The following is a 199,987-nucleotide window of genomic DNA, read 5'->3' as shown; positions in this document are numbered from 1 at the left end:
TTCTACCCGATGCTCCAGCAGGTCTACGCCGACCGGCTCAAGACCTGGGCCGACTGGCAGGACCTTTCGGCGGAAGCGCACGGCAACCTCGACCAGGAAGCTCGGTGAGAGCATCTGCCGGCCGCTCAGGCGGCGCATCCGGACGCCCGCGATCACCGTCGGTGCGGGTCCGGTTCAGCCTCATGGCACGGACAGCAAGCGCAAGGCGAAGGGCAATGGTCACGGCGCCGGCGGTTGCCGCGACGCACAAGGCGATGAAGGAATCGGGCACCCAGCTCATCAGCTGGCGCAATTCGACAAGCTGAACCATGGCGATCGAGGGCAGCGCGCCCATCAGGCACCATGCAGCGGTCACGGTGGCGCGGCGCAGCCGTGCAGTGGGCACGCCTGGGCGACGCAAGAGGAGAGCTGATCGACCGGCCGCCAAGATCAGAACCGTGGCCAGGGCAGTTGTGCCCCAGACGGTCGTGTAGTAGATGGACGCGGCGGCGTGATCGACGGGCGGCCGGCCGCCCGCCAACAGCCTGGCCGCATCGAAGCCGATCTCCATGACTGCTTCGTCATGGAGGATGCCGTGGAGGTTTTGCTGGAGGACCAGAGCGATGTTGCGCTCTGGCAGCAGGAACAGCATCGCCGAGTAGCCGGGGGTGGCGCCCGTGTGCCAGATGGCGGTATCGAGCGGCGCGTTCAGGCCGCCGACCCGCCAGCCCAGCCCGTAGCCGGTTCCGGTGCCGGTGCCGGTGGGCTGGAGCCGACCCTCTTGACGCATGAGCCGGATGGGATCGGGAGTGAGAACGCTCCCACCGTTGGCGCTCTTCCCTGCACGGAGTTGGACGGTCGCGAAGGCGGCCAGGTCGCCGAGGTCGCCGCCCAGGTAACCGTAGCCCGCGCCGTGGTTGTCGACCCCGTCGGCGGTCGCGGACGGCATGCCCCACAGAAGTTGGTGGCCCGGTGGCAGGTTCCGCCTCTTGGCGGACGCCGCGTCGGCGATCGCGCCGTCCATGCCCGCCGGGTGGAAGACGGCTTGCCTGAGATGGTCGGCGAGGGGGCGTTGGGTGACGGACTCCACCACGGCTGCGAGGATCAGGTAGTTGGCGCTGGTGTAGGCGTATCTGGTGCCGGGAGGACCGAGAGGCTCCACATCATCGAGAGCGCCGAGACGCTCGGCCGGGCGCGGGCAACGGGGGTCGAGGCAGTCGGTCACCTTGAAGGTGGCTGATCCCGGGATGCCGGCGGTGTGGTTGAGCAGGTGGCCGACAGTGACCTGGCGGCGTGAACGGAGTTCCAGCGGCCGATCTCGTAGCATCGATCATCGATACCGAACTCACCGCCATCTTCACCGGTGAATGCCGCCAATACACCAGAGAGACCGCCTGAACCGCCGAGCCTACGCGGCGAACGCCGCGTCGAACCGGTGGCAGCCCCAGTTCACCACGCGCTCGCCCTGACGGCTGGTAGGCGGTTCGCCTTCTCGCTGTGTCACCAATGCATGGCGGGCTAAGCCCGTTTTCCGCACGGCAGGTTGTTCGCAGATCCCTGGTTGCTGTGGTGATCGTCGTCGCGGTGTGACCCGGCCGGTGAAACAGCGCGCGCAGTGGGGCGCCAGGCCATCACCAACTGGCACGGGCCCGCGCCTACCGCGGGCGCAGTAGATTCGCAGTTCGTGCGACATCTGCGGCAGGGAGAAGTGCCTCCGTCAGCAGGATGACCGGCGGCGGGTTCAGCGGACATAGTTCTGGCGTCCAGTCGTAGGAAGAGGAGCACCTCATGTCCGTGTTGTTCGTGCTTGCCGCGCCGATCTGTACGACGCCGACAGAATGCGCGGGCCAGGGTGTCGATACCTTCCTCGGGACCCCTGAGCGAATCTGGGCCAGTGTGGCCGCACTGGTCGCGCTGGGCGCCGTTGTCATCGGCTGGCTGGCGCTGCGCTCCGGCCGTGCCATCGGCGACGGTTGGCGGAAGGGAGCCATCGTGGCGCTGGTCGGGGGCCTGACCGGCGCGGTCAACGGCGCGGTGAAGCTGGCTGTCGCCGACGGTGGTCTCGGCACCGGCAATGGAGTGTTCGGAGGCGCCTTGGCCCTGGTGCTTGGATTGGTCGGCGCGGTCCTCGGCGGGCTGGCTCTGGCTCGCTCCCGCCGCACCGAGCTGAGCGGTTGACCGCAGCGAACAACCACGCGATGACCTGCACCGCAGCGTCATACGCCGTCACATCAGCACACGAACAAGCGCCCTGCTCGGAGGATCGATCCCGCACCAGGCGCTGAAGTCCCCTGTCTCATGGGGTAATGGCGTGTCCGAGGGGGGTCAGGCAGATCACGTTGATCAGCGCGTTGATACGGCGGTCAATCTTCAGATACAGGGTGGTGACTGCCAGCGGGCCCTTGAACAGGCAGGCGGCCACCCGGCGGGTGCGGCCGATGGCGGCCCCGCTACCTGCACCGCGATGGCGGCGCCACCTTCACCCGCCCGCTGCCGCGGTCCTCGGGCCGAGGAACCGCCTCCGGGTGCCTCCGCGCATCAGCTGCGCGGCGCGTACATGATGACCAGGACACCGGCCAGGCAGATCAGCGAGCCGATGACGTCCCAGCGGTCGGGGCGGAAGCCGTCGGCGATCACGCCCCACAGCAGGGAGCCGACGACGAACACGCCGCCGTAAGCGGCCAGGATGCGGCCGAAGTTCGGGTCGGGCTGGAAGGTGGCGACGAACCCGTACAGCCCGAGGGCGATCACGCCGGCGCCGATCCAGATCAGGCCGCGCTGTTCGCGCACGCCCTGCCAGATCAGCCAGGCGCCGCCGATCTCGAACAGCGCAGCCAGGGCGAACAACAGGAGAGAACGGGCGATCGTCATGGCCGTCATTGCACCAGGCCGGGCCATGGCGCGCGGCGGCGGGGCCACCGGCGGAGACGAGCACTGCCTGCGGGGACCGCTGCCTGGGAGGCTCCGGTGTCGGGGGCGGGATGGGCGTGTACAGCCGAATATTGACGGCCATGAATATCAGCAGGGGGTGAACGTCAGGTGGACGCGCCCTCCGCACCAGTCGCCGCGCTCCGGCGTTCCATACACCGGCGGGGCGGCGACCCGGCCGAGGACGTCGCCGTGGTCGGGGGTGAGCCTGATGGTGCTGCCCGCGAACCCCGCCCGCTGGACCCGACTGGCCGATGGCCTCAGCACCGGTACCGGTTTCAGCCTCGAACCGCCATGGCCTCAGCCTTCGAAACTCTCTGACCGTTCTCGAGCCTGTCATACGCAATCCGAATACGGCGCTCAGCCGTTCCGGTTTGGAACGGCCGCGGATGCGCGAACGCACCCGCGGCCGTACCATCACCTGTTATCGCCTGGCGATCTCCCGCTGGTCTGCTCGGTCTATCACGGGCCGCTCCGAAAGAGGCCGCTTCAGGTGCAGGTCATACTTGTAGTAGTACGCCATAAGGTTGGAGCTCATTCGTTCCTGCCATGGAAACAATGGCTCACAGGTGTCACTGACCTTGATTCCTATGGTCACCTTCGTTGCCGACTCGGATACGACCGTGTCCGTGATCTTCTCGCAGAATGTGCCATCTTCCGCGGGGGCCCCGAACGTGAGCGTGGCAGTCAGTGTGCGTCCGTCGGGGGCAACCGCGACGGAGTCGATGCTGTGCCAATCCGCCTGGCCTCCGCATGCGCTCAACAGAAGGGCTGCTGGAACGAGCGCGATGCCTCGCAAGCCGTAGCGGGATTTCGTCACGGGGCTACCTCGGTCTAGTCGAGTTTCCGCTTCTTGATGTCGCCACCGAATGCGGCATATGCATACCATATATCCGTGGAGTAGTTCTTGCAGCTCAAGAGGATATTACTGTTCGCCTGATCGCGTCCGCCGCTGATGATGCCCTTGGCCACCACATCCCCTACGCTCGGATAGCCGGGCTGGATGATGGTGTAGACGGGTCCGCCGGAGTCGCCTTGCTGGCTGCATACCCCGTCCTTGGATCCCTCGAAGACGTTCTCGACCCGCTCGACCGTCGGATCAGTGGGGGAACTCCGGTACTCGGCCGACGTCCTGGCGTTCTGGACGACCCAGCCGCACAGTTCGCCCTTCTTGTAGCCGCCGGTGCAGTAGCGGTCGCCCTTGCGAGGGCTGCGGGTCCATTTACCGACGACCTCTCGTTTGGTCGTGGACGTGGGACCACCGGAGAAAATGGAGGCGGTGTGCACACGTGTTGTCAGCTTCATGCGCGCCAGGTCCCCATACTTGCCGGCGTTCGCCGGGTAGGGGATGGTGCCTACGTTGTTGCGATAGTTGGTCCCTGCCAGGTCGCCGAGCGTACCGGAATTGTCGGTCAGCCTTGCCGCCCCGGCGGGGGCCGTACCGTCCGGGAGGCAATGCCCGGCAGTGATGTAGTAGTTCTGGGACGCCGTGCCCCAGGCGAACCCTGTCGAGCAGCCACCGGCTGACGTCAGGTATCGGCTCCCACCGTTGATGTACAGGTCGAGATCACCGATCGTCTCGCCGACGACCCCGTCTTTCAGGCGGCACTCACGCTCCTTACCTTGCGCGTCCAGGGGGCACTTGTCCTCGGCCGCAGCATGCTGGACCAGGGGGATCGGACGCTCCAGGCCGGACCGCAGCCAGATGGAGACCGCGGTGACTCCGTAGCGTTGCGCCAACGCCAGCCGCAGCTGCGGGCTCACTTCCGTGGCCTGCAGCATGACCTGGTTCCGTTCCGGCCAGAGGCTGGCGGCCAGGATCTTGTCTCCGCCGGGGAGTTCGGCATCGAGATTGAGCACTTCAGCCATGATGGACCCCAGCTTGGCGGCACTATGGGGCACCATTTGGACGTTCGGGCTGAAGGTGAAACCTTCGGTTACGCCTGGGACACCGTCGCCATCCGCATCGGATTCGGCGCTGCCCTCGAACTCGCCGGAGACAGTCCAGTCAGAATCACCGTTGCTGAGGTAGGCCGTTCCCGAAACCGCCTCCGCGGCGATGCTCTGACCTTCCGCAGTCACAGCCGGTATGTGCACCGCTCCTGTCACCATGTCGACGAGAGGCGTCGCCAGCGCTGACGAATGAGCGGCCACGCGGGTGTCAGCCACGTCCAGGGCATGAGCTTGCGCCTCAGCCATCGGCAGGGAATCGCGTTGCCACCGGTCGGGGGCGGTGAAGACCTCGACCCCGTCGCTTCCGGCGGGGTTCACGATCGTCGGACCGCCGAAGCTCTGGTACGTGACCGTGAGCTTGGGCGTCGCCTCCGCTGTGCCGTACTCGGAGGATGCGAACCCACGGTAGTTGTCGTCAGGACTGCTCTCGTCCGGCGTGCGCAGTTCTAGCCCGTAGTTGGGCGAGTGGTTGGCCCAGCTGCGGACGATGTCGGTGATCGGCCACTCCAGCCGACCCTCACCGCATTCAGTCGAGTAGGCCTTCCTCACCGTCACGGCGCCTTCGAGGGTGGACGAGGGAGTGTTGTCCCAGGTGAGATTGTCCTTGTCCCACGCGCTGGTCACCCGTCGAACCTGGATGCCATCCCCCACGATGTCGCCGCAGCCCGGAGCCTCGGTGTTCAACATCGACAGCTTGGCGTCCACCACGTCTTGGCTGGTGATGGCTGTGGCGTTGAATCGGAGGTAGGTCCGGTTGAGGATGCCGAAGATGGATCCGGCGGTGAGGAAGGGACGGGCGGGGTCGGCAAGCTGACCATCGTCGGCCACGTCCACGTCGGCGTCCAAGGACAGCGTGAACGCCGAACTGATGATGACAGGGTACGCGGTCGCGGGATCGTCGAGGAAATCCTGGTCGGGCGTGATGACGAGTTCTTGCTGACCTTGGCCGTCGTTCACTGTGGTCTTGACCCGGCCGGGCTTCCTGGCGGCGATTCCAGCCTTTTTGCCGTCGGAAGGTCTGGTGGTGATGCCGGCCTTGAAGGCGCCCGCGACCTTGTGCCGTGACGAATCGACGAGTTGAATGCGCCCGTCCTTTTCCGATTCGAGTCTCAGGCCACTGGCCTGCACCGGCAAGGCCAGTTTCACGGGGTGCGACATTCTCTCCCGGAGCACGACTTCCTGGCGATAGCCGGTGGCGAGGGCTGTGAGGACGAGGTCCGCGCCGGGGCCGGCAGCATCCCGGTACGTGGCCCTGTTGCCGGTGATTTCAGGAGCGGGGAGAGCGTTCGGCCAGTTCAGGCTGATCGACTGGTTCTTGTTCGGGCTGAACTTGGCCAGGGGCTTCTCGGTGCCCCCTGGAGAAATTTCGAGACCAGCTTTCGCGACCTTCGGTTGGAGAACGCCGTTCCTCTTCACAAGGGTGGGGTCGACCCACGCCCATGAGCCGGTCGCCTGCTTGATCCGAACGGGTTGGGACCATGTCTCGATGGTCATACGTCCATCGGGGTGCTTCGTGGCGCGCATTGTTTCGGTTGCGGCGCCGAGCATCTCCACAGGATGATCGGGGTTTTCATCGACGAGATTGGTGGTTTTCGGAGGCTCTGCGGACGCCACTGGGGGCTGAACCGCAATGAACCCGCCCACGATGAGTGCGGATCCTGTAGCAATTCGTAACCGTCGACTTTGACGTCCCGATAAGAAGCTTTGCACGTAACCGTCCTCTCGACATGATCAAGTAGGCGCGGTCACGTTACTTTGTCTGACGACAGGTCATCAAGAGTTGTGTCAGCGTGAGGTTGATGATAGAGACGCCGGGTTGTTCTCCGCGGACGCGCTACTTTCGTGTCGTGAGCCGCATGGCGGCCCGACTTGCCCGTTACCAGCGGAAACGTGATGACGGGCCTTCCTTGTTCGATCCGGTTGGTTACGGCGTCTACGGCTCTCTACCGCCTATCGTTCCCCACATGTTCCCTCAGGGAATCGGCATCGAGTCGCATCCCGGATGCGTTCCCGTCGCCGCCGTTTCCTGGCCATGGACGCATTTGGTGTAGACCCACAGGGTCTGCACCGGCCTGGCCACTGGCGGCCAGGGAGCGGAACGCCGGCGTCAAGCCACATGGGGACAGCCGCATGCCGGAGGTCGTGTCGAATGACCGAAGTGTTGTCGCCCAGCGGCCGGCTCGTTCGCGGGAGGAGTCATGCGAACGAGCCGGTAGCCCGTGGAGAAGCCGGTGCGGGCCCTACTTCTGGGCGCAGAGCAGGGCGTCGAGGGTGTCGTCGACGCGCTGGGCGGCGGCGTCCGAGGTCGGGAGTGCGGTCACGGTGAGCGTCGCTGTCCGGCCGTCCTCGGTGATGCCGTTGCGGGTCTCGTAACCGGGGATGTCGCCGCCGTGGCCCCACGCGTGACCGCCGCAACTCAGCTTGATCTTCATCACGCCGAGCCCGTACTCCCAACCCGGCGGGAGCGCCTTGGCCTCGATCGTTCGCTTCATCTCCTTCAGCTGGGCCGGCTTGAGGAGCTTGCCGCCCATCAGCGCGTTCAGGAAACGGGTGATGTCGCGTGGGGTGCTGATGAGGTTGCCGGCCGTCCACCCCCAGGAGGGGTCCATCCGGGTGTATTCCACGAGCTCTCCGCTCTTGTCGGCGTGGTAGCCGTTCGGGTGGTCGCCGCGGATGGTCTGCTCGCCGACGCCGGGCCAGTAGGTGTCCCGCAGGCCGAGCGGCTTGATGATCCGGTTGGTGACCTCTTCTCCCATGGGCCGGCCCGTGACCTTCTGCACGATCAGGCCGAGCAGGACGTATCCCGTGTTGTTGTACTGCCAGGTCTTGCCGGGGGCGAACTGCGGCTTCTGCCCAAGGGCTTTGTCGATCAGGTCCCGTGGCTCGAAATAGGTGTGCCGGGCGCCCGTCACCGTCGGGAACCTCGTGTACTCCGGCAGGCCGGAGGTGTGCTGCAGCAGCTGGCGGGGCGTGATCTCGCGGCCGTCGTTGCCGTTGTCACGGACCACGCCGGGCAGGTACTTCTCGACCGGCGCATCCAGATCGATCTTGCCCTCACCGGCCAGTTGCAGGACGACTGTGGCGGTGAATGTCTTGGTGTGGCTGCCGATGCGTACCATCCCGTTGACGGGCACCTTGGCCTTCGTCTCCAGGTCCCCCACCCCGGCGGTGTAGTCACGCACCCGCCCGTCGCGTCCCCGCACCGCGGCGACGACACCGGGGAAGTCGCCGGTGCTGACCAGCTTGTTCAGGCTCGTCTGTACGACGTCGTCGGGACTGGTCCGCGTGGTGGCGCCGGCGGCAGCCGTACCCAGACCGAGGGTGCCGGCGGCTACGGCTCCTACGGTGACCAGGGCCAGCAGACGGGTGGACGCTGGTGACATGGCGGGAAAAAGACTCATCAAGGGACTCCCTGCTGGATGACGAAATGTGACGCTGCCCAGCATGTCGGCGGACATACGTCACGATCGATCCCGCATACCCGAATTGTCGGGTATGGCTAGCCCTACCGTCGTCAAGCTTCGACGCCCCCTCATTCGCGACGGCGTGTAGAGGAAGGCGTTCAGCCAGTAGAACGGCGTCCAGCTGTCGGCGGTGAACAGCCACACGACGCCCAGCACACCCCGCACCAGTGGCTCCGCGTGATGGCGGCGGCGACACCCGGCTGTGTGCTGCTGGAGCGGGTGATCCCCGCGCCGTTCGAGGTGGTGTGGGCGGTGGCCGCCGACCTGGAGGACGAGCTGCCCCGCTACCAGCCCGTCGTCAGGAGGTTCAGGGTCGCTCCAGGCGACGGCGACCGGCTCCAGGCCATGGCGTACGGCTGGCTGCCGATCCGCGAGCGCTTCGACGCCGTCCTGCGGCCTGGCTGGTGCTGGATGCAGAGCAGGTCCGTCACCTTCGGCCTGGCCGCGGTCCCGGTCAGCGGCGGAACCCTGCTGGCCCGCGCGGGCTCCACCCGCAGGCCGGGCCTGAAGCGGGTGCTCATGCCGATCCTGCGCTCGGCTCTGGAGAAGGAGCTCGACAGGTTCGAGGCGCGCGTGGACAGGCGACGCCCGCGCGGGCCGGCCTGCTGACGGGCCGGCCGCCCGCGAGGTGTCTCATCAGGCGCTTTCGGATTTTCGTGTTCCGGCTTGACCTTGCCCCAGGGTCAAGGTTCGACGATACTCCGCATGAACAACAACGCGCTGCACACCGTCGAAGCCCAGATCCACGACCAGGCCGCCGCCTACTGCGAGTCCAACGGCGTCCCCGGGTTCGTCGCCGGCGTCTACCACGCCGGTGAGCAGATCGTCGTCGCCCACGGCACCGCGAACGTCGCCACCGGCGCACCTATGCTCGACGACACCGGATTCCTCTTCGGCTCCGTCACCAAGGTCCTGACCACCACGCTGGTCCTCCAGCAGGTCGATCGTGGACTGCTGGACCTCGACACGCCGGTGGTGAAGTACCTGCCCGACTTCGCCCTGGCCGCGCCGGGCGCGGCGGACAGGATCCTGGTCCGGCACCTGATCGGCCACACCAACGGCATCGACGCGGACCTGTACTTCCCCGACGACAAGGGCCGCGACGCCCTGAAGGCCTACGTCGAGGGCCTCGCGAGCAGGTGCGGCACCCTGTTCGAGCCCGGTGAGCAGCTCAGCTACTCCAACGGCGGCATGATCGTCGCGGGCCGCCTGCTGGAAGTGGTGACCGGCCTGCCCTTCCACGACCTGCTCGCCCGCGAGGTCTACGCCCCGGTCGGCATGAAGGACTCCAGCACCTCCGCCGAGCAGGCCATCCTGCGCGGCACGGCGGTCGGCCACTTCCTGGACCCCGAGACCATGACGGCCAAGCCCACGACCATGTTCACGCTGCCCGACACCTGGGGACCGGCCGGCGGCACGCCGATCGGCACCATCGCCGACCTGCTGGCCTTCGGACGCACCCACCTCGCGGGTGGCGTCTCCCCCTCCGGCGCCCGCGTCCTGTCGGCCGGGTCGACCGCCCTGATGCAGCAGGTCTCGTACGACATGGAGAGCCCGAACACCCCGCCGATGGGCCTGGGCTGGGTGCTGTACCCGTTCGGCGACACGACCGTCCTGGCCATGTCGGGCGCCTCGCCCGGCGGTGTCTCCCTCCTGTGCGTCCTGCCCGAGCGCGACCTGGTCTTCGCCGCCTACGGCAACAGCCCAGGCGCGATCATGCTGCAGGACCAGCTCCTGCAATGGCTGCTGAGCGAGCACCTCGGCGTCCGGATCCCCAAGCTGGTCACCGAACTGCAGGAGGACGTCGACCTGACCCCCTACGTGGGCACCTACCGCTCCAACCAGCTCCGCATCGACGTCAGCATCGTCGACGGCCAGCTCGAGGAGCGCACGACCTACGAGCCGGCGGACGAGTCGCAGGAGCGGATCTTCACCGAGTTCGCCGGCGGCATGACCTCCGGCCCGCCGCAGCGCTACGTGCCGATCCGGCCGGGCCTCTTCGCACCCGCCGGCTACCCGCTGGAGGCGTTCGACGGATACCTGCGGCTGCTGCTCGTCTCCTACCACGACGTCCGCGACGGCCAGGCGCGCTTCCGCAACGGCGGCGGCCGCCTGACCCGCCGGGCCTGACCGCGCCCCGACGGGGTGGAAGGATGTCCGGCATGCTCACGATTGGCCAGCTCGCGGACTACGCCGGAGTGACCATCAAAGCCATCCGCCATTATCACGAGCGCGGTCTGCTCACCGAGCCCGACCGCGACTCGTCCGGCTACCGGCGCTACACCGCCGAGCACGCCATCAAGCTCGTCAAGATCAGGACGCTGGCGCACGCGGGCGTGCCGCTGGCCCGCGTCAAAGACCTTGTCGACGCCGACCCGGACACGCTGACGGCAGCCATCGCCGAGATCGACCACAACCTCCAAGACCGCATCGCGCAGCTGCGGCGAACCCGCGATCAGCTCGCCCAGTTGAGCGGCGGCGACCGGCTCTTCGTCTCCCCCGAAGTCGCCGACTACCTCGACGATCTGCGCGAACTCGGCGTCAGCGAGCGCCAGGTGCACCTGGAACGCGACGGCTGGATCCTCATGCAGACAGCCTCACCCGAGGACGCCTGCGTGTGGATCACCGAAAAGCGCGAGCTCATGAGCGATCCCGAGTTCCGCGCCATCTACCTCGAACATGACGCCGCCTACGACTGGTCGCCGAGCGATCCCCGCCTGCCCGGCCTCGCGGACCGTACGCGGAACTGGTACACCGGGCACCACAGCCCATCCGAGACCCGCCCCGTGCACAACGCGACCATCGCGCGGTTGGCCGCGCAGTCCCAGTCCGGAGCCTCATCCCCGGCGTGGGACCGCCTCGCCCGGCTCATGGAGGGCTCGCCCTCGCCCGGTTCGCCGGGACGAGGCCACGACGACCAGGGCGAAGGTCGGATCGCCGCCTCGTCCCGTGTCCGTTCCTGGTCCTGCGAAGCCGGGTCGAGCGAGGTGTGAGCGCCGCCGATCACACCCGCATGCGCCAGGCGATGTCCCGCAGGGCGGCCGCGAGGCGATCCACGTCGTCCGTCGAGGTGAACAGTGCGGGGGTGACCCGCACGCAGTCGCCGCGTGTCACTCCCCCGCGCTGGACCGTGAAGATGCGATAGGTCTTCATCAGCGTGTCGGTGATGGCCACGTTGTCGGCCTGCGAGGTGCGGCCGGAGATGCGGAAGGCGGTGATCGTGCCGTACATCTCCGGCTCCTCCGGGGTGAGGATCTCCAGGTTGGCGATGTCTTTCACCTGGTTGACCCACCGCTCGCGCAGGTGGCGGAGCCGGGCCTGCTTGACCGCGGCGCCGAGGGACTCGTGAAAGTCCAGTGCGGCGTCGACGGTGAGGATGGGCGCGACGTTCATGGTGCCGGAGTGGACGCGGGAGCGGATGTCGGTCGCGGGGAAGGTCTCGTCGGCGTAGAGGCGGTCCATGTCGGGCAGGCGATGCTTCCTGATGTAGAGGAAGCCTGATCCGAGGGGTGCGCTCATCCACTTGTGCAGGGAGAACACGGCGAAGTCGGCGTCGAGGTCGGCGATGGTGAAGTCGAGCTGTCCCCAGGAGTGGGCGGCGTCGACGATGACGTCCACGCCCGCCTGGCGGGCCATGGTGACGATCTCCCGCACCGGTGTGACGAGCCCGGTGCGGTTGTTCATGTGGCTGAGCAGGAGCAGCTTCAGGCCGGGGTGGTCGCGCAGGGCCCGTTCGTAGGTGTCGAGCACCGCCTGCCGGGTGGCGGGCTCGGGGATGACGATCTTCGCCAGGGACACCCTGCGCCGCTCGCGCAGCCAGTTCATCGCGTACTGCCCGCTGTGGTAGTCCAGGTCGGCGTACATGACGGTGTCGCCGGGGCGCAGGCGGTTGTACCCCGAGACGAGGTTCTGGAGCGCTTCGGTGCCTCCCCTGGTGAGCGCGATCTCCTCCCGGGAGGCGCCGAGCAGGGCGGCGATGCGGTCGCGGACCAGGTCGGCGCGCGGCTTGTACTCGGTGCGCAGCAGGTGGGAGTTGTGCTCGTTGAGGTGGTCGACGTTGCTGTGGTAGGCCCGCCGTACCGGCTCCGGCATGATCCCGTAGTAGCCGTTCTCCAGGTTGACGTAATCCGGGTCCACCCTGAACTGCCGCGCGACGGCGCCCCAGAATCGATCATCACGGGCGAGCGCCTCGGGAGTCACCTCGTCCGGTACGGCAGGCAGCGCGGAAGCCGCTGTCCCGCAGACCGGCAGCGCACCCAATCCGGCGATCACATGTCGTCTGGACAGCGTCATGAAAGCATCTCCGTATACGTCTCAAGAATCAACCGCAGGGCGGCCGAAGCCTCCGAGGACAGCATTCCTTTCATTCGCGGACGGGGCGACACAAAGCGCTCACGTTTTGCGAAACTGTTTGTCTTCGCAGGGCGCGTCCTGCCCGACCCCGGGCATCATCGACAGTGATGACTGCGACACGATCAACCCGCTCAGGCCGACCCGCCGCCACAAGCGCCGGCCGGATAATGGCGCAGGCGTTGGTCGTCCTCGCCATGATCGTCGGAGTCGTCTTCGCCCATGGCGGAGCATGTGCCGCGCTGGTGTTGTCGGAGGCGGCCGCGCATGACGTGCACGGTCACTCGCACGCGAGTGCTCCGACCGCGACGGCGATATCGCAGGTCACGGCATGCGCCCACGACGAACTCCCCGCGCGGCACCATCACGGCATGGAGCAGGACCTCTCGGTTCCGGCCGCCCCCTTGACGTCCTTCTGCCCGGCGGGCGCGCCACCTTCGCCGACGCAGGCGGCCCGCGTTCTCCACGCGCCGAATTCAGGCACGACACAGTTCTCCAGGACGGCCCTGGCCGACCTCTGCGTGATGCGCGCATAGGACGACGATTTCTCGTTTCGTCATTCCTGATCAGGGCAGGGCGGTCGTTTCGCCATGCCCGAACAAAAGCCGATCACCTGAGGGATAAATGCCGTCTCCACTTTCTTTCGCGCCACTCCTCACCATGCCGTCGAGTCCCTATTCCTCGCTTTCCGTCGCGGTCGGCAACACGCCGATCACCTTCGTTTCCGAACCCTTCGTACCGGGCGGTGGCGGCTTCTGGGCGAAGCTGGAGAGCTTCAATCCCGGCGGGATCAAGGACCGGCCCGCGCTGCACATGGTGCGCCAGGCCCGCGCCAGGGGAGATCTCGCTCCAGGGGCCACGATCATCGAGTCGACCAGCGGCACCCTGGGCCTCGGTCTGGCCCTGGCGGGAATCGTCTTCGGCCACCCCGTCGTGCTGGTGGGCGATCCCGGCATGGAGCCGCTCATGCGGCGGCTGTTGACCTCCTACGGCGTGCGCCTGGAACTCGTCACCGAGCCGCATCCCGTGGGCGGCTGGCAGGAGGCCCGCCGCGCGCGGGTGCGCTCCCTGCTACGGGACACACCCGGCGCCTACTGTCCCGACCAGTACAACAACCCGGACAATGTCGAGTCCTACGCCGGGCTGGCGCATGAGCTGCTGGCCCGCCTCCCGCACATCGACGTGCTGGTGTGCTCGGTCGGCACCGGCGGGCACAGCGCCGGCATCTCCAAGGTGCTGCGCCACCACTTCCCCGACCTCAGGCTCGTCGGAGTCGACACCGTGGGCTCCACCATCTTCGGTCAGCCGGCCAGGCCGCGGTTGATGCGCGGGCTCGGCTCCAGCATCCATCCGCGCAACGTCGCCTACGACTCCTTCAGCGAGGTGCACTGGGTCAGCGCCCCCGAGGCGGTGTGGGCCTGCCGTACTCTCGCCGTCCAGCACTACATCTCCGGGGGCTGGAGCACCGGCGCGGTCGCGCTGGTGGCCCGCTGGCTGGCCGGCACCTCCGCAGGCCAGACCATCGTCGCGATCTTTCCCGACGGTCCGTGGCGCTACTGGGACACCATCTTCGACGACAGCTACTGCCACGCCAACGGGCTGCTCGACGTCGTCCCCGCGGACGAGCCCGATGTGATCGGGGCGCCGTCGGAGCGCGAAGTCCACCGCTGGACGCGATGCGCCGGCGTGACCGACCCGCTGCCGTCCTCCAGCGGAGGCGCACGGTGATCGAGACGCTGCGGCAGTTCCGCTCCTTCGAGACGCCGATCAAGCTGGTGCAGGTCAACCAGGCCGGCATCAACCTCGGCTTCTACATGCTCATGCCGTATCTGGCCCAGCATCTGGCGACCGGTGTGGGGCTGGCCGCCTGGACGATCGGGCTGGTCCTGGGCCTGCGGAACCTGAGCCAGCAGGGGCTGTTCCTGATCGGCGGCACGCTGGCCGACCGGCTCGGCTGCAAGCGCGTCATCATGGCCGGCTGCGCGCTGCGCACGCTCGGGTTCGCGCTGTTCGGCCTGTCGACCGCGCTGCCGGTGCTGCTTGTGGCCGCCGCCGTGACGGGCTTGGCGGGCGCGCTGTTCAACCCGGCGGCCCGGGCCTACCTGGCCCGGGAGGCGGGTGACCGCAAGGTGGCGGCGTTCGCCGTGTTCAATGTCTTCTACCAGGGCGGCATCCTGCTCGGCCCGCTCCTCGGCATCGTTCTGCTGAAGGGTGGCTTCACCGTGGTGTGCCTGTCCGCGGCGGCGATCTTCGCGGTGCTGACGGTCCTGCAGGGGATCTACCTCCCGGAACGGCGGGACACGGCCTCGCCGGCCAGGCCCCCGGTCTCTCGTGAGTGGCGACAGGCGTTCGGCGACCGGGCGTTCCTGGCGTTCGCCGCGGCGATGATCGCCTCCTACGGCCTGTCGTTCCAGATCTACCTGGGCCTGCCCCTGGAGGTGCAGCGCACCGGTGGTGGCGATGGCTCGGTGGCGGTGCTGTACGCGCTGTCGGCCCTGCTCGGGATCGCCGGCCAGGTACGGCTGACCGCCTGGTGTTCCCGCCGCTGGACCCGAGGACGGGCGATGAGCACAGGGCTCGTCCTCATGAGCGTGTCGTTCGTCCCGATGGCGGTGGCCGCGCACCTGTCGCTGCCGTGGCCCTGGGCCGTCCTGCCCGCCATCGCCTGCACGCTGGTGCTCACGGCGGGCACGTTGGTCGCCTACCCCTTCGAGATGGCCACGATCGCCGACATGGCGGGTGACCACCTGGTCGGCACCTACTACGGGCTGTACAACCTGCTGTCCGGTGCGGGCATCCTGGCCGGTTACCTGCTGTTCGGGGCCATGGTCGACGTGACGGCGTCCACCGTCTGGGCGAGCCTGCCGTGGACGGCGCTGACCGTGGTCGGCCTCGCCTCGGCGGCCGCCGTCAGGCGCCTGGCGAACCGCGACCGGCTGGCCGCCGGACGTGCGGCGGCGACCGCGACCTGACGTCGGGAGCGTCGCCGCCCCAGCCTCACAGGGAACGGTGGACCCAACGAGTCCCGCCATCTTCTACATTAGGTAGAAGTAACACTGAGCGAGCTCGACTGCCCCTGCAGCACAAGGCTGGGTCACTTCGGCATGCCCTGGAGACGGCGTGCCTGGGACGCGTTCGGCGCCATCAGGTCCGAGCCGAGGTCGGGCACCGATGGCGGAGGGAGCGGCATGCCGGACTCTGAAGATCGAGTGGAAGCCCGCAGGGCGAAGGTCGAAGCGATGCGAGCCGAGGACCGGCGCAAGGAGGCGCGCACGAAGAACCTCGCCGTGTCGCTCTCCGTCGTCGGTGTCTTCCTGGTGGTGGTCGCCGCCATGTTCGCCGTCAACCGCCTCGGTTCGGACCGGACGAACGCCGTCGCGGCCGGCGAGTCCCAGCTCGTCCGCGCCGACAGCCACCGCCTGCAGACGGCCGCGGACGGCAAGGTCACCTTGGTGGAGTTCCTCGACTTCGAGTGCGAGGGCTGCGGCGCGTACTTCCCCGTCGTCGAAGAACTGCGCAAGCAGTACGCGGGGAAGGTGACCTTCGTCGCGAGGTACTTCCCGATCAGCAGCCACTTCAACGCCGAGCGGGCGGCCCGCGCGGTCGAGGCCGCCGCCAGGCAGGGCAAGTTCGAGGCGATGTACCAGCGGATGTACGAGACCCAGAAGCAGTGGGCGGAAAAGCGGGTCCCGGCGGATGCCGTCTTCCGCGGCTTCGCCAAGGACCTCGGACTGGATCTGGCCGCATGGGACAGGGCGTACGACGATCCCGCCACTCTGGAGCGGGTGAGGAAGGACGCGAAGGACGGCGAGGCGCTGGGCGTGCAGGGCACCCCGACGTTCTTCCTGAACGGCAAGAAGATCGAACCCCGCTCGTCCGACGAGTTCAAGGCGGCCATCGATGCGGCGCTCGCCGGCTGACACCGCGGCCGCCCCGGCCGCCCGCACCCCTGCGGAGCACGACGATCCGTATCCCCTGCTGCTGCCGCGACTTCTGCTGGTAGGCGGCGCGCTCGGTCTCGTCGCGGCCTTCGTCCTGGCCGTCGAGAAGATCGCGCTGCTGAGGAATCCCGCCTACGTGCCCAGCTGCAGCATCAACCCGGTCCTGTCCTGCGGCTCCGTCATGAACACGCCGCAGGCCGAGGCGTTCGGCTTTCCCAATCCACTCCTCGGCGTCGCCGCCTTCGCCTGTGTGACCACCGCCGGCGCGGCCCTCCTCGCCGGCGCGCGGTTCCGGCGCTGGTTCTGGCTCGGGCTGCAGGCCGGGGTCACCTTCGGGGCGGTGTTCGTCCACTGGCTCGTCTACCAGAGCCTCTATGTGATCGGCGCGCTCTGTCCCTACTGCATGGTCGTCTGGGCGGTGACGATCCCGCTCTTCTGGTACGTCACCCTCCACAACCTCCGCGGGCACAAGGCGGCCAGAGCGCTGGCCGGTTACCACACCACCGTGCTGACCGTCTGGTTCATCGCCGTCATCACCATGATCGGCATCAGGTTCTGGTCCTACTGGAGCACCCTCATCTGATGTCCCTGCCGCGGCTCTCTCGACCCACGGCCGCGTTCGTGCGGGTCGTCATACCTTCCAGACGGCGATGCACAGCAGCGGAGCGACGAGAACGGCGACCGGCCCGCTCAGCAGCAGGCTGGCCGCCGAATAGGCGGCCGCCGGCACCCAGCTCGACTCCGGCCGGTGATCGAGCAGGCGTTCCAGTCGTTCGGTGAGCCCGGCGTCGGCGAGAGCGAACGTGGCAGCCCCCTGGCCGCCCGCCGGCGTCGCCATCTGCACCAGCGCGCGGGCCAGGGGCAGCTCGCCGTGAACGTGACGTGCGTGGTCGTCGGCGATCATCTCGAGCAGGACGGCGACGGCCTGCTCCGCCCTCGCCACCAGCGGCAGCCGGGGAAAGGCGTGCCTCAGCGCGAGAAAGGGAAGCAGAACCAGGTCGTGGCGGCCCCGAGCATGGGCGCGCTCGTGCGCGAGAACCGCGTCCAGCTCCTGGGAACCCAGCAGTTCCAATGTCCCGCGGCTGAGAACGACGCGCCCGTGCCGGCCGGGCACGCAGTAGGCCACTCGCCGCTCACTGGGCAGAACGTACACGTCGTGCATCGGCAGATGGTCCGCGACGACGTCGACCAGGAACCGCTGACGCCGCTGGTCGAGCACCGTCCTGGCGGTGACCCTGATCGTGTGGGCCAGCAGCCAGATGGACAGCCCCGCCGACCAGGCCAGTGCCACCACCTGCACGGGTCCGAGCCCGTCGAGCCCGTCTCCGGCGGCGATCTGACCCGCGAGCGTGTGCATGCCGTGTGGAAAGACGGCCTCGAGGGGCCACACCGCCGCGACCAGGCCGACGCCCACCGCGCCCAGGCCTCCGGCCAGCCCGACGGCCTGCCAGAGCACCAGGGCGGCGCGCGGATGGCGGTAAGCCCAGGCAGCCGAGGCGAGCCGCCGGGCCGTACGGCCTCCCACGACCACGGGAAGCAACGCGGCACCGGCGGCGATCAGCCAGACCGTCATGACGACGTTCCCTCCCGGGCGCCGAGCGCCTCGCGCAGAGCCGCCGCCACCTCGGGACTCACCGTTCCGACGAAGCGCTGAACCGCCGCCTCGATGTCGGTCGCCTCGTCGAGCGCGGCGCGCATGGCCTCCGCGACGACGGCGTCCTTCTCCACGGCGGCCTTGTACAGGTGGGCCCGTCCCACGCGTTCTCTCGAAACCATGCCTTTGCGCGAAAGCCTGACGAGCACGGTCAACACGGTGGTGATGGCCGGCTGAGAGGGAAGCCCGGCCGCGAGGTCCTGAGCGAACATACCGTCGGGCCGCTGCCAGAGGGACTCCATGATCGCCCGCTCGAGACTGCCCAGGTGCATCCGCGATGCCTCCCGTTGCCGCGTTCGTTCTCCTGACAGTCGAAGGCTACAGCTCGCAGCCCGCCACGCGACCGCGGCGAACAGCAGGATGGGTCGGCCACCTAAGTCGGATGCCTGATGCCTCGGCAGCGGATGGATTCGTACCGTTCAGGCATCGATTCCTGATCGACCCTTACCTGTTTCGGAGGGCACCATGTCGTTCCATGTTCTGATCGTCGGTGGCGGCATCGGCGGGCTCACGCTCGCCCAGGGGCTGCGCAGGGCCGGCATCTCGGTGGCGGTCTACGAGCGTGACCGGGCCAAGGACGACCGGCTGCAGGGCTACCGGATCCACATCTCCCCCAAGGGGTCCGCCGCGTTGCACGAGTGCCTGCCGAAGGAGCTGTACGACCGGTTCGTGGCGACGTCGGGCAAGCCCAACACCACGCTGGGCTTCTACGACTCCGATTTCTCCGAGCTGCTGGCCATCGGGGACCCTGACGCGCCCGAGCACTACATCGACAGCTTCAAGTCCGTCAGCCGCATCTCGCTGCGGGAGGTGCTGCTGAGCGGTCTGGAAGGAGTCGTCCAGTACGGCAAGACGTTCACGCGGTACGAGCCGCGCCCGGACGGCAGGGTGCGCGCCTACTTCGACGACGGCACCCACGCCGACGGCGACCTGCTGGTGGGCGCGGAGGGGGTCAACTCGCGGGTCCGCCATCAGCTGCTGCCGCACGCCGAGCGTGTCGACACCGGCGCGCTGTCGGTCTCGGCCAAGGTCCCGCTGGACGACGAGACCCGCAAGCTGCTGCCGAGGCAGCTGTTCGCCGGTTCGGGGTTCCTGTTCGGGCCGCAGGGCAAGGCGGTCTTCCTGGCCGCGCACGAGTTCCGCACCCGCGGCTCGGTGGCCGAGACCCCCGGCGAGGGCCTCCTGCTGGACAACAGCGCCGACTACATCATGTGGAACATCGTCACCACCTGGGACAAGCTGGGCGACCGGGCCGAGCTGGAGCGCATGGACGGCGCCGAACTGCAGCAGGTCGCCTTCCAGGCGCTGCGGGGCTGGAGCCCGCGGCTGCACAAGCTGATCGCCCGCAGCGACCTCGGCAGCATCTCGATCTTCCCGCTGAAGAGCTCCACCCCGGTCAAGCCGTGGCAGACGACCAACGTCACGCTGATCGGCGACGCGATCCACAACATGCCGCCCACCGCGGGCGTCGGCGCCAACACCGCGATCCTCGACGCCAGGCTGCTGTGCGCGAACCTGGTCGACCACGTCAAGGGACGGCGGACGCTGCTGGAGGCGGTGCACGCCTACGAGGTCGAGATGATCGACTACGCCTTCAAGGCGGTCGCGCTGGCCATGCGGAACCTGAAGATGGGCGTCAGCGCCAACCCGGTGCAGCGCTTCTTCACCAAGAGCATGTTCCGCTTCTTCAACGCGGTGCCGCCGCTGAAGAAGCAGATGTCCGCCTCGATGATGAAGTAGCCATGCGGATCGTCTTCGCGAGCCTGCTGATCCTGCTGCTGCTGGCCACGCTCGACACCACGCTCACCGGTGTCATCGCCCCCGCCCTGGTCGCCGAGCTCGGCGGGCGGGAGCAGGTCGAACTGGTGGTCGCCGGCTACGCGGCGGCCTCCACCCTCACGCTGCCGCTGTGGGGCAGAGCGGCGGACCTGCTGGGTCACAAGCGGGTGCTGCTGACCGCGCTGGTCCTGTTCGAGATCGGGTCGGCGGCCTGCGCGGCGGCGCAGGACATGACCCAGCTGGTGGCCGCCAGAGCGGTCCAGGGCGTCGGAGCGGGCGGGCTGATGGTCGGCGTCGTCACCGTGATCGCCGCACTGCTCCCGCCCCGCGAACGGGCCCGCTACCAGGGGTATGTCACCGCGGTGACGGCCGTGGCCATGATCGGCGGCCCGCTGGCGGGCGGGCTGCTCACCGACGCGCTGTCCTGGCGCTGGGCCTACCTGATCAACCTTCCGCTGGGCGCCGTCGCCTTCGCGACGCTGGCCCTCCTGGTACGGCTCCCGCCACCGGCACGGCAGGGCCGGGCCCGGCGCCTGGCCGACTACCTGGCGGTGTTGCCGCCACGCCTGCTGGCCGTGCGGAACTTCGCCCTCGCCGCGATCCTCGCACCGCTCCAGGGGGCGGTGATGCTCTCCTCGGTCACCTATCTCCCTCTCCACCTGCAGGCCGGTGGCGACTCCGCGACCGCCAGCGGCGTCCTGCTGCTGCCGTTGCTGGTCGGGGCGGTCGTCGCTGCCTTCCTGTCCGGACGGGTGATCGCCGCCACCGGTCGCTACAAGCCGGTCCTGGTGGCGGGCACAGCTCTGACCGCGGCCGGTACGGCAGGCATAGCGCTGACCGGTGCCGGCTGGGCCGTGATGGCCGTGCAGGGTCTCGGGGCCGGCATGCTCATGCAGCTGGTCACTCTCGTCGCGCAGAACAGCGTGCCGGCCGCGGACGCCGGGGTGGCCGGCGGCGCCGGTCCCTTCCTGCGCCAGCTCGGCGGCGTGGCCGGGGTGACGATGACCGGGGCGCTGTACGAGATGGGCTCCATCCAGACCGCCTTCACCGCGCTGACGGTCGTCGCGGTGGCGGCCGTCGTGGTCGCCGCGCTGATCGTGGAGCTCCCGCTGCGCGTCACGACAGGATGAGGCCGGCCAGCTCGGTCCGGGTGGTGACGCCCAGCTTCGGATACGCCTTGTACAGGTGGTGCCCGACGGTCCGGGGGCTGAGGAACAGCTGGGCGGCGATCTCCTTGTTGCTGGCTCCCGTCGCGGCCAGCCGTACCACCTGGAGCTCCTGTGGCGTGAGCCGCGACAGCAAGGCGGCGTCGGCGCTCCTGGTCAGGGACTCACCGGTGGCGCGCAGCTCCGACGAGGCCCGCTCCAGCCAGGGAAGGGCACCCAGCCGTTCGAATGTGTGCACCGCCTCCCGCAGGACCGTACGGGCCTCCTGCTTGCGCCGCTCGCGCCGCAACCGCTCACCGAGTAGCAGCCGCGTGCGCGCGGCGTCGAAGGGGCGGTCGGCGGCCCGGTGCAGGTCGATCGCCGTGGCGAAGTCCTGCTCGTCGCCGTCCAGCAGTGCCCGGCAGCGGGCCAGCAGGCCCTGCGCCCATGGCTGGCCGGCGGCGGCCGTCCAGCGGGCGAACCGGTCGTGGGCCGCGCGGGCACGCTCCGGCTCCTGCAGCCTGACCAGGACCTCGACCAGGTCGGGTACGGCGGCGGGCTGCTGGCGGGCAGCGCGCGCCAGGTGGTCGGCCGCTTGCTCGTAACGGCCTCGGACCAGCTCCAGCAGGCCCAGCGCCCACTGCGCCCACACCTGGCCCGAAGGCATCGCCGCCGCCCGCTCGGCGAGCGGCCGGCAGTCCTCCTCGACGCCGCGGACCGCGGCGAGCCAGGCCCGCACCCCGCACGCCTGCGCCTCCAGATGCGTCTGGCCGGTCTGTGCCGCCACCTGCTCGGCGTGGTCGGCGTCGGCGGCCGCGTCCAGATGACGGCCGCGCAGGAGCTCGACGCCGGCCAGCGCCAGGTGGGTGTGCGGCAGCCAGGCCACCATGCCGAGCGCGGCGCATTCGGTGGCCAGCGCGCGAGCCATGCTCAGGGCCGTGGCGTGGTCGCCGACGAGCAGGGCGACCGACAGGGCGTTGTTGCGCAGGCCGTGCTCGCCGTGATCGACGTGCCTGGCCCCTTCCACCACCTCGCGCAGCAGCGGCAGGGCCCGCGCCGGATCGTCCTCGAGCAGCGCCGTGATCCCCGTGGCCATGGCCGACGCCGGACGCGCGGGGTCGGTGCCGCTGCCGAGGGACATCAGCAGGTCGGTGGCCCGGCGCGCGAGCTTGACGTCATGGGCGTACCAGGCGTTGCGCACGACCTGGATCAGCAGCGAGGTGGCCCGGCCGGGATGCGCGGCGGCCAGCGGCCTGGCCGCCTCCAGCAGGGTGAGGCTCGCGGCCTCGACGGCGCCGTGCTCGAAGTCGACGTCGGCCCTGAGGTTGGCCAGGTGGGCCAGGACGAGCTCGTCGCCGGTCAGGCGCGCCGCCTGGTCGGTGAGCTGGGCGGCCCGGCGCAGCCGCCCGGCCGAGATGGCCGCCTCGGCGGCTTTGGCCAGCCGTACGGCCCTGGCATCGGCCTCGGGGGTGAGGAGCGCGGCCCGCTCCCACGCCGCCGCGGCCGCGTGCCCGCTGCGCCGCAGGAACGTCTCGGCTGACCGCTCCAGCTCGGCGGCCAGCCGTTCATCCGGTTCGGTCACCGCCGCGGCCAGGTGCCAGATCCGCCGCTCGGGCTCGCTGACCTCCGCCAGCGCCCGGTGGACCGCCCCGCGCCTGGCGAAGCCCGCCGCCTGATAGACCGCCGACCGGACCAGCGGATGGCGGAAGCGCACCCGCGCTCCGGCCACCTCGACGAGCCCGGAGCGTTCGCACTCCTCCAGCGCCCGCTCATCGGCGCCCAGGCGGGCCGCGGCGCGCAGGATCAGCGCCGGGTCGCCCGTGTCTTCGGCCGCGGCCACCAGCAGCAATGTCCCGGCCGGTTCGCTCAGCGCGGTGAGGCGTTGCCCGAAGGCGTCCAGCAGCCGCCGCGTGAGCGGCAGCTCGCCCAGATCGCCGCCGCCGGGGGCGCTGCGGGGCAGTTCGATGAGCCCCAGCGGGTTGCCGCCCGCCTCCGCCAGCACGCGCTCGCGCACGTCCACGGCCAGGCCCGGGGCGATCGCGTCCACCAGCTCGGCCGACGCCGACGCGTCCAGCGGGGACACCCGCAGCTCGGGCAGACCGGGGGCGTGGAACTCCTCGCGCGCGGCGAGCAGCAGGGCCACCCGCTCGCTGCGCAGCCGGCGCGCGGCGAACAGCAAGGCGTCGGCCGAGGCCCGGTCCAGCCACTGTGTGTCGTCCACCACGCACAGCAGGGGCCGCTCGGCCGACACCGCCGCCAGCAGGCTCAGCACCGCGACCCCGACGAGGAACCGGTCACCGGCCCGCGCCGCGGTCATGCCCAGCGCGCCGCGCAACGCCGTCGCCTGCACCTCCGGCAGCGCCTCCAGCTGCGCCAGGACGGGCATCAGCAGCAGATGCAGCCCCGCGTACGGCAGCTCCGCCTCCGACTCCACGCCCCCGCCGCGCAACACGGTGAACTCGGCCCCGGCTCGCTCCACGGCGTGATCGAGCAGCGCGGATTTGCCGACACCCGGGTCACCGCCGAGGACCAGGACGCCACTGACGCCGTCGGCGGCGTCGCGCAGCAGCCGGTCGAGTGCCTCTTGTTCGCGGGTCCTGCCGTAGAGCATCCCAAGATGCTACTTAGACCGACTTAAGTCACGACGACCGCTATATGACTGATTACCTGGATCTTGCTGCTCCGTACGGTCGTGACCAGCGACAACACGACAGGAGAGCAACCATGAAGATCGCGTTCGTCCCGGGCGCCGCCGACCTCACGCTCCAGGTGGACCCGGCCATGGCCGAGCCGTACAAGCTCAGCTTCGACGGTGTGCTGCCGGAGGTGCGGCCGGTCACCGACGGGGTCGTGGTCGACTTCCCGCGCAGCTTCCACATCGGTGACCGGCGGCATGGCGGCCAGATCGTGCTCAACGCCGCCGGTCCGTGGGCGGTGGAAGTACAGGGCCGGACCTCGCGGGTGGACGCCGACCTGCGCGAGCTCCGGCTGGCCGGGATCGACCTGCAGGGCGGGGTCGAGCACGTGCGCCTCGACCTGCCCCAGCCGCACGGCCGGGTGCCCGTCCGCGTCGCCGGCGGCGCGGCCGACCTCACCATCCGGCGTCCCGCCGGTGTTCCGGTACGGCTGGCCGTGGCCGGCGGCTCGACCCGCCTGACCATCGGCGAGCGGCACTTCGCCACGGCCCAGCCCACCTACGTGTTCACCGACACCGGGTTCGAGGAGAGCGAGGACCGCTACGACATCCTCATCGCCGGGGGAACCGATGCCCTCACCCTCGCGTGAGGCAGGAAGCCGACCAAGCGCCTCCCCTGGCACGGTCATGCGCTGCGGGACCTGCCTGTTCGACCGCTCACACCCGCATCCACTCCTGCGGGAGCTGCCCGACGTCGTCCATCTGCCGACCCGGGTCGGCTGCCGCCTGGAGCTGCGCGCGGCACGCCGCAGGATCAGGTGTTGGCGGCGGTCAGCCGTCGGCGAAGTGCGACAGGACCATCTCGGCCAGCGCGGCGACGTCGGCGTCGGCCATCGGCTCACCGGTCATGCCCAGCCGGTGGAGCAAGGTTCCGACGACGACGTCGATGAAGAACAGGACCCGGTTCTCCGGCTCGCCGAGCGCCTCCTGGAGCGCGAGCCGGTAGGGGTCCTGCAACCGCGCGGACAGGACCTCGCGCAGGGCCGGATCGCTGACGGCGTCGCTGAACACGCCCGCGAACGCGTCGCCCACCCCGGGCTCGCCGATCTTCGCCGCGATCCAGCGGATGGCCGAGGCCATGAGCTCCGCTCGGCCGGCGCCCTCCAGCGGCACCGGGCCGAACGCGTCGAGGAGGCAGTCCACGATCAGCGCGCCCTTCGAGGGCCAGCGACGGTAGATCGTCGTCTTGGCGACGCCGGCCGCGGCGGCGATGCGGTCGACGGTGGCACGCGCGTAGCCGAGCTCGTGGACCGTGCTCAGCGTCGCGGCGAAGACCACGGCGTTGACGCCGGAGCGCGGGCGACCGGGTGGTCTGGCGGATGTGGTCGCTCGGGTCATGCCCACACGATAACCCATTGCGCTACTATCGGTATCGATACTTGTAGTAGCGAAACTGTGGGCCGAGGAGGACACATGAGCGAGGTCACCGGTACGGAGCGACCGCCGCTGGGCATCCGGCTGCTGCACGCCCTGGGGAAGCAGCCGGACTGGCCGGCGATGACGACCGAGGAGCTCGTCGCCTACCGCGACGCTGAGAACCGCAAGCGGGCATCCCGTCTGGCACGGGTGATCACCGGGCGTCCCGACCGCGGCGCCACGATCCAGTGGGAGGAACTGGCGCTGGCCGACCGCCGGCTCCCGGTCCGGGTGTACCGGCCGTCGCCCGGACGCCGCGACGGGCGCGGCGACCTGCCGCTCGTGCTCCACGTGCACGGCGGCGGGTTCGTGGGTACGGCGGTGCAGAGCGACTGGGTGAACAGCCGCCTCGCGACTCGGCTGCCCGCGGTCGTCGTCTCGGTCGAGCACCGCCTCCTCGACCCGGACACTCCGCTGTCGGCGGCCGTCGACGACGGCTGGGACGCGCTCCGGCACGTGGTGCGGCACGCCGCCCAGTGGGGAATCGACCCGGCGCGGACCGCCGTCTTCGGGGAGAGCACCGGCTCGTTGATCAGCGCGCTGGCCGCGCTCCGGGCCAGGGAGTCCGGGCTGCCGCTGCGGGCGCAGGTGCTGGTCAACCCCGCTGTCGACCTGACCTCGACGATGTTCGACCACGCCTCGGTCACCCAGTACGCCGACAGCCCGACCCTCACCCTGTCGCAGATGCGGCTGTTGCACCGCTTCGCCGTTCCGCCGGGAACCGATCCTCGCGCGATGTCGCCGCTGTACGCCGACGACCTGGGCGGGCTGGCCCCGGCACTCGTGGTCGTGCCGACCCTGGACCCGCTGGCCGACCACGGCCGCCGTTACGCCGAACGGCTGCGAGCGGCCGGGACGCCCGCGCGGCTCACCGAATACCCCGGCGCGACGCACGCGTTCCTCAGCATGCCGGGCGCGGTGCCGCAGGCGAAGGCCGCGCGGGCGGAGATCCTCGAGTTCCTCCGGGGCCACCTCGCGGGGTGACGGGTCCCGGCCTGCCGCGTTCCACATCACCGCCGCTCCCCCGCCGCTCCACCGTCGCTCCACCGCCGCGAACCGGGGACACGGGCGCGAACCGGGGACACGGGCGCGAACCGGGGACACGGGCGCGAACCGGGGACACGGGCGCGAACCGGGGACACGGGCGCCGACGAGGCCAGGGCACCACGAACCGGGCGATCTCGCGAGGGCGTGATTCCGGCTCGTCCGGTCGCCCGTGCGGCGGGGCTAATCCCGGCGTAGTAGTTCGAGTCGGGCGTTGATCCCGGGGCGGTAGCGGCAGATGCCTTCCCTCGGGGGACGCCCCCCGGCACTGACCGGACGACGATTGCTGGCGTCGGTGCCCGACTCGCCACCCGCTGAGGAGAATCATGTTCCTGCGTATCGCGCTCACCGCGCAGACCGTCGCCCTGCTCCTCCAGGCGGTCACCGCCGGGCTGCTGCTGGCCTCGCCCGGCGGCCGGACGGCGCACGGCGCCACGGCCGTCGTCGTGGCGGTCACCGTGCTGCTCCATCTGGTCGCCGCACTGGTGACGCGGCGGTCGACCGACATCGTTCCGGCCGTCGGCATGCTCGCGGCGACCCTGGCACAGATGGCGCTGGGCATGGCGCACATGAAGACCCTGCATGTGCCGCTCGGCGTGCTGATGTTCGGCGTGAGCATGTTCCGGCTGAGCCAGGTCTGGCCCGTCCGCCGCACGGGGACGGCCTCGGCATGACGATGACCAGACGGCAGGCGCTGCGGCTGCTCGGCGTGGGCGCGGCGCTGAGCGTGCCGGGCTGCTCGCTGCTCGGCCGGACCCCGCTGCCGAGGCTCCTGACCAGCGGCGCGCCGCTGCCCAGGCCGTACACGGTGCCGCTGCCGCTGCCCTCGGTCGCCAAGCCGTACCGGACCGACGCGAGCACCGACTACTACGAGCTCGTGCAGCAGCAGGCCGAGGTGGAGATCCTGCCCGGCCTGCGCACCCCGATCTGGGGGTACGACGGGCAGTTCCCCGGACCGACCATCCGGGCGCCCAGCGGCCGCAGGACCGTGGTGCGCGTCACCAACCGCCTGGGCGCGCCGACCGTCACGCACCTGCACGGGGGCCACACCCCGCCGGAGTCCGACGGCTACCCCACCGACCTGGTCCAGCCGGGCACCCACCGCGACCACGTCTTCCCGCTGGAGCAGCGCGCGGCCACGCTCTGGTACCACGACCACCGCATGGACCACACCGGGCCGCAGGTCTGGCGCGGCTTGGCCGGGTTCTTCCTGGTCGGCGACGACCAGGAGGAGGCGCTGCCACTGCCGTCGGGCGAGCGGGACGTCCCGCTGCTGATCTGCGACCGATCCTTCGCCGCCGACGGCACCATGCCCTACCCGGCCCGGCCCGACGGGCCCGGAGCCCGGGAGGCGTTCATGGGCGGCGTGCTCGGCGATGTCGTCCTGGTCAACGGCGCGCCCTGGCCGCAGCTCGGGGTGGACCGCGCCCGCTACCGGCTGCGGCTGCTCAACGGCTCCAACGCCCGCACCTACGAGCTGGCCCTCTCGCCCGGCGGCAGCCTGGTGCGCATCGGCAGCGACGGCGGCCTGCTGGCCGCGCCACGGCCCGTCGACCGGGTACGGCTCGCGCCGGGCGAGCGCGCGGACGTGATCGTCGACTTCGCCGCCTACCGGGTGGGCGACCAGGTCGAACTGCGCAACCTCGCCGACGAGGGGGCCCAGGCCCGGGTGATGCGCTTCACCGTCGAGCGGAACGCCCGCGACGACTCGGCCATCCCGACGACGCTGTCACGGGTCGAACCGCTCGACCCGGCCAAGGCAACGGTGACCCGCGACTTCGAGTTCACCAGCGGCGACATGCACGGCCACACCGGCTGGCTGATCAACGGCAAGCCCTTCGACGCCCGCCGCGTCGATGCCAGGCCGAAGCTCGGCCAGGTGGAGATCTGGCGGCTGACCAGCGACGTCGCCCACCCGGTGCACCTGCACCTGTCGCCGTTCCAGGTGCTGTCGGCCGGCGGCGAGCGCCCGAGCGGGCCACCGGAATGGAAGGACACCGTCGAGCTGCGGGAGGCGCAGACCGTGGAGATCATCACCCGCTTCACCGGCTACCGGGGCCGGTACGTCATGCACTGCCACAACCTCGAGCACGAGGACATGGCCATGATGAGCACGTTCGAGGTGGTCTGATGCCCGGCTGGCCGCCGCCCGCTACACCATGACCGTCGTGACCAGGAAGGACAGGACCTTGCGGATCGAGGTCCACCTGTTCGCCCGGCTCGCCTCCGACGGGCGGGTCCGTCGCGTCGACTCGATCACCAGGACCGTGACCTGACCCGCGGGAGATCACGCGCTCGCGGCGGCCGGCGGCGGTCGGGGTCGGCCCGGGCTCGGGCCTGGCAGGGGCGGCGGGCCGGCGCGTAAGGTGCCCGAATGATCGGGATACCGGAGGCGTTCACGCGGAGCACCGTCGAGCGTGAAGGAGAGGCCGGCGCGGCGTGGCTCGCCGAACTGCCCAGCATCGTGGACAGGCTCCTGGAACGCTGGGGGTGCGTGCCTGACGGCCAGGTCCTGCACGGGGGCGTCGGGGTCGTCGTCCCGGTGCGGCGGCGGGACGAGCGGACCGCTGTGCTGAAGGTGTCGTTTCCGCATCCCGGCAACGTCCATGAGCCGGACGCGTTCGCGGCGTGGGGCGGGCGTGGAGCCGTTCTGCTGCACGAGCGCGACGACGAGCGTTTCGCCATGCTGCTCGAGCGGGTCCAGACCTCGACGCTGGCGGAGGTCGACGAGGGTGACGAGGTCGTGACGGTCGCCGGGCGGCTCAGTCGCCGGCTGGCCGTCCCCGCGCCGCCTGGCCTGCCCCGGCTGAGGGAGCAGGCCGACGCCTGGGAGGAGCAACTGGGCAAGGACGCCGAGGAGCTGACGCACACACTGTCGCGTCGCGTGGTGGACACCGCCGTGGCGACCGTCCGCGAGCTGGGCCGGGTCCAGCCGGACGTCCTCATCCACGGCGATCTCCACGCCGGGAACATCCTGCGCGCCGACCGCGAGCCCTGGCTGGCCGTCGACCCCAAGGGGTACGTGGGAGATCCCGCCTACGACGGCGGCACGCTGCTCAAGTCGCGCGCGCTGACGTTCCTCGACGCGGACGACGTGCGCAAGGCTGTCGACCGTACCCTGGACGTCTTCGCCGAGGCCGCCGAGCTCGATCGCGAACGCGTTCGGCGGTGGGCCCAGTTCCATGCCGTCCAGGCCGCGTTCTGGGGCCGCCGGCACGGATTCCGTATCGCCCGCGGTGGATCATGGCTGGACCGTATGGCGGAGTTGCTCACGGACCGCGCGCCATGAGGGGGCCGAGGGCGGCGCTGCCATGACTCGGCCCCCCGATCAGCAGGAGCCCGTCACCGCTCAGGTCGTTTTCTGCCCGTCGAGCGTCTCGCGCAGGATGTCGGCGTGCCCGGCGTGCTGGGCGGTCTCGGCGATGACGTGCATCAGCACCCCGCGCACGCTGCGCACCGCTCCCGGCTCGTTCCAGGGCGCCTCCGGCAGCGGGTGCGTCGCCGACAGGTCGGGGAGGGCGGCGACGATCTCCGCGCTGCGGGCGGCGACCCGCTCGTAACGCGCGAGGATCCCGGCCAGCGTCTCGCCGGGCAGCATCCGGAAGTCGTTCTGGTGGTCGATCGCCCACTGCGGGACCTCGCGTGCGGTGCCGGACGCGAGGTCGGCCCAGGTGACACCGTCGGGCAGGTCGTAGGGCATCGCCGACGGGCCCTCGGTCGCGAAGCGCATCCAGTTCTCCTCCATGGAGGCGACGTGCTTGATCAGCCCGCCCAGGCACAGCTCGCTGACCGTCGGGCGCCGGCCCAGCTGCTCGTCGCTGAGCCCGCGGACGGTGTTGGTCAGGGCGGCTCGCGCGGTCGCGAGCGCGGCGAGCAGGTCGCCCCGCTCGGCGTCGAGGGTCGAGGGGGGCGTGGTGGTGGCGTTCACGGCGTTCGGGCCTTTCGGATGGTTGTCGTTGAGTGGCACGCGACAACAGTCGCAGAGGAAGCGGACAGAGCGTGGCCGCTTCTCGCGGCACCATGGGGTTCATGCCGAAAACTTCAGCGCGGCTGCTGGCGTTGCTCTCGCTGCTCCAGGTGCGCAGGGACTGGCCGGGTGCGCTGCTGGCCGAGCGGCTGGACATCAGCCCGCGCACCGTCCGCCGTGATGTCGACCGCCTGCGCGAGCTGGGCTACCCCATCGTGGCGACCAAGGGCCCCGACGGCGGGTACCGGCTCGACGCCGGCACGGAGCTGCCTCCCCTGCTGTTCGACGACGAGCAGGCCGTCGCCCTGGCCGTCGCGCTCCAGATCGCCACCACCGCCGGCGCCGGCATCGAGGAAGCCGCGGCGCGCGCGCTGAACACCGTCCGGCAGGTCATGCCCGTACGGCTGCGCCGCCGGATCGACACCCTGCGGGTCACCGCCGTCGAACGGCCCGCGGGCCTGCCGTACCGACAGGTCGACAGCAGCGTGCTCGTGGCGCTCAGTGCCGCCGTCCACGCCCGCGAGGTGCTGCGCTTCGACTACCGGCACGGGCCGGACGACACCGGCGACCAGACCCCGCCGCGCCGGGCGCAGCCCCATCACCTCGTCACCTGGGACGGGTGCTGGTACCTCGTCGCCTGGGACCTCGACCGCGAGGACTGGCGCACCTTCCGCGCCGACCGGATCACCCCGCGCACCCCTACCGGGCCCCGCTTCACCCCGCGCGAGCTGCCCGGAGGTGATGTGGCGGCCTTCGTGGCCGGCAGGTTCCGGGGCTCCGACGGCTCGGGCGACTGGCCGTGCCGCGGCGAGGTGATCCTCGACCTCCCCGCCGCCGCCGTGTCCCGCTACACCCGCGACGGCGTCGTCGAGGAGCTCGGCCCGGACCGCTGCCGGCTCGTCCTGGGCTCGTGGTCGTGGCCCGGCCTGGCCGCCGCCATCGGCAGGTTCGACGCCGACATCGAGGTGGTCGGCCCGGCCGAGCTCAAGGACGCCTTCGCGCACCTGGCCCGCCGCTACGCCAACGCCGCGACCGACGCGACCGACGGACCGTACCCGAGCCCATGAGCCGAGCGCCCTCGACCACGGTTCGGGACGGCGGGCGGCAGCGGCGGCGCGTCCGGGCCGGCCGGCACGTCCATCGGGCAGCGGGCGTCAGGCGGCCGTCCAGGGCCGAAGCTTCTCGGGGTTTCGAACCGCCCAGAAGCGCTTGATGCGGTCGCCCACGACGTCGAACGCCATCACCACCACGGTGACGCCGTCGTGCTGGGCCACCAGGCCGGGCTGACCGTTGACCGTACGCTCCAGGATCGTCAGGCCGGGTACCAGGTCGGCGATGTCGACCAACGTGCGGGCGATCCGCTCGCTGCCTTCGACCGGGTGGAGAGCGGCGCTGACCAGGCCGCCGCCGTCGGCGATCCCCGTCGCGTCGGGCGCGAGGAGGCCGACGAGAGCGCCGATGTCCTTGGCCTCCCATGCGTGCTTGAAGTCCCTGACGATGCCGGCCTGCCGGGCCGCCGGAGCCGCGGGCGCCTGCGAGACGCGGATGCGGCGGCGGGCCGAGGAGGCCAGCTGGCGGCAGGCCGCCGGCGTACGGCCGACGATCTCGGCCACCTCGGCGAAGGAGTAGCGGAAGACGTCGTGCAGGATGAACGCGACGCGCTCGGCCGGGGTCATCGCCTCGAGCACGACGAGGAAGGCCATGTTGACCGACTCGTCGAGCGTGACCCGGTCGGCGGGGTCGGCCGTGCTGCCGCCCGACCGCCCGTCGATCCACTCCGTACGGTCGGGCAGCGGCTCGGGGATCCATTCGCCCACGTAGCTCTCCCGCCGGGCCCGTGCCGAGCCGAGCAGGTCCAGGCAGACGCGGCTGGCGACCCTCGTCAGCCAGGCGCCGGGGGACTCGATGGCCTCCTGCTGCTGCCGGGACATGGCGTACCAGCGGGCGTAGGTCTCCTGGACGACGTCCTCGGCATCGGCCAGCGAGCCGAGGAGCCGGTAGGCGAGATTGATCAGCTGACGCCGCTCCCTCGTGATCGCACTCAGGCTCGGATCGAGCCCGCCGTCCGCCGGATCGGATGGGGTGGTCATGGTGTCCCCGACTTTCCTTCGTCGCATCTGCCCTCACCAGTACGACGAGACATCACCCCGGAATGTGAGGTCGGCGCGTCGCCTCACATTCCGCGGGGTTGTGTCGTCGTACTGGTGAAACGAACACCATCCCGCAAGCAGGAAAGCGCGGCGGCGGCAGGGCCGGCCTCCCTGTCCCGCGATATCGCCTCACCGGCGCCCACCCGCGGCCATGAGGCCGGCGCCGACGGATCGACCATCTTTCCCCCTGAGGAGCGACCAGGCATGACAACCATGACCAAGCTCGGCGAGCTGACCGGCGATTACGCCCTCGACACCGCCCGCACGCGGCTGGGCTTCGTCGCCCGGCACGCGATGTCCACCAGGGTGCGCGGGCAGTTCGACGAGTTCGAGGGCAGCGCGCGCCTGGACGGCGACGACCCGTCGAAGTCCGGAGTCGCGCTGACGATAGGGGCGAGGAGCATCCAGACCCGCAACCGGCAGCGCGACGATCAGCTGCGCGGCAAGTTCCTCGACGTGGACGGCCACCCGACCATCGCCTTCGTCTCGACCAGGGTGAAGCAGATGGACGGGACCACCTTCCAGGTCACCGGTGACCTGACCATCCGTGGCGTGACCAGGCCGGTCACCGTGGACGTCGAGCTGGCCGGCGCCGAGCACGACCCGCGGGGCGACCTCCGGATCGCCTTCACGGGGAGCGCCACGATCAACCGCAAGGACTGGGAGGTGAACTGGAACGCCGCGACAGGGGTCCTGATCAGCGACAAGGTGACGCTGGAGTTCGACGTCACCGCGATCCGGCGGTCCTCCTGACGAGGCCGGCCCCGTCGACCAGCGTTCCGATCGCGCGGCGAGCGATGCCCCAGCCGGGACGCGTCACCGGGACGGCCCGCTCAGCCAGATCTGGTTGAGCGGGAAGAAGAACGCCAGCAGCGTGAGGTTCAGACAGATCACCACGAAGGAGAGAACCCTGGGCCGCTGAACACCCGTTCGCCGCCAGGCGAGCACCAGGGCGGACGCCACGACGAGCGCCAGCAGCAGGTGCGCGCCGTACCACCAGGCGATCGGCAGCCCTCCCACGATCCTCCCGGCGTACAGGTCGTCGGTCAGGGCGTAGCCGACGACCAGGTTGAGCGCGCCCAGCCCCAGCAGCGCCACCCCGGGCAGCATCTGGCGGAGCGTACGGCTGAGCAGCGCGCGCAGGACGATCCCCACCAGGAAGATCAACGACGCCCACTGGTGGAGGTGCCGCATGAACAGGCCGCCCCGGACGTCGAAACTGAGCCGCAGCGTCGAGGCATAGGCTCCGCTCATCTCGATGCCGAGCAGCGGCGCGAAGGAGCCGTCGTAGATCACCCGCTCGCCGGGAGTGTAGAAGAACGCGAGGAAGGCGCCGGTGAGCAGGACGATCATGAAGCTGTAGACGAGCATCTCGTCCACCAGCGTCTTCTGGAGTCTCATTCGACCTAGTTCACCACTGTGTGGGCGTGATGATCTCATGGGTACGGGCCTCGCGCTTGCGACGCTCGCTGCGCGGCCACTCGGCCGCGCCGTCAGCGCCGCGCGAGCAGGACAGGCAGCCCCGGCGGGAGGCGCCCACGAGGCCCCAGGAGACGCGAACTCCTGACATCGCTCAGCGGGCGCGAATGCCGTCGAAGACCAGGTCGAGGAGGCGTGCGGTGGTGTCAGGTTCCGTGGCTGCCTCGTCGAGCCAGGCGACGGCCGTCGCCAGGCGGATGAGCTCGGCCCCGGTGAGATCGCCGCGTACCTGTCCGAGCTCTCGCGCGCGTGCGACGAGGTCCGCGGCCACCTGCTCGACGGCCTGGCAGCGCGCGCCCAGCGGGCTGCCGACGTGCTCGGAGGCGCGCGCGAACCGAGCGGCGAGCCCTTGGTGCCGGGTGATGTGCCGCACGAGCGCGGCGACCCATCGCCGGAGGAAGTCCGGTTCGGGCGGGCTGGTGTCCAGCAGGTCGGCGGCCAGGTTCGCCAGCCCGTCCAGGCTCTCGCCGACGATCTCCGCGATCAGGGCGTCCTTGTTCGGGAAGTGACGCCACAGCGTGCCAGGCCCGACTCCCGCCCGCCTGGCCACGTCGTTCATCGCCGCCGCGTCCGCCCCCACCTCGTCGAACAGCGCGCTCGCCGCCTCGATCAGCCGCGCCCGGTTACGGCGTGCGTCCGTGCGCACAGCCGCATGCGGCCTGCCCCCCTCAGCGGCTTCGCCACTCATCTCGCACCCTCCCTGGTCGTACCGGAGCGGCACTCCGTATCATCTGGAGCGCCACTCCGAATTCTATGAGGGAGGTCTCCCTTGACGTCACCCATGCCCGCGATCGGCACGGTAGGACTGTGGGTTTCCGGAATCGATCTGCGCCCGGCAGCCGAGTCCGCCGCGATCGCGGCGGAGATCGAAACGCTCGGCTACGGCGCGCTATGGCTCAGTGAAGGACTCGTTCGCGACCCGTTCATGGAGGTGTCCACGCTGCTGGCGGCCACCAGGTCATTGGTGGTGGGCACAGGCATCGCGGTGATCTGGGGCCGCCACCCCCGCAACGTCCGGATGCAGACGCGTTCCCTGCTCGACACCCATCCCGGCCGGTTCGTCCTCGGCCTGGGCACCTCGCACGCGCGCCTGGTCGAGGGCGTGCTGGGCCTGCGTTACGAACGCCCCCTGTCGGCGCTGCGCGAGCACCTCGACCGCCTGGACGAGCCCGATCCCATCCTCGACCTGGCCGGGATCGGCGGTGCCACGGCACCCGCGGCACCCCGGGTTCTCGCCGCACTGGGCCCCAAAGCCCTCACCCTGGCCAGAGACCGGGCCGCGGGCGCGTTCTCCTATCTCGTGACGCCGGAACACACCGCCGACGCCCGTACCGTGCTCGGGCCCGATCGAACGTTGATCGTCGAACAGGCGGTCGTCGCGGGGTTGCCCGCCGACGAGGCACGAGCGAGGGCGCGCGGCCACATCGCGGCTTACCTCGCCGCCGAGCCGTACCGGGCCAGCTGGCGGCGGCTCGGGTTCGACGACACCGACTTCGCCGACGGTGGCAGCGACCGCCTCGTCGACTCCCTCGTGGCCACCGGCGAAGACATGATCGCCGAGAGGATCGACGCCCACCTGGCGGCGGGCGCCGACCACGTCTGCCTCCAGGCGCTCCCCTCCGACCCGCGCACCGCCACACTGGACCAGTGGCGGAACCTCGCCCACCTCCTGCCATCTCTCGAACGCGGGCGATCCGGGGCGAGCCATGCCGAACGGCATGCTTGACCGCTTTCATCCCGCCACGAGGCCGGCTTCGGCCAGATGGCCAAGGGTCACTGCGGCCAGTTCGCGATGATCTCGGGCTTGATGACGTCGACGTGGCACCGGAAGGTCTTGCGCAGGCCCAGGTCGTGGAGGCAGACCCGCACGTCCACCCGGTTGATCTCTCCGTCCGACGTGAGCCGGAAGGAGCTCTTGGCCGAGCAGGTCGAGCGGGGCAGGCTCCATCCGGTGCCACCGCCCACGTAGTGGAAGCGGGCACGAATGGAGGCGCAGTGGCCGCGGTGCGGGTCGCGGTCGTCAAGCTTGCCGTACACGGCGAACGTCTCGGCGCTGAAGTCGGTGATCCAGACATCGGCCTCGGCGTGGCCCGAGTGTCCCGCCGCCGACCTGACGGGGCCCCAGTGGATGGGGGAGGTCGCGGCGGCCTGCGCCGAGGCCGGGACGCCCGCGCCGATCACGAAGGCCAGCAGTCCACCGATGACATGTGTCTTTCTCATGGCGAGGACGGTAGACCACGCCACTTGGAGAGATCTTGCAAGCGGCTGGGGCCCGCCGACCGACGTCCTGAGCGCGATCTCCCGCGCCTCGAAACCGTCCGACCCACGAGCGCGGGCGCCCGGCCCCGGAAACCGCCCTACTTCGCGATCGCCTCGCGTACGGAGGGGACGATCTCCTGGGCCCAGCGGGCCAGCTGGATGGGGTCCGGAGCGCCGTGGCCGGCGGAGAAGAGCGTGAAGCCCGACGCGCCGTGCTCCAGCACGGCTCCGGTCAGTTCCTCGACCCATTGGGCGACGGAGCCGCCGATCCAGCGGCCGTCGCCGTCGCGGGTGGCGGGCAGCGGCCGGTCGGTGATGCGTCCGGGGAAGTTGAAGACCGTGCGGATCTCGCTCGGATCGCGGCCGGCGGACGCCGCCGCCTCGTCAATGATCGGCCGGGAGGCCCGGTAGCGTTCGCTGAGCCAGTCGGCCGCGTGGCCGGGGATCCAGCCGTCGGCCACGCGGCCGGTGGCGGCCAGGGATTTCGGGCCCACCGATCCGGTCCACACGGGAGGCGCGGCGACGGGAGCGGGCTCGATCTGGTTCACCTGGTAGTGCTCGCCCTGGTAGGTGACCGGAGGGCCGCCGCCCGACAGCAGCTTGACCAGGACGATCGCCTCCTCGAAGGCGTCGACGGCGTCGCCGGCCGTCAGCCGCGGCACTCCCATGTCGGCGATGCGATCCCACAGCCCGCCGGCGCCCATGCCGAGCACGATCCGGCCACCGGACAGTGCCGACAGCGACGTCACCGTCCTGGCCAGCATGGCAGGGGGCCGGGTCGGCAGATTGGTGACGTTGGCGAAGCCGGCGATGTGCCGCGTACGCCCGAGGATGAAGCCGAGCGCGGCGTAGGCGTCCAGGCGTCCGCCGATGTAGGGATGGTCCGACAGGGTGAAGATGTCGAGCCCGTCCCGGTCGGCCTGCTGGACGACGCGCAGCAGCTCGGGAATGTCGTCGATGCCCGGATGCGTGCCGAAGCCGAAGACGACGTTGTGTGCGGACAAGGTTCTGCCTTTCGTGTGGATGGAGATGTTCACCAGGCGTACGCTTCCGGCGCGGGTTTGGCGCCGTTCGGCCCGGGTGGCGGGAACAGCTCGTCCAGCCTGGCGAGCGTGGCCTCGTCGAGGGTGATCGCCAGGGCCCTGAGCGAGCCGTTGAGCTGCTCGACCGTGCGCGGCCCGACGATCGGCCCGGTCACGCCGTCCTGCGCCAGCAACCATGCCAGAGCGACGTCGGCGGGGTCCTCACCGAGGCCGGCGCACATCTTCTCGTACGCCTCGATCGTTTCCCTGTGCTTGGCCAGGGTCTGGACCGATCGCCCGGAGTCGCCGCGGGAGGCGCCGCCCTCCTTCCGCTTGCGCAGGACGCCGCCGAGCACTCCGCCGTGCAGAGGCGACCACGGGATCAGGCCGAGCCCGTAGTGCCGCGCCGCGGGCAGTACTTCCAGTTCGGCCCAGCGGTTCAGCAGGTTGTAGATGGACTGCTCGGCGACCAGGCCGAGCAGGTGCCGGGCGCGCGCCTCCTCCTGTGCCCGGGCGAGGTGCCAGCCGGCGAAGTTGGAGGAGCCGAAGTAGAGCACCTTGCCCTGCTGGCGCAGGACGATGAAGGCCTCCCAGATCTCCTCCCACGGCGTGTTCCTATCGATGTGGTGCATCTGGTACATGTCGATGTGGTCGGTGCCCAGCCGCTGGAGCGAGGCCTCGCACGCGCGCTTGATGTGCAGCGCGGACAGGCGGCTGTCGTTGGGCCACTCGCCTGTCGGGAGGTAGAGCTTGGTGGCCAGGACGGTCCTGTCGCGCCTGCCGCCTCCCGTGGCGAACCAGCGGCCGATGATCTCCTCGGTGCGACCTCCGCTGTACACGTCGGCGGTGTCGAAGAAGTTGATGCCGTGCTCATGCGCACGGTCCATGATCGTGTGACTGTCCTGTTCGGAGGTTTCCGTCCCGAAGTTCATCGTGCCCAGGATGAGCCGGGACACGGACAGGCCGCTGCGGCCCAGCTGGGTGTAGTCCATGTCAGGCGGCGCCGAACTGCTCGGTGAAGCGGCCGGTGAACAGATCGGCCCCCTTGTACGCCGAGACGGTCTCGGCCGGGACGACGACCGGCCCGTCGGGGCTGGGCAACTGGCCGACACCCTGGCGCGGGCCGAGGGGCAGCAGGATCATGGGGTGGGGCAGCGGCCGGTAGGTGGCCGCCGGCTGCTCGCCGCGCAGCTGGGCGATGATGTTCTGGGCCACCACCTCGGCGTGCTGCATCGCGTATCCGGCCATCTTGGCCTCGGCGACGTCGGTGATGTCGCCGATCGCGTAGACGCGGTCGTACCCGCGGACGTTGAGGGTCTCGGTGACCGGCACCTGGCCCTGCGGCGAACGTGTCGTCAGCTCGCCGTCGGCGAGGTAGTCGCTGTTGACGCGCGCGCCGTGCGCGCGGAACCAGATGTCGGCGGTGATCTCCTCCCCGCCGGTCGTGGCGACGGTGAACGTCGCCGCCTGGCCTGGCTCGGTCGCCGGAGGCGCGGTCAGGCCGGCGCCCAGCCGCAGGTGGACCGCCAGCTCGTCGAGCTGGCGGCGCAGCTCCGCGCGCATCTCCGCGGGGAAGGCGGGCAGCAGTTGCTCGGCCGGGTCGAGGATGGTCACGTGCTTGTGCGGCCAGACCTCCTTGATCTCGCCGGCCAGCTCCAGGCCGACCGGCCCGGCGCCGAGGATCAGCACCCGCTCGGAACCCGCCAGCTCCTTGTGGGTCCGGAGCAGGTCGTCCAGGACCTCGCCGGTGGAGTCGGCGTTGGGCTTGGCCGGATAGGTGTAGCTGGAGCCAGTGGCCAGGACCAGATAGTCGGCCTCGATTCGCCGGCCCGAGGCCAGGGTGACACCGCCGGGGTCCGCCGAGACCGCCCGGTCGCGGATCACCGTGCCGCGCCTGAGCCACTGGTCGTAGGGGAAGAACATGTTGTGCGCCCAGTCGGGCTGGGTCAGCGCCCGCAGCGAGCCGGCCGAGTTGATGAACGCGTCACGGGGGTCGATGAGGACGACGTCGGCCTCCGCGTCCAGCGCCTTGGCGACCGCGGAACCACCGTAACCTCCACCGATGATCACGACTGTACGGCTCATGATTCACACTCCAACACGAAAAAGGGGTTGAGTTCGTGGCACGAACAATATTAGTTCGTGGCACGAACTGCAACTCCCTCTCTCGTTCAGCGGGTGTGATCCGGTTCCATGAAGACGGTGGGAACCTTGTTGTCCGCCACGATGCGACCGAGCAGGGCGGCGAGCGTGTCGCGCTCCGCCGGGGCGAACCCCGAGGTCAGCTCCTCGACGCGGCGGCACGTCTCGGTGTAGAACTCATCGGCCAGCTGGGCGCCCCGCCTGGTGAGCGCCACCCTCACCGCACGGGAGTCCTGAGGGTCGGGGTTGCGCTGGACCAGGCCGTTGCGCTCGCTGCGATCCACCAGGCCGGTCAGGCTCGACTTGGCCAGGCCGAGGACCGCGCCCAGCTCGGTCATGCCGTACGGCTGCGCCATCAGGACGCACAACAGCTGGCCCTGCTGCTGGGTGAGGCCGTACTCGCGGGCGGAATCTGCGTACACGGCATTCACCAGGAACGTGGACCGCACCAGTGCGGCCACCGCTCCGATCTGGCCGTCAACATGCTTACTCACCGGCCCAGACTAACAAATTCGCGGAACGAACTACCGTTTCCCGGCACGGCCTCATGAGAACCCCCGCGCGGGAAGCCCGCCTGTCGGCCCGACTCGGCGAAGTCGCGCACGGCGGCCGCGCCGCGTTCGACGATGTACGGGCCGCGCACGCCGGCCCCGCCTGAGACGCCCGCTTATGCGGGTGCGCGCCTCAGCCATGTCCAGTCTCGTCGCGGGCCGATTGACTACAGGCATGACGACGAACAACACCATCCTGGTTCTCGGAGCTACCGGCAAGACGGGCCGCCGCGTGGTGGACCGGCTGAAGGCGGCGGGCCACGACGTGCGCGCCGGCTCCCGCCCCGCCTTCGACTGGGAGGACGCCGGCACCTGGGCGCCGATCGTGCGCGACGTCCACGCCGTCTACATCACCTACTACCCCGACCTGGCCTTCCCCGGCGCCCTCGACCGCGTCCGCGAGTTCACCGCGCTGGCCGTACGGTCCGGCGTGCGCCGCCTGGTGCTGCTGTCCGGCCGTAACGAGGAGCTGGCCCAGCAGGCCGAGCAGGTCGTGCTGGGCTCCGGCGTCGAGGCCACGGTCGTGCGCTGCAGCTGGTTCATGCAGAACTTCAGCGAGGGCTGGCTGCTCGACCCGGTGCTGAGCGGCACGATCGCGCTGCCCGCCGGCGACGTGACCGAGCCCTTCGTGGACGTCGAGGACATCGCCGACGTGGCCACCGCCGCCCTCGTCGAGGACGGGCACGCAGGGAAGGTCTACGAGCTCACGGGCCCGCGCCTGCTCTCCTTCGCCGAGGCCGCCGCGGAGATCTCCGCCGCCGCCGGGCGCGAGGTCGGCTACGCGCCGGTCACCCCGGAGGAGTTCGCCGAGGGGGCACGCGCGGCGGGCGTCCCCGAGGACGAGATCGCCGGCCTCAACGCGCTGTTCGCCGAGGTGCTCGACGGCCGCAACGAGAGCCTCGCCGACGGCGTACGGCAGGCGCTGGGCCGGCCCGCGCGCGACTTCACCGAGTACGCCAAGGTAGCGGCCACCGCCTGGCGCGCCTGACCCGCACCGGCGACCAGCGAACCCGGCCCGCCGGCCAAGCCCCCCGGTCCCCCGGCGGACCGGCCAGGGGCGAGGGCGGAGGTGCGGGCGAAGGTGCGGGCGGGGTCGCGGGCACCCGATGCGATGCGGCTCACGCGCCGGCGAGCGCTTGCGTGGGGGCCAGGCGGGCGGCGCGGATCGCCGGGTACAGGCCCGCGACGACGCCGATGAGCAGGGTGGCTGCGAGCCCGCCGCCACTCGCCCACCCGGGGACCACGGCGGGCCATGTCCGCGTGGCCGCGTACCCGGCCGTCACGGCGACGCCGGCCAGCACGCCACCCAGGCCGCCGACCGCGGACAGCAGCAGCGACTCCGCCACGAACTGCAGCCTGATTTGCCCGCGGGTCGCGCCGAGGGAGCGGCGCAGGCCGATCTCGGCGCGGCGTTCGAGCACCGAGATGACCATCGTGTTGGCCACGCCGACACCGCCGACCAGCAGGGCCACGGCGCCCAGGCCGAGCAGCAGGCCGGTGAAGGCGCGGTCGGTGGCCTGGCGGGCCGCCAGCGCGTCCGACGGCCTGGACACCTTGACCTCGTTGGGCGCCCGCGGGTTGGCGGTGGCCGCGAGCACCGCCCTTACCGCTTCGACGGCCGTGTCGGCGGTGCGCGTGTAGACGGTCGTCGGGTGCCCGTCGAAGCCCAGGTAGGAGCGTGCGGCGGGCCAGCCGACCAGCGCCGCCGAGTCCAGTTCGGCGGCCAGTGGGGCGGGATCGAGGATGCCGACGACGGTGAACCATCGGCGGCCGAGGTAGACCTGGACGTCGGCGCCCGCGGCCCCGATCCCCAGCCTGGCGGCCGCGGTCGCGCCCAGCACCACGGCCGGATAGCGGGCCGTCGCAGCGTTGAGCCAGGTGCCGCTGGCGACGGTGGCGGCCACGGTGGCGGGGAGGCCGAGGTGCGCGGCCTGCACCGAGATGCCGCCGCTGCGGGCCGCGGGAATCCTGTCGTTGCGGTAGACGCGCGTCTCGGACAGCTTCCCCGTGGCGGCCACCTGCTCCACGGGCCCGATCCTGGCGATCATGGCGACGGACTCGGCGGGAAGCGTGGCGTCCTTGCCGAACAGGGTGTTGCCGGGAGCCACGGTCAGCAGGTTGGTGCCGAGCGCGGCCAGCGTGCGGTCCAGTTCGGCGCGGCTGGACGACGAGATGCCCACCACGGCGGTCATCGCGGCGATGCCGATCGCGATGCCCAGTGCCGACAGGAACGCCCGGAGCGGCCTGGTGCGCAGGCCGGTGCCGCCGACGCGCAGCACGTCGCCGGGGCGCAGCCGGGCGGGAACGAGCCGTGCCGCCATTCAGACCACCGCCCCGTCGCGCATGGCGATCCGCCGCGGCAGCCCGGCCGCGATGTCCTTGTCGTGCGTGATGACCACGACCGTGGTTCCGGCGGCGTGCAGGTCGTGTAGCAGCGCCATCACGCCCGCGCCCGAGGCCGAGTCGAGGTTGCCGGTGGGCTCGTCGGCGAGCAGCAGGGCGGGCTCGCCGACCACGGCCCTGGCCACGGCGACGCGCTGCCGTTCGCCGCCGGACAGCTCATTCGGCAGGTGGCCGAGCCGATGGCCGAGGCCCACGCGGGCCAGAGCGGCCTCGGCCCTGCGCCGGCGCTCCTTGACCGGCACCCCGGCGTACAGCAGGCCGTCGGCGACGTTGTCCAGGACCGGCTGCCCCTGGGCGAGGTGGAACTGCTGGAAGACGAACCCGATCCGGCGTGCGCGCAGCGCCGACAGCTGCCGGTCCGACAGCGTGGCCACGTCGTGGCCGTCGATGCGGACGGTGCCCGCCGAGGGCCGGTCCAGGGTGCCGATGAGGTGGAGCATGGTGGACTTGCCGGACCCCGAAGGACCCACGATCGCGACCAGCTCGCCGTACCCGACGGACAGGGTCACGCCGCGCAGTGCCGCGACGCCGCCCGGGTACGCCTTGGTGACGCCGGCCAGCTCGACCACGCCGCTCATGCTGGCATCCCCACCGTCACGCCCTCGCTGATGCCGTCGCCGGTCACCTCGACCCGGCCGGCGGCGAACAGTCCGGTCCGCACCGGCACCGTCCGCGTGGTCCCGCCGGCCACCACCTGCACGCCGTAGCCGCCTTCGGCCAGGGCCAGCAGCGCGGCCACGGGGACGGTCAGCACGCTCTCGCGCTTCGAGGCGGAGAAGGCGACGTCCACGGACGCCCGGTCGAGGGCCGGCAGCTTCCTCCTGTTCTGGATCGTGATGGTGACGTCGATGCGGGTCGTGGGCTCGTCGGACCCGTTGCCGCCGGTGTCGATCACCGTCTCGGTCGTGGCGATCCTGCCGCGGGCCTTCCCGCCGTCCGGCAGCGTGACGTTCACGGTGGCGCCCTTGCCGGCCAGCAGCTGCTCGGACACGTCCAGCTGGACGGTGACCACGCGCGAGGTCCCGGTGTAGGTGAGCACCCCTGCTCCGGGCTGGACGGCGTCGCCCGCGGCGGCCTTGTGGGCGTCGACGCGCACCGCTCCCCGCGCGTAGACGACGCGGCCCAGCTCCACCGTTCCGGTCCGCGGCAGGCCGAGGTCGTCCTGCCACTCCATCACCGCCGCGGCGGTGGCGGCGGAGTAGGTGTCGTCCACGGTGAATCCGCGGTAGCCCAGCGCGTGCAGGTTCTGCTCGAACCGCCTGACGTCCGCGCCCTCGACCCCCGCCGAGAGCGCGCGGTAGGCGGGCAGCGTGCCGTACAGGAGGACGACGGGGGTGTCGTCGAGGCGGTAGACCGCCTGGCCGCGCCTGATTCTCGTGCCGATGGCGGGCAGGCGGGTCACGGTGCCGGACAGCCTGCTGTTCACGGTCGTCGCGGCGCCGTAGCCCAGCTCGCCGTTCTCGGTCTGGCTGTCGACGAGCGTCTGCCTGGTCACCTTCGCCGTGACCGGCGGCAGGCCGCCGGCGCTCCGGCCGCTTCGGTCGCCGCCCTGAGCCGGCCCGTCGAGCACGAGATCGGTGGCCGCCGGTACGGCGACGGCCAGCGCCGCCGCCGTCACGACCACCACGCCGACGGCCCGCCAGAGCCGGGGACGACCGGCCCTGGTCACCCGTTCGTCCCGAGGTTGGGCGCGTCGGAGGGGCCTCCGGACGGCGGCGCGGGACGCAGTCCGGCGCACTTCTGCTGGGCCGCCTGCACCTTGGGGTCGTCCGGGTCCAGCCCGCTGCCGGGGCCGATCTGGAAGCCGCCGCTCGCGTCCGGGTCGGGGAACCTCTCGACGCCGTTGTCTCGCATGCACTGCGCGAAGGCGCGCTGCTGCTCGACCACCCGCGGGTCGGCCTTGGCCGCCTCGCCGCCGTCGGGCAGGTGCCGCCTGCACTGCTCGGTCGCCGCCTGCGCCTTCTGCGGGTCGACACCCTGCGGGAGCCTGATCTCGACCCGCCCGTTGTCCTGCGGGTCGGGCATGTCGACGCCGTGCTCCCGCATGCACTGGGCGAACGCCAGACCGCCGGTGTCCGACCGGGCCGCCGCGGCGGTCGCGGTCGCGGTGGCGGCCGACGTGCCGGCGGTCGCCACCCGGGCGCCGCTGTCGCCCTGCCCGCATCCGGCCATGCTCAGGGTCAGCAGCAGGCCGAGCACGAATCCTGTCCTGATACGCATCCTTCGTCCTTCCGGTCGGGCGGACCGGGCGATCGCCCGGTCCGCGGGTCAGCGGCCGAGCAGGGCCAGGGCCAGCCCCGGGTCCTTGCCGGCCGAGACGTCCTCGGCGGTGAGCGGGACGTAGTGGTCGGGAGCCACGCCGCTGCCGTCGACGACCTCCCGGTCCGGCCCGAGGTGCCGGCGGCCGGGCAGCAGGAGGAGGCTGTTGTCGTCGAGCAGGTACGGCGCCGCCGCGCCGGAGACGATCCCGCCGGTGCGGGTGCCGACCAGCGTCCCGGCCTCGAGGTCCTTGACGGCGGCGGCGAAATGGTCGCAGGCCGATCCGCAGTCGCGGTCGGTGAGCACGACCAGCGGCAGGTCGAGCAGCGGGACGCTGTCGACGGTGGGGCTGGTCAGGCAGTCCCCGTCGACGTCGCAGTGGTAGGCGGTCACCTTGCCGTGCACCCAGGCGCTGACCAGCCGGGCCGCCTCCTCGGGCGATCCGCCCCGGTTGCCGCGCAGGTCGAGGACCACGCCGCGCGGCGTCGTGCCCTTGCCGACGTCGTCGATCGCCTTGAGGACGGTGTCCGCCGACCGCATGCCGAACCCGGCGAGCTTGACGTAGGCGATGTCACCGCGCACCGCCTTGGCCGTCACCATCCGGCTCGCCTCGGCGTCGGGCGTGAACAGGGCGGGCGTGAGGGTCACCGTCCAGGTGCGGCCGGTGGCCGGGCGGCGCAGCTTAATCCGGACCGGCCGGCTGTCGGGGTAGGCCGGGAAGAGCTGCGCCGTGGCGCCCGTGGACAGGACACCGCCGGCGAACGGCGGCGCGCCGTTGACCGACTCGATCACGTCGCCGGGGCGCAGCCCCTTGCCGGCCGCCGGCCCTCCGGTGACGGTCCTGACGTAGAGCGGAGCCAGTGCCTGGTGCGGCGCGTTCTGGATCAGCCCCATGGAGGGGGAGGTGACGATGCCGAGCCCGTAGCTCGTGCCGGGGCCGGCGTCGGGGTGCACCTGCGTGCGTGCCCAGCGGGCGTGGTTGTCGGCCAGGCGGTCGACCATCGCGTTCATCGTGGCGGCGGCCAGCGACTGCCGTACCGTGTCGTCGGCGGGCAGCGCGCCGGTGACGCGGGAGTAGACGGCGGCGAAGGCGGCCCAGTCCTTGTGCCGGTCGCCCGACAGCGCGGGCATCGTGGCCTCCGGCGCGTCGAGGCCACGCCGCTCCAGCTCGCGGGCGAACCCGGCGAAGGCCGCGGTCAGCAGCAGGCGGTTGTCGAGCTTCTCGCCGCCGTAGTAGTGCGCGAAGACGCAGTGGTAGGCCTGCTCGATGGTGGTGATCGTGGTGGGCCGCGTCGGCGCGGTCCGGCCGGGCGGTCCGTTGACGGCGGTGCACGCGGGCGCGTCCTGGCCGGTTCGCGCGACCTGTGCGGCGCCGGGCGTCACGGTCACCGCTCCCGCGCCGGGCGTCAGGGTCGTGGCTCCCGCGACCGCCAGCGCGACGGCGACGAGCCGCCGCCGGGCCGGTGCGAAGCGCTTCATCGTGGCGATGCTCCTTGGTCAGGTCGAGGGGAAGAAGACGATCTCGGGGTACTTCGCGGACGGGCCGTCCAGGAGAGGGGCGTCGCGCTCGCGCAGGCAGCGGTCGAAGAACGCGGCGACGTAGGCGCGCTGCGCGGCGGTGCACCGGCCTGGCGCGATCGTGCCGACCGGCTCGGTCAGCGCGGCGGGGATGACCTTGGCCGTGGCCAGCTGGTGGATCAGCTGCTTGTCGTCGGTGTAGCTGGCGTGGGTCGAGCCCTTCAGCGACAGGAACCACCGCCGGCCGCGCAGGTGGGACCAGAATCCCGCCATGAGCGCGCCGAGCTCGTCGGGCCCCTTGCCAGCGCTGCTCATGATCATGAAGGGCCGGTCGCCGATCCGGGTGGCGACCTGTCCCGCCAGCTCACCGGCCCGCTCCGGCGGCATGGGCGGCGCGATCGAGACAGTCGGGATGACGTGGCCGTCCAGGTCGAGGCCCGCCCTGATCCTGGCGTCGTGGGCCATGCTCTGGCCGGTGGTCGCGCCGCCCAGGGAATGCCCGAACATGCCGATCCTGTCCAGGTCCAGGCAGCCGGCCAGGCCGGCGGGCAGCGCGCGCTTCGCCGCGTCCGGGTTGCGCCCGGCGGCCAGCGCGGCGAGCGCGTCGAGGACGAAACGGGTGTCGGCCACGCGTACCTTCACCGCGGTCTGCGCGCCGTTCCTGTCGAGGGGCGGCAGGTCGCGCTCGACCCGCCCGCCGGGGAACTCCACGGCCCAGGCGTCGTGGGTGTGGTCGATGGTGACCACCACGTAGCCGCGGCTGGCCAGGTCCTCGACCAGCGTGGTTCCCACCGCGCGAGGCTCGCCGGCGCCGGACGAGTACAGCACGACAGGACAGCGGCGACCGGCCCTGACCTGGACACCCTCGCGAGCGTGGGTGAGCGGGAAGCCGACGCCGTCCAGCGAGATGTCGACCCCGCCCAGGTCGAGCCGTTCGGCGGTCCGCCGCAGGCCCTCGGCCGTCATCGTGCGGTAGCGGGCCAGCGCCCGCGTGGTCATCCACGGGGCCGGCCGATGGCGGCCACCGGCGCCGCAGGCCGCCGGATACCAGACGCTGATCATCAGCTCGCGGGGGCGGGCGGCCTTCCACGGGTCGCGGCGCCCGCGGTCGACCAGGTGCAGCGCGATCGTGCCCACGTCGTGCGGTCCGGTCGGGACGGGAAGTTTCAGTCGCGGCGGGCCGGCCGCCAGCGCGGTGGCCGCCGGCGCCGGGAGCGCCAGGGCCGCGGCGAGCGCCGCGGCCCCACCGAGCAGGCCTCGCCGGCCGACGACCGCGGCCTCGTGCCACAGGTGATCTGACATGGACACCAGGTGTACGGCGGAGCCTGTCACACGGAGATCACACCGGCGGGCCCGGTTCGGCGGCTGCGGTAGAAACCCTGCTGTGACCCCGGTCGAGCAAGGCTTGACCAGCTGCGGTGGCTCATCGAAGGGAACGACCCGTGCGGGTGCTGGTGATCGAGGACGACGTGGAGATGGCCGAGGCGGTCGCCGACGGCCTGCGCCGGGCGCGGATGGCGGTCGACGTCGCCTACGACGGCAGGGGCGGGCTCGAGCGGGCCGAGCAGAACGACTACGACGCGATCGTGCTCGACCGCGATCTGCCGGGCGTGCACGGCGACCAGGTCTGCGCCGCGCTGGTGGCCGCGGGCAACCGGGCCAGGGTCCTCATGCTGACCGCGGCGGGCACCAGCCAGGACCTGGTGGAAGGGCTCGCCATCGGCGCCGACGACTACCTGCCCAAGCCGTTCGACTTCCCCGTGCTCGTCGCCCGCATCGGGGCGCTGGTACGGCGCGCCCAGCCCGCCATCCCGCCGGTCCTGCGCCACAGCGGCCTCATGGTCGACCTCGCGCGGCGCCGCGCCTACGAGGGTGAGCGGACGCTGGAGCTCACGCCCAAGGAGTTCGGGGTCCTGGAGCTGCTGCTGGCCTCCCATGGCCGGACGGTTTCCGCGGAGGAGCTCCTGGAGCGCGTGTGGGACGAGTTCGCCGACCCGTTCACCCGCACCGTCACCGTCACGGTCAGCAGGCTGCGCGCCAAGCTCGCCGACCCCTCGATCATCGAGACGGTGGCCGGGGCCGGCTACCGGCTGCGGAGCGCCTGATGCGCGCCCTGCCGCGCAGGACCGTCCGCATGCGCCTGACGATGCTGTACGGCGGGCTCTTCCTGCTGTCCGGCGCGGCACTGCTGGCGATCACCTACGCCCTGGTCGTGCACGCCACCAGCGGCGTCGTCTTCAGCGGCCAGGGCGGCAGCCTCGTCACCGGCGCACCCGGAGATCTTCTCGATCCTGGACCGCAGGTGCTCGGCGGTGCCGAAGGGCTGACCTACGAACAGGTCCAGGCGCAGGCCGAGGCGATGCGCACCCAGGCGTTGCGGCAGCACGACGCCGAACTCGACCAGCTCCTCACCCAGTCGGGCATCGCGCTCGCCGCCATGACGGTCGTCTCGATCGCGCTCGGCTGGATCGTCGCCGGCCGGGTGTTGCACCCGCTGCGCACCATCACCCGCGCCGCCCGGCAGATCTCCGCCACCAACCTGCACGAACGCCTCTCCCTTGCCGGGCCCGGCGACGAGCTCAAGGAACTCGGCGACACCTTCGACGGGCTGCTGGCCAGGTTGGAAGCCGCCTTCACCGCCCAGCGCAGGTTCATCGCCAACGCCTCCCACGAACTGCGCACGCCGCTGGCCAGGCAGCGGACCCTGGTGCAGCTCGCCCTGTCCGACCCAGAGGCGTCCACCGCGTCGCTGCGGGCCGCCCACGAGCGGGTGCTGACCACCAACCAGCAGCAGGAACGCCTGATCGAGGCGCTGCTCACCCTCGCCCGCGGCGAGGCGGGACTCGACCGGCGGGAGCCGTTCGACCTGGCCGAGATCAGCGAGGACGTGCTCGTGGCCCGCGAGTCCGAGGCGGTACGGCGCGGGCTGCGCCTGACCACGACGCTCGACCCGGCCCCTTCCGCCGGCGACCCGCGCCTGGTCGAACGCCTGGTCATCAACCTCGTCGACAACGCCCTGCGCCACAACGTCGACGGGGGTCACGTGCACGTCGCCACCGGCACCTCGGCGGGGCGGGCCGTCCTGACGGTCACGAACACCGGGCCGGTCGTCGCGGCCGCGGAGGTCGACCGGCTGCTGCAGCCGTTCCAGCGGGCGGGGGCGAGCCGTACCGGCCACGACGGCGGGCTCGGCCTGGGCCTGTCCATCGTGCAGGCCATCGCCACCGCCCACGGCGCGACGCTCGCCGTGCGCCCGTCGCCGGACGGCGGCCTGCGGGTCACCGCCGGCTTCGAACCCGCCGGTGGCACCGGATGACCGGTGCCCCCGAGGGTTCGCGTGGCTACCGGTGGGCGACCAGGACGGCGTGGTGGTCGGTGCCGTCCGGCCCGTCGGGGTCGGCGTGCACCGTGGCGGCCCGCAGGCGTGGCAACTCGTGGATGAGCCGGTGTTCGGCCGCCACCGCCACGGCGTGCGCCTCGACCAGCGACAGCTCGTGGCTCACCACGATGTCGACCTCGGCGCGCAGGGCGTGGCCGACCCAGCGCAGCCGTACCGAACCGGCCCGGACGACGCCGGGGACGGCGGCCAGGATGCGCTCGGCCGCGGCGACCAGCGTGGGATCCACCGCGTCCATCAGCCGGTGGTAGATCTCGCGGGCCGCGTCACGCAGCACGAACAGGATGGCCGCGGTGATCAGCAGGCCGACGATCGGGTCGGCGACCGGGAACCCGAGCGCGGCGCCGCCTGCGCCGAGGAGCACGGCGAGCGAGGTGAAGCCGTCGGTGCGGGCGTGCAGGCCGTCGGCCACCAGCGCCGCCGAACCGATCTCGCGGCCGACCCTGATGCGATAGCGGGCCACCCACTCGTTGCCGGCGAACCCGACGATCCCGGCGGCGGCCACCAGCCCGAGCGCCTGGACGTCCCGCGGATCGAGCAGCCGTGTGACCGCCTCGTAGCCCGCCAGGCCCGCCGAGGTCGCGATGAGCAGGACGATGACGATGCCCGCCAGGTCCTCGGCCCTGCCGTACCCGTAGGTGAATCGCCGCGTGGCCGTCCGCCGCCCCACCGAGAACGCGATGGCCAGCGGGATCGCCGTCAGGGCGTCGGCGACGTTGTGCAGCGTGTCGCCGAGTAGCGCCACCGAGCCGGAGAAGGCGACGATGACCGCCTGGACGGCGGCGGTGACCATCAACACGGCGAAGGAGACGGCGACGACGCGTATGCCCCGGCTGCTCGACTCCAGGGCCGGGTCGGTCTTGTCCGCGCTGTCGTGGCTGTGGGGGGTGAAGGCGTGCCCGAGGCCGGACAGCAGCCGCCCGAGCCGCCCCCTGGCACGCCCATGACCGGCGTGCCCGTGCCCGTGCCCATGACCGGCGTGCCCGTGCCCGTGGCCGTGGCCGTGCCCGTGGCCGTGCGCCGGCAAAGACCCTGTCTCGTTCTGCTCAGGCATGACCCACCTCACTTGCGCATGACCCGTTTGTCGGCATCATATGTAGTCATGTACGCACGCGACAACGAATCAGGTGCCACACAGTCGCAGGAACAACCCACCAGCGCGCAGGTCGAAGCCGCCGTCGACGCCTTCCGGATGCTCAGCGACGCGACACGCCTGCGGCTGATGTGGCTGCTCTCCTCCGGCGACTACGACGTCAGCTCGCTGGCGCAGGCCCTCGGCGTCGCGCGCCCCTCCGTCTCGCAGCACCTGGCCAAGCTGCGCCTGGCCGGCCTCGTCGAGACCCGGCGCGACGGCCGGCGCGTGGTCTACCGGGCCCGTGACGCCCACGTCCGGGCGCTCATCCACGAGGCGCTGTTCCACGCCGACCACGAGGTCTCGGGCATCCCCCGGCACGACTGAGCCCGGCACGACTGAGCCCGGCACGACTGAGCCCGGACCGGCTGAGCCCGGACCGGGCTTCAGGAGCGGCGGATGAGGCCGCGCTTGACGGCGGCGGCCACCGCGGCGGTGCGCGAGTCGACGCCGAGCTTGGCGTAGATGTGCACCAGGTGCGTCTTGACCGTGGTCTCGCTGAGGAACAGCTGCTTGCTGATCTCCCGGTTGGACAGGCCGGCGGCGACGTGGACGAGCACCTCGAGCTCGCGGGGGCTCAGGGTGACGTCCGGGGTGCGCATCCGGTCCAGCAGCCGGGAGGCGACGCTGGGGGCCAGGGCGCTGCTGCCGGCGGCCGCCGAGCGGATGGCCGCGTGCAGCTCGTGCGGGGGCGCGTCCTTGAGCAGGTAGCCGGTGGCGCCGGCGTCGACGGCGGTCAGGATGTCGGCGTCGGTGTCGAAGGTGGTGAGCACCAGCACGCGCGGGCCCCCCAGGGCGACGATGTGGCGGGTGGCCTCGCTGCCGTGCATGCCGGGCCCGAGCTGCAGGTCCATCAGGACGACGTCCGGTGACAGGCGACCGGCCAGCTCGACGGCCTCCTCCCCGGTGGCGGCCTGGCCGACCAGCTCGAAGTCGTCCTGGTCGGCCAGCATGGCGCGCAGCCCCGAGCGGACCACCGGATGGTCGTCCACCAGCAGGATCCGGATCGCCGCCGTCATGACGCCCTCCCGGCCGGCAGCGGCAGGGCTGCCACGATCGCGGTGCCCTCGCCGGGGACGGACTCCACCGTCAAGGCGCCGCCCAGCGCCCCGACCCGGTCACGCATCGCGCGCAGGCCGAAACCGGTCCCGTGGCCGGCGCCCGCGCCGGGGTGGGCGGACCGGTCCGGATCGAAGCCGCGGCCGTCGTCGACGACGTCGAGCACCACCATGTCGTCGAGGTAGGTGAGCGTGACCGCGGCGTGCCGGGCGCCGGAGTGCCGGCTGACGTTGCCCAGGGCGCCTTGCGCGATGCGCAGCAGTACGGGGTCGTAGTCGGTGGGCAGCGGCAGGGGGCTCCCCGACACCTCGAAGCGCGCCTGGATGCCGGTGCCGGCCAGCGCCGTGTCGCTGACGCGGCGCAGCGCCGCGACGAGCGAGGACTGCTGCAGCGCGGGCGGCGCCAGGGCGCGCACGAAGTTGCGCGCCTCCTCCAGGTTGTCCTGGGCGGCGCGTTCCGCCTCGCCGATGCGCGCCTCGGCCTGCCCGGGATCGTGGGCCAGGTCGCGGCGGGCGGCGCGCAGCAGCAGGATGATGCTGGACATGCCCTGGGCCAGGGTGTCGTGGATCTCCCTGGCCAGGCGTTCCCGCTCGGCCAGGCGGGCGCCTTCGCGTTCGGCCTCGACCAGCTTGTCCTGGGTGTGCACCAGGTCGTCGATCAGCCGGCGGCGCTGCTCGCTCTCGGCGTACAGGGCCTTGTAGACCAGGGCCATGAGCGTGGCGACGACCGCGCCGACGACCGGGCCGATCACCTGCGCCGCGGTCAGGCCCCTGGTGTGCCAGCCGGTGGCGGCGATGGCGGCGGCGGTCAGCAGGGCCACCCCTGGCAGGGCGATCGGCAGCGGCAGCAGGTGCAGGTAGGCGAAGAACAGCGGAAAGGCCAGCCAGATGTACTGCGGGGCGGCCAGCGCGAGCGCGGCCCAGCCCATGGTGATCAGGGCGAGCCAGATCCGGCCCAGCAGCAGGTGGGTGCGACCGCCGAAGTGCGGCAGCCGCCGCTCGATGACGATGCCCGCCATGTACACCACGCCCAGCAGCGCGCCCGCGGCGGCCAGCAGGCCATGACCGTGGCGGAGCAGGCTGGTCAGCGCGATGACCAGCAGGGTCGCGAAGGTGCCGTGGACGGTCCACCGCAGCAGCCGCAACGCGGGCGGAAACGGATGGTTCATCATCTCTCACTCAGCGTAGGCCCGGTGGATCAGCTGCCGCATCGTTCAAAAGGTGTATTCCGGCTGACCGGATGAGGGAGCCCCGCCGGTCCGCGGGCACGATGCGCCACCGCGGCCGGACCACGCACGCTGGGAGGCGCACCCCCTCACCCACCGCCACCCAGGAGGACGCGCCGTGTTCGTGGCGCTCAGAGACCTACGCTTCGCCAAAGGACGCTTCGCCCTCATGGGTGTCGTCGTCGTGCTCATCACGCTGCTGGTGACCATGCTGTCCGGCCTGACCGCCGGCCTGGCCCGCGAGAACATCTCCGCGGTCGAGAACCTGGCGGCCGACCACATCGTCTTCTCCGGCGGGGACAAACCCGCCTTCGCCGACAGCCGGATCAGCGAGAGCGCCTGGAAGGCGTGGCAGGCCGTCGACCACGTCCAGGCCGAACGCCTCGGCGTGTCCATGGCCCGCCTGACCCGCGGCGACGACAGCGAGGCCGTCGCCGTCTTCGCCGCCCAGCCCGGCGGCCGGCTCGCCCCGGCGTCGCTGCGCGCCGGCACCGTGGTGCTGCCGGCGGCCCTGGCCGGCGACAGCGACCTGTCGGCCGGGGACACGGTGCAGCTGTTGGGCCGCGACTTCACCGTCGTCGTCGGCGACGGCACGGCCTCCTACAGCCACACCCCGGTCGCCTGGATCAGTGTCGAGGACTGGACCCCGCTGGCCCGCCAGGGCGAACCCGACACGACGGCGACCGTCCTGGCCCTGCGCACCGGCGACCAGGCCGACCTGACCGGCCTGACCGCCGCCGACGCCCGGCTGGGCACCACCACCGTCCCGCTGGCCGACGCCCCGGCCGCGGTCGGCTCCTACACCTCGGAGAACGGCTCGCTGCAGCTGATGCGCGGCTTCCTGTTCGCGATCTCCGCCCTGGTCATCGGCGCCTTCTTCACCGTGTGGACCATCCAGCGGCGCGGCGACGTCGCCGTGCTCAAGGCGCTGGGCGCCGGCACCGGCTACCTGCTGCGCGACGCGCTCGCCCAGGCCGTCGTGGTGCTGCTGCTGGGCGCCGGCATCGGCGGCGCGCTCGGCGCCGGCTTCGGCGCGCTGGTCGAAGGCACCGTCCCGTTCGTGCTGTCGCCCGCCACCACGATCGTCCCCGTGGTCGTGATGATCGCCCTGGGCGCCGGCGGCGCCGCCCTGGCCATCCACAAGATCACCTCGGTTGACCCGCTGACCGCTCTGGGAGCCTCCCGATGACCCTCAAGCTCACCGACGTCGTCCTGACCTACCCCGACGGCGAGCGCACCCTCACCGCCCTGAACCATGTCGACCTGGCGGTCGCGCCCGGCGAGTTCACCGCTGTCGTCGGCCCGTCCGGGTCGGGCAAGTCCAGCCTGCTGGCCGTCGCCGCCACGCTCATCCGCCCCACCTCCGGCACCGTGTCGGTGGCCGGGACCGACGTCACCGACGCCGGTCAGGCGGCCAGAACCCGGATACGCCGCGACCACATCGGGATCATCTTCCAGCAGTCCAACCTGCTGCCCTCGCTGACCGCGCTCGACCAGCTCCTGGTCATGGCCCACATCGCGGGCACCAGACCCGCCGCCGCGTCCGCGCGCGCCCGCGAGCTCCTGGGCGCCGTCGACCTGGCCGACAAGCACGGCAAGCTGCCCCATCAGCTGTCCGGCGGCGAGCGTCAGCGGGTCAACATCGCCCGCGCCCTGATGAACGAGCCCGAGATCCTGCTGGTGGACGAACCCACCAGCGCCCTCGACCACCGCCGCGGCGAGCTGATCGTCGCCCTGCTGGCCACACTCACCAGGAAGAACAACCTGGCGACCGTGATGGTCACCCACGACACCTCCACCCTCGCGATGGTCGACACCGTCGTGACCATGACCGACGGCATCCTCACCAGCGGCGGGTGGTCGCCGACCGGGTGAGCGTGGTGACCCCCGTGAATGCCACCACGCAGAACAGGACCGCCCGGTCGGGAGCCCGGTCGCCGCTACCGGTCCCGGGCTCAGGTCATGCCTCCAGTACGCCAGAGCGCGTCCGCCCCGTCAGGTCACGAATTCTCGTGACTTGAAGCCCGTGCGAGATCGTGGTAATGCCCTCCGGCGCGAGCCCCGCCAGGTAAAACCGCCCGGCGGCCATGGCAAAGGATCGCGTGTTGGCGGGCCCGATCTCCGCCCCTCCTGGCAAGGTCAACGCGGCCGCCACGCCGATGAACGATGGAGGGGCAGATGCGTCTTGTCGGGGGAGGAGAGCAGTTCGACCGCCTGCTCTCCGCTGCGAGGGCCTACTGGGGCAGGCGTCCTTCCCAGCCCGGGACCTGCGTGGTGGCCGAGGCCATGCACCAGGACATCCGGGTGATCGTCCGCAACCTGATGCTGGCCAACGCGATCTGCGATCTGACCTCCGCACGGCTGGTCGTGCTCACCGGTCTCGACCGGGAGTGGAGCCGGCTGCTGTGCGAGGACTTCGACGTGGCGCGGGTACGCAGGCTGGCGGAGGCGTTCGGCGCGGACGACATCATCGACGTGCACGATCTCACCGAGCGCCGGCTGGCGAGGGAGGGTGACGCTCCCGCGGCCGGGGTCGAGCAGGCCACGCTGGACGCGCTGGAGAAGGCGAGCCTGCTCCGGCTCAACCGGGTGCCGCGGCTGCCCCGTACCGAGGACGAGCGGTACCGCGCGCGCCGCGCCCGCGCCAGGGCGCTGTCGGCGGTCTACGAGCGGATCTTCTCCGACCTGTCGCCCACCGCGCTGGTCACCAGCCAGGTCGACTACGACCAGTGGGGGCTGGCGGTCGACACGGCGATGCGGATGGACGTCCCGGTCGTGCACGTGCAGAGCACCGGGTCGCTGAAGGCGTACACGCTCTTCCCCGAGGCGCGCCAGGGGACGGGTACCTTCCGCGAGGAGCTCACCGGCGAGATCGCCCGCTACTTCGACTGGCACGTCTGGCCGTACAGGGACCTCGTCAGGCCGAACGCCGAGCAGGTGGCGTGGCGCGTGAAGACCGGTCCAGGCGGGGGCGGCCCCTTCGAGGTACGCACCGAGACCGAGCGCCGCCAGCTGCGCGAGCACGGCTGCCACCGGCTCGGCCTCGGGCCGGAGCGCCCCCTCGTCACCGTGTTCAACCAGGCCGTGTCGGACGCCGTCGGGACGAACCGCGAGCTGTTCGACGACCTGGCGGAGTGGCTGGAGGAGACCGCCGCGTACGCCGTGGCCGAGGAGTCGGTGAACTGGCTCTTCCTCGACCACCCCGGCCAGGACCGGTACGACACCACCGGTCACTTCGCCTCCGTCGCCGCACGCTGTTCCGGACGCTCGCACCTGGCCTTCGCGACGAGCCTGGAGCTGTCGAGGAACATGCTGTGGAGCATGACCGACGTGGGCGTCACGGTGCGCGGCGGCGTCTGCGGCGAGTTGCCCGCGTTCGGCGTCCCGGTGATCCAGGCGGGCTGGGCGGAGTGGAGCGGCTGCGGCCTCACGCACGTCGCCGAGACGCGGGACGACTACTGGGCCCTGCTGGGCGAGTCCGTCGCCGATCTGGTCAAGGGCGGCCCGGTCCTGGGCCCTGAGCAGCGGGAGCGGGCCCGGCTGTGGCTGTGGCTGTCCCGTAGCGGGGCCGACGTGTCCTCGCCGGTGCTGCCGCACGCGGAGATGGGCGAGGGCGAGGAGTACCTGCGCGCGCTCACCGTCGGCCTGCAGCACGTGGAGCGCGACGGCGACCCGCTGCACTGCGCGGTGCGCCGCATGTGGGGGCGGCGCGAGCCGCTGCTCAGCCGGTTCGACTTCCGGGATCCAGCAGGGCTCGCCGCGGCCCTCACCGCATCGAGGAGCGCATCATGACCATACTCCTGAACGGCTTCGCCACCTGGCTCGACGAGGCGGTCGCCGAGCTGCGGCCACCGGTCGAGGTGTTCGACGGCCAGGCGTCGGCGTTGACGGTGACCGACCAGTTCCACCGGGGCAGGCGGATCGTGGGCCGGTTCGAGCGCTCGGGGCTCATGGGGTTCAAGGTCGTGGCCGGGGGCCGCCGCCTGCGCGTCACGGTGACGCTGGCCCTGGACGCCGTCTCGGTGCCCGGCTGGCACCTGCCGGGGTCCTCGGACCTGGTCAAGGCGCATCAGCTGCCGCCGCGCCTGGTGCAGGTGCGCGCCCAGGGGCAGCTGCGGCAGTGCGTCCTGTTGAAGGGCGGCAAGGGCATCACGAGCGCGCGCGCCATCTTCGACCTGCTGCCCGACGAGGTGCCCGACGACGGCCTGATCTGCGTGGAGGCCCTGGACATCACCGAAGGGCACGGGCTGTCCCGGGAGGCGCGCGAGGCGGTGGCGGGCCGCGTCATGGGCGGTGGCGCGGCGGGTCTGCGCGTCGACGGCGTCGTGATCGAGGAGGCGCCGGAGGGGAAGGCGGTCCCGCGAAGCGAGCGGGCGGACGGCGCCGGCTGCGAGGCCCTGTCGCTGGTCAGCGGAGGCGGCCTGGCCCACCTGCACCGGCGCGGCAGCCGCTCGCTGCGTTCCGGTTTGTTCGTGGTCAACCCCGTCCCGCCGGGCGTCGCCGGCTCGGGCGGCAGGCTGACCTTCCGGCTCGGCAGCATGGCGGACACCGCCGGCCGGGCCACCACGGCGAGGGACCGCGCGCCGGCACGCCGGGTCCTCCGCCGGGCGGGCGTCGAGGCGCGGCGGCTGCGCCACCGCACCCGCGAGGCCCTCGGTACGGCGGCGCCGTCCGTGGACCAGATCGTGAGCGTCAGGGACGGGGCCCTGGCCGGTCCCGTCAGGGCCACGACGGCGGGCAACATCCTCGAGCTGGAGCTGCCCGCTCCTGCCGCGCCCCTGCTGGTCTTCCTCTCCGCGAGGCAGGGCGCCGTGCCCGCCCTGCTCTCAGCGAACTGGACCGGCTGAGGTCCGTTCCGCGCCCGCTCCCGCCCGGCGACCGGCTACGCTCCGGCGAATGATCACACCATGGGATCCCGAGGCGGACGGCGTGCTGCGGCTGCCGTCGGGCCGGCTGGTGCGCGGCCGGGGGCTGCGGCGTCCGCTCCCCGCCGGGCCGGAGCCGTCCTTCGCGCTCCACCTGCTGGGCCACGAGCCGCCGGCCGTCGCCTGGGAGGCCCGCTGGCTCCGCTGGCCCGACTTCTGGCTGCCGTCCGACCGTACGGCGACCGCCGACGCGCTGCGCGAGGCATGGGCGCGCGCCGAGAGCGAGCGGGTCGAGGTCGCCTGCGGGGGCGGGATGGGGCGCACCGGTACGGCACTGGCCTGCCTCGCCGTGCTGGACGGCGTGCCGAGCGGCGAGGCGGTCGGCTACGTCAGGGCGCACTACGCCCGGCGCGCCGTCGAGACGCCGTGGCAGCGCCGCTTCGTCCGGCGCTTCCGGTAGCGGCTCCGGTTCCCGGCGCACGCGTTGTTTCCGGGCGCACGCGTTCCTCGGACGGCGCGGCGACCGTCGGGGCGCCCAGCCGGAAGCCCGCTGCTCAGCCGGTCAGCTCGTACACGGCGAACCGGCCCTTGGCGAAGCGAAGCGTGGCGAAGGCGGCGAGCTCAGGGGCGACCGGTGTCCTTCGCCAGTGATGGGCCAGCAGCCAGCGCACGCCGTACCGCTCCCTGAGCAGGTGCACCGCCTCCGCGGTGGGTGCGGTGAAGACGGCGTCGTTGGCCGCCAGCAGCGCGCCGTCCCAGAACGGCTGGGCGGCCATGGACTGCCGGTTGACGTCCTGCAACGCCGCCAGGTTCGTCGCGGTGTAGGACCAGCTCTCGGCCAGGACGCGCCGCTCGGCGTACGCCGACATCCAGAAGTGCCTGCTGTCGCACAGCCGTACGGTGACGCGGCAGTGCGCGTTGGTCGCCAGGACGTCGCCGGGGTCGGAGTGGTCGCGCACCCAGCGCGCGGCCGCGATGCCCCCCACCGGGATCTCCCGTTCCGAGGGGCTGCCGCGCGATGTCAGCGCGTTGCGCACCGGCGGCACCGCTGAGGGCGCCGACAGCCCGACGACGACGAACAGCACCGCCGCCCGCCGCCACGGGACGCGCCGCAGCGACACCGCCACGGCGAGCACGATCACGGCCAGCGCGGCGAAGGGCAGGAGGAAGGCCGCGCTGAACCCCGTGTCGCCGAGAACGGCGAGCTGGGGCGGGAAGGCGTGCCCCACCGCCCGGAACAGGAGCACGACGGCCGTCCCCGCGGCGACGGCCGCGCCGGCCAGCACGGGGCGGCGCCGCGGGGGAAGCGTGTCGAGCGCGGCGAGCGCGCCCGCGGCGGCGACGATCCACAGGTACGGCCGGGCCGCGGTGAGGAAGTAGAGCTGGCTCATCCCCGGATGCCCCAGGAGCAGCACCGCCCCGAGCGAGCCGAGGCCGACCCCGAGGAACAGGGTCAGCCCCCGGTCCTCGGCCGATCCAGGCTTGCGCCGGGGCCCGAACGCCCCCACCCAGAGCGCGGCCCACGCCAGCAGGAAGGTCACCGAGATGACGACGGGCGCGAGCGGGACCTCGTCGATGCGGGCCGTCGTCGTCCACGTCGCGACCATCCGGAAGGTCGTCGAGTACGGCCACAGCCGCATCCCCTGCGACGCCCCGCCGAAGAGGACGAGCTGGGCGAACGCCAGCGTGGCGAGCGTGACGGCGCCGAGCAGGAGGACGCCGCGGTCCACCCGCCGCGACCTCACCCAGTCCACCACGACCAGCAGGCAGATCCCGGCCAGCAGCAGGGGCAGATAGGTCGCCTTCGCCCCGGACAGGGCGACCAGCAGCACGACCACCGGAACGAACGTCGCCTTACGCCGCCCGTCCCCGCGCAGCAGACCGACCACCAGCAGCGCGAGAGCGCCGAAGAGGGCCGCGCCGAAGGTCTGCGTGGGGCTCAGCCAGGCCAGCGAAGCGTCCAGCGGACCTGAGGTGAAGGGACCGGGCAACCAAGCGTAGGGGTTCGGCGGGGCCAGCAGGTAGGTCGCGGCGAGCGCCAGCACGCCGGGCAGCCAGGAGCGGGTGATCAGGTACGCGACGGCAGGGACGAGCACGACGAAGATCGCCAGCATCGGCAGCATGGCGAGGCGGTACAGGATCGTCTGGGCCTCGATGCCGGTCGCCCAGCTCGTGGCGGCCATGTCCGCGTAGACGAACCAGTGGTAGGACAGCGGCTCGCCCATGACGTGGGGCACGGTCGGCGGCATGTGGTGCCGCAGCTCCCCGACGAGCGACAGGTGGAACGGCATGTCCACGTACGGCGTCGCGTTCCCCGGCCACCGCAGGCCGTGGCCGGCGAAGAAGGTGAGCCCGCTGGAGACGGTCAGGAAGCAGAACACCGCGCTGAGCGCCGCGCCGTACCCGAGGGGGATGCGCGGCCGCGCGCCGGGCAGCCAGTGCCGGCGCAGGCGCGGGACCGCGACGAAGGCCACGAGGACCGCCGCCGGGCCGAGGACGGCCAGGCGGGGCTGGCCGGCCGCCCTGGCCGCCATGTAGGTGAAGATCTCCAGCGTGTACCCGAGGGCGGTTCCCGCGGCCAGGTCGACGGCCGTGGGCAGCCGCAGGCGGGTGAGCGCCCGCCAGAGGAGGGTTCCCGGCAGGGTGAGGGCGAGCGCGACATACGCCGCGAAGACCGCGACGTCTTTGGGTGGCGTGTCGTGGACCAGCAGCGTTCCGGCCGCCACCAGGACGGCGACGGCGCCGGGAAGCGCGCCCGCCAACCGCCGCCCCGGCCTCGGCGCGGCCGCTTCGGCGGCTCCCGCGCGCTCGATGATCGCCGTGGTCATCGCGTCACCCTCCTGCGGCGTACCGGGCCTATGCCGTGAATGTCGGGCGCGCCGAGCGGAACACCCAGCGGTCCAGGGCGACGAAGCGGAAGACCGTGATCGCCAGATAGGAGACGACGAGGGTGGCGACCTCCAGGCCCCGCCCGTGTTCGGGCAGGGACTGGACGACTGCCGTGACGACGACCGTGGTCACCAGGTAGTTCAGCGCGAACAGCAACCCGGCACGGAAGTGGGCGCGCAGCCGGGGGCCGCCGTGGCGGCGGAAGGTCCAGCGCCGGTTGGCCTCGGTGTTGAACAGCGTGGCCACGCAGAGCGCGGCCAGGTTGGCCATCGCGGGCGACCAGGCGGTGCGCAGCAGCAGGTACAGGAGCGTGTGCAGCACCGTGCTGACCACTCCGACCAGCGCGAACGACAACAGCTTGGCCAGCAGCGGGTTGCGCGGCTCGGCGATCGTGGCCTGCGGGTGGAGAGGCGCGAGCTCCGAGCGCCTGGGCACCGGCACCCGCGCCGCGCCCGTCGACATCGCCCAGGCCATGCGCCACAGGCCGCGGAGATCGTCATAGGCGGTGCGGCAGACCTTGACGCGGGTGTCGACGTCCTCGTACCAGTCGACGGGTGTCTCGTGGATGCGCAGCCCGTTGTACTCGGCCAGCAGCAGCAGCTCCGTGTCGAAGAACCACTTGTCGTCGGCGATCTTGTCCAGGAGCGGCCGGACCCGGTCGGCCCGGACAGCCTTGAAACCGCACTGCGCGTCGCTGAACCCGGCCCCGAAGCCCATCCTGATGATCATGTTGTAGGCGCGGGAGACGATCTCCCGCTTGACGCTGCGGTGCACCCGGGCCGTACGCGCGAGCCGCGTCCCGATGGCCACCTCGGAGTGGCCGCTGATCAGCGGGGCCACCAGCGGCAGGAACGCGTCCAGGTCGGTGGACAGGTCGACGTCCATGTAGGCGACGATCGCGGCCGGGCTCTCCCGCCAGGTCTGCTTCAGCGCCGCCCCGCGGCCCCTGATGTCCAGCCGCCGCGCGTACACGTTCTCGTAGGTACGGCTGAGCTCCTGCGCGATGGGCCAGGTCCGGTCGGTGCTGCCGTTGTCGGCGATCGTGATGCGCCACGGCAGCGGGAACGACTCCGACAGGAAGGCGTGCAGCGTCTTGACGCACCCGGGGAGCGCCAGTTCCTCGTTGAGCACCGGGATGACGACGTCGACGACCGGCTCAGCCGTGCCGTCCGGTGCGAGCTCGGGCCGGAACGCCGTCTTCGTCCGGGTGGCGACAGGCGCGTTCATCCGCGCCCCTCCCGGTCCGCTCCGCCATCGCCCATCGGCCGCCCGATCTTCACATCGCGCATGAATGCATCCGTTCGTTCGCCGCGCGTGACCATGCCGGCGCGGGTGGTCCCGCAGCCCAGTGACGATCGTCTTGCCCCGGTCGGGACGAACCCCTGCGATTCATGGTTCGAGTACCGTGCTGTTGCCGAGCCTTTACCGCAGGCAGACCGGGCGGGCCGGAAAGGGCCGATCCGGCTTTGCCAACCCTTCGACGGCCGATATGGCGTCTCTGGCCCACGGCATCCGGGACCGGCCCCACGCCGGACGGCCAGGCCACCAGGCGGCCGGTCCGGCGTCCCCCGTTCACGGACGATCGACTCTCAAATGACAGACCCCGCCGGCCTACGGACGATCGACTCTCAGATGACAGACCGCCGCCGGTCCACGGACGGTCGGCTTTCAGATGACAGACCCCCGCCGGCCCACGGACGGTCGGCGCCATCCGACGGCCGGACCCGCGCCCATCCCCCTCCGGGCCGAGACACTTGCCGGTCTACGAGCGGGTGGCCGGGGTAAGGCGGGTGCGCAGGTCGGCGTGGCCTGCTCCGGACAGCCGGGGCAGGGCGGCGGCCCCTCGGCCGGCCAGCAGCAGCAGGATCGCCCTGATATCGCCCTCGACCCGCGCGCCCTGCCCCGCCGACCACGTGCAGTCGGTGGCGACCAGTTGGAGACCCGCCAGCCGGTGTCGCGCCCGGAACGGCCACCCCATGCCCCACACCCGGGTCGCGGCGGCCGCCGTGGGCCGCACCGGCATGGGCCGTTCCCGCCCCAGCGGGAGCGCGATGTCCTGTCCGTGCACGAGAACGTCGATGAGCGGCTCGAAGTGGCTGATGACGGGCGCCTTCCTGCGCGAGCCCACCATGTCCCTGAGCAGCGCGCCGAACCGCTGGACGGGCAGCGCGGCCTGCCGTACGGCGGCGTCGTGGATCATGCGGTTCAGGTCTCCGCGGGCCCGCAGCAGCTCGTAGGCCGCGCGTCCCGGGCCGGTGTGGGAGAGCGTCAGGTGGGCCGCCACGTCGCGCACCCGCCGGCCCTCGCACAGGGACGGGGTCTCCCACTCCCGCTCGGACAGCTCGTCGAGGAGGTCCGCGAGGCCGGACCGCTCGTGGTCGATGGCGTGCCGCGGAATGGACGCGGCACCTCGGCAGTCGCGACGCCGCCCACCTCCGCCGCGCGCTGACCCGCCTGCGCGAGATCACCGATCCGTACCAGTGATCTTCGCGTAGACGTACATGTCCCTGCGCGCGCCGCCCACCTCCATCCAGCTGCGCAGCAGACCCTCCCGCTCGAACCCGGCCCGCTCGGCGGCCTTCCACGAACCCGCGTTCCACGGCTCGACGTGCAGCTCCAGCCGCGGGATGCGCAGCTCGTCCAGCCCCCAGGCCGAGATCGCCAGCAGGGCGGCGGACGCGACGCCCTGCCCGCGGGCCGACCCGGCCACCCAGTACCCCACCGACGCCCGGCCGTTGGCGCCCGGCCACAGGCCGATCTGGCCCACCGCGCGGCCGGAGCGGGCGTCCGCGATCGCGAAGGAGTAGCCGGCCCCGGTCTCGGCCCTGTCCCACTGCCGCCGGACGAAGGCGGCACCCTCCGCCTCGCTGTAGACCGGCGGCACGCTGGTGATCAGCGGGATGTACGGGTCCCGCGCCGCCTCCCGCACGGCCTCGACGTCACCCAGCTCCCAGCGGCGCAGCACGAACCGCCCGCCGGCGTCCAGCACGGGTACGACGAGAGGATCGTTCCCGCTTGACGCGGTCCGCTTCGCGGGCGGGCGTGCGGGCGAGGGTGTGCCGGTGTGGTCCATGGCGTCCAGTTCTCCAGAGGTTGCGGCGTTCCGCCGTCCTTCGAGAAGATCATGCCTCTGTCACCCCCCGGAAGGACGCGTATGAGACGCCTGACGCTGGCGGCCGCGATCTCGGTGGCCGGACTGTTAGCCCCCGCGACCGCCCACGCGGCGGACGAGGTGCAAGGCGTGGACGTGAGCAACTGGACCGGCGACGTCGACTGGGCCAAGGTACGCGACGGCGGCGGCCGGTTCGCGTTCGTGCAGGCCACCGAGGGCGCCGACTACCGCAACCCGCGCTTCGCCGCGCAGCACGGCGGAGCCGCGGCGGCGGGGCTGCTCAGGGGCGCCTACCACTTCGCCCAGCCGCACGAGACGGACGGGGCCGCCCAGGCGGACTTCTTCGTCGACAACGGCGGCGCGTGGACCTCCGACGGCCTGACCCTGCCCGGCGTGCTCGACGTCGAGGACAACCCCTACAAGGACAAGAACGGCAAGAACTCCTGCTACGACCTGTCCCCCGAGGACATGGTCACCTGGATCGGCGACTTCACCAGGCGCTACCGCGAGCGCACGAGGCGCCATGCGGCCATCTACACCACCACCAGCTGGTGGAAGACCTGCACGGGCGACTCCAAGAAGTTCGCGAAGAATCCGCTGTGGCTGGCCCGCTGGGGCACCGAACCCGGCGAACTCCCCTCAGGATGGAAGAAGCACACCTTCTGGCAGTCGGCCGACAAAGGCCCCCTGGTCGGCGGCCAGAACTCGTTCAACGGCTCGGAGTCGCAGCTCAAGGCGCTGGCCAACCCGCCCGCCGAGGTGACGGTGACCGGGGCGGCCAGAAGCAGGAAGCTCTACACGATCACGCTGAAGAACACCGGTGTCCACCCTGTCACCGACGTCAGGCTCGAGGGCCGCACGTTCGGCGGGCAGAAGGTGGTCAAGGCGGGTCCCGGTTGCTCGTTCAGCGGTACGGCGGTGCGATGCCTCATCCCCAAGGTCAATCCAGGACACTCGTTGCGGATCACCATCGCGACCAAGCCCTCGAAGGCCACGGGCAGAGTCGGCGTCGACGTGACGGTGGGCTCGGTCGAGCTCTCGCTCTCGGCGCGTTAGCCGTCCTCCTCCTGGCGGTGCCGGCGTCGATGCCGCTCCGCCAGCTCGCCATGCCGTCCATCGTCCGCCTGGCCTACCAGTACCAGGGGATTCCCTACTCCTGGGGCGGCGGGCACAAGGAGGATCCGGGGCCGTCGACTGGAACGTGCCAGGGGTACACCGGCAAGATCAAGCCGTGTCCCGCGACCCGGACGCGGGGGCTGGACTGCTCGGGGCTGACCCGGGTGGTCTACGCCCGCGCGTACGGGGCGGACGTGCTGGGGCCCGGCAACACCGACGAGCACCTGCGCAGGATGCGCCGCGTCGACCAGCCGGAGCCGGGCGATCTGGTGTTCTTCGGCAGGCCGAGGACCAAGCACGTGGGGATCTATCTCGGCGGCGGCCGGATGATGAACGCTCCGGAGACGGGGGCCGTCGTGCGCGTGGACCGCGTCGACCGGCGCAAGAACCTCGTCGGCTACTACCGCTTCTGAGACCCGCGTCACGGTTTTTGCGACTCGCGTGGCACATGAACCGTTTTGGTATGGCTGTAACCCGTGACGACTTCCGAAAAATGAGAGACCTGAGGTCTACTCTGTGCCGCTATGAACAGGCGCTGGGTGGGCCCGAGAGGGCTGGAGATCGTTCCCGCGGAGCGCGCGGGACAGCAGGTCCTCCGCGTCCGGAGATACGGCCGGCTCGTGGCCGACTGCCTTTCGGTCGAAGCCGTCGCGATGCACGTGGACCTCGCGGACCTGTGCGAGGTGGTCGAGCTCGCGGGCCGCACCAGTTCGCATCATCGCTAGGGGCCGTGTATGGTTACACCTGTCCGACAGCGCCGCAAGGCCCGGCGGACAGGCCCCTATAGCTCAGTCGGCAGAGCGTCTCCATGGTAAGGAGAAGGTCAACGGTTCGATTCCGTTTGGGGGCTCCCAGCTCGAACGCCCGCCCTTCCTTGAGGTCGGGCGTTTCTTGTATGGATTTCAGGTGCGGGGGGTTCCTGAGGCATACTGGGAAGCACCTCGCTCGACCCGGTGAAGTCGTGGCATGTTCGTGACTACTCCGAGGGTCGGGTATCCTTCACTGGCCGGGAGTTTCGACCGGCAGCAAGGCGGAGTAGCTCAGTCAGGCAGAGCAAACGGCTCATAATCGTTGTGTCGCCGGTTCAAGTCCGGCCTCCGCTACTACCCGAACCCGAGTGCATCGCTCGGGCACGGGTGTGTCCCAGTCCCAAACGTAGAAAGGCACTCCCACGTGGCTGCCACCGACGTTAGGCCGAAGATCACGCTGGCCTGCCAGGAGTGCAAGCACCGCAACTACATCACGCGGAAGAACCGGCGCAACGACCCGGATCGGCTTGAGCTGAAGAAGTACTGCCCCAACTGCCGCACCCACCAGGCGCACCGCGAGACCCGCTAGGTCCGCGCCCGTGGGCGCCACACACGGCGTCCCACCGCGAGACCGGCCGAGGTCCGCGCCGGTGGCTGCAAGTCCAGCCACCGAGCCAGGTGTACGGCACGGCAGACGGCGACCGGGCTGCTGCTCGGCGCTCCTGACGCATTCAGCACAAACGGCGTCCTCCACGGGGGGCGCCGTTTGTCGTTCCCTGTATCCCGCAGCCTTTCCTGGTTCTCGCCAGATCTGGCGTCTCCCTGGATCTCGCGCCCTCCATGGATTCGCACTCCTACCCGGGTCCTGCACCTTCCTGGACTCCGCGCCCTCCCGGATCCCACACGCTCCTGGACCCCGCACCCTCCTGGACCCGCGCCCTCCGGGACACACCCTTCCTTGGGTCGTGCGCCTTCCTTGGGTCGTGCACCCTTCCTTGGGTCGTGCACCCTTCCTTGGGTCGCGGACCAGCGACAGCCGAATGTTGTTCTGTTACCGTCGGCTCAACAGCCCAGAACGCACCTAAGGAGCACGGGCACTGATGGCCTTGAACCGTGATTTCGTGGGTCGGACCTACACGTCCACCACCTCGTACGAGGTCAGCCGGGTGAAGATCAAGGAGTTCGCCGCGGCTATCGGTGACAGCAACCCCATCTACCGGGACCGGGAGGCCGCGCAGGCCGCCGGGCATCCCGACGTGGTCGCCCCGCCGACCTTCCCCATCGTGTTCAGCCTGCAGAGCGGCGGCGACGCGCTCGGCGACCCCGACCTGGGCCTCAACCTGGCCATGGTCGTCCACGGGGAGCAGCGTTTCGAGTACACCCGCCCGATCTACCCCGGCGACGAGCTCGTCACCACCTCGACGATCACCGAGATCCGCAGCGCGGGCCGTAACGAGCTGCTGACGATCAGGAGCGACGTCACGACGGTGGCCGGGGAGCCGGTCTGCACCACCTACAACACGATCGTCGAGCGCGGAGGGGCGGGCTGAGATGGCGGCCACGGTGAAGTACGACGAGGTCGAGGTCGGCCAGGAGCTTCCGGCCGCCGACTACCAGGTGCGCCGGGTCAACCTCGTGATGTACGCGGGCGCGTCCGGCGACTTCAACCCGATCCACTGGAACGAGCGCTTCGCCAAGACGGTCGGCCTGCCCGACGTCATCGCCCACGGCATGTTCACCATGGCGCAGGGCGGCCGCTTCCTCACCGACTGGGCCGGCGATCCGGCCGCGGTCGTCGACTACGGCGTGCGTTTCTCCTCGATGGTGGTCGTCCCGGACGACGACACCGGCGCGACGATCACTGTCAGCGGGGTCGTCGAGGAGAAGCTGGAGGACAAGCGGGTGGTCATCGGGCTGACCGCCATGGCTGGTGACGCGCGGGTGCTGTCCAAGGCCCGGGCGGTCGTCCAACTCGTCTGACGCGCGCTTCACCCGCCCGACCGGTCCCGGCCCGGCGCACTCGACGAGCAAGACGGGCCGGACGAGCGCAGCCGGATGTGCGGGCGGGCGGCGTGGGGCGGGCTGGATGCGGCTCGCTGGTCGGGCGGTGGCTCAGGAGGGTCGCAGCACCCGGGTGGCGCCCGCGATCAGCGCCGTGGCCAGGATCCAGCCGGACGTGATCAGCGCGTACGCCAGCCCCTGCGTCCACCCCGCCGGGTCGAACAGCTCGCGCTGCCCGAAAGTGGGCAACGGCAGCAGCAGGTCGAAGGTGTAGGCGAAGGAGTCGAACCCCGGGCTCTCGGCCGGTTTCAGCGCCCTGGGCGGCTCCATGCCGAACACCACGGTCCCCACCGCCAGCAGAAGCGCGAACCACAGCGCCGCCAGCCAGGGGCGGTAGCCGTACCCGACGGTGGCGTCGAGCAGCCGGCCCCACAGCCGCCCGCCGGCGCCGAACGTGCGGCGGCGGGCCCGCTGCTTGGCGAGCAGGGTACGGCGGGCGAGGGTGTCGTTGCCGTCCCGCAGGTACCAGGCGGCCAGCTGCTCGTACGGCTGCGGCAGGAACCCGCGCGGGTCGCGCGAGACCCACTCGACCCGACGTCCCACCCCGCCGCCGCGCAGGGTGTCGTAGACCAGGCCGTTCAGCCGCAGCTCGGCGGGCCACGTGGCGGGGTCGTCATGCAGCGTGCCGATGCGGGAGTGGGCGAGGCTGACCACGCCCTCGACGGGTTCGGCGTACTTCAGGTAGACCTCGCGCGCCTCGATGTGGCTGGCGTGCAGCGCGTAGGGGGTGTCGGGGCTGCGCAGGACGCCGCTGATCGACAGGTTGCCGTTGATGCGGGCCCCGCGCAGCCTCAGGCAGCCCAGGGCGGTGAACCCCTTCCCGCACTGCAGGACGTCCTCGACGACCATGCTGTCGCCGGTCAGCGCGTCGGCGCCGGGATTGCGGAGCGTCGCGCCGTTCAGGAAGAGCCCGCCGTTCAGCCGCGCGCCGACCAGCCTGAGCCCGCCGGAGATCTCGGCGTTCTCCAGGTAGTAGCCGGCGTCGACGGTCAGCGCGCCCGTGTACACGCCGCCGTCGATCTTGGTCCCGCCCATCCACAGGCCGTTCTCGAACGTGGCGCGGGCCAGCCGTACCGTGCCGGTGACGTGCGCCCCCGACAGGCTGAGGTGCCCGGCGACGCGCAGGCCGCCGCCGTTGAAGCCGGGCATGTGGCAGTCGGTGAAGCGCATGGTCCTGGTGACGCTGCCGCCGAAGTCGGGCGCCTCGTCGAGGTAGCAGCCGCTGAGCGAGAGCTCGTGGTCCACGGTGCCGCCACGCAGCTCCAGGCGTCCGGTGATCCTCGCGCCGCGCAGCCGTACGGCGGGCACCGTGCCCACCCCCGGCTCGCGCGCGCCGAGCAGCAGCGCCACGATCACCTGTGCCCTGACCGTGCGCTCGGGGCCCCACGTCGCGCCGTCGGCGGGCGCGTTCTCCCCTGCGGTACGGCCGATGCCGACCGGATTGTCCCCCAGCTGAACCTGCGTGCCCGAGTGGAACGCCCGCCACAACCTGCGTTCCGCCTGGGTCATGCGCAGGCGTAATCCGTTCTGAACGACCATGGCCTGATTGTTACGCAACCTTTCGCCGACCAGCCGCATCTACCTTGTGACGAAAGGAAGAAGGATGAACCGTACCCGCGGGTTCGCACTGCTCGCCGTGGCCACCGCCGCCTCGGTACTCATGGTCACGCCCGCCCAGGCGGCGGCGAAGAGCGAGGTCAGGTACGGGTGGGTCGCCGCCTGTGCCAAGAAGGACTACACCGTCCCGTGCGGCCCGTGGCATCTGGCGCTGGGCAACGGCAAGGACGTCCAGCTCAAGGACGCGGTCGTGCATCCCACCGTGGCGGGCGGGAAGATCGACAAGGAGGCGAGCGCGCCGGTCGCGATCAGCGGCGACGGCCGGCTCGTCGGCTACTTCCGCGCCGCCGACCGCAGGCTCGTCATCCGTGACCTGGCGTCCGGCTCGGTCAAGGCGCTGCCCGGCACGGCGGCGCTGGCGCCCAAGAGCACCGGCATGCTGGGCGTGGACCCCACCTTCTCCCCCGACGGCCGCCGCCTCGTCATCGACTACTACGACGACCCCGGCAAGCTGCCCTCGCTCCTGGTCGACCTCAAGACGAACGCGATCCACAAGATCCCCGGCAGCGAGACCGTCCAGGGGTTCAGCCCCGACGGCTCGCACCTGCTGACCACCCGCGGCACCGACGACAACACCACGGAGCTGGCCGTCTACGACGAGTCGGGCACCGAGGTGCAGAGCAGGGTCGTGCCGCAGGTCGTGGCGAACAACGCGCCGATCGGGCTGGCCGACGACGGCGTCACGGTCGGATTGGTGATCGTCAGCCCGCAGACGAACGGCAAGACGCGGCTGCGCACCTACGACCTGTCCGCGGACGCGGTCTCCGACGCCGTCACCCTCCGCCTGCCCGCGGGCGAGTCGCCGAGCCGGCTGGTCTGGAACACCTCGGGCGACGTCACGCTCTGGACCGTCACCTCGGACGCCGAGGGCAACACCTCCAAGGCGATCAAGCGCGCGCTCAACCCGGAGACGGGGGCGACCTCCGTACGCGACTCGTTCCGCATCAAGTCCGGCGTCTGGACGTGGTGGTTGCCCGGCGACTGACCACAGTTATCGTGACTTATGGGGAAAATCTACGAGAAGCTGACAGACCGGCTGCGTGAGTTCATCTCCGCGCAGCCGGTCTACTTCGTGGCCACCGCCCCCGAGTCCGGCGGCCACGTCAACGTCTCACCCAAGGGCTACGCCGACACCTTCGCCATCCTCGACGACCTGACCGTCGCCTACCTCGACCTCGACGGCTCCGGTGTCGAGACCATCGCCCACCTGCGCGAGAACGGCCGCGTCACGGTCATGTTCTGCGCCTTCCAGGGGCCGCCCAAGATTGTCCGCCTGTACGGCACCGGCCGCGTCGTCACCCACACCGACCCGGAGTTCCCCGGCCTGCTCACACGCTTCGGACCGCATCCGGGCGTGCGGTCGATCATCGTGATCAGCTGTGACCGCATCTCCGACTCGTGCGGCTACGCCGTACCCTTCATGGCCTTCGAGGACGACCGCGCACTGCTCGATCAGTGGTCGGAACGCAAGGACGTGCAGCAGAAGCGCGCCTACCGCGCCAAGAACAACAGGGAGAGCATCGACGGGCTGCCCGCCCTGAATCCCGCGGAAACCGACCCCGTCACCACCCACTCCTGACCTTCTTCGGCCCCTGGCCGGCGGCCGGCCACGCGCTGGGGCGCTGCCACCCGCCTCGTCGCCGCCTCCCCCGGCCAGACTCCATCCCGCGCCCCGCCTCTCGCTGTCCACTCGCTCCTGTACGCCTCCCCCATCTCCCGCCTGACGGGCCAGAACGCTGTTCGACGTGGCCGATAAGGTCATCCCTGGACTGGTCCGGTCGTTAGGGTGGCTGCCATGCTCGTCCCCCTCCTGGCCGCAGGCTCCCTCATCCTCGGCGGCACCCCCGCCGCCCCGGAAGCCGCGGCCTGGAGGGTCCGGGAGCCTGCGGTGTCCGGATCGCCGGCGACGCCGAGCCTGGCACCTGCGCGAGCTCAGCGGGCGGCCGTCCGCTATGCCGGGCTCGCCTCCTGTCCCGGCGCGAACGGCAAGCGGCGCGTCTGCAGCCCCTGGCGGCTGTGGTTGCGCGGCGGCAAGACGCTCGACCTGCCCGACGCGCAGGTCCGCTCCCTCGACGCCAGAGGACGCGAACAGGCCCTCCGGGCTCCCATCTCCGTCGACCCCTACGGCCGACATGTCGCCTATTTCGCCACCACCAATCACCGCCTGGTGGTCAGGAACGTCCCGTCAGGCAAGCGCACCCCCGTCCCCGGCCAGGCCGGCCGCCTGCCGTACGGCCTGCGCATGTCGGACGTCACCCTTCGGCTCGGCCCGCATGGTCGCTTCCTGGTCGTCGACCCCGTCCTCAGCAGCATCCAGCGCCCTCCCACCGTCATCGAGGTGGCCACCGGAAAGACGTGGCCCCTTCCCCCACCCGCCCGCGTCCAGGGATTCAGCCCCGACGGGCGACTGCTGCGGCTGGTGCTCGACATGAAGGAGACCGCCGTCTACCGTCCGGGCGCTGCCGTTCCGTCGGCGGGCGTTCCGTTGACGGGATGGGGCGCCCTGGCTCCCGGCGGCGCGACGCTCGCCGCAGCCGCCCGCGAGGGCTCACGCGTTTCGGTACGGTTCCACGACCCGGTACGGCACGACGGCCCCGCCGGCACGACGGAGCCGCGAACGCCGGTGCGAGTGAAGGTTCCCGCCGCGGAGCAGCCCCGGATGCTGACCTGGGACTCCTCGACGCGGCTCACCCTGCTGACCTTCGCCGAGCCACGCACCTACGTCGCGCGGTCGATCGACCTGCGGGACGCGTCGGCACGCCTGGTGGACCGCTTCACGCTCAGCCGGGACACCTGGGACGTCCACCTGGCCGGCGACTGACCCACGAGGCCGCCGCACGCCGAGATTCAGCGGCGGTAGCCCGCCATCCGCTCCAGCCGGGCGACCCGCTCGGCCGTGGACGGGTGAGTGGAGAACATCCGCCCCAGCCCGCTCCCGCTGAACGGGTTGGCGATCATCATGTGCGACGCCGACGTCAACCGGCTGTTCTCCGGCAGCGGCAACCGCCTGACCCCCATCTCGATCTTGCGCAGGGCTGACGCCAGCGCGAGCGGGTCGCCGGTCAGCCGCGCCCCCGACTCGTCGGCGTGGAACTCTCGCGTCCGCGCGACCGCCATGTGCACCATGCCCGCCGCCACGGGCCCGAGCAGCATCATGAGCAGCGCCCCGAGGAAGCCCGGCCCCTCGTCGTCGTCCGACCCGCCGAAGAACACCGCCACGTAGCTCAGCCAGGTGATCATCGTGGCCAGCGCTCCGGCCACGGACGAGATCAGGATGTCCCGGTTGTAGACGTGTGACAGCTCGTGCCCGATCACCCCGCGCAGCTCGCGCTCGTCGAGCAACTGTGTCAACCCGTAGGTCACGCACACCACCGCGTTACGCGGATTGCGTCCGGTCGCGAAGGCGTTGGGCTGGACCGTCGGCGAGATGTACAGCCGCGGCATCGGCTGCCTGGCCTCGGTGGACAGCTCGCGCACGATCCGGTACAGGGTCGGCTGCTCGACCTCGCTCAACGGTCTGGCCCGCATGGCCGACAGTGCGATCCGGTCCGAGAAGAAGTAGGCGACCCCACTACCGGCCAGCGCGAGCAGGACCGCCAGCTGGACGCCTGTGCCGCCGCCCAGCCATGCCCCCACCGCGATCATCGACGCGGAGAGCAGCCCCAGCAGGAGGGCCGTACGCAGACCGTTGTGATGCAAGGGTTCCCCCCTTCCGAGGTGTGGGCTCACCTGTACCAACGTCGATGCCCACGCCGAGCGTTCCCGACCGCCGTGACCTGTGGGAATGGAGTGGTTACAGTGCGGCTACATCGAGGACCAGCTGGGGCGCGACGGAGAACAGCACCGCCACCGCGAACGTCACGCCGATCGCCACCCACACGGCCGCCGGCTGACCCGTACGGCGCTGGGCGTCGCCGGTCGGCTCGGCCGTGGGGGCGAACAGGCGCGCGGTCCACACGATGTAGTAGTAGAGGCCGATGACCGTGTTGACGGCCATGACCACGGCCAGCCAGCCGAGACCGCCGTTGACGATCTCACGGAAGACGACGACCTTGGCGAACAGGCCCGCGAGGCCAGGGGGCAGACCGGCCAGGCAGATCAGGCTGAACGCCAGCGCCAGCGCGGCCGCCGGGCGCCTGAACACCAGCCCGCGGTAGTCGTCGATCTCGTTGCCCGGACTGGTCCTGGACACCAGCATGACCACCGCGAACGCCCCGAGGTTCATGGCCGCGTAGAACACCAGGTACGCCACCGACGCCCCGGCCGCCAGCCCGCCGTTCCTCGCCACGGTGATCACCGCGAGCGGCGCGAGGATGTAACCGGACTGCGCGACGGAGGACCACGCCAGCAGCCGTACGGCGGAGCGCTGCCGCATCGCCAGGAGGTTGCCCACCGTCATCGTGAGCGCCGAGACGATGGCGACGATGGGCGCCCAGGTCCGCGTCTGCCCGTGCAGCGCGCTCGTCAGGACGAGGATGAGCCCCGCGAACCCCGCCGCCTTGGAGACGACCGAGAGCAGCGCGGCCACGGGGATCGGCGCGCCCTGGTAGACGTCGCCCGCCCAGGAGTGGAACGGCACAGCGGCGATCTTGAAGGCGAACCCCGCCACCACGAGCACCACTCCGACGGTCACCACCATGGGCAGGCCCGTGGTGATCTCCAGCGCCGAGGCGTAGCCGGCGGCGGATCCCTGCTGTCCGGCGGGCACCGCGCCGCCCACGACGGCTGACATGTGCACGCCGTCCAGAGCCCCGCCCAGACCTGCCCCGCCCAACGCCCCATTCGGGCCGGACCCGCCCGACACCGCCCACAAGCCGGACCCGCCCAACGCCCCGCCCGGGGCGGACCCGCCCGACGCCGCCCTCAGGGCGGATGCGCCCAACGCCTCGCCCAGGCGCGACAGGTGGACGGTGCCGCTCATGCCGTAGAGCAAGGACACGCCGAACAGCATGATCGCCGTGGACACCACGGAGACCAGGAAGAGCTTGACCGCGGCCTCGGAGGCCCTGCCGTCGTAGCGTTTGAGCGCTGTCAGCGCGAAGACCGGCAGCGAGACCAGCTCGAGGGCGACGACCAGCATGATCAGGTCACGCGAGGCGGGCAGGGTGGCGGCGCCGACGAGCGTGCAGAGCAGCAGGAAGTACCACTCCCCGACCGGGATACGGCCACCCGCCAGCTCGGTCATCGACAGCAGCACGACCACCGCTCCGGCGACGAGCGCCAGCCCCGCCAGGACGAGCGTGAACGTGTCGACCACGAACGAGCAGGCCGGAGGACCCTGGCCCGCCAGGTCCGGTGGAACGCAGAACGTCCGCAGGGTTCGGCCCCCCACCGCCTGCGCCACGACGAACCCGAGCGCGACCGCGACACCGGTGAGGGACACGACTCCGAGCGCTGTCCGGACCGCCGCCGAGTGCGGCAGGAAAGCGTCAAGCAGCAGCACCAACCCGGCGACCACGGTCAGGACCAGCGGCGGCGCGATGGCGAAGTAGTCGATCGTCTGGATCATGACGCCACCGCCCTCCGCTGCCGAGCCCAGCCGAACCTGCTCACCCGTGCATGCGTGGGAAACACGAGCGCCTGGCGAGCAGAGGAGATCGCAGCCGCCTGGCCGGCAGGAGAAGACAGGGCGGTCATGGCGTGCCTCCCAGCAGCATCTGGACGGCGGGCGTGGTCAGCGCCAGGAGCGCCTTCGGCCAGAGCCCGAAGACAAGAGTCAGCACGACGAGCGGCACCCACGCCACGAACTCGTATCCCCGCACGTCGAGCCCGCTGCGGTCGAGCGTGGCGACGGCCGCGCCCTGGTCGCCTTCCCGTGCCTCGGCCCCGCTCCGGTCCGGCGCGGAGGCAGCCGTGTCTTCGCCGCCGGGCCCGCCCCTGGCGGGTCGTGCCATGTCGGGGCCGCCCCGCGCGCCTTTCGCCGCGACCAGTTCGCCGTGGTCGTCTCGCGCGACGTCAGGGCCGCCCTGGTCGAACGGGGCGGCGGCGAGTGCCTGGTCACCCTGTGGGCGCACCTCCGCCGGCTGCCCGTGCGTGACACGGGACAGCATGGTGAGGAAGTACGCGGCGGTCAGCACCGCGCCGATCCCGCCGATCGCCATGTACGCCAGGAAGAGCGGCCTGGGCAGCCCGGGTGCCGGTTGGAAGGCACCCAGGAGCGCCAGCATCTCGCCCCAGAACCCGGCCAGCCCCGGCAGCCCGAGCGAGGCGATGGACGCGAAGGTGAGCAGCGAGCCCAGGTGGCGGTAGCGGGCCAGCATGCCGCCGCCGAGGGTGGGCATGTCGGCCGTGCCGTACCTTTCCTTGACGGCACCGGCCAGGAAGAACAGCAGGCCGGTGATCAGGCCGTGGGCGACGTTGGCGAACAGGGCGCCGTTGATGCCGACGGTGGTCAGCGTGGCGAAGCCGAGCAGGACGAAGCCCATGTGGCCGATGGAGGAGTAGGCGATCATCCGTTTGAGGTCGCTCTGGGCGAGACAGGCCAGCGCGCCGTAGACGATGCCGACGACGGCGAAGGCGCCCAGCCACGGGGCGACGGTGGCGGCGCCCTCGGGCAGGACGGGGATGGCGATCCTGGCGAAGCCGTACGTGCCCATCTTGAGCAGCACACCCGCCAGCAACACCGAGCCGACGGTCGGCGCCTCGGTGTGCGCGTCGGGGAGCCAGGTGTGCAGGGGCCACATCGGGGTCTTGACCGCCAGGCCGAGGCCGATCGCGACGAAGGCGAGCACCTGTACCGAGCGCGACAGTCCGGCGCCGTGCGCCTGGGTCAGGGCCACGATGTCGAGCGTGCCGGTCTGCGTCCAGATCAGCAGCAGGCCGAGCAGCAGCACGACCGACCCGAGCAGGGTGTAGAGGATGAACTTGATCGCTGCGGCGCGGCGCCCCTGACCGCCCCAGATGGCGATCACGAAGTACATCGGGATGAGCACGACCTCGAAGAACACGAAGAACAGCAGCAGGTCGAGCGCGAGGAACGTGCCGAGCATGCCGACTTCGAGGACGAGCAGGGTGAACAGCAGGGCCCTGGGGCGCGCGGGCAGGTGGCCGGGGCTCCAGCACAGGTAGACGAAGCAGAGGAACGTCAGGAGCGCGGTGAGGACGACGAGTGACAGGGAGATGCCGTCGACTCCCAGGTGGAAGCGCAGGCCGAGGCCGGGGATCCAGGGCAGGTCGACGGTGAACTGGGGCCGCGCCGCCTGGCCGTACGCGAAGGTCGCCGCGAGCATGACCGCGAGCGCGAGAGTGAGACCCGAGACGGCGAGGCCGATGGGCCGGAGACGGCCCGCCGCGGCGGGCACGAGCAGGACGCCGGCGCCGAGCAGCGGCACCGCGAGCAGCGCGACGGGCAGCCAGGTCATCCGAGCACCACCGCCCCCACCGCGATCAGCAGGACGCCCGCGAGGACGCCGCTGACGTAGAGCTGCACGTTGCCGTTCTGCGCCAGGCGCAGCAGGCCGGAGGCTCCCTGCGTGGTACGGCCCGAGCCGCGCACCGCGCCGTCGACCACCCTGTCGTCGGTCCGCACCACCAGCCCGGCCAGCGCCAGGACAGGCCGGACGAACAGCGCGTTGTAGACGGTGTCGAGGTAGAAGGCCCGTTCGGCCGGCACCCGGAGCGGGCCGAGGATCTTGGCGGGATCGGCCAGCGGGTCGCCGCGCCACACCGCGTAGACGATGCCGGCGCCCAGCAGCGCGAGCGCGACGCTGATGGCCGCGGTGCCCCAGCTGAGGTGGCCGGCGCCGAGGAAACCAAGCCCCAGGGCGGGGACGGCGAGCACCACCACAGGGCCGAGCATGGAGGGCGGCGCCTCGCGGGTGTCGACGACGTGGGCGGTGCCGGGCTGCGGTTCGGGCAGGGCCAGCGACCGTTCCCGGCCGAAGAAGGTGCGCAGCCATGCGCGGGTGGCGTAGGCGCCGGTGACGGCGACCGTCGCCAGCGCGCACGCGTAGAGGAGCAGGCCGGCGGCGTCGGTGAGCGTGCCGGCGCCGACCGCGTGCTCGACGGCGGCCAGCACGCCGTCCTTGCTGAAGAAACCGCTGGTCGGCGGCAGGCCCATGAGCGCGGCGAAGCCGATCGTCATGGCGACGAACGTGACGCGCAGCTCGCGCCGGAGGCCGCCCATCTGGCTCATCAGGTTGGAGCCGACGTGGTGGATGACCGCGCCCGCGCACAGGAACAACAGCGCCTTGAACGCTCCGTGAGTGAGCAGGTGGAAGATCGCCGCGGTGTCGGACCCCGCGGCGAGCGCGGCGGCCATGAAGGCGAGCTGGCTGATGGTGGAGTAGGCCAGCACGCGTTTGAGGTCGTCATGGGCGAGGGCGGCCAGCGCCGCTCCGAGCATGCCGAGCGCGGCGAGCACGGCCAGGACGTCGAGCGTTGGCGGCGCGGCGAGGAACACCGGGAAGAGCCGGGCGACCAGGAAGATCCCAGCCGCGACCATCGTGGCGGCGTGGATGAGCGCGCTGATCGGCGTCGGGCCCGCCATCGCGTCGGGCAGCCAGGTGTGCAGCGGCACCTGCGCGCTCTTGCCCGCGACCCCCGCCAGCAGCAGCATCGTCGCGGTGACGACGGTGGCGGTCGGCATCTCGGGCACCTTCGCGATCACGTCGTCGATCCTGAAGCTGCCCGCCGACAGGCCGAGGACGAAGATGCCGAACAGGAAACCCACGTCGCCGAGCCGGGTGACCAGGAAGGCCTTGACCGCGGCTCTGGAGTTGGCGTGCTCCTCCCACCAGTGGCCGATCAGCAGGTAGGAGCAGAGCCCCATGATCTCCCAGCCGACGTAGAGGAGGAGCAGGTCGCCCGCGTAGACGACCAGCAGCATGGCGCTGGTGAACAGGCTGATGAACGCGCTGTAGGACGGGTAGCGGGGATCGTCCTTCAGGTAGCCGATCGAGTAGATCTGGACGGCGAGCGCGACGATCGTGACCAGGACGGCGACGATCGCGGAGAGCTGGTCGGCCTGGAGGGTCAGCGCGATGGGGACCCCGCCGGTCTCGATCGTGCCGTACGTGGCGCCCGCGCGGGCGGTCTGGCCCTGGGCCGGCTCGGCGGCCAGGCGGTCGAAGAAGGCGAACCCCTGGCCTGCCGCCAGCCAGAACGCCAGCACCGCGGCGGCGGTGGCCGGGACCACCGCGAACCACGCGGCCCTGCGGTTGGCCTTGGCGTCGGCGCTTTCCAGCGCGGGGTGGACGGCCGAGCCGTACGGCAGGTCATGGCCGGACACCGCCTCGGGCGCGCCGGTGCGCGGGATGTGGCCCCGCGGCCAGCGGGACAGCAGCAGGCCGGCGGCGGCCGCCAGGAACGGCAGGACGATGATGATCGCCGGGAAGGAGTCGACGTAGCTGCGGCTCACTGGGCTCTCCCTCGGCTCGCACGCTCTCCTGGCCTGGGGGCACCTGGTGCACCGTCGCCTGTGGCCGGCGCGCCTTCGCCACCCTCCGGGACACCTTCGCCGCCTTCCGGGACACCTTCGTCACGCGACGGGACCCCTTCGCCACCCGGCGGGACCCCTTCGCCGCCCGGCGGGACACCTTCGCCACCCGGCGGGACACCTTCGCCACCCGACGGGACACCTTCGCCACCCGACGGGACACCTTCGCCGCCCTCTGGGGAACCTTCGCCACCCTCCGGAGGCGCCGCGCGGCCCTCCCGCGCCGGGTTTTCCTGGCTCTGCGCCGCCTGGCTCGGCGCCTCCGGGCTCGGGGCCTCTTGGCTCTGCGCCGCCTGGCTCAAGCTCACCTGAGCTGGGCCCTCGTCGCCCGGGCCCTCCTGACCCGAGTTCACCTGACCCGGGCCCTGCTGACGCGAACTTACCTGACCCGAGCTCACCTGACGCGAGCTCACCTGGTCCTGGCCCTCCTGGACCGGGTGCGGTGGGGACGGACTCGGGGTGGTGAGGCGCGCGACGGCGTCGAGTTCGGACAGGTCGCGGAGCCGGTCGAGGTCGACGGTCTTGCGGTTACGGTAGACGGCCAGGACGATGGCCAGCCCGACGCCGAGCTCGGCGGCGGCGATCACGATGACGAACAGTGTCAGCACCTGTCCGCCATGGAGCCGGTCGCGCAGCCAGACGTCGAAGGCGACCAGGTTGAGGTTGACGGCGTTGAGCATCAGCTCGACCGACATCAGCACCAGGATGGTGTTGCGGCGGGCGAGCACGCCGTACACACCGATGGAGAAGAGCAGCGCGGAGACGACGGCCGGGTAGACGATGTGCACTACTTCCCCCTGCCCTCGGCGGTCGGGGGCGTGTCGTCCGGTCTGATGTCGGTGCGCGAGATCACGATGGCGCCGACCAACGCGGCGAGCAGCAGGACCGAGAGCGCCTCGAACGGCAGCACCCACGTGCGGAAGACGCTCGCGCCGAGCTCTCCCGCCGCACCGCCGCCGGGCTCGAGCGGGGTGTAGGCGTGGCGGAAGCCGTCGATGACCACCGCGACCAGCACGCCCGCCGTCGCCAGCGCGACCACGGCGGCCACGATTCTGTTGCCGCTGTCGAGGTCGGCCGACCTGCCGATGGGTGCGCGGGTGAGCATGATGCCGAACAGCAGCAGCACCACGACCGCGCCGACGTAGATGAGCACCTGCACCCACGCGACGAACTCGGCGGTCAGCACGAGGTAGCACCCGGCGAGCGCGCCGAAGGAGACCACGAGCCAGAGGGCGGCATGGACGAGTTGCCTGGTGGTCACGACGAGCAGTGCGGATCCGACCGCCACCGCACCCAGGAGCAGGAAGACGATTTCTTGCCCTGTGGGGGACAGGTAGGAAGGCACCGCCGCGGTCACTAGTCCTCCTCGGGCTCCTGTGTCTCGTGACGCTTCAGCCCGCCCGGCGGACGGATGGAACGCGGATCGACCATCCGTCGCCTGCGCGGCTCGGTGGCAGCAGTCTGCTCCGCCGATTCCGGCGGCGACGACGACGCGCCGGAACCTGTGGAAAACTCTTCGTCCGGCGAGCGGCCTGTGGATGAACCTGTTTGCGGGGGCTGCGGCGGGGCGGGCAGCGCTCCGGGCGGGCGGATGCCGCGCACGTTGCTCATCCGGGCGGAACGGGGACGTGCCTCGCGCTGGGTCTGTCCGGCTGCGGGCGCCGCCTCGGGCTGGCTCTCACCGCTCCCGCCCTCGCCGGTCCGACCCTGGGCCCGGTCCGTGGCGTCTTGCCCCGTCTGTTCGGCGCCGCGCGTCCCGCCTGCCGCGGTCTCGGACGTGCTCGCCGCGCTCTCCGCGGTCTCGGGCGTACTCGCCGCGCTCTTCTCGGCCTCGAACGTGCTCGTCCCGCTCTCCGCGGCCTCGGGCGCGCCCAACCTGCGCGGTGGCGCGGTTTCAGGCGTGCCGGAACCCGGCGCAGCTTCTGGCTCGCCTGACCTGTCCCGGGCGGTCTCGCCCACGTCTGATGCGTCCGACGCACGCCCGGGCGCGCCGGACGCTTCCGGTGCGACCTCCGACGTGCCGGGCCTGTCTTCTCCGGTCTCCGGCGTGATGCCGGTCTCCCCGAGCTGGACTCCCGGTGCGGCCTCCGACGTGCCGGATGTTGCTGGTGCGGCCTCTCGCGGCCCCGATGCTTCCGGTGCGACGTCAGCCGCTCCTCCAGCCGTGCGCCCGGCGGCACCGGTCACTTCCGCTGGTCCTCCGGGTCGGTGTGCGGAGGTCTCGCCCGGCGTCGTCTCGGCTCGGGCCGTCGCCGCGCGTTCGGCAGGCGTCTCGGCCGGTGCCGTTCCTTCCGCACGGCCGCGCGCCGTCGCCCTCTCCCCCGTACGGCCGGCCGCAGCCCGCCCGGCTCCCTCGCCACGAGCCGGAGCCCGACCGGCTCCCTCGCCACGGGCTGGAGCAGCGCCCTCCCCCGTACGGCCGGGCGCGCCGCCCGCCGTACGGGTCGGCCGGACGGTCGCCGCGAGCTCCTTGGGCGGCTCGGCTCCCACCTCGTGTGCGGGAGGCGGCGGCACGGCCTGCGTCCACTCCCGCAGCCTGTCCTTCTCGTGCAGGAGGTTCCTGATGTCCCCCTCGGCGTACTCGAACTCCGGCGCCCAGAACAGCGCGTCGAACGGGCACACCTCGATGCAGATCCCGCAGTACATGCACAGCGCGAAGTCGATCGCGAACCTGTCGAGCACGTTGCGCTGCCTGGGCCTGCCGCCCTCGGGCGCGGGCAGTGTCTCCTTGTGCGAATCGATGTAGATGCACCAGTCGGGACACTCGCGGGCGCACAGCATGCAGGAGGTGCAGTTCTCCTCCACCAGCGCGATGACACCGCGGCTACGGGCGGGCAGCTCCGGCCGGACCTCGGGATACTGCTGGGTCACGGACCTGCGCAGCATGTGGCGAAGGGTGACCGAAAGCCCCTTCACCAGCCCTACTCCAGGTATCCGTGCCATGATTCAACATCATGACGCACTATGCGTCGCAGGTGAATCCATCAGCCTGTTGTCCCCAAGGTTTTCCACAGTCATCCACAGGATACGTGCAGGTTATCCACAGCCGCCGTCCACACCCCTGCTTATGTCGCCGCTACCCGATACTCTCTCGCCCATGCCGCACCCCCGCCCCCACCAACCCAGCGCCGGAGCCTGGACGGCCGCCGTCGCCTGGGCCGTGGTCCCGTTGCTCACGTGCGGCCTGGCCACGCCGTTCACCATCGGGTTCGCGGCGTTCTGGCTGCAGAGCAAGTGGCTCGTCATCTCCGCCGCCCTGTACGGCGCCTGCGTCAGCGCGTTCATGATCGTCGTGTGGAGCTACGACGACATCTCGCACGCGCCCGACTGGCTGTTCGGGCTCGTCGGGCTGTGCCTGATGGCGAGCTGGATCGGCGGAGTTATCCACAGCGGCATCCTCGTCCCCCTGATGGCGAGAGGGCGGTCCGGATCCGCCCCTGCGCCCATGCCCCCGCCCGGCGCCATGCCCGGCCACCTGCCCGGCCCCCCGCCCCGCTCCATGCCCGGCCCCCCGCCCGGCACCATGCGTCCTCGGCCGCTGCCCGTGCACGAACGCGCCACCCACCCCACAGGCCACGCGCGGCGCACGGGCGAGCCCGAGTGGATCGGCCACTATCGCGTGCTGCGCCTCCTCGGCCGCGGCGGCCAGGGCGCGGTCTACCTCGCCGCCGCGCCCAACGGCACCCGGGTGGCCGTCAAGGTGCTCCACGATCTGGGCGACGAGCACGCGCGCAGCCGGTTCGCCCGCGAGGTCGACGCCGCCCGCAGGGTCGCCACGTTCTCCACAGCCAGGCTGCTCGACGTCAGCATCGCCCCCGACCTGGCCTACACAGTGAGCGAGTACGTGGCGGGGCCCTCGCTCGAGCAGCTCGTCCGCGACCGGGGGCCGCGCGACGAGGACAGCCTGACCAGGCTCGCGCTGGCCACGTCCGGGGCGCTGGCGGCCATCCACAAGGCGGGGGTCGTCCACCGCGACTTCAAGCCCAGCAACGTCCTGATCGGCTCCGACGGCCCCCGCGTGATCGACTTCGGGATCGCGCGCTCGCTCGACCACTCCACGATGACCGGCAAGATGGCGGGCACTCCGCCGTACATGTCGCCCGAGCAACTGTCCGGCACGCCCGTCGGCCCGCCGTCCGACGTCTTCAGCTGGGCGGTGACGATGACCTTCGCGGCGACGGGGCGTCCCGCGTTCGGCGAGGACACCGTGCCGGCCGTCTTCAACCGGGTGCTCAACCTGCACCCCGACCTGTCGCCGCTCCCGCCGTCGTTACGCGGCGTGGTGGGGCCCGCGCTGGCCAAGTCGCCCTCGGAGCGCCCCACCGCCGCCGAGATCATGCTGGCCATCGTCCAGTGACCCTGGCCTGCTTCGCCTGCTTGGCCAACTGGTCCATGCGTGCCCTGAGCTCGGCCTCCCTGCGCGCGGCCGAGAGCCGCACCTCGTGGTCGCTGTCCTCGATCGCGTGCCGTACCCGCAGTTCTTCCTTGTGCAGCAGGATCTCGCCGTCTCCTGTTCGCAGCCGTTCGTTGAGCCGCAGGTCGTTGTCGTGAAGGCGCTCCTTGCTCTCGCGCTGGGCGGCGAGCCGCCGATCGTAGGCGCTGGGCTTGCTGATCAGCTTGGTGAGCACCGGAAAGCAGTCGATGACGATCAGCAGGCCGGCCAGCACCAGGTGCGCCCAGAAGACCGCCCAGTTGGCGGCGGTCAGGCTGCTCAGCGCGCGGAACTGCTCCAGCAGCCCCGGCTGCCGGCTGCGGGCGGCGGACCGTCGCGAGATCTCGGCGGCGATGCCGGTGGAGACGGCTTGTTCGTACGTGGCGGCGGCCGTCGCCCGGTCGTTGGTGAGCTGCGTGACCGTCTGTTCCAGTTTCTGGAGTTCCTGCTCCTTGGTCTGCAGGGCCTGGCGTGTCGTGTCGGTGGCCGCTCGCCGTCGTCCGCACCAGTAACCGTTGCCCGGCCGGCCGGTGAAACCCTGGCCGGCGCCCGTGCCGAGGCACTCCTTGCCCTCCAGCGCGGCCTGCGAGGTTTCCAGTTTCTTGAGGCCGGCCACTTCCTTCTGCCGCTGGTCCCGCTGCGCGATGGTGGCTTCGAGCGTGCGGGTGTCGGCCCGCGGGACATCGAGCTTGAAGTCGTCGCAGCCGGTGGGGGGCTGCTGGTCCCAGCCTGGATAGCAACGCTTGAACCCGGCCCTGAGCTCCTGGTCGGCGAGCCGCCGGTCCTCGGCCACCTGCTCGATCACGGCCGACTCGAACGCCTTCAGCGTCAGCGGTTCCGAGATGACGACCCCGATCAGCACCGAGATCGCCAGCCGGGGCAGGAGGCGCGCGACGCGGTCACGCCCCGTCACGCCGTGCGTGCTGGTGACGAGCCAGCTGTCGAACACGCAGATCACGGTCCCCCAGATGGCCGCGGCGGCCACGCTGGCCGGCATGGAGGCACCGAAGACCTCGTGGACGACGATCCACAGCGAGGCCGCGGCCATGAGGGCGGTGGACAGGATGATCGCGCCCGTCCTGGTGAGAGTGGGACGGTCCTCCGGGACCCAGTCGAGGATGGATTCGTTCACCCCCGACACCATCCGGAGCATCCGCGGGATCCCGAACCGGCGGCGCACCGGCGCCATCCGGTCCAGTTCCGCCTGATGAGCCTCGACCGGCGCGGCTTCAGTCGTCACCGACGCTCTCCTCCCTCGGGGCGGACATGTCGTCGTCCTGTCCCGAAGACTCGAGAGCCGACGCCTGCTGAGCGGGCGTCACGGCGGTGCGCGCCTCCGCCGGGGTGCCGTTGTCGATCAGTTGCTCGATGAGGAACTGCCCCATGTCGGAGTGGTCGGCGAGCCCGCGGTCGATGGCCTTGCCGGTGAGGGTGGCGAGGTTCTGCCGGTTCTCCTGCGCGATCAGGATCTCCTGCCGTTCCTTCTCCCGCTCCCAGTCCTGCTGCGCCCGCCCGGCCTCCCACTCCCGCTGCTCGCGCTGCGCGGCCAGCTGCTGCTTGAGCTGCTCCTGCTCCTGCTTCAGCCGCAGCTCCTCCTTGCGCAGCTCGTGGTCACGCTCCTCCTTGGCGGCCTCGAGTTGCTGTGCCCGCTGCTCCTTCTCCCACTGGAGCTGGAACTCTTCCTTGTGCCGGGCCCACGTGCGGTCCTCGCGGCTGAGCTCCCATTCCTGTTGCCGGCTCTCCTTCTCCTGGCCCAGCCGTAGCCCTTCCTTGCGCAGTTCGAACTCCCGCTCGTCCTGGGCCGCGTCGAGCTCCTGCGCCCGCAGTTCCTTCTGCCGCTCGAAGGCCCTGACCTCCTGGAACGCCTCCCATTCGCGTTTGTCCCTGTCGGCCTCCCACTCCAGGCGCCTGCGCCGCTCCTGCTCGTCGAGGTTCCGCCGTACCTGCTCCGCCTCGTCCAGCCGGCGCATGAGCTCGGTGGAGCTCAGCTCCCCTCGGGCGACCGCGTAGGAGATCACGGCGTAGGGGTCGGAACCGGTCTCCTCGTGGAAGGTCCGCGCGTGCCTGAGGTCGGCGGCCAGCCTGCGCTGGCGCTGCTCGAGCTCGAACTCGGTCTCCTCGCGATCCAGTTCGTGGGCGAAACGGCGTTCGACGCGCGTGCGGTCCTGCTCGTGCTGCAGGTCGTCCATCTCGTAGCCGCGCCGCCTGGCGGTCAGGTCGTGCTCCTGCTGCAGGTCGTCCATCTGGTAGGCACGCCGCCTCACGGTCAGGTCGTGCTCCTGTCGCAGGTCGTCCATCTCGTACGTGCGGCGCCTGGCGGTCAGGTCGTGCTCGAAGGCCATCTCGCGCCGCTTGCGCTCGTGGTCCTTGGCCTCCTGTTCGGCGGCGCGCTTCTCCGCGATCACCTCGTCGGGGGTGAGGACCTCTATCGCGGCCAGCCGTACGAGCATGCCGGAGACCAGCGGTGGCTGCGCCTGGCTGTAGATGCTGAGCTCGGTGAGCGCGTCGTCCTGCACGCTCGCTCGCGCCTCGATGGGGTGGTCGAGGCCGAGCTGGTGGATGCGGTGGTATCCCTTCACGTACGCCTGCAGCGGCACGGCCAGGTCGGTATGCCCGTTGCGGGCGACCGTGATGGGATCGGTGACGCTGCAGGTGAAGATGACCCGCAGGAGGAACTCGTCCAGCCCGCTGGAGGGCAGCGTGAGGTCGACCTCGACGGGCTGGTCCTTTCGCATGTCGACGACGCTGTAGCCGGTGGCGTTGACGACGTGCTCGTCGGCCGGGCCGAGGCTCTTCTCGTCGCTGCGGACATGGCCGCCGCCGACCGCCAGCACGACGACCTCGTGCGGCAAGGGCATCGGTATCTCGTCCACCGCCCGTGCCGCCTTGCGCCAGCGCTGGCGCTCGACGGGTCGTAAGGAGGCGCTGCTGCTGATGGGGTACGGCATGCTTACCAGTCCTCGGATGGGAAGATCTTCGGAAGTAGGATCATGAAAAGGCGTTGAGGGCTCGTCCCGCTCCTGCGCCGTGTCGCATGTCGCCGGAAGTCGCGGTTGAAGGGGGCGTGCTCGCGGACGGGCAGCGCGTCGGCCAGGTCGCGGTACAGGCTCTCCACGAGTTCCACCGGCGGCGGCGTCAGCCGGTCGAGCGCGTCGAGCACGTTGTAGAGGGTGTCGAAGACCGTGCTCCTGCTCGGCCTGTTGACCATGGCGGCCGCCCAGAGCCTGGCGAACAGCTTGACGTCCCTGTCTCCGCGCCGCAGATGCCGTACGGCCAACGGCATCCCGTCCTCACCGGGCACCTCGAGCACCATGACGGCGACCCGCAGGGCGCGTGCCAGCCGCGGTGTGCCCGGCCTGGAGAAACGGCGCAGCCGCTCCCCGAGATCGTCCAGCAGGAACCGGTGCGCGCCGGTGTCGGTCCAGCTGAGGGTCTGGTAGAGGCCGACGATCGCCAGGGAGGCGCTCTCGCCTGCGGTCTCCTCCTCGGTGAGCTGCCACAGGTAGTGCAGGGCATCTCCGGTGTACAGGACGCCGACCAGGCTGGAGAAGGCCAGCGCGGCCGCCCGCTGGCGCAACGGCTCCCTGCTGCGCGCCCAGCGGATGGCCGTCTGCCTGGCCAGCGGCGCGAGGCCCTCGTCGAGGCACATCGACCACAGCACCTCGACGGCCGCGTTCCAGCCGCGCCGCCCGCGCTCGCCGGCGGACCACGGCTGGAGGAACTGCTCCCTGACGCTGTCGAAGTCGTCGCGGGCCACGAGCGCCAGCCCCGTGGCGAGCTCGCTCATGGCGAGGTCGTCGGGCTGGACCACCACCTCGTGCAACCAGGCGAACAGCGGCTTCCAGAAGTCGGCCGGGTAGCGGTCGCAGAGCTCCGCCGCCACGCGCGCGCGATAGCCCTCCTTGCGGAAGACCACGCAGCGTCTGAGCTGCCCCGCGATGGCGTTCTCGCCCTCCGCCACGCGCTTGACGGTCGTGATGAGGGAGTCGTCGGACCGCTTGCGGCTCTGCGTGAAACCCTTGGGGACGGCCTCGGCGCCTTCCTCGGGCGGAGGCGGCAGCACCCGGTCGACGAGGGCGGCGAACTTCGCCTCGAAGCGGCCCTCCGGCAGCCCCTCGAGGAACAGCAGGGCGGCCACCTCCAGGACCTCCCGGTGCGACGGATCGCCGCCGAACCATTTCTGCACGTCGGACCACAGCTTGGGGTCCAGGTCGTTGAGGGAGTCCTCCGGCCGCCTGCCCGACGAGACGTCCCTCGCGAACTGGACCACGTCCGCGAGGCTGTGCTGTCGCAGCTGGGCGTGGTACTGCTCCGCCCCTGTCGCCCCGTTGACGCGAAGGACGTCCTCCACGGCCGGCGGCCGCCAGGCGAAATGCGGCACCGCCGGGGACTGCGGGCTCGAGATCGGATCACCACTCGTGATGATCATGTAGGCCCCGGCCTTGAGGACGTTCTCGGTCAGCAGTGCCAGGCTCGCGTCGCCCGCGTCGGTCGCCGCCTCGTCGCCGGACCAGCCGAACACGAGGTAGACGATGTTCTTCTCATAGCTGCGCTCGGCCAGCTGGCCGAGTTCCTGGTCGGGGAGCGGCATGACCAGTGGGATGCCCGGATCGACACTCGTGGCCACGTTGATGGCGCCTGCGCGCTTGCCGCTTCCCTGCGGGCCGTACAGGACGATGACACGGTCTTTGCGCAGCGCCTCGACGGCGTGGTCGTGCGCGGGAGGGGGCGCGTAGGCCCGGGTGGCCGCGTCGATCATCTGCTGCGGCATCCTGCCCGCCGCCCGCTGGGCGGGAACGCTCGACGAGGGGCCGCCGAACCCGATCGCGCCGTTCGTCAGGTAGACCGACCCGTTGAAGGTGGTGTTCGCCGTCTGGTTGGCGTAGATGCGTTCGTTCGGCGTCTCCGCCGCGGGCGGCTCGGACGACTGGGTCACCGTTCGCTCCGTCGTCAGTTGTTCGAAATTCCGATCACTCCGCCGTCCAGCCGTACGTCGCCGTGGAAGACGGTGTGCACGACCTGACCGGCGGTCTTGGCGCTGGGAGCGGCTTCGGCCGCGTCGGTCGCCTCGGGCAGGTCCAGGGCGTGCACGTCGGCGCCGGGCACGAACAGCCACGCCTCGCCGCTGTACTTCTTCACCTGGATCTTCACCTGCCGGAAGTCCGACGGCTCCACCGTGGTGTATCCGCCCGCGACCGTGCCCTGGTAGACGTCCCGGGAAAGGAGCAGCGCCAGGTGGGCGTCGTCCGCGGCGGCGATGGCGGCGCGCAGGGGAGCCGAGTCGAGCAGCCGGCCCACGACCACGGCGGGCTCTCCCGCGAAACCGTTGTCGGCGGCGCTGACGACGCCGACATGGGCCGCCACTCTGAGACGAAGCCTGTCGTCCCTGTTTCTGGCGGCATTGTGCCGTTTGAGCAGCCTGTTGAGATGCCGAATGAAGTCGTCGACGATCCTCGGCTCGGACTCGGTCGGCGGAATGACGGCGAACACGCCGTCTCCTGACGGCTGCAACGACCAGCCGTCGATGTCGAGTACGGCACAGCGCGCCGATTCCCGGATAAGCCGCACCAAAGCCGCCTGGATCTCTTCTTGACCACCATCGTCGCGAAGGCTGTAACCGACGACGTCGATCGACACGAGCATGCTGCGGACGGGTGAAGCCGACACCGTCACCGCGGCCCGTTGTTGATGCCGATGGTGCCGCCGTGCATGGTGACCGTGCCGTCGAACACGTTGTGCACGACCTGGTCCGCGTGGGCGGTCAGTTCGATCCGCCGGACCAGCGGGGCCGTCTCGGGATCCTCGATGAGGAGCGCGACCAGGCCCTCGTAGAGCTCCTCGCGGCTTGCCGGCGTCTCAGGCAGACCCTTCTCGGCTCGCGAGTCCTTCAGCCGCTGCCAGAGGGATTTGACCGCCTCGACAGTCGATTCAGTGCCATATGCACCAATTCTCTCAAGACTCCCAGAAGCCACCGCACCCCAGATAAAAGTGGCTATATCGGGCAAATTTGCGCTGCTCATCTTCTCTCCCGGTCGCGTGATGATCAAGTCTGGCACAGGCACCAAGAAAGAAAGGCGTATATATCCGCAATTCAGGAGATTAGTGAGAAGTCCCGTAATCCTTGCAGGTCGTGAACCGTTACGCGCCGGTATCGCGTATCCGCGAGCCCCTTCGCCCGCAACAGGCGCATCGCCTTGTTGACCGCGTCCTCGCGGGCGCCGACCAGCCGGCCGAGCTCCGCCTGGGTCAGGCTCACCCCCACGTCGAAACCGCCGGGCGCCTCGAACCCGTGCCGGTCGACGAGATCGGTGAGGACTTGCGCCACCCTGCCCGTGACGCTCAGCGTGGCCATGTCCAGCCTGCGACGGTTCGCCCAGTCAAGACGGTCGGCGATCATCTGCGCCACCGCCGCCCACACGGCCGGACGCCGCTTGACGAACTCGGAGAACACCCCGGGCGGGATCGCGTGCACCAGCGCCTCGGAGCACAGCATCACCGTCGCCGAGCGCGGGGTGCCGCGCAGCAGGGCCAGCTCCCCCACCATGTCGCCACTGACCCGGATGCCGAGCAGCACGTCGTCGCCGCTCTCCATGGTGGCCGTCACCTTCACCAGCGCCGTCCTGCCGTCCGCGGGGGCGCGCAGGAGGAACACGTGCCTCCCGTCCGGCACGCCCTGGTGGATGAGCACGTCCCCCGGCCGGCGCATTCTCGCCGGGGCCAGCGCGAGGAGTTCGGCGCCCACGTCGACGGCCAGCCGATCCATCAGCGTGCCCGACGGCCACACGGTCATCCCGCGGCGACCTTGACGACACCCGTGATCGCCAGCTGCAGCAGGGCGAGCGGGACCAGTCCCACCCAGGCGAGGCGCTGCAACTGGTCCTCCCGGAGCCGGGGGAAGCTGACCCGCAGCCAGATCACCAGGAACGCCAGCGCGAACACCTTGAGGAAGGTCCACACCACGCCGGGCAGCAGCGGGCCGTGCCAGCCGCCCAGGAACAGCACCGTCGTGAGGAGGCACAGGACCACGATGCCGACGTACTCGGACAGCATGAACAGGGCGAACCGCATGCCTGTGTACTCGGTCATCGGACCCATGATGATCTCGGACTCGGCGATGGGCATGTCGAACGGCGGGCGGCGCAGCTCGGCGAGTCCGGCGAGGAAGAAGACCACCCCGCCGATCGCCTGCCAGGGCAGCCACCACCACTGCCATGCCTCGACGATGCCGTGCAGGGAAAGCGTGCCCGCCGCCATGGCCACGGACGACGCCGACAGGACCAGGGGAAGCTCGTAGGACATGAGCTGGGCGGCCGCGCGCATCCCGCCGAGCACCGAGTACTTGTTGGCCGAGGCCCACCCGGCCATGATCGCGCCGAGCACGCCGATGCCCATGACCGCGAGGACGTAGAACAGGCCGAGGTCGAGGTCCACGGCGACGAGGCCGGGGCCGATGGGGATGACGATCAGGACGAGCAGGTAGGGGACGAGCGCGACGCCCGGCGCGATCTGGAAGACGCGCCGGTCGGCGGCGGCGGGGATGACGTCCTCTTTCTGGGCGAACTTGACGCCGTCGGCGATGAGCTGGGCCCAGCCGTGGAAGCCGCCGGCGTACATGGGGCCGAGGCGTGACTGCATGTGGGCCATGACCTTGTGCTCGGTCTGGCCGACGATCAGCGGCAGGAGCAGGAAGACGAGCAGGATGACGACGAAGCTCAGGACGATGTCGAGGACTTCACCCATCAGGCTCCTCCACGGGCGCGGGTGGTGCGGGAGACGACGGTCGGGGTGGCTGGGCGGCGGGGGCGGTGCCCGCCCAGTCGGCGGGTACGCCGGGCGGGAGCGTCTTGCGGCGGCTCGGTGCGCCGTGGCCGGACTCGCCCGGCTCCTTGGCCCCTGGCCAGGGCTTGGCGACCCTCGCCGCCAGCACGAAGTCCTTCCGCAGCGGATGCCCTTCGAAGCCGTCGGGCAGCAGCAGCGGCACCAGGTAGGGGTGCTCCTCGAAGACCACCCCGAACATCTCGAACGTCTCCCGCTCGTGCCAGTTGGCTCCCCGGTACACGCCGACAGCGGACGGCAGGCGCGGGTCGGCACGGGAGACCGTCGTCCGCAACAGCAGCCGGTCGCGCGTGGACGGGTTGTAGACGTGCGCGACGATCCCGAACGCGTCCGGCGGTTCGTCCACGCCGGTCAGCCAGTCGAAGAACTCGTAGCCGGTGTCCCGGCAGAAGGTCAGCAGCTCGATCCAGTCGGCCGGGGCCACGTCGACGGTGCGCTCGCCCCACGACTCGCTGAGCCGCGCCCGGTCCCCGAAATGCGCGCTGAGCGTCACGCGTCCTCCTGGCCGGGAAGGGACAGGACGTAACGGTCGCCGAGCCGTTCAGCCGCGATCTTCTCCTGGAGCTTCATGATGCCGTGCAGCAGCGCCTCCGGCCTGGGCGGGCAGCCGGGGACGTAGACGTCGACGGGGATGATCTGGTCGACTCCCTTGGTCACGCAGTAGGAGTCCCAGTACGGGCCGCCGGTGTTGGAGCAGGCGCCGAAGGAGATGACGTACTTGGGGTCGGGCATCTGCTCGTAGAGGCGCTTGACGGCGGGGGCCATCTTGTCGGTGACGGTCCCGGAGACGATCATGAGGTCCGCCTGCCGGGGGCCGTTCGCGAACGGGATCACGCCGAAGCGGATGAAGTCGTGCCTGCTCATCGAGGTGGCGATGAACTCGATCGCGCAGCACGCCAGCCCGAAGTTGAAGACCCACAGGGAGTAGCGCCGTCCCCAGTTGAGCACGAAGCGCATCGGCTTCGGCGCCAGCCGGGAGACCGGCCCCACAGTCGGCATCGGAAGATCGGCCATGTCGCCATTCTCCAACGCCTGGTGCCGGAGGAGTAGAGGGGCACCGCCACATCTCGGCCGGACCCGGCCGGACACGCTGTCCGATTGTTCGGCGGGCCGACCATCGAAAGGACACGTCGGCGATCACCCGGCTCAATGGTTTGGATACTCGCCCATCGAAATGCCAAGGGAGCGCCAAATATGAGGCCGCCGACACCACGCTCCGTCGCGACCGCCGCGGCGGGGTGTCCCTTGATCGTCACGGGCCCGCCGGCGACGGGCCGATCTCCCGGGAGGCCGACACCGGCGCGCCCGCAAGGAGGTCACGTCCAGGTGAGCACGCGCTTGCGCCAGGCGTAGACGATGCCGAGCGCGATGAACCCCAGGAACACGAACATCTCGACCAGCGTGGTCATCCCGTAGCCGGGAGCGGCGAAGACCGTCGCCCACGGGAAGAGGAACACCGCGTCGACGGCGAACACCACGTACAGGTAGGTGAAGACGTAGTAGCGGACCTGCGACTGCGCCCACCCCTCGCCGACGGGGTCGACGCCGCACTCGTAGGTGGTGAGCTTGTCGGCCGTCGGCCGGGAGGGGCGCAGCAGGCGGTTGGCCATGAGGGCGCCGGCCACGATGGCCACGCCGATGACGAACAGCGCGAAGACCAGCGCGTAGGAGCCGAAGTAGCCACCCATGTGCCGATCGTAACCCCGGCCAAAGCCTCTGTCCTCTTACTATCAAATCGGGGCAAAAGGGGTATATGCCCCCTTAGCCTGACCTGCATGCATAAAAGGCGATTCTTCGGAGGAATCGCGCTTATCGCGGTCGCCGCCAGCGGCTGCGGAATGGCCACCGCCTCCCCCGAGCGGGAACTGCGCGTCCCCGCCGAACCCACCATGATCAGCTTTGTCGACCCTTCCGAGGTCCCAGGTCTGACAACCAGGACACTCACCCACGGCGACGCGGGTGACCGGGATGTGTACATCGCCTATCCCGAGCTCAAGGACACGCCCGGCCTCAACGCCAGACTCCGCTCGCTGGCCGAGAGCCGGATGAGCCGCTTCGCGCGGGTCTCGGCCGCCGCGCCCCCGCAGCCGCGCGCCGAGCTCAACACCGACTGGCAGCTGACCGCCGCCACCCGCGACGTCGTCGGCGTGCGCCTGCGCACCGGCGAGTTCGCCGGGGCCAGCTGGGCCAACTCGCTCCGAACGGTTTGGTACGACAGGGTCAGCGACAAGGTCGTCGAGTCTCCCGACCTGGTGACGGCGCTGCCCCCGCTGGCGACGCTGGTCCGGGCCGAGCTGAAGAAACGCGCCGCCGAACTCGACTACGACGCGGTGGGCGCCGACCGGGAGCTGTTCGACTCGATGGCCTTCAACAGCCAGGGCGATCTCGTCGTCGAGTTCGACGACTACCAGGTGGGGCCGGGCGCGCTGGGCCGGGTGGCCGTGGCCCTACCGAAGAAGCGGGTGGAACCGCTGCTGTCGCCGACCGGCTGGCGGGCGCTGGCGGCCGCGAAGGACGCCGTTCCGTCACCCGCGGTCAGCGGGGCCTCCGTCAAGAGCCCGCCGGCCGTGAGCTCGAGGGCCGGCAGCGTCGACTGCGCCAAGACCAAGTGCGTCGCCCTGACGTTCGACGACGGGCCGGGGCCCGCCACGCGGCAGCTGCTGGAGACGCTGGACAGGTACGGCGCGAGAGCCACGTTCTTCACGGTGGGCACCAACGTCGCGGCCAACCCGGGGCTGGTCGGACTCATGCGCGAGAAGGGCCACCTGGTCGGCAACCACACGTGGTCGCACCACGACCTGACCAAGCTGTCGAGCAGCAAGGTCACCAACGCCTTCGCCAGGGCGCAGAGCGCGATCAGCGTCCAGATGGGGCAGACGCCCACCCTCGCCCGCGCGCCGTACGGGGCGGTGAGCGAGGAGGTCAAGAACGCCGCCCGCCGGATGGGCCTCTCGCTGGTCTCCTGGGACGTCGACACGAATGACGCGAACGGCGCCGACGCCGCGCAGGTGGTACGGCACGCCGTCTCAGGCGCGCATCCCGGGGCGATCGTCCTCATGCACGACGGCCAGGACACGGCGGTCCAGGCCCTGCCGGAGATCCTGCGGCAGCTGACCGCGCAGGGCTACGCGTTCGTCACGGTCCCCGAGCTGTACGACGCGCCCGGAATGGCGCCTGGCCGCGTCTACTCCTCGGGTAAGCAGCCCCTGACGTAGGTAAGCCTTCGTGGGCGCATATAGTTAGGCAGCGTGAACCGAACCGTCCTCTTCGCCCGCCTGCACATCGACCTGTGCCGGCTCGCGGCAGGGCTGTGTCGTCCTAGTCGTTCTCTCGCGTCTGCCTGATTTCACCGCGTTTACCCGTGATGCTCCTCACGGAAACGTGTGACCCCCGAGGACTTAGCATGGAATTTGAGAACGTGCCACGAGCGCAGTCGAGGAGGACTTCGCTGTGACCAAGCAGGTTCAGCAACTCGACAGAGTGATCATCCGGTTCGCCGGCGACTCCGGCGACGGGATGCAGCTCACCGGCGACCGTTTCACGGCCGGAACGGCGGAGTTCGGCAACGACCTGTCCACTCTGCCCAACTTCCCCGCCGAGATCCGGGCACCCGCAGGTACGCTCCCCGGCGTGTCGAGCTTCCAGCTCCACTTCGCGGACCACGACATCCTGACGCCGGGTGACGCGCCGAACGTCCTCGTTGCCATGAACCCGGCGGCGCTGAAGGCCAACCTGGGCGACCTGCCCAGGGGCGCCGACATCATCGCCAACACCGACGAGTTCACCAAGCGCAACCTGCAGAAGGTCGGCTACGACGCCAACCCGCTCGAGGACGGCTCGCTCAGCGAGTGGCGCGTCCACGCGATGCCGCTGACCTCGCTCACGGTGAAGGCGCTCGAGAACTTCGACCTGTCGAAGAAGGACGCCGAGCGTTCCAAGAACATGTTCGCGCTCGGGCTGCTGAGCTGGCTCTACCACCGGCCCACCGAGCACACGATCACCTTCCTCGAGCAGAAGTTCGCCAAGAAGCCCGAGATCGCCAAGGCCAACATCGCGGCCTTCCAGGCCGGCTGGAACTACGGGGAGACCACCGAGTCGTTCTCGGTCTCCTACGAGGTCAAGCCCGCCAAGCTGGAGCCGGGCGTCTACCGCAACATCTCGGGCAACCAGGCGCTGGCCTACGGCCTGATCGCGGCCGGCGTGCAGGCGAAGCTGCCGCTGTTCCTCGGCTCCTACCCGATCACCCCGGCCAGCGACATCCTCCACGAGCTGTCCAAGCACAAGCGTTTCGGCGTGCGCACCTTCCAGGCGGAGGACGAGATCGCCGGTGTCGGCGCCGCGCTCGGCGCCGCCTTCGGCGGTGCGCTCGGCGTGACGACCACCAGCGGTCCCGGCGTGGCGCTGAAGGCCGAGACGGTCGGCCTGGCGGTCATGACCGAGCTGCCGCTGATCCTCGTCGACGTGCAGCGCGCGGGCCCCTCGACGGGCATGCCGACCAAGACCGAGCAGACCGACCTGCTGATGGCCATGTTCGGCCGCAACGGCGAGTCGCCGGTGCCGATCGTGGCGCCCTCCTCGCCGAGCGACTGCTTCGACGCCGCGATCGAGGCGGCGCGGATCGCGCTGAAGTACCGCACGCCCGTCTACCTGCTGTCCGACGGCTACCTGGCCAACGGCTCGGAGCCGTGGCGGCTGCCCGACATCGCCGACCTGCCGGACATCTCCACGACGTTCGCCACGGCGACGGACGAGGAGTTCCAGCCCTACCGGCGCGACAGCGAGACGCTGGCTCGCCCGTGGGCGATTCCCGGCACGGCCGGCCTCGAGCACCGCATCGGCGGCATCGAGAAGTCCGACGGCTCGGGCAACATCTCCTACGACCCCAACAACCACGACCGCATGGTCAGGCTCCGCCAGGCCAAGATCGACGGCATCGACGTGCCCGACCTCGAGGTCGACGACCCGACTGGCGACGCCAAGGTGCTGGTCATCGGCTGGGGCTCGACCTACGGGCCCATCGCCGCGGCCGTGCGCCGGATCAGGAAGGACGGCGGCAAGGTCGCGCAGGCGCACCTGCGGCACCTCAACCCGCTGCCCGCCAACACCGGCGACGTGCTCAAGAGCTACGACAAGGTGCTCCTGCCGGAGATCAACCTCGGCCAGCTGGCGCTGCTGCTGCGCGCGCGCTTCCTTGTCGACATCATCAGCTACAACCGCGTGCGCGGGCTCCCGTTCAAGGCCGAGGAGCTGGCCGGAGTCATCCAGGACGTGATCGACAGTGAGTGAACTCGTCAACGGCAAGGGGCTGGCCCTGATCCCCAAGGCGGAGGGGAAGCAGACCCTGAAGGACTTCAAGTCCGACCAGGAGGTCCGCTGGTGCCCCGGCTGCGGCGACTACGCCATCCTGGCCGCGGTGCAGAGCTTCCTGCCCGAGCTGGGGCTGCGGCGCGAGAACATCGTGTTCGTCTCCGGCATCGGCTGCTCCAGCCGCTTCCCGTACTACCTCAACACCTACGGCTTCCACTCCATCCACGGCCGGGCGCCGGCGATCGCGACGGGGCTCGCGGCCAGCAGGCCCGACCTGAGCGTGTGGGTGGTCACGGGTGACGGCGACGCGCTGTCGATCGGCGGCAACCACCTCATCCACGCGCTGCGCCGTAACGTCAACCTCAACATCCTGCTGTTCAACAACAGGATCTACGGTCTGACCAAGGGCCAGTACTCCCCCACCTCCGAGATCGGCAAGATCACCAAGTCGACGCCCATGGGCTCGCTGGACAAGCCGTTCAACCCGATCTCGCTGGCGCTGGGCGCCGAGGCGTCGTTCGTGGCCCGCACGATCGACTCCGACCGCAAGCACCTGCAGTCGGTCCTGCGCGAGGCCACCGCCCACCGGGGCACGTCGCTGGTGGAGATCTACCAGAACTGCAACATCTTCAACGACAACGCCTTCGAGCCGCTCAAGGACCCCGAGGTCCGCGACGACATCACGCTGCGCCTGGAGCACGGCCAGCCGATCGTCAGCGCCACCAAGGCCGTCGTCAGGAACGACGGCGGCGGCATCGAGGTGGTGCCGCTGGCCGAGGCGGGCGACCGCGTGCTGGTGCACGACGCGCACAACCCCGACCCGTCGGTGGCGTTCGCGCTGTCGCGCCTGGACGATCCGGCCTTCGAGCACGTGCCGATCGGCATCTTCCGGCAGGTCGACCGGCCGGCCTACGACACCCTGATGGCCGGCCAGCTGGAGGAGGCCGTGGCGCAGAAGGGCCCCGGCGACCTCAGCGACCTGCTCATGGGCGGCGACACCTGGCGCATCAGCTGACCTGACGGGGCGGGCGGCAGGCGCCCGCCCCGTAACGGTGGCCCCGTTTGGACCGATACATCCCACGCTGAGTTCGCGATCAGAGGGGGATGGTCATGGGCACGCTGCAGGCGTTACGCAACCGGTTCGTGGACGCTCCGAACTCCGTGGGCGCCCGGGCCAGGCAGCGGCGCTGGGACCGGTTCGCGGCCGCCTTCCCGAACATCTCCGAGATGTCGGTGATCGACCTCGGCGGCACGTTCTCCGCGTGGGAGCGGGCCCCGGTACGGCCGGCCCGCCTGCACCTGGTCAACCTGATGGACCCGCCCACCGACCTGCCCTCCTGGGCCAGGGCCGACCGCGCCGACGCCACCGAGCTGCCGAAGGCGATCCTCGACGGCGACTACGACCTCGTCTACTCCAACGCCGTCATCGAGCACGTCGGCGGACACATCCGGCGCGAGCGCTTCGCCGACAACGTCCGGGCGCTGGCCCGCCGCCACTGGGTGCAGGTCCCCTACCGCTACTTCCCCGTCGAGCCGCACGTGCTCTTCCCCGGCTTCCAGTTCCTGCCCGTCGCCGCCCGGCGGATGATCATCAGCCACTGGCCGCTGGTGCACACCGCGCCGCGGGACCGGCTGCACGCGCTGCGCGACGCCATGGAGGTGGAGCTGCTGAGTGTGACGGAGATGCGCTACTACTTCCCCACCTCCACGATCGCCTTCGAGCGGATGGGCGGCCTGGTCAAGTCGATCATCGCGATTGGCTGATCTTGTAGATGTGGTAGCCGTGCTCGGAGGCGAACGTGTCGGTGAAGCGCCCGTGCTCGACAGGGATCGTGCGGTTCTCGAAGAGCACCTCCACCTCGGCGGTCGCGGCCAGCTCGGCGGGCAGGGTCAGCGAGCGGCTGCCCGGTTCGCTGCCCCGCTCGATCATGGCGAAGACGTAGAAGGAGCCGCCCTGGCCCTTCAGCATGGTCTCCAGGCCATCGCCGAAGTCGTAGGCGTAGGACTGGGTGTTGAGGACCGGCGCCAGCTGCTTGATCTGCCGGTTGACCTCGGTGACGGCGGCCCTGACCGGCCGGTAGCACGGCTCGCGCAACGCGTGGTGGCTGACGCAGGGGCCGCCGAAGCTGTGGTTGAAGTAGAGGATGCCGCGGGCCTCGTGGATGATCGAGCTCATCACCGCGCCCTTCACCTGCTCCGGTTCGACGGCCCGCAGTCCGGTCCTGTTCCGGTCGCTGAAGGGCCAGCCGACCTCGACGAAGTTGTAGACGGGCTGGAGCTTGCCGTCCATGGCGTCGAGCCGGCGCTGCTTGTCCATGAGCCAGCCGTAGCCGGCCGCCCGCGGGCACTCATTGTCCGGAAATTTCAGGATCGTTTTGGCTTCGACGCAGATCCCCGCGTCGGTGTACCAGTACATGTCGGCCGAGACCAGATCGGTGTAGCCGTTGACGAACTGGCTGTTGTCCTTGTCGCTCCACCACATGCCGACGCCCTTGCCGAAGTTGGCGTAGTACATGCGGCCGTCGCCCTTGGGCAGCTTGTCCTTCTGCGTCCTCATCGCGGTGAAGCCGCACCCCTCACCCTTGGGCGGGACGCAGGGATCGCCCGCCCCGGCGAACCTGCCGTCCCACCGGGCGTTGCCCGGCCGCGGGAACATGTCGGCCTCGTCGGCGATCACCCAGCCCACCGTCTCCGGTCCCGACCCGGGCAGCGGCCTGGTCGTCATCGCCGACATCCCGTGCTTGTCGACCAGCTTCAGGTCGCTGTCGCCGGTGAGCTCGACGTAGAGGTTGATCCCGGCCTCCTTGTCGGCCAGCACGTCCTTCTCGGCCAGCACCGACTCGTACCAGACGCCGATGGGGAAGAACGACGGATCCGTCCACCCCCGGGCCGCGGCCACGGGGAAGCGCCCGTAGTAGGCGGGGCCGCCCTCCCACGGCACCCGCGGCAGGTCCAGGGTCACGGCCGCCGGTCGGCGCGGCAGCGCGCCAGGGACCACGGCGAACAGGACGGCCGCCAGCACCGCTACGGCCGCCACCCCGCCGAGCACGTAGCTCCTTCTCACGGTCGCGCCTCCCCGATCCTGATCTTGTAGATGTGGTAGGTGTCCTCGGAGTCGAACGAGTCGGCGAACCTGCCGTCCGCGCCGATGGCGACGGTCCTGTTCTCGAACAGCACCTCCGCCTCGCGGGCCGTCGACAGCTCGCTGGGGACGGTGATCGTGCGCGGCCCCATGCTCCCACCTCGCTCGAGCATCGCGAAGAGGTAGAGGAAACCGTCGTGCCGCTTCAGCATCGTGTCGAGGCCGGGCGCGTAGCCGTACCTGAAGGACGGGCTGTTCAGGACGGGCGCGAGGCGCACGATCCGCCGGTTGAGCTCGGTCACGGCGGCCCTGACCCGGGCGCCGCACGGCGCCCGCAGCAGGCCGGTGGTACGGCACGCCCGCCCCGCGCTGTGGCCCAGGTAGATGATCCCGCGCGCGCCGTGGATCAGCGAGCTCAGCACCGCGCCGCCGACCTGCCGGGGAGCGATGGCGCCGTCCCCCTCGCGCGGCCGGCCGAGCTCGACGATGGCGTAGACCGGTTGCCGGCGCGCGTCCTTGGCGTCGAGCGTGCGCTGCCTGTCGATGGTCTCGCCGTAGTTGGCCGCCAGGCGGCAGTGGGCGCTCGCCAGGTTCATGAAGCGCCCGCCCTCCTCGCAGGCGGCCCGGTCGGTGTACCAGTAGAGGCTCGTGGAGACGGCGTCGGTGTAGCCGTTGACGAACCTGGCGGCCTGGTCGCTGGTGAGCCAGTACATGACGCCCTTGCCGTAGGTGGCGTAGCGCAGGCGGCCGTCGTCGGGCAGGCGGCGGGAGAGGGCGCGCATGGCGGTGTGGCCGCAGCCGGCCTTCGCGGGCACGCAGGCGGGCGCGCCGAAACCCGCCACGCCCGACCAGCGGGCGTTCCCCGGACCGCCCCACATGTCGGCCTCGGTGCCGACGAGCCAGCCCACGGTCTCGGCGCCGTGGCCGGGCAGCGGCCGGCTCGTCAGCGCGGACATGCCGTACCGGCGCAGCAGGCGCGGGTCGCTGTCCCCGGTCAGCTCGAAGTAGGTGTTGATGCCCGCCGCCCGGTCGGTGGTCACGTCCTCGCGCGTGCGCACGGCGGCGAACCACACCCCGACGGGGAAGAAGGAGGGCTTGGTCCAGCCGGCCCGCACCGCCGCGGGGAAGCGTTCGTAGTAGCGCGGGCCGCCCTCCCACGCGACCGGTTCCAGCTCGACCCTGACCGGCGCGAGATCGTCACCGGCGGGCGCCGTGCAGGCGGTCAGCGCCAGCAGGATCGCCGTGAGCGCGTACCGCCTCCTCACCCGGGCGGCCTCTCGGCCAGCGCCCGCAGCTCGGCGGCGCGAACCGACCAGTCGTCGCCGAGCACCGAGGCGCGCAGCGCGTCGGGTGGCCGCGGCGGGCCCTCGGCCAGCGAGACCCTGATCGCCTTGACGAACAGGTCGGCGCCGGCCGCCACGCGGACCCTGTCGGTGTAGCGGGACAGCTCGCCGTAGTCGGTGCTGACGACGGGCAGGCCCAGCGCCAGGTACTCCTTCAGCTTGATCGGGTTGGCGTGCCTGATCCAGTCGTTGTCCAGCCACGGCATGAGGGCGACGTCGAAGGCCGAGCCGTAGGCGGGGATCAGCTCGTAGGGACGGAAGCCCAGCCAGTGGACGTTGGGATGCCTGGTCAGCCGCTCGATGGGCCCGTTGGCGTCACCGATGAGCACCAGCGAGACCTCGGGCAGCTCCAGCGCCACCCGCTCCAGCAGGTCGAAGTCGACGACGAAGTCGTCGAGCGCGCCGAAGAAGCCGACGCGCGGCCCGGGGAGGCGGCGCACGTCCGCCGGCCACCGCTCGGCGGGCACGCGGGTGAAATGCGCCAGGTCCACGCCGTGGTCGAGGAAGTGCGCCCGGTCGCCGGCCAGCGCGGCGTCCTCGGCCATGAGGGTCCTGCTGACGTAGACGACGCTGTCGGCGTGGCGCAGGAGCCGGGTCTCCATGTCCTTGACGGCCTGCCCGCCGCCCTCGGGGAAGGCGGAGTGCCGGTCGGAACGGTTGAAGACCAGCGCCCTGCGCGGCATCGGCCGCACCACGTCCCAGGCCGTCGGCAGGGTGACGACGACCACCGGGCGGCGCAGGCCGAGCGCCGCGCACACCGCAGCCACCTGGGCTCTGACCAGGAGCGCGCTCGCCTTCCTGCCTAACGAGGAGCCGTACAGCGGCAGCGGGAGCGGCGACATGACGTAGAAGTCCGGCGCGGGCCGCCGGACGAACTTGGCGACGCTGCGCAGCTTGCGGCCGATGCGCCGCAGCGTGTTCGTGGACCTGCCGGGCACCGGCATGCGCAGGCCGATGCTGTTGACGACCAGCACCCTGCGCTGGGCCGACAGGTGGCGCATCAGCTGGAAGTCGGAGTGCGCCCGGTTGTGGTACCACCAGTCCTGCGCGGAGAAGCAGACGTAGCCCGGCGGGGGCGAGGCGGCACCCGGCGGGGGCGCGGTCGCGCCCGGCGGGACCGGGGTGGCGACCTGCGGGACCGGGGTGGCGACCGGCGGGACCGGGGTGGCGCCTGGCGCGGACGGCCACTCGGCCATGGTGAGCAGCTCGCGCAGCGCCGCCCGGTGCCTGGCCCTGGCCGGCGCCCTGCCGGCCTCGTTGAGGGTGACGGCCGCGCGCATCAGCGCGCCGCGCGGCCTGCCGTACAGGCTGCGGTGCAGGCGCACCCGGTTGGCGGCGGCCAGCGCCCAGAGCCGGTCGGAGGCAACCTGGTCGCCGCCGAGGTGCACGGCGACGGCCTCGGGCTCGTACCGTACGGCGAAGCCGTGCCGGCCCGCGCGCAGCATGTACTCCGTCTCCTCCGAGTACAGGAAGTAGCGCTCGTCGAGCGGGCCCAGCGCCTCGGCGCAGGCGCGCGAGACCAGCCACGCCGCGCCGGTCGCCCAGTCGACGGTGCGCGCCCGCAGGTAGTCGCGCGGGTCGGCCACCAGCTCGCCCAGCGGCGCGATCCGGCCCGCGCGGAACCCGCCGAGCGCGGCCTCTCCCAGCGCCCTGAGCACGGTGGGCCGCCGGCGCAGCGAGAGCTGCAGGGCTCCGCGCTCGTCCAGCAGCCGCGGTACGGCGATGCCCACGCCGGGCCGGTCCAGCGCCCGCAGCAGCAGGGCGACCGCGCGCGGCCGCAGCCTGATGTCGGCGTTGAGCACCAGGACGTCGCGGCCCGCGGCGGCGGCCAGGCCGGCGTTCACCCCGAAGGCGAAGCCGCCGTTGCGGCCGGTCTCGATCAGCTCGACGCCCTGGCCGTAGGCGCGGACCCGCTCGACGGTGTCATCGGGTGAGGCGTTGTCCACCACGATGATCCGGGCGTCGGGCACGCCGTCGAGCCCTGGACCGAGCGACCGCAGGCAGTCCTCGATGATCTCGGCGGCGGCATAGGTGACGATCACCACGGCAAGGGGCATGAACCAACCATTCTCGCGAGCTCAGGGCCTGCGTCCGGTGAGCCGCCGGGCGGCGGCGACGGTGAGCACCTTGACAGCGAAGGGGGCGTCCTCCCGCAGGTAGCGGCGGGCCAGCCGGCCGGGCTCCAGCCACAGCCGGTGCAGCCACTCGCCGCCGGCCCGCTGCAGGAGAGCGGGAGCGCGGCTGAACTGCCCCGCGGCCATCGGGATGCCCGCGCCGCAGCCGAGGTGCCAGGCGTGCGGCAGCAGGGGGCGGAGGGCGGCGATGGTCTTCTCCTGCTTGGGGAAGCCCAGCCCGACCAGCACGAGGTCGGGGGCGGCGGCCACGACCTCGGCCACGGCCGCCCGCATGCCGCGGTCGGTGGCGTCGAAGCCGAAGGGCGGCGCGTGGCAGCCCGCCACGCGCAGGCCGGGGCAGCGCTTGGCCAGTTCCTCTCCCGCGCGCTCGGCGACGCCCGGCTCGCCGCCGAGCAGGAAGACCGAGCGGCCCTCCGCGGCGGCGCGCTCGCTGAGGCTCCAGACCAGCGAGGCGCCCGTGACGCGCTCGGGCACGCCGAGCCCGGCGAGCCTCGCCGCCCAGACCACCGGCATGCCGTCGGCGACGACCAGCTCCGCCCCTGCCACCAGCGCGGCGAGCGCGGGGTCGCGGCTGGCCTTGCGGACGATGTCGATGTTGGCGGTGACGATCGAGCCGCCGGCGCCACGCGCCCAGCCGGCGGCGACGTGGTCGGCGACGTCGGCTTCGCTGAGTGCCATGACCGCGACCGCGCCGACGCGGACACGCCCCGGGACGGGAGCCCTCACCGCGCCGCCCGATCGCCCGCCGGCCCGCCCGGCGCCCGCCCACCCGCCGGCCCGCCGGGCGCACCGCCGCCCGCCGGCTCACCCGGCGCGCGCGCCCCGTCCGGTACGGCCCGCACCGAGCGCAGCAGCGCGCCCGACAGGCCGACGAACAGGAAGGCGATGCCGCTGGTCGTCTCGAAGGAGTTGAGGTCGAAGGTCGCGCAGCCCACCAGGGTGACCAGGAGCGAGGCGGCCAGGCTCAGGCCCAGGTCGCGGGTGGTCGGGTCGCTCGACAGGTAGCGGGCCCGCAGCGCGGCCCAGATGGCGGTGCCGAACAGGCCCACCAGCGTCGCCACGCCGAGCAGGCCGCCCTCGACGGCCGTCAGCAGGTACTGGTTGTCGAAGACGATGTCGTAGGGCGGGTACCAGGTGCCGTGGCCCCTGCCGAGCAGCGGGTGCTGCTCGATCGCGTTGAGCGCGATCGCGTAGTCGGCCGTCCGGTAGCGGATGCTGGAGTCGTTGCCGATGTTGTCGAACAGTCCCGCGATGGCGCCGACGAGGCCGGGGGCGGCCAGCCGTACGACGGCGAGGAAGAAGACTAGCGCGATGATCGCCTGGACGCGCCGCCTGGCGGGCCAGTGCGACAGCAGCAGCAGTCCGGCGGCGAGCAGCCCGAGCACGGGCGAGCGCGACGCGGAGAACACCAGTCCGGCGGCGACGAGCGCGCAGCACACCCACCAGCGCAGCGCGGGCAGGCCCCGCTCGCGGGCGGCGAAGGCGTAGTGCAGCGCGATGGGCAGGATCATCGAGCACACCACGCCGAACTCGATGGGATGGCTGGTGGTGGCCGCGGCCCTGTTCAGGCCGTTGCGTTCGAGGATCGCGGGCGCCTCGCCCCTGACGCGCGTGCCCGGCACGACGATGTCCATCGTGGGGTCGTAGGAGAGGAGGAACTGGATGCCGCCGATCACGCCGAGGATCGCCCCTGCCACGACCGCGGTCTTCAGCACCAGGTCGACGCGGTCGCGGCCGTGGACCCCGTCGCAGGCCACCAGCGCCACGCCGACCAGGGCGAGCGCGATGACGCCGATGTGGTCGGCCAGGTCGAGCTGGCGCGGCTCGAGGTAGGCGACGGCGGCCTGGGCGTAGCTGGACAGGTAGGCGACCGCGTAGAGGTAGACGGCCGTGCGCACCGGGTTGGCGCCCTTGGCCGCGCCGAGCGTGAGCGTGAAGTGGGCGCACATCCACCACAGCGCCGCGAACAGGCCGACCGCCTCGGCGGGGGTGAGCGCGAACGGCAGGCCCCTGAGGATGAGCCGCGCGGGCACGATCATGAGGATGACGACGAAGAGCGCGGCGAACGTGGCGCCGTCGGCTCGCCGGCGCGCGGGCCGGTCCGTGACCGGCGGCGCGAGCACCGCGGTCACGGCTGGAGCACCTCTTCCCGCTCGGGCACGGCGGGAGCCGGTTTGGCACGTTCCGACCGGCGGCGCAGCGCCGCCGTCGCGCTCTCGGTGGCGAAGGCGGCGGCCAGGCTGGCCAGCAGGCCGAGGAGCAGGACGGCCGCGGTGTAGCGCAGGCGGTCGTTGCGCAGCGCCACGGCGTCGGTGGGCGGCAGGATCTCGGTGAGCACGATGAACGTCGTGGGCGGGGCCTTGAGCTGGACCTGCCGCTTGTCGAGCTCGGCCCTGGCCCGCTGGGTCACCCGCGAGACGATCTCCTTGGCGGCCCGCGGGTCGGAGCTCATCCCCTCGATGAGGACGAACGGCTGGCTGAAGAGCAGTTCGGGGTTGGGGCTGCCGTTGTTGACCTCGTAGGTGGTCTCGCCGTGCGGCCGGGCGCCGAGCTTGGTCATCGTGTCCTCGGCGCCCAGGATCTGGACGAGGACCTCCGCGGTCATGTTCAGCCCGTAGTTGTAGTTCAGCAGCGGGTTGGCTTCCATGATCTGGTCGCGCCGGTCGCCCAGCGTGGACGGCCCGGTGATCGGCACGGTCAGCGACAGCACGGCCGACGACTGGTACATCGGCGGGATGCTCGTGTAGATCCCGTAGGAGCCGGCGAGCGTCACCAGCAGGGCGGGGACGGCGACGTACCATCGCCGCAGCACGACCCCGATCGCCGCCCAGAAATCCAACTCATCTCCCCACTAACCGATAAAGCACGATAAATCAGCTCTTTTCCGGTTCGTCATCGTCTTTCACGACCGGGATCGGCGTCGTTCGGTCGACGGTGGATTCCACGTTCCTGGCCTTTTCCCTGCCTTCGGCGAAGACCAGGACCCTGCCATTGATCTTGCGCGGCGGTGTGATCTTCTTTTCCGCCGGCTCGGGCCGGTTCTCGGCCACCGGTACGGCCCGGCCACGGCGGAGGATCACCAGGTACGCCAACCCGAGCCCCAGCGCCACCCCCAAGCCGAAGGCCCCGGCCGTCGCCATGATCGTGTTGCTCCACACCGCCTTGGGGGCGAGGGTGGTCACGTCGTTGAGCGCGATGTAGGTGCTGTGCGGAGCGCCCAGGATGCGCTGCTGGTTGAGCAGCTCGGCGCGGATGCGCTTCTCCGTCCTGGCGATGGTGTCCAGGACGGTCACGCCGGCGGGCGCCTCCACCGCGACGTGGACGAACGGGCCCGCCGTGGTGATGCCCATGAGCTCGGCGTTGGAGCGGCCGTCGTCGACGGTGAGCTTGATCTCGCCGCCCTCCACGATGCCCAGTTCCTTCTGGATCGCGGGGTTGTTCATGGTCAGGATGAGGATGCCGGCGACCGTCCGCATGCTGTCGCTGTACTGCAGCAGCGGGTTGGTCAGGCCGACCGGCTTGGTCTTGTCGAGGGACAGGGTGCCGCCCGAAGGAGGGGCGACGAGGATCATGGACGAGCTGGCCGCGTAGCGGGCCGGGACCTGGAAGAAGGCCACGGTGGCCAGACCCGTGGAGACGAGGAGGACCGGTAAGGTCACCCATTTCCGACGTAACAGCGTAAAAATACTCTCCCAGAAGCCCACATGTACCCCCCACGCCTCTGGCATTGGTACATATTCCTGGCGATCCGCCACCAGGTCCTACAGCCCTCTATCTGAAGATCGCCCTTCAACGTTACGGTTATCCGACTAGCGAGTCCAGCCCGGATAAATCCAGACATGCCTTTTTGCTTCGCCGTAATGGAGGCTGACAAATGGCCGAAAATTCACCCTCGTTCGTGGGGCGCGCGGCACCGGAGATCGGGCTCGGTCTGTGCGTCTACAACGGCGAGCCGTACCTGAGCGGATCGCTGGCCTCGATCCTCGCCCAGGAGGACGCCGACTTCGAGCTCGTCATCGCCGACAACTGCTCGACCGACGCGACCGAGGAGATCTGCCGGGAGGCGGCCAGGAACGATCCACGCGTCCGCTACCTGCGGCGTGACCGTAACATCGGCGTCATCGCCACGCACAACCGGATCGTCAGGGAGACGCGCGGCGCCTTCTTCGCCTGGGTGACCTCCGACGACGAGTACCGCAAGGACCGCCTGTCGCTGCTGGCGGCCGCGCTGCGCGACCGCCCGGAGGCCTCGATGGCCTTCTCCGGCGCCGAGGAGGTCGACGGCGAGGGCACGCTGATCGAGGTCTGGCGCACCACGGCGGCCACCGACCATCCCGACCCGATCGTACGGCTGCGCGCCAAGCTCGACTTCTACGACGAGACGCTGCAGTTCTACGGCCTGATGCGGCGCGAGGTCCTGGAGCGGGCGATGCCGCTGCAGCCGGTCGTGGCCTGCGACAGGGTGCTCCTGGCGCAGCTCGCGCTGCTCGGCCCCATGGTCGCGGTCGACGAGCCGCTGCTGTGGCACCGCAACCACGCCGGCAGCGTCAGCAGGGCCAACCACGCGCGGACCTTCCGCAGGCGCGAGGCGCCGCGGGAGAACCCGCGCTGGTTCCTGCCGAACGTGGAGGAGGGCCGCTGCCTGGTGCGCGTCATCAACCACACGCCGATGCGTCCCGGCGCGCGACTGCGGGCCTACGCCGCGATGCGCCCGTGGCTGCGGCGCAACGCGGTGCCGATGGCCCGCAACCTCGCCCACGTGGGCGTGGGGCTGGTGCGCGGCAGGTCCGGCTGAGTCAGCCGGCGACGAGGGTGCGGATCTCCCTGAACCTGGCGCGGGAGATCCCCACCAGAACGTAGGCGACCAGGCCGGCGGCGCCCGCGAGCGCGAGCCGTACCAGGGAGAAGGCGCCGTCGGTCGCCGTCATCACCAGCCAGGCGGTCCCGCCCGCCGCCAGCCCGCCGAGCAGCGGCCGGACCGCCGCGGGGCCGATCGGCCCGAGCGCGACGCCCGCCCGGCGCAGCAGCACCCCGGTCAGCGGCAGGGTGACCAGCACGCCGACGGCGGCGTGCGCGATCGCCACGCCGCGGATGCCGCCGAGGAGCGCGCCCGCGTACAGGGACGGGATGAGCGTCACCGCCCACACGACCTTGAGCATCGCGATGGAGCCGACCGCGCCCACCGAGGTGAGCACGTCGGAGCAGGTGTTCATGACCATCCGCACGGCCATGAGCACCATGAGGAACGACAGGGCCGCGGCCGAGGGCAGCCACCGCTCGCCGTACAGGAACGGCACCACGACCGGCGCCAGCACGCCGACCAGCACCGCGACCGGCGTCACCACGATCAGCAGCATGGGCACGATCTGCTGCACCTTGGCCGACAGGTCCTCGGGACGCTCGTCGGCGACCCTGGAGAAGCCGGGCAGCGTGACGTGCCGCAACGCCTCCCCGATCAGCCCGGGGACCCAGTTGGAGACGTTGAGCGCCAGCAGGTAGTAGCCGAGCACGGTGGCGCCGAACACCTTGCCGACGATGATGGAGTCGGCGTTCAGCAGCAGGGCCTCCACGCCCAGGCCGAGGGCCAGCGGCATGCCGAAGCGCAGCAGCCTGAGCATCGGCTCGCGGCGCAGCCCGAACCTGATCGGCGCCCCGGACCAGACGATCATCAGGATGCCGCTCACCCCGGTGGAGGCGACGGCCCCGAAGGCGAAGCTGTACGGCCCGGCGCCCGCCAGCGCGCCGCCGATCGCGACCGGCACCTGCACGCCCACGCCGATCATGGTGGCCAGGGCGATCTTGCCCTGCTGGAACCTGCGCAGCAGGACGGCGCTGCGCACCCCGACGAATCCGTCGATGACGATCAGCAGCGCCATGACCCTGACCATGCCGGCGGCCTCGGCGTTGCCCGCGAACCCGGCGAAGGCGGGGGCGCCGAACCATAAGGCGGCGTAGACGGTGAGGCTGAAGGTGAGCACCATCGTGGTCGCGGTGGGCAGCACCTCCTCGATCCTGCCGCGCCACTGGACGATCGCGGCCACGATGCCGGCGTCGTTGATGTGCCAGAGGAACTGCTGGGCGGCCAGCGCGACCGCGTAGATGCCGAAGTCGGCGGGCGCCAGCAGGCGCGCGAGGACCAGCCCCATGCCGAAGGAGGCGAGCCGGGTGGCCACCCTCGCCACCAGCCCCCACCTCAGGCCCTTGCCCGCCGACCCCGCCCTGTCGGTGATCTCAGTCTCCGGCATGTGCCTTCCGCTCCTTCACTCGACTCGTTCGAGCCAGATCTCCCGCCAGTAGCCGAAGTGGCCGCGGGGGCAGTTGAAGTTGTGCCTGCCAGGGCAGACGAACCCCTCGATGAGGACGCTGGGCGTCTTCATCTCGAGCATCCGCCCGGTCGTCTCGTCGAGGCAGCGCTCGACCCGCCCGGTGACGACGCCGGTCTTGCCGCAGTACATGGCCAGGTCGTTGTCGAAGCCCATGCCCCTGTTGCGGAGCTTGGCGTCGAGGGTGCCGGCGATCTCGTCCTTGGACCTGACACGCACCAACTCTCCGGGTTCGAGGTCGAGCGTGGCAACGGGTGTGGGCCCCGCGACCCGGCCCTTGAGGAACCCCCACGGCAACCCGTCCCTGAACCACAGCCGCCGGGGCAGGATCCTGGTGCTCCACACCTGCAGCCGGCCGAACAGGGCGATCAGGAAACCGCGCAGGGTCTCGAGCGCGCCGGTGTTGCCCGAGCGGTAGTCCCACAGGAACTGGCGCAGATCCTTGAGCGGCAGGCGCTCCGGGGCCGCCCGCAGGATCTCCGTCGACTGGCAGGAGTAGCGGGGGGCGCCGTCCTCGAACGGCGCCTTCCTGGTGGCGCGCTCCAGGACGGTGACGTCGACGGGTCCGACCGCCCGCGACCGCTCCCGGCCGTCGGCCCTCCTCAGCCAGGCCGTCTTCCAGTAGGTGAGGCAGGCGGCCTGGCAGCCGCCGTGCGCCTGGCCGTCGCACCGCGCTTCGGCCAGATGGACGGCGTCGCGCATCCGCCGGATGCCGGTGCGCTCGACGGTGTCGCACAGCTTGTGCGCGACCTTGGCGACCGTCATCCGCCGGCCGCAGAAGGCCAGCATCTCCGGCATGAACGGCAAGCCGTCGAGCTCGCCGTTCTCGTCGAGCGTGGCCATGATCTCCTCGGCGCTGAGGACCTCAACCAGGTCCCCGACCCTGTACTCGATCATCGTGTTCCTCCTCTTTCAGCAGACCGGCTCGTGCTAGTGCGCTCGCGGCAGCGCTCACCGCGGTGAAAGGGAGCCCCGAACGAATCGCGATGTCCAGCAGGCCGTGCTCCCCGTCGGAGAGGTTGAGCACCCACAGGATCGCCATCTGGTCGATGTCGGGACGTCCGTACAGCCCTCGTGGTCCGAGCCACGGCTCGCCGTACGGCTCGAGATTGATGTAGGTGCCTTCCTCCTCCAGGACGTGCACGATCTCCTCGACGGCGGAGAGGGTGTCCGCCATCGCCTCCTCGGTGACGAACGAGGGGTCGTCCGCCGAGGTGTGGTATTCGGGGAACTCGCCGTTGGGCGTTCTGGTGAGCCGCCCGACCGGCAGGTCGAAGCCCGGCGAGCAGAAGTGGCGCTCGTCGTAGCCGAACGGGACGAAGTCGCGCAGCTCGTGCTCGCGGGTGGACAGCACGTGCGCCGCCGCCCTGTCGATCAGCGCGTCGCCCCTGCGGCTGCGCTTGTAGGTCAGCCGTCCCGGATCTCCTGCGCAGGCCAGCACGAGGCCGTGCCTGACCCGGTGCGCCGCGTCCCTGTTGCGGGCCAGCCAGGCGATCGCGCCCAGCGCCGCGGGCGCGAACAGGAACCGGTAGGTGAGGCGGGGCCGCCGGCGCGCCAGCCTGGCCGCCAGCTCGACGGCCACCGCGATGCCCGCGAGCGTCTCGTTGGCCAGCGCGGGATGGCAGGTGTGGCACGAGATGAGCACCTCGTCGGCGGTACGGCCGCGCACCACGTGCTCGCCGTAGGTCAGGTGCCCGTCGGACAGCGTGGCGTCGATGCGCACCTCGTACTCGCCCTCGGGCAGCTCCTTGAGCGCGTTCTCGCTGAGGCAGAAGCCCCAGTCCCGCTTGAAGTAGCCGGTCCGGTACGGCACCAGGTCAGGCTGCTCGGGCAGCGTGTGCAGGTGCGGGCGCAGCTCCTCCAGCGTCATCGTGGCCGCGACCGGCACGCTGTTGCCGACGACGTGCAGCGGCGACCGGACGAAGTCGATCACCCTGCGCCCCGTCGCGTCCTTGACGTAGGCGTCGGTGATGTTCCACTCCTGGGGCACGACCCAGTCGAGGACCCGGGTTCCCGTGGGCACCTCGTGCAGGTCCAGCGGGATCGTCTCGGCGATGATCGCCAGCGTGCGCCGCACGCCGTCGCCCGTCATGCTGCGGCAGATCGGGTGCAGCCGCTCGACCAGCTCCTTCATGGGCGCAGCGTCTCGTCGACCGTGCCGTCGGCGCGCCGGGCGGCGATCCTGGCCAGGCGGGTGAAGCGGTGGTCGAAGGCGTCCTGGGTCAGGCCGTGCTCCCGGTAGGCGTCGACCAGCTCGTGGGCGCCCGCCTTGACCGACCAGCCCGCCTCGTAGCCGGGCAGCGCGGCGCGGATGCGGGCGAAGTCCACCCGGTAGGAGCGGGGGTCGTTGCCCGCCTCGCCGGTGATGAGCAGCCGCGATCCCGGTACGGCCGCGACGACCTCGGCCGCGATCTCCGCGACGGTCACGTTGTTCTGCTCCGTGCCGACGTTGAAGGCCCTGGCGTGGACGGCCTCGCGCGGCGCGGCCAGCGCCAGCTCGAAGGCGCGGGCGATGTCGCGGGCGTGGACGAGCGGCCGCCACGGCGTGCCGTCCGACAGGACCCGTACGGTGCCGGTCAGCAGCGCGTGGCCGACCAGGTTGTTCAGCACGATGTCGGCGCGCAGCCGCGGCGAGAACCCGAACGCGGTGGCGTTGCGCAGGAACACCGGCGAGAAGTCGGCGTCGGCCAGTTCGGCGAGGTCGTCCTCGACCCGCACCTTGGACTCGGCGTAGGGGGTGACCGGCCGCAGCGGCGCGTCCTCGGCGACCAGCCCGTCTCCTCCCGACGCGCCGTAGACCGAGCAGGTGGAGGCGTAGAGGAAGCGCCGCGCGCCCGCGTCGCGGGCGAGCCTGGCCAGCCGGACGGCGGCGTGGTGGTTGATGTCGTAGGTCAGCTCGGGCGCGAGGGCGCCGAGCGGGTCGTTGGACAGGGCCGCCAGGTGGATCACCGCGTCGCAGCCCTCGACGTGCTCGGGCCGCACGTCGCGCAGGTCCACCGGACGGCCGGGCGGGTCGGCGGGTGCCGGGCCGAGCACGCAGTCGGCGAACAGCCCGGAGTCGAGGCCGACCACCTCGTGGCCCGCCGCGGTGAGGATGGGTGCCATCACGGTGCCCAGATAGCCCTGGTGGCCGGTCAACAGAACGCGCACAACTGCTCCTTGGTCATCAGCGGGGGTCCATGACGAGCTTGGTGGCGTGGAACGCCTCGGCGTACCTGCGCTGGCACTGCACGCCGCGCACCCGGGCCAGGGCGCCGAAGGCCTCGGCGTCGAACCAGCTCCGGCCGTGTTGCGAGGGATAGTGCTCGTGCAGCAGGCCGATCTTCTCGGCCATCAGGTCGTCGGTCAGCGGCACGAAGACGCTGGGCTGGGCCAGGTCGGACTCCCATTTGAGGATCTCGTAGCCGAGCACGTGGTGGTCGCGGAAGACGGTGGGCACCAGCGCGGCGAGGCCGCGATGGTCCTGGTGGGCGTCGTGCGGCGCGGGCGCGAGGATCAGCGAAGGGTCGCAGCCCTCCCGCAGCTCGTGCAGGGCCCGCTTGGCGCGTTCCCAGTGCGCGGGCAGGCGGCCGTCGGGCAGGTCGAGGACGCGCACGTCGAGCTCGGCCTTGGGGCAGAAGGCGGCCAGGGCGGCGCGCTCCTCCGCCTCCCGTACGGTGCCCCCGCCCGACAGCACCAGCGCCGTGACCCGCAGGCCCGGCCGGGCCCTGCACAGGCCGAGCAGGGTGCCGCCCGCCCCGATGGCCACGTCGTCGCAGTGGGCGCCGAGCAGCACGATCTCCTCAGACCGCCCGGGAGAGAGCCGAAACACCGGCGATCCGCCTTCCCTCCCACAGCGCCCAGGGCCGCTCGCCCCTGGAGTACTCCTCGTCCAGCGCGGCCCGCTCCTTGACCGTGTCGGTGGGCCGCCAGAAGCCCCGGTAGGGGTAGGCCAGCAGCCGGCCTTCCTTGGCCATCGCCGCGCACGCGTCGGCCACCAGGTCACCGCCGGGCGGGATCCGGTCGAAGACCTCGGGGCGCAGGACGAAGTAGCCGCCGTTGATCCACAACGGCATCTCGGTGACCGGCGTGATGCCGCCGACCCTGCCGTCGGCCCCCAGCTCGACGCAGTGGAAGGTGCCGGGCGGGGGCACGACCATCATCGACGCGCCCGCGTCCGACGCCCGGAAGTTGTCGATCATCTCGTCGAGCGGGGCGTCGGTGAGCACGTCGGCGTAGTTGGCCAGGAACATCTCCTGCCCGTCGAGGTGGCCGCGCACCCGGCGCAGCCGCTCGCCGATGGGCGAGTCCGTGCCGGTGTGGACGAAGGAGATCGACCAGTCCGAGATGTCCGTCGACAGCAGCTCGATCTTGCCGTCACGCAGGACGAAGTCGTTGGAGGCGGTCTCCTGGTAGTCCAGGAAGAAGCTCTTGATGTGCTCGGCCCCGTATCCCAGGCACAGCACGAACTCCTTGTGCCCGTAGTGGGCGTAGTAGCGCATCACGTGCCAGATGAGCGGGCGCGGGCCGACCGGCTGCATCGGCTTGGGCAGGTCGGTGACGCCGTCGCGCATCCGGGTGCCGCGACCGCCGCAGAAGAGGACGACCTTCACACGACCTCCAGTCGCGGGATGGGGAAGACCAGCCTGCCGCCCCACTCGTGGACGTAGGAGAGCTGCCCGACCAGCTCGTCCCGCAGGTTCCACGGCAGGACGAGCACGTAGTCGGGGCGGTCCTCGGCGATCCGCTCGGGCGGCAGGACGGGGATGCGCGTGCCGGGAGTGAAGCGGCCGTGCTTGTAGGGGTTGCGATCGACGGTGTAGGCCAGCAGGTCGGGGCGGACGCCGCAGTGGTTGAGCAGCGTGTTGCCCTTGCCCGGCGCGCCGTAGCCCACGACGGTCCTGCCCTCGTCGGCCGCGTCGATGAGGAAGCGCAGCAGGTCGCGGCGGACCTTGGCGACCCGGCCGGCGAAGTCGGCGTATCCGGACAGCTCCAGCAGCCCGGCGGCCTTCTCGCGGGCGATCAGGTCGTGCACGCGCGGGGACGGCGTGCCGTACGGCTTGGCCCAGAGCCTGATCGACCCGCCGTGGGTGGGCAGCAGGTCGACGTCGACGAGCGTCAGACCCCCGCTTGCCAGCGCCCGCTGGGCGGCGGCGACCGTGTAGTACTGGAAGTGCTCGTGGTAGATCGTGTCGTACTGGTTGAGCTCCACGAGCGTCAGCAGGTGCTGCACCTCGACGGAAACGACGCCGTCGTCGGCCACCAGGCTGCGCAGGCCCTGGGTGAAGCCCACCACGTCGGGGATGTGGGCGTAGACGTTGTTGGCCACGACGACGTCGGCGGGGCCGTGCTCCTCGCGCACCCGCCGCCCCGTCTCGGGCGTCAGGAAGGCCGTCAGCGTCGGCACGCCCTTCTCCACCGCCGCCGCGCCCACGTTGGCCGACGGCTCGATGCCCAGGCAGCGCACCCCGCGGGCGGCCACGTGCTGGAGCAGGTAACCGTCGTTGCTGGCCACCTCGACCACGAACGCCCCCGGCCGCAGCGCCAGCCCGTCCACGAAGCGCCTGGCGTGCTCGACCCAGGAGGAGGAGTAGGAGGAGAAGTAGGCGTACTCGGTGAACGTCTCCTCCGGCGTGATCAGCGGCGGCAGCTGCGCCAGCCAGCAGGAGGTGCACACCCGCAGGTGCAGCGGATAGGTGGCCTCCGGCTGGTCGAGGCGGTCGGCGGTGAGGAACAGCTCGCACGGCGGGGTGGCGCCGAGGTCGACGACGTCCGCCAGATCAGGCGAACCACATAACCGGCATATGGTCATGCATCATCTCCAGACACACGGGTTCTTCGGGTGGGAGGCGCGGGTGTTACAGCTACTCTTCGGATCATGAAGCCCCTCAGCATCGACGGCGCGTGGGCGTTCACCCCTCGGGTCCACGCCGATCCCCGCGGCAGCTTCCTGGAGGCCTTCAGGGCCGCCGACCTGCCGGCTCCCTTCGAGCTCGCCCAGGTCAACGTCTCGGTGTCCAAGGCGGGCGTGCTGCGCGGGATCCACTTCACCGACGTGCCGCCGGGGCAGGCCAAGTACGTGATGTGCGCGGCCGGCAGCGTCCTGGACGTCGTGGTCGACCTCCGTGCCGGCTCCCCCACCTTCGGCAGGTGGGAGGCCGTCACGCTCGACGACCGCGAGCGGACCGCCGTCTACGTGGCCGAGGGTCTCGGGCACGGGTTCATGGCGCTGAGCGCGGAGGCCACGGTCGTCTACCTGTGTTCCACGCCGTACACCCCGTCCCGCGAGCACGGCGTGCACCCGCTCAGCCTGGGCATCGCGTGGCCGGACCTGGAACCGCTGCTGTCGGAGAAGGACGCCGCGGCGCCCACCCTCGAGGCGGCCCTGGAGGAGGGGCTGCTGCCCGACTACGCCGCCTGCCGGCGCTTCTACGCGGGACGGCACTGACGGGCCTCCTCCGTCGCCAGCGCCGGCCAGGCCGCGTGCAGCGCCGTCCGCCAGTGCCTGATCGGCTCGCACCTGGTGTTGGCCAGCACGCTGTTGGCGGGGCGGGACGCGGGCCTGGGATAGGCAGCGCCCGGCACCGGCCGCACCCGGCCTGGATCCGCGCCGAGCAGGGTGAAGACCTCCCTGGCCAGGCCGTACCAGGTGGTCTCGCCCGAGCTCGTGCCGTGGTAGACGCCCGGCATCAGGTCGGACGTGGCCAGCCGGACGAGGAAGGCGGCCAGGTCGGCCGTCCACGTCGGCTGGCCCCGCTGGTCGTCGACGACGTCCACGGTCTCGCGCGCGGCGGCCAGCCTGATCATGGTGCTGACGAAGTTGGGGCCGTGCGCGCCGTAGAGCCAGGCCGTGCGCACCACGTAGTGCCCGGCGGCGGCGAGCTCGCCCGCCAGCTTCGTCCTGCCGTAGGCGTTGACCGGCGACGGCTGGTCGTCCTCCCGGTACGGCACGCGCGAGCGCCCGTCGAAGACGTAGTCGGTCGACAGGTGGATCAGCCGCGCCCCCGCCCACGAGCACGCGTCGGCCAGCACCCCGACCGCCCGCCCGTTGATGGCCAGCGCCTCGGCCTCCCTGGTCTCCGCCGCGTCCACGGCGGTCCACGCCGCGCAGTTGACCACCACGCGCGGCCGGTAGCCGCTGACCAGCTCGCGCACCGCCCGCTCGTCACGCAGATCGAGCTCGGCACGCGTCGGCGCCACGACCTGCTCTCCCGAGCGGGCCAGCAGCGCGAGCAGGTCGGCGGCGAGCATGCTCCCGCCGCCGGTGATCAGCCAGCTCACGCCCACCAGTCCCGGTGGTCGGCGTACCAGCGGACGGTTTCCTTCAGTCCCTGGTCGAAGGGGATCGCCGCGCGGTAGCCCAGCGCGCGCAACCTGCTGTCGTCGAGGGAGTAGCGGCGGTCGTGGCCCTTGCGGTCGGCCACCGGCTCGACCTGGTCCCACCCCTTGCCGAACGCCTCCAGGAGGTGGCCGGTCAGCTCCCTGTTGGTCAGCTCGGCGGTGCCCGCGATGTGGTAGACCTCGCCGGGGGCGCCCCGCTCGGCCACCAGCCGGATGCCGGCGCAGTGGTCGGCGACGTGGATCCAGTCGCGCACGTTGCCGCCGTCGCCGTACAGCGGGACCTTCCTGCCCTGGAGCAGGTTGGTCACGAACAGCGGGATGACCTTCTCCGGGTACTGCCGCGGCCCGTAGTTGTTGCCGCACCTGGTGATCGACACGTTCAGCCCGTGCGTGATCGCGTAGGCGCGGGCGATCAGGTCGCCGCTCGCCTTCGAGGCCGCGTACGGCGAGCGCGGCGCCAGCGGCGCGTCCTCCGTCCACGACCCGGTGTCGATCGAGCCGTAGACCTCGTCGGTCGAGACCTGCACCACCCGCGGTACGGCCGCCGCGAGGCACGCCTCCATCAGCGCCTGGGTGCCGAGCACGTTGGTGCGCACGAACTCGGCCGCACCCTCGATCGAGCGGTCCACGTGCGACTCGGCGGCGAAGTTGACGACGAGGTCGTGCCCGGGGACGACCTCGCCCAGCAGGCCGGGGTCGCAGATATCGCCGTGGACGAAGGTGTGCGGGACCTCCTCGAGGTTGCGCCGGTTCCCCGCGTACGTCAGCCTGTCCAGCACGGTCACCTCGGCCTCGCCCGCGACGAGCTGGGCGAAGTGCGAGCCGATGAAGCCCGCACCCCCTGTGACCAGGATTCTCTTCATGAACTGATCTGCACCTTGCTGTGATCGCCCAGCACGAGGCGGTGGGCTCTTGGTGTGTCGGGCGCGGGCGTGACCTGCACGTCGTGGCCGATGAGGGAGGACTCGATCCTGCGCACCCCTTCGATGGAGGATCGGGGCAGCACGATCGAGTACTCGATCTCGCTGCGGGTGATGACGCAGTCGGCGCCGATGGAGGTGAAGGGGCCGACGTAGCTGTCGGTGACGCGCGCGCCCGCGCCGATGATCGCCGGACCGACGATACGGGAGTTCTCGACCGTCGCTCCTGGCTCCACCACGACCCTGCCGATCAGCTCGCTGCCGGTGGAGGTGCCCAGCAGGCGCGGTTCGAGCGACTCCAGGACCAGGCGGTTCACCTCGAGCATGTCCTCGACGTTGCCGGTGTCCTTCCAGTAGCCGGTGATCCGGGTCGACTCCACCCTGCGGCCGTTGTCGATCAGCCACTGGATGGCGTCGGTGATCTCCAGCTCGCCCCGCCACGACGGCTTCAGCTCGGCAACCGCCTCGTGGACGGCCGGGCTGAACAGGTAGACCCCCACGAGGGCGAGGTCGCTCTTGGGCACGGCGGGCTTCTCCTCCAGCCCGACCACCCGCCCGTCGCGGTCGAGCTCGGCCACGCCGAACTGGCGCGGGTCGCCCACCCTGGTCAGCATGATCTGCGCGTCGGGCCGCTCGGCGGCGAACGAGGAGACGATTTCGCCGATCCCGCCGACGACGAAGTTGTCGCCGAGGTACATGACGAAGTCGTCGTCGCCCAGGTAGTCGCGGGCGACGAGGACGGCGTGCGCGAGGCCGAGCGGAGCGGTCTGGCGCAGGTAGGTGACCTGCGTGCCGAAGGCGGAGCCGTCGCCGACCGCGGCCTCGATCTCGGCGTGGGTGTCGCCCACCACCATGCCGATCTCGGTGACGCCCGCCGCCGCGATCGACTCCAGGCCGTAGAAGAGCACGGGCTTGTTGGCCACGGGCACGAGCTGCTTGGCGGAGGTGTGGGTGATCGGCCGTAGCCTGGTGCCCGAGCCTCCCGCCAGCACGAGTGCTTTCACCGCTAGTAAGCCCCTTCTCCACGGGTCACGGCCGACCAGGTCTTCCACAGGATCTGGAGGTCGAGGATGAGCGACCACCGCTCCACGTAACGCAGGTCGAGCCTGACCGACTCCTCCCAGCTGAGATCGGACCGGCCGCTGACCTGCCACAGGCCGGTCATGCCCGGCTTGACGACGAGCCTGCGCCGTACGTCCGCGCCGTACTTGGCGACTTCCTCCGGCAGCGGCGGCCGGGGGCCCACCAGGGACATCCGGCCGCTGATGACGTTGAAGAGCTGCGGGATCTCGTCCAGGGAGTAGCGGCGCAGGAATCCGCCGATCCTGGTGATCCTTGGATCGTTCCGAATCTTGAACAGCACGCCGTCGCCGTCGTTGGCGTGCTCCAGCGCGCGCTTGAGCCGCTCGGCGTCCACGATCATGGTCCTGAACTTCCACACCGTGAACTCTTCGCCGCCCTTGCCCACCCTGACCTGCCGGAAGAACGCCGGCCCCGGGCTGGTGAGCCGGATCAGCAGGACGATCAACGCGAACGCCGGCAGCAGGACGACGATCGCGATGCCGGCCAGCACGCGGTCGAAGACGTTCTTGACGATCTGCTTGGCCCCGTCGAACTCGGGGTGGTCCACGTGCAGCAGCGGCATCCCGGCGACCGGGCGGATGCTGATGCGCGGACCCGCCACGTCCATGAGCGCGGGCGCCACGAACAGGTCGGTGCGCTGCTCCTCCAGGCTCCAGGCGAGCCTGCGCAGCGTGTCGCCGTCGAGCTCGGGGCAGGCGGCGACGGCGACGGCGTCGGCCTGGGTCAGGGACACGGCCGCGGCCACGTCCTGCAGCCCGCCGAGCACCGGCAGGCCGTCCACGTCGAGGTCGCCCTGCGTCCTGGGCAGGCACACCCCCACGACCCGCATCCCGTGATGCGGCTCCCTGCGGAACTGCATGATCAGATCGAGGACGGCGGCGCGATGGCCCACGGCGATGACATGACGCATGTACTTTCCGTGGGCCCTGGCTAAATGCAGTTTTTTGCGGACCCGAAACCGGAATGCCAGCGTCAGGACGAGCGCGAGGGGAAGGGCGGCCATCACCAGACTGCGCGCGATGCTGGTTTGCGTGGCATATGCGCCAATTGCCACGGTTGCCATCAATCCCACGCCGCCATTAAATACCGCCCGAAATTCCTCACTTCCCTCGCCGTGCCCTCTCTCCCGGTAGGCCGCGCTCAGCTGCATGGTGACGGGCCAGGACGCCATCAGGGCGACACCGGCCACGACATCCTCGACCGGGATGTACGCCCCGAACAGCAGTTTCGTCCCCAGAACCACCATGCAGGCGGCAAAAGCGCACGCGACATCACCCGCCCGGAGAAAGCGGACATACTTCCGAGTCCAGATGCTCGGCGCCCGTTGTGGCGCCGCCTGAAGGAACACGACACCGGGCTCCCCCGCTCCCACGCTCATAGCACCCCACCCTGGAAATCTGCTACGACACCGCAAGACGCCCCATTCCGCCCCATTGATAACGCCTTTCGCTTCGTCACCAGGGGCGGCAATTCCCACTAAAGACTAAAGATCAATGCGGAATCCGGAAATAACAGCAGATGACCAACATCGGACGCGCGTCGCGCTTGACGGGAACGGTCCAATGATGCCAGGTACACAAACGATCACCCTGGGTGATCAGTCGTACTCGAGGTCCGGGAGCGAGGAAGGCGGCTCGGGGCTGCGCCACACGACGATCACCTTGTCACGGGCGGTCTGCGCCGCCAGGTGCAACCGGTCGAGATCGAAGTCGGGCAGGTAGCGCAGGCGGGCGAGGAACGTGGCGTCGGTGGCCGACTTCGGCACGACGCAGCCCTCCCCGTCACGGTCGAGGAGGATGTAGAGGATCTCGGCTTCCGTCTCGGCCGCGACTCGGACCTCGACGACATCTTCCCAGGCGAGGGCCTCGACGCTGCCGTCAGCGTAGTGACGGGTCACGCCCTCCTCGGTGACATACACGTAGGAGTCCGGCACGTGCATGGCCGCGATTCTTGCGACTTCTGCCCGGTTACCGCAAGGGATCGGAGCCCCAGGAATGACTGAGATGTTCCTTGACAGCCGCTTGTGCGTCACCGTGAGCGATCGCGTCAAGAAGCGCGCGGTGTTCGGACACCAGCCGATCGCGGTCCTCGTACACCCGGCGCAGCCGGACGAGGCCCAGCCGGGTCTCGGCGGCCAGCACGCCGTACAGCCTGACCAGCCGCGGGCTGCCCACGGCGTCGACCAGCGCCTGGTGCAGCGCCATGTGCTCGGCCACCACGTCCGACCAGGGCGCCTCGTCCGGCAGCGCCGCCATCCGTTCCAGCGCCGCGTCGGCCTCGGCGACCCGGCGGCCCGCCAGCGAGCGGGCCATCAGGTCCTCCAGCGGCCTGCGCACGAACATCAGGTCGTCGAGATCCTCGATCGTCACCTCGGGGACGTAGGCGCTGCGGTTGCGCTCGCGCCTGAGCAACCCCTCGTGCACGAGTACGGCCAGCGCCTCCCTGACCGTGGGGCGGGCGACGCCGTAGAGCGCGGCGAGCTCCTGCTCGGGCAGCGACGTGCCCGGATCGATCTCACCCGACAGCACCCGCTGCCGCAGCGCGTCAGCCAGCGCGCTGACCGTCGACACCGGTCTCAGCACTGATCGACTCCCTTTCTGGGATCGGCCCTCGCCCCCGGGCCCTTCCGGGGACGGCCACCGCCACGAGGCTAGCGCCCAGCAGCACCAGCCCGCCCCATGAGACCGGGCTCAGAGTCTCGTGCAGCACCACGACGCCGAGCAACGCCGCCACCGCCGGTTCGGCGAGGGCGAGGGTGGCCGCCGTGGCGACCGGGGTGGTGCGCAGGCCCCTGCCGTACAGGAAGTAGGCCAGGGCGGTGGTGCCGAGGCCGAGGTAGAGGGCGGCCAGCAGGCCGCGCGGCTCGGCGAGCCAGCCGGGGCCTGTCGCGATCAGGACCGGCAGCATGATGGCGGCGGCGCCGCCGAACATGACGCCCATCACGCCGTCGGACGGCGCGCCCGCGCTGATGGCGCGGGCCGCCGTGACCGCGTAGAAGGCGTAGATGAGGCCGCCGAGCAGGGCCAGGAGCACCCCTTCGAGGACCCGGTCGCCCGCCTGGGCCTCGCCGCCGGCGATCAGCGCCGCGCAGCCCGCGATGGCCGCCGCGGTCGCCGCGGCCCAGCGCGGCGAGAACTGCCGGGAGAGCAGCCCGGTGAAGACCGGACCGCTGCCGATGGCGACGACGGTGCCGATGGCCACCCCGGTACGGCTGACCGCGGCGAAGAAGCACAGCTGGTAGGCGGCCACGGCGACCGCGCCCAGCAGCAGGGCGGGCGTGATCCGCACCCCTCTGGCCATGAAGGCGAGCGCGAGGCCGCCGATGACGAGGCGGGCGGCCGCGACGGAGACGGGGTCGGCGGTGATCAGCAAGCCTGCCGTGCCCGCCGTACCCCAGAGGACCGCGGCGGCGAGGACGTACTTCATGGGCACATTGTCTGACAACTAGACAACGTTCGTCTACACATTTGCCCGGGTATGTCACGTGAGGTGAATCTCAGGGGCGTCGCGGCGATCCCGCTGGCCATCGGAACCTTCATCGGGAGCGCCGGAGCCGCCGCCCCACCCGACCTGCCGGTACGCGAGCTGTCCACGCTTCCGCCCGAGGCGGCGGCGACCTGGCACCTCATCCAGGACGGCGGGCCCTTCCCCTACCGGCGCGACGGCGTCGTCTTCCAGAACCGCGAACGCCTCCTGCCACAGCGCAAACGCGGGTACTACCACGAGTACACCGTGCCCACCCCAGGCGCACGCGACAGGGGCCCGCGACGGCTCGTGACCGGAGAGCGGACCGGGGAGCTCTACTACACCGGAGACCACTACCGGTCCTTCGTCGCGGTAGACGTGAAACGATGAGATTCGAGCACCACATCCACGGAGCCGCGCTCCACACGCCCGACGGCGTGATGACCGCGATCGCGGCCACGCTGAGGTTCCCCTGCTACTTCGGGCACAACCTCGACGCGCTCTACGACAGCCTCACCGACCTGTCGTGGCTGCCACCCGGCGAGCACCTGCTCGTCTGGTCGAACCCGGGCGCGTTGCGCGCGGTCGACCCCGACGCCTACGACGCCATCACCAGCGTGCTGGCCGACGCCGTCGCCGACGGCACCGGCGGTGCGGCCGCCCTCTCGGTCCTGCTGCGGCCCGGCTAGCCTTCCTTGTCGCCGCAAGGGCCCCGCGGATACTGTCACCGACGGGGCCGCGGGTGCCAGTGCGTGGCCGCTTCCCGGAGGCGAGGAATGAGTGAAGACTGGTTAGTCCGGCCGTACATGATGACGCGCGGCCGCACCCGCCCGACCGGCGATGACTTCGACCTCATCGCCATCGTGGCCGCCACCGGCGTGCCGTCGCCCACCGCCGGGCTCACCCCCGAGTACCTCAAGGTGCTCGCCGCCTGCCGCCACCCCGTCTCCGTCGCCGAGGTCGCCTCCACCACCGGGCTGTCGATCGGCGTGGTCCGCGTGCTGCTGGGCGACCTGCGCGAACGCCAGCTGGTCACCGTACGGCACGCCGCCGAGGACGTGGGCGTGCTGCGCGAGGTGCTGCAGGGCCTCAGATCTCTGTGACCTCTTCCGCGATCTCCTCCACCAGCCGGTCGAGCAGCCACCTCGCGGGCGAGACGACCTCCCCCACGGCGTCCTCCAGGATCGACACCACCTCGTGGACGCTCCCGGAACTCCGGTCCACCGGCTCGATCAGCGCCCGCTCCTCCACCAGCGCCGCGCCGCTGACGCGGAAGGCCGTCCTGGTGTGGGTCAAGGACACCGAGAAGCGCACCAGCCGCCCGTCGGGCAGGGTGAACAGCACCCCGGTCGTCCACCCGTCCGGCTGGAAGTAGGTCAGCGGCTCGCGCCTGGCGTACGGATGGCGCAGCTCGTCGAACGCGGCCGCCGCCCGGCTCATGGCCGTCAGCAGGCCGGCCGCCGCCCGGCTCTCGCTGTCCACAGCCCGAGGGTAGAGGAGCGGATCAGTCGGTGACCAGCCGCGCGTGCCGTTCGAGGGCGTGGCGAAGCCCGTCGTGGACGAGCTCGGCCGTCCACGCGCGCGGCCTCACAGCGCGAACCTCTCCAGGTCGGCGGCCAGCAGGTCGGTGAGGAACCGCGCGTGCCTGTCGACGTGCCACTCGCCGTTGACGGCCGTCCAGACACCCCATTCCAGCATCATGTACAGCAGCGCCGTCGGCCACAGCGCGCGCTCCCGCTCGGTGAGCTCGACCCTGGCCAGGTAGGCGTCGCGGAAGGCAGCCCACTCCTCCCCCGTGAACAGCCGGGCGGGCTCGCCGTCCAGGTCGTTGTGGAACAGCAGCGCCGCCAGCGCCAGGTCGAGCAGCCGCGGCGCCCGCTCCCCGTTGTCCGGGTCGACCAGCACCGGGCCCGCACCGGTGTAGACGAGGTTGACCGCCTTGAAGTCCATGCTGACCTCGGCCACCGGCAGGCCCGCGTCGCGGATCGCCGGCAGCGTCGACGTCATGAAGTCGCGCAGGCCCTGCTCGAACCGGCCCGAGTACGGTGCGAGCCCGTCGATGTCCTCCTGGACCGAGGCGGCGTCGTGGTCGGGCCACGTGAAGTCCTTCAGCCCCTCCTCGGTGCCCGCCGCGTGCAGCCTGCCCAGCAGGTCGCCGGCCGCCACCAGGTCCGCCGGCGTCCCGGCGTAGCCGCGGCCCTCCACCCACGGATAGGCGACCCATGTCTCGCCGCCGATGTCGTACGGCCCCGCGACCGGCGTCACCACGGGCAGGCCCAGCTCCGCGAGCCCGCGCACCCACCGGCCCATCGCCTCGGCGTCATGGGTGCGCTTCACCGCCACGGGACGGCCGTCGACCTCGCCCCTGAAGACCGGCGCGTAGGGGTAGATCGACTCCTGGGGTGGGATGCCGAACCGTGCGAAGACCTCGTCGTGAGCTACCGTCACGACGCGAGGCTAGCGGCCCCGCCGCGGCGGGGGCATTCCGATTTCTCCCCTTCAGCCCGCGGCTTCTCCCCTTCAGCCCTCGGCGTCGAGGCGCGTCACGACCCCGGCCAGGCCGGACTCGACGCTGGACGGGTCATCGGTGTCGAGCCCGTGCAGGACCTCGTGCCAGGGGCCCAGGCGGTGCCAGACCAGGGCGCGGTCCCGCTCCCGCTCGCTCACGCCGTACTCGGCGGCCACGGCGTCGGCGAAGGGGCGCGGCGTGCCGTACAGGATCCAGGACAGATCCAGCGCCCGGTCGCCCACATGGGCGTCGGAGAAGTCGATCACGCCGGTCAGCTCGCCGCCCTCGGACAGCAGGTGCTCGGGGCCGAGGTCCGCGTGGACGACCGTGTCGGCGGGCAATCCAGCGACCCTGTCGAGCAGCGCATGCGCGGGACGCGGGTCGGGCAGCAGCGGCACGACCACGTCACGCAGCCGTTCGACGAGGGCTTCGCGTTCCTTCACGGCGTCGTCGGGCAGGCCCCGCGCGACCGCCTCCCCGACGTCCGCCCGGTGGAGCGCCCCGAGGAAGGCGCCGACCTGGCGGCCGTGGGCGGCCGTCAGCTCCCGCACCGGGTCGCCCGGAACGGCCTCATGCCGGACGACCAGCGGGTCGTCGCCGGCCACGTGCGGCACGGGGACCCGCATCGGTAGCTGGGCCGCCAGCCATGGCATCACCGTGGTCTCCATCATCAGCAGCCCGGCCACCTCGGGCCGGCGCGGGCGCCGTTCGATCCATCGGCCGTCGACCAGCGTCGCCACGCTGTCCCACCCCTGAGTCACGTTCACGGGGGCGAAGTAAACCATGATCTCGCCGATCGCTCGCACGCCCGCCCCTGCCCCGCCGACGCCGGCCGTCCCGCCGCGCCTGAGTCTGTCACGCCTACTACTAGGCGACGCCTACTAGTTGGTGTTACCGTCCTTTCATGGCGGACGTGACGTCCAGGCGGACACAGTGGCTGCGCGGGGTGCTCGACCTCGCCGTGCTGGCCCTGCTCGCCGAGACCGGCGAGGACTACGGCTACGCCCTGCTCCAGCGCCTGGACCGGGCCGGGATGCCCGACATGAAGGCGGGCACGCTCTACCCGCTGCTCAACCGGTTGACCACCGACGGCCTGCTGCGGGCCGAGTGGCGGGCGGGAGAGGGCGGGCCGGGCCGGAAGTTCTTCAGGCTGACCGACGAAGGCCGGGCGGCGCTCGCGACGCAGGGGCCCGAATGGGCGGCATTCGCGAAGACCGCGATCACCGTGATCGAGCGAGGAGTGAAGGCATGACCGCTCTTGACAGGAAGTACCGCGAGGACCTGACGCTGGCGCTGCGCCTGCGCGACATCTCGGGGGCCCGGGTCGGCGAGGTACTGGCGGAGGTCGAGGCGCACGTCGCGGAGACGGGCGAGGACCCCACGACGGCGTTCGGCACCCCGAAGGAGTACGCGGCGACGATCGCCGCGCAGCTCGACACGCGGTCGGGCAGGCCCACGGCCCTCCAGAAGACGGTAGGGGGGCTGGCCACGGGCGCTCTGGCCTACGTCGGCGTGACCCTGCTCCTGAGGTCACTGACGCCCGAAGGGCCCGCGGTGTCCTTCACCACGGCGAACGTCGTCGCGGCGATCGCCTTCCTCGCCTTGATGACGACCGGGTTCGTCCTGTCCTTCCAGGCGGCCACCACACTCGCCCAAGGCAAGGTGTACGGCATCCTGGGCGGCTGCACCCTGATCGCCTCGCTCGCGGCCTTCCCCCTGTCGGGGGTCCTGTTCGACGACGAGACCCCGCTCATCGAGATATCGCGCTGGGTGGCGGTGGGGCTTGGAGGGGTGGCGGTCGCGGCCTCCGTCCTGCTGTTGGCCGTCGCGATCAGGCACGGCCGCATCGTCGATCCCCGCTGACCACGCCACAGGGCCGGCCCGGCCTCCCGACCCGAGCCCGTCACGCGCGAGGCGCGCCCCATTGGGGCATCACACGGCGCTCAGCAGCCGTTTGGGCGCCGACAGGGACCACGCCTCGAGGACCATCTCGCTCAGCTCGTCGGCGTCGATGCCGTCGAGGTGCACCACGACCCAGCCGAACCTGCCCGCCGTGAACTGGGCCTCGAACACCTCGGGCCGTTCGGCGACCATCGCGAGCTGCTCCTCGATCGTGGCCTTGAGCCCGACCGTCTCGGTCTCCTCCCACAGGTAGCCGAACCCCTTGCCCGTCACCTTGAAACCGACGTAGCCGGCGCTCTCGTGCTGCGACACCTCCGGCAGCCGCATGACGATCCGCAGGAACTCCTCGACGCTCACTCCCATGACCACGATGTAACCAAACCGCACCGACAGTTCGGGCGGGTCCCCGGAAACCGGCGACGAACGGAAGAGGGCAGGCGGCCCGGCGAGCCCGGGCGGCCTGCCCTCTTCCGGGGCCGGAGTCGTCACATGTTGATCATGTGGCCGGCGAGACCGTGGATCGCTTCCTTGACCGCCTCACCGAGCGTCGGGTGGGCGTGGACGTTGCGGGCGACCTCGTGGACGGTCAGGTCCCACTGCTGGGCCAGGGTCAGCTCGGGCAGCAGCTCGGTGACCTCGGGGCCGATCAGGTGGGCGCCGAGCAGCTCGCCGTGCGTGGTGTCGGAGATGATCTTCACGAAGCCCTGGGCGTCGCCGAGGCCGTGGGCCTTGCCGTTCGCGGTGAAGGGGAACTTGACGACCTTCACGTCGTAGCCCAGGTCGCGCGCCTGCGCCTCGGTGAAGCCGAAGCTGGCGATCTGCGGCTGGCAGTACGTCGCGCGCGGGATCATCGCGAAGTCGACCTCCATGGTCTCCGCGCCGCCGATCGTCTCGGCGGCGATGATGGCCATGGCCTCGGCGGCGTGCGCCAGCATCAGCTTGGCGGTGACGTCGCCGATGGCGAAGATGTGCGGCACGTTGGTGCGGCCGCGGCCGTCGACGGCGATGGCGCCGCGGTCGGTCAGCTTGACGCCGGTCTTCTCCAGGCCGTAGCCCTCGACGCGCGGCTGGAAGCCGATCGCCTGCAGCACCTTGTCGGCCTCGAGGACCTGCTGCTGGCCGTCCTTGGTGACGGTCACCTTGACCGAGGCGCCGGTGTCCTCGATGGAGTCGACCCTGGTGGAGGTGAGGACGTCGATGCCGAGCTTGCGGTAGCGCTTGGCCAGCTCCTTCGACACCTCCTCGTCCTCCAGCGGGACCACGCGGTCGAGGAACTCGACGATCGTCACCTTGACGCCGTAGTTGTGCAGCACGTAGGCGAACTCGACGCCGATGGCGCCGGCGCCCGCGATGATGATGCTGCCGGGCAGTTCCTCGGTGAGGATCTGCTCCTCGTAGGTGACCACGCGCTCGGAGAGAGTGGTGCCGGGGATCAGCTTCGTCGTGGTGCCCGCGGCGATGATGCAGTGGTCGAAGGTGACGGTGTCACCGTTCACCTCGATGGTGTTGGCGTCGATGAAGGTGCCGCGCCCGTCGAACTCGGTGATCGCGTTCTTCTTCATCAGGAAGTGGACGCCCTTGACCCGGCCGTCGGCGACCTTGCGGCTGCGCTCGAAGGCGGCGCCGTAGTCGAAGGTCACCTCACCGTTGATGCCGAAGGTCTTGGCCTCCTTGGTGAAGATGTGCGCCAACTCCGCGTTGCGCAGCAGCGCCTTGGAGGGGATGCAGCCCACGTTCAGGCAGACGCCGCCCCAGTACTTCTCCTCGATGACGGCCGTTCGAAGGCCGAGCTGGGCGGCGCGGACCGCCGCCGTGTATCCCCCGGGCCCCGCGCCGAGGACGACAACGTCGAAGTGAGTGCTCATGCTCCGGACACTATTGGACGCCGGTCACTGCGCCGAACTTGACCCCGTTAGTGATTGGCCACTAACTTATTCGCATGGTCAGGATGAGCGCCGAGGAACGGCGAGAGAGCGTCATCCGCGCCGCGATCACGGAGTTCGCGCGCGGCGGCTACCACGGCACCTCCACCGAGGCGATCGCCCGCCGCGTGGGGGTCAGCCAGCCGTACCTCTTCCGGCTCTTCCCCGGCAAGCAGGCCATCTTCCTGGCCGCCGCCACCCGCTGCCTGGCGGAGACACGGAAGGCCCTGGAGGACGGCATGGACCCCGGCGACCCCCACATGTCGATGGCCGCCGCCTACAAGCGGCTCATCCAGGACCGCGACATGCTGCTCATGCAGATGCAGGTCTACGTGGCCGTCGCCGCCATGGAGGACGAGTTCGGCGCGGAGATCCGCAAGGTGTGGGAGGACTGGTGGGACGCCATCCACCTGCTGCTCGGCGCCGACGCCCACGAGACCACGTTCTTCATGTCGTACGGCATGCTGATCAACACGCTCGTGTCGCTCGGCTTCCCTCCCGACCACCGCGTCTGGTCGAACTTCGCCGCCCCCTGACGGCGTTTTTCGTGCCCGCGAAACTTAGTAAGTAATAACTAATAAAGGAGCCCCCATGTCTCGTGTCGCCCTCGCCCTCGCCGTCATCGGCGGCCTGTTCATCTCCTACGTCGGCCTCAACTACCTCATCGACCCGCAGGCGGTCGCGGTGGGCTTCGGCTTCCGCACGGTCCCGTCCGACAGCTCGTTCCTGCTGGTGAAGGGCGTGCGCGACGTGGCCACCGGGCTCATCATCTTCACCCTGCTGATCGTCGGCCAGCGCCGCGCCCTGGGCTGGACGATGCTCGCGATCGCCGCCATCCCGCTCGGCGACGCCGTCGTGGTCCTCAGCCAGCACGGCGTGCCCGCCCTGGCGTACTTCATGCACGGCGGCACCGCCGCGCTCGTCGCCCTCACCGGCGTCCTCCTCCTGCGCAGCACCCGTTCCGTGGTTGGCTAGCGAGATGAGCGACCAGTTAGCCTCCGGGACGCCCGCCCTCGTGACCGTGGCACGGGTGATCCTGATCGTCCAAACCGCCTTCGGCTACCTCGGCCTGCTGGTCGTGGCGGGGCTTCTCGGCCGGTCCCCCTTCGATCTGACCGTCTTCCTGCCGGCGATCGTCATCCCCGTCGCGCTGCTCCTGATCACGGTCAGGTGGCGGTCCCGGCGCCGGTGGGTGTGGGTCACCGCGCTGGTCGTCGAGGCGCTGACGGCCGTCGTGCAGACCGTCCCCCTTCTGGTCTACGGCCTGCTGCGGCCCACCGACCTGCTCAACGTCCACCTGATCGGCGCCGTCGCCGTGATCGCGCTACTCAGCCTGAGCGACGTCAGGGGCTGGTTCGACCGCTGACCTGATCAGGGGGGCGTAGCCGTCCTCGAGGTCGTCGGGCAGGTCGGCGGCGGGGAAGAACCTGAGGTCGCTGTGCTCGTCGCTCGGCGTCAGCGCGGACGGCGGGCAGCCCCGAACGGTGGCCAGGAGGGCGACGATCACCACCTTGCCGGCCTTCCCGATGGTCAGGATCTCGGCGCCGACCACGGGCCCGACCGTCACCTCGAGGCCGCTCTCCTCGCGCACCTCCCTCGCGACGACCTCGGCCAGCGTGGTGTCCTCCTTCGCGGGCCAGCCGCCGGGCAGTTCCCACCTGCCGCGGGGGTTCCTGCACAGCAGCACCCGGTCGCCGTGCAGCACGACACCCTTGATCGAGGCGTGCATGAAGTACCAGCCGGTCTCAGCGTCGATCACGGTGGGATCGTCGCACCGTCCTCACGCCGGGGGAAGAGGAGGGGTGCGGCCCTCCCGCAGGGACGCCTCGCGCGAGGAGGCATCGCGCGAGGAGGCATCGCGCGAGGACGCCTCCCGCGAGACCTCGGAGGAGGAGTCGCCTGTGGAGACGTCGCGGGCCGAGGCGAGCACGCGTCCGATGACGATGCCGAGGGCCACGGCCCCGGCGGCGAAGAGCAGGGGCCGCCTCCTGGCCAGGTCCTTGACGTCCTCGACGATCCCGGCGAATCCCCGCTGGTCCAGGTAGTCGGCCGCGCGCAGCCCCACGCCCGCGATCTCCTGCATCGCCGCGTCCACGGGCGAGCCCGGCTCGCCGGTGTCGGCCGCGGACGCCAGCTCGTCGGACCACTGCCGGATGTTCCGCGCGGCCCGGTGCGCCTGGGAGTCCGCCTCCTTGCCGAAGCGTGTCCTGAGGTACTCGACGACCCCGTTCGTGTCAGACATTTCGGCACCTCCACCCGGAGCGCTACCCGCCTCGGGCGGATCCACGCATGTCAGAGGGCCGGGTACCGTTGTCACGTCCCAGCCGCTCAGACGACCAGCCGGAATGTTGTGGGAAGTCTCCATGCTCGATCCCGCACATCCTGGTGTGTGATCAGACGCATGATGAATGATTCCCCCAGCCGTCGCAGGTTCCCTACCGGGGACATCGCCAGGATCAGTGTGTTCGCCGCGCTGATCGCCGTCCTCGGCCTGCCGGGGGCGCTCAACCTCTTCGGCAACGCCGTCCCCATCACCCTGCAGACGTTCGGCGTGATGCTGGCCGGCGCGATCCTCGGCTCGTGGCGCGGCGCGCTCGCGGTGACCGTCCTGGTCGTGCTGGTGGCCGCGGGCCTGCCGCTGCTCGCGGGCGGGCGCGGCGGTCTCGGCGTGTTCACCGGGCCCTCGGTGGGCTTCCTGCTCGGCTGGATCCCCGGTGCGGCCCTCACCGGCTGGATCGTCGAGCGCGGCGGCAAGAACCCCGGCACCTTCCGCCTGCTCGTCGCCTGCCTCGCGGGCGGCGTCGGCGTGATCTACCTGTTCGGCGTCCCCGTCCAGGCGGCCATCACGGGGCTGCCGCTCGGCGCCGCGGCCCTGGGAAGCCTGGCCTTCATCCCCGGCGACGTGGCCAAGGCGGTGCTCGCGACGCTCGTGGCGCGAGGCACGCAACGGGCCTACCCCGACGCCGTCCCCGCCGTCCACCGCGAGCGGGTCAAGGCCGGTTGATCAGCGCATGCCCGTCGCCGCACAGGTCCAGCGCCACGCCGTCGAGCGTCCTCACCAGCCGGCGCTGTACGGTCCCCGAGGCTCCCTGACCTACGCCCAGCTGTGGCAGGAGGTGATCTCCAGGCCCCTTGACGGCAAGGGGCTGGTGGCGATCACCCTGTCCGACCCGGTCGACCAGCTCGTCGCCGTGCTGGCCGCCGACCTGGCGGGCGCCACGCCGCTGCTGTGCGACGAGGAGCAGCGCGCGCGGGTGGCCGATACGGTCCCCGTCGACCTGCACGTCGACGCGCCCCTCCCGGTCACCGCGAGTGCGCGGGTCCCGGCCGCGCCCGCCGCCGACGACCTGGCGTGGGCGTGCCTGACCTCCGGCAGCACCGGCAGGCCGCGCGCCGTGGTCCGCACCCGCGCGTCCTGGGCCGGCTCCTTCCTGCACCTCGGCGCGCTGGCCGGCATCGGCCCCGACGACGTCGTGCTGGTGCCGGGACCGCTGGTCTCCTCCCTGTACGGCTTCGCGGCCGTCCACGCCCTGGCGAGCGGCGCGACGGTGATCGTCCCCGGACGCTGGTCGCCCGGCTCGCTGACCGTCCAGCTCAGGAAGGCCACCGTCGTCCACGTGGTGCCGCACCGCCTGCCGGCCGTCCTCGACGTGCTGGAGGAGGTCGGCGGCCCGCTGCGCACCGCGGTGGTCGGCGGCGCCGCGCTGTCCCCGCAGGCGTGGGAGGTCGCCTCCCGGGCCGGGGTGGGGGTCGTGTCGTACTACGGCTCGAGCGAAACGTCGTTCATCGCCGTCGACGTCGACGGAACGGGCCTGCGCCCCTTCCCCGAGGTCGAGATCCAGGTGCGCGCCGGCGAGGTGTGGGCGCGCTCGCCGTGGCTGTCGCAGGGCTACCTCGCCGGGGCGCGAGGACCGCTGAAGACCGACAGGGAGGGCTGGATGAGCGTCGGCGACCTCGCCGAGCCGTACCGGCGGGGAGAACCGCTGCGGCTGCGCGGGCGCGGCGACGGCGCGATCCAGACCGGCGGCGCGACCGTGGTGCCGGAGGACGTCGAAGCCGTGCTGCGCGGCGTGCCGGGCGTCACCGACCTGGTCGTCGTCGGCTCGCCGCACCCCCGGCTCGGCTCGGTCGTGACCGCGGTGCTGGAGGGCTCGCCGCCCTCGCGGGCGGCGCTCGACGCGATCGCGCGCGGCGGCCTCGACGCCGCCCAGCGGCCGAGGCGCTGGTACGCCATGGGCGACCTGCCGCGCACCCCCACGGGCAAGCCGGCCCGAGGCGTGGTCGCCGCCCGGCTGGCCGGTGGCGATCCCGAGCTGAGGCGGCTCGTCTGACATGAGCGAGCAGCCTGTCGTCGTGGCCGCGCGCCGTACCCCCATCGGGACGGCGGGCCACGCCTACAAGTCGCTGCCGGCCGACCGGCTGGCCGCGCCCGTGATCGCGGCGGTCGCCGGGGAGGTCCCGCACCTCGCGGTCGACGACGTCGTGCTCGGCAACTGCATGGGCCCCGGCGGCAACCTGGCCCGCGTCTCGGTGCTCGCCGCCGGCCTGGGACACGACGTGCCCGGCCTCACCGTGGACCGCCAGTGCGGCAGCGGCCTGGCCGCGATCCTGCTGGCGGGCCAGGCGGTCCGCGCGGGAGACGCCGGCCTGGTCATCGCCGGCGGCGTGGAGAGCGCGTCGACGGCGCCGCTGCGGACCATGCGCGGGGCCGCCGAGCCGTACCGGAGGGCGCCCTTCGCGCCCTCAGGCCATCCCGATCCCGACATGGGACCCGCCGCGGAGGCCCTGGCCGCCGCGCGCGGCATCTCCCGGGAGCGCCAGGACGACTACGCCTTCCGCAGCCACGCCAGAGCGGTCGCCGCCCGCTTCGACGACGAGCTGGTGGAGATCGACGGCAGGCGCGCCGACCAGCGGCCCCGCGTGCTGCGCAGGGAGACCCTGGCGCGGCTGCCCGCCGCCTTCGTGCCCGGCGGCACGGTCAGCGCGGGCAACTCCTCGCCGATCAGCGACGGCGCGGCGGCGGTCGCCGTCGTGCCCGAGCGGCTGCGCGCGGGGCTGCCGGGTCTGCGGCTGGTGGCCGGCGCGGTCACCGGATGCGATCCCGCGCTGCCCGGCTGGGGTCCCGTGCCGGCCGTCCGGCGGGTGCTGGGCCGTACCGGCGTGAGCATGGCGGACGTCGCGGCGGTGGAGATCGTGGAGGCGTTCGCCGCGCAGGTGCTCGCGGTGACGGACGCGCTGGAGGCCGACCTGGATCGCGTCTGCGCCGACGGCGGCGCGCTCGCCCTCGGACATCCGTGGGGCGCGACCGGCGCGGTGGTGGTGACCAGGCTGTTCAGCAGGCTCGTGCGTTCCGGCGCGCCCTCGGGGACGCTGGGGCTGGCGACCGCCGCGGTCGGCGGCGGCATGGGCGTGGCGGCCCTGTTCGAGGTGGTGTGAATGATCGAGTTCAGCGGCGTCAACGTCACGCTCGGCGAGCGTGAGGTGCTGTCCGACCTGACGCTGTCCCTGCCGGAGCGCAGGATCGGCGTCGTGGGCGCGAACGGTTCCGGCAAGAGCACGCTCGCCCGCCTGATCAACGGGCTGGCCCTGCCCACCTCCGGTGACGTCACAGTCCTCGGCCTCGACACGCGCCGCCACGCCGCCCGCATCAGGCGGGACGTGGGGTTCCTGTTCACCGACCCCGACGCGCAGATCGTGATGCCGACCGTCGCCGAGGACGTCGCGTTCTCGCTGCGGCGCAAGGGCCTGTCCCGCGACGAGGTGGCCGAGCGGGTGCGCGCCGTCCTGTCCAGGTACGGCCTGGCCGACCACGCCGACCATCCCGCCCACCAGCTGTCGGGCGGGCAGAAGCAGCTGCTGGCCCTGTGCTCGGTGCTGGTGCTCGACCCGCAGATCCTGATCATGGACGAGCCGACCACGCTGCTGGACCTGCGTCACTCCCGCCAGGTCGCCGACCTGATGGGCCGGCTGCCCCAGCAGGTGGTCGTCGTCACCCACGATCTCGGCCTGCTCGACTCCTTCGACCGCGTCCTCGTGCTCGACCAGGGCCGGGTGGTGGCCGACTCCACGCCGAAGGCGGCGATCGACCACTACCGGGACCTCATGTCATGACCGGGATCTACCTGCCCGGCGACTCGTTCCTGCACCGGCTGCCCGCGGGGGCGAAGCTGCTGGGTCTCGCGCTGCTGTGCACGACGCTGCTGCTGCTCGGCTCGCCGCTGTGGCTCGGTGGCTTCACGGTGCTGGTCGTGCTGCTCTACGCGGTCTCGGGTGTGGGGCCGGCCGCGGCGTGGGCGCAGGTCAGGCCGCTGCGCTGGTTCGCCGTGGTGCTCTTCGTCATGCAGTTCGCGCTGGTGGACCTCTACGGCGCGGTCTCGTCCACGCTGCGGATCGTGCTCGCGGTGGCGCTTGCCGGACTGGTCACGCTCACCACCAGGTTCGCCGACATGACCGCCTGCTTCGAGCGCTGCTTCGCGCCGCTGCGCGCGTTCGGGATCGACCCGTTCCGCGTGTCGCTGCTGCTGTCGCTGACCGTCCGCAGCGTGCCGGTCATCTCGGCGCTCGCGACCAGGGTGCGGGACGCGCAGCGGGCGCGCGGCGTCTCGTGGAGCGTGCGGGCGTTCGCGGTGCCGCTGGTGGTCAGCGCCCTCCGCCACGCGGACGCCTTGGGCGAGGCCCTGAGCGCCCGCGGCCTGGACGACTAGCGCGCCGCTCCGGAGGCAGGTTCGCCCCGGCGCGGCTCAGGTGAGCGCGGGTGCCTTCCGCCAGATCCTGCCGCGCAGGTCCATGCCGCGGATGACCTGGATCCGGTACGGCTCCAGCCGCAGGACGTGCAGCTTCGGGTCGGCCGGCGAGGTCCAGAAGTTCCCGAGGTCGTAGCCCGCTCCCCGCGGGCTGGTCCGGCGATACTGCTCCCAGACATGACGTCTGGTCTCGCCGTCGTCGACCCAGGCCGCGACGGCGTCGATGGCGACCGAGTTGTTGCCGCGCGACCAGTAGGAGAAGCTCGTGTGGGGGTTGCCGGCCAGGTGGGCGGCCTTCACGGGGGTCCGGTAGGTGGCCAGCCAGCCGACGGGCTGGCCGTCGACGTTCTCCCAGACGGGGATGAGCACGCGGGTGCGCGGCCGGTTGGCGGCGTCGACCGTGACCATGGTGGAGTACACGATCGAGCCGATGTAGGCGTTGAACTCCTGCTCGATGTCGCTGAAGGCGATGGTCATCGGGCGCTTCCCTTCCTGAGTCCGAAGGCGCTGACCGCGGCGGCCAGGCCGGCCGCGACGAGCGGCACGACGAGGGCGGACCGGTAGGAGTCCGCGAGGTTCTGCGAGGTGACGATGACGGCGGTGGTGGCGGCCAGGCCGAGCGCGGCGCCGAACTGGAAGGAGGTGTAGAGCAGCCCGCCCGCCAGGCCCTGCTCGCTCTCGTCGACGCCGTCGGTGGCGACGATCGTCAGCGGGCCGTAGGCGAGCGCGAACGCCACACCGAGGATGATCATCGTGGGGAACATGGCGGCGTAGGTCCAGTCCATACCTACCGGCAGGAACAGCGCGTACGACAGCGCCGCGAGGAGCAGGCCGTACAGGATGACCTTGGCGTTGCCGAAGCGGTCGACCAGCCTGGGCGTCAACGTCGGCGCGAGGATGGCGTCGGCGCCGATCGCCAGCATGGCCAGGCTCGTCTCGAGCGACGACCAGCCGCGCAGCTCCTGGAGGTAGAGCACGACGACGAACTGGAAGCCGAAGAAGGAGGCCGAGAACAGCAGTCCCGCGAGGTTGGCGCGCACCAGCGGTCCGGAACGGAAGATGCCGAGCCGTACCAGAGGCGCGGGCGAGCGGCGCTCGACCACGACGAAGAGCGCGAACAGCGCCAGCCCGGCGGCGATCGTGGCCGCCGTGACGCCGGGGCCCACGTGGGTGGCGCGCTCGATGCCGACGACCAGCAGCATGATGGCGCCGGTGACCATGACCGCGCCCGCCAGGTCGACGCGCTGCCCCTTCCGCCGCCGCTGGTCGGCCTTCGGGATCAGCGGCACCGCCGCCACCAGGATGATCAGGGCGAGTACGGCGGGCGCGAACAGCACCCAGCGCCACTCGGCCTCGGCGAGCAGGCCGCCGAGCACCAGGCCGAGCGAGAAACCGCCGGCCGCGGTGCCCGAGTAGACCAGCAGCGCCTGGTTGCGCTGCCTGCCCTCCTCGAAGCTGGTCGTGATGATCGACAGGCCGGCGGGTGTCATGACCGCCGCGGCGACTCCCGCCACGAACCTCGCCGCGATCAGCATCCAGCCCTCGCTCGCCATCCCGCCGAGCGCGGAGACCACGAGGAAGACCGCGAGCCACGACAGGAACATCGCGCGCCGGCCGAACAGGTCGGCGGCCCGCCCGCCGAGCAGCATGAAACCGCCGTAGCCGAGCACGTAGGCGCTCATCACCCACTGCAGCTCGCCGGTGGACAGGCCGAGATCGGTCCTGATCGCGGGGAGGGCCACGTTGAGCATGGCGACGTTGATGCCCTCGAGGAAGATCGCGCCGCACAGGACGAGGAGCATTCCCCAGGCACGCGGTGTCATCCGGTCGAGCGGCGGTGATGAGACAGTGGCAGACACAGTGATCCCTCGGTATCGAAAGGTATGTCGGTTCTTTCTTGTAACCGAGAGCATCCTGCGTCACCATGAGGAACTGTGGAAGACGGCACTTCAAAGGCACCGAGTTACTCCTGCGAAACCATGGATGACGAGGTGATCCAGTGGGACACGCGGGCCGACTGCGAGGTCCGCCAGATCCTCGACCGGATCGCCGACAAGTGGTCGCTGCTGGTGATCGCGCTCCTGGAGCGCCGCACCATGCGCTTCACCGAGCTGCGCCGCCAGATCGACGGCGTGAGCCAGCGCATGCTGACGGTGACGCTGCGGCAGCTGGAGCGCGACGGGCTGGTCCAGCGGACCGTCCACCCCGTGGTGCCGCCGCGCGTCGACTACACGCTCACACCGCTCGGCGCCACGCTGCACGAGGCGATCAAGACGCTGGTGGTCTGGACGGAGGAGCACCAGCAGCACGTCGCGGCCGCGCGCTCGGCCTACGACGCCCGGGTCGCGGCCGAGGAGCAGCAGCTCAGCACCGGGATCGCGTAGATCGGATCTGTCGTAGCCGATCACTACCGTGGCCGCCATGACCCACGAGAGCGTGATCGCGATCTGGCGGCGGCTGCTGCACCCCGCCACGTCGTGGGTGCTGTTCGCCAACGGCACCTGCGTGATCCTGACGGAACCGGCCGACGACCTCGCCGAACAGGCCAAGGAGCTGCTGCGCGAGTACGGTCCCGTGCGGCCGGGGACGCCGGCGGGCGACTTCATCACCGTCGACCTGGACGACGCCCCCGGCTGGGCCGTGACGGGCCACCACCCCGACATCCTCACCTACGTCGCGGAGGACGAGCTCGAAGCCCGCGACGACCTCACCGTCGGCCTGTTCGGACGGGGCAAGCGTGGCCAGGACGGCCACGAGCTCGCGATCGCCCACATCGAGGACAGGCGCGCCTGCTGACCGGCAGGGGCTCCGGTCACCAGTGGTGGTGTCCCGAGCCGACCTCGAAGGGCGCCCGGCCGGGCAGGCTGACCACCGCCGTCGTGTTCGGCGGCACCACGGCCGCCACGGCCAGCCGCCCGCCGTCCAGCGACCAGCGCGTCTCCGCCATGCCGTACGGCGTGCGCAGCTCCGCCTTCGCCCACGTCAGCCCGCCACCCGGCCGCGGCGCCACCAGCAGCCTGCGGTAGCCGGGCGCGCCGGGCGCCAGCCCCGCGACGGTCCTGTGCATCCAGTCGGCGACCGCGCCGAGCGCGTAGTGGTTGAAGGAGGTCATCTCCCCCGGGTTGACCGACCCGTCGGGCAGCATGCTGTCCCAGCGCTCCCAGACGGTGGTGGCCCCCATGGTCACCGGATACAGCCACGACGGGCACGCGCGCTGGGTCAGCAGCCGGTAGGCGGTCTCCAGGTGGCCCGTGTCGGCGAGCGCGTCGCACACCAGCGGCGTGCCGAGGAACCCGGTGGGGATCCGGTGGCCGTCCCGCTCGACGAGGGCGGCCAGCCGGGCGCCCGCCCGGACGCGCTGCGCCCCGGTGGGCAGCAGGCCGAAGCGGATGGCCAGCGCGTACCCGGTGGCCGAGTCGCCGAGGACCTGCCCGTCGGCGGTGACGAACTCCTCGGCGAAGGCGGCGCGCGCCGCGGCGGCGAGCGCGGTGTAGTGGTCGTGCTCGGCCTGGCGGTCGAGCACGTCGGCGGCCATGGCGACCAGGTCCGCCGAGCGGACGTGGTAGGCGGCGGCCACCAGCCGCTTCGGCGTCCTGCCCTCGCCGGGCCGGTCGGGGGGCGCCGACGGGTCCAGCCAGTCGCCGAACTGGCGGCCGGTGAGGTACTCCTCGCCGAGCGCCGCCACGTGGTCGACCCAGCGGCGCATGCTGTCGAACTGGTCCTGGAGGATGCCCGCGTCGCCGTACCTCTCGTACAGCGTCCAGGGCACGATGACCGCGGCGTCGCACCATCCGGCGGCCGCGAAGACCGCCTCGGGGCCGAGCGGGTTGGGCACGACGACCGGCAGCGAGCCGTCCTCGCCCTGCTCGGCGGCCAGGTCGGCGAGCCAGGAGGTGAGCGGTCCCGCGCAGTCGTAGAGGAAGGCCGCGGTGGGGGCGAAGACCTGCAGGTCGCCGGTCCAGCCGAGCCGCTCGTCGCGCTGCGGGCAGTCGGTGGGCAGGTCGAGGAAGTTGCCGCGCATGCTCCACACGACGTTCTCGTGCAGGCGGTTGAGCAGCGGGTCGGAGCACTCGAACCAGCCGGTGCGCGCCATGTCGGTGTGGCAGACGACCGCGTGCGCCCCGGTGACCGGGCCCTCGATCGCGGCGTAGCGGAAGCCGTGGAAGGTGAAGCGCGGCTCCCACGTCTCCTCCCCGCCGCCGCGCAGGGTGTAGGTGTCGACGGCGGCGGCGGTGCGCAGCGGGCGGGTGCACAGCTCGCTGTCCTCCAGCACCTCGGCGTGCCTGAGGACGACCTGCTCGCCCGCGCGCCCTTCGGCCGTGATCCTGAGGCGGCCGACGAGGTTCTGGCCGAAGTCCACGACGGCACCGTCGCTCCGGCCGCTCAGCGTCTCGACGCGGCGGACGGCCGGCCCCGTGGGCGCGGTCAGCGTGGCGAGGTCACGCTCGACGGCCAGGGCGGGCGTCCAGTCCTCGGTGTCGTGGCCGGGCCGCGACCAGCCGCGGCGCTCCCGTCCCGCGTCGTAGCACTCGCCGTCGTAGATGCCGCTGGAGACGATCGGCCCGCTCGCGGCCAGCCAGTGGGTGCCGGTCACCACGCGCTCGACCTCGTCGCCGGAGTGGACGAGCTCGAGCTGGGCCAGCAGCGCCACGCCGTCGCCGTAGGGGACGCCGGCGTCGGCGAAGCCGATGCGGCCGCTGTACCAGCCCTCGCCGAGCATCGCGCCGATCGCGTTGCGGCCCGGTCTGACCAGGCCGGTGACGTCGAAGGTCTGGTAGCGCAGCCGGTGACCGTAGCTGGTCCAGCCGGGCGCGAGCACGTCGGCGCCGACCCGCTGCCCGTTGAGCTCCACCTCGTAGACGCCGAGCGCGGTGACGTAGAGGCGGGCGCGGGTGAGGCCGGGCCGCGCGTCGAACTCGGCGCGCAGCAGGTCGCGGCCCTCTCCCGGGCTGACGAAGCGGGCCGACCAGTCGTGGGCGGACAGCAGGCCCGCCTCCACGGGCACCGGAGCGCTCCACGCCGACCAGCCGCCCGCGCCGCGCACCCGTACCCGTACGGTCACCCGTTCCCTCGACGCCAGCGGCTCGAACGGCCAGGGCACCAGCACCGACGCGTCCGACTCGACCACCACCCGCCGGCCACGCGCCTCGACCTCGTAGGCGGTCTGCCGCCACGGCCCGTCGGCCTCGGTCGTCCACGACAGCCGGGGGTCGGCGACGCCGATGCCGAGGAACGGCTCGCTCAACTGCTCGACACGCACCCGGGAAATCCTCATCCAAGCTCCTTACTTACAACTAAGTAAGTAATAATCTAGAATGCCGGGCATGGCACAGAGAAGGGCATCGGGGCGACGCGAGGAAATCGCCGGAATCGCCGCGGAGATGTTCGCGAGAAGAGGCTTCAGAGGCACCGGCATGACCGAGATCGCGGCCCGCGTCGGCATCACCGAACCCGGCCTCCTCTACCACTTCCGCAACAAGGAAGGCCTGCTCAGAGCGGTCATCGAGTGGCGCGACTCGCGCAGCATGGACTACGCGCGCGAGGTGACCGCGCTCGGCGGCCTCGCCACCGTCCGCGAGATGCCCGCCTACGCCCACCGGAACAGCGCCGAACGCGGCCTGACCAAACTCTTCGCCGTGCTGCTCGCCGAGAACCTGGACGAGGGTGATCCCGCGCACGCGTTCTTCCGCGACCGCTACCGGGAAATGCGCGCGCTTCTCGCCGACGCGCTGGCGGTCGGCCAGGAACGCGGCGAGATCAGGGCCGACGTCGTGCCCGCCCGCAAGGCGGCGGAGATCCTGGCCACCCTCGACGGTCTGGCCACCCAGTGGCTGCTCGACCCCGACGAGGTCGACCTCGTCGACGCCATCGAGTCCTACGCCAGGTCGCTGGAGCGCGACCTGGCGGCCGTGGGATCCGCCCTCGGCCAGTGAGAACGACGGGAGCGTTCATGCACCTCGACCCCCCGCTTGTCCGCCTCTACGGCAGGCTCGCCGCGCACGCGGCCGAGCTGCCGCCCGCCACGCCCGGCGACCTCGACGAGGAGCGCCGCAGGTCCAACGCGACGATGCTGCTCATCGCGCCACCTCATGACCCCTCGCTCCTGGTGGAGGAACACCGGGTGCCGGTCGAGGGCGGGGCGGTCACGGTGCGGCTGACCAGGCCGAAGGGTCTCGCCGAGCCGGCTCCGCTGCTGGTGTTCCTGCACGGCGGCGGCTGGTACAAGGGCGACCTCGACGCCGGCGAGGTCGAGTGCGGCCCCCTGGCGAGCCTGGTGCCGTGCGCGGTGGCGTCGGTGGACTACCGGCTGGCGCCCGAGCATCCCTACCCCCTGCCGCTGGAGGACTGCCTGGCCGCCTACCTGTGGCTGCTCGACCACGCGGACGAGCTCGGGATCGACCCGCGCAGGGTCGCGCTCGGCGGTGCCTCGGCGGGCGCCAACCTGACGGCCGCGCTCTGCCTCCTGCTCAGGGACAGGGGGCTGCCGTTGCCCATCTTCCAGCAGCTCGACGCGCCCGCGCTCGACCTCACGCCCGAGGGCAACGACGCGGACGGCGGGCTCGGCGGCCTGACGAGCGCCGAGGTGCTCCGGTACGCCGCCTACTACCTGGGCACCGACGGCGATCCGCGCGACCCCTACGTCTCGCCGCTGCACGCGCCCGACCTGTCCGGGCTTCCGCCCGCCGCCCTGGTGATCTCCGAGCACGACCCCCTGCGGGCGCACGGCGAGCGCTACCTGGCCAGGCTGCACGAGGCGGGCGTGGCGGCGGCGGCCGTACGGGTGCTCGCCCATCCGCACGGCGGCTGGATCGCGCCCGGCACCGTGACGTTCACGCTGGTGCACGAGATGCGGGCGGGGCTGCTCAGACGGGCGTTCGCGGGCACGCTGATCGCCCCCGTGTCCGGCTAGACCGGCGGCAGGGGAGGGACGGCCGGCCGTCCCTCCCCCTGCTACAGCCCCGCGCCGAGCGGGAACAGCGGGTCGGCGCTCTCCTGCGGCACGTCAGGACGGCCCGCCTCCACCTCCGCCATCGAGCGGGGCAGTTGGAAGGGCAGGCGCCCCTTCGGCGTGGCACGTCCGAACACGACGTCGAGCACCGCCTCGTCGCTCGCGCCGTAGACGGCCACCAGCGCGGCGGCCCGCTCGGCGATCTCCGGGATGACCGCGGGCCGGTCCAGGTTGATCACGACCACGGTCGGGACCGCGTCGAGCAGGGCCAGGATCTCGGCCAGCCGCTCGGCGGGGAAGTCCAGCCGGCCGCCGCGGAACATCGACTCGTACCAGGTGGAGCGCTTCTCGTAGGGCGCGTCGATCCGCAGCACCGCCAGGTCGGCGGCGCCCGGGTGCTCGGCCGTCTCCACGCCCCAGGCCGCGAGGCCGGTGGTGAACCCCTCGGCGTACACCTTCGGGGCCGCGCCGTCCCCGAGCGCCGGCAGCGGCCCCTTGAGCAGCGTCGCGGCGGCGCGTTGCGCGGCGGCGCCCTCCGCCCGGTAGACGGCGTTGCCGACGATCTCCTCGGCCGCGTCGGGATCCACGAAGGGATGGTCGAACAGGCCGAGGACGAACTTCTCGCGCAGCAGCCTGCGTACCGAGGCGTCGATCCGGTCCTCGGCGACCCTGCCGCTCCTGACCAGCTCGATCACCAGCTCGGTGCAGTGCTCGCCGCCGAGCTGGTCGGCACCCGCCTCGATGATCTTCAGGACGCGTTCCGGCGGGCTCAGGTGCTCCACACCCCACGCCCGCGCGGGGATCGGCTCGCCGAAGACCACCCGGTCGGTGACCAGCGTCCAGTCGGTGCAGACGATCCCGTCGAACCCGAGCTCCTCCCTGAGCAGCCCGGTGACGACCCCGCGGTTGAAGCCGAACCCCACCTCCTCGTACGGCGTGCCGACCGGCATGCCGTAGTAGGGCATGATCTGCGTGGCGCCCGCCGCCAGCGCGGCACGGAACGGCTCCAGGTGATGGTCGAACCTGCCACCCGGATAGACCTGCTCGCGGCCGTTGGCGTAGTGCGGGTCGAGGCCGTCCTTCTGCGGGCCGCCGCCGGGGAAGTGCTTGACCATGGCGGCCACGCTGCGCGGACCGACCTCGGGCCCGCCGCGCAGGCCCTCCAGGTAGGCGGTGACCAGCCTGGAGGTGAGCGCGGCGTCCTCGCCGAACGTGCCGGAGATCCGCGACCAGCGCGGCTCGGTGGCCAGGTCGATCTGCGGGTGCAGGGCGACTCTGATGCCCACCGCGCAGTACTCCCTGCGCACGATGTCGGCGTACCGGCGCACCAGGGCGGGGTCGCCGATCGCGGCCAGGCCGAGCGGCTCGGGCCACTGCGAGAACGCGCCGGCGCTCATCGAGGCGGCCACGCTCTGGATGAAGGCGTGCCTGGGGTCGGTCGACAGCGTCACGGGGATGCCGAGCCTGGTCTCCCTGGCCCGCTGCTGCAGCTCGTTCTGCCACCTCGCGATGGTGCCCGCGGCGTGCGTGCCGTACAGGTTGAAGTGGGACATGTGCCGCTCGCCGACCATCTCCTCCAGCGAGGGGAAGTCGGCGCCGTCGGGATAGTCGCCGATGACCGCGAGCGTGTGGAACATCAGCCCGGCCTTCTCCTCCAGGGTCATCCTGGGCAGGAGGTCGGATACCCGATCCTCGACGGACAGGGCGGGGTCGCGATAACGCATCATCTGCTCCACAGCTCGTGCACCTCGGCCGCGTGGTCGGCGACCACGCGGCTGTTCTCGTCGAAAACCTGCGTCGGCCTGGTCGCGGCGGACCAGGCGGGCCATCCGGGGTCGCCCATCTCGGCGAAGCGCACCCATGCCTCGTGCATGGCGCGCGTCAGCGCGGCCGGCGTGTCGGGCCCGGTCATCAGTTGTGCCTCCGCCGTCGCCGTCGTGGCGAACACGAAGGGGATCTCCATCGCGTGCGCGGCCCCGAGCTCGTGCGACGGCGACCGCCAGGCGAACTCGTAGAGCCAGGTGCGCCCGGCGGGCCGGGCGTCGGCCAGCTTCCTGAGCGGGACGCGCAGCAGGTGGTCGGTGATCAGCAGGCCGAACGCCTCGCCGGGCGACAGCCGGGGGTGCAGCGCCCGGTACCCCCTGAACACCCGGCCGGGCACCCGCAGCTTCAGCAGCGCCAGGCGCACCATGACGGGCTTGAGCCGTGCCGCCAGGCCCGTCGGCACGAACCAGAGCCGGTACTCCTCGCTGGTCTGCCCGAAGATCACGGGCTTGCCGGGATCGAGGTCGCGCCCGGTCAGCAGTTCCCCGTCGAGCACCGGGCCGAAGCCCGGCCCGCCCATCAGCGAGCCCTTGCGGGAGACCGCCACCTGCGCGTCCAGCAGGCGTTCGCGGTCGACCGCGGCGAAGGCCGCAGCCGTGGGCGGCACGCCGAGCAGCTTGGCGATCATCGCGGTGGTCTTCCTGGCGGCCGCGGGCGGGCCCACCGCGGGCGGGCCGCTCTGCACGATCGCCCGGCTGAACAGCCCCGCGACGGACGGCACGGTCAGCAGCGCGGCGATGTCGATGGCCCCCGCCGACTCGCCGAACAGCGTCACGTTGCCGGGGTCGCCGCCGAACGCCTCGATGTTGTCGCGCACCCACTCCAGCGCCGCCACCTGGTCGAGCAGGCCGCGGTTCTCCGGCGCGTCGGGGAAGCTGCCGAACCCCTCCACGCCCAGCCGGTAGTTGATCGACACCAGCACGACGCCGCTGCGGGCGAACGCGCCGCCGTCGTAGACGGGCACGGAGTTGGACCCGTTGCGGTTGGACCCGCCGTGCACCCACACCATGACGGGCCTGCGGCCCGACAGGCCGGGGGTCCAGACGTTGAGGTTGAGGCAGTCGTCGCCGTCGATGTGGATCTCGGGGAGGATCGTGTCGAGCGGCGGCGCGTAGGGGCGTTTGGGGGCGGTCGGGCCGTACTCCAGCGCGTCGCGCACCCCCTCCCACGAGGCGGGCGGCTCGGGCGCGCGGAAGCGCAGGTCGCCGAAGGGCGGCGCGGCGTACGGCACGCCGCGGAAGACCGCGACGCCGTCCTCCATCCGACCCCGCAGCTTGCCGTACGTGGTGTCAACGATCATGCGCGTGCCTCGGTAGGTGGACGGGTATGTCCAGATCCTGGTGAAGCGGTGTCCCCGAGTCACTAGGCGCCGGCCGCCGCTTCCTGTCACCCTCTTGTGCCGCCGCACAATTCGTCAGCCGCAGCGCGAGCACCCCCGTGTACAGCGCCGTCACGTCCTCGGGACGCTCCAGCGACCTTCCGGTGAGCTGCTCGACCCGGTCCAGCCGGTTGCGGACGGTGTTGCGATGGCAGTACAGGCGTCTGGCCAGGTCGGCGGTCGAGTCGCCGGTCCACAGCCACGCCTCGAGCGCCTCCAGCAGCCGCGTGGTGTCGCGCCGGCCCAGCAGCGGGCCCAGGATCGCGCCCGCCAGCCGTTCGGCCAGGTCGGGACTGGCGGCCAGCAGCGCGCCGACCGGCCGCGCGTCCACCGTCGCCACGCCCGTGACCCCTTCGGGCAGGCTGGCGCGCGCCAGCGTGGCCAGACGCAGCGCCGCCGCCGTCTCGGTCAGCCGCTCGTACGGCGGGCTGACCCCCACCCTGCCCCGCATCCCCGCCACCGAGCGGGCCGGCATCACGCCCACCTGGTCGTCGGCGCGCAGCCGCCACGCGCACCCTCCCGGCATCGCCGTGCCGGGGTCGGCCACCACGCACACGTAGGGCCCCTTCGCGGGCAGGCCGAGCGCCTGCGCGCTGCCGTCGAGCGCCGTCCAGTCGTTCACCCTGCCCTCGATGAGCACGTCCAGCAGCACCAGCCGCTGCCGCTCGTCGTGCCTGGTCAGCTCGATCATGGTCTCTCTGTAGCTCTCGGTCACCGCCACCGAGTAGGCGTCGACGAGAGTCCAGATCGCGGTCATGGAGGTGGCCAGCGTGTCGACGGGATAGCCCGGGTGGGCGGTGGCCCGCTCCACCAGGCTCTCCCACAGCACCCTGAACCCGATCCGGTAGGCGTGGAGCAGCGCGCCGAGCGGGAAGCCCTGCGCCGCCCGCAGCCGCGCCGTCTCCCTCGACGCCCCCGTGCACGGCGCGCGCTGCTCGGCCAGGTCGGTGAGCTGGGCCAGCAGGTTGCGCCGGTTGTGCTCCTTGACCTCGGCCAGCAGGTCCCGGTCGAGAGCGGCGTAGGTCTCGTCCTCGGCCACGATCGCCGCGAAGATCTTCTCGGTCAGCTCGGGCACGTCCCGCAGCAGCTCGGTGGCGAGCCGCGCCAACGACGGGTAGGCCATGGCGGGGAGCCTACTGTGCGGGTGCACAGCTCACCGTGCCGGTCGGGAAGGCGCCGAACCCCTCCTGCCTGACCCTCCAGGTGCCGTCGCGCGGGAAGCCGCCCTCCTTCGCCATCATCGCCACCGCCGCGAGCAGTCCGCCGTTGGCGGGCAGGTAGACGCTCAGCCCGCCGCGGAACTGCGGCACGTGCCCGCCGGCCAGTGTGCGGTTCTTGGGTGTGTCCATGAGCAGCGCGTCGACCGCCGCCTCGGGCCGGCCCAGCTTGGTGGCGCACATGGCGAGCACCGGGTAGTCCCATCCCCAGGTGCTGGAGAAGTCCCAGCGGGCCAGCACGTCGTCGTAGGTCGCGGCCATCGTGTCCCGATCGATCATCGGGGTCTCCGGCACGAACCCGAGCGCCATCAGCATCGAGGGATGGTCGTCGGTGACCGTGTACGGCTCGACCGCCACCGCCGCGTAGACCCCGTCACGGACCGGCGGCCTGGCCAGGCCGTCGATGACGGCGTCCCAGGCGGCGCACCTGCCCATGCCCAGCCGTTCCCGCCAGTCCTGCGCGACGCCGAGCGCCCACGCCCAGTAGGCCAGCTCGAACGTCGGGTCGGCCGTGCGGGCCCGGTCCGGGTAGTAGGTCTCCTGGGCGGGCACGACCGGAGGGCCGAGATGGTAGGTGCCGCCGTCCTCCTCGGCGAAGTCGGCCATGAACGCGGCGGTCTCGAGGACGATCTCCCGGTAGCGTTCCAGCACGGCGTCGCCGCCGCCGTTCAGCCGGAGCAGCTCGGCGTAGTAGATCGGGTGCGGCTGCTGCCAGATGATGAACGCGCCGATGTCGCTCGGCGACTCGCGCCCGTCGGGGCCGACCTGCTTGGGCCACCTGGCTCCCGCGTAGCCCTGCCGCCGGGCGGTCTCCCCGGCCGCGCCGAGGACGTCCCGGTACCAGCCGAGGCTCCGTTCGAGCAGGTCGGGCCGCCCCCACACGGCGAAGTGGGCGGCGTGCCACCAGTGCATCTCCAGGTGGAACTTGCCGCCCCACGAGTTGTGGACCAGCCCGGACTCCTGGGGCGGCATGGTGCCCGCGCAGTGGACGGCGGTGAGGTAGCGCGACAGGACGACCCTGCGCTCCAGCTCGCGGGCGCGGGGGTCGGAACTGCCCTCGAAGCTGATGGCGGCGCCGCGGGTCCAGAAGTCGCGCCAGTGCGCGGCGGCCACCCGCCGCACCTCCTCGAAGGCGGGCAGGTCGCCGGCGCGGGTTCCGTCGGTCGGCTCGGAGGCAGGCCGGTCGCCGGTGGGTGTTCCGGCGGTCGGCCCGGAGGCGGGCCGGTCGCCGGCGCGGGTTCCGGCGCGGGTTGCGGCGAAGGCGGCGGTGGCGGTGAGCTCGTCCGCCGCGGTCCCGATCAGCAGCTCAGGGCCGAGCACGCCGTCCGTCGCCACCTCCACCACGTACCGGGCGTCGCCGACCCGCCGCTCGGCCCACGCCTCGCCGTACACGGTCTCCTGGAGCAGCTTCTCGCCCTCCAGCAGCGGGTCGGCCTGATCGGGGAAGGACAGCCTGAGCCGCAACCGCCCGTCCGCCAGCAGCGGGGACCGCACCCGGGTGGCCACCAGGTCGCGGTCCGGGTGGACGACCGTCCACACCTCGACGGGGCGGCCGAACACCGTGAAGCGCGCGTGCACGCACCCGGTCCACAGGTCGAGCTCCACGCGCGTGGCCGTCAGGTCGCCGAGGCCCACCTGCCGGTCGGCGAAGTCGAGCCCCAGCCTGCCGAGGTCGAGCCGGCGCGGGTTGGCGTACAGCCACGCCGCCGCCTCCGGCACCGGGCCCAGGCCGTCGGGGTAGCGCACCTCGCCGCGCCTGGTCCGGTAGCCGGTGGCGGCCTCGTCCAGCGTGTACGGCCGGCCGGGCGCCGTGGCGTACCAGCCCCACGTCGACTGGACGCGCAGCGGCACGGGGAAGTCGTCGAGGTCGAACTCCCGCGCCGGCAGCCGCCTGACGCCGTGCTCGTCGGTCACCAGGACCGGCCTGGGCAGCAGCTCGTGCGCGTGTGGGAAGGTCTGCAGCCCCGTGACGTCCACGTTGACGGCGAAGTCACCGTTGCCCACGCTGAGCGTGGACGAAGGATGCCACGTGGTCACCACCACGTTGTGGCCGCGCACCAGCCGCTCACGGTCGATCATCGCGCATCCTCGCCGCCAGCTCCTCGAGGCTCTCTGGGTCGATCTTCGAGCCGGGGAACCTGGCCAGACGGCTCAGCGGGATCGAGCCGATCGTCTTGACGTAGTCGTCGGTCAGGAAGCGGGAGGGCTCCCGCACCACGTCGAGCAGCGCCGTACGGCCGGCCGAGTCGGCGAACCAGTCGCCGAGCGGCGAGTCCGGCGTGAGCACGGGACGCCTGCCGGCCACGTCGAGGCCGACATCGGCGGACAGGCGCAGGTCCCGGGAGGAGGCGCCCACGTGGACGCGCGCCGTGCCGGACTCCGCCTGCCACCGGCCGCCGGCCACGTCGAAGTAGGCGAAGTCGCGGTAGCCGAGCGTGAAGCGGACCTCGGCGCTCTCGCCGGGCTCCAGCGCGAGCTTCGTGAAGCCGCGCAGCTCCCTGACCGGACGCCTGACCGTGGCGCTCGGCGCCGACACGTAGAGCTGGACCACCTCGCGCCCGTGCCTGCCGCCGGTGTTGGTGACGCGTGCCGCCACCTCGACCGCGATCTCCTTGTCGGTTCCCGTCACCGACACGGTCAGGTCGGAGTAGGCGAAGCTCGTGTAGGACAGGCCGTGGCCGAAGGGGTAGCTGACCTCGCCGTCGACGGCGTCGTGGTAGCGGTAGCCGACGAAGACGCCTTCGCCGTAGCGCACCTCGTCGGGGTCGCCGGGGAAGTTGAGGTAGCTGGGGGTGTCCTCCAGGCGCAGCGGGATCGTCTCGGCCAGCCGTCCTGACGGGTTGACCACGCCGAACAGGATGTCGGCGACGGCGCCGCCGCCGGCCTGTCCGAGCAGCCAGCCCTCCAGGATCGCGGCGACCTTCGCGTCCCACTCCGACACCGTCACCACGCCGCCGTTGGACAGCACCACCACGGTCCTGGCGGCCGTCGCGGTCACCGCGTCGAGCAGCGCGCGCTGGCCGGCGGGCAGATCGAGGTGGGTGCGGTCGTAGCCCTCCGACTCCTCGCCCTCGGGCAGGCCGAGGAAGACCACGGTGACGTCGGCCGCCGCCGCGACGGCGCGGGCCTGGGCGACCAGCTCGTCGTCGGGCTCGCTCGAGTCGAGCCGGTAGCCGGGCGCGAAGGGCAGGTCGGCGCCTGCGGCGGCGCGCATCTCGCTCAGCGCGTCGTCGAGCCTGGTCGGAATGATCTGCGAGCTTCCCGCGCCCTGGTAGCGGGGGGTGCGGGCGAGTTCGCCCACGACGGCGACGGAGGCGGTGGGGGCGAGCGGGAGCACGCCGTCGTTCTTCAGCAGCACCGCGCACTGCCCGGCGACCTCGCGGGCCAGCCGGTGGTGCTCCTCGGCGCCCGCCACGGCGATCGCGACCGCGCCGCCGGCCTGGGCCGCCTCGTAGGCGCGGGTGAAGTCCGGCGTGCCGGCGTGCGGGAAGGCGCCAGGGGCGGCGCCGGCGCGGGCGGCCCGTACCGCCTCGGGCTGGGCGGCCTGCGCCCGCGCGACCAGCGCGAGCACCCGCTGGGCCGCGAGATCCAGCAGCTCGGGGTCGAGCCGCCCGTCGCGGACGGCCTCGACGATCTGGGCGTCGGTGACGCCGCCCGAGGTGGGCATCTCCAGGTCGAGCCCTGCCCGCACCCCCGCCACCCGGTCGTCGACCGCGCCCCAGTCGGACATGACCAGGCCGTCGAAGCCCCATTCCTCGCGCAGGACCTGGGTGAGCAGCCAGCGGTTCTGCGAGGCGTACTCGCCGTTGACCTTGTTGTAGGCGCACATCACGGTCCACGGGCGGGCCTGCTTGATCACGTGCTCGAACCCGGCGAGGTAGATCTCGCGCAGGGTGCGCTCGTCGACCTCGGCGCTGACGCGCAGCCGGTTGGTCTCCTGGTTGTTGGCGGCGAAGTGCTTGAGCGCAGCGCCGACGCCGCGCGACTGCAGGCCCTCCACGAGCGCCGCGCCGAGCACGCCGCTGACCAGCGGGTCCTCCGACAGGTACTCGAAGTTGCGCCCGCACAGCGGCGAGCGCTTGATGTTGATGCCGGGCCCGAGCAGCACCTGCACGCCCAGCGAGCGAGCCTCGGTGCCCAGGGCGGCGCCGACCCTGCGCAGCAGGTCGGCGTCCCATGACGAGCCGAGGGCGACGGCGGGCGGCATGCAGGTGGCGGGGATGCTGTGCCCGATGCCGAGATGGTCTCCGCCGACGATCTGGCGGCGCACCCCGTGCGGGCCGTCGCTCAACGTGATCGAGGGGATTGCGGCGCGGTCGACGGGCTTGGTGGTCCAGAGGGAGGCGCCGGAGGTCAGCGACGCCTTTTCGGCGATGGTCAGGTCGTTCACGGGGCGATCGTGTCCAGGTAGTCGTCGAGGGAGGCGAGCAGGTCGAAGTCGGGTTCGAGCAGCCACTGGGTCTGGAGGCCGTCGAGCACGGCGATGAGCACGGGCCCCATGGCCGTGTCGCTCACCTCACCCCTGCTCTTGGCCTTGTCGAGGGTGCTGGAGAACAGCTCCCGGCTGGTGCGGTAGCGCTGCCGGAAGAACTCGTGGGCGGGGTGTCGTGGATCGACGGCCTCGGCGGACAGGGTCACGAACAGCCGCATGACGCCTGCCGCGGCCATGTTGCGGGTCATCAGCTCGCGGGTCGCCTCGCGGAAGCTGCCCGCTTGCGCCCATGTCGTCTCGAACCAGGGGATGTCGGTGTCGTCTCGCTGCTGCAGTACGGCGGCCAGGAGAGCCTCCTTGGAAGGGAAGTAGTGCAGGACGCCCGCCGGCGTGAGGCCCACCTGGGCGGCCACGTCGCGCAGGGAGGCGCCCCGGTAGCCCTTGATGCTGAACAGCTCGCGGGCGGCGTCGAGGATCTGCTCCCGGCGGGCGGCGCCCACGGTGGAGAGCTTGCGTGCGGCCATGAAGTCAAGGCTAACAAAACCACCTATCAGTTGGTAGGTTTTTGTCATGGCACTCGATCCCCTCCTCGTTCCCCTGCTCGAGCTCTACTCGTCCCTGCCCGCGCCGGAGCACGACGACGTCGCCGAACGCCGCCGGGCACAGCGCGCGCGGTCCGCCGAGGAACGCCCGTACACGCGTTACGTCGAGCCCGCGCCCAGCGTGGCGGAGGTCTACGACGTGACCGTCCCGCCCGACGGCATCGGCGCGCGGGTCTACCGCGCGGGCGGGGACAGCACGGGCACGCTGGTCTTCTACCACGGCGGCGGCTGGTGGTCGGGACACCCCGACGACACCGACACGCGGTGCAGGACCATCGCCGCGGGGACCGGCGTCACCGTGGTCAGCGTCGACTACCGGCTGGCGCCCGAGCACCGCTTCCCGGCCCACGTCGACGACTGCTACCACGCGCTGGAGTGGGCGGCCGCGCAGGATTTCGGCCCCGGCTGGCTCGGCGTCGCGGGCGAGAGCGCGGGCGGCAACCTCGCCGCCGCCATGGCGCTGCTGGCCAAGGCGCGCGGCGGACCCGCGCTGAACCTGCAGGTCATGGAGATCCCCGCGCTCGACCTGACGCTGTCGTCCCCCTCGGTCGGCACGTACGCCGAGGGATACGTGCTGACCAGCAAGGAGATCCGCTGGTGCGTCGAGAACTACCTCGGCGACCACGACCCCACCGACCCGCTGGTCTCCCCGCTGCACGCCGACGACCTGACCGGCCTTCCCCCCGCCGTCATCCTGACGGCCCAGTACGACCCGCTCGCCGACGACGGCAGCCGCTACGCCGAACGGCTGGCGGCCGCCGGGGTGCCGGTGACCTACAGGGAGTTCGAGGGGCAGGTGCACGGCTCGCACGGGCTCACCGCGCTCCTGCCCGTCGCCCGCGAGTGGCGGACGACCCTGCTCGAGGCCATCAGGGCGAGCCTGGCAGCCTGACCACGCCGCCGCCCGGCGAGTCGAACACCATCACCGGGCGGCCCTCCTCCCACGCCGGCCAGCCGGGCTCGCCGTACGTGACGAAGCGCACCCAGGCGGCGTGCATCCGGTCGGCGAGCTCCTGCGGACCGCCCGGCCCGCAGATCGCCTCGGCCTCCGGGGTGCCGAGCGTGTCGAAGACGTAGTTGAGCTCCACCGCGTGCGCCGCGCCGAGGCCGTGGACCGGCGAGCGCCACCCGAACTCGTACATCCACGTGCGCGCCCCGCGGGCCTCGGCCAGCGCGTGCATCGGCCGGCGCAGCAGCAGCTCCGTGGTCAGGTCGCCGAGGATCTCGCCGCTGCTCGCCCCGGGGTGCGCCCGCCGGAGCGCGGCGAGCTCCCTCCGCGGCACCCTGAACTTCAACCGCGCGGCCAGCAGGTGCAGCCAGGTGACCTTGTCGAGCATCCCGGTGGGCGCGTACCACAGCCGGTACTCCTCGGCCGTGTACCCCATCAGGAGCGGGATGTCCGCACCCGCGCCGTCGAGCAGCGCGGCGCCCGGATCGGACACCACCGGCTCGTTCCCCGGCACAGGCCCGAAGCCCGCATTCCTGCGCTGCGTCCGCGCCTGGCTGGCCAGCAGGTCCGCCGGAGACACGGCGGCGAACGCGTCCCGCGTGGCGGGGATGCCGAGGTCCTTGGCCATCAGGTCGGTGATCCGCCGTGAGGACCCCGCGGGTCCCGGCCCGACCGGACCGCTCTGGATGACCGCCCCGGCCATCAGCTCCTTCGCCGACGGATGGGCGAGGAGCGCGGCCACCGATCCGCCGCCCGCCGACTGGCCCGCGACCGTGACCCTGCCGGGGTCGCCGCCGAAGGCCGCGATGTTGTCCCGCACCCAGCGCAGCGCCGCCACCTGGTCGGCGAGCCCCAGGTGCGGGGGCGCGCCGTCGAGCACCGAGAAGCCCTCGGCGCCCAGCCGGTAGTTGACCGACACCAGCACCACGCCGTCACGGGCGAAGGCGCGCCCGTCGTAGGTGCCGAGCGCGTTGCTCCCCCTGGTGAGCGCGCCGCCCGGCAGCCAGACCATGACAGGGTGGCCGGCGCCCTCCGCGGGCGCCCAGATGTTCACGTTGAGGATCTCGTCGCCGTCGATGATCACGCTGGGCAGGACCTTCTCCAGCCCTCCCGTGTACGGCAGCTGCGGCGGCGTCGGGCCCATGCGGGTCGCGTCGCGCACGCCGTCCCAGCGGTCGTGCGGCCGCGGCGCCCTGAACCGGTCCTCCCCGTACGGCGCGGCGGCATAGGGCACCCCCAGGAACGCGGCGATCCCCCCTTCGACGTGTCCCCGCACGGCACCCTGCCCGGTCTTGACGATCACATGTCCTCCCCTGTCCGGCCGCCGGCCCCGTGCCGTCGCCGCGCCGGTCACGCCGGCTCCACCACGGCCGTGCGCCGTTCGGCCAGCCGCTCGGCCGCCTCCCGCGCCACGGCCCTGCTGATCGGGTAGGCCGTGAACGCCAGCGCGCCCACCAGCCCGATCCCCGCGGGCACGAGGCTCTGCGCCAGGAGGATCCCGTTCAGCGTCTCCGCGCTCTGCGCCACGCCGCCGCTGCGGTAGCCGGTCAGCGCGAGCGTGTAGGCCAGCAGGCCGCCGCCGATCCCGCCGCCCGCCTTGGCCGCGAAGGACGTCATCGCCGCCAGCGACGCCTCCGTCCTGAACCCGTGCTTCCACTCGGTGTAGTCGGTGAGCTCGGCCAGCAGCACCAGGCTGAGCGCCACCGCACCGCCGAACCCGATCCCTGTCAGGGCGAAGCAGGCCAGCACGGGCAGCGGATCCGTCGGCACGACCATCAGCAGCGCCAGCCCGGTGATCGACACCCCGAGGCTCGCCACGTACAGCGGCTTCGCTCCTGCCCGCCGCGCCAGCGCCGGCACCACCACGGCGCCGCCGACCATCGGGATCGCCATCACGAACGCCGCGGCCGACAGGTACTTCTGGTCGCCGATGTAGTACAGGAAGAAGTACGGCATCGCCGCCGTCAGTGCCCCGCTGGCCGCCTGCACCGACACCTTCGACAGCAGCAGGATCGGCACCGCCCTGCCGGAGAAGAACACCTTGCGCACGTCCGACAGCCGGTACCGCTCCGGCGAGAGCGGCACCACCCGCTCGCGCACCCGCGCCACCATGACGGTCACGAGGCAGAGCCCGGCGACCGCCGAGCCGATGACGTAGGTGAGCCAGCCGGTGGTCCCGCCGCCCAGGGCGTTCACCACCGGCAGGGTCAGCCCTGTGGCCAGCGCCGCCGCGAACAGCCCGGTGACGCCGACGATCGCGGCCAGCTGGCCGCGGGTGCGGGGGTCGCCGCTGATCGCGGGCACCAGCGAGGTCATCGGGATCTGGAAGAGGTCCAGCAGCAGGCCCCACAGCAGGTAGGTGATCCAGACCGCGACGAGCGCGTTCGGCAGCATCGCGGGCACGACGAACAGCGCGACGACGCAGAAGACGCACAGCACGGCGCCCAGGAGGACGTACGGGCGGAACCTGCCCCATCGGGTGGGCGGGAGGTGGTCGACGAGGTAGCCCATGAGCGGGTCACTGGCGCCGTCGGCGATCCTGGCGACCAGCATCAGCGTGCCGACGGCCGCCGCGCCCATGCCCACGACGTCGGTGAGGTACAGCAGCAGGAAGCCGGAGCCGGCGCCCATGAGCACGCCGCCGAGCACTCCTGAGAAGAAGGCGAGCTTCTCCCCCACGCCGGGCTTGTCGTCCATCTCGCTCCTCACATTCAAAACCTACCAACTGATAGGTAGATGGCTCAGGCTAGAGTCGACCGCCGCACACCGTCAACAGTCGGCGTGATGTCAAGAATTCTTGACCTCACGTCCGCGATGTTTTACATTCCTCGATGTCTACTTTCTTTTACATGAGGGGTATACGTGTCCATCGAGGAGAAACGCGTCTGGATCTACGCCGCGATCGCGACCGGCGTGCCCATCGTCTACTTCGTCGTCATCCTGCGGCAGCTCTCGACCACGGACGTCACCCACATCGCCTACGTCTGGCCGCTGCTCACCGCCATCACCGTGGCCGTCGTCATGAACATCGCCGGCAGCGTCGTGACCGCGATCGCCTCCCCCAGAGAGGCCGGCAAGCGGGACGAGCGCGACATCGACATCCACCTCCACGGCCAGCGCGTCGAGTACCTCGTCCTGGTCCTCGGCGGCGTGACCGCCTTCGGCCTGGCGCTGGCGAGGATCGAGCACTTCTGGATCGCCAACGCCCTCTACCTGGCCTTCGCCCTCTCGGCCGTCGCCTCGTCGATCGCCAAGATCGTCGCCTACCGCCGGGGTTTCTGACCATGGGCAAGCCCACCAAGGTCACGAACGTGATCCGGTCCCTCCGCTTCGCCCACGGCGAGATGACCCAGGCGGAGCTGGCCGACCGCATCGGCGTGACCCGCCAGACCGTCATCGCCATCGAGCAGGGCCGGTACTCACCGTCGCTGGAGATGGCCTTCCGGATCGCCCGCGTGTTCGGCGCCCCCCTCGACGAGGTCTTCCAGTACCCCGACACCGAAGGATGACCATGAAAGCGATCGTCCGCGACACCTACGGCCCGCCCGACCGGCTCCGCCTCGCCGACATCGACCAACCGGCCGTCGGCGACGACGACGTGCTCGTCCAGGTCGTCGCGGCGGGCCTCGACCAGGGCGTCTGGCATCTCGTCACCGGCGTGCCGTACCTGGCCCGCCTCGCCATGGGCGTGCGCAGGCCGCGGGTCCGCGTCCCCGGACAGGACATGGCCGGCCGGGTCGCCGCCGTCGGCCGCGACGTGACCCGCTTCCAGCCGGGCGACGAGGTGTACGGCACCTGCGAGGGCGCCTTCGCCGAGTACGCCGGCACCCACCAGAACCGGCTCGTGGCCAAACCCGCCGCCCTCACCTTCGAGCAGGCGGCCGCGATCCCCACCTCCGCCTGCACCGCCTTCCAGGCCCTGGCCACCGTACGGGCGGGGCAGCGGGTCCTGGTCATCGGCGCGGGCGGCGGCGTGGGCACGTTCGCCGTCCAGCTGGCCAAGGTGTCGGACGCGCACGTCACCGGCGTGTGCAGCACCGCGAAGACCGCGCTGGTCCGGTCGATCGGCGCGGACGAGGTCATCGACCACACCCGTGACGACTTCGCCGCCGCAGGCCACCGCTACGACCTCATCGTCGACACGGGAGGCAACCGCCGGCTGTCACTCCTGCGCCGCTGCCTCACCCCCAGGGGGACGCTGGTCGTCGTCGGCGGCGAGAACGGCGGACGATGGCTGACCGGCACCGACCGCCAGCTGCGGATGATGCTCCTCGACCGGTTCGTCGGCCAGAAACTGCAGCCCCTGTTCACCACCATCCGCCAGGCGGACCTGCTGGCCCTGACGGAGCTGGCCGAGGCGGGACGGCTCACCCCGGCGATCGACCGCACCTACCCGCTCGCGCAGGCCGCCGAGGCGATCGGCTACCTGCGCGAAGGACGCGCGGCGGGCAAGGTCGTCATCACCGTTTAGCCCCGGTTCGGCGGTCACATTCCTTCCACCCGGCTGCTCAGCCGCTTCCAGCCGGTCGACGCTCGCGACGTGGCCGAGCGGCTCGCCGAGCCGGCCCCCGGCGAACCGGCTGCCCTGATGCCTGATCTGGCAGGCCTGGTGCCCGACCTGGCGACCCCGAGGTGTACGGCATGGCCGGCCCGGCGCGCCACTATCTGCGGGCGTGCGGCAGGTACCGGCTGATGACGCCGGTCAGGATGCCGGGCAAGGCCGGGCGCGCCTACCGGGCCGGGCAGAACCTCACCCTCGACGGCGCCACCCCGGGCACCCGCAACTGGGAGGATGGCCTGGCCGAGCGGGTCGGCCGGCTCTCGCACAGACGGCCTTCCCGCCTTGATCGCTCTTTGTCCAGCGCAGTCCTAGACGGGCACGACGTTGGCGTTGAGACGGAACAGGTTGTCCGGATCGTAGCGCCGCTTGACGTCCCGCAGCCGCTCCAGGTTGTCGCCGAAGGCCGACTGGACCACCTCTGGCGTCTCTTCCGGCGCGGCGCTGTCGAAGCTGAGGTACGGCCGGCCGGTCGAGAACTTCTCGGCATCGGCGATGACCTGCCGTACCCAGGCGATGTGAGCGTCCGCGTCCTGGTCGCGCCAGTTGGCGTCCACGCTCAGCATGCTGCTCGCGTCGCGCGCGGCGTACGCCGTCGCGTGCGGGTTCACGTGGTTGATCGCTCCGCCGAGCAGCGGCACGTGCACCATGGACTCCGGCGAGGTCCGCGCGAGCCCGTGCCGTACGATCACGTCCGCCGCCTGGCTGGGAGGCCCGCTGAGCATCAGCGACTTCCAGTAGCTGGACAGCTGGCCCTTGACGAAGAAGAAGTCGAAGGCCGCCTGGAACATGCGGTACGGCATCGGGGCGCTCAGATCGGCGAGCGGGGTGCCGAGCTGCCGTAGCGGCCGCAGCACCTTCTCCCCCTCGTCGGGCGGCCCCGCGTACAGGGCGCCGGTGATGAGCACGTCCCTGCCGTGGATCTCCGGTGGCATGTGCGGATCCGTCGGGATCGTCCAGAAGATGGCCCTGGTGGTGACCTCGTCGGGCACCGTCCCGGCCCAGTCGCTCCAGGCGCGGAACACCTCGTCCTGATGGTCGGCGTAGACCGGGACCGCGCACATCACGATCGGGCCGACGGGCTGGGCGGCGAACTCGAAGGCGGTGACCACGCCGAAGTTGCCGCCGCCGCCCCGCAGCGCCCAGAACAGGTCATCGTTCTCCAGCTCGCTGGCGCGCCGCAGCCGTCCGTCGGCCGTGACGATCTCGACAGCGCGCAGGTTGTCGCAGGACAGGCCGTACTTGCGGTGCAGCCACCCGATGCCGCCGCTCAGGGTGAGCCCGGCGACGCCGGTCGTCGACACCACCCCGCCCGGAACGGCGAGGTTGAACACCTGGGCCTCCCTGTCGACGTCGCCCCACGTGGCGCCGCCCTGGACGCGCACCAGACGGGCGTCGGGATCGACCCAGACGCCGCGCATCCCGGACAGGTCGATGAGCAGCGCGCCGTCGCGCGCGGAGTGCCCCGCGATGCTGTGGCCGCCGCTGCGCACCGCGGCCAGCAGGCCGTACTCGCGCGCGAGATTGACCGCGTCGATGACGTCCGCGGCGCCCGAGCACCTGATGACGAGGGCGGGACGGCGATCGATCAGCCCGTTCTGCACCGCCCTGACAGCGTCGTAGTCGGCGTCCTCCTGCGTGATGAGCGAACCCCGGAAGGTCATCCGGAGTTCTTCGAGTTTGTCGTCGTCCAGTGTGACGGTTTCGCCCGAGAGCGTCTCGACCTTGATCGACATGGGCTGCCCCCTTCAGGGCGGTGCGTGATCCCCCCAGCGGACCGGTCTCTCCCCGCACCGGGGCGACCCCGTCCGCGGCGCTTGCCTCATCCCTCCGAACATGCCGCCTATCTGCGGCGATGTCCCGACCTCACCCCGTGACTTCCCACAGTAACCCGTCACCACGCCCCCGCATCAGACCTCCGGCTCCCATCCACCCACCCGCCACCACACCTCAAGGCCCACCCCTGCCCCGGCGTTTGAGGTGGGCCTTTTGATCAGGCTTTTTGGTGGGGCCTTTCTGGTGAGGCCTTTTGGCGGGCCTTTCTGGGGGCCTTTTGGCGGGGGCCTTCTGGTGGGGCCTTTTGGCGGGGGGCTTTTGGTGGGGCCTTTTGGCGGGGGCTTTTGGCGGGGGACTTTCTGGCCTTCTGGTGGGGCCCTGTGGTGGGACGGCCCCGGCGGTCCTGCCCCCGACCCCGGCGTCGCGGCGCTTCCCGGCTGCCAGTACGACGAGAGAACGGCATCCGACCTGCGCCGACGCACCGTCCGCTCCATAGGATCAACCGTCCGCTCCATAGGATCAGAAGCACCGCCCACCACCGTCGAGGGAGCCCGAGTGAACCGCAGCATCCGCACCATGGACGACGTCATGAACCTGCTCGACCGGCTGTTCGCGTCGGACGCCGACCGATGGACGGAGCAGGCGTCGACCTGGTGGGACGACTTCTACACCGACCGCTCCAAGCCGGTCCCCTTCTTCGCCGACAAGCCGGACGAGAGCCTCGTGTCCTACCTCGAACGCGGCATGCTCCGCCCCGGACGCGCGCTGGACCTGGGCTGCGGCCCCGGCCGCAACGCCATCCACCTCGCCACGCTCGGCTTCGAGGTCGACGCCATCGACCTGTCCCCGACGGCTGTGGCGTGGGCGGAGGAGCGCGCCAGGAAGGCCGGCGCCGACGTCCGCTTCCACTGCGGCGACGCCTTCACCGCCGACCTCCGGCCCGGCCGGTACGACCTGGTCTACGACTCCGGCTGCCTGCACCACCTGCCGCCGCACCGCCGGGTGAGCTACCTGAACCTGCTGGACAGGCTGCTGGCCCCCGGCGGCCACCTCGCCCTCACCTGCTTCGCCTCCGGCGCCATGGGCTCCGAACTCCAGGACGAGGAGTTCTACCGCGACGGCCGCCTGCACGGCGGGCTCGCCTACACCCCCGACGAGCTGCGCTGGATCTTCAGCGACTACAAGGAGGTGGAGATCCGCCAGATGCGCGAGCAGTCACCCGACGCCCCCACCTTCGGCGTCCCCTTCCTCCTGACCGCCCTGTTCCACCGTCCCGCGACCAGCTGACGAACCCACCCACCCCACCCCACCACCCCGGCAGACGCCCCTCCGGAACCACCCTCGCCCACCGCCCCGCGGCCGACCGCCCAAGAAGCAGCGCGGACGGCGGCGGCACTCGCTCCGCCACCCCGCAGACACCAGCGGGGATGAACGTCAGCAGAGACTGCCGCCACTGGGCGCGGAACTGACCTGCACCACGTAGTCCGCTCCATCCTTCTCGGGCGCTCCGTCGGCGACCCACACCGACAGATAGACCACCCGCCCCTGGACGGACTTCCTGAAACACAGCCCCGCCGCGTCCTCCTCGCCTGCCACCCTCTCCCACCCGCCCTTGCCGGCGGCCTCCCGGTAGAAGGGCAGCACGCCCGCTCGCGAACCCGGAAGACGGTAATCCTGCTCGGCATACGCCAGCCGGTCGTCGTCATTGCATCCACCGCGACGCCCGCCGTACGGCTCGGCGGCGTCCGGGCGGACATCGAGAACGCCGAACCTGACGAGGGACGACGCGACCCGCTTGTCCTCCTCGGTGCACCTGTAGGGAAAGAAGGGGCGATTCGCCACGACCTCAAGGATCCAGAAGGCACCCGCGACGGCGGCACAGCCCACCACCAGGACGGCGACGATCGCCCGCTTCACGTCCGCACCACCCCTGGCCGGAGCCCCTGCCCGCCAGGGACCACGACCACGCCGGGCTCCCGGGCCAGCTTCACCACGGCCACGAACACAGGCAGCAGAAGCAGCACGACGGCGACGACACCCACCGGAAGCAGCCACCAGGGCCGCCCGGCGGCACGAGCCATGGCCGGCCAGGGAGGCGCCGTCCGGTGCGTCCCCTGACGACCGGAGGGCGGCGACACGAGCGGTCCCCGCGATGCGTCCACCTGAGATCCCTGCCCTTCCGCCCGGGTCGGACGATCATTGGAACGCTAGCAGCCCGCCCGCTCCCCAGGGGAAGCGCCAGGACCGCCTCGACCCTCCTGGACCCCGCTACCACGGCGTCCAGCTCTGGACAGATCCGGCGACGCGAAGAGGTCCGACCCGACGGCGGACGCGGGTGACCACGCCAAGGCCGCCACAAGGATCCCACGACCGGGTGGGATGATGGGTGCGGGAGGGCTCCCGGACGCCTCGGTCGTCCGCGCGACGCGCGCCAAGCGTGCGAGCCTGACCCCGAGCGCCTGGTCAGCGAGATCATCTGTGATCGTCGTTGGAGGACGCCATGGGGACAGCCCTCGGTGATGTGCTCGGGCTCGCCGCCGCGGTCGCGATCAGCCCACTCCCGATCATCGCCATCATCATCATCCTGGGTACGCCGAGGGGACGTCTCAACGGGCTGCTGTTCACCCTGGGATGGGTCATCGGGCTCTTCGTCCTGGGCGCGGTGATGCTGGCGATCGGCGGGCCGGCCGCCGGCGCGACCCCGTCGAAGCCCGCCGCCTGGGTGGGCGACCTCAAGCTCGCCCTGGGCGTGCTGCTCGTCGTGCTCGGCGGGCGGCAGTGGCACCGGCGACCTCCCGCGGGCGCGGAGGCGGAGCTCCCCAAATGGATGTCCGCGATCGACCGCTTCTCACCGGCCAAGGTCTTCGGGCTCGGCATCGTGCTGTCGGCGGCCAACCTCAAGAACGCCCCGCTCACCATCGCCGCAGGCGCCTCGATCAGCGCGGCCGCGATTCCACCCGGGCAGCAGATCACGGTACTGACCGTGTTCGTGATCATCGCCTCCCTGGGACTTCTGGCGCCCCTGTCGGTCTTCCTCCTCATGGGAGAACGCGCCAAGAGCATGCTCGACAACTGGAGGGGCTGGGCCGCCCGGCACAACACCGCCATCATGGCCGTCCTGTTCGCCGTCCTCGGCGTGAAGCTGCTCGGGGACGGCATCCGCATCCTCGCCCCCTGACCGACGCCCGCGCCGCAGCCGACCAGCCGGCCCCTACCCGCTGCGGCGACCAACCCTGGGGCAGCACCGAGACCTCGTTGAAGACCGCCTGGTTCCAGGAGAAGCGAGGCCCGCCGGGCGGAAAGCCATCGTGGAAGACCCCGGGCGTCAGAGACGCGTAGGTAACCAGTCTCCCCTTGCTCCGCCGATCTTGCCCAGCACGCAGGAGACCTCACCTGCCACGACGCCCGGAACGAGAAACCGGCATACGTACCCCTGGAACAGCCCGCATGAGGAGATACCGGTTCGTGGGGCGCGACAACCATGATTTTGGTTCAATAGCCGATCATGAAGGCGCGGGCGATAGCGGCGGCAGTCGCCGTCCTGGCGTTGCTGCCGCCTGCCGCCGTGGCCGAAACGCGGACGGCGGTGGCCGTGATGACGTGGAACGTCTGCACGGGCACGAACCCCGCCTGCGGCCTCTACCGTGCCGACGCCTCTCAGCTGGTGCAGGCGATCGGCGAATATGCCGTGAACCAGCCCATCAGACCCGACGTGATCTTCTTGCAGGAATTCTGCACCGGGGCCGACAGTGCCCTGGAACTGGGACTGCGGCAGCGCACCGGCCGCAAGTGGACCGTCCGCTCGTTCGCCCTCACCTCGAACACCGGGGCCCCGTACGCCTGCCACCCCGACAAGCTCGGCCGCCCGCGAGGCACCCAGAGCATCACGGTCGCCGTCGCCGCCGACACGGCGACCTTCCAGAGCCTTCCGCTGACCACACCGCCTTGGTACGTGAAGCGGGCGGTGCTCTGCGCCACCATCCCCGCCAAGCGCGTCCACGCGTGCGGCACGCACCTGTCAGTGGGCACGGCTTACGATGACCGGCAGCCCGGCGCGCCGTACCGCACCAGGCAGATCAAGGAACTGATGGCCTACGCCGCCAAGCCCGGCTACCACAGCGTCTTCGGCGGCGACCTCAACGTCGCCCCTCCGGACAGCACGAACGGCAGCGCCGCCGGCCGGCGTGCCATCATGCCCGCCTACCAGGCCTACCGCGAGTGCGACCAGCGCGGGAGCAGCCGTACCGGGCGCTGGACACACAGCGCCGGCGAGAGACGCAAGAAGCTCGACTACCTGTTCGTCACCAAAGGCGGCACCCGTCAGTGTCACGTCCCTCCGCCCACCTCCATGTCCGACCACAGGCCCCTCTATCTCAGAGTGGAGTTCTGACAGGAGCGGCCCAAGATGGTCGTGCTAGCGTGATCTTCTCCGCATCCCCTTGTCAGAGATGGTCGACAGCCATCTTCTGCGCAGTCACGCGAGGGCCCCTTGAAGATCACACGTTGGATCGCGAGCGGCACGGCCCTGACCGCCGCGGCCGCCCTCACCCTGGTGTCCGCCACTCCCGCGCAGGCCTACCCCCAGGGCACCTGCCGAGGGAACTCGTTCCGCAAGGTAGCCAGCTATCCCATCACGGTAGGAGCGAAGGACGGGGAGGTCTACGGCACCGTCTCGCTCTACCACAGCCGCCTCACGCGCAGGAAGTGCGCCATAGCCCGGGTGGCGAGCCCCTACGTCGGACGGACGAGCTATCTCTACGTCGCGCTCCTCGCGGACAAGAACAGGAACAAGAAGTACGACAGCCCTGACATCGGGGTGGCCGACGGCAGCACGCGCTACAAGTGGTTCGCGGGCCCGGTCTACGCCTACGCCGACCAGCTGTGCGTCCAGTTCCACGGAACGATCCGCATCGGCTCCCAGCCCGCCGTCCACGGAGGCACCCCGGAAGGCACCTGGAAGTACTGCGACTGACCGCGCAGGCCGGGGGCCGGGAACGCTTTTACCAGGCCGCCGCCGTCCTGGCCTGAGTGATGAGATCGAACTCGAGCGTTGCTTCCCCAGCAAGGCGAAGCACAGGGGCGACCTGCTCGTCCGGCAGCAGGTTCACGAACTGATGGAGTGCCTCGCGCAAATACACCGCCTCCAGAAGACACGTGACCCATCCGAAGGACGCGCGAACGAAGACCGGCTCGCCGGATAGAGATTGGCCGCCGGGCCCATGCCTACGGTCCTCGCGCCTCAGACGCCGGGCACGCGCGCTGGTATCGCCGATGCCGCAGTAGCCGTTCGGCTACTCGGTGTCCTTGGGGTGTCGAGGAGACGCGTAGATCACCCAGACGGTACGGGCGACGTCATCGACCGCATAGCGCACCCGCCCACCACTGGTGACCTCGAATTCCCACTGCTCCAAATCCTTGCCGTTGTGACGGTGAGTCGCGAGATCGCCGCGTAGGCGATGTTGCCGATCATGGCTGAAGCTTGAACGGGGATCAGCCCGCAGCGCCTCGAGGCATCGGCGCGTATTGGCCAGGGCATGACGACACAGCTCCTCCCAGCCCCTGACCGCGTCACTGGCACCGAAGCGGACATCCCACTCGTCATCCGGCGGTGGCACCGTCACTCGATCTCCCCGCTTCGGGCTCACGCCGAAACCTGCACCGGCCCGAAGTCGCCGCTCGTGGGCTTGCGAGCCTCGGCGTAGCGCGCGGGGTCGGCCTTGATTCTGGCAGTGGCCCGCCACCCCGCGATGACTTCCTGGGTGGTGGCATCGACATCCAGCTCGGCCGCGTCGGAGAGCGCTTCGACCAGTTCCAGAGTGAAGGCACGCAGTTCGTCCGACGACAGGTGGCGAACCCAAGGGAAGACATCTGGCATGGCCAGGACCAGCGCACGCGCGGTGGGATCGTGCTTGATCAAGGCAAGGAACAACCGGGACGCGGTGGCCAGGGTCCGTTCGCGCTCCTCTTCACGGTCCGCCGCGGTCAGGTAGAAGTCTGGAGCATCCCGATGTGTGACGCGCACGCGTCCCAGGCGTGCCGCGCGCTCGGCGACCGCTCGCGGGTTTCTCGACAGATCAGAGAAGGTCACTGCGTCGGCATGGCTGGTGCTCACTCGACGAGTTTATGTCAGAACACGTTCTGATGTCAGCGATCGACCATCGATGCGGCTGATCAAAAGCTGATACGGAGCCGTCATCGCCGAACACGCCCGCCGAGCCCACACAGTCCACACCGCTGCCCAGGCAGGGCCCAGGAGAGCCAAGCGGTCAAGACGCGGGGTGTGAGGCTGAGGCCCATGCTTTTCAGTCTGGGCAGGAGACCCCAGTGTCGCCGATGCCGCAGTAGCCGGGATTCTTCTCCAAGTACTGCCGGCGGTAGCGTTTTGGCCGGCGCGTCAATAGCCGATTAGGCGTGCCGAAAAGATGATAAAATCGCGGGTCTTATTCCTTTTGGCCTCTGCGGTCATGCCGCGCCCCTTTTCACATCACCTTGGCCACGGTACTGAACCGCCGAGCGCGGGGGCTGTGATGCCGGCATGAGGAATTCCCGAGCTGACGACAGCGCGCCGAACTGTACGCCTCACAGGGGAGCCGCTCCCGGGCTGTCGCGTACCGCCCGCCTCTCTCTGCTGGCACCTAGCGCTGCCCTGCTGATCGCCGGCTACGCCCTTCCCGCAGCGGCGAGTTTCCCGGCTTTCTCCAACGCGTCGCCCACACCTACGGCCACGGCGAGCGCCCCCACTCAGCCGGCACTGAAGCCGATCGATCCGGCCGTGTTCCAGTCCGCCGTCGAACGTGCGGCGAAGAAGCTCATGGTTCCCGGCGCGGTGGTCCTGCTCCGCACCCCACAGGGAACCTTCCGGGCAACCGTCGGCACGACCGAGCTGGGCACCGCCAGACCGCCCACCACGCGCGACCACTTCCGGATCGCCTCCAACACCAAAACCATGACCTCGGCGCTGATCATCCTCCTGGCCCAGGACGGCAAGCTCCGGCTGAGCGACCCGGTGTCCGCCTACGTTCCCGGAGTGCCCAACGGCGGGCACATCACCATCGCCGAGCTGCTGAAGATGCGCAGCGGACTCTACAACTACACCAACGCCCCCGAACTGGCGGCGACCATGGACGCCGACCCGGGCAAGGCCCAGACGCCGCAGGCGATGCTGGACATCGCGTTCCGCCGCCCGCCGACCTTCGCACCTGGCACGTCCTTCGAGTACAACAACACCAACTACGTGCTGCTGGGTCTCGTCGCCGAGAAGGCGGGCGGCCGGCCGCTGGCCCAGCAGTTCCTGGACCGGCTGTTCGGCCCGCTCGGGCTGGCGGGAACCTCGCTGCCCGCCGCCGACGACCTGTCGCTCCCCATGCCCTCTTCGCACGGCTACATGTACGGCGGAACGGCCTACGCGCTGGTCGACCGGCCCTACCCCGCCGACGTGCAGGCGGCGGCCCGGTCAGGAAAGCTCCGGCCGGTGGACTACACCCATCAGAACCCCTCCTACGCGGCCGCCGCCGGAGGCGTCATCTCCACCGCGGACGACCTGGCCACCTGGATCCAGGCCCTGGTGACGGGCAAGGTCCTCAACCCGGCGTTCCAGCGGCAGTGGCTCCACAGCCCGCAAGCCGAGGACCCGGCCGCGCCACCCGACGGGAAGAAGTACGGGTACGGCATCGCCTACCAGCGCTTCGGTCCGAACGCCTCGATGTACTACCACGGCGGTGAGCTGCCCGGCTTCAATTCCTTCATCGGCCACGACACGGACAACGAGGTCACGCTGGTGATCTGGACGAACCTGACTTTGTCGCCCGGCGGCAGGACCACGGCCCAGGCCCTGCTGCCCACCGTCCTCAACCAGGTCTACGCCGGCCTCTCGCTCCCCACCGGCGTCGACTAGTCGATCCGGGAAGGCGGTGTCTCTTCATGTTCTGGCACGCGGTGTTGACGCACCGGGTCCTGCTCCTGCCCGCGATGGCCTGGTCGCTGACGCGACCGCGGGCAGGAGCGGGTGCCAAGGTGCAGCGCCGCAGACCCGAGGGCTACGGCGTCGCGCCACGATCAGCCGGTGTAGGCCGGCCTGGCGACGACGGGCTCCGGGCCCCCCGTCGTCTTGACCACTGGCCGCTGGTCGGCCGGCGCCGGGGCGGGCGAGACGGGCGAGGCAGCCGGCTTCGTGGGATCGGCCGTGGCCGTGCCCGAGAAGCCTGCGAGGCCCGCGGTCAGCGCCAGGACCGCGCCGATGCCGATGAGCGTGGCTTTGATCTTCATAGGATTCCCCTGTTCATTCGCGTTGGGCCTCAGCCCTGGACGACGACCGGAGTACCGATCGCCAGGTTGTTCGCCATCCAGGTGATGTCGTCGTTGCTGATCCGGACGCAGCCGTGGCTGGCCCGCGTGCCGATGGCGGAGGGCTTGTTCGTCCCGTGGATCGCCAGCTGGCCTGGGCCGCCGGCGAAGCTCTTCAGCACCGGCGAGAAGCCGCTCAGCCCGAAGGCGTAGGCGCCGTACGCCCCGCCCGGGTCGGCGGGCTTCACCAGCTCGGTGAAGAAGTAACGACCTGGAGGTGTCGGTGTGCCCGCTTCGCCCGTCGCGACCCTGCCCGTCCTGACCGGCCTGTCGCCGTCGTAGACCGTGAACCTGAACGCCCCGCGATCGATCTCCACCCGGTAGGAGGTCTCCGCAAGCGTCACGTCGGCGGCCTTGATCCAGCCCTTGCTGCCGTTCGGCCGGACCGGCAGCAGCACCTGGAGCCATTCGCCCTCGTCGCGTTCCACCAGGAAGACACGCGCCGCGCCGTAGTCGTTGGGACTCGTGATCGTCCTCTGGGTCACCCCCTCCTTGTTCTTGTAGACCGTGATCCGAGATCTCTTGACGGTCGCGATCTTCGAGCTGGCGCCGGTCGCCGGCTCGGGCCGTACGGCGCTGCTCGCGGAACCGGCGCCGGCCGCCGGCTCGCGCCGTACAGCGCTGTCCGCGCTGCTCACACAGCCGGTCAGCAGGAAGGCGAGTGTCGCCGCAGCAGCCGTACGAAGCAGGTTGGTTCTCACCTGCCGCAGCCTGGCGACAGAATGTGTGAAACCTGTTTGGTTGTCATGCGAATCCCATGTGCATCCCTGACATGGGCATAGCCTCGGCTCATGTGCGCGTACGTACTGGTCGCCGAGGACGACCCCAAGCAGGCCGAACTGCTCAGGCGGTACCTGGAGCGGGAGGGCCATGAGGTCCACGTCGTGCACGACGGGCGTTCCGCGATCGACGAGGCGCGGCGAGCGGACCCCGCCCTCATGGTGCTCGACGTCATGATGCCGAAGGTCGACGGGTTGGACGTCTGCCGGGCGTTGCGCGCGGAGTCCGACCTGCCGATCCTGATGCTGACCGCCAGGTCCACCGAGGATGACCTGCTGTTGGGGCTCGACCTCGGTGCTGACGACTATGTCGCCAAGCCGTACAGCCCGCGTGAGCTGATGGCCCGCGTGCGGACCCTGCTGCGCCGTACCGGAAGGTCCCAGGGCAGCGATCGGCGGGTGTTCCAGGCGGGCGATCTCCTCGTGGACCCGGTCAGGCACACCGTCACCGCGGCGGACACGGTGGTGGACTGCACGCTCGCGGAGTTCCGGATCATCGAGACGCTGGCCGCCGAGCCGGAACGGGTGTTCACCAGGAAGCAGTTGCTGGAGCGCATCCACGGGTTCGACAGGTTCATCACCGAGCGCACGGTCGACGTGCACGTGATGAACCTGCGCAAGAAGATCGAGCCTGATCCGCGCCGCCCGGTCCGGCTGCTGACCGTGTACGGCGTCGGCTACAAACTGACCCACGCATGAGGTCGTTGTTCGTCAGGTTGCTCACGAGTTCGGCTGTCGTGGCGGTCTGCTCGATCTCGGCGACCGCATGGCTGGCTGCCAGCAGCACCTCCGGCGCCATCCAGCGCGAGCAGGGCCAGACGCTGGCCAGCGACGCCCGGATCAACAACAGCCTGCTCGGCTACGCGTCCCGCCACTCGAACTGGTCGGACGTCGCCCCCACCCTGCGCGACCTCGCTATCCAGAACAGCCGCCGCATCGCGCTGGCCACCGAGAGCGGCACCCTCATCGCGGACTCGGCGACCGCCGGGACCCCACTGCCCGCCAAGGTGTCGGCCGTCGTCGACCCGCTGGCCGTGGACGTGACCCTGGTGCCGGGAGCGGCCAGGGACCGTATCGATCCACGCGCGGTGGGCCCTTTCCTGCTGTCCGCCCGCGACCGCGCGCGGTTGAGGAAGGCCGCCGACGCCTACGCCGCCTGTATGGCCCGCACCGGGCAGGCCGTACAGGTGACCGTCTCGAACACCGGCAGGCCCCTCGTCACGCCCCTCGACCAGGGGGTCGGTCAGCAGTCGAGACCGGCGCAAAGTCCGATGCCGATGCCGATGCCGACTGCGGCCCCCGTCGTGATGAGCGGCTGCGACGCCACCACCTTCAGCACGCCGACGCACACCGAGAAAGCCGCGTTGAAACAACTCAACCTCCTGGTCAGCAGGTGCCTCAAGGGCAAAGGCGTGGGAAGAGGCTCGGTCGGTCTCGACTTCGCCTGGGTGTCCAAGGAAAGACAGCCGATGCCGCCGGCCGCCGAAACCGATCAGGTGATCTCCTCCTGCATCGTCACGGGCCGCAAGGAACAACTCGATCCCTACGTCGCCCCCGCGGCGTACCTGTACATCGGCTCCCCCGTCGAGGCCACCGGCCAGCTCATACCGCTGCCCTCGATCGCCGGCGCCGCTCTCCTCGTGCTCGTGCTGACCGTGGGCGTGAGCGTCATGGCGGCCAGGCGCCTGGTCAGGCCCGTCAACGCGCTCACCCACGCCGCGCAGCGGATGCGCGACGGGGACAGCTCCGCCCGCGTCACGGTCAGGACCACCGGCGAGATCAGCGAGCTCGCCACGGCGTTCAACGAGATGTCGGAACACCTCCAGCGCATGGAGGAGCAGCGCAAGGCCATGGTCAGCGACGTCTCCCACGAGCTGCGCACACCGCTGAGCAACCTCAGGGGCTGGCTGGAGGCCGCCCAGGACGGCGTCGCCGAGTTGGACCCCGCGCTGATCGCCTCGCTGGTCGAGGAGATCCTGCTGCTGCAGCACATCGTCGACGACCTTCAGGAACTCGCCCTCGCCGACGCGGGCAAGCTCCGTCTGCACGTCGAACCCGTCCATCTCGGCGACCTCCTCGACCAGGTAAGCATCGCTCACCGAGGCCGCGCCGAAGCCGCAGGGCTCACGCTGACCACCGTGGTCACCGACGACCCCTCGCTGACCGCGGATCCGGTACGGCTCCGCCAGGCCATCGGCAACCTGGTGACCAACTCCCTGCGCTACACGCCACGCGGCGGGCACATCACGCTGGGCGCTCGGCAGGATGGCGACCAGGTCGTCGTCGAGGTGACCGACACGGGGATCGGGATCCGCGCCGAGTACCTCCCCCACGTCTTCGACCGGTTCTGGCGGGCGGAGAAGTCCCGCAACCGCCAGACCGGCGGCAGCGGGCTCGGGCTCGCCATCGTGCGCAACCTGGCCGAGGCGCACGGCGGCACAGCCACGGTCGCCAGCGTGCCAGGTGTCCGCACCACGTTCACCCTGCGTCTTCCGTCGTAGCGGCCCGCCGTACCACCAGGAGCACGTTGGCGGTGCCGACCGCGACCGACCGGAGATCCGCAGCACGGCGAGCAACCGCAGGCGGCCGGCCGTGACCCTGGAGAGAAGTGTTACTGACTGTGACGATCGGCCGGCGCAACCCGGCCGAGGATCAGGTCCGTGATCCTGACGGACCGGGCCACATATACACGGGCCTCGCGGCCACGAACGCGCTTCAGCACCCAGCGCAGATCACGGGCGCACGAGCTCAGGACGCGCCGCTGCTCCGCATCGATCTCACCCCGTCGGGAGCCGACGTACGAGGTCGCGATGCCTGCCATAGAAGACTCGGCCAGCACGAAGTCCGGGAAGACCTCTCCCATGCTCGGGTACGGTCGACCGACGTGCTGCGCCCACAGCACCGAGACCTCGTTGAAGATCTCCAGGTTCACTCGCCCCAGGCGCGACGCCCACAGGGCAGGAGACCCCGGTCCCACCGATCCCGCAGTAGTCGCCGGGCTTCTTCTCCAGGTGCTGCTGATGGCAGTGCTTCGCCTCAGGCAATGGATGCATAACCTAACGGACCTTCGACCGGTACTCCGCCCACAAGTCGACAGCCTCTTGGAGATCAAGAGCGGCAACGTCCTCGCGAGCCATCCCCACCGTGTAGATCAACCGGTCCGCGAGCCAATCTGGAACCGGTTCCCGAGGGGGCGCTTTCTCCACCCGAATGTGATCGGCCAGCGCGCCAAGACGCTCGATCACCTGGCCGAGCTGGACAATCTCCGGACGGCCGGTACCCGCCTCGCGAACCCTCACCGTCGCCTCTGCGTAGACTTCCGCGTCGGCCCGTTCACCGACAGCCCACACCTCGCAGATCTCCACCGACTTGTCGTCGGCGATGCGGTAGACGACACGCCAGGTGTTGCGACCGACCACAAGCTTCCGAAAACCGGTCAGTTCCCCACCGAGCGGGTAACCAGCTTCAGGGTTGTCCAACAGGAGAAGGATCTTCTTGAGCACCTTGGGCACCGCGTCTGGGCCAATGCGTCGGAGGTCATCGACCGCTGGTGCCGTAAAGACGACGTCGGACATGTCTATTCGTCGTCCGGGATGGCCGTCAGCGACTCGCGAGTGTGCCCGAAAGCGGCCAGCACCTCATCGAGCGAGACCCGCTCCCCCGTGTCCGTGACCGACCGAGCGAGCACAAGCGCCAGATCCCGCAGGTCAGCCGCCGCCTCCTCCAACTCGTTGAGTCGGCGAATGCTCACCACGGCCGCCACCGGTTGGCGTCGACGGGTAACCACCAGGTCGGCCCCCTGCTCCGCCTCTGCCACCAGGCGGGCAACCCCTCGCTGGGCCGCCTCGGTGACGCTCAACTCAGTAGCGTCATGCAGAACAGTCATACATCAACTGTACAGCTTTCTATACAGAACCGCGATCGGAGCGTGGGCACTTCCTGTCCCACACTCCGGCGGAGCGACGCCCATCGGGCAGGAGACGCCCGTGCCGCCGAGGCCGCGCCGTCCTTGTGGGAGTCCTGCAGGAGACGGCCATGGCCCCGCGCCCTCTCAGGCCGCGACCGCAACCCGACAGCGCCTCGCAGATCATCGGGGAACGGCAGCCCCGAGTGCTCCGCCCACAGGACCGCGACCTCGTTGAAGATCTCCCGGTTCACTCGCCGGCAGGCGCGACGCCCACCGGGCAGGCGACCCCGGTCCCTCCAATCCCGCAGTAGCCGTTTTTGTTGCGGTGAAGGTACTGCTGGTGATACTCCTCGGCGTAGTAGAACTCGCCGGCCGGGGCGATCTCGGTCGTGATGTCGCCGTAGCCCGCCGACCTCAGCATCTGCTGGTAGGCGTCCCGGGACGCCAGCGCCGCCTTCTCCTGCTCGGGCGAGTGGAAGTACGCCGCCGACCGGTACTGCGTGCCCATGTCGTTGCCCTGGCGCATGCCCTGGGTGGGGTCGTGCGCTTCCCAGAACACCTTGAGCAGGTCGGCGTACGACACCTTCGCGGGGTCGTACCAGACCCTCACGACCTCGGCATGTCCGGTGAGGCCGGAACACACCTCCTCGTACGTGGGGTTGGGCGTGTAGCCGCCCTGGTACCCGACTGCCGTGGAGATCACGCCCGGGGTCTGCCAGAACTTCCGCTCGGCGCCCCAGAAGCAGCCGAGCCCGAAGTCCGCGATCTCGCCCTGCGCGCCGACGAGCGGAGCGTCGAGGACGGCGTGGCGGGCGGGGACGGGTATCGGTGTCGAACGTCCGGGTAGGGCGTCCGAGGGGTTCACCATCGATGTCTTGTGCGAGCCGAACAGCCAGCCCATCTTTGTACCTCCTCCTCCATCAACCCTATGTCGAAACACTTAAGAGTCCCTACATCATCCCAGATAGCAATACGCATTTGTATTTAATGGAGTAAGGGGCGAAGATGGGTTACATGCCTGACCAACGCCGTGGTGTGCTCTATGGTGTCGCCGCCTACTCCCTGTGGGGCCTCTTTCCGCTCTACTGGCCGCTGCTGAAGCCGTCCGGACCGATGGAGATCCTGGCGCACCGCATGGCGTGGTCGCTGGTGGCGGTGGTGGCGATCCTGGCCGTACGCAGGCACTGGTCGTGGTTCAGGCACCTGGAGCCGAGGCAGTTCGGGCTGCTGGGGCTGGCGGCGTTGCTCATCACGGCCAACTGGGGCACCTACATCTACGGCGTCAACTCGGGCCACGTGGTGGAGTCGGCGCTCGGCTACTTCATCAACCCGCTGGTGAGCGTGCTGTTCGGGGTGATCCTGCTGAAGGAGCGGCTGCGGCCGCTGCAGTGGGCGGCGGTGGGGTTCGGCGCGCTGGCGGTCCTCGTGCTGGCCCTGGACTACGGCCGGCTGCCGTGGATCGCGCTCACGCTCGCGGTCAGCTTCGGCATCTACGGCCTGGTGAAGAAGAAGGCGAACGTCGGCGCCGCGGAGAGCCTCACGGTCGAGACGCTGGTGCTGCTGGGGCCGGCGCTGGCCTACCTGGTGTACCTGGAGCAGTCGGGCGGCGCGACGTTCGGTGACCACGGGCCGTGGCACGCGCTGCTGCTGGCGGGCGGCGGCCTGGTGACGGCGGTGCCGCTGCTGTTCTTCACGGCCAGCGCGATCAGGGTGCCGCTGACCACGATCGGGCTGCTGCAGTACATCGCGCCGATCCTGCAGTTCCTGGTGGGCGTGCTCATCGCGAAGGAGACGATGCCCGCCAGCCGGTGGGCGGGCTTCGCGATCGTGTGGCTGGCGCTGGTGATCTTCACCTACGACAGCCTCAGGGCGGCGCGGCGCTCCCGCCGCGCGGAACCCGAACCCGTTCTCTCCGGTACGGCAAGCCGGTCCGGCGCCCCAGCCGATCACCGCTGACCGCCCGGCGCGGGCGCCCCGCCCAGCAGGACTTCGGTCCCCGCCGTCACGGCGCCCCTGAACCCCGCCCAGCAGGACCCCCGGCGTCACGGCGCCCCTGAAACCCCGCCCAGCAGGACTTCGGCCCCCGCCGTCACGGCCCCCCTGAAGTCCAGCGCGTAGGCAAGCCCGGCAGGTGGACGAACCGGTGCGCCGACCACGCATCACCCCAGGATGAGTCCGTCAGGCGGGGATCCCGCACGGTCGACGATGCGGGCGACGGCAGTGGCGACGCCGTCCTCGGCCGCCACACGCCGGCCGAGCGCGCCGGTCGCAGGGGCGAGAGGTGCCGCCTCCTCAAGGCGGCGGCACAGCGCTACGCCGTGAGCCGACCGGCCCGACGCCCGACGTCCGACGGACGGCTGAGCGAACCCTCAGCCCGGCAGCGCCAGGAACGCCGCCCGCGCCGGGATGTCCGGCAGCGCCTCCAGGACGGCCCGAGCGGCCAGTCAGCCCGACCGCTCCACCACGTAGTCGCACAGCGCCAGGAACGCCGCCCGCGCCGGGATGTCCGGCAGCGCCTCCAGGTCGGCCCGCGCCCTGTTCACCCACGACTCCAGCTCCTGCCGGGCCCGCGCCATCCCCTGGTCGGCCCGCAGCAGCCGCAGGGCCTCGGCGACGTCCTCCTCGGCCACCGGCCCCTGGAGCAGTTCCCGCAATCGGGCCGACGGCGACGACTCCAGCGCGTAGAGGACGGGCAGCGTCCTGATCCCTTCGCGCAGGTCCGTGCCGGGCGTCTTGCCGGACTCGGCGGACTCCGATGCCACGTCCAGCAGGTCGTCGCCGAGCTGCCAGGCCACGCCGATGGCCTCGCACGCGCTGGACAGCCGTTCGACCACGTCGGTGGGGGCGCCGGACAGCAGGCCGCCGAAGCGTCCCGAGGTGGCGATGAGGGAGCCGGTCTTGTCGGCCAGCACCCTGATGTAGTGGTGGATCGGGTCGACGCCCTCGGCGGGCCCGATCGTCTCGCGGATCTGCCCGCGCACCAGGCGGGAGAACGTCTGCGCCTGGATCTTGATCGCCTCGGCGCCGAGGTCGGCGAGGATCTCCGACGCCTGCGCGAACAGGTAGTCGCCGGTGAGGATGGCCACCGTGTTGTCCCAGCGGGCGTTGGCGGAGGGAGAGCCGCGGCGGACGGGGGCCTCGTCCATGACGTCGTCGTGGTAAAGCGTGGCCAGGTGGGTGAGTTCGATCACCACCGCGGCGGGCACGACGCCCGGCGCGGAGGGATCACCGAACTGCGCGGCCAGCAGCACCATCATCGTGCGGAAACGCTTGCCGCCGGCTTCGATGAGGTGCTTGGACGCCTCCGTGACGAAGGCGTCCTCGCTCTCGACCGACGTGCGCAGCAGTTTCTCGACGGAGGCGAGACCGCTGGCAAGGTCTTGCGCCAACCGCTCATCGTCGATAGGAAGATCAACAACCGGTGGCGCAGACATATATTCCCCTTAGCGGATGAACAAGGCAGATGCAGCCTTGTCAGCGAGATCCAGGACAGGCTGCGGGAAAACCCCCAGCACTACCGTAACCGCTGCCGCGAGAGTGATAACAGCCGCGGTGGCCGCAGAGGGCACCGCGATGGTCGGGCCGTCGGCGGCGGGCTCGCTGAAGAACATCAGCACGATCACGCGGACGTAGAAGAACGCGGCGATCGCGGAGGTGACCACACCGACGATGACCAGCGGCGTCGCGCCGTTGGCCACCGCGGCGGCGAAGACCGCGTACTTACCGAAGAACCCGCTGGTGAGCGGGATGCCGGCGAAGGCCAGCAGGAAGAACGCGAACACGCCCGCCAGCATCGGCGACCGCTTGCCCAGACCCGCCCAGCGCGACAGGTGGTTGGCCTCGCCGCCCGCGTCGCGCACCATCGTGACGACGGCGAACGCGCCGACCGTCGTGATGCCGTAGACGAGCAGGTAGAACATGATCGCCGACAGGGTGTCGGCGTTGCCCTGCGCCTGCGTGCTGGTCGCGATCACACCGATGAGCAGGAAGCCCGCGTGCGCGATCGAGGAGTAGGCCAGCATGCGCTTGATGTCCGTCTGGGTGATCGCGAGGATCGCGCCGACGATCATCGTGAGAATGGCCACACCCCACAGGACCGGACGCCAGTCCCAGTCGAGGTTGCCCAGAGCCACCCAGAAGACCCTCAGGACCGCGCCGAAGGCCGCGACGAGCGTGCCGGAGGCCATGAGCGCGGTGACGGGGGTCGGGGCGCCCTGGTAGACGTCAGGCTTCCACGCCTGGAAGGGCGCGGCGCCGATCTTGAACATCAGGCCGACGCCGAGAAGCGCCAGACCGATGAGGAGCACCGTGTCCAGGCCGCCCACCTTGCCGAGCGCCTCGCTGATCTTGACCAGGTCGACCGAGCCGGCGAAGCCGTACACGAAGGCCATGCCGTACAGGAAGAAGGCCGAGGAGAACGCGCCGAGCAGGAAGTACTTCATCGACGCCTCCTGCGACAGCAGGCGGCGACGGCGCGCCAGGCCACACAGCAGGTACAGCGGCAGCGACATGACCTCGAGGCCGACGAACATCACCAGCAGGTCGTTCGCGGACGAGAACAGCAGCATGCCGCCCACCGCGAACAGGATCAGCGGGTAGATCTCGGTGTGCGCGCCACCGGTGATCTCCGCCTCCTCCTCGGCCGCGCTACCAGGTACGGCGGCGGCCGAGGCCACGAAGGTGTCGTCGTCGAGCACCAGCAGCGTGCTGACGAAGGCCAGGACGAGGATGACGCCCCAGAAGAACAGGGCGGGACCGTCGACCGCGACGGCGCCCATGGCCGCGGGCGCGGTCGGCAGTCCGCTCATCACCTGGAAGACGACCAGGACGAAGGCCCCGGCCATGCTGAGCAGCGTCACCGGCACTTGGATCGACTTGCGCAGGTAGCGAGGCGCGAACGCCTCCACCAGCACGCCGATGACCGCCGCGCCGAAGATCACCAGCATCGGCGCCAGCAGGCCGTACTCGATCGTCGGCGCTTGGATGGTGCCGTTCACTGTCCGGCCCCCTTCTCGGCAATCGCCGGGGTGAACTTCTCCACCTGGACGTTGGACAGGGTGTGGTCCACCGCCGGGTTGATCACGTCAAGCAGCGGCTTGGGGAAGAAGCCCAGTCCGATGATCAGAGCGATCAGCGGGGCGACCACCCACAGCTCGCGGCCGTTGAGGTCCTTGAACTCCTTGACCGGCTCGGCCGTCGGCCCGCCCGCGACCCGCTGGTACATCCACAGGATGTAGATGGCCGCCAGGATGACGCCGGTCGCCGAGATGATCGCGGGGACCAGGTAGCGCTCGTAGGTGCCGATCAGCACCATGAACTCGCTGACGAAGGACGACAGGCCGGGCAGCGACAGACCGGACAGGCCCGCGATCAGGAACACGCCGGCCAGCTTCGGCGTGACCTTCTGCACGCCGCCGTAGTCCTCGATGTACGGCGAGCCCCGCCGCGCGATGAGGAACCCGGCGATCAGGAACAGCGCGCCGGTCGAGAAGCCGTGGTTGACCATGTAGAGCGTGGCGCCGGCGCCCGCGTTCGCCGTCATCGCGAACACGCCGAGGGCGATGAAGCCGAAGTGCGAGATCGAGGTGTAGGCGATCAGGCGCTTCATGTTCGTCTGGCCGATGGCCACGATGGCGCCGTAGATGATGCCGACCACCGACAGCACGATCACCAGCGGGGTGAAGAACTTCGACGCGTCCGGGAACAGCTCCAGGCAGAAGCGGAGCATGCCGTACGTGCCGACCTTGTCCAGGACGCCGACCAGGAGCACCGCCGCGCCGGCCGGAGCCTGCGCCGCCGCGTCGGGCAGCCACGTGTGGAACGGCCACAGCGGCGCCTTCACCGCGAAGGCGAAGAAGAAGCCGGCGAACAGCCACTTCTGCGTGGTCGGGTCCTGGATGGCCCCGATCAGCTCGGGGAACAGGAAGGTGTTCTTGCCCGCGATGACGTAGAGGCCGATGACCGCGACCAGCATGAGCAGGCCGCCGAACAGCGAGTAGAGCAGGAACTTGACGGCCGCGTAGGACCGCTGCGCGCCGCCGTACGACCCGATCATGAAGTACATCGGGATCAGCATGGCTTCGAAGAAGACGTAGAACAGGAAGATGTCGGTCGCCGCGAAGACGCCGATCATCATGGCCTCGAGCACCAGCAGGAGCGCGAAGTACGTCTTCACCGAGTACTTGGCGTGCGGGGCGTCGGCGTCGTTCCAGGAGGCCAACACCACGATCGGCACCAGCACCGCCGACAGCGCGATCAGCACCAGCGCGATGCCGTCGACACCGACGCCGTAGTGCACGCCGAAGCGCGGGATCCAGTCGTAGGTCTCGACGAACTGGAAGCGCGGGCCCTTCGGGCTGAACTGCGCCGCCATCGCGATGGTGAGCCCCAGCACGACGACGGAGACGGCCAGCGCGAGCTGCTTGGCCAGCTTGCCGCTGCCCTTCGGCGTGAGGGCCACCAGGACAGCGCCCACCACGGGCACTGCCATCAGGATCGTAAGCCAGGGCATCACAGGTTCCCTACAAGGAGCAGAGCGCCGGCCAGGACCGCGGCGCCGAAGAGGATGGACAGCGCGTACGTCCGCGCGAAGCCCGTCTGGAGCCGGCGCATCCGGCCGGAGGTGCCGCCGACGGCCGCCGCCAGCCCGTTGACCAGGCCGTCGATGCCGCGGTTGTCGAAGAACACCGCGATGCGGGTGAGCCACTGTCCCGGACGCATGAGCAGTGTCTCGTTGAGTGCGTCGCCGTAGAGGTCACGCCTGGCGAAGGTGGTGAGGAACGAGCCGCGCGGGGCCGTCTCGGGGACCGGCGCCTTGCCGTACTTCATCCAGGCGAACCCGGCGCCGACCGCCACCAGGGCGAGCGTGGCGAGACCCGCGACGCTGTTCCAGTGGAAGGTGGGCAGCTCCTCCGGACGGCCGACGGCCGGGGCGAGGAAGAGCATCAGCCGGTTGCTCAGCACCAGGTAGCCACCGAGGAAGATCGAGCCGATCGACAGGATGACCAGCGGGATCGTCATGACCTTGGGCGACTCGTGCGGGTGCGCGTCGTCGGCCCAGCGCTTCTCGCCGAAGAAGGTCATGAAGACCATCCGCGACATGTAGAAGCCGGTGATGCCGGCGCCGATCACGGCCAGCCAGCCGAGGATCTGGTTGTGCTCCATCGCGGTCTCGATGATGCCGTCCTTGGTGAAGTAGCCGGACAGCAGCGGGAAACCGATGATCGCCAGGTAGCCGACGAAGAACGTCGCGAAGGTCAGCGGCATGTACTTGCGCAGGCCGCCGTACTTCCTCATGTCGACCTCGTCGTTCATGCCGTGCATGACCGATCCGGCGCCGAGGAACAGGTCGGCCTTGAAGAAGCCGTGCGTGATCAGGTGGCCGATCGCGAAGGCGTAGCCGGCCGGGCCGAGGCCCGCGCCGAGCATCATGTAGCCGATCTGCGACATCGTCGAACCGGCCAGGCCCTTCTTGATGTCGTCCTTCGCGCAACCGATGATGGCACCGGCCAGCAGCGTGGCCACGCCGACGATGGTGACGACCAGCTGCGCGGTGGGCGCGGCCTCGAAGACGAAGCCGGAGCGGACCACCAGGTAGACGCCGGCGGTGACCATGGTCGCGGCGTGGATGAGGGCCGAGACCGGGGTCGGGCCCTCCATCGCGTCGAGAAGCCAGGACTGCAGCGGCAGCTGGGCCGACTTGCCGCAGGCGCCGAGCAGGAGCAGCAGGCCGATGGCGGTGAGCGTGCCCTCCGAGGCCTGGCCGACCTTGGCGGAGATGTCGCTGAAGGTCAGCGAGCCGAACGTCGTCCACATCGTGAACATCGCGATCAGCAGGCCGAAGTCACCGACGCGGTTGACGATGAACGCCTTCTTGGCCGCGACCGCCGCCGTCGGCTTGAACTGCCAGAAGCCGATCAGCAGGTAGGAGGCGAGACCGACGCCCTCCCAGCCGATGAACAGGCCGACGTAGTTGGCCGACAGCACCAGCAGCAGCATCGCCGCGACGAACAGGTTCAGGTAGGAGAAGAACCTGCGCCGGTCGGGATCGTGCGACATGTAGCCGATCGAGTAGATGTGGATCAGCGAACCCACACCCGTGATCAGCAGACAGAAACTGATCGACAGCGGGTCGATCAGCAGGCTGATGTCCGCCATTCCGGGAATGAAGTCGTACAGGTGGACGCTGTAACGACCACCATCGAGCTCCATGAAGGCGAGCACCGCGACGACGAACGAACCGAGCGACATCAGGACGCCCAGGTAGTGCCCCCAGGCGTTGGTACGGCGGCCGCCGAGCAACAGGATCGCCGCGCCCAAGAGGGGCAGTGCGATCATCAGCCATGAGGCCCCGATCACTCCACCGGAGTGCGGGATGATCTCTGCCGGTTCCACTGTCACCTCTTAGTACTTCAGCAGGTTGGCATCGTCCACGGACGCCGACCTGCGGGTTCGGAAGATCGTCACGATGATCGCCAGACCGATCACGACCTCGGCCGCGGCCACGACCATCACGAAGAAGGCGATGATCTGGCCGTCCAGGTTGCCGTGCATGCGGGCGAAGGTGACGAACGCGAGGTTGCAGGCGTTGAGCATGAGCTCGACGCACATGAAGACCACGATCGCGTTGCGCCTGATCAGCACGCCGAGCGCGCCGATCGCGAAGAGCAGTGCGGAGAGGACCAGGTACTCGGTGGTCACTTGGTCACCTCACCCAGGTGCTCGGAGTCCGTCGCAGAATCCTCTGTCACGGGTTCCTCCTCGACCGCGTGCTTGATGGCCTGGGCGAGCTTGGGGTCGTCGGGCAGATGGTCGTGCTCGACGTCCCAGCGCGCGATGTGCCGGTTGACCGACAGTTCGGCGACCGAGCCGTCGGGCAGCAGCGCGGGCATGTCGATGGCGTTGTTCCTGGCGTAGGTGCCGGGCGCGGGCAGCGGCGACGGGTCGCCGGTGGCGAACCTGGCGCGCGCCAGGTCCTTCTGCGACGGCTTCGGCTCGGCCCTCTCGCGGTGCGCCAGCACCATCGCGCCGAGCGCGGCGGTGATGAGCAGCGCGGAGGTGATCTCGAAGGCGAAGACGTGGCGGGTGAACACCAGCCTGGCCAGCGCCGGTACGTTGCCGCCCGCCTGCTCCGTGGCGGCGGCCAGACCCGCGGGCTCGGGGACGAACAGCGCGTTCCCGATCGCGAGGATCACCAGGACGGCGAAGCCGACACCGGCGACGCCCGCCCAGAAGCGCTGTCCCTTGAGCGTCTCCACCAGGGAGTCGGCCGAGTCGACGCCCACCAGCATGAGCACGAACAGGAAGAGCATCATGATCGCGCCGGTGTAGACGATGATCTGCACCGCGGCCAGGAAGGGCGCCTCCTGCACGGCGTAGAGCACCGCGAGGCAGAGCATCACACCGCCCAGCAGGAGCGCCGAGTAGACCGCCTTGCGGCTGAAGATCATTCCGAGCGCGGCGCCGACGGAGACGACGGCCAGCACCCAGAACGTGATGGTCTCACCCATTCTCGCGCCCCAAGCGGTAGTAGTCCTCTTCGGTCTCGCCGAGCCGCATGGGGTGCGGAGGCTGCTCCATGCCCGCGGTGAGCGGAGCGAGCAGCATCTCCTTGGTGTAGATGAGGCTCTCCCGGTCGGAGTCGGCGAGCTCGTACTCGTTGGTCATCGTCAGCGCCCTGGTCGGGCACGCCTCGATGCACAGGCCGCACAGGATGCACCGCAGATAGTTGATCTGGTAGGTGCGCCCGTAACGCTCACCCGGCGAGTAGCGCTCCTCCTCGGTGTTGTCGCCGCCCTCGACGTAGATCGCGTCGGCGGGACACGCCCAGGCGCACAGCTCGCAGCCGACGCACTTCTCCAGCCCGTCGGGCCAGCGGTTCAGCTGGTGACGACCGTGGAAGCGAGGAGCCGTCGGCTTCTTCACCTCCGGGTAGTTCGTCGTGACCGGCTTCTTGAACATCGTGTGAAAGGTCACGCCGAACCCCTTCACGGGGTTCAGCCAATCAGTTGCTCCCACTGGGAACCTCCTTGCGCCCCACCCCGTGGTAGTGCGGCAGGTCAAGCGGCGGCACAGGGAAGCCGCCGGCGGTCGGCTCGTTGGCGAGCTGCTCGAACTCAGCCGCCACCTTGGCCTTCTCCGCCTCCTTGCGGCGCTGGTTCACGGTGTCGAAGCGGAACCAGATGGCGAAGGCTCCGACGACCACGATCGCCCCGATGACGTACACGAAGGTCAGGTCGACGCCGGGGGTCCTGAGCAGCTTGACGGTGGCCACGAGCATGATCCACGCCAGGTTGAGCGGGATCAGCACCTTCCAGCCCAGCGCCATCAGCTGGTCGTAACGGACGCGGGGCAGCGAGGCGCGGACCCACACGACGAACGAGAAGACCAGGACGAACTTGATGAAGAACCACAGGAACGGCCAGTAGCCGGTGTTCGCGTCGTCCCAGAGCGAGATCGGCCACGGCGCCCGCCATCCGCCGAGGAACAGCGTGATCGCCATCGCCGAGGCGGTGAAGGTGTGCAGGTACTCGCCCATCATGATCAGGGCGAACTTCAGCGACGAGGAGTACTCGGTCTGGAAGCCGCCCACCAGCTCGCCCTCGCCCTCGGGCAGGTCGAACGGGATACGCGCGGCCTCACCGAAGGCGCACACCACGTAGATGAGGAAGGAGGGCAGCAGCAGGATCACGTACCACGAGGGCATCGGGATCTCGAGCCCGAACAGCTGCAGCGTGCCGCCCGACGCCTGCGCCGCGACGATCTCCGAGGTCGACAGCGTGCCGGCGAACAGGAACACCGCCACGAACGACAGGCCCATCGCGATCTCGTAGGAGACCACCTGGGCCGCCGACCGCAGACCACCGAGCAGCGCGTACGGCGAGCGGGACGACCAGCCCGCCAGCACCACGCCGTAGACCGACACCGCGCCCATCGCCAGCATGAACAGCACCGCGACCGGCAGGTCGACCAGCTGCAGCGGCGTCTGGACGCCGAACATGTTCACGATCGGCCCGAACGGCACGATGGAGAAGGCCAGGAAGGCCGGGACCACCATGATGACCGGAGCCAGCAGGTAGAGCACCTTGTCCACCGTGTTGGGGAAGATGTCTTCCTTCAGGCCCATCTTCACGCCGTCGGCGACCGACTGGAGCAGACCGAACTTGCCGGCCCGGTTGGGGCCGTAGCGGTTCTGCATGCGGGAGATCAGCTTGCGCTCGTACCAGACGCCGAACAGGATGCCCACCATCAGGAAGGCGAAGACGCCGACCGCCTTGATGATGGTGATCCAGAGCGGATCCTTGCCGAAGTCGGCGAGGGTCGGATCCGTCGCGAGGACTGTCACGCTCATGAGGCGCTCCCGATCTTGACGATGTCGCCGGCCAGCGCGCCCAGGTCGCGCCTGACCGAGCAGCCCGGGGAGTTCGTCGGCACCCAGACCACCCGGTCGGGCAGGTCCACGACGCGCACCGGCAGGGACACCGTCTCACCCACTACGATCTTGCCGCCGTCGGCCACGCCGATCTCGGCCGCGGTGCTCTCCGAGAGCAGCGCCTCGACCGGGCGGGCGGTGCCCGCCAGGTACGGCTCGCCGTCCTGGAGGCGGCCGGCGTCGAGCAGCTGGTGCCAGGTGGCCAGCACGGCCTCGCCCGCCTGGGGCGCCTGCTGGGCCGTCGCGGCGGCGTTCGGCGCGCCGACCCTGGTGCCGCGCCAGGCGCCGAGGCCGCTGAGCTCCTTGCGGGCGGCGGCGGCGTCGGGCAGGCCCAGGTGCACGTCCATGTGGTCGGCGATGGCCGACAGCACGTTGAGGTCGCTCATGATGCCGGGGACCTTCAGCGCCCGCTCGAACGAGCGGCCGCGGCCCTCCCAGTTCACGAACGTGCCGGCCTTCTCGGCGACGGCGGCGACCGGCAGGACCACGTCGGCCCGGTCGGTGACCGCGCTGGCGCGCACCTCGAGGCTGACGATGAACGGCGTGTTCTCCAGGGCGGCCAGCGCCGCCTCGGCGTCGGCCAGGTCGCGCGGGTCGACGCCGGCGACGAGCAGCGCGTCGACCTCCTCGTTCAGCGCGGCGGCCAGGATCGCGTCGGTGCCGCGGCCCGGCGTGGCGGGGAGGGAGGTGACGTTCCACGCCCTGGCCACCTCGGCCCTGGCGCTCTCGTCCTCGACCGGGCGGCCGATCGGGAGCAGGTTCGGCAGCGCGCCCGCCTCGATGGCGCCGCGCTCGCCGGCCCTGCGCGGGATCCAGGCCAGCCTGGCGCCGGAGGCGGCGCTGAGCCGTACCAGGGCCGACAGCGCGCCGGGGACGGTGGCCAGCCGCTCGCCGGCCAGGATGATCGTGCCCTCGGCCACGGAGCCGAGCTCGTCGAGCGCGTCGGCCTCGCCGCCCGGCAGCGTCCTGATGAGCGTGCCGCCCATCTTGGCCAGGCCCTCGGTCGCGAACGGCGCGATCGAGGTGACCTTCAGGCCCTTCTTGCGCCAGGCCTTGCGCAGGCGCAGGAAGACGATCGGCGACTCCTCGTCGGGCTCGAACCCGACCAGCAGGACGGCGGGCGCCTGCTCCAGGTCGGTGTAGGAGATCTCGATGCCCTTGCCGGCGACCGCGTGCGCGAGGAACTGCGCCTCCTCCGCGCTGTGCGGCCTGGCCCGGAAGTCGACGTCGTTGGTGCCGAGCGCGACGCGGGCGAACTTGGCGTAGGCGTAGGCGTCCTCGACGGTCACGCGACCGCCGACCAGCACGCCCGCCTTGCCGCGCGCCTTGGCCAGACCCGCGGCGGCCACCGCGAGGGCCTCCGGCCACGAGGCGGGAACCAGCAGGCCCTCCTCGTTACGGACCAGCGGGGTCCTGAGCCGGTCGGGCTGCGTCGCGTAGGTGAAGGCGAAGCGGCCCTTGTCGCAGTTCCACTCCTCGTTGACCTGCATGTCCAGGCCGGCCAGACGGCGGGTGACCTTGCCGCGGCGGTGGTCGGTGCGCAGCGCGCACCCGGAGGCGCAGTGCTCGCAGGCGCTCGGCGAGGAGACCAGGTCGAACGGCCTGGCGCGGAAGCGGTAGGCACCGCTGGTCAGCGCGCCGACCGGGCAGATCTGGATGGTGTTGCCGGAGAAGTAGGAGTCGAACGGCTTGCCGTCGGCGACGCCCACCTGCTCCTTGGCGCCACGCTCGAAGAACTCGATGAGCGGGTCGCCCGCGATCTCGTCGGAGAAGCGGATGCAGCGCTTGCACTGCACACAGCGCTCCCTGTCGAGCAGCACCTGCGCCGACAGCGGCAGCGGCTTGGGGAAGGTGCGCTTGTGCTCGTGGAAGCGCGACTCGCCCTGGCCGTTGGACATCGCCTGGTTCTGCAGGGGGCACTCGCCGCCCTTGTCGCAGACCGGGCAGTCCAGCGGGTGGTTCATGAGCAGCAGCTCCATCGCGCCGCGCTGCGCCTTCTCGGCGACCGGCGAGGTGAGCTGGGTCTGCACGACCATGCCCTCGGCGACCTCGATCGCGCACGACGGCTGCGGCTTGGGGAAGCCGCGGCCGTTGCCCGCGTCGGGGATGTCGACCAGGCACTGGCGGCAGTTGGCCGCCGGGTCGAGCAGCGGGTGGTCGCAGAACCTGGGGATCTGGATGCCCAGCAGTTCGGCGGCCCTGATGATGAGCGTGCCCTTGGGCACGGTGACCTGGAAGCCGTCGATCGTGAGGGTGACGACTGAGGTCTCGACTGCGGTAGTGGTCACTTGTCACCCCACACGGTGGACTTCTTGTGGTCGAACGGGCAGCCGCCGACCTCGAAGTGCTTGAGGTACTCGTCGCGGAAGTACTTCACCGACGAGTGGATCGGGCTGGTCGCGCCGTCGCCCAGGGCGCAGAAGGAACGGCCCAGGATGTTGTCGGCGATGTCGGTGATCAGCGCGAGGTCGTCCTCGGTGCCCTGGCCGGCCTCCAGACGCCTGAGCACCTGCTTGAGCCAGTAGGTGCCCTCGCGGCACGGCGTGCACTTGCCGCACGACTCGTGGGCGTAGAACTCGGTCCAGCGCAGCACGGTGCGGACCACGCAGGTGGTCTCGTCGAAGATCTGCAGCGCGCGGGTGCCGAGCATCGAGCCCTTGGCACCGACCGCCTCGAAGTCGAGGGGGACGTCGAGGTGCTCGTCGGTGAAGATCGGCGTGGAGGAGCCGCCCGGGGTCCAGAACTTGATCTGGTGCCCCTCGCGGATGCCGCCCGCCATGTCGAGCAGCTCGCGCAGCGTGATGCCGAGCGGCGCCTCGTACTGGCCCGGACGGGTGACGTGGCCGCTCAGCGAGAAGATGCCGAAGCCCTTGGACTTCTCGGTGCCCATCGCGGCGAACCAGTCGGCGCCGTTCGCGATGATGCTGGGAACACTGGCCACAGACTCCACGTTGTTCACAACAGTGGGCGAAGCGTACAGGCCCGCCACGGCAGGGAACGGAGGCTTGAGACGCGGTTGACCCCGGTAACCCTCGAGCGAGTCGAGCAGTGCCGTCTCCTCGCCGCAGATGTAGGCGCCGGCGCCGCTGTGCACGACCAGCTCCAGGTCGTAGCCCGAGCCGAAGATGTCCTTGCCGAGGTAGCCCTTCTCGTACGCCTCGCGCACGGCCGCGTGCAGCCTGCGGATCACGTGCAGCACCTCACCGCGCACGTAGATGAAGGCGTGGTTGGCGCGGATGGCGTAGGAGGTGATGACGACGCCCTCGACCAGCGAGTGCGGGTTGGCCATCATCAGCGGGATGTCCTTGCAGGTGCCCGGCTCCGACTCGTCGGCGTTGACGACGAGGTAGTGCGGCTTGCCGTCGCCCTGCGGGATGAAGCCCCACTTCATGCCGGTGGGGAAGCCTGCGCCGCCGCGGCCGCGCAGACCGGAGTCCTTGACGGCCTGGATGACCGCGTCGGGGTCCATGCCGAGCGCCTTCTTCGCCGCGTCGTAGGGGCCGTAGCCCTGCAGCGTGAAGGAGTTGGGCTGGTCCCAGTTGGCGGTCAGGACCGGGGTGAGTGTCGTGCTCATGCCTCGGGAGCCTTCCATCCGTTGGCCTTGGCGACCTTCAGGCCCTCCAGCGAGGGGCCGGCCGCCGACGGGCCGTCACCGGCCAGGTCGTCGGGCAGCCCGGAGAGCACCCGCGAGGCCTCCTTGAAGGTGCACAGGCGCTTCGGGCCGCGCGTCGGCGAGACGCTCTTGCCGTCGCGCAGGTCGTCGACGAGCTGCTTGGCCGACTCGGGCGTCTGGTTGTCGAAGAACTCCCAGTTGACCATCATCACCGGGGCGAAGTCGCAGGCCGCGTTGCACTCGAGGCGCTCCAGCGAGACCTTGCCGTCGGCGGTCGTCTCGTCGTGGCCGACGCCGACGTGCTCCGACAGCTCCTCCCAGATCTGGTCGCCGCCCATGACGGCGCACAGCGAGTTGATGCACACGCCGACGTGGTAGTCGCCCATCGGCTTGCGCTTGTACATCGTGTAGAACGTCGCCACACCCACGACCTCGGCCTTGCTCAGGCCGAGCATCTCCGCGCAGAACTCCTGGCCGTCGTCGGAGACGTAACCGTCCTCCGACTGCACCAGGTGGAGCAGCGGCAGCAGCGCCGAGCGCGACTTCGGATAACGCCCGATGATCTCCTTGGCGTCCCTCTCGAGACGCTCCCGGACTTCCGGCGAGTAACTCACCGGTCAACACCTCCCATGACCGGGTCGATGGATGCCACGGCCGCGATCACGTCAGCGACCTGGCCACCCTCGCAGGTTGCCGGTACGGCCTGCAGGTTCGTGAAGGACGGCTCGCGGAAGTGGACGCGGTACGGCCGGGTGCCGCCGTCGCTGACCACGTGCGCGCCGAGCTCGCCGCGGGGGGACTCCACCGAGGCGTAGGCCTGGCCCGCCGGGACCCTGAAGCCCTCGGTGACCAGCTTGAAGTGGTGGATCAGCGCCTCCATGGAGCTGCCCATGATGTGCGCGATGTGGTCGGGCGAGTTGCCGAAGCCGTCGGGGCCGAGCGCCAGCTGGGCCGGCCAGCCGATCTTCTTGTCCTCGATCATGACCGGCTTGTTCTTCAGCGGTCCCGCGATGCGGTCGAGAGCCTGCTCAATGATCTTGAGCGACTCCTCCATCTCCGTCATGCGGACCAGGTAGCGGCCGAAGACGTCGCAGCTCTGCTCGGTGGCGACCTCGAACTCGTAGGTCTCGTACCCGCAGTACGGCTGCGACTTGCGCAGGTCCCACGGCAGGCCGGCGGCCCTGAGCATCGGGCCGGTGACGCCGAGCGCCATGCAGCCCGTCAGGTCGAGGTAGGCCACGTCCTTGGTGCGGCGGGTGTAGACCGGGTTCTCGTCGAGCAGCTTGCGGATGTCCTTGATGCGCTTGGGCATCTCCTTCAGGAACTCGCCGACCTTGTCGACGGTGCCCGCGGGCAGGTCGACGCTCACGCCGCCCGGCCTGACGTAGGCCATGTTCATGCGCAGACCCGTGATGTACTCGAACAGGTCCATGACCATCTCGCGGTCGCGGTAGCCGAAGAGGAACGGCGTGGTCGCGCCCAGCTCCATGCCGAACGTGCCCATCGCGACCAGGTGCGAGGAGATGCGGTTGAGCTCCATCATCATCACGCGGATGGCCTGCGCCCGCTCGGGGATGCGGTCCTCGATGCCGAGGAGCTTCTCCACGGCCAGGCAGTACGCCGTCTCGTTGAACAGCGGGGCGAGATAGTCCATGCGGGTGACGAACGTGGTCCCCTGGGTCCACGTCCGGAACTCCATGTTCTTCTCGATGCCGGTGTGCAGGTAGCCGATGCCGGTACGGGCCTCGGTGACCGTCTCACCGTCGAGGGTCAGGATGAGCCTGAGCACGCCGTGCGTGGACGGGTGCTGCGGGCCCATGTTGACGACCAGGCGCTCCTCTTCGGAGTCGCGCACCGCGCCGACGACGTCGTCCCAGTCGGCACCGTTGACCGAGTAGACCTTGCCCTCGGTCGCCTCGTCATAACCAGTACTCACGCGTAGTCCTCGCTTCGCTCGTCGACGCTCCGCTCGCTGTGCTCGCTCACGCGTACGACCTCCTGTTGTCCGGCGAGGGGATCTCGGCGCCGCGGTACTCGACGGGGATGCCGCCCAGCGGGTAGTCCTTCCGCTGCGGGTGACCGTCCCAGTCGTCCGGCATCATGATCCGGGTCAGCGCGGGGTGGCCGTCGAAGACGATCCCGAAGAAGTCGTAGGTCTCGCGCTCGTGCCAGTTGTGCGTCGGGTAGACGCTGACCGTCGAGGGGATGTGCGGGTCGGAGTCCGGCGCGCTCGCCTCGACGCGGACACGCCTGTTGTGGGTGATGGAGCACAGGTGGATGACCGCGTGCAGCTCCTCGCCCACGAGGTGCGGGTAGTGGACGCCGCTCACGCCCAGGCTGAGCTCGAAGCGCAGCTCGGGCTCGTCGCGCAGGCGCAGGCACACCTCGACCAGCTTCTCGCGCTTGACGTGGAGGGTCAGCTCGCCGCGGTCGACGACGACCCGCTCGATGGCGTCGTCGACGACCGACTCGAGCTTGTCGACGAGCTCGTCGAAGTAACCGCCATAGGGGCGGGAGGTCGACAGGCGGGGGGCCCGCCGTACGACGAGGCCGCCGTAGCCGGAGGTGTCACCGGTGCCGGTGGCGCCGAACATGCCGTGGCGAGCCACCGGCTCCTCGGGCAGGTTGGCGGGCACCTCGGGGAGGTTCTCGCTCACTTGGCGGCCTCCTGGTCGATCAGCGGCAGCGTACGGAGCGCCCGCAGTTCGAGCTCGTCGATCTGCTTGGCGCGGTGCGCGCCGAACTTCATGTTCTGGATCTTGTCGTGCAGCTTCACGATCGCGTCGATGAGCATCTCCGGCCGCGGCGGGCAGCCGGGCAGGTAGATGTCGACGGGGACGACGTGGTCGACGCCCTGCACGATGGCGTAGTTGTTGAACATGCCGCCGCTGGAGGCGCACACGCCCATGGCGATGACCCACTTGGGCTCGGCCATCTGGTCGTAGATCTGCCGGAGCACCGGCGCCATCTTCTGCGACACGCGGCCCGCGACGATCATCAGGTCGGCCTGCCGGGGAGACGCCGAAGCGCGCTCCATGCCGAAGCGCGCCAGGTCGTAGTGCGATGCACCGGTTGCCATCAGTTCGATCGCGCAACAGGCGAGACCGAACGTGGCCGGCCACACCGAGTTCTTCCTGGCCCATCCGGCGGCCGCCTCGACCGTGCTGAGGATGAACCCGCTGGGGAGTTTCTCTTCAAGTCCCATTTTCAGTCCCAGTCCAGACCCTTGCGGCGCCACACGTAGGCGTAGGCCACCAGCACGGTGACGATGAACAGCACCATCTCGACCAGCCCGAAGACGCCGAGCATGTCGAACGACACGGCCCACGGGTAGAGGAAGATGATCTCGATGTCGAACACGATGAAGAGCATCGCGGTGATCATGTATTTCAGCGGGAAGCGTCCGCCACCGACGGGCTGGGGCGTCGGCTCGATGCCGCATTCATAGGCGTCAAGCTTGGCGCGGTTCCAGCGCTTGGGACCGGTGAACGGGGCGATCGCGACCGAGAAGAGCGCGAACCCTCCCGCGAGAACGGCGAGCACCAGGACGGGCACGTAAAGATCCATCGCTACGCCTCCTCTCCCATCTCCACGCGCGCGGGCGCGCAGTCTGATCTGTGTGTGTGCCGGGCGGATGAAACGTTCATGCTGGTGGGGCGACCTTCGCGAGAGCGTTGATGATCCGGTCTGACGCATCGCCTCGCCGGTCGGTGAGATTACCAAGGAGTTTGAGTGCGAAGCGCATCAGCCTGGGATGGTGCAGACCATGTCGTGTGCCGAAGCTCATCACGCCAGGCTTCCCGATAGCTTCGACAAACCACCTGCCTAGCGTGAAATATCCGCCGTATGCGTCCTTGAGCACCTTCGGGTAGGCGCGCAGGATCCGCTCCTGCTGCGCGGGCGTGGTGCCGCGCAACGCCTTGACGATGACCTCGGCCGCGATCTCACCGGTCTCCATCGCGTACGCGATGCCCTCGCCGTTGAACGGGTTGATCGCCCCGCCCGAGTCGCCCACGAGCACCAGGCCCCTGGTGTAGTGCGGCTGCCGGTTGAAGGCCATCGGCAGCGCCGCCCCCCTGATCGGGGTCGTCATGTTCGCCTCGGTGAAGCCCCACTCGGCGGGCATGTTCCGCGTCCAGCGCTTGAGCAGGTCGCGGTAGTCGATGTTCTTGAACGCCTCGCTGGTGTTGAGCAGGCCGAGGCCGACGTTCGAGGTGCCGTCGCCCACGCCGAACACCCAGCCGTAGCCGGGCAGCAGCGTCTCCTCGTCCCAGAGCTCCAGCCAGATCTCCAGGTAGTCGTCATCGTGGCGCGGCGACTCGAAGTAGGTCCGTACGGCGACGCCCATCGGACGGTCTTCCCGCTTGTACAGCCCCATCGCCAGGGCGAGCCGGGTGGAGTTGCCGTCGGCGGCGACCACCACGCGGCTGCGGTAGGAGACGCCGTCCTTCGTCGTGACGCCGACGATGTGACCGCTGCGGTCGTCGAGGATCGGGCCCGTGACGTTCACGCCCTCCATCAGGCGGACGCCGCCCTTCACCGCGTTGGCCGCGACGATCTGGTCGAAGTCCTGCCTGGTGCGCACCAGGCCGAAGTCGGGGAAGCTGTCGAGCTGCGGCCAGTCGAGGTCGTAACGGCCGCCGCCACCCACGACGCGCAGGCCCTTGTTCCTGACCCAGCCGGGGGCGTCGATGTCGACGCCCATGTTCATCAGCTGCTTGACCGCGCGCGGGGTCAGACCGTCGCCGCAGACCTTCTCGCGGGGGAAGCGCGTCTTCTCGAGTAGCAGGACGTCGAGCCCGGCCTGGGCGAGATAGAACGCCGTCGCCGAACCCGCGGGACCCGCGCCGACGACGATGACGTCGGCGTCGGTGGCGTTCACTGTCGCGCCCGCTTCGCCGCTGGCCGGCTCGTTCCTCGCGGTGTCGCGGCTGGCTCCTGCGCTTGCCTGATGTCGGCTGGCACGGTCACGGACCTGTCCTGTCCTACACGCTGGTTGGCCTCTGAGTGGTGGCCTTCGTTCCTTTGTGAAGCTCTTCACAAACTTTGTCGGCACGCAGTCTAGCGCTTTTCCGGATCCAGGTGGCAGCCGGGTAGGCGCTTACCCATACAGAAGGCCCTCCGTCAACGACAGAGGGCCTTGACCGGGTCACCGGCAGCGCGTCAGACGTCGAACTCGGCGTTGCGCACCCCGGCCAGGAAGGCTCGCCACTCACCGGGCGTGAAGGCCAGCACCGCTCCGGCGGGATCCTTGGAGTCGCGCAGCATCACGCCACCGTCAGCGGAGCGCCCGAACTCGACACACTCCCCACTTGCGTGGCTGAACGAGCTTTTGCGCCAGATGGTGTCCGGGGCATGAGAAGGGAGGCTGGGAAGACCTGTCCCGAACACCGTACTGTTCACATCTCATCCAAGAAGAAGAAGGCGCTCAGTGCGTCATCGCACGAGCGCGGGCGTGTACATCGCGCCAATCTTCTCCGGATTGAAGTCCAAGATCGTAAGCGACATCACAGAGTTATCAAAACGAGGCCAGTTCGTTAGAGAACTATCACCTGAAAATGGTGGATAGACCGCTCGAACTACCCCAAACGCCGCTTTAACTGGCGTGGTGTGTTCGGGCGTCCGGGTGCGGGCGCACCGTTGCGCCGCCCCCGACCGCGTCACTCGAACTCGCCCTGCTTCACCCCTCCGAGAAACGCCTTCCACTCCCCCAGGCTGAACTCCAGGACGGCACCGTCCGGCCGCCTGGAGTGCCTGACGAGCACCGCCTGGCCGACCATGGCGACTTCCACGCACTCGCCGCTGAGATTGCTGATGCTGCTCTTGCGCCATACGATCTCTGGTGAGGTCGTTGACTCCATGGGCATATCCTCACTGTCGGGGGACCAAAGGGGACATACCCCGACGGTGAGGAGCCAATTCACCGCGCATGCTCCCCGATGAGCTTCAGCGAATCCTCTTCGGACAGCGCGGCCGCCGAGATGCGGTGAAAGACCCGCTCGTAGGCGAACGTCTTCTGCTCGTTCTCTTCGAAAATCGCGTCAGTGGCGTTTTCGATATAGACGTAGTCGTCGTGGAGCGCGTCCAGCCCTTCACGCTGCGGGAACTTCAGCAGCACGAAACTGTGAAAGACCGAGGAGCGCTCGAGGGGCACCACCCGAATGGTGACGTTCGGCAACTCGGCCACCTCGAGCACGTGCTTGAGCTGGTCGCGCATGACCTCTGGCGAGCCGAACCTGCGCATCAGCACCGACTCCTCGAGCAGGACGGACAGCTGGAGCGGATCCGGCCCCTCCAGCACGTGCTGCCGGCGGGTGCGGACCTTGACCAGCCGGTCGATCTGCGTCGGTGGCAGCGGGCTCCACGCGTCACCGAAGCCGATGACCGCCCTGGCGTAGTCGGGCGTCTGGAACAGGCCGGGAAAGACGAGGTTCTGCCAGGTGAGCGCCTTCTCGGCACCCGCCTCGAGCCCGATGTAGGTGGTGTAGGACTCCGACAGCGTCTCGCCGTGCGCCTCCCACCAGCCCTTGCCCTCCGCCTCCGCCGCCAGCGCGAGCAGGGCGTCACGGACGGCCGGCCGTACCTCGTAGTAGTCGGCCAGTCTGGCGACGTCGTCGCGGTGGGCGGCCACCTGGGCCTTCTCCATGCGGGAGATCTTGGATGACGATCCGTCCAGGACCTGGGCGACCTGGGTGCCCGTCTTCTGGGCATCCTCTCGGAGTCGACGCAGCTCTGCGGCGAGACGGCGTCGGCTGACGGTGGGGCTCGGCTCCCGCGCCACTCAGCTCTCCTCACAAGCGTGTCGAAGTATTACCCACCGCCCAAGGGTTGAACCCCTTCAGACGCGGGCATCTCTCCAATAATCCCAGCGGGAATTGCACGACACTTCCCGGAGGGAAAACCTCATCCTAGTACGAGAAGCGGTGAGCAGACGTGAAGAAGCGCGCCCCTCCCCGGGAACGATCCAGCCGGATGTCCGCGCAGCAGACGCGGGCGGATGGGTCCCGCCACCACCCGCCCTGAAGTCCCCCAGCACCGCGTACCCACGACAGGACATCGGAGCCGTGAGACATGACCAGAGTCACCCCCAGGCGTGGATCGCGCAAGGGGAGCTTCCTCCTCTGGAGCTCAGCGAACGTCGGACGGGCCGACGCCGGCACGACGGAGAACGACGACCGGCTGGCTGAACGCGGAGGACACCCGCGCGGCCATCCGTACATCCCGCAGGCGCGCGACCTGCCCGCCCGCCTCGGAGCGGTGTTCAGATGGCGGACGGAGGCGACGTCGGCCAGCCTGTTCTTCCTGGTCACCGCGCAGGTGGCGGCGTGGACGGACGCCACCACGGCGGGGATGGCCGTGGTCGGCGTGGCGCTCGCCTGCATGGGAACGCCCGCCGCCAGGCGGCAGATCATGGGGCAGGTGGTGGCGGTGACCGTGCGGCACCGCTTCCAGGGCCTGGCCAGGAGGACGTCCATGCGCACGGACAGCGGCCGGCTGCCGCTCGTGCTCAGGATGAGCGTGGAAGGTGCGAGCGTCCTGCTCCTCCTCGGCCTGCGCTCGGGGCTCAGCCTCGAGTTGCTGGAGGACTACGCGGCCGAGATCAGGACCGCCTGCCTGGCCCAGGCCATCGTCTTCTACCGGCACCCGGCCAACGGCGGCCTGGTGACCATGGAAGTGGTTCAGCCCTGGGGCTTGTGACCCCGGTGCATGGCGACGATGCCGAGGTTGAGGTTGCGCCAGGCGACCCGCTCCCAGCCGGCCCGCTGGATGATCGTGGCCAGAGCCGGCTGGTCGTGCCAGTCCCTGATCGACTCGGCGAGGTAGTCGTAGGAGTCGTCGTTCGAGCCGAAGACCCTGGCCACCTTGGGCAGGAGCTTCATCAGGTACTCGCGGTAGACCACGTCGAACGACTTGACCGTCACGTGGGAGAACTCGAGGATCACCAGCCGGCCGCCCGGCTTGGTGACGCGGAGCATCTCGCGCAGCGCCTGTTCGGTGTTGTGCACGTTGCGCAGCGCCACCGAGATCGTCACCGCGTCGAAGACGTCGTCGGCGAACGGCAGGTTCAGCGCGTCGCCCGCGATGAACGGCACGCCCTCGCCGGTGAGCGCGTTGCCGCCCCGGCGCCGGACACCGGTGGAGAGCATGCCGAGGGAGAAGTCGGAGGCGATGGCGCGGGCGCCGAGCGTGGTGAAGGCGTCGGTGGAGGTGCCCGTACCGGCTCCGAGGTCGAGGACGATCTCACCGGGGCCCGCGTCGACGGCCTGGGCGACGGCCTTGCGCCACGCTCGCACCTGGCCGAGCGAGATGACGTCGTTGACGAGGTCGTATCGCCTGGCCGTGCGATCGAACATCGCGGCGACCTCATGCGGCTGCTTGTCCAACTGAGCGCGGGTCATGGGGTCAAGCCTAGGGCTTGAGCGACGATAAACCGGAAGTAGCACCTCGATTACCCAGAGTGTGCTAAGACTTGGCGAATGCTTGTCCGAACCGCCCTCGCGGCGCTCGTCGCCGTCACCCCGGTCGCACACACCCGCGTGGTGGCCACCAATCCGGTCGACACCACGCCTCACGTCCTCGACGGCATCGTCAATGCCATCACCCTGGTCGGCGACACGGTCATCGTCGGCGGCGCCTTCTCCGAGGTGAGCGACTCGAGCCGGACCTTCGTCGTGGAACGTGACAATCTCTTCGCCTACAACGTGCGCACGGGCGCGATCCTGCCCGAGTTCGCCCCGTCGCTGGACGACCCCGTCTACGCGCTGGCCCCCGGCGAGGACGACACCGTGTACGTCGGCGGCTCCGGCCTCCTCAGGCTCAGCGTGTCCGACGGCTCGGCCGTGGAGGACTTCGATCCGCAGGTGAGGGGCGGCCAGGTCACGACGCTGGCCAGGAGCGGCTCGAAGCTGTACGCCGGCGGCGACTTCACCCGCCCGCGCGTGGCCCTGGCCAGGCTCGACGCCACGACGGGCGCGGCCGACCCCACGTTCGCCATCACACCGGGCGCCGCGCGCACGCCCCAGGTCAAGGTGCACGCGCTGGCCCTGACCCGCGACCGGCTGATCGTCGACGGCAGCTTCACCACTCTGAACGGCCTGCCCAGGCCCCAGCTGGGCGTCATCGACGTCGGCGCGGCGCGGGCGAAGGTGGCCGACTGGCGCACCGACGCCTACGCGCCGGCCTGCAGGGACGTCTTCCCGTCCTACGTCAGGGGGCTCGACGCCGCCCCCGACGGCAGCTACTTCGTCGTCGTCACGACCGGCGGCTACGGCGGCGCGCGCAAGCTCTGCGACAGCGCGTCCAGGTTCGAGACCTACGCCAGGGGCGACCGGGTCAAGCCCACCTGGGTCAACCACACCGGGGGCGATTCGCTCTATTCGGTGGCCGTGACGGGCGCCGCCGTCTACGTGGGGGGCCACCAGCGCTGGATGAACAATCCGCGGGGGCACGACTCGGCCGGACCGGGGGCGGTGCCGCGCGAGGGGATCGCGGCCATTCACCCCGTCTCAGGAAAGGCGCTCAGCTGGAATCCTGGCCGGGAGCGCGGGATCGGAGTCAAGGCATTTCTGGCGCACAAGGACGGACTACTCGTTGGTAGCGACACGACGCGACTCGGACGGGAGTACCATGCCCGGATTGGCATGTTCCCCCTGCCCTAGTCGGCCTCCGGCTTCGGCCGGTCGACCTTGTCGCTGATGCGTGCGCTCATGGCGTCACGCTGCTTGGAGAGCAGGACGTAGCTGGCAATCCCGCTGATGACGAACGCCACGGCGATCAGCATCAGCGGGTTCCGCACGTTCAACAGGTACAGCACACCCAGGGTCACGACAAACAGGCCGATCCGCGACGCGGTGTAAACGAGAACGGGACGCACAGCTCCGAGGTTACTCGGCCCCTGCGGCTGGTCGCTCTACGCACCAGGCGCGAGCGCTGCTAGTGTTCACAGTTAGGCGCTTTCGTAAAGAAACACCCACGAGAGCCCCAAAGAGGCTCTATCATATAACAATCGGGCAGTTGGCCTATAACAACCCGTGATCTTTGTCAAAAGCACGGATAAATCAGGCTTCGCTCGACACACTGGGTACCTGTCCGCCCGCTGGCAGGAAGCGGGATGCGAGGGGGAGAGATTGGTGGAGAGTAGCAGCGAGCGTCTGCTGACGCCGGGAGAGGTCGCCGCCCTCTTCCGGGTAGACCCGAAGACGGTGACGCGCTGGGCCGCGGCAGGCCGCATCAGTAGCATCCGGACCCCCGGAGGGCACCGTCGCTTCCGCGAGTCGGAAGTACACGCCCTTCTTCGTGGCGAGGACGCCCTTACGGCCGACCGGCCCGCAGGCGAGTCCCCGCGCGTCTGACGTCCGTCAACGGTGATCCTGCGCGTGCAACCCGGAACACGCAGGGTCACCCGACAGGGCGCTCAGCCGTACGGCGAGCAGGGCCGCGAGCGCGGCGGGCCGAGACCGGTCCTCCAAGCCGCTCCAGCGCGTCCGGCCGCCGTCATGTCGCACGGTCCAAGGGTCGAGTCGTGATGCGCTCCCCCGCCGTCAGACGTCCTCCTGCTCGGACTTGAAGGCGAGGAACGCGCGCTCCAGGTCGTCGTTCTCCTCCTCCCACCGCCGGCGCCGCTCGGCCAGTTCCTCCTCGGTCAGCGACTCGGCCAGCCATCGTTCGTAGTCGGGGTCGCCGGGCGCCACCTCGACGTAGGCGTTGCCGATGAGACGGCCGTCCTCGCTGGTCAGGCTCTCCGGCACGCGCAGGGTTCCGTCAGCGAGCCGGATCACGTACATGGTCGATCACCTAGATTCCGTAGCGCCGGTTGAAGAACAACATGACGTCGAGCGCCGTCCGCGTGTCGCCGCCGAGCATGTCGACCAGGGCCGGACGCTGACGCGAGGCGATCGCCGCGAAGGCGTCCGCGAAGAACTCCTTGCGTCCGAGCCCGCCGCCCTGCCGGTGGAAGGACGAGGCCAGGAGAGGTTCGGCCTGCTCGTAGAGTGCCACGAACTCCGGCGAGTCCGACACCCAATCGTCGTACGGAGCGTCGACGTCGTCGATCGCGTGGCCGACCTCGTGCATCATCACGTCAGGTGTGGGTGAGGGCCGGTCCCCCACGACGATCTTGCGGTCGCCGTACGCTCCGGCGCAGATGTCCCACGTCGCCCGTCCCGACGGCAGCGGCGCTCCCCGCAGGTATCCCATGTCGTCGAGGTCCGGGACGCCGCCCGCACCGACGTAGATGCCCTCCAGCTTCTCGGCGAGCAGGTCCTTCAGCCGCTCGGGCAGCCTGGCGAGGCTCTCGACGGCCCGGACGGCGTCGGCCGAGGGAGGGCCCTGCCTGGCGTCCCACTGGCGGTGCAGGATGGCTTCGAGCCGCCCGCAGTGGGCCAGCCCGTCTCCCTGGGGCGGCAGGTCGGGCCGGTTGGGCTGGGCCCTGGGGCGGTCGTCGACGAGCTCGAAGTCCTGCCAGGTGTACTGGGGCCGGTCGAGCACGGAGGCGGCGTACCGCTCGCCCCTGAAGTCGGCCCGGTAGCCGTCGTCGCGTTCCTTCTCCAGCCGTCCGGCGTAGGGGTGCGCTCCTGCCCGCCCGTCGCCCGCGCGGGGGCTGTCGGCCGGCCTGCCGTACGCGGGAGAACCCGCTGAGGCCGCCGCGCCACGCTCAGAGGATCCCGTGTCGCGCCCGGAGAACCCCGCGCCGTGCTCAGGGGATCCCGTGCCGCGCTCGGCGGGCCACCAGGACGGGCGGCGGCGCTCGGGACGGCTGTCGGGCTCCTCCAGGGGGCGCTCCGCCCTGTCACCGCCCCAGAACGACTCGCGGGGACCGTCCGAACGCCGCGACGACAGGTACGAACCCCGCCGCCACCACCGGCTGCCCCGTCGATGGCGGCCCCTGTCGCCGGTCCGCCGATCGTCAGACAAGGCCATCGCACCTCTTCACGACGTCGGAGCCATGGCTCCGTGCCCTCGCCCCGCAGCGGCGCGCCGCGGTGCCAACTCTCCCGCGCCGGCCCCGCGCGGGAACATCGAGACGTGCAGTCGCCGGGCGATGCCCGGTGGCGCCTCCTGGGTCGGACTGCCGGGAAAGACCGCCGGAGAAACAGGTACCACGGTACGACGGGGATCTTCCCGAGTCACCCGATATGGGAGAGCGCGCGGACACGATCACGCGATCCATGGCCTACAGTACGGGCATGCCTGGCGTGCTAATCGGACTGGCGATGCTGGCCTTCTGGCTCTACTCGTTGTTCGACGTCATCACGACTCCCGACGAGGAGTCCAGGAACCTGCCGAAGATCCTGTGGGTGCTCATCGTGGTCCTCGTCCCGCTGGTCGGCAGCGTGTTCTGGTTGCTGCTCGGCCGTCCGACGCGGTCACGCCCGTTCCAGCTGCCCGGCCGTTCCGCCACGGACAGGGGTGAGGCGCCCCGCGGCCCCGACGACGACCCCGACTTCCTGCGCGACCTCGACCGCCGCCTGCGCGACGACGACTGACCGTTCCGAAGAGACGGCGGGTCACCGAGGACCCGCCGGAGTGCACGGCACGGACGGCAGGCGGTGACCCCCGGAACGGTGGACCGCCGCCTGCCCGCAAGGAAGGGCGTCAGTTGCCGACGTCGGCGTAGCTGTGCAGGCCGCCGAGGAAGATGTTGACGCCGACCAGGTTGAACAGCAGGCACACGAAGGCCACCAGCTGCACGATCGTGACGGCGCGTCCCCGCCAGCCCGCGGTCGCGCGGGCGTGCAGGTAGGCCGCGTAGGCGATCCAGGTGATGAACGCCCAGACCTCCTTGGGGTCCCAGCCCCAGTAGCGGCCCCACGCCTTGTCGGCCCACAGCGCGCCGGCGATGACGGCGAAGGTCCAGATCGGGAAGGACAGCACGATCGCCTGGTGGGCGACCCGCTCCAGGTCGTCGCGCGTGGGCAGGCGGGAGAAGCCGTCCTTGCGGATGAGGTAGAGGATGCCGGAGACGCCTGCCACGATGAACAGTCCGCTGGCGATGACCGCGGCGGAGACGTGGATGGCGATCCAGTAGGAGTCGAGCGCGGGGACGACGGGCCCCGCCTGCACGTGCAGCCAGATGACCGCGAAGCCGAGCCCCAGCGCCGATGTCACCATGACGAACGCGCCGAGGAAGCGGACGTTGCCGCGCAGCTGGG

The 199,987-nt window shown here is 70.8% G+C and carries 199 protein-coding genes, 2 tRNA genes and 2 pseudogenes (1 of these 203 only partly in view); 79 read left to right on the top strand and 124 right to left on the bottom strand.

The window, feature by feature from the left end; translation table 11 throughout:
• Window positions 1–37 precede the first annotated feature (37 nt).
• Window positions 38–1,306 (bottom strand): serine hydrolase domain-containing protein, encoded by a 1,269-nt coding sequence (locus ACWENQ_RS25680; RefSeq protein WP_452416523.1) that lies wholly within the window; start codon window positions 1,304–1,306, stop codon window positions 38–40.
• A gap of 461 nt (window positions 1,307–1,767) precedes the next feature.
• On the opposite strand from ACWENQ_RS25680, the gene ACWENQ_RS25675 reads away from it, so the two are divergent.
• Window positions 1,768–2,157, top strand: a complete 390-nt coding sequence (locus ACWENQ_RS25675) for a DUF6223 family protein (protein ID WP_452416522.1) — start codon at window positions 1,768–1,770, stop codon at window positions 2,155–2,157.
• Window positions 2,158–2,517: 360 nt separating this feature from the next.
• On the opposite strand, the gene ACWENQ_RS25670 is transcribed toward ACWENQ_RS25675, so the two are convergent.
• The 4 genes from ACWENQ_RS25670 to ACWENQ_RS25655 all read right to left on the bottom strand — a co-directional run bounded on the left by ACWENQ_RS25670 (window position 2,518) and on the right by ACWENQ_RS25655 (window position 8,261).
• Complete coding sequence (locus tag ACWENQ_RS25670) at window positions 2,518–2,850, bottom strand: YnfA family protein (RefSeq protein ID WP_354907518.1); 333 nt, start codon at window positions 2,848–2,850, stop codon at window positions 2,518–2,520.
• Between the two features lie 147 nt (window positions 2,851–2,997).
• On the bottom strand, window positions 2,998–3,174 hold the full coding sequence (locus tag ACWENQ_RS25665) for a hypothetical protein (RefSeq protein ID WP_449914811.1): 177 nt from the start codon (window positions 3,172–3,174) through the stop codon (window positions 2,998–3,000).
• A 567-nt stretch (window positions 3,175–3,741) separates the two neighbouring features.
• The gene (locus ACWENQ_RS25660) at window positions 3,742–6,504 is read right to left on the bottom strand and encodes a DNRLRE domain-containing protein (protein ID WP_452416520.1); all 2,763 of its coding nucleotides are present in this window, start codon (window positions 6,502–6,504) and stop codon (window positions 3,742–3,744) included.
• 596 nt (window positions 6,505–7,100) lie between these two features.
• Window positions 7,101–8,261, bottom strand: a complete 1,161-nt coding sequence (locus ACWENQ_RS25655; RefSeq protein ID WP_452416518.1) for a serine hydrolase domain-containing protein — start codon at window positions 8,259–8,261, stop codon at window positions 7,101–7,103.
• 243 nt (window positions 8,262–8,504) lie between these two features.
• On the opposite strand from ACWENQ_RS25655, the gene ACWENQ_RS25650 reads away from it, so the two are divergent.
• The 3 genes from ACWENQ_RS25650 (at window position 8,505) to ACWENQ_RS25640 (ending at window position 11,317) form a co-directional block, all read left to right on the top strand.
• Window positions 8,505–8,933 (top strand): hypothetical protein, encoded by a 429-nt coding sequence (locus tag ACWENQ_RS25650; protein WP_452416516.1) that lies wholly within the window; start codon window positions 8,505–8,507, stop codon window positions 8,931–8,933.
• 96 nt (window positions 8,934–9,029) lie between these two features.
• The gene (locus tag ACWENQ_RS25645; protein WP_452416514.1) at window positions 9,030–10,454 is read left to right on the top strand and encodes a serine hydrolase domain-containing protein; all 1,425 of its coding nucleotides are present in this window, start codon (window positions 9,030–9,032) and stop codon (window positions 10,452–10,454) included.
• 32 nt (window positions 10,455–10,486) lie between these two features.
• Window positions 10,487–11,317, top strand: coding sequence for a MerR family transcriptional regulator (locus ACWENQ_RS25640; protein ID WP_452416512.1), 831 nt, complete (start codon window positions 10,487–10,489; stop codon window positions 11,315–11,317).
• Window positions 11,318–11,327: 10 nt separating this feature from the next.
• On the opposite strand, the gene ACWENQ_RS25635 is transcribed toward ACWENQ_RS25640, so the two are convergent.
• Window positions 11,328–12,617, bottom strand: a complete 1,290-nt coding sequence (locus ACWENQ_RS25635) for an aminotransferase class V-fold PLP-dependent enzyme (protein ID WP_452416511.1) — start codon at window positions 12,615–12,617, stop codon at window positions 11,328–11,330.
• 717 nt (window positions 12,618–13,334) lie between these two features.
• Between ACWENQ_RS25635 and ACWENQ_RS25630 the strand changes: the two genes are divergently transcribed.
• The 4 genes from ACWENQ_RS25630 to ACWENQ_RS25615 all read left to right on the top strand — a co-directional run bounded on the left by ACWENQ_RS25630 (window position 13,335) and on the right by ACWENQ_RS25615 (window position 17,198).
• Complete coding sequence (locus ACWENQ_RS25630; RefSeq protein ID WP_449914827.1) at window positions 13,335–14,402, top strand: PLP-dependent cysteine synthase family protein; 1,068 nt, start codon at window positions 13,335–13,337, stop codon at window positions 14,400–14,402.
• Window positions 14,399–15,646: an MFS transporter gene (locus ACWENQ_RS25625; protein ID WP_452416510.1), complete on the top strand. Its 1,248-nt coding sequence runs from the start codon at window positions 14,399–14,401 to the stop codon at window positions 15,644–15,646. The genes ACWENQ_RS25630 and ACWENQ_RS25625 overlap by 4 nt, the downstream gene beginning before the upstream one ends.
• A gap of 267 nt (window positions 15,647–15,913) precedes the next feature.
• Window positions 15,914–16,594: a DsbA family protein gene (locus ACWENQ_RS25620; RefSeq protein WP_452416508.1), complete on the top strand. Its 681-nt coding sequence runs from the start codon at window positions 15,914–15,916 to the stop codon at window positions 16,592–16,594.
• The gene (locus ACWENQ_RS25615) at window positions 16,575–17,198 is read left to right on the top strand and encodes a vitamin K epoxide reductase family protein (RefSeq protein ID WP_452416506.1); all 624 of its coding nucleotides are present in this window, start codon (window positions 16,575–16,577) and stop codon (window positions 17,196–17,198) included. Before ACWENQ_RS25620 ends, ACWENQ_RS25615 begins: the two co-directional genes overlap by 20 nt.
• A 48-nt stretch (window positions 17,199–17,246) precedes the next feature.
• Here ACWENQ_RS25615 and ACWENQ_RS25610 read toward each other — a convergent pair whose 3' ends face one another.
• Complete coding sequence (locus ACWENQ_RS25610) at window positions 17,247–18,188, bottom strand: M56 family metallopeptidase (protein ID WP_449914835.1); 942 nt, start codon at window positions 18,186–18,188, stop codon at window positions 17,247–17,249.
• The gene (locus ACWENQ_RS25605) at window positions 18,185–18,541 is read right to left on the bottom strand and encodes a BlaI/MecI/CopY family transcriptional regulator (protein ID WP_449914837.1); all 357 of its coding nucleotides are present in this window, start codon (window positions 18,539–18,541) and stop codon (window positions 18,185–18,187) included. Before ACWENQ_RS25605 ends, ACWENQ_RS25610 begins: the two co-directional genes overlap by 4 nt.
• A gap of 193 nt (window positions 18,542–18,734) precedes the next feature.
• On the opposite strand from ACWENQ_RS25605, the gene ACWENQ_RS25600 reads away from it, so the two are divergent.
• Together ACWENQ_RS25600 and ACWENQ_RS25595 are read left to right on the top strand one after the other, a co-directional pair.
• Window positions 18,735–20,009, top strand: a complete 1,275-nt coding sequence (locus tag ACWENQ_RS25600; protein ID WP_452416505.1) for an FAD-dependent oxidoreductase — start codon at window positions 18,735–18,737, stop codon at window positions 20,007–20,009.
• A 2-nt stretch (window positions 20,010–20,011) separates the two neighbouring features.
• Window positions 20,012–21,178: an MFS transporter gene (locus ACWENQ_RS25595; RefSeq protein WP_452416503.1), complete on the top strand. Its 1,167-nt coding sequence runs from the start codon at window positions 20,012–20,014 to the stop codon at window positions 21,176–21,178.
• Here the strand turns inward: ACWENQ_RS25595 and ACWENQ_RS25590 are convergent.
• Window positions 21,165–23,804 carry an ATP-binding protein gene (locus ACWENQ_RS25590; protein WP_452416502.1) on the bottom strand — a complete coding sequence of 880 codons (2,640 nt, stop codon included), beginning with the start codon at window positions 23,802–23,804 and terminating at the stop codon, window positions 21,165–21,167. The two genes, ACWENQ_RS25595 and ACWENQ_RS25590, sit on opposite strands and share 14 nt — an antisense overlap.
• Window positions 23,805–23,917: 113 nt before the next feature.
• On the opposite strand from ACWENQ_RS25590, the gene ACWENQ_RS25585 reads away from it, so the two are divergent.
• On the top strand, window positions 23,918–24,478 hold the full coding sequence (locus ACWENQ_RS25585) for a hypothetical protein (RefSeq protein WP_452416501.1): 561 nt from the start codon (window positions 23,918–23,920) through the stop codon (window positions 24,476–24,478).
• Window positions 24,459–24,569: pseudogene (locus ACWENQ_RS25580) on the top strand (hypothetical protein); the annotation flags it as partial. The gene ACWENQ_RS25585 and the pseudogene ACWENQ_RS25580, both read left to right, overlap by 20 nt.
• 90 nt (window positions 24,570–24,659) lie before the next feature.
• Here ACWENQ_RS25580 and ACWENQ_RS25575 read toward each other — a convergent pair.
• A complete protein-coding gene (locus ACWENQ_RS25575) occupies window positions 24,660–25,226 on the bottom strand; it encodes a TetR/AcrR family transcriptional regulator (protein WP_449914849.1) in 567 nt (188 codons plus the stop codon).
• 75 nt (window positions 25,227–25,301) lie between these two features.
• On the opposite strand from ACWENQ_RS25575, the gene ACWENQ_RS25570 reads away from it, so the two are divergent.
• From ACWENQ_RS25570 to ACWENQ_RS25555, 4 genes are all read left to right on the top strand, one after another.
• The gene (locus ACWENQ_RS25570) at window positions 25,302–26,288 is read left to right on the top strand and encodes an alpha/beta hydrolase (protein ID WP_452416537.1); all 987 of its coding nucleotides are present in this window, start codon (window positions 25,302–25,304) and stop codon (window positions 26,286–26,288) included.
• A 386-nt stretch (window positions 26,289–26,674) separates the two neighbouring features.
• Window positions 26,675–27,022, top strand: coding sequence for a hypothetical protein (locus tag ACWENQ_RS25565; RefSeq protein WP_452416500.1), 348 nt, complete (start codon window positions 26,675–26,677; stop codon window positions 27,020–27,022).
• On the top strand, window positions 27,019–28,479 hold the full coding sequence (locus tag ACWENQ_RS25560; protein WP_452416499.1) for a multicopper oxidase family protein: 1,461 nt from the start codon (window positions 27,019–27,021) through the stop codon (window positions 28,477–28,479). The genes ACWENQ_RS25565 and ACWENQ_RS25560 overlap by 4 nt, the downstream gene beginning before the upstream one ends.
• A 243-nt stretch (window positions 28,480–28,722) precedes the next feature.
• A complete protein-coding gene (locus ACWENQ_RS25555; protein ID WP_452416497.1) occupies window positions 28,723–29,637 on the top strand; it encodes an aminoglycoside phosphotransferase family protein in 915 nt (304 codons plus the stop codon).
• Between the two features lie 60 nt (window positions 29,638–29,697).
• Here ACWENQ_RS25555 and ACWENQ_RS25550 read toward each other — a convergent pair whose 3' ends face one another.
• Complete coding sequence (locus ACWENQ_RS25550) at window positions 29,698–30,315, bottom strand: DinB family protein (RefSeq protein WP_452416495.1); 618 nt, start codon at window positions 30,313–30,315, stop codon at window positions 29,698–29,700.
• A 62-nt stretch (window positions 30,316–30,377) separates the two neighbouring features.
• On the opposite strand from ACWENQ_RS25550, the gene ACWENQ_RS25545 reads away from it, so the two are divergent.
• Complete coding sequence (locus ACWENQ_RS25545; RefSeq protein ID WP_452416493.1) at window positions 30,378–31,382, top strand: helix-turn-helix transcriptional regulator; 1,005 nt, start codon at window positions 30,378–30,380, stop codon at window positions 31,380–31,382.
• A gap of 87 nt (window positions 31,383–31,469) precedes the next feature.
• Here ACWENQ_RS25545 and sigJ read toward each other — a convergent pair whose 3' ends face one another.
• Window positions 31,470–32,405 (bottom strand): RNA polymerase sigma factor SigJ, encoded by a 936-nt coding sequence (gene sigJ, locus ACWENQ_RS25540; protein WP_449914862.1) that lies wholly within the window; start codon window positions 32,403–32,405, stop codon window positions 31,470–31,472.
• Window positions 32,406–32,669: 264 nt separating this feature from the next.
• Between sigJ and ACWENQ_RS25535 the strand changes: the two genes are divergently transcribed.
• Window positions 32,670–33,218 (top strand): YceI family protein, encoded by a 549-nt coding sequence (locus ACWENQ_RS25535; protein ID WP_452416492.1) that lies wholly within the window; start codon window positions 32,670–32,672, stop codon window positions 33,216–33,218.
• 63 nt (window positions 33,219–33,281) lie between these two features.
• On the opposite strand, the gene ACWENQ_RS25530 is transcribed toward ACWENQ_RS25535, so the two are convergent.
• Complete coding sequence (locus ACWENQ_RS25530; RefSeq protein WP_452416490.1) at window positions 33,282–33,866, bottom strand: hypothetical protein; 585 nt, start codon at window positions 33,864–33,866, stop codon at window positions 33,282–33,284.
• A 172-nt stretch (window positions 33,867–34,038) separates the two neighbouring features.
• Window positions 34,039–34,590, bottom strand: coding sequence for a TetR/AcrR family transcriptional regulator (locus ACWENQ_RS25525; protein WP_354907552.1), 552 nt, complete (start codon window positions 34,588–34,590; stop codon window positions 34,039–34,041).
• 123 nt (window positions 34,591–34,713) lie between these two features.
• On the opposite strand from ACWENQ_RS25525, the gene ACWENQ_RS25520 reads away from it, so the two are divergent.
• Entirely contained in the window at window positions 34,714–35,670 is a 957-nt protein-coding gene (locus ACWENQ_RS25520; RefSeq protein ID WP_452416489.1) for a TIGR03620 family F420-dependent LLM class oxidoreductase, read from the top strand.
• A gap of 47 nt (window positions 35,671–35,717) precedes the next feature.
• On the opposite strand, the gene ACWENQ_RS25515 is transcribed toward ACWENQ_RS25520, so the two are convergent.
• From ACWENQ_RS25515 to ACWENQ_RS25495, 5 genes are all read right to left on the bottom strand, one after another.
• Entirely contained in the window at window positions 35,718–36,164 is a 447-nt protein-coding gene (locus ACWENQ_RS25515; RefSeq protein WP_452416487.1) for a hypothetical protein, read from the bottom strand.
• 137 nt (window positions 36,165–36,301) lie between these two features.
• Entirely contained in the window at window positions 36,302–37,207 is a 906-nt protein-coding gene (locus tag ACWENQ_RS25510; protein WP_452416485.1) for an LLM class flavin-dependent oxidoreductase, read from the bottom strand.
• Window positions 37,208–37,236: 29 nt separating this feature from the next.
• Window positions 37,237–38,217: an aldo/keto reductase gene (locus ACWENQ_RS25505; protein WP_449914877.1), complete on the bottom strand. Its 981-nt coding sequence runs from the start codon at window positions 38,215–38,217 to the stop codon at window positions 37,237–37,239.
• Between the two features lies 1 nt (window position 38,218).
• Window positions 38,219–39,310: an NAD(P)/FAD-dependent oxidoreductase gene (locus ACWENQ_RS25500; protein ID WP_452416484.1), complete on the bottom strand. Its 1,092-nt coding sequence runs from the start codon at window positions 39,308–39,310 to the stop codon at window positions 38,219–38,221.
• Between the two features lie 86 nt (window positions 39,311–39,396).
• Window positions 39,397–39,861 (bottom strand): MarR family winged helix-turn-helix transcriptional regulator, encoded by a 465-nt coding sequence (locus ACWENQ_RS25495; RefSeq protein WP_449914880.1) that lies wholly within the window; start codon window positions 39,859–39,861, stop codon window positions 39,397–39,399.
• A 232-nt stretch (window positions 39,862–40,093) separates the two neighbouring features.
• On the opposite strand from ACWENQ_RS25495, the gene ACWENQ_RS25490 reads away from it, so the two are divergent.
• On the top strand, window positions 40,094–40,906 hold the full coding sequence (locus tag ACWENQ_RS25490) for an NmrA family transcriptional regulator (RefSeq protein ID WP_452416482.1): 813 nt from the start codon (window positions 40,094–40,096) through the stop codon (window positions 40,904–40,906).
• A 130-nt stretch (window positions 40,907–41,036) separates the two neighbouring features.
• Here ACWENQ_RS25490 and ACWENQ_RS25485 read toward each other — a convergent pair whose 3' ends face one another.
• From ACWENQ_RS25485 to ACWENQ_RS25460, 6 genes are read right to left on the bottom strand one after another with little or no spacing between them, the layout of a single operon-like run.
• Window positions 41,037–42,239 (bottom strand): ABC transporter permease, encoded by a 1,203-nt coding sequence (locus ACWENQ_RS25485; protein ID WP_452416481.1) that lies wholly within the window; start codon window positions 42,237–42,239, stop codon window positions 41,037–41,039.
• Window positions 42,240–42,899: an ABC transporter ATP-binding protein gene (locus ACWENQ_RS25480; RefSeq protein WP_452416480.1), complete on the bottom strand. Its 660-nt coding sequence runs from the start codon at window positions 42,897–42,899 to the stop codon at window positions 42,240–42,242.
• Window positions 42,896–43,990 carry an efflux RND transporter periplasmic adaptor subunit gene (locus tag ACWENQ_RS25475; RefSeq protein WP_452416479.1) on the bottom strand — a complete coding sequence of 365 codons (1,095 nt, stop codon included), beginning with the start codon at window positions 43,988–43,990 and terminating at the stop codon, window positions 42,896–42,898. The genes ACWENQ_RS25480 and ACWENQ_RS25475 overlap by 4 nt, the downstream gene beginning before the upstream one ends.
• Window positions 43,987–44,541, bottom strand: coding sequence for a hypothetical protein (locus ACWENQ_RS25470; RefSeq protein ID WP_449914894.1), 555 nt, complete (start codon window positions 44,539–44,541; stop codon window positions 43,987–43,989). Before ACWENQ_RS25470 ends, ACWENQ_RS25475 begins: the two co-directional genes overlap by 4 nt.
• A 48-nt stretch (window positions 44,542–44,589) precedes the next feature.
• Window positions 44,590–46,059, bottom strand: a complete 1,470-nt coding sequence (locus ACWENQ_RS25465) for a S41 family peptidase (RefSeq protein ID WP_452416477.1) — start codon at window positions 46,057–46,059, stop codon at window positions 44,590–44,592.
• Between the two features lie 18 nt (window positions 46,060–46,077).
• Complete coding sequence (locus ACWENQ_RS25460) at window positions 46,078–47,400, bottom strand: alpha/beta hydrolase family protein (protein WP_449914900.1); 1,323 nt, start codon at window positions 47,398–47,400, stop codon at window positions 46,078–46,080.
• Window positions 47,401–47,540: 140 nt separating this feature from the next.
• Between ACWENQ_RS25460 and ACWENQ_RS25455 the strand changes: the two genes are divergently transcribed.
• Window positions 47,541–48,203 carry a response regulator transcription factor gene (locus ACWENQ_RS25455; RefSeq protein ID WP_449914903.1) on the top strand — a complete coding sequence of 221 codons (663 nt, stop codon included), beginning with the start codon at window positions 47,541–47,543 and terminating at the stop codon, window positions 48,201–48,203.
• On the top strand, window positions 48,203–49,414 hold the full coding sequence (locus ACWENQ_RS25450; protein ID WP_449914906.1) for a sensor histidine kinase: 1,212 nt from the start codon (window positions 48,203–48,205) through the stop codon (window positions 49,412–49,414). The genes ACWENQ_RS25455 and ACWENQ_RS25450 overlap by 1 nt, the downstream gene beginning before the upstream one ends.
• Window positions 49,415–49,439: 25 nt before the next feature.
• Here ACWENQ_RS25450 and ACWENQ_RS25445 read toward each other — a convergent pair whose 3' ends face one another.
• Window positions 49,440–50,549 carry a cation diffusion facilitator family transporter gene (locus tag ACWENQ_RS25445; protein ID WP_449914909.1) on the bottom strand — a complete coding sequence of 370 codons (1,110 nt, stop codon included), beginning with the start codon at window positions 50,547–50,549 and terminating at the stop codon, window positions 49,440–49,442.
• 48 nt (window positions 50,550–50,597) lie between these two features.
• Here ACWENQ_RS25445 and ACWENQ_RS25440 point away from each other — a divergent pair, with 48 nt between their 5' ends.
• Window positions 50,598–50,954: an ArsR/SmtB family transcription factor gene (locus ACWENQ_RS25440; protein WP_449914912.1), complete on the top strand. Its 357-nt coding sequence runs from the start codon at window positions 50,598–50,600 to the stop codon at window positions 50,952–50,954.
• Between the two features lie 59 nt (window positions 50,955–51,013).
• Here ACWENQ_RS25440 and ACWENQ_RS25435 read toward each other — a convergent pair whose 3' ends face one another.
• On the bottom strand, window positions 51,014–51,646 hold the full coding sequence (locus ACWENQ_RS25435; RefSeq protein ID WP_354907582.1) for a response regulator transcription factor: 633 nt from the start codon (window positions 51,644–51,646) through the stop codon (window positions 51,014–51,016).
• Window positions 51,643–52,857: a sensor histidine kinase gene (locus ACWENQ_RS25430; RefSeq protein ID WP_452416475.1), complete on the bottom strand. Its 1,215-nt coding sequence runs from the start codon at window positions 52,855–52,857 to the stop codon at window positions 51,643–51,645. The genes ACWENQ_RS25435 and ACWENQ_RS25430 overlap by 4 nt, the downstream gene beginning before the upstream one ends.
• A 178-nt stretch (window positions 52,858–53,035) precedes the next feature.
• Between ACWENQ_RS25430 and ACWENQ_RS25425 the strand changes: the two genes are divergently transcribed.
• The 5 genes from ACWENQ_RS25425 to ACWENQ_RS25405 all read left to right on the top strand — a co-directional run bounded on the left by ACWENQ_RS25425 (window position 53,036) and on the right by ACWENQ_RS25405 (window position 58,236).
• Complete coding sequence (locus ACWENQ_RS25425) at window positions 53,036–54,100, top strand: FtsX-like permease family protein (RefSeq protein ID WP_452416473.1); 1,065 nt, start codon at window positions 53,036–53,038, stop codon at window positions 54,098–54,100.
• Entirely contained in the window at window positions 54,097–54,786 is a 690-nt protein-coding gene (locus tag ACWENQ_RS25420; RefSeq protein WP_449914921.1) for an ABC transporter ATP-binding protein, read from the top strand. The genes ACWENQ_RS25425 and ACWENQ_RS25420 overlap by 4 nt, the downstream gene beginning before the upstream one ends.
• A gap of 303 nt (window positions 54,787–55,089) precedes the next feature.
• A complete protein-coding gene (locus tag ACWENQ_RS25415) occupies window positions 55,090–56,703 on the top strand; it encodes a hypothetical protein (RefSeq protein ID WP_452416471.1) in 1,614 nt (537 codons plus the stop codon).
• Window positions 56,700–57,758, top strand: a complete 1,059-nt coding sequence (locus ACWENQ_RS25410) for a hypothetical protein (RefSeq protein ID WP_452416469.1) — start codon at window positions 56,700–56,702, stop codon at window positions 57,756–57,758. The genes ACWENQ_RS25415 and ACWENQ_RS25410 overlap by 4 nt, the downstream gene beginning before the upstream one ends.
• Window positions 57,759–57,807: 49 nt before the next feature.
• The gene (locus tag ACWENQ_RS25405; protein WP_449914929.1) at window positions 57,808–58,236 is read left to right on the top strand and encodes a protein-tyrosine phosphatase family protein; all 429 of its coding nucleotides are present in this window, start codon (window positions 57,808–57,810) and stop codon (window positions 58,234–58,236) included.
• Window positions 58,237–58,330: 94 nt separating this feature from the next.
• On the opposite strand, the gene ACWENQ_RS25400 is transcribed toward ACWENQ_RS25405, so the two are convergent.
• The 4 genes from ACWENQ_RS25400 to ACWENQ_RS25385 all read right to left on the bottom strand — a co-directional run bounded on the left by ACWENQ_RS25400 (window position 58,331) and on the right by ACWENQ_RS25385 (window position 63,654).
• The gene (locus tag ACWENQ_RS25400) at window positions 58,331–60,604 is read right to left on the bottom strand and encodes a hypothetical protein (RefSeq protein WP_452416467.1); all 2,274 of its coding nucleotides are present in this window, start codon (window positions 60,602–60,604) and stop codon (window positions 58,331–58,333) included.
• Between the two features lie 28 nt (window positions 60,605–60,632).
• On the bottom strand, window positions 60,633–61,892 hold the full coding sequence (locus ACWENQ_RS25395; protein ID WP_449914935.1) for a glycosyltransferase: 1,260 nt from the start codon (window positions 61,890–61,892) through the stop codon (window positions 60,633–60,635).
• A 535-nt stretch (window positions 61,893–62,427) separates the two neighbouring features.
• Window positions 62,428–63,048 carry a maleylpyruvate isomerase family mycothiol-dependent enzyme gene (locus ACWENQ_RS25390; RefSeq protein ID WP_452416535.1) on the bottom strand — a complete coding sequence of 207 codons (621 nt, stop codon included), beginning with the start codon at window positions 63,046–63,048 and terminating at the stop codon, window positions 62,428–62,430.
• Window positions 63,049–63,129: 81 nt separating this feature from the next.
• On the bottom strand, window positions 63,130–63,654 hold the full coding sequence (locus ACWENQ_RS25385) for a GNAT family N-acetyltransferase (RefSeq protein ID WP_449914941.1): 525 nt from the start codon (window positions 63,652–63,654) through the stop codon (window positions 63,130–63,132).
• A 165-nt stretch (window positions 63,655–63,819) separates the two neighbouring features.
• Between ACWENQ_RS25385 and ACWENQ_RS25380 the strand changes: the two genes are divergently transcribed.
• The 8 genes from ACWENQ_RS25380 to ACWENQ_RS25345 all read left to right on the top strand — a co-directional run bounded on the left by ACWENQ_RS25380 (window position 63,820) and on the right by ACWENQ_RS25345 (window position 67,622).
• Window positions 63,820–64,833 (top strand): GH25 family lysozyme, encoded by a 1,014-nt coding sequence (locus ACWENQ_RS25380; protein ID WP_452416466.1) that lies wholly within the window; start codon window positions 63,820–63,822, stop codon window positions 64,831–64,833.
• Between the two features lie 29 nt (window positions 64,834–64,862).
• Window positions 64,863–65,306, top strand: coding sequence for a C40 family peptidase (locus tag ACWENQ_RS25375; RefSeq protein WP_449914946.1), 444 nt, complete (start codon window positions 64,863–64,865; stop codon window positions 65,304–65,306).
• A gap of 111 nt (window positions 65,307–65,417) precedes the next feature.
• The gene (locus ACWENQ_RS25370; protein ID WP_449914948.1) at window positions 65,418–65,618 is read left to right on the top strand and encodes a transposase; all 201 of its coding nucleotides are present in this window, start codon (window positions 65,418–65,420) and stop codon (window positions 65,616–65,618) included.
• Window positions 65,619–65,670: 52 nt separating this feature from the next.
• Window positions 65,671–65,743: transfer RNA gene (locus ACWENQ_RS25365), tRNA-Thr, on the top strand.
• A gap of 179 nt (window positions 65,744–65,922) precedes the next feature.
• Window positions 65,923–65,996, top strand: a tRNA-Met gene (locus ACWENQ_RS25360).
• A gap of 70 nt (window positions 65,997–66,066) precedes the next feature.
• The gene (gene rpmG / locus ACWENQ_RS25355; protein WP_181616146.1) at window positions 66,067–66,231 is read left to right on the top strand and encodes a 50S ribosomal protein L33; all 165 of its coding nucleotides are present in this window, start codon (window positions 66,067–66,069) and stop codon (window positions 66,229–66,231) included.
• A 511-nt stretch (window positions 66,232–66,742) separates the two neighbouring features.
• Window positions 66,743–67,192, top strand: a complete 450-nt coding sequence (locus ACWENQ_RS25350) for a MaoC family dehydratase N-terminal domain-containing protein (protein WP_354907604.1) — start codon at window positions 66,743–66,745, stop codon at window positions 67,190–67,192.
• Between the two features lies 1 nt (window position 67,193).
• Window positions 67,194–67,622: a MaoC family dehydratase gene (locus ACWENQ_RS25345; protein WP_354907605.1), complete on the top strand. Its 429-nt coding sequence runs from the start codon at window positions 67,194–67,196 to the stop codon at window positions 67,620–67,622.
• 132 nt (window positions 67,623–67,754) lie between these two features.
• On the opposite strand, the gene ACWENQ_RS25340 is transcribed toward ACWENQ_RS25345, so the two are convergent.
• A complete protein-coding gene (locus ACWENQ_RS25340; protein ID WP_452416464.1) occupies window positions 67,755–69,242 on the bottom strand; it encodes a hypothetical protein in 1,488 nt (495 codons plus the stop codon).
• Window positions 69,243–69,306: 64 nt separating this feature from the next.
• On the opposite strand from ACWENQ_RS25340, the gene ACWENQ_RS25335 reads away from it, so the two are divergent.
• The 3 genes from ACWENQ_RS25335 (at window position 69,307) to ACWENQ_RS25325 (ending at window position 72,141) form a co-directional block, all read left to right on the top strand.
• On the top strand, window positions 69,307–70,305 hold the full coding sequence (locus tag ACWENQ_RS25335; protein WP_449914959.1) for a TolB family protein: 999 nt from the start codon (window positions 69,307–69,309) through the stop codon (window positions 70,303–70,305).
• 18 nt (window positions 70,306–70,323) lie between these two features.
• Window positions 70,324–70,899, top strand: a complete 576-nt coding sequence (locus ACWENQ_RS25330) for a pyridoxamine 5'-phosphate oxidase family protein (protein WP_452416463.1) — start codon at window positions 70,324–70,326, stop codon at window positions 70,897–70,899.
• Between the two features lie 216 nt (window positions 70,900–71,115).
• Window positions 71,116–72,141 carry a hypothetical protein gene (locus ACWENQ_RS25325; RefSeq protein WP_452416462.1) on the top strand — a complete coding sequence of 342 codons (1,026 nt, stop codon included), beginning with the start codon at window positions 71,116–71,118 and terminating at the stop codon, window positions 72,139–72,141.
• A gap of 26 nt (window positions 72,142–72,167) precedes the next feature.
• Here the strand turns inward: ACWENQ_RS25325 and htpX are convergent, their stop codons facing one another.
• The 7 genes and pseudogenes from htpX to ACWENQ_RS25290 all read right to left on the bottom strand — a co-directional run bounded on the left by htpX (window position 72,168) and on the right by ACWENQ_RS25290 (window position 81,642).
• Window positions 72,168–73,019, bottom strand: coding sequence for a zinc metalloprotease HtpX (gene htpX, locus ACWENQ_RS25320; protein ID WP_354907611.1), 852 nt, complete (start codon window positions 73,017–73,019; stop codon window positions 72,168–72,170).
• Between the two features lie 94 nt (window positions 73,020–73,113).
• Entirely contained in the window at window positions 73,114–74,829 is a 1,716-nt protein-coding gene (locus ACWENQ_RS25315) for an NADH-quinone oxidoreductase subunit N (RefSeq protein WP_452416460.1), read from the bottom strand.
• Between the two features lie 124 nt (window positions 74,830–74,953).
• Window positions 74,954–76,681 carry a complex I subunit 4 family protein gene (locus tag ACWENQ_RS25310; protein WP_452416459.1) on the bottom strand — a complete coding sequence of 576 codons (1,728 nt, stop codon included), beginning with the start codon at window positions 76,679–76,681 and terminating at the stop codon, window positions 74,954–74,956.
• The gene (locus tag ACWENQ_RS25305) at window positions 76,678–78,678 is read right to left on the bottom strand and encodes an NADH-quinone oxidoreductase subunit 5 family protein (RefSeq protein ID WP_452416457.1); all 2,001 of its coding nucleotides are present in this window, start codon (window positions 78,676–78,678) and stop codon (window positions 76,678–76,680) included. The genes ACWENQ_RS25310 and ACWENQ_RS25305 overlap by 4 nt, the downstream gene beginning before the upstream one ends.
• A gap of 584 nt (window positions 78,679–79,262) precedes the next feature.
• Window positions 79,263–79,544 (bottom strand): annotated as a pseudogene (nuoK, locus tag ACWENQ_RS25300) (NADH-quinone oxidoreductase subunit NuoK); the annotation flags it as partial.
• Complete coding sequence (locus ACWENQ_RS25295; protein WP_452416455.1) at window positions 79,544–80,113, bottom strand: NADH-quinone oxidoreductase subunit J family protein; 570 nt, start codon at window positions 80,111–80,113, stop codon at window positions 79,544–79,546. The gene ACWENQ_RS25295 and the pseudogene nuoK (ACWENQ_RS25300), both read right to left, overlap by 1 nt.
• On the bottom strand, window positions 80,113–81,642 hold the full coding sequence (locus tag ACWENQ_RS25290) for a 4Fe-4S binding protein (protein ID WP_452416453.1): 1,530 nt from the start codon (window positions 81,640–81,642) through the stop codon (window positions 80,113–80,115). The genes ACWENQ_RS25295 and ACWENQ_RS25290 overlap by 1 nt, the downstream gene beginning before the upstream one ends.
• Window positions 81,643–81,853: 211 nt before the next feature.
• On the opposite strand from ACWENQ_RS25290, the gene ACWENQ_RS25285 reads away from it, so the two are divergent.
• A complete protein-coding gene (locus tag ACWENQ_RS25285) occupies window positions 81,854–83,113 on the top strand; it encodes a serine/threonine-protein kinase (protein WP_452416451.1) in 1,260 nt (419 codons plus the stop codon).
• Here the strand turns inward: ACWENQ_RS25285 and ACWENQ_RS25280 are convergent.
• The 10 genes from ACWENQ_RS25280 to ACWENQ_RS25235 all read right to left on the bottom strand — a co-directional run bounded on the left by ACWENQ_RS25280 (window position 83,091) and on the right by ACWENQ_RS25235 (window position 92,712).
• The gene (locus ACWENQ_RS25280) at window positions 83,091–84,428 is read right to left on the bottom strand and encodes a DUF4407 domain-containing protein (RefSeq protein ID WP_452416449.1); all 1,338 of its coding nucleotides are present in this window, start codon (window positions 84,426–84,428) and stop codon (window positions 83,091–83,093) included. The two genes, ACWENQ_RS25285 and ACWENQ_RS25280, sit on opposite strands and share 23 nt — an antisense overlap.
• Window positions 84,418–86,136, bottom strand: coding sequence for a hypothetical protein (locus ACWENQ_RS25275; RefSeq protein WP_452416447.1), 1,719 nt, complete (start codon window positions 86,134–86,136; stop codon window positions 84,418–84,420). The genes ACWENQ_RS25280 and ACWENQ_RS25275 overlap by 11 nt, the downstream gene beginning before the upstream one ends.
• Before the next feature lie 2 nt (window positions 86,137–86,138).
• The gene (locus ACWENQ_RS25270; protein ID WP_452416446.1) at window positions 86,139–88,124 is read right to left on the bottom strand and encodes a hypothetical protein; all 1,986 of its coding nucleotides are present in this window, start codon (window positions 88,122–88,124) and stop codon (window positions 86,139–86,141) included.
• Between the two features lie 14 nt (window positions 88,125–88,138).
• The gene (locus ACWENQ_RS25265) at window positions 88,139–88,831 is read right to left on the bottom strand and encodes a hypothetical protein (RefSeq protein ID WP_452416444.1); all 693 of its coding nucleotides are present in this window, start codon (window positions 88,829–88,831) and stop codon (window positions 88,139–88,141) included.
• Between the two features lie 26 nt (window positions 88,832–88,857).
• Window positions 88,858–89,208, bottom strand: a complete 351-nt coding sequence (locus ACWENQ_RS25260) for a hypothetical protein (RefSeq protein ID WP_452416442.1) — start codon at window positions 89,206–89,208, stop codon at window positions 88,858–88,860.
• A gap of 71 nt (window positions 89,209–89,279) precedes the next feature.
• On the bottom strand, window positions 89,280–89,978 hold the full coding sequence (locus ACWENQ_RS25255; RefSeq protein WP_452416441.1) for a Crp/Fnr family transcriptional regulator: 699 nt from the start codon (window positions 89,976–89,978) through the stop codon (window positions 89,280–89,282).
• On the bottom strand, window positions 89,975–90,928 hold the full coding sequence (gene nuoH / locus ACWENQ_RS25250) for an NADH-quinone oxidoreductase subunit NuoH (RefSeq protein ID WP_354907632.1): 954 nt from the start codon (window positions 90,926–90,928) through the stop codon (window positions 89,975–89,977). Before nuoH (ACWENQ_RS25250) ends, ACWENQ_RS25255 begins: the two co-directional genes overlap by 4 nt.
• Window positions 90,921–91,517 (bottom strand): NADH-quinone oxidoreductase subunit C, encoded by a 597-nt coding sequence (locus ACWENQ_RS25245; protein ID WP_452416440.1) that lies wholly within the window; start codon window positions 91,515–91,517, stop codon window positions 90,921–90,923. Before ACWENQ_RS25245 ends, nuoH (ACWENQ_RS25250) begins: the two co-directional genes overlap by 8 nt.
• Window positions 91,514–92,038, bottom strand: coding sequence for an NADH-quinone oxidoreductase subunit B (locus ACWENQ_RS25240; protein WP_449914990.1), 525 nt, complete (start codon window positions 92,036–92,038; stop codon window positions 91,514–91,516). The genes ACWENQ_RS25245 and ACWENQ_RS25240 overlap by 4 nt, the downstream gene beginning before the upstream one ends.
• Window positions 92,039–92,340: 302 nt before the next feature.
• The gene (locus ACWENQ_RS25235) at window positions 92,341–92,712 is read right to left on the bottom strand and encodes an NADH-quinone oxidoreductase subunit A (protein WP_354907636.1); all 372 of its coding nucleotides are present in this window, start codon (window positions 92,710–92,712) and stop codon (window positions 92,341–92,343) included.
• An 87-nt stretch (window positions 92,713–92,799) separates the two neighbouring features.
• Between ACWENQ_RS25235 and ACWENQ_RS25230 the strand changes: the two genes are divergently transcribed.
• The 4 genes from ACWENQ_RS25230 to ACWENQ_RS25215 all read left to right on the top strand — a co-directional run bounded on the left by ACWENQ_RS25230 (window position 92,800) and on the right by ACWENQ_RS25215 (window position 98,095).
• Entirely contained in the window at window positions 92,800–94,239 is a 1,440-nt protein-coding gene (locus tag ACWENQ_RS25230) for a polysaccharide deacetylase family protein (protein WP_449914995.1), read from the top strand.
• 235 nt (window positions 94,240–94,474) lie between these two features.
• Window positions 94,475–96,310: a 2-oxoacid:acceptor oxidoreductase subunit alpha gene (locus tag ACWENQ_RS25225; RefSeq protein WP_354907638.1), complete on the top strand. Its 1,836-nt coding sequence runs from the start codon at window positions 94,475–94,477 to the stop codon at window positions 96,308–96,310.
• On the top strand, window positions 96,303–97,346 hold the full coding sequence (locus ACWENQ_RS25220) for a 2-oxoacid:ferredoxin oxidoreductase subunit beta (RefSeq protein ID WP_449914999.1): 1,044 nt from the start codon (window positions 96,303–96,305) through the stop codon (window positions 97,344–97,346). The genes ACWENQ_RS25225 and ACWENQ_RS25220 overlap by 8 nt, the downstream gene beginning before the upstream one ends.
• Window positions 97,347–97,441: 95 nt before the next feature.
• Window positions 97,442–98,095, top strand: a complete 654-nt coding sequence (locus ACWENQ_RS25215) for a hypothetical protein (protein WP_452416438.1) — start codon at window positions 97,442–97,444, stop codon at window positions 98,093–98,095.
• On the opposite strand, the gene ACWENQ_RS25210 is transcribed toward ACWENQ_RS25215, so the two are convergent.
• From ACWENQ_RS25210 to ACWENQ_RS25180, 7 genes are read right to left on the bottom strand one after another with little or no spacing between them, the layout of a single operon-like run.
• Window positions 98,079–99,395 (bottom strand): hypothetical protein, encoded by a 1,317-nt coding sequence (locus ACWENQ_RS25210; RefSeq protein WP_452416437.1) that lies wholly within the window; start codon window positions 99,393–99,395, stop codon window positions 98,079–98,081. The genes ACWENQ_RS25215 and ACWENQ_RS25210 overlap by 17 nt on opposite strands.
• Complete coding sequence (locus tag ACWENQ_RS25205; protein ID WP_452416435.1) at window positions 99,392–100,678, bottom strand: hypothetical protein; 1,287 nt, start codon at window positions 100,676–100,678, stop codon at window positions 99,392–99,394. Before ACWENQ_RS25205 ends, ACWENQ_RS25210 begins: the two co-directional genes overlap by 4 nt.
• Window positions 100,675–102,813 carry a glycosyltransferase gene (locus tag ACWENQ_RS25200; RefSeq protein WP_452416434.1) on the bottom strand — a complete coding sequence of 713 codons (2,139 nt, stop codon included), beginning with the start codon at window positions 102,811–102,813 and terminating at the stop codon, window positions 100,675–100,677. Before ACWENQ_RS25200 ends, ACWENQ_RS25205 begins: the two co-directional genes overlap by 4 nt.
• Window positions 102,814–102,834: 21 nt before the next feature.
• A complete protein-coding gene (locus tag ACWENQ_RS25195) occupies window positions 102,835–103,569 on the bottom strand; it encodes a WecB/TagA/CpsF family glycosyltransferase (RefSeq protein WP_449915012.1) in 735 nt (244 codons plus the stop codon).
• A gap of 44 nt (window positions 103,570–103,613) precedes the next feature.
• Window positions 103,614–105,023, bottom strand: coding sequence for an O-antigen ligase family protein (locus ACWENQ_RS25190; protein ID WP_452416432.1), 1,410 nt, complete (start codon window positions 105,021–105,023; stop codon window positions 103,614–103,616).
• A complete protein-coding gene (locus ACWENQ_RS25185; RefSeq protein ID WP_354907649.1) occupies window positions 105,020–105,730 on the bottom strand; it encodes a hypothetical protein in 711 nt (236 codons plus the stop codon). The genes ACWENQ_RS25190 and ACWENQ_RS25185 overlap by 4 nt, the downstream gene beginning before the upstream one ends.
• Window positions 105,731–105,764: 34 nt before the next feature.
• Entirely contained in the window at window positions 105,765–106,550 is a 786-nt protein-coding gene (locus ACWENQ_RS25180) for a hypothetical protein (protein WP_449915021.1), read from the bottom strand.
• Window positions 106,551–106,765: 215 nt separating this feature from the next.
• On the opposite strand from ACWENQ_RS25180, the gene ACWENQ_RS25175 reads away from it, so the two are divergent.
• Window positions 106,766–107,686, top strand: a complete 921-nt coding sequence (locus tag ACWENQ_RS25175) for a glycosyltransferase (RefSeq protein ID WP_449915024.1) — start codon at window positions 106,766–106,768, stop codon at window positions 107,684–107,686.
• Window position 107,687: 1 nt separating this feature from the next.
• Here the strand turns inward: ACWENQ_RS25175 and ACWENQ_RS25170 are convergent, their stop codons facing one another.
• The 7 genes from ACWENQ_RS25170 to ACWENQ_RS25140 are packed head-to-tail and all read right to left on the bottom strand — an operon-like array spanning window position 107,688 to window position 115,005.
• Window positions 107,688–109,136 (bottom strand): oligosaccharide flippase family protein, encoded by a 1,449-nt coding sequence (locus ACWENQ_RS25170; RefSeq protein ID WP_449915027.1) that lies wholly within the window; start codon window positions 109,134–109,136, stop codon window positions 107,688–107,690.
• A 15-nt stretch (window positions 109,137–109,151) separates the two neighbouring features.
• On the bottom strand, window positions 109,152–110,111 hold the full coding sequence (locus ACWENQ_RS25165) for a hypothetical protein (RefSeq protein WP_449915030.1): 960 nt from the start codon (window positions 110,109–110,111) through the stop codon (window positions 109,152–109,154).
• Window positions 110,080–111,348: a DUF4910 domain-containing protein gene (locus ACWENQ_RS25160; protein ID WP_452416430.1), complete on the bottom strand. Its 1,269-nt coding sequence runs from the start codon at window positions 111,346–111,348 to the stop codon at window positions 110,080–110,082. The genes ACWENQ_RS25165 and ACWENQ_RS25160 overlap by 32 nt, the downstream gene beginning before the upstream one ends.
• The gene (locus tag ACWENQ_RS25155) at window positions 111,345–112,364 is read right to left on the bottom strand and encodes an NAD-dependent epimerase/dehydratase family protein (RefSeq protein ID WP_452416428.1); all 1,020 of its coding nucleotides are present in this window, start codon (window positions 112,362–112,364) and stop codon (window positions 111,345–111,347) included. Before ACWENQ_RS25155 ends, ACWENQ_RS25160 begins: the two co-directional genes overlap by 4 nt.
• A gap of 16 nt (window positions 112,365–112,380) precedes the next feature.
• Window positions 112,381–112,989, bottom strand: a complete 609-nt coding sequence (locus tag ACWENQ_RS25150) for a PIG-L deacetylase family protein (RefSeq protein ID WP_452416426.1) — start codon at window positions 112,987–112,989, stop codon at window positions 112,381–112,383.
• Between the two features lie 7 nt (window positions 112,990–112,996).
• Entirely contained in the window at window positions 112,997–113,806 is an 810-nt protein-coding gene (locus ACWENQ_RS25145; RefSeq protein WP_354907661.1) for a sugar phosphate nucleotidyltransferase, read from the bottom strand.
• Window positions 113,803–115,005 (bottom strand): methyltransferase domain-containing protein, encoded by a 1,203-nt coding sequence (locus ACWENQ_RS25140; RefSeq protein WP_452416424.1) that lies wholly within the window; start codon window positions 115,003–115,005, stop codon window positions 113,803–113,805. The genes ACWENQ_RS25145 and ACWENQ_RS25140 overlap by 4 nt, the downstream gene beginning before the upstream one ends.
• A 66-nt stretch (window positions 115,006–115,071) precedes the next feature.
• Here ACWENQ_RS25140 and ACWENQ_RS25135 point away from each other — a divergent pair, with 66 nt between their 5' ends.
• Entirely contained in the window at window positions 115,072–115,641 is a 570-nt protein-coding gene (locus ACWENQ_RS25135) for a dTDP-4-dehydrorhamnose 3,5-epimerase family protein (RefSeq protein ID WP_452416423.1), read from the top strand.
• Here the strand turns inward: ACWENQ_RS25135 and rfbD are convergent.
• From rfbD to ACWENQ_RS25100, 7 genes are all read right to left on the bottom strand, one after another.
• Window positions 115,623–116,474, bottom strand: coding sequence for a dTDP-4-dehydrorhamnose reductase (rfbD, locus tag ACWENQ_RS25130; protein WP_452416421.1), 852 nt, complete (start codon window positions 116,472–116,474; stop codon window positions 115,623–115,625). The two genes, ACWENQ_RS25135 and rfbD, sit on opposite strands and share 19 nt — an antisense overlap.
• The gene (rfbB, locus tag ACWENQ_RS25125) at window positions 116,471–117,397 is read right to left on the bottom strand and encodes a dTDP-glucose 4,6-dehydratase (RefSeq protein WP_452416419.1); all 927 of its coding nucleotides are present in this window, start codon (window positions 117,395–117,397) and stop codon (window positions 116,471–116,473) included. Before rfbB ends, rfbD begins: the two co-directional genes overlap by 4 nt.
• Window positions 117,394–118,458, bottom strand: coding sequence for a glucose-1-phosphate thymidylyltransferase (locus ACWENQ_RS25120; protein WP_449915054.1), 1,065 nt, complete (start codon window positions 118,456–118,458; stop codon window positions 117,394–117,396). Before ACWENQ_RS25120 ends, rfbB begins: the two co-directional genes overlap by 4 nt.
• A gap of 2 nt (window positions 118,459–118,460) precedes the next feature.
• Complete coding sequence (locus ACWENQ_RS25115; protein ID WP_452416417.1) at window positions 118,461–119,915, bottom strand: sugar transferase; 1,455 nt, start codon at window positions 119,913–119,915, stop codon at window positions 118,461–118,463.
• 219 nt (window positions 119,916–120,134) lie between these two features.
• Window positions 120,135–120,476, bottom strand: coding sequence for a hypothetical protein (locus ACWENQ_RS25110; protein ID WP_354907672.1), 342 nt, complete (start codon window positions 120,474–120,476; stop codon window positions 120,135–120,137).
• A gap of 28 nt (window positions 120,477–120,504) precedes the next feature.
• Window positions 120,505–121,119, bottom strand: a complete 615-nt coding sequence (locus tag ACWENQ_RS25105) for a GntR family transcriptional regulator (protein WP_354907673.1) — start codon at window positions 121,117–121,119, stop codon at window positions 120,505–120,507.
• Entirely contained in the window at window positions 121,082–121,963 is an 882-nt protein-coding gene (locus ACWENQ_RS25100; RefSeq protein WP_452416415.1) for a DMT family transporter, read from the bottom strand. Before ACWENQ_RS25100 ends, ACWENQ_RS25105 begins: the two co-directional genes overlap by 38 nt.
• Before the next feature lie 51 nt (window positions 121,964–122,014).
• On the opposite strand from ACWENQ_RS25100, the gene ACWENQ_RS25095 reads away from it, so the two are divergent.
• The 3 genes from ACWENQ_RS25095 to ACWENQ_RS25085 all read left to right on the top strand — a co-directional run bounded on the left by ACWENQ_RS25095 (window position 122,015) and on the right by ACWENQ_RS25085 (window position 123,105).
• Window positions 122,015–122,392, top strand: a complete 378-nt coding sequence (locus ACWENQ_RS25095) for a ribonuclease domain-containing protein (RefSeq protein WP_452416413.1) — start codon at window positions 122,015–122,017, stop codon at window positions 122,390–122,392.
• The gene (locus ACWENQ_RS25090) at window positions 122,389–122,691 is read left to right on the top strand and encodes a barstar family protein (RefSeq protein ID WP_449915064.1); all 303 of its coding nucleotides are present in this window, start codon (window positions 122,389–122,391) and stop codon (window positions 122,689–122,691) included. Before ACWENQ_RS25095 ends, ACWENQ_RS25090 begins: the two co-directional genes overlap by 4 nt.
• Window positions 122,692–122,778: 87 nt before the next feature.
• Window positions 122,779–123,105: a DUF742 domain-containing protein gene (locus ACWENQ_RS25085; protein WP_449915066.1), complete on the top strand. Its 327-nt coding sequence runs from the start codon at window positions 122,779–122,781 to the stop codon at window positions 123,103–123,105.
• Here the strand turns inward: ACWENQ_RS25085 and ACWENQ_RS25080 are convergent.
• From ACWENQ_RS25080 to ACWENQ_RS25070, 3 genes are all read right to left on the bottom strand, one after another.
• Window positions 123,092–123,484 carry a hypothetical protein gene (locus ACWENQ_RS25080; protein WP_449915069.1) on the bottom strand — a complete coding sequence of 131 codons (393 nt, stop codon included), beginning with the start codon at window positions 123,482–123,484 and terminating at the stop codon, window positions 123,092–123,094. The genes ACWENQ_RS25085 and ACWENQ_RS25080 overlap by 14 nt on opposite strands.
• Before the next feature lie 105 nt (window positions 123,485–123,589).
• Entirely contained in the window at window positions 123,590–124,450 is an 861-nt protein-coding gene (locus ACWENQ_RS25075; RefSeq protein ID WP_452416412.1) for a hypothetical protein, read from the bottom strand.
• Between the two features lie 72 nt (window positions 124,451–124,522).
• Window positions 124,523–125,278, bottom strand: a complete 756-nt coding sequence (locus ACWENQ_RS25070; RefSeq protein WP_452416410.1) for an aminoglycoside phosphotransferase family protein — start codon at window positions 125,276–125,278, stop codon at window positions 124,523–124,525.
• Window positions 125,279–125,415: 137 nt separating this feature from the next.
• On the opposite strand from ACWENQ_RS25070, the gene ACWENQ_RS25065 reads away from it, so the two are divergent.
• Window positions 125,416–125,763 carry a PadR family transcriptional regulator gene (locus ACWENQ_RS25065; RefSeq protein WP_452416408.1) on the top strand — a complete coding sequence of 116 codons (348 nt, stop codon included), beginning with the start codon at window positions 125,416–125,418 and terminating at the stop codon, window positions 125,761–125,763.
• Complete coding sequence (locus ACWENQ_RS25060; RefSeq protein WP_452416406.1) at window positions 125,760–126,374, top strand: HAAS signaling domain-containing protein; 615 nt, start codon at window positions 125,760–125,762, stop codon at window positions 126,372–126,374. The genes ACWENQ_RS25065 and ACWENQ_RS25060 overlap by 4 nt, the downstream gene beginning before the upstream one ends.
• A 69-nt stretch (window positions 126,375–126,443) precedes the next feature.
• Here ACWENQ_RS25060 and ACWENQ_RS25055 read toward each other — a convergent pair whose 3' ends face one another.
• On the bottom strand, window positions 126,444–126,776 hold the full coding sequence (locus ACWENQ_RS25055) for an MmcQ/YjbR family DNA-binding protein (RefSeq protein WP_452416534.1): 333 nt from the start codon (window positions 126,774–126,776) through the stop codon (window positions 126,444–126,446).
• 122 nt (window positions 126,777–126,898) lie between these two features.
• Entirely contained in the window at window positions 126,899–128,278 is a 1,380-nt protein-coding gene (gene lpdA / locus ACWENQ_RS25050; protein ID WP_452416404.1) for a dihydrolipoyl dehydrogenase, read from the bottom strand.
• A 74-nt stretch (window positions 128,279–128,352) separates the two neighbouring features.
• On the opposite strand from lpdA, the gene ACWENQ_RS25045 reads away from it, so the two are divergent.
• The 3 genes from ACWENQ_RS25045 to ACWENQ_RS25035 are packed head-to-tail and all read left to right on the top strand — an operon-like array spanning window position 128,353 to window position 129,701.
• Window positions 128,353–128,871: a TetR/AcrR family transcriptional regulator gene (locus ACWENQ_RS25045; protein WP_449915081.1), complete on the top strand. Its 519-nt coding sequence runs from the start codon at window positions 128,353–128,355 to the stop codon at window positions 128,869–128,871.
• Between the two features lie 55 nt (window positions 128,872–128,926).
• Window positions 128,927–129,310 (top strand): DUF4267 domain-containing protein, encoded by a 384-nt coding sequence (locus ACWENQ_RS25040; RefSeq protein ID WP_452416402.1) that lies wholly within the window; start codon window positions 128,927–128,929, stop codon window positions 129,308–129,310.
• Window positions 129,311–129,314: 4 nt separating this feature from the next.
• Window positions 129,315–129,701 carry a hypothetical protein gene (locus tag ACWENQ_RS25035; protein ID WP_452416401.1) on the top strand — a complete coding sequence of 129 codons (387 nt, stop codon included), beginning with the start codon at window positions 129,315–129,317 and terminating at the stop codon, window positions 129,699–129,701.
• Here the strand turns inward: ACWENQ_RS25035 and ACWENQ_RS25030 are convergent.
• Together ACWENQ_RS25030 and ACWENQ_RS25025 are read right to left on the bottom strand one after the other, a co-directional pair.
• A complete protein-coding gene (locus tag ACWENQ_RS25030; RefSeq protein WP_452416400.1) occupies window positions 129,660–130,094 on the bottom strand; it encodes an NUDIX domain-containing protein in 435 nt (144 codons plus the stop codon). The genes ACWENQ_RS25035 and ACWENQ_RS25030 overlap by 42 nt on opposite strands.
• Window positions 130,095–130,115: 21 nt before the next feature.
• The gene (locus tag ACWENQ_RS25025) at window positions 130,116–130,577 is read right to left on the bottom strand and encodes a hypothetical protein (protein WP_452416398.1); all 462 of its coding nucleotides are present in this window, start codon (window positions 130,575–130,577) and stop codon (window positions 130,116–130,118) included.
• Window positions 130,578–130,736: 159 nt separating this feature from the next.
• Here ACWENQ_RS25025 and ACWENQ_RS25020 point away from each other — a divergent pair, with 159 nt between their 5' ends.
• From ACWENQ_RS25020 to ACWENQ_RS25000, 5 genes are read left to right on the top strand one after another with little or no spacing between them, the layout of a single operon-like run.
• A complete protein-coding gene (locus ACWENQ_RS25020; RefSeq protein ID WP_354907691.1) occupies window positions 130,737–131,339 on the top strand; it encodes a biotin transporter BioY in 603 nt (200 codons plus the stop codon).
• 7 nt (window positions 131,340–131,346) lie between these two features.
• Entirely contained in the window at window positions 131,347–132,666 is a 1,320-nt protein-coding gene (locus tag ACWENQ_RS25015) for a class I adenylate-forming enzyme family protein (RefSeq protein ID WP_452416396.1), read from the top strand.
• A 1-nt stretch (window position 132,667) separates the two neighbouring features.
• Window positions 132,668–133,771: a thiolase family protein gene (locus tag ACWENQ_RS25010; RefSeq protein WP_452416395.1), complete on the top strand. Its 1,104-nt coding sequence runs from the start codon at window positions 132,668–132,670 to the stop codon at window positions 133,769–133,771.
• Entirely contained in the window at window positions 133,772–134,446 is a 675-nt protein-coding gene (locus ACWENQ_RS25005; protein ID WP_354907695.1) for an energy-coupling factor ABC transporter ATP-binding protein, read from the top strand. It abuts the gene before it with no gap.
• Window positions 134,443–135,039, top strand: coding sequence for an energy-coupling factor transporter transmembrane component T family protein (locus ACWENQ_RS25000; RefSeq protein WP_354907697.1), 597 nt, complete (start codon window positions 134,443–134,445; stop codon window positions 135,037–135,039). The genes ACWENQ_RS25005 and ACWENQ_RS25000 overlap by 4 nt, the downstream gene beginning before the upstream one ends.
• A gap of 36 nt (window positions 135,040–135,075) precedes the next feature.
• Here the strand turns inward: ACWENQ_RS25000 and ACWENQ_RS24995 are convergent, their stop codons facing one another.
• A complete protein-coding gene (locus ACWENQ_RS24995) occupies window positions 135,076–135,555 on the bottom strand; it encodes a pyridoxamine 5'-phosphate oxidase family protein (RefSeq protein ID WP_452416393.1) in 480 nt (159 codons plus the stop codon).
• A complete protein-coding gene (locus ACWENQ_RS24990) occupies window positions 135,552–136,901 on the bottom strand; it encodes an MFS transporter (protein WP_449915107.1) in 1,350 nt (449 codons plus the stop codon). Before ACWENQ_RS24990 ends, ACWENQ_RS24995 begins: the two co-directional genes overlap by 4 nt.
• Window positions 136,902–137,057: 156 nt before the next feature.
• On the opposite strand from ACWENQ_RS24990, the gene ACWENQ_RS24985 reads away from it, so the two are divergent.
• Both ACWENQ_RS24985 and ACWENQ_RS24980 read left to right on the top strand, forming a co-directional pair.
• Window positions 137,058–137,462, top strand: a complete 405-nt coding sequence (locus ACWENQ_RS24985) for a winged helix-turn-helix transcriptional regulator (protein WP_449915110.1) — start codon at window positions 137,058–137,060, stop codon at window positions 137,460–137,462.
• A gap of 37 nt (window positions 137,463–137,499) precedes the next feature.
• On the top strand, window positions 137,500–137,874 hold the full coding sequence (locus ACWENQ_RS24980; protein ID WP_449915112.1) for a hypothetical protein: 375 nt from the start codon (window positions 137,500–137,502) through the stop codon (window positions 137,872–137,874).
• Window positions 137,875–137,890: 16 nt separating this feature from the next.
• Here the strand turns inward: ACWENQ_RS24980 and ACWENQ_RS24975 are convergent, their stop codons facing one another.
• The gene (locus ACWENQ_RS24975; RefSeq protein WP_452416391.1) at window positions 137,891–140,353 is read right to left on the bottom strand and encodes a family 78 glycoside hydrolase catalytic domain; all 2,463 of its coding nucleotides are present in this window, start codon (window positions 140,351–140,353) and stop codon (window positions 137,891–137,893) included.
• A gap of 49 nt (window positions 140,354–140,402) precedes the next feature.
• On the opposite strand from ACWENQ_RS24975, the gene ACWENQ_RS24970 reads away from it, so the two are divergent.
• Both ACWENQ_RS24970 and ACWENQ_RS24965 read left to right on the top strand, forming a co-directional pair.
• Window positions 140,403–141,011 (top strand): TetR/AcrR family transcriptional regulator, encoded by a 609-nt coding sequence (locus ACWENQ_RS24970; RefSeq protein WP_449915118.1) that lies wholly within the window; start codon window positions 140,403–140,405, stop codon window positions 141,009–141,011.
• A gap of 17 nt (window positions 141,012–141,028) precedes the next feature.
• A complete protein-coding gene (locus ACWENQ_RS24965; protein ID WP_452416389.1) occupies window positions 141,029–141,988 on the top strand; it encodes an alpha/beta hydrolase fold domain-containing protein in 960 nt (319 codons plus the stop codon).
• A gap of 41 nt (window positions 141,989–142,029) precedes the next feature.
• Here ACWENQ_RS24965 and ACWENQ_RS24960 read toward each other — a convergent pair whose 3' ends face one another.
• Genes ACWENQ_RS24960 through ACWENQ_RS24935 form a run of 6 tightly spaced genes read right to left on the bottom strand, consistent with a single transcriptional unit; the run spans window position 142,030 to window position 151,402 of the window.
• Window positions 142,030–143,754 carry a glycoside hydrolase family 3 protein gene (locus tag ACWENQ_RS24960; RefSeq protein ID WP_452416532.1) on the bottom strand — a complete coding sequence of 575 codons (1,725 nt, stop codon included), beginning with the start codon at window positions 143,752–143,754 and terminating at the stop codon, window positions 142,030–142,032.
• Complete coding sequence (locus tag ACWENQ_RS24955) at window positions 143,751–145,151, bottom strand: carboxylesterase/lipase family protein (RefSeq protein WP_452416387.1); 1,401 nt, start codon at window positions 145,149–145,151, stop codon at window positions 143,751–143,753. Before ACWENQ_RS24955 ends, ACWENQ_RS24960 begins: the two co-directional genes overlap by 4 nt.
• Window positions 145,141–146,352: a PucR family transcriptional regulator gene (locus ACWENQ_RS24950; RefSeq protein WP_452416385.1), complete on the bottom strand. Its 1,212-nt coding sequence runs from the start codon at window positions 146,350–146,352 to the stop codon at window positions 145,141–145,143. Before ACWENQ_RS24950 ends, ACWENQ_RS24955 begins: the two co-directional genes overlap by 11 nt.
• A gap of 10 nt (window positions 146,353–146,362) precedes the next feature.
• The gene (locus ACWENQ_RS24945; RefSeq protein ID WP_452416383.1) at window positions 146,363–148,525 is read right to left on the bottom strand and encodes a hypothetical protein; all 2,163 of its coding nucleotides are present in this window, start codon (window positions 148,523–148,525) and stop codon (window positions 146,363–146,365) included.
• Window positions 148,512–150,836, bottom strand: coding sequence for a glycoside hydrolase family 3 C-terminal domain-containing protein (locus ACWENQ_RS24940; protein ID WP_452416381.1), 2,325 nt, complete (start codon window positions 150,834–150,836; stop codon window positions 148,512–148,514). The genes ACWENQ_RS24945 and ACWENQ_RS24940 overlap by 14 nt, the downstream gene beginning before the upstream one ends.
• Window positions 150,833–151,402: a TetR/AcrR family transcriptional regulator gene (locus ACWENQ_RS24935; protein WP_449915134.1), complete on the bottom strand. Its 570-nt coding sequence runs from the start codon at window positions 151,400–151,402 to the stop codon at window positions 150,833–150,835. The genes ACWENQ_RS24940 and ACWENQ_RS24935 overlap by 4 nt, the downstream gene beginning before the upstream one ends.
• A 46-nt stretch (window positions 151,403–151,448) precedes the next feature.
• Here ACWENQ_RS24935 and ACWENQ_RS24930 point away from each other — a divergent pair, with 46 nt between their 5' ends.
• Window positions 151,449–152,372, top strand: coding sequence for an alpha/beta hydrolase (locus tag ACWENQ_RS24930; protein WP_452416379.1), 924 nt, complete (start codon window positions 151,449–151,451; stop codon window positions 152,370–152,372).
• Here the strand turns inward: ACWENQ_RS24930 and ACWENQ_RS24925 are convergent.
• Window positions 152,350–153,732 carry a carboxylesterase/lipase family protein gene (locus tag ACWENQ_RS24925; RefSeq protein ID WP_452416378.1) on the bottom strand — a complete coding sequence of 461 codons (1,383 nt, stop codon included), beginning with the start codon at window positions 153,730–153,732 and terminating at the stop codon, window positions 152,350–152,352. The genes ACWENQ_RS24930 and ACWENQ_RS24925 overlap by 23 nt on opposite strands.
• A gap of 47 nt (window positions 153,733–153,779) precedes the next feature.
• Window positions 153,780–155,138 carry an MFS transporter gene (locus ACWENQ_RS24920; protein WP_449915143.1) on the bottom strand — a complete coding sequence of 453 codons (1,359 nt, stop codon included), beginning with the start codon at window positions 155,136–155,138 and terminating at the stop codon, window positions 153,780–153,782.
• Window positions 155,139–155,291: 153 nt separating this feature from the next.
• On the opposite strand from ACWENQ_RS24920, the gene ACWENQ_RS24915 reads away from it, so the two are divergent.
• The 3 genes from ACWENQ_RS24915 to ACWENQ_RS24905 are packed head-to-tail and all read left to right on the top strand — an operon-like array spanning window position 155,292 to window position 156,900.
• Window positions 155,292–155,711, top strand: a complete 420-nt coding sequence (locus ACWENQ_RS24915; protein ID WP_452416377.1) for a hypothetical protein — start codon at window positions 155,292–155,294, stop codon at window positions 155,709–155,711.
• Window positions 155,712–155,713: 2 nt separating this feature from the next.
• Window positions 155,714–155,938, top strand: coding sequence for a helix-turn-helix transcriptional regulator (locus tag ACWENQ_RS24910; RefSeq protein ID WP_354907718.1), 225 nt, complete (start codon window positions 155,714–155,716; stop codon window positions 155,936–155,938).
• 2 nt (window positions 155,939–155,940) lie between these two features.
• On the top strand, window positions 155,941–156,900 hold the full coding sequence (locus ACWENQ_RS24905; RefSeq protein WP_452416376.1) for an NAD(P)-dependent alcohol dehydrogenase: 960 nt from the start codon (window positions 155,941–155,943) through the stop codon (window positions 156,898–156,900).
• A gap of 398 nt (window positions 156,901–157,298) precedes the next feature.
• On the opposite strand, the gene ACWENQ_RS24900 is transcribed toward ACWENQ_RS24905, so the two are convergent.
• On the bottom strand, window positions 157,299–158,723 hold the full coding sequence (locus tag ACWENQ_RS24900) for an FAD-binding oxidoreductase (RefSeq protein ID WP_449915152.1): 1,425 nt from the start codon (window positions 158,721–158,723) through the stop codon (window positions 157,299–157,301).
• Window positions 158,724–159,318: 595 nt separating this feature from the next.
• Here ACWENQ_RS24900 and ACWENQ_RS24895 point away from each other — a divergent pair.
• Window positions 159,319–160,050 carry a class I SAM-dependent methyltransferase gene (locus ACWENQ_RS24895; protein WP_452416375.1) on the top strand — a complete coding sequence of 244 codons (732 nt, stop codon included), beginning with the start codon at window positions 159,319–159,321 and terminating at the stop codon, window positions 160,048–160,050.
• A 147-nt stretch (window positions 160,051–160,197) separates the two neighbouring features.
• On the opposite strand, the gene ACWENQ_RS24890 is transcribed toward ACWENQ_RS24895, so the two are convergent.
• Together ACWENQ_RS24890 and ACWENQ_RS24885 are read right to left on the bottom strand one after the other, a co-directional pair.
• Window positions 160,198–160,680, bottom strand: a complete 483-nt coding sequence (locus ACWENQ_RS24890; RefSeq protein WP_452416373.1) for a hypothetical protein — start codon at window positions 160,678–160,680, stop codon at window positions 160,198–160,200.
• Complete coding sequence (locus tag ACWENQ_RS24885) at window positions 160,677–160,844, bottom strand: hypothetical protein (protein WP_452416372.1); 168 nt, start codon at window positions 160,842–160,844, stop codon at window positions 160,677–160,679. Before ACWENQ_RS24885 ends, ACWENQ_RS24890 begins: the two co-directional genes overlap by 4 nt.
• Window positions 160,845–161,263: 419 nt before the next feature.
• Between ACWENQ_RS24885 and ACWENQ_RS24880 the strand changes: the two genes are divergently transcribed.
• The 3 genes from ACWENQ_RS24880 to ACWENQ_RS24870 all read left to right on the top strand — a co-directional run bounded on the left by ACWENQ_RS24880 (window position 161,264) and on the right by ACWENQ_RS24870 (window position 163,735).
• Window positions 161,264–161,941, top strand: coding sequence for a GAP family protein (locus tag ACWENQ_RS24880; protein ID WP_452416370.1), 678 nt, complete (start codon window positions 161,264–161,266; stop codon window positions 161,939–161,941).
• 327 nt (window positions 161,942–162,268) lie between these two features.
• Complete coding sequence (locus ACWENQ_RS24875) at window positions 162,269–163,153, top strand: endonuclease/exonuclease/phosphatase family protein (RefSeq protein ID WP_452416368.1); 885 nt, start codon at window positions 162,269–162,271, stop codon at window positions 163,151–163,153.
• A gap of 99 nt (window positions 163,154–163,252) precedes the next feature.
• The gene (locus tag ACWENQ_RS24870; protein WP_449915167.1) at window positions 163,253–163,735 is read left to right on the top strand and encodes a hypothetical protein; all 483 of its coding nucleotides are present in this window, start codon (window positions 163,253–163,255) and stop codon (window positions 163,733–163,735) included.
• A gap of 319 nt (window positions 163,736–164,054) precedes the next feature.
• Here ACWENQ_RS24870 and ACWENQ_RS24865 read toward each other — a convergent pair whose 3' ends face one another.
• Window positions 164,055–164,384 carry a hypothetical protein gene (locus tag ACWENQ_RS24865; protein ID WP_449915170.1) on the bottom strand — a complete coding sequence of 110 codons (330 nt, stop codon included), beginning with the start codon at window positions 164,382–164,384 and terminating at the stop codon, window positions 164,055–164,057.
• A 20-nt stretch (window positions 164,385–164,404) separates the two neighbouring features.
• Window positions 164,405–164,875: a hypothetical protein gene (locus ACWENQ_RS24860; RefSeq protein WP_449915173.1), complete on the bottom strand. Its 471-nt coding sequence runs from the start codon at window positions 164,873–164,875 to the stop codon at window positions 164,405–164,407.
• Between the two features lie 660 nt (window positions 164,876–165,535).
• On the opposite strand from ACWENQ_RS24860, the gene ACWENQ_RS24855 reads away from it, so the two are divergent.
• Window positions 165,536–166,657, top strand: coding sequence for a serine hydrolase domain-containing protein (locus ACWENQ_RS24855; RefSeq protein ID WP_452416367.1), 1,122 nt, complete (start codon window positions 165,536–165,538; stop codon window positions 166,655–166,657).
• Window positions 166,658–166,818: 161 nt separating this feature from the next.
• On the opposite strand, the gene ACWENQ_RS24850 is transcribed toward ACWENQ_RS24855, so the two are convergent.
• Together ACWENQ_RS24850 and ACWENQ_RS24845 are read right to left on the bottom strand one after the other, a co-directional pair.
• The gene (locus tag ACWENQ_RS24850; RefSeq protein WP_452416366.1) at window positions 166,819–167,028 is read right to left on the bottom strand and encodes a hypothetical protein; all 210 of its coding nucleotides are present in this window, start codon (window positions 167,026–167,028) and stop codon (window positions 166,819–166,821) included.
• 29 nt (window positions 167,029–167,057) lie between these two features.
• The gene (locus ACWENQ_RS24845) at window positions 167,058–167,807 is read right to left on the bottom strand and encodes a L,D-transpeptidase (RefSeq protein ID WP_452416365.1); all 750 of its coding nucleotides are present in this window, start codon (window positions 167,805–167,807) and stop codon (window positions 167,058–167,060) included.
• 90 nt (window positions 167,808–167,897) lie between these two features.
• On the opposite strand from ACWENQ_RS24845, the gene ACWENQ_RS24840 reads away from it, so the two are divergent.
• Together ACWENQ_RS24840 and ACWENQ_RS24835 are read left to right on the top strand one after the other, a co-directional pair.
• Window positions 167,898–168,584 (top strand): response regulator transcription factor, encoded by a 687-nt coding sequence (locus ACWENQ_RS24840; protein WP_452416364.1) that lies wholly within the window; start codon window positions 167,898–167,900, stop codon window positions 168,582–168,584.
• A complete protein-coding gene (locus tag ACWENQ_RS24835) occupies window positions 168,581–170,386 on the top strand; it encodes a sensor histidine kinase (RefSeq protein WP_452416362.1) in 1,806 nt (601 codons plus the stop codon). The genes ACWENQ_RS24840 and ACWENQ_RS24835 overlap by 4 nt, the downstream gene beginning before the upstream one ends.
• A gap of 110 nt (window positions 170,387–170,496) precedes the next feature.
• Here the strand turns inward: ACWENQ_RS24835 and ACWENQ_RS24830 are convergent, their stop codons facing one another.
• From ACWENQ_RS24830 to msrA, 4 genes are all read right to left on the bottom strand, one after another.
• The gene (locus ACWENQ_RS24830) at window positions 170,497–170,817 is read right to left on the bottom strand and encodes a hypothetical protein (RefSeq protein ID WP_452416360.1); all 321 of its coding nucleotides are present in this window, start codon (window positions 170,815–170,817) and stop codon (window positions 170,497–170,499) included.
• A 124-nt stretch (window positions 170,818–170,941) separates the two neighbouring features.
• Entirely contained in the window at window positions 170,942–171,460 is a 519-nt protein-coding gene (locus tag ACWENQ_RS24825; protein ID WP_449915190.1) for a type II toxin-antitoxin system RelE family toxin, read from the bottom strand.
• A gap of 2 nt (window positions 171,461–171,462) precedes the next feature.
• The gene (locus ACWENQ_RS24820) at window positions 171,463–171,771 is read right to left on the bottom strand and encodes a type II toxin-antitoxin system prevent-host-death family antitoxin (RefSeq protein ID WP_452416358.1); all 309 of its coding nucleotides are present in this window, start codon (window positions 171,769–171,771) and stop codon (window positions 171,463–171,465) included.
• A gap of 268 nt (window positions 171,772–172,039) precedes the next feature.
• A complete protein-coding gene (gene msrA / locus ACWENQ_RS24815; RefSeq protein ID WP_449915198.1) occupies window positions 172,040–172,693 on the bottom strand; it encodes a peptide-methionine (S)-S-oxide reductase MsrA in 654 nt (217 codons plus the stop codon).
• Window positions 172,694–172,806: 113 nt separating this feature from the next.
• Here msrA and rarD point away from each other — a divergent pair, with 113 nt between their 5' ends.
• Window positions 172,807–173,748: an EamA family transporter RarD gene (gene rarD, locus ACWENQ_RS24810; RefSeq protein ID WP_449915201.1), complete on the top strand. Its 942-nt coding sequence runs from the start codon at window positions 172,807–172,809 to the stop codon at window positions 173,746–173,748.
• A gap of 488 nt (window positions 173,749–174,236) precedes the next feature.
• Here the strand turns inward: rarD and ACWENQ_RS24805 are convergent, their stop codons facing one another.
• From ACWENQ_RS24805 to ACWENQ_RS24715, 19 genes are all read right to left on the bottom strand, one after another.
• Window positions 174,237–175,226 carry a polyprenyl synthetase family protein gene (locus ACWENQ_RS24805; protein WP_449915204.1) on the bottom strand — a complete coding sequence of 330 codons (990 nt, stop codon included), beginning with the start codon at window positions 175,224–175,226 and terminating at the stop codon, window positions 174,237–174,239.
• Window positions 175,227–175,235: 9 nt separating this feature from the next.
• A complete protein-coding gene (gene nuoN, locus ACWENQ_RS24800; protein ID WP_354907752.1) occupies window positions 175,236–176,789 on the bottom strand; it encodes an NADH-quinone oxidoreductase subunit NuoN in 1,554 nt (517 codons plus the stop codon).
• Window positions 176,786–178,282, bottom strand: coding sequence for an NADH-quinone oxidoreductase subunit M (locus ACWENQ_RS24795; protein ID WP_452416356.1), 1,497 nt, complete (start codon window positions 178,280–178,282; stop codon window positions 176,786–176,788). Before ACWENQ_RS24795 ends, nuoN begins: the two co-directional genes overlap by 4 nt.
• A 20-nt stretch (window positions 178,283–178,302) precedes the next feature.
• Complete coding sequence (gene nuoL / locus ACWENQ_RS24790; RefSeq protein ID WP_452416531.1) at window positions 178,303–180,129, bottom strand: NADH-quinone oxidoreductase subunit L; 1,827 nt, start codon at window positions 180,127–180,129, stop codon at window positions 178,303–178,305.
• Between the two features lie 66 nt (window positions 180,130–180,195).
• Window positions 180,196–180,492, bottom strand: a complete 297-nt coding sequence (nuoK, locus tag ACWENQ_RS24785; protein ID WP_183652029.1) for an NADH-quinone oxidoreductase subunit NuoK — start codon at window positions 180,490–180,492, stop codon at window positions 180,196–180,198.
• Complete coding sequence (locus ACWENQ_RS24780) at window positions 180,489–181,301, bottom strand: NADH-quinone oxidoreductase subunit J (protein ID WP_449915211.1); 813 nt, start codon at window positions 181,299–181,301, stop codon at window positions 180,489–180,491. The genes nuoK (ACWENQ_RS24785) and ACWENQ_RS24780 overlap by 4 nt, the downstream gene beginning before the upstream one ends.
• The gene (gene nuoI / locus ACWENQ_RS24775) at window positions 181,294–181,809 is read right to left on the bottom strand and encodes an NADH-quinone oxidoreductase subunit NuoI (protein ID WP_354907757.1); all 516 of its coding nucleotides are present in this window, start codon (window positions 181,807–181,809) and stop codon (window positions 181,294–181,296) included. The genes ACWENQ_RS24780 and nuoI overlap by 8 nt, the downstream gene beginning before the upstream one ends.
• Window positions 181,796–183,142 (bottom strand): NADH-quinone oxidoreductase subunit NuoH, encoded by a 1,347-nt coding sequence (gene nuoH, locus ACWENQ_RS24770; protein WP_449915214.1) that lies wholly within the window; start codon window positions 183,140–183,142, stop codon window positions 181,796–181,798. The genes nuoI and nuoH (ACWENQ_RS24770) overlap by 14 nt, the downstream gene beginning before the upstream one ends.
• Window positions 183,139–185,511, bottom strand: a complete 2,373-nt coding sequence (locus tag ACWENQ_RS24765) for an NADH-quinone oxidoreductase subunit G (RefSeq protein ID WP_452416355.1) — start codon at window positions 185,509–185,511, stop codon at window positions 183,139–183,141. Before ACWENQ_RS24765 ends, nuoH (ACWENQ_RS24770) begins: the two co-directional genes overlap by 4 nt.
• A complete protein-coding gene (gene nuoF / locus ACWENQ_RS24760; protein WP_452416353.1) occupies window positions 185,508–186,797 on the bottom strand; it encodes an NADH-quinone oxidoreductase subunit NuoF in 1,290 nt (429 codons plus the stop codon). Before nuoF ends, ACWENQ_RS24765 begins: the two co-directional genes overlap by 4 nt.
• On the bottom strand, window positions 186,794–187,450 hold the full coding sequence (nuoE, locus tag ACWENQ_RS24755; RefSeq protein ID WP_354907763.1) for an NADH-quinone oxidoreductase subunit NuoE: 657 nt from the start codon (window positions 187,448–187,450) through the stop codon (window positions 186,794–186,796). The genes nuoF and nuoE overlap by 4 nt, the downstream gene beginning before the upstream one ends.
• Window positions 187,447–188,772 (bottom strand): NADH-quinone oxidoreductase subunit D, encoded by a 1,326-nt coding sequence (locus ACWENQ_RS24750; RefSeq protein ID WP_449915221.1) that lies wholly within the window; start codon window positions 188,770–188,772, stop codon window positions 187,447–187,449. The genes nuoE and ACWENQ_RS24750 overlap by 4 nt, the downstream gene beginning before the upstream one ends.
• A gap of 46 nt (window positions 188,773–188,818) precedes the next feature.
• Entirely contained in the window at window positions 188,819–189,493 is a 675-nt protein-coding gene (locus ACWENQ_RS24745; RefSeq protein WP_354907766.1) for an NADH-quinone oxidoreductase subunit C, read from the bottom strand.
• The gene (locus ACWENQ_RS24740; protein WP_354907767.1) at window positions 189,490–190,041 is read right to left on the bottom strand and encodes a NuoB/complex I 20 kDa subunit family protein; all 552 of its coding nucleotides are present in this window, start codon (window positions 190,039–190,041) and stop codon (window positions 189,490–189,492) included. Before ACWENQ_RS24740 ends, ACWENQ_RS24745 begins: the two co-directional genes overlap by 4 nt.
• Before the next feature lie 2 nt (window positions 190,042–190,043).
• Window positions 190,044–190,403: an NADH-quinone oxidoreductase subunit A gene (locus ACWENQ_RS24735; RefSeq protein ID WP_354907769.1), complete on the bottom strand. Its 360-nt coding sequence runs from the start codon at window positions 190,401–190,403 to the stop codon at window positions 190,044–190,046.
• 76 nt (window positions 190,404–190,479) lie between these two features.
• Window positions 190,480–191,718, bottom strand: a complete 1,239-nt coding sequence (locus tag ACWENQ_RS24730) for a geranylgeranyl reductase family protein (RefSeq protein WP_452416351.1) — start codon at window positions 191,716–191,718, stop codon at window positions 190,480–190,482.
• A 281-nt stretch (window positions 191,719–191,999) separates the two neighbouring features.
• Window positions 192,000–192,227: a DUF397 domain-containing protein gene (locus ACWENQ_RS24725; protein ID WP_452416529.1), complete on the bottom strand. Its 228-nt coding sequence runs from the start codon at window positions 192,225–192,227 to the stop codon at window positions 192,000–192,002.
• Window positions 192,228–192,496: 269 nt separating this feature from the next.
• Complete coding sequence (locus ACWENQ_RS24720) at window positions 192,497–192,697, bottom strand: DUF397 domain-containing protein (protein ID WP_452416350.1); 201 nt, start codon at window positions 192,695–192,697, stop codon at window positions 192,497–192,499.
• A gap of 59 nt (window positions 192,698–192,756) precedes the next feature.
• Window positions 192,757–193,617 carry a DUF5753 domain-containing protein gene (locus tag ACWENQ_RS24715; RefSeq protein WP_452416348.1) on the bottom strand — a complete coding sequence of 287 codons (861 nt, stop codon included), beginning with the start codon at window positions 193,615–193,617 and terminating at the stop codon, window positions 192,757–192,759.
• A gap of 290 nt (window positions 193,618–193,907) precedes the next feature.
• On the opposite strand from ACWENQ_RS24715, the gene ACWENQ_RS24710 reads away from it, so the two are divergent.
• A complete protein-coding gene (locus tag ACWENQ_RS24710; protein ID WP_452416346.1) occupies window positions 193,908–194,534 on the top strand; it encodes a hypothetical protein in 627 nt (208 codons plus the stop codon).
• On the opposite strand, the gene ACWENQ_RS24705 is transcribed toward ACWENQ_RS24710, so the two are convergent.
• Window positions 194,516–195,235, bottom strand: coding sequence for a demethylmenaquinone methyltransferase (locus tag ACWENQ_RS24705; protein WP_354907778.1), 720 nt, complete (start codon window positions 195,233–195,235; stop codon window positions 194,516–194,518). The genes ACWENQ_RS24710 and ACWENQ_RS24705 overlap by 19 nt on opposite strands.
• A gap of 78 nt (window positions 195,236–195,313) precedes the next feature.
• On the opposite strand from ACWENQ_RS24705, the gene ACWENQ_RS24700 reads away from it, so the two are divergent.
• Window positions 195,314–196,495, top strand: coding sequence for a hypothetical protein (locus tag ACWENQ_RS24700; protein ID WP_449915235.1), 1,182 nt, complete (start codon window positions 195,314–195,316; stop codon window positions 196,493–196,495).
• Here ACWENQ_RS24700 and ACWENQ_RS24695 read toward each other — a convergent pair.
• Window positions 196,492–196,710 (bottom strand): DUF4229 domain-containing protein, encoded by a 219-nt coding sequence (locus tag ACWENQ_RS24695; protein ID WP_354907782.1) that lies wholly within the window; start codon window positions 196,708–196,710, stop codon window positions 196,492–196,494. The genes ACWENQ_RS24700 and ACWENQ_RS24695 overlap by 4 nt on opposite strands.
• Before the next feature lie 256 nt (window positions 196,711–196,966).
• Between ACWENQ_RS24695 and ACWENQ_RS24690 the strand changes: the two genes are divergently transcribed.
• Window positions 196,967–197,188, top strand: coding sequence for a BldC family transcriptional regulator (locus ACWENQ_RS24690; protein ID WP_354907783.1), 222 nt, complete (start codon window positions 196,967–196,969; stop codon window positions 197,186–197,188).
• Window positions 197,189–197,377: 189 nt separating this feature from the next.
• On the opposite strand, the gene ACWENQ_RS24685 is transcribed toward ACWENQ_RS24690, so the two are convergent.
• Both ACWENQ_RS24685 and ACWENQ_RS24680 read right to left on the bottom strand, forming a co-directional pair.
• Window positions 197,378–197,620, bottom strand: coding sequence for a hypothetical protein (locus ACWENQ_RS24685; protein WP_354907784.1), 243 nt, complete (start codon window positions 197,618–197,620; stop codon window positions 197,378–197,380).
• 10 nt (window positions 197,621–197,630) lie between these two features.
• On the bottom strand, window positions 197,631–198,755 hold the full coding sequence (locus ACWENQ_RS24680; RefSeq protein ID WP_452416345.1) for a hypothetical protein: 1,125 nt from the start codon (window positions 198,753–198,755) through the stop codon (window positions 197,631–197,633).
• Between the two features lie 266 nt (window positions 198,756–199,021).
• Between ACWENQ_RS24680 and ACWENQ_RS24675 the strand changes: the two genes are divergently transcribed.
• The gene (locus ACWENQ_RS24675) at window positions 199,022–199,321 is read left to right on the top strand and encodes a PLDc N-terminal domain-containing protein (RefSeq protein WP_449915240.1); all 300 of its coding nucleotides are present in this window, start codon (window positions 199,022–199,024) and stop codon (window positions 199,319–199,321) included.
• Window positions 199,322–199,430: 109 nt separating this feature from the next.
• Here the strand turns inward: ACWENQ_RS24675 and ccsA are convergent, their stop codons facing one another.
• A protein-coding gene (ccsA, locus tag ACWENQ_RS24670; protein WP_449915242.1) for a cytochrome c biogenesis protein CcsA crosses the window boundary here: on the bottom strand, window positions 199,431–199,987 show its 3' portion. The gene runs 451 nt beyond the window's last position; only the last 557 of its 1,008 coding nucleotides appear in the window; its start codon lies off the right edge, out of view — the gene reads right to left on this strand; its stop codon occupies window positions 199,431–199,433.

The sequence above is a fragment of the Nonomuraea sp. NPDC004354 genome (assembly GCF_053602555.1).
The sequence above is the reverse complement of the archived record's forward strand: the minus strand, read 5'-3'. Positions and strand labels throughout refer to the sequence as shown.

Coding starts and splice junctions, on each gene's coding strand:
- ACWENQ_RS25680 (WP_452416523.1), bottom strand. CDS start 1,306: ATGCTACGAGATCGGCCGCTGGAACTCCGTTCACGCCGCCAGGTCACT.
- ACWENQ_RS25675 (WP_452416522.1), top strand. CDS start 1,768: ATGTCCGTGTTGTTCGTGCTTGCCGCGCCGATCTGTACGACGCCGACA.
- ACWENQ_RS25670 (WP_354907518.1), bottom strand. CDS start 2,850: ATGACGATCGCCCGTTCTCTCCTGTTGTTCGCCCTGGCTGCGCTGTTC.
- ACWENQ_RS25655 (WP_452416518.1), bottom strand. CDS start 8,261: ATGAGTCTTTTTCCCGCCATGTCACCAGCGTCCACCCGTCTGCTGGCC.
- ACWENQ_RS25650 (WP_452416516.1), top strand. CDS start 8,505: ATGGCGGCGGCGACACCCGGCTGTGTGCTGCTGGAGCGGGTGATCCCC.
- ACWENQ_RS25645 (WP_452416514.1), top strand. CDS start 9,030: ATGAACAACAACGCGCTGCACACCGTCGAAGCCCAGATCCACGACCAG.
- ACWENQ_RS25640 (WP_452416512.1), top strand. CDS start 10,487: ATGCTCACGATTGGCCAGCTCGCGGACTACGCCGGAGTGACCATCAAA.
- ACWENQ_RS25635 (WP_452416511.1), bottom strand. CDS start 12,617: ATGACGCTGTCCAGACGACATGTGATCGCCGGATTGGGTGCGCTGCCG.
- ACWENQ_RS25630 (WP_449914827.1), top strand. CDS start 13,335: ATGCCGTCGAGTCCCTATTCCTCGCTTTCCGTCGCGGTCGGCAACACG.
- ACWENQ_RS25620 (WP_452416508.1), top strand. CDS start 15,914: ATGCGAGCCGAGGACCGGCGCAAGGAGGCGCGCACGAAGAACCTCGCC.
- ACWENQ_RS25615 (WP_452416506.1), top strand. CDS start 16,575: ATGCGGCGCTCGCCGGCTGACACCGCGGCCGCCCCGGCCGCCCGCACC.
- ACWENQ_RS25610 (WP_449914835.1), bottom strand. CDS start 18,188: ATGACGGTCTGGCTGATCGCCGCCGGTGCCGCGTTGCTTCCCGTGGTC.
- ACWENQ_RS25605 (WP_449914837.1), bottom strand. CDS start 18,541: ATGCACCTGGGCAGTCTCGAGCGGGCGATCATGGAGTCCCTCTGGCAG.
- ACWENQ_RS25600 (WP_452416505.1), top strand. CDS start 18,735: ATGTCGTTCCATGTTCTGATCGTCGGTGGCGGCATCGGCGGGCTCACG.
- ACWENQ_RS25595 (WP_452416503.1), top strand. CDS start 20,012: ATGCGGATCGTCTTCGCGAGCCTGCTGATCCTGCTGCTGCTGGCCACG.
- ACWENQ_RS25590 (WP_452416502.1), bottom strand. CDS start 23,804: ATGCTCTACGGCAGGACCCGCGAACAAGAGGCACTCGACCGGCTGCTG.
- ACWENQ_RS25585 (WP_452416501.1), top strand. CDS start 23,918: ATGAAGATCGCGTTCGTCCCGGGCGCCGCCGACCTCACGCTCCAGGTG.
- ACWENQ_RS25575 (WP_449914849.1), bottom strand. CDS start 25,226: ATGACCCGAGCGACCACATCCGCCAGACCACCCGGTCGCCCGCGCTCC.
- ACWENQ_RS25570 (WP_452416537.1), top strand. CDS start 25,302: ATGAGCGAGGTCACCGGTACGGAGCGACCGCCGCTGGGCATCCGGCTG.
- ACWENQ_RS25565 (WP_452416500.1), top strand. CDS start 26,675: ATGTTCCTGCGTATCGCGCTCACCGCGCAGACCGTCGCCCTGCTCCTC.
- ACWENQ_RS25560 (WP_452416499.1), top strand. CDS start 27,019: ATGACGATGACCAGACGGCAGGCGCTGCGGCTGCTCGGCGTGGGCGCG.
- ACWENQ_RS25555 (WP_452416497.1), top strand. CDS start 28,723: ATGATCGGGATACCGGAGGCGTTCACGCGGAGCACCGTCGAGCGTGAA.
- ACWENQ_RS25545 (WP_452416493.1), top strand. CDS start 30,378: ATGCCGAAAACTTCAGCGCGGCTGCTGGCGTTGCTCTCGCTGCTCCAG.
- sigJ (WP_449914862.1), bottom strand. CDS start 32,405: ATGACCACCCCATCCGATCCGGCGGACGGCGGGCTCGATCCGAGCCTG.
- ACWENQ_RS25535 (WP_452416492.1), top strand. CDS start 32,670: ATGACAACCATGACCAAGCTCGGCGAGCTGACCGGCGATTACGCCCTC.
- ACWENQ_RS25530 (WP_452416490.1), bottom strand. CDS start 33,866: ATGAGACTCCAGAAGACGCTGGTGGACGAGATGCTCGTCTACAGCTTC.
- ACWENQ_RS25515 (WP_452416487.1), bottom strand. CDS start 36,164: ATGAGAAAGACACATGTCATCGGTGGACTGCTGGCCTTCGTGATCGGC.
- ACWENQ_RS25505 (WP_449914877.1), bottom strand. CDS start 38,217: ATGGACTACACCCAGCTGGGCCGCAGCGGCCTGTCCGTGTCCCGGCTC.
- ACWENQ_RS25500 (WP_452416484.1), bottom strand. CDS start 39,310: ATGAGCCGTACAGTCGTGATCATCGGTGGAGGTTACGGTGGTTCCGCG.
- ACWENQ_RS25490 (WP_452416482.1), top strand. CDS start 40,094: ATGACGACGAACAACACCATCCTGGTTCTCGGAGCTACCGGCAAGACG.
- ACWENQ_RS25485 (WP_452416481.1), bottom strand. CDS start 42,239: ATGGCGGCACGGCTCGTTCCCGCCCGGCTGCGCCCCGGCGACGTGCTG.
- ACWENQ_RS25480 (WP_452416480.1), bottom strand. CDS start 42,899: ATGAGCGGCGTGGTCGAGCTGGCCGGCGTCACCAAGGCGTACCCGGGC.
- ACWENQ_RS25470 (WP_449914894.1), bottom strand. CDS start 44,541: ATGCGTATCAGGACAGGATTCGTGCTCGGCCTGCTGCTGACCCTGAGC.
- ACWENQ_RS25465 (WP_452416477.1), bottom strand. CDS start 46,059: ATGAAGCGCTTCGCACCGGCCCGGCGGCGGCTCGTCGCCGTCGCGCTG.
- ACWENQ_RS25460 (WP_449914900.1), bottom strand. CDS start 47,400: ATGTCAGATCACCTGTGGCACGAGGCCGCGGTCGTCGGCCGGCGAGGC.
- ACWENQ_RS25450 (WP_449914906.1), top strand. CDS start 48,203: ATGCGCGCCCTGCCGCGCAGGACCGTCCGCATGCGCCTGACGATGCTG.
- ACWENQ_RS25445 (WP_449914909.1), bottom strand. CDS start 50,549: ATGCCTGAGCAGAACGAGACAGGGTCTTTGCCGGCGCACGGCCACGGG.
- ACWENQ_RS25440 (WP_449914912.1), top strand. CDS start 50,598: ATGTACGCACGCGACAACGAATCAGGTGCCACACAGTCGCAGGAACAA.
- ACWENQ_RS25435 (WP_354907582.1), bottom strand. CDS start 51,646: ATGACGGCGGCGATCCGGATCCTGCTGGTGGACGACCATCCGGTGGTC.
- ACWENQ_RS25430 (WP_452416475.1), bottom strand. CDS start 52,857: ATGATGAACCATCCGTTTCCGCCCGCGTTGCGGCTGCTGCGGTGGACC.
- ACWENQ_RS25420 (WP_449914921.1), top strand. CDS start 54,097: ATGACCCTCAAGCTCACCGACGTCGTCCTGACCTACCCCGACGGCGAG.
- ACWENQ_RS25415 (WP_452416471.1), top strand. CDS start 55,090: ATGCGTCTTGTCGGGGGAGGAGAGCAGTTCGACCGCCTGCTCTCCGCT.
- ACWENQ_RS25410 (WP_452416469.1), top strand. CDS start 56,700: ATGACCATACTCCTGAACGGCTTCGCCACCTGGCTCGACGAGGCGGTC.
- ACWENQ_RS25405 (WP_449914929.1), top strand. CDS start 57,808: ATGATCACACCATGGGATCCCGAGGCGGACGGCGTGCTGCGGCTGCCG.
- ACWENQ_RS25400 (WP_452416467.1), bottom strand. CDS start 60,604: ATGACCACGGCGATCATCGAGCGCGCGGGAGCCGCCGAAGCGGCCGCG.
- ACWENQ_RS25395 (WP_449914935.1), bottom strand. CDS start 61,892: ATGAACGCGCCTGTCGCCACCCGGACGAAGACGGCGTTCCGGCCCGAG.
- ACWENQ_RS25380 (WP_452416466.1), top strand. CDS start 63,820: ATGAGACGCCTGACGCTGGCGGCCGCGATCTCGGTGGCCGGACTGTTA.
- ACWENQ_RS25375 (WP_449914946.1), top strand. CDS start 64,863: ATGCCGCTCCGCCAGCTCGCCATGCCGTCCATCGTCCGCCTGGCCTAC.
- ACWENQ_RS25370 (WP_449914948.1), top strand. CDS start 65,418: ATGAACAGGCGCTGGGTGGGCCCGAGAGGGCTGGAGATCGTTCCCGCG.
- ACWENQ_RS25350 (WP_354907604.1), top strand. CDS start 66,743: ATGGCCTTGAACCGTGATTTCGTGGGTCGGACCTACACGTCCACCACC.
- ACWENQ_RS25345 (WP_354907605.1), top strand. CDS start 67,194: ATGGCGGCCACGGTGAAGTACGACGAGGTCGAGGTCGGCCAGGAGCTT.
- ACWENQ_RS25340 (WP_452416464.1), bottom strand. CDS start 69,242: ATGGTCGTTCAGAACGGATTACGCCTGCGCATGACCCAGGCGGAACGC.
- ACWENQ_RS25335 (WP_449914959.1), top strand. CDS start 69,307: ATGAACCGTACCCGCGGGTTCGCACTGCTCGCCGTGGCCACCGCCGCC.
- ACWENQ_RS25330 (WP_452416463.1), top strand. CDS start 70,324: ATGGGGAAAATCTACGAGAAGCTGACAGACCGGCTGCGTGAGTTCATC.
- ACWENQ_RS25325 (WP_452416462.1), top strand. CDS start 71,116: ATGCTCGTCCCCCTCCTGGCCGCAGGCTCCCTCATCCTCGGCGGCACC.
- ACWENQ_RS25315 (WP_452416460.1), bottom strand. CDS start 74,829: ATGATCCAGACGATCGACTACTTCGCCATCGCGCCGCCGCTGGTCCTG.
- ACWENQ_RS25310 (WP_452416459.1), bottom strand. CDS start 76,681: ATGACCTGGCTGCCCGTCGCGCTGCTCGCGGTGCCGCTGCTCGGCGCC.
- ACWENQ_RS25290 (WP_452416453.1), bottom strand. CDS start 81,642: ATGCTGCGCAGGTCCGTGACCCAGCAGTATCCCGAGGTCCGGCCGGAG.
- ACWENQ_RS25285 (WP_452416451.1), top strand. CDS start 81,854: ATGCCGCACCCCCGCCCCCACCAACCCAGCGCCGGAGCCTGGACGGCC.
- ACWENQ_RS25275 (WP_452416447.1), bottom strand. CDS start 86,136: ATGCCGTACCCCATCAGCAGCAGCGCCTCCTTACGACCCGTCGAGCGC.
- ACWENQ_RS25265 (WP_452416444.1), bottom strand. CDS start 88,831: ATGCTCGTGTCGATCGACGTCGTCGGTTACAGCCTTCGCGACGATGGT.
- ACWENQ_RS25260 (WP_452416442.1), bottom strand. CDS start 89,208: ATGAGCAGCGCAAATTTGCCCGATATAGCCACTTTTATCTGGGGTGCG.
- ACWENQ_RS25255 (WP_452416441.1), bottom strand. CDS start 89,978: ATGACCGTGTGGCCGTCGGGCACGCTGATGGATCGGCTGGCCGTCGAC.
- nuoH (WP_354907632.1), bottom strand. CDS start 90,928: ATGGGTGAAGTCCTCGACATCGTCCTGAGCTTCGTCGTCATCCTGCTC.
- ACWENQ_RS25240 (WP_449914990.1), bottom strand. CDS start 92,038: ATGGCCGATCTTCCGATGCCGACTGTGGGGCCGGTCTCCCGGCTGGCG.
- ACWENQ_RS25235 (WP_354907636.1), bottom strand. CDS start 92,712: ATGGGTGGCTACTTCGGCTCCTACGCGCTGGTCTTCGCGCTGTTCGTC.
- ACWENQ_RS25230 (WP_449914995.1), top strand. CDS start 92,800: ATGCATAAAAGGCGATTCTTCGGAGGAATCGCGCTTATCGCGGTCGCC.
- ACWENQ_RS25215 (WP_452416438.1), top strand. CDS start 97,442: ATGGGCACGCTGCAGGCGTTACGCAACCGGTTCGTGGACGCTCCGAAC.
- ACWENQ_RS25200 (WP_452416434.1), bottom strand. CDS start 102,813: ATGCCCCTTGCCGTGGTGATCGTCACCTATGCCGCCGCCGAGATCATC.
- ACWENQ_RS25195 (WP_449915012.1), bottom strand. CDS start 103,569: ATGGCACTCAGCGAAGCCGACGTCGCCGACCACGTCGCCGCCGGCTGG.
- ACWENQ_RS25175 (WP_449915024.1), top strand. CDS start 106,766: ATGGCCGAAAATTCACCCTCGTTCGTGGGGCGCGCGGCACCGGAGATC.
- ACWENQ_RS25170 (WP_449915027.1), bottom strand. CDS start 109,136: ATGCCGGAGACTGAGATCACCGACAGGGCGGGGTCGGCGGGCAAGGGC.
- ACWENQ_RS25165 (WP_449915030.1), bottom strand. CDS start 110,111: ATGATCGAGTACAGGGTCGGGGACCTGGTTGAGGTCCTCAGCGCCGAG.
- ACWENQ_RS25160 (WP_452416430.1), bottom strand. CDS start 111,348: ATGAAGGAGCTGGTCGAGCGGCTGCACCCGATCTGCCGCAGCATGACG.
- ACWENQ_RS25140 (WP_452416424.1), bottom strand. CDS start 115,005: ATGACCATATGCCGGTTATGTGGTTCGCCTGATCTGGCGGACGTCGTC.
- ACWENQ_RS25135 (WP_452416423.1), top strand. CDS start 115,072: ATGAAGCCCCTCAGCATCGACGGCGCGTGGGCGTTCACCCCTCGGGTC.
- rfbB (WP_452416419.1), bottom strand. CDS start 117,397: ATGAAGAGAATCCTGGTCACAGGGGGTGCGGGCTTCATCGGCTCGCAC.
- ACWENQ_RS25115 (WP_452416417.1), bottom strand. CDS start 119,915: ATGAGCGTGGGAGCGGGGGAGCCCGGTGTCGTGTTCCTTCAGGCGGCG.
- ACWENQ_RS25110 (WP_354907672.1), bottom strand. CDS start 120,476: ATGCACGTGCCGGACTCCTACGTGTATGTCACCGAGGAGGGCGTGACC.
- ACWENQ_RS25100 (WP_452416415.1), bottom strand. CDS start 121,963: ATGAAGTACGTCCTCGCCGCCGCGGTCCTCTGGGGTACGGCGGGCACG.
- ACWENQ_RS25095 (WP_452416413.1), top strand. CDS start 122,015: ATGTCACGTGAGGTGAATCTCAGGGGCGTCGCGGCGATCCCGCTGGCC.
- ACWENQ_RS25090 (WP_449915064.1), top strand. CDS start 122,389: ATGAGATTCGAGCACCACATCCACGGAGCCGCGCTCCACACGCCCGAC.
- ACWENQ_RS25085 (WP_449915066.1), top strand. CDS start 122,779: ATGAGTGAAGACTGGTTAGTCCGGCCGTACATGATGACGCGCGGCCGC.
- ACWENQ_RS25065 (WP_452416408.1), top strand. CDS start 125,416: ATGGCGGACGTGACGTCCAGGCGGACACAGTGGCTGCGCGGGGTGCTC.
- ACWENQ_RS25060 (WP_452416406.1), top strand. CDS start 125,760: ATGACCGCTCTTGACAGGAAGTACCGCGAGGACCTGACGCTGGCGCTG.
- ACWENQ_RS25055 (WP_452416534.1), bottom strand. CDS start 126,776: ATGGGAGTGAGCGTCGAGGAGTTCCTGCGGATCGTCATGCGGCTGCCG.
- lpdA (WP_452416404.1), bottom strand. CDS start 128,278: ATGAGCACTCACTTCGACGTTGTCGTCCTCGGCGCGGGGCCCGGGGGA.
- ACWENQ_RS25045 (WP_449915081.1), top strand. CDS start 128,353: ATGGTCAGGATGAGCGCCGAGGAACGGCGAGAGAGCGTCATCCGCGCC.
- ACWENQ_RS25040 (WP_452416402.1), top strand. CDS start 128,927: ATGTCTCGTGTCGCCCTCGCCCTCGCCGTCATCGGCGGCCTGTTCATC.
- ACWENQ_RS25035 (WP_452416401.1), top strand. CDS start 129,315: ATGAGCGACCAGTTAGCCTCCGGGACGCCCGCCCTCGTGACCGTGGCA.
- ACWENQ_RS25025 (WP_452416398.1), bottom strand. CDS start 130,577: ATGTCTGACACGAACGGGGTCGTCGAGTACCTCAGGACACGCTTCGGC.
- ACWENQ_RS25020 (WP_354907691.1), top strand. CDS start 130,737: ATGATGAATGATTCCCCCAGCCGTCGCAGGTTCCCTACCGGGGACATC.
- ACWENQ_RS25015 (WP_452416396.1), top strand. CDS start 131,347: ATGCCCGTCGCCGCACAGGTCCAGCGCCACGCCGTCGAGCGTCCTCAC.
- ACWENQ_RS25010 (WP_452416395.1), top strand. CDS start 132,668: ATGAGCGAGCAGCCTGTCGTCGTGGCCGCGCGCCGTACCCCCATCGGG.
- ACWENQ_RS25005 (WP_354907695.1), top strand. CDS start 133,772: ATGATCGAGTTCAGCGGCGTCAACGTCACGCTCGGCGAGCGTGAGGTG.
- ACWENQ_RS25000 (WP_354907697.1), top strand. CDS start 134,443: ATGACCGGGATCTACCTGCCCGGCGACTCGTTCCTGCACCGGCTGCCC.
- ACWENQ_RS24995 (WP_452416393.1), bottom strand. CDS start 135,555: ATGACCATCGCCTTCAGCGACATCGAGCAGGAGTTCAACGCCTACATC.
- ACWENQ_RS24990 (WP_449915107.1), bottom strand. CDS start 136,901: ATGACACCGCGTGCCTGGGGAATGCTCCTCGTCCTGTGCGGCGCGATC.
- ACWENQ_RS24985 (WP_449915110.1), top strand. CDS start 137,058: ATGGATGACGAGGTGATCCAGTGGGACACGCGGGCCGACTGCGAGGTC.
- ACWENQ_RS24980 (WP_449915112.1), top strand. CDS start 137,500: ATGACCCACGAGAGCGTGATCGCGATCTGGCGGCGGCTGCTGCACCCC.
- ACWENQ_RS24975 (WP_452416391.1), bottom strand. CDS start 140,353: ATGAGGATTTCCCGGGTGCGTGTCGAGCAGTTGAGCGAGCCGTTCCTC.
- ACWENQ_RS24970 (WP_449915118.1), top strand. CDS start 140,403: ATGGCACAGAGAAGGGCATCGGGGCGACGCGAGGAAATCGCCGGAATC.
- ACWENQ_RS24965 (WP_452416389.1), top strand. CDS start 141,029: ATGCACCTCGACCCCCCGCTTGTCCGCCTCTACGGCAGGCTCGCCGCG.
- ACWENQ_RS24960 (WP_452416532.1), bottom strand. CDS start 143,754: ATGATGCGTTATCGCGACCCCGCCCTGTCCGTCGAGGATCGGGTATCC.
- ACWENQ_RS24955 (WP_452416387.1), bottom strand. CDS start 145,151: ATGATCGTTGACACCACGTACGGCAAGCTGCGGGGTCGGATGGAGGAC.
- ACWENQ_RS24950 (WP_452416385.1), bottom strand. CDS start 146,352: ATGGCCTACCCGTCGTTGGCGCGGCTCGCCACCGAGCTGCTGCGGGAC.
- ACWENQ_RS24945 (WP_452416383.1), bottom strand. CDS start 148,525: ATGATCGACCGTGAGCGGCTGGTGCGCGGCCACAACGTGGTGGTGACC.
- ACWENQ_RS24935 (WP_449915134.1), bottom strand. CDS start 151,402: ATGGCCGCACGCAAGCTCTCCACCGTGGGCGCCGCCCGCCGGGAGCAG.
- ACWENQ_RS24930 (WP_452416379.1), top strand. CDS start 151,449: ATGGCACTCGATCCCCTCCTCGTTCCCCTGCTCGAGCTCTACTCGTCC.
- ACWENQ_RS24910 (WP_354907718.1), top strand. CDS start 155,714: ATGGGCAAGCCCACCAAGGTCACGAACGTGATCCGGTCCCTCCGCTTC.
- ACWENQ_RS24905 (WP_452416376.1), top strand. CDS start 155,941: ATGAAAGCGATCGTCCGCGACACCTACGGCCCGCCCGACCGGCTCCGC.
- ACWENQ_RS24900 (WP_449915152.1), bottom strand. CDS start 158,723: ATGTCGATCAAGGTCGAGACGCTCTCGGGCGAAACCGTCACACTGGAC.
- ACWENQ_RS24885 (WP_452416372.1), bottom strand. CDS start 160,844: ATGGCTCGTGCCGCCGGGCGGCCCTGGTGGCTGCTTCCGGTGGGTGTC.
- ACWENQ_RS24880 (WP_452416370.1), top strand. CDS start 161,264: ATGGGGACAGCCCTCGGTGATGTGCTCGGGCTCGCCGCCGCGGTCGCG.
- ACWENQ_RS24875 (WP_452416368.1), top strand. CDS start 162,269: ATGAAGGCGCGGGCGATAGCGGCGGCAGTCGCCGTCCTGGCGTTGCTG.
- ACWENQ_RS24850 (WP_452416366.1), bottom strand. CDS start 167,028: ATGAAGATCAAAGCCACGCTCATCGGCATCGGCGCGGTCCTGGCGCTG.
- ACWENQ_RS24840 (WP_452416364.1), top strand. CDS start 167,898: ATGTGCGCGTACGTACTGGTCGCCGAGGACGACCCCAAGCAGGCCGAA.
- ACWENQ_RS24835 (WP_452416362.1), top strand. CDS start 168,581: ATGAGGTCGTTGTTCGTCAGGTTGCTCACGAGTTCGGCTGTCGTGGCG.
- ACWENQ_RS24825 (WP_449915190.1), bottom strand. CDS start 171,460: ATGTCCGACGTCGTCTTTACGGCACCAGCGGTCGATGACCTCCGACGC.
- ACWENQ_RS24820 (WP_452416358.1), bottom strand. CDS start 171,771: ATGACTGTTCTGCATGACGCTACTGAGTTGAGCGTCACCGAGGCGGCC.
- msrA (WP_449915198.1), bottom strand. CDS start 172,693: ATGGGCTGGCTGTTCGGCTCGCACAAGACATCGATGGTGAACCCCTCG.
- rarD (WP_449915201.1), top strand. CDS start 172,807: ATGCCTGACCAACGCCGTGGTGTGCTCTATGGTGTCGCCGCCTACTCC.
- ACWENQ_RS24805 (WP_449915204.1), bottom strand. CDS start 175,226: ATGTCTGCGCCACCGGTTGTTGATCTTCCTATCGACGATGAGCGGTTG.
- ACWENQ_RS24795 (WP_452416356.1), bottom strand. CDS start 178,282: ATGGCAGTGCCCGTGGTGGGCGCTGTCCTGGTGGCCCTCACGCCGAAG.
- nuoL (WP_452416531.1), bottom strand. CDS start 180,129: ATGATCGCACTGCCCCTCTTGGGCGCGGCGATCCTGTTGCTCGGCGGC.
- ACWENQ_RS24780 (WP_449915211.1), bottom strand. CDS start 181,301: ATGGGTGAGACCATCACGTTCTGGGTGCTGGCCGTCGTCTCCGTCGGC.
- nuoH (WP_449915214.1), bottom strand. CDS start 183,142: ATGAGCGTGACAGTCCTCGCGACGGATCCGACCCTCGCCGACTTCGGC.
- nuoF (WP_452416353.1), bottom strand. CDS start 186,797: ATGAGCACGACACTCACCCCGGTCCTGACCGCCAACTGGGACCAGCCC.
- ACWENQ_RS24740 (WP_354907767.1), bottom strand. CDS start 190,041: ATGGGACTTGAAGAGAAACTCCCCAGCGGGTTCATCCTCAGCACGGTC.
- ACWENQ_RS24735 (WP_354907769.1), bottom strand. CDS start 190,403: ATGGATCTTTACGTGCCCGTCCTGGTGCTCGCCGTTCTCGCGGGAGGG.
- ACWENQ_RS24720 (WP_452416350.1), bottom strand. CDS start 192,697: ATGGAGTCAACGACCTCACCAGAGATCGTATGGCGCAAGAGCAGCATC.
- ACWENQ_RS24710 (WP_452416346.1), top strand. CDS start 193,908: ATGACCAGAGTCACCCCCAGGCGTGGATCGCGCAAGGGGAGCTTCCTC.
- ACWENQ_RS24705 (WP_354907778.1), bottom strand. CDS start 195,235: ATGACCCGCGCTCAGTTGGACAAGCAGCCGCATGAGGTCGCCGCGATG.
- ACWENQ_RS24700 (WP_449915235.1), top strand. CDS start 195,314: ATGCTTGTCCGAACCGCCCTCGCGGCGCTCGTCGCCGTCACCCCGGTC.
- ACWENQ_RS24685 (WP_354907784.1), bottom strand. CDS start 197,620: ATGTACGTGATCCGGCTCGCTGACGGAACCCTGCGCGTGCCGGAGAGC.
- ACWENQ_RS24680 (WP_452416345.1), bottom strand. CDS start 198,755: ATGGCCTTGTCTGACGATCGGCGGACCGGCGACAGGGGCCGCCATCGA.
- ACWENQ_RS24675 (WP_449915240.1), top strand. CDS start 199,022: ATGCCTGGCGTGCTAATCGGACTGGCGATGCTGGCCTTCTGGCTCTAC.